We start from the raw sequence: 230,686 nt of genomic DNA, 5'->3' as shown, positions 1-230,686 counted from the left end.
TGATGTCTGAAGTCAAGATTTGACCCTCGGCTCTCAAGTTTTTTTGGCGGCACAAAAAATTAGGCAGGTTATTGAGCAATATACATAAAATTTACAAAAAGTTGCTTAAGCGAACAAAAGCAGCTGGCTTTTATACAAGCTTACTTCATAGCTCATTTTGTGCCACAACCCATTTCCCCATATTTAAAGTTAAGCGTATAAATGACAATAAAAGTGAGGCCAAACTTTAAAACTTATATCTCTTTGAGTATTTTAACTGGTCATAAACACAAACTAGTTTTACAAAGTTACTTTTATTATTTGAATTGAGGTCGGAATCTACGAGTACTTTCAGTATATTCTGAAACTCTATAAGATCCATCTTTTCAGGTGGTACAAATACAGCCATTCTGAGAAATAGGTTAGTATCAACCGACTTATATAATTCAGAAATACCCTCAATCACCTCATCAATTTTCTTTGAGCGTTCACGTTCACTCTCAGAGCCATAACGGTCTATGCTGTAGCCAACCCTAGTTTTTAGTTTTGCACATAAGCCCTCACAATTAAAAGTACCATCTTCGCCTATTCTTCCCGACTGGTTTAAATATTTAAATATTGGCATATTAATTTGAGAACTCTTTAAAAGATTAGGGAAAACTGTTTCCAAAATTGTATTAGAGTCATAGTCACCATTATCAAAGATTATATCTCTTATAATATCTTCTCGGTTCAGACCAATCATTCCTCGAGCCGCAAATTCTGCGGATTTCTTAACCTGATTGATAGCACCATATCCGACAACAAACTCTGGAGTACCTTCATTATTGTCTAAGTCATTTGCTTCTTTTACATATAGTTGTCCTTTGGGATCGTTGGTGATGACTAGATCGTATAACTCATCTTTAATTCGTCTAAAAATATGTGCTGGTATACGCCTTTTAACTTCAGATAAAACCTCAAAAATTGGCTTATAGCACTCTGCTCTGATTAATTTCACTGGTAATGTTTTTAATATTATTGACTCAGTTATTACTGGCTCTTCAATGCCCGGTGAAAACTCGACGAAAATAATATTTTCTCTTAATGTCCCCATTTTATCAGCTGGAAAACACTTAACTATCTCTTCCAGTATTTCTAAAATATGAGGATCTGTTAATGAATAACCTAGAAAAATAATTGGATGCTCTATGAATATAGTAAGTAATTTTGAAGATAAATAAGGATTTTTTTGTCTAAACTTTCCGTAGTCTTCAGCAGTTAAAACCAAACTATTTGGCTCTTGAGAGCAACCATGAATTTTATATATTTCAGCAACGCCATGGTTACGACTAGAAAACAATCCATCTTGACCAATAAAGACTGAAAAATCTTTAAAAGTTTCTTCTAGTAAATGATCCCAGTTAGTAGTTATAACACCATCAATTTTGCTAGATGCTAGAAGCTGAACTTCCTCTCGGTACTCATCTAGAATATTTTCATGAATAGAGCTTAAGTAATCAGCTATCTCGACTTTTAAAGGAGAATCTCTTTTAGTTAAGGAATCAGAGTAAACCTGTTCTTTATCCCCTTTAATTTCACTATCCCACCACTTTTGGGCATATGTCTCAGCGAGTAGACTAGCAGTCTTCATTAAGTCTCCATCTGCTTGAGAGTTAATTCGCGTGTAACTTACATCAATCAAATCAGCAAACTTCCTAAGAAGAAATTCCCAATCTTCAGCCCCTAAGTACCTTCTCGACATTCCCGAACCCACAAACAGGAAAGGGGAAGCCGAAAAGTTCTTGAAGTGATCGCTCAGGTTCTTTTTAAAAGTCATGGGTCTTCCTTGTTGTTCTTATTTAAAGCCGGATTGGATTCTGTACCCTAAGATTATATAAGTCACTGTTAGGATGATACAAATTAAAAACTAATAGAGTCTTCTCCAGCGATCAAATCGAATATCTAAAATTCTGAGAATATAATTATAGAAAGGAAAATTACGCTACAAATATGCTACATAGGATTAAAAACAAACAAACTTTAAACTATAACCTATTGATTTTATTGGTAGCCCCTACAGGAATCGAACCTGTAACTGCCCCTTAGGAGGGGGCCGTTATATCCATTTAACTAAGAGGCCACAGCGATGTGCTAGAGCTAAATTATAACGGCATCTGGTTTTTTATATCAAGTTTTAAATCAAGTGGAATTTGAGTTAATTACTTGATAAATATATATCTTCTTTGCTTAGTACGTATTGCGGTATAAACTCTCGGCTGCTGGCCACTATTTGCTTGGTGTTGACATTTATAATGCGTGTATTAATTACAATACCGTTTTGCCTGTAGATTAAGGTGCCCGCTAGTATGTGACTTGCCATGTGATCTTCACTCAGCTTTTTGATATTTCGTGAAAACACAAAATCACCGCGTCTGTTTACGTCTATTGTGCTGGTGGTTTTAAAATCAACCACACTGTAACCAAACTTTTGTAATTGATGGATTAATGTTTCGGATATTTGGTTACCTAACTGGTTACTTTTATTGAGTGACGAGTCAAAGTTTACCAATGTACTAACAGCAATATTAACCTGTGTATCGGCTTCTGTGTCGTACTCTAGCGTGTCAACTAAGTCTAAAGCCATTTGTTCTACGTAATTAACGAGCGTTTTATGATGCTTTACTGGCTTAAAGGGTTTTGACGCATCGTAATCATTGTTTGGTTGCACAGTTTGGTTGTGTGTTTGAGTATCGTAACTGCCATTTAATACATAGCTGGTACTTGCTTTCGTTGTTGTGTGCGAATTTGAATCATGCTCATGGTGATGCATTAGCGAGCAACCAGATAGAGCAACGACTAACCCAGCTAGTGATAATGTCCGTAAATTGGTGTTTAGTGTAAAGCGCATACTCACCTCACTCACTCGCTTGTTTTAGCATAATACCATCGGTACGGTAATTACCATTTAACGCATCAATAACTGATTGCGGTAAAAACCCTTGCGCCGAACCAACAACCGCTTTACTTGTTAAGCCAACAATTCGTGCATTGACTAAAACTCCGCCTTGGTGACTTACTAGCGTGCCTGCCAGTACGTATTGAAAGTTTTGCTCTGGGTCTAATTCAAGATAGTCTCGGCTAAAAACAAAGTCGCCGGTTTGTGTTACACGCACATAATCGGTGGTTTTAAAATCAATGACCGGTACACCAAAATTGTGAAGCTCATGCATAAAGCTTTCAGCAATTTGATTTCCTAATAAGCTACCATTACTGTAATCGTCGTCTAAAAATACAAAACTTGATACCGCTAGTGGTGTTTTATCATTTACGTATTGTAAGTTTTCGACCATGTCTTGCATTATTCCGCGCACATAGTGGTTTATATTTTTATGCATTGGCGGCGTCGATTTTGTGTAGTTAGTTTGCTGAGCTAATCCCGACTGAAACATGTTATCGTGATTAACTGGAGCGCTCACTTTGCGTTGGCTTGTTGCAAGTTGCGCTCCTTGGTTACTTTGCTCAACAGCTGGGTCGGCGCTAGGGGTGTTCATAATTTGTGAACAACCAAAACCTAGTGGCAAACATAGCGTGATTAATAAGTTTCTCATTGTGTACTCCTCGTTAATATTCACTGCGATAGAGTGAGCCATCGCGCTGCTGAACTTTTTCATTTCCCCACATTACATTGATTGGGATCTCGGTACTGCCAGCAGATAAAACTTGCTTATTGCTAATGTTTACCATGCGCGCATTTACAATGTATGCATGCTGTTGACGTGTCACGGTGCCAGTGATTATAAGGTCAATATTTTGGCGCTCTCGTAACTGTTCTAAATTACGGGTCAGCGCGCTGTCGGCATTATGAGATAAGTGTAGGTTATTTGCTAAGCGATATTCGACCGTGTGATAACCCATTTGCGTCATTTTGGTTAATATACTTTCTTGTATTTGTTGGCTTAAGCCCGACGCTTGCTGCGTCATTAGCTTAGTGTCGAGCGCATCTGCAAAGTAAAAACTACTCACACCTATGCGAGTATTGTTGCTTAATGGACCTTTTAAATGACTTAATTGCACAGTTAAGTTGTGTACATAGTCACTTACTGTATAAGGTGCCATCGCTGCTTTTGGGGCATATGTGCTTATACTTGGCTCGGGTTCAGGAATTAAACTGCACGCGGCCAAGTTAATTAATAATAAGGGTAGTAAAAGGCGCATAGTTGCCATCCTCTTGTGATCATACAAGAGACTAAGCAATTATTATGCCTAGAGGATAGGTTCTGGTTTTTCCTGCGTATAATAGGTGACAAAACAATTAATTTTTTGCTGTTTTAAAGCTTCGCAAGCGGTTGTTGCTTGTTTATTTGTTTTATATGCGCCTAACTTTAAACGATAAAACGTATTGGTTTTTATTACTTTAGTTTCAACATTAACAGCTAAATTAGTATCAAAAAACGTCGGTATTTTACGTTTTAAATTAGCCAGTGCCTTGTTTAATTTAATTTTACTGTTAAATGCTGCTACTTGAATAGCGAAAAATGCCTGGTCGCTTTTTAAAATACTTTCTGTTGGAGTGGTTGTTTGAGCGTTGTTTGTTCCAGCCGTATTGGTTTCGTCAATGGCTTTTAAACGAGTAGTCAGCTTTGATAGCTGCCCTTCTAGCTCAAGCAGATCGTTAACTTTAGGCTCAACTGTTTTCCACTCATTTGCAGACTGTTTGAGCGCTTTTAAATCCTCGCTTGAAATAAGGACAGTGTTTGGTGTTGTTGAACTCGGTGGCGCTTTTTTATATGAAGTACACCCTGTTATAACGAGCAAAACCCCAATACAAAATAAAGTGTTTATAAATTCCTTTTTAATAACCATACTTTTTACCTACCACCCTTTTGATTATGGTCAGGTATTTTATGGATAAAAAAATTTTTAGCAAGTTTCTATTTTAACTACAGCTTTACAGGTTTATCGGTGTAGTTACTCACTATGCAGTCAAGCTTATACACTTTAAATACTTCGCAGTCTGCTTTGGCATTTTTTAGATTTTGGTACGAACCTAACTTAAGCCTGTAAAACGTTTTTTTGTTAATTTTTGCGGTTTCAACATTGGTCAGTATTTTTTTTCTGAATAAGGGGGCAGCTTTGGTGTTTAGCTCTTTCCACGCTTTTGCGATGTCTTTTTCTGAGTCAACCGATGCCACTTGCAGAGCAAAAATATGTCTAGGTGTATTAAGTTTAACTGTCTGCTTTTTATTTCTGTATTGATTAACACTTTGGCTTCGCGAACGTGCAGCTTGCTGATTGTGAATTGTGCGCGTGCTGTACGAGCTATTTGTAGGCTGATTAGATTGGGCTATTGCCTTACTGTTAATAATATCTATGTGATTAACAAGGTAGGTAATTTCTTTTTCTAGCTTTAAAATACGCTCTATACCCGCTCTGGCTTGCTGCCATTGCAATGCTGCATCTTTTAACTGAGCCAGCTCTAATGCAGTAATAGGTACATACTCAGGCGAATTAGTTTGTATTTCAGGTGCTTGCACTAATTTAGCTTCAGGCGTAATAGAGCATGCTGTACCAAATAGCAGTATCAGCAGGCTTAAAAGTAATCCTGTTATTTTTTTGTTATTAGTTAACATTTATTCGCTGTCCTGAAAGCAGTGTAATCACACTTACATTTCAGTTAAACATCCTCTTTACAAAGCGTTTAACCTTACTTTAAATTTTCGAGCCACAACCTAGCCCTTTACATAAATAAGCGTATTTAATTCAATAAGCTTATATATTTTTGACTCCTCCATGAGAACACTTTTCAATACAATTTTAATGCCACTTAAACTAAACATTACAACATAAATTACATTATGTCTGTAAAGTAATCAAAACTATTCTAATTTTTACATTAAAAAAACAAGTTATGCAAAAACCAATAAAAAAAGCGCCTAATTAGGCGCTTTTTGCTGATTAAATGTAAACGGTTATACAAGTGTTTTAATAAACGTTTTTAACTCATCGGCAAATTCGTCACGACGAAGTGCAAACTCAATGGTTGCTTTTAAATAACCAATTTTACTACCACAATCGTGGCTTCGGCCTTTCATTGCGTAAGCATCTACTTTTTCGCTTTGCATAAGCATAGCGATGGCATCGGTCAGCTGAATTTCATCGCCAGCACCTTGCGGCGTTTTTGCAAGTAGCGGCCAAATATTTTCACTTAACACGTAACGCCCAACTACGGCTAGGTTTGAAGGTGCCTCGTCAACCGGTGGTTTTTCTACCATGCTAACAATTGGTGAGCTTTCACCCTGTGCTATTTCGGTGCCACCTAAGTCCACCACACCAAACTTATCTACTTCCTGCATTGGTACAGGCTCTACCATAATTTGGCTGTGTTTAGTTTGTTCAAAGTGAGCGATCATCTCTGCAAGGTTGTCTTTTTTAAGATCGCTTTCAACGTCATCTATAATCACATCGGGTAAAATAACGACAAACGGTTCGTTACCAATAATTGGCGCGGCGCAATTAATAGCATGGCCTAGCCCTTTAGCTTCGCCTTGGCGCACATGAATTATTGTTACGTCTTTAGGGCATATAGCTTGCACTTCGGCAAGCAATTGCCGCTTAACACGCTTTTCAAGCGTTGCTTCTAACTCAAAGCTGGTATCAAAGTGGTTTTCGATAGAGTTTTTACTTGAGTGCGTGACAAGTACTATCTCTTTTATGCCTGCGGCAACCGCTTCGTTTACTACGTATTGTATTAAAGGTCGGTCTACGACAGGAAGCATCTCTTTAGGGATTGCTTTTGTGGCTGGTAGCATGCGCGTACCAAGTCCCGCTACTGGGATCACTGCTTTCATGTTGTTTTCCTTAATCGGTTATTATACTGAAAATGGATATTGAATTGCGTCATGGCATTGATAGCCAGTTACTTCAAAATCGTCTCGGGTAACCCACGTTTCTATGTCTTCAAGTGACTTTATATTTGGATTAATTGTAAGTGTAGGCGATTCAAATGGTTCGCGCTTGAGCTGGACGTCGCGCATTAATTCGAGCTGATTTTCGTAAATATGAGCGTTAGCTATTTTATGATACGCCTTACCCGGTTTGTGGCCGGTAATCTGAGCGACCAATGCAAGCAATACAAAACATTGAATTTGATTAAAATTTAGCCCCAACGGCACATCGCAGCTGCGCTGATAAGATGTTAAGTAAAGCGTGTCACCTAATAGTGAAAACGTATGCGTGTGCATGCAAGGTCTTAAACAACCTAGTTCAAATTCACCTGGATTATAAAACGTGATTATTTCACCACGATCATCAATGCCATTTTTTAAATTGTTAATTACCTTAGCTAACTGATCGAGTGTTGAGCCATCAGGGCGTTGCCAGCCGCGGCCTTGGACGCCGTAAACGCGCCCCATATCGTCTTCACCTTTACGATTTGGGTTATTAAGCCAAGCTTGGTTATCGTTGGCATTAGCATCCCATGTTTTACAGCCAATTTCACGAAATTGTTCTGCGCTATCGTAGCCTCGTAAATAGCCAAGTAACTCTGCAATGGCCGCTTTATAGTAACTTTTACGCGTTGTGATCATCGGGAACTGATTGTTTGCTACATCATATTCTAAATCGGCGTTTATAACGGTTAAGCAACGTGTGCCTGTGCGTTTGTTTTCTACCCATTGACCTTCGTCAACGATACGCTGACATAATTTTAAATATTGTTTCATGCTTTTATTATGCCTTTGCTGCTGTTACTTGCTGCGGGTTTTTATAAGCCCAAATTAATAAACCTAAACCACCTATAATCATAGGCAGTGACAGTATTTGTCCCATAGAAATAAAGTCGGCAAATAAGCCTAGTTGTGCGTCTGGTTGGCGGAAGTATTCAATACCAAACCTAAACACACCGTAACCTAATAAAAATACACCGCCAACACTGCCCGCAGGGCGTGGTTTTTTAATAAACCATAGCATAATTAAAAATAAAACGAGCCCTTCAAAAAAGGCTTCGTATAACTGCGAAGGGTGGCGAGCAAGCGGCCCGCCGGTTGGAAATACCATAGCCCAAGGTACGTCTGATACACGCCCCCATAACTCACCATTTATAAAGTTACCTATACGCCCTGCTAATAACCCCACTGGCACTAGTGGCGCTACAAAGTCTCCAACTTGTAGCAGTGATTTTTTGCGTGTCCACGAAAAAATAGCAACGGCTGTAATTACGCCCAGCGTACCACCATGAAACGACATACCGCCCTGATCGATGCGAAACAAGTAAAGTGGGTTTTCTAAAAAATAACTAAATTGGTAAAACAATACATAGCCAATACGACCACCAAGTATGACCCCTAACATGCCATAAAATAATAGATCACTTACCTGCTCTTTGGTCCAGCCAGAATTAGGCTTTGCTGCTTGACGATTTGCAAACCACATCGCAAATGCAAAACCAATTAAATACATCAATCCGTACCAACGTACGCTCAGTGGTCCAATCGAAAAAATAATTGGATCGATTTGAGGAAACTCAAGTGCCATAAAAATAAACCTTTAGCTAAAAACCATTTTAATTGCGATAACAACAAGCAGTACCGCGAAAACTTTCTTTATTGTATTAACAGGTAAATAATGAGTTGCTTTAGCCCCGTAAGGCGCCACAAACCACGACGTAATAACAATACCAAATAACGCAGGTAAATATACAAACCCTGCAAAACCATGTGCTAAGTCGGTCACCTTCCAACCCGCGCTAATGTAGCCAATAGAGCCAAATAAGGCAATTACAATGCCCGAAACGGCAGCGCAGCCAATGGCTTTTCTTATATCAATAGAAAAGTAATTGAGCATAGGCACAATTAACGCTCCACCACCAATACCAATCAAGCCCGATAAACCACCCATAATAGCGGAAATACCCCCTAAAATAGGACCCGGTGGGAGCGGCTTAGTTGATGAGGGTTTATTACGTGATGATAGCGCCATTCTAGCTGCAATAAATACAACACTTACTGCAAATACACTACGAAGTAACTGCTCCGGTATTAAGCTTGCGGCAAAGCCACTAATTAAAGCCCCTACTGCTACACCAGCCATAACCCAAGGTGCAACATGCCAAGGCACATTATCATTTTTATGATGAGCCAATGCTGAAGACGTAGAAGTAAATAAAATAGAGGCCAAAGAGGTCGCAATCGAAATAACTACAACATGTTCTGCAGATGTAACATTAAATAAAATCAGCAATGTGCTCAGTGCAGGCACAATTATTAATCCGCCGCCTATACCTAATAATCCTGCTAAAAAACCAACAATACAGCCTAGTAGTGCGCAACATGCGACCAACAAACCTAAGTCATACATAGTTATCTCAAATGCCTTTTGAAGGCTTATATGTTAAAGGATTATAAAACGAATAGCATCTGCGTATTAAAATTAATTAAGTCAGTACTTTTTACTTTGGGGTATAAAATAGGTCACCTAAATTATGTTCTAACATAAAATTGCGCGTTAAACGCAGGACCTGTTTAGCTGTTGATTGTGCTAAACACTCGCTCAACAACTGCTCCATGTCGGCAACGCTCAAACGCCTAAGCACCCATTTTACCTTATTTAAAGACGATAAGTTCATACTCAATCGTCTGTAGCCCATTGCTATTAGCAATATGGCCCCTTCTGGGTCACCACCAAGTTCACCACATAAACTAAAGGGTAACTCGTAATTTTCACACTCACTGGCTATTTTGTTTAAAACTCTGAGCACCCCGGGATGATAAGGATTAAAAAGCTCAGCAACACGCGCGTTGGCTCTATCTACTGCCAATAAATATTGTGTTAAATCGTTACTGCCTACTGAACAAAAATCTACTTTTTTAGACCATTCAGGCAACATAAACACACTGGAAGGCACCTCAAGCATAATACCAATATCGGGGCGATCTATTTGCTGCTCAGGAAAATGTTCGTTGAGTTCAAAGTAAGCTTGTTCAAATAAACCCAATGCCTCATCTACTTCTTCAGTGCCGCTGATCATCGGTAGCATTATTTTTAAATTGCCTAAACCTATATTTGCCTTAAGCATTGCTTTGAGCTGATCTAAAAATAACTCGGGGTGATCAAGGCTAATACGTATACCGCGCCAACCCAAAAATGGGTTTTCTTCGGTTATATTAAAATAGTCGAGCACTTTATCGCCGCCAATGTCGAGCGTTCGCATTACAACTGGGTTAGGGTAATAACTAGTGAGCACTTCTCGATACCAATTCTCTTGCTCTAACTGAGAGGGAAACTGGCCTTTTTGCATAAACCACGCTTCAGTGCGGTATAAACCTACGCCGTCGCACACATGAGCGTTGTTTTGATCTGTTTTTAACTCTAGTCCGGCATTTAATAATAAACTGACGTGTTCGCCATCTAAAGTAATAGACTCATACTCTTGCTCTGCTAAAAAGCGATTATTTAACAGGTTATCTTGGTGTTGTAAGTCTGCGTACTCATCTAATAACATCTGCGAGGGTGAGATATACAAGCGCCCTGCAAATGCATCTAAAATCATTGGCTTACCATCAAATTGAAGTAATGGTAAATCTTCTATCCCCCAAATAGCAGGGATCCCCATTGCGCGAGTCAAAATAGAAGCATGACTATTGGCAGAGCCATTAACACTAACAACCCCTGCTAAATGCCCTTTTGGTACTTCAGCAAGCATGGCGGGAGTTAATGTATTAGCAATCAAAATAGTATTTGGGGGGTAATCTTTTATTGCGTGTTCAGTATTAACTAAGTGATGCAATACGCGTAAGCCTATGTCTTTAACATCAACAGCACGCTCTTTTATGTATGGGTCTTGCATCGCATTAAATTGCGAAATTAAACGCTCAATCACAATTTTAAGTGCGCTTTTTGCACACCATCCCTCGAGTAACTGAACCTCTACATTGTGACCTAAACTTTTAGCATCCAATAACTGTTGATAAACATCAAATACGGCTAACGCCTCTTGAGGAATAGAGTCACTCAACGTCATCGAAAGCGTGTTAAATTCTTTTCGTGTGGCGGCCACCGCTTGAGTAAATAGCCGCCGCTGCTCAGTTACATCACTATTTTTTTGAAGCTCAATTGATTTAAAGTCAAGCTTTGGTAAAAGAACAAAAGCAGTACCTATACCTATACCCGGTGCACTGGATACACCTTTTAAAACGGATGTTTGATGAGATGACTCGTCTTGGCGAAGTACTTCTTTAATTTCGGCATGTGCCAATTGTGAAGCAAGCTGAGCAGAAAGCGTTATTAAAAATGATTCTTCATCTTGGCTGAAAACACGGGCCATTTTTTGTTGAACAACAATAACGCCTAACACTTTTTTTTGATGTACCACAGGCACCGACAAAAAAGCATTATAGCCTTCTTCGTTTACCTCAGGAGAGAGCTTAAAGCGCGGGTGAGATTTAGCAAAGGCAATATTTATGGGCTCTTCGCGTTGAGCAACTAATCCTACTAAGCCTTCTGTAAAGCCAATTCTAAACTTACCAACCGCATCAGGATTTAACCCTTCGGTAGCCATAAGCACAAAGTTGTCTTGGCTATAATCAGCAAAATAAATAGAGCAGCACTGGGTTTTCATGGCGTCTTTAACCATTTGCACAAAGCACACTAATGCAGTGTCTAAATTCGCTTGTTGCGATACAGACTCAGCAATAGACCTCAATGTTGCCAGCATGTCCTGCTCCTTTATTTTACTATAATGTTATTACCTTTTACTTCGCCAGTGGTCTTTATGTTGTTCTCTTTTATTAAAAGGCATAGCGAAAGGAGCAAACTCCTTCATTACACGTCGGTAAACATCCCGTTTAAACGACACAACCTGCCTTACAGGATACCAATAGCTCACCCAACGCCAGTCATCAAATTCTGGGTGATGAGTTTTAAGTAAGTTTACATCTTCGTCTTTACAACGAAGTTTCAGTAAAAACCATTTTTGTTTTTGCCCAATACACACCGGACTTGAGTCGCGACGAATTAATCGTTTGGGTAATTTATAGCGTAACCAATGTTTTGAACTTGCGACAATTTCTACATCTTCTGGTCGCAGTCCGACCTCTTCGTGTAATTCACGGTACATAGTTTGTTCTGGTGTTTCACCATCATCAACACCACCTTGGGGAAATTGCCAAGAGTGCTGACCGTAGCGCCTGGCCCAAAATACTTGTCCCTGATTATTGCAAATTACAATTCCGACATTGGCACGAAAACCTTCGGCATCAATCACCTTAGTGCCTCATTTGTAAGTCGATTTTTAATGATTGTTCCACATTAGCCGCAATACGGCAAACACTATTATAAGCGAGCCAGTGGGTAAGTGTGATTTACACTCAGCTCAGAGATGAAAATACTGAGATACGAGTAAAAAGATTTAAAAAAATGTATGAAAGCTATTGCAGTTATTATTTTGCTCTAGTTACTCACAGTTTGTGCATAACTTTTAAAAAACACGTTCATTTTGCAAACAAATCCACAATACAAGATCGAAAACGTGTTGTTCTCCACAGATTCTGTGGATAAACATGTTCATATAGTTGTATTTATCCCTGTAACTTTTATTACGCCCAATACAATCATTACTCGACAACAGAAAAAAGCCAAGTTAGTCAGCAACTTAACGAATTAGATGCAATTTTCACAATGTATAAAATTAACACACCCAACCACCGAACAAAAAACACACAACCCTAAAGATATCCACGGCTTAGCTGATTTGCTATCATGAGCATGGTATTTATTCAACTCAAATTAGTGCTATGCGTCCAACTAAACCACATTCAATTAATGACCTTATTCAACGTGTTAACAGTATTGCAGGCCTTACGCTTGGACAGCTTGCCGAGCAATATAATTTTAAAACCCCTGATGATTTATTAAGAGAAAAAGGCTGGACGGGTCAATTAATTGAGTACGTTTTAGGTGCAACCGCGGGTTCTAAACCCCTTCCTGACTTTGAGGATTTAGGTATTGAACTCAAAACGCTGCCTATTTCCTATAAGGGCAAACCTCTTGAAACCACCTTTGTATCGGTAACGCCACTAATAAACGTAACAGGCATGACATGGCACACTAGTGCGGTTCGTAAAAAGCTTAACCACGTTTTATGGCTTCCGGTTTTAAGCGAGCGTGATATAGCACCGTTTAATAGAACCATTGGCAGTGGCTTTTTATGGCAACCAACGCCTGAGCAGGACGCTAAACTACAACGAGACTGGGAAGAGCAAATGGAGCTTATTGCGCTTGGTAGAGTTGATGAAATATCAGGCCATTTAGGCGATGCAATGCAAATTCGTCCAAAAGCCGCTAATAGCAAAATTGTGACAGATGCCATTGGCCCAAACGGGCAAATAATAAAAACCCTGCCCCGTGGTTTTTACTTAAAAACCAGTTTTACAAGTGAAATTTTAAAGCAGCAATTCACTTTGTGAGCGTTTTATTATCAGGGACTTCGTTGAGCACTTTGTTAATAACGTAAAAAAAATGAAATAGACCTAAAATGATATTCACAAACGTCAAAACCAAACTTATACCTATACTACTTTTAGTATTAGAGTTTTTATTTAGAAAAAAAATAAAGCCTGAAAAAATAAGCAAAAATGGTAAGACGAGAATGTAATAAAAAGATGAGTGAAAATACATTATTTAAAACTCCTAAAAAGGGGAGCTCTCCCCTAAATTTAAATTATTGAGCGTTGCATTTACGCTTTTTTATTGATGTATAAATACACCAAATAAAATGTGCAAACCCAGCGGGGAAAAATAACATCGTTAAAATAAAGTTAAGTATAACGTTATGTTTAACGTTTGTTTTTAATGTCGCTTTTTTTAATAAATAAGCCATTGTTAACGCTATAGGCAATATTACTATTAAGTAACTGTAATCGTTGACTGAAATATTCACTTTAATTAAAGCCATTAAGTTGTGTAAGGATTGATAAGGAAAGCGCTGCAGAAAAAATGAAATGTTTTTTCACTACAATTCCCTGTAAGTTGAAGTCCATACTAACAAAAAACACCTAAAAAAACATAAAAGAGAAATAAAAAATCCCCGCATTGGCGAGGATTTTATAGCTTAAAATTTAAAACCAGCTTCTAAAAAGAATTACTGACCTTTAACTTCTTTTAAACCGTTGTATGGTGCTTTAGCGCCTAGTTGCTCTTCAATACGAAGCAATTGGTTGTACTTAGCTACGCGGTCAGAACGACTTAATGAACCTGTTTTGATTTGACCTGCCGCAGTACCTACTGCTAAATCAGCAATTGTTGCATCTTCTGTTTCACCAGAACGGTGAGAGATAACAACAGTAAAGCCAGCGTCTTTCGCCATTTTAATAGCTGCTAACGTTTCAGTTAGTGAGCCGATTTGGTTAAACTTAATTAAGATTGAGTTAGCAATACCGTTGTCGATACCACGTTTTAAAATCTTAGTGTTAGTTACGAATAAATCATCACCTACTAACTGGATTTTATCGCCCATTAATTTAGTTTGGTGAGCAAATCCATCCCAATCAGACTCATCTAAGCCATCTTCAATTGAAACAATTGGGTATTGCTGAGTTAGCTCTTGTAAGAAGAAGTTAAATTCTTCAGACGTGAATTTTTTGCCTTCACCTTTAAGATCGTAGATGTTTGCTTCTTTGTCGTAAAACTCAGAGGCTGCACAATCCATTGCAAGCGTAATATCTTTACCTAGCTCATAACCTGCGTTTGCTACCGCAACTTTAATCGCTGCAAGTGCTGCTTCGTTAGACTCAAGGTTTGGCGCAAAGCCACCTTCATCACCTACAGCTGTTGAGTGGCCATCTGCTTTAAGTACTTTTGCTAGGCTGTGGAAAACTTCTGCGCCCATACGTAGGCCTTCACGGAAGTTTGAAGCGCCAACAGGTTGGATCATAAATTCTTGAATATCTACAGAGTTATCTGCGTGTTCACCACCATTGATGATGTTCATCATTGGAAGTGGCATTGAATAAACACCCGGTGTGCCGTTTAAATCAGCAATGTGCTCGTATAGCTCTACTTTTTTAGACTGAGCTGCGGCTTTAGCTGTTGCTAGTGATACTGCTAAGATTGCATTTGCACCTAATTTTTCTTTGTTTTCAGTGCCGTCTAAATCTAGCATTACTTTATCAACTGCACTTTGGTTAAGTGCGTCTTGGCCAGCTAGCGCATCAGCAATTTCTTTATTGATGTAACCAACCGCGTTTAATACGCCTTTACCTAAGTAACGCGCTTTGTCACCATCACGTAACTCTAATGCTTCGCGAGTACCAGTAGATGCGCCAGAAGGTGCTGCCGCACGACCCCATGAGCCATCAGCTAAATGTACATCAGCTTCAACAGTTGGGTTACCACGCGAGTCCATGATTTCGCGACCAATTACTTTTACGATATTTGACATCTTGTTTCCTCTATATTCCCAAAATGGTGAGTTTTGTTTACTTTACTATGTTTTGCATAGTTTAGTCAGTCTTAAAACAAAAAAGCCGTGCAATATATGCACGGCTTTTTATAAATTACGACGACGCTTTTTGGTGGATATGCGCTGCTGCTACAAATCCTTCAAATAGCGGGTGACCATCACGTGGTGTTGACGTGAATTCCGGGTGGAACTGCGCGGCAATAAACCAAGGGTGATCTTTATTTTCAATAATTTCTACTAGCTTTTTATCTTCAGATAAACCAGAGAATGTTAAACCTGCTTTTTCAAGTTGGTCTACAAAGTTGTTATTAACTTCATAACGGTGACGGTGACGTTCTACAATTTCGTCGCTACCGTAAACTTCGTGTACCTTAGAACCTGGTGCTAAGTGACATTTTTGAGCGCCTAAGCGCATTGTGCCACCAAGATCTGATTTCTCGTCACGAACTTCTACTTTACCTTCGGCGTCTAACCACTCAGTAATTAAACCTACAACAGGCGCTGCTGATTTAGCATTAAATTCTGTTGAGTTTGCATCGGTTAAGCCTGCAACATTACGTGCATATTCAATAAGCGCCACTTGCATACCTAAACAAATACCTAAGTAAGGCACTTTATTTTCACGTGCGTATTTAGCCGCTAAAATTTTACCTTCAACGCCACGACCACCAAAACCGCCTGGTACTAAAATAGCATCAAGATGAGAAAGCAGCTCTACACCTTTGCTTTCTAAGTCTTGTGAATCAACATATTCAATGTTGATAGTTAAACGGTTTTTAAGGCCCGCATGTTTTAAAGCTTCGTTAACCGACTTGTATGCATCGGGTAATTCAATGTATTTTCCAACCATACCAATGGTTACTTCACCCGTAGGGTTAGACTCTTGGTACAATACTTGTTCCCACTCAACTAAATCAGCTTCAGGTGCGTCTAAGTGAAAACGACGACATACAAAGTTGTCTAGTTCTTGTGATTTTAACAGTGCTGGAATTTTATAAATACTGTCTACATCAGGTAGTGAAATTACCGCTTTTTCTTCTACATTGGTAAACAATGCAATTTTTGCACGCTCATTGTTAGGTAACTTACGGTCTGAACGACAAATTAGAATATCTGGCTGAATACCAACAGAGCGAAGTTCTTTAACTGAGTGCTGTGTTGGTTTTGTTTTCACTTCGCCTGCAGGGCCTAAGAAAGGCACTAACGTTAAGTGAATAAAGAGTGCGCGTTCGCGACCTATCTCTGTGCCCATTTGACGAATTGCTTCGATAAACGGTTGTGATTCAATATCACCTACTGTGCCACCAATTTCAACAATTGCTATGTCATGGCCTTCAGCGCCTTCGTAAACGCGCTGTTTAATATCGTTAGTGATATGAGGGATAACCTGAATAGTGGCGCCTAAGTATTCACCACGACGCTCGCGACGTAATACGTCTTCATATACGCGGCCTTGTGTGAAGTTATTTCGGCTAGTCATTTTGGTGCGAATAAAACGTTCGTAGTGACCTAAATCAAGATCAGTCTCTGCGCCGTCTTCTGTAACGTATACTTCACCGTGTTGAATTGGGCTCATTGTGCCTGGGTCAACGTTGATGTAAGGATCCAGCTTTAAAATAGTAACATTTAAGCCACGGGCTTCTAAAATAGCCGCCAACGATGCTGCTGCAATACCTTTACCCAACGAAGAAACAACCCCGCCAGTAACGAAGATAAATTTTGTACTCATGCGAACCCTAGAATATCAGGAATTAAAAGGAATATAACACCCAAAAAAATGGCTATGGGCATATCATCAAGACGGGGCGAAATTGTACCAAAACACGCTTTAGCAATCCAGCTAAAATTAGCGAATGGGCGATTAAAAAACGTGCGCTATTTTATTTATGTTTTTTGATTGCTTCCCATGCATTATCCATTTCTTCAAGGCTTGCCGTGTCTAAGCTTTTACCTTGTGCTTGCAAGTACGCCTGTACCTTTTCAAATCGGGCAGAAAACTTGTCATTTGCATTTCTGAGGAGCTGCTCTGGGTCGCGTTTAACGTGACGTGCTACATTTACAGTGGCAAACAGTAAATCGCCAAGCTCTTCTGCCGTGTGATCTGACAAGGGGTTTTGTGTTATTGCTTCTTTAACCTCAAGTACTTCTTCGCTTACTTTATCAAGTGCGCCATGATAGGTGGGCCAGTCAAATCCCATTGAAGCCACTCGCTGTTGAATTTTTTTAGCCTTGCTAAGGCTTGGCATATTTGCAGGAATATCTTGCCATAACAGTGATTCTTCAGACATTGCTTTTTCGCTTCGCTCTTGGGCTTTAATAGCTTGCCACTGAGCTGACAACTGCTCATCATTGAGGGCTTTTTTATCGCCAAAAACATGAGGGTGGCGACGTGTTAATTTTGCATTTAGTTGTTCTATTACGTCGTTAAAGTCAAACAAGCTTTGCTCTTGAGCTAATTGGGCATAAAACACTATTTGAAACAGTAAGTCTCCAAGCTCATTTTTAAGCTCACTTAAATTACCCGATTCTATACAGTCGGCAACTTCGTAGGCTTCTTCAAGTGTATGCGGCACAATTGATTTAAAGTCTTGTTTGAGATCCCAAGGGCAACCACCATTGGGATCTCTTAGTGTTTGCATAATATTCAGTAATTCTGTTAATGCTGAATGGTTAACCAAAGCTACTGCCCTCGCTTAGCATGGTGAACACCTTCAATTTGGTGCAATTTAGACAGTACACGATTAGTGCCCGATAAATCATGTACTTCTATTTGCATGGTAAATACTGCTAACTGGTCAGCGCCCACGGTATTTACATTCATGTTAAGTACGTTTACTTTTTCGTTAGCCAGTACAGAACTGATATCGCGAATTAGTCCAGATCTGTCGCTTGCTTCAATTTTTATACTGAGCGCGTATGATCCATTTATATCTTCAGACCAACTAACTTCAACAACACGCTCTGGGTGCTGCGTTTTCAAATTATTAAATGAATCACAATCATCACGATGTACACCAATACCACGGCCTTGCGTGATATAACCGATGATCTGATCACCTGGAACGGGGCGGCAACATTTAGCAACGTGGCTCATTAAACTACCCACACCATCAACCACTATGCCGTTTTTATCGCCCGTTACTTTGCTTGGTGCTTTAAAACGAATAACAGGTTCGTCTTCTGTACGGTCAGTAACAAAATTAAGCATTTGGTTAAGACGCACATCGCCTGCTCCAATTGCGACCATTAAGTCATCAAGCTCTTTAAAGTTAAATCGCTTGATTGCTGGGGCTAAATCTTTGTATGTTAAATCAAGCTTTTGCAGCTCGTTATCAAGAATTTCTTTACCCGCACTTAAGTTTTTATCGCGGTCAAGTTGCTTAAACCAATGGTGTATTTTGGCACGTGCACGAGACGATTTAATATAACCCAGTGACGGATTTAACCAATCTCTACTGGGGTTTGGCTGTTTTTGTGTGAGGATTTCGACCTGATCGCCCGTCGTTAATTGATGCGTAAACGGCACTATTTTGCCAAATACTTTCGCGCCAATACAACGGTGTCCCACATTAGAATGAATGTAGTAAGCAAAATCGAGCGGCGTGGCCCCTAATGGTAGATCAAAAATATCGCCCCGCGGGGTAAATACATATACGCGGTCTTCAACAACTTGGTTTTTTAGCTCTTCAGCTAAATCGCCGCCATCCACCACTTCTTCCTGCCATTGCAGTAATTTACGTAACCAGCTAATTTTTTGCTCGTAACCCGAGCCTCGCCCAGGTAAAGCCCCTTCTTTGTACATCCAATGAGCGGCTACACCGAGTTCTGCATCTTGATGCATATCTTGCGTGCGTATTTGTATTTCTACGGTTTTGCCCTCAGGGCCAAAAACAACGGTATGAATTGACTGATAGCCATTTTGCTTAGGCGTTGCAACATAGTCATCAAACTCTTTGTTCAAATGGCGCCAGTTGGTATGCACTATACCGAGCGCACCGTAGCAATCTTGCAAGCGGTCAACCACAATACGCATAGCACGTATGTCAAAAAGTTGATCAAACTCGTAGTTTTTTTGCGCCATTTTTTTGTAAATACTGTAGATATGCTTAGGCCGACCATATACCTCAGCCTCTATACCTGCTTCACTTAAACGGCTTTTAACCTGTTCTACCATGTCTTCCATATAGGCTTCACGGGCAAGACGTTTATCATCAAGCTGTTTTGCTATTTTTTTGTACGTATCTGGGCGTAAATACCTGAACGATAAATCTTCAAGTTCCCACTTTAACTGGCCAATACCAAGTCGGTTTGCTAAAGGAGCAAAAATGTCGGCTGTTTCTTTGGCGGCAATAACACGCTCTTCTTCACCTGCATTTTTAACGTTACGTAAATGACATACCTGCTCAGCAAGTTTAATCACCACAGCACGCACATCCTCAACCATGGTTAATAACATTTTACGAATATTATCGACTTGAACAGTGCCTTTACCTTGGTGCGACAAAGTACTAATAGTAGCCATTTGAGAAACCCCCGTTAACAACAAGGATATATTGCTTCCAAGCTGCTCTTGAACGGTTTCAAGGGAGACCACATCATTTAAAAAATAGGGTGTTAGATACGCTGTAGCTAACGACTCAGCATCGAGGTTTAACTCGACTAAAATTTCCACCATTTCTATGGCTGTATTTTGCCAGTCTTGGTTATCACTTTTAACACAAAGCGCTTGCGCCTTATTAAGCAACTGAGTCTTTTCTGTAGATAGGTCGAGTGCTTTTAACCGTGTAAAAAGATCACCCGTTTCATCTTGTTGATGTGATTGACGTGTCGCTACCATAATGCGCTTTACCTCCGTTGAAATAACGCCATAGTTTCAATATGCCCAGTATGAGGAAACATATTCATTAGCCCAATTTTGTTGAGCTCAAAGCCTGCTTGCGAAATAATAGCGCTGTCACGGGCTAGGGTAACAGGGTCGCAAGAGACGTATAAAATTGTTTTAAATTGCTTTAAAGGTAATTGCTCTAATATAGCCATTGCACCAGTACGTGAAGGGTCTAATACCAACACATCTAGGTTTTTATTAAACCACTGCGCATTTTGTATTTTTTGCGTTAAATCAAAACAATGAAACTGCGCGTTACTGATAGAGTTAGTTTGCGCATTTTGCGCGGCCATTGCAACCGCAGAAGCAACACCTTCTATACCAATCACCGTTTTTGCTTGTTTTGCCAGCACAAGTGAAAAGTTACCAATACCACAAAATAAATCTAATATATTTTCATTACCACTTAAACCAAGCCAATCTACCGATTGTTTTAACATAGCTTGATTAACTTGAGCATTAACTTGAATAAAATTATCCAAACCAAACTCAAATTTTAGTTTAAATTCATCTAGGTAATAGTAAGGCATAGTAATATTAGTATGGTCAATTACATCACTTTCGCTTTGCCAAATAACTGAGTATTTGTAAGGCGTACAGGCTTTTATGACCACAGCTTTTACTTCATCACTAATTGCTTTAGTGTGACGAATAACTACAAAGTTATGCGTTTCACTTTGGCATAATTGCAGGTGGCTTATACTGTGTAATGACTTATTGTGATTAATTAATTCATCAAAGAGTGTAAAAACAGTTTCATAGGCGTCAGTCAAAACTGCACACTTATTAATACTTACAATATTTTTTGAACCACTCGCTCTGTACCCTATACGCATTTTTTTAGCGGCCTTATCAAACATAACCGCTATCCGTGCACTTCGCCTATAATGCGTTGAACTACTTAATAATGGAGCTTGCCAGTTTAAATTTGTTTGCTTGGCAAATTTTTCGAAAAGCTGTTCAACTGCGGCTTGCTTTTCAACTACTTGCTGGTTTACATCTAAATGCTGTAATTGACAGCCTCCACAATGGTTATAATGCTCACAAAAAGGCGCTACTCTGGCTTCACTTGCTTTAATCACTTTGTGTGTAATTGCACTACTGTAACGCGCCTTATCATCAACAAGGGTCGCTTTTACTTTCTCGCCCGGTAATGCGCCTGCGACGAAGCACACTTTATTGTTATATTTTGCTATGCCACGGCCTTGGTGATCCATATTTGTTATATCGAGCACCACTGACTTTTGCTGAAGAGGTTTTTTTTTCGCTTTAAAAATTTGCGCCATGTGGCATTACCTTACATTTATTTAGGTTAAAACTCGTAACTAATCACGTGTAGGTGAAGCTTTGAGAATAGGCATCGAAACGTATATACTCAAAACATACTAATAATGATAATAATGCTCCCACTATGACCAAATTAGGCTTACGTGATTCTGTTTTAACTTTGACCCTGATCCCCACGGTGATCATTGGATTGCTGCTTGGTGGTTATTTTACAGTAAATCGTTACATTGAGCTTGATGAAATTTTATATCAGCAAGGTGCAACTATTTCGGAGCCTTTAGCGATTGCCTTAGAACAACCGCTTCTTGATAAAAATAAAGTATTACTAAATCGTTTAATCAGTTTTACACATAATCGGCACTCCCCGTCTATTAAGTCAATTGCTATATTTGACACTAACAACGAACTGTTGATGACGAGTAATTACCACCGCTCATTCGATGAATTAATCAATCAAGCGTCTCTTGCATCACTTAAAGCCACAAAAATAGAATCCTCAAAAGATATAATTACCTTCTATACGCCAATTGTTGGTCATTCTTCACCTAATACTCAATGGGACGCTTCAGCCTTTCAAACATCGTTAGGTACGGTCATTTTACAGCTAAACAAAGATAAAGCCGTTATAGGCCAACAACGCGCCTTACTTATTAGTGGCATAGTTATTATTTTATCTTTGGTATTAGCGGCAATTATGGCATTTAAACTTAGCCGCATGTTCATGACCCCTTTAAATAAGTTAGTGCTTGCAACAGACAAACTCGTTGAGGGAAAAAGAAGTACTGGCCTTACCGATACCATGTTGGGTGAATTTGATATTCTTCGTGAAGGGTTAAATACCATAGCCGATACTATGGTAATGCAAAAAGACGAAATGCAAAAAAATATTGACCAAGCAACCAGTGATTATCGTGAAACGCTTGAACAATATGAAACGCAAAATATTCAGCTCACTATGGCAAAAAAAGAAGCACAAGATGCCAACCGTGTTAAGTCAGACTTTTTAGCAAAAATGAGTCACGAGTTGCGTACACCACTTAATGGTGTAATGGGATTTACCCGCCAGCTTTATAAAACACCACTGAACAAGCATCAAAAAGATTACCTAGATACAATCATGTTATCGGCTAATAGTTTAATGACTATTATCAGCGATATTTTAGATTTTTCTAAACTAGAAGCTGGAGCGATGGAACTTGAATCGATTCAATTTCAATTGCGCGATGCGGTAAATGAAGTAATGACATTGCTTGCCCCAAGCGCCCATGAAAAACAGCTTGAGCTCTCTATTTATATAAACCCACAAGTCCCTGACGATTTGACTGGCGATCCTACTCGCTTTAAACAAGTACTTATTAATTTATTAAGTAACGCAATTAAATTTACCGAGCAAGGTTCTATAAAAGTAGATATTAGCTACCGCTTACTTGATGAAGAAAGTGCCTCTGTTTTAGTGTCGGTAACAGATACCGGTGTGGGTATACCAATGGATAAGCAAGATTCATTGTTTACTCCTTTTGGCCAAGCAGATTCAAGCATTACGCGCAAATTTGGGGGTACCGGCCTCGGCCTGATTATCACGAAACATATTGTTGAAGCGATGAATGGTCGAATATCGTTAAACTCAGCGCCTGGTAACGGAACGTGTTTTACATTTAATAGTGTTTTTAGACTGCCTAATCACGTATTTACAAACGATCTACCAAGTAAGTCACTCATTGGTAAGCGTATTTTATACCTTGAGCCGCACGAGCATACGCATCATGCTGTACTGTCTTTATTGACTGAGTGGCAAGCAAATGTAACGCCATGCTTTAACGAAGCCAGCTTTTTATCGGCCGTAGAAAATACCCAAACTAAATTTGATATTTGTTTAATTGGTCACATGGCATCGGTTGATCACATGCAACTATTAAAAGGCTATGTAAAAACGGTAAGAGACTCGACCGACTATTTATATTTAATGCTTAATACCGTTTCACATAATATGCGTGAGGCGTTTATTGGCAGCGGTGCAGACGCTTGCTTAAGTAAGCCGCTTAATCATCGTAAGTTATGTGAAGTGCTTGCCGCACCATATAGACTCGACCATCCTGTTCATAATATAGAGCAGAGCGAGCAAAAATTATTACCGCTTAAAGTGCTGGTTGTTGATGATAACGATGCTAACTTAAAACTTATATGTACATTGCTCGATGAACAGGTTGAAGTAATTGATACTGCTCATAATGGTTCACAAGCTTATAGTTTAAGTAAAAGCCATAAGTATGATGTTATTTTTATGGACATTCAAATGCCGATAATGGATGGCATAACCGCATGTAAACTTATCCAAGAGTCATCCCTTAATGAAGATACACCTATAATTGCAGTTACTGCGCATGCCTTGCATAGTGAAAAAGAACAACTACTGAAAGATGGCTTTAAAGGGTATTTAACCAAGCCTATTGATGAAGATACACTTAAACAAATTATTAGCGACCACAGCCCACAAACGCCAATAAACCGTGAAAAAAGCAAAAATGAAATACCACAAAGTCCAGCGCCTTTTGAGAGTAGCCGAATAGATTGGCCCCTTGCATTACAACGGGCTGGTGGAAAAAACGAATTGGCGCTTGAAATGCTTAATATGCTGCTTTTAAGCGTACCAGAAACGCTTAATTTACTAACTAAAGCTATTGATAATGAAGATTGCGAACAAGTACTCAGCATTGTGCATAAATTTCATGGTGCGTGTTGCTACACCGGTGTACCGAAATTAAAATCGTTAGCTGAAACTATTGAGACTTCACTTAAAAATGAGTGCGTGCTCGAAAATATAGAACCTGAACTTTTTGAGCTACAAGATGAGCTGGAAAACCTATTGGTTGACGCAAAAATGGACAGTAAAAACAAAAAAGACGTGCTTTAAGCGCGTCTTTCAATTAGTCCTTAACACTCATACCTGATTGTTAAGTTAAAACAGCTATTTATAATTGAAGTTAAATCCGCGCTTCAATCATTAGGCGCTTCATATCACGCACCGCTTTATCTAGGCCATCAATGGCGGCACGCGCAATAATAGCGTGGCCTATATTTAACTCATAAATTTCTGGCATAGCCGCTATTGGTTTTACATTATGGTAATTTAAACCATGCCCTGCATTTACAATTAAGCCTAAACTTGCTGCGTATTGTACACCTTGACGAATGTGTTCAAGTTCTTTGCTTAAGTCGCTATCGTTTGTTGCATCTGCGTATGCACCGGTGTGTATTTCTACATAAGGTGCGCCACAGGCTTTTGCAGCATCTAATTGTGCAGTATCCGCGTCAATAAATAATGAGACTTTAATCCCTGCATCGGTAAGGGTTTTAGTTGCCGCTTTTATTTTGTTTATATTACCTGCAACATCTAAACCGCCCTCAGTGGTCAATTCCTCTCGTTTTTCCGGCACTAAACAAACATATTCAGGCTTCACCTCTAAAGCAATAGCAATCATTTCATCGGTTACTGCTGTTTCGAGGTTCATACGCGTTTGAATTGTTTTTGCCATTACGTACACGTCACGGTCTTGAATGTGGCGGCGGTCTTCACGTAAATGAATGGTAATGCCGTCTGCACCAGCGTGCTCTGCAACGCTTGCTGCATGCGCTGGGTCAGGATAAGTTGTTCCTCGTGCTTGGCGAAGCGTTGCAATGTGATCAACATTTACACCCAAAAGAATATCTTTCATTGTTTTACCTGTAAAATTACGTTTATTGAGAGGCCGTAAATAACTCACGACTTTTTAATGGCTTATTACCTAACAAAGGTTTTAGTAAATAGCGACTTAACTGTTTTGCCATATATAACACATCTTTTCGGCTAAAGTCATGATTTGCTATTGCTTGAAGCTGTTCACCGCTAAAACCTGAGCGAGTATCTTCTTGGATAACAAACCCAAGTTCAGAGAAATAACTATACGTAAGCGCTTTATCTATTGGCTCACCGTTGGTATCAAAACTGAAATCAACACCGTAACCCAATAATTCTAGTAATTGAAATTCGTACGAACGCAAAACAGATTGCAAATTGGCGCCACGGTTTAAGTTTTCTAAATGAGATTTATAAAGCTCATAAGCTTGTTCAATAGGCTCATTAACAGGCACTATTCTATTTGTTAACTCGTTTAAATAAAACCCACAATAAAGCTCGTCACCAGATAGAAAAAGCGGTGCGCCGTGCAGCTCAAATTTATTAATGTATTTTAAATCGTACTTACCACTATAGTGAACAAGTAGAGGTTGAAAGGGTTGTAATTGCGCTTTGTGTTTAGTGGCCTGGCGGCCACTAATTCGTGCGATCATTCTAAGCTGGCCAACGCCTTCTACTAGCATATCGAGCATTACTTGTGAGTCACTATAAGGACGTCGGTGTAATAAATATGCGGTATAGAAGTCACTATCCATAAAGTAGGTTACTTACTATTTTAGTCTTCACCATAGCCTAGGCTTCTAAGTGCGCGTTCGTCATCAGCCCAACCAGACTTAACTTTTACCCAAAGCTCCAAAAATACTTTGTTATCTAGCATTTCTTCAAGGTCTTTACGGGCTTCACGGCCAATTACTTTTAGCTTTTCGCCTTTATTACCAATAACCATGCGCTTTTGTGTTTCACGTTCAACTAAAATTAACCCATTGATATGCCAAACACCATTTTCTTGCCATTTAAACTGCTCTATTTCAACAGTAACCGAGTAAGGTAATTCTTCGCCCATAAAGCGCATTAGCTTTTCACGGATAACCTCTGCAGCCATAAAGCGCATCGAACGATCGGTTACGTAGTCATCAGGAAAGTAAAACTCACATGGCGGAAGACGTTTGGTTACTTCGTCTTTTATAAGGTCAACATTTTTACCTTGCTTAGCCGAAACGGGCATAATGCTCACAAAGTCAAACTTATCGCCTAATAACTTCATGTGCGGAAGCACTAAATCACGGTCTTTCACTTGGTCAATTTTATTAATAACCAACATCACTGGCTTACCGCTTTGCGATACTTTATTTAGTACCATTTCATCATCAGCAGTCCAGTGTGTTCCTTCAACCACAAAAATAATCAGTTCTACGTCACCAATCGAACTAGACGCAGCTCGATTCATTAAACGGTTAATTGCGCGCTTTTCTTCTATGTGAAGTCCCGGCGTATCAACATAAACGGCTTGATGCTTACCTTCTGTATGAATACCCATAATACGGTGGCGCGTTGTTTGCGGCTTACGTGAAGTAATACTGACTTTTTGCTCAATAATCTCATTGAGTAAAGTCGATTTACCTACGTTAGGACGTCCTACAATGGCAATCATGCCACAAAATGTATCAATATCGCCTTCATGAGGTTGTATTAGGGTATCAAGATTCATTTTTAATTATCTTCAATGCTTTTTCAGCAGCTTTTTGTTCGGCCTTACGGCGTGAGCTACCAACAGAAATTATGCTATCCATTCCATCAACAATACATTCAACCGTGAATGTTTGATTGTGCGCTTGGCCCTTTGTATCAACCACAGTGTAACCTGGTAAAGGAAGTTTGCGACCTTGTAGATGCTCTTGCAGCAGGGTCTTCGGATCTTTTTGATTAAGCCCTGGTGAAATAGCATCTAAGCGTGATTCGTACCACGATAAAATAAGCTCGCTGCAACGCTCAATACCTGAATCTAAGAACGCAGCACCAATGATGGCTTCTACTGCATCGGCAAGTGTTGATTCGCGGCGGAATCCACCACTTTTAAGCTCACCTGGGCCTAAACGTAAGTAATCACCTAAACCAAATTCAACGCCAAACTCAGCAAGTGTTTGACCACGTACCAGTGTTGAACGCATGCGGCTTAAGTCGCCTTCACGTGCTTTAGGGAATTTGGCATAAAGTGCATTAGCAATAACAAAACTCAAAATTGAGTCGCCTAAAAACTCCAAGCGCTCGTTATGCTGACCTTTGTGACTGCGGTGCGTCATTGCCTGTTCAAGTAAACCTTGATCAGAAAACTCGTAGCCGATTTTGTTGTATAACTCTGTTACATTTTTTTTCATTGTTACTGAATATTACCTAGGCGTTCAAAGCGAACACCAGTTGGAACCCATCCTGGTAAAACATCATCAGGGCCATTCTCAAATTCAAAACTCATCCATATAAAGACAGCTTTCCCCACCAAGTTTTCTTTTGGTACAAATCCCCAAAATCGACCATCTTCACTATTATCTCGGTTGTCACCCATCATAAAATAGTGATCTGCGGGTACAACCCACTCATCGGTGCGAGTACCAGCTTGTCTAAAGTAGCGACCTTTTTTCTCTGGAACCTCAGGGTAAATTAAAATATCGTGACCATCTTCTGTTAGCGATTCATTTATTCGAACCGATTCCATGCCTTTTAGCATAAACTCGCCTCTATCTTTCACTTCCATATCAATTTTGTTGTACTCACCACATTGTAAGTTACTGCGGCTTACTTCACCTTCAGCACACTTTGGCTGAATGTATAGGTGCTTATCGCGGTATACAACCTTATCGCCAGGTAGTCCTATTGTTCTTTTGATGTAGTCAATTGTTTCATTACCAGGAAACTTAAAAACAACAATATCACCGCGTTCTGGCTCGTCCATCTCAACTAATTGAGTGCGCCAAACAGGGTCTTTTATACCGTATGAATACTTTTGTACTAAAATAAAATCGCCCACGAGTAGTGTTGGCATCATTGAACCTGACGGAATTTGAAAAGGTTCAAAGATAAACGATCTGAAAATAGTAATAGCAGCAATCATCGGAAAAATCGATTTTGCAGTTTCAGTTAATACTGGCTCTGGTGCAATTAATGCTGCTGTTTCATCATCTAACTTTGCGCCAGCAGAGGTTTGTGCTAACGCTAAACGCTCTTGCCTTTTTGGTGCATACATTAAGTGGTCTATTAACCATATTAAGCCTGAGCCTAAGGTTAACAGCACCAATAAAATTGAAAAGTAACCAGCCATTTATAATCCTTTGTTGTTATTTGCCAACTTTCAAAATAGCTAAAAACGCCTCTTGAGGTACTTCTACATTACCTACTTGTTTCATGCGTTTTTTACCATCTTTTTGTTTTTTGAGTAGCTTTTTCTTACGACTCACATCACCACCGTAACATTTAGCAATTACGTTTTTACGTAGCTGTTTTACAGTTGTACGCGCAATAACATGCTGGCCAATCGCGGCTTGAATTGCAATATCAAACATTTGGCGCGGAATAAGCTCTTTAAGTGCATCAGCAAGTTGACGTCCACGCGATTGCGCACTGTCTCTGTGAGCAATAATTGCAAGCGCGTCAACACGTTCACCATTAATTAAAATATCAACGCGAACCATGTCTGAGGTTTGAAAGTGCTTAAAATTATAATCTAGCGATGCAAAACCACGACTTGTAGATTTAAGCTTATCGAAGAAATCCATTACCACTTCAGCCATTGGTAACTCATACGTTACTGCAACTTGCTTACCGTGATAAGTCATTTTGGTTTGGCTACCGCGCTTTTCAATACATAGGGTAATTACATTACCTAAGTACTCTTGCGGCACTAATATATTTGCCTCAACAATCGGCTCACGAATTTCTACAATGTCATTTACTGCGGGTAAGTCAGACGGATTATCGATTTGGAAAGTGCGCTCGTCCTTCGTTACGATTTCGTAAATTACCGTTGGTGCGGTTGTAATCAAATCAATATCGTATTCGCGCTCTAAACGTTCCTGAATAATTTCCATGTGGAGCATACCCAAGAAACCACAACGAAAACCAAAACCAAGTGCCGTTGAGTTTTCTGGCTCGAAGAATAAAGACGCATCGTTTAAGCTTAGCTTGTTAAGCGCATCACGGAATGACTCATACTCGTCAGACGCAATTGGGAACATACCTGCATATACTTGCGGTTTAATTTTTTGAAAGCCAGGTAAACGTTCTGGTGCTGCGTTTCTTTGATGTGTGATCGTATCACCAACGGGTGCACCGTGAATCTCTTTAATACCTGCGATAACAAAACCTACTTCACCGGTACGTAAGATACCTGTATTGGTCTGCTTAGGTGTGAATATACCCACTTGATCGGCTGTATGAATGTGCTCGTTAGACATGATTTTAATTTTGTCACCCGTGCGTAGCTCACCGTGCTTAATGCGCACAAGCGATACAACACCTTGGTATGGGTCAAACCATGAATCAATAATTAGCGCTTGTAGAGGCTCATCTTTTTCACCAACTGGCGGCGGGATGTCTTTGACGATCATTTCAAGTACTTCGGCAATACCAACACCTGTTTTAGCACTACACTGCACAGCGTCTAAAGCATCAATACCAATAATTTCTTCGATTTCTTCAGCAACACGCAATGGATCTGCTTGTGGCAAATCGATTTTGTTTAATACAGGAATTACTTCTAAGTCCATTTCAATTGCGGTGTAACAGTTTGCTAAAGTTTGCGCTTCAACGCCTTGTCCTGCATCAACAACTAATAATGCGCCTTCACATGCAGCCAAAGAACGCGATACTTCATAGGTGAAGTCAACGTGCCCTGGGGTATCGATAAAGTTAAGTTGATATGTTTCGCCGTCATTTGCTTTGTAGTTCAACGTTACACTTTGCGCTTTGATGGTAATACCACGTTCGCGCTCAATATCCATTGAATCTAAAACTTGTTTTTGCATTTCACGGTCGGTTAAACCGCCACAAACTTGAATCAAACGATCTGAAAGGGTCGATTTACCGTGGTCAATGTGGGCGATTATCGAAAAATTACGGATATGCTTCATAAACTGAGTTCAATACTTCTTATTTAAAGGACTAAATATGGATACCTAAGTGACTTGCAAATACTTGTTTTAGCATGCTTTTGTTAATTAATTTAAAACATACATAATGACGAAAAATGATATAAACAATCAATAAAGGCTCACACAGCAACCATGCTGATTAACTTTTATTAAATTGTTTTAAATCACAGCTTCCTGTATTTCCAAGTTACTTGGGTATAAAACGCCAATTTTACATTTAATTGGCGTCAATCACCATCTATTTGAGTTAAAGGGATACTAATTGGGTGAATTTTTACTACTTTTATATCGTGCCTGAGCGATTTAACACGTGTTTTTGCAATATAAAACCCCAAAACACCGCCCACCGCAGCTGCAAATATTTGCCACCCTTCGCCCATTAGTAATAACTCAGACGTAGCAAGTGCAAAAACAAGACTTAAAAAAAGCGGCAGCATATACACAGCAAATGCGTGTTTTACCATATGGCTATCATCAAGGGATAAAGTGATTTTCTGGCCTATTTCGACAGGGGACTCAAATTTATAAGGGAGTGTTTTTTTTGCAGTGCCAAATAATTTACTAAATACTTGGGAGCCGCAACGACCGTTGCAGCCAGCGCAAGCTTGCTTTTGCTCGGCTTCTAAATGAGCCGTGTGGCCACTAAGGGCCACAACAGTGAGGGTTTGTTCAATCATAACAATCCTTACGAATCGTTTATAAAGCGCGCGTAACAGATTCGGCTATTGCCTTTGCAGTTAGGCTTGGCACATTACCAACAACCGATACATCAAAATTACCGCCATTATGCACATAAACCGTTGTAGCGCCAGAGGTGAGTGCACCACTTAAACGTTTACCAGGTAGTGGTCGCTGAATAAATACCGACACTTCAACAAACCCATCTGAATATAGATAGTAATCCGTAAGCTCGTTATTCAAATCTAGCTTGTGCCTATCCGATTTGAGTAGCTCAAAACCGGCAGGTAACCAGCTTATTTTCCAGTTAGTTGACGAACTATCAACTCCTTCCAATTCGTTTTCAGGTAACGGTGTAGGAAAATTTCGATTTAACACTTCTAATAGCATAGGTGCTGGTTGTTCAGTCACACTAATATGGGTTAACTGAAGCTGTTCAAGAGCCTCTCCTTGATGGTTAACATAAGCAGCTTTTAATAGCAGCGCCGATTCCATATCAAGCCAAATCCAGTAGTTATATTTGTGCTCATCTTTTGACTCTATACGTACAAGCTGTGCAGCACGCCCGGCAATACGCCCTTTTCCGCCAAGTACAAAATCGTAGTGCTCACTTAAGCGCTGTATGTCTTTAAAAAGTACTTCTGGGATAGGCCCTGCAATAGAGTCTGTTTTTAGTGAATAAGGTTCAGACTGAGGTTCAAAATAAGTTACCTGGTCGTTGACTCTAATCATTTCAAGGCCTGCGCCATTGAGCAAACTCAAGTGTTCGAGTTCAATTTCACCCTGTTTGGCGTGCACCCATCGATAGGGTTCCATTGATTTACCTTTAACAACCACAAACGAGGCATCAAAGTTACGATTATGAACAGCATTAGCCATTTCTAATAATAGCGTTTTGGCAGGATTTGAGTCGTTGGCAACTGCAGTAAAGCTCAATACCAACGACAGAACAAAAGTGATTACTTTCATTTAATTAGTTTTTTTCCTCTTGCGCTTTTGTTTCATTTTGCGCTGTTTGAAGAGAGTTAGCAACACGTGCTTGACGTTGATGCTCTAATACTAACGCGCCAATACGCTGTTGTTGCAATTCACGTAAGCCTTGCTCTGCGTTTTCAAGAGCGGGCGCAGATGAGTAGCTCACTGGTGACGCCATACCTGTTAAGGGTGTTGTTTGCAGTAATGGGATTTCATTTTGTTGTGGATCACTTTGCGGTAACGTGCTCACACCCACAATCGCAAACATTGCGACACTTGCGGCTATAGCAAGCTGGGCAACAGGCTTACGCCAATTAAATGCCACTACGTTATTTTGGTCTGGCTTATCGTCCACTTTAGACTGCTTTTTCGACTGGGTAAAGTCAGCATAAACAGGCTCGTTTTCAAGTGCTAGAGCAACGCGTTCGCTAATATCAATATGGATGTCGTGGTTATTTTTTTGAGCACGCATTGCATCACCAATTAACGCATAACGACCAAACGTAGAAACATCTTGCTCTGCAATTTTTGCATCAGCTAGGTGCTGCTCGCCATCAAGTAATGCAGATAACGATTCGTTATCTAACTTGTTAAGGTGTGCTTTTGTCATACTAAGACTCGCCTATTAATGGGTTTAATTTGTTATCAATTGCTTCACGGGCACGAAATATACGCGAACGTACTGTGCCTACAGGGCAATCCATTACCACAGCTATTTCTTCATAGCTCATACCCTCAATTTCTCTGAGAGTTATTGCGGTTTTAAGGTCTTCAGGCAAACTATCAATTGTATTAAAAATTACAGCGCGAACCTCTTCACTTAATAAAAGGTTTTCAGGTGATGCGTTTGAACGCATCGAGTCACCACAATCATAAAATTCAGCTTCTTCAGCGTCAATATCATTGGCTGGCGGCTTACGCCCCTGAGCAACTAAATAATTTTTAGCACAATTAACGGCAATACGGTATAACCAAGTATAGAAAGCACTGTCGCCTCTAAAGTTGGGAAGTGCACGGTAAGCTTTTATAAAAGCTTCTTGCGCTACATCAGCAATATCGCCTTGATTTGATACATAACGAGAGATCAAACCTGCAATTTTGTTTTGATACTTCTTTACTAATAGATTGAAGGCATTTTTATCGCCCTGCTGCACTCTTCTTACTAGCACTAAATCCAATTCCTGCTCGCTCATTCGAGCCGGTACTCCTATGTCTGGTTTTTGCTTGTTATTCATATTATCGCCATTGTTCACAAATACTCTGACCGCGACATGAATAAAAAGTTCTGCTTAATATTATTTTTATATAAAATAGTTCATAAATAACGGCGCTAAGCCATTAAAATCACTACATAGTGGTATGACAAATATGATACAACTACAAATATTAAAAACAAATACTGCTTTATTTAAGCATTGTAACCGCAAAGTACCCCTGACATGAACCAAAATAAACATCACATCGCAGATGTCGCTATTATCGGAAGCGGCGCGGCTGGCTTATCTCTTGCCTTATCATTAGCTAACTATTGTAACGTTACCGTTATTAGTAAAGGCGCGCTTACCGAAGGCTCTACACTTTATGCACAAGGTGGCATAGCCGCAGTATTTGATAAAAAAAATGACAGTATTGAATCGCATGTTGAAGATACTCTGGATGCTGGCGGCGGCCTATGTGACCGTGAAGCTGTTCACTACACAGCAAGTAATGCACACGATTGCCTTCAATGGCTAATTGACCAAGGTGTGCCTTTTGACATGGAATTTGATAGCAAAGGCAAAGAGCGTTTTCATCTAACGCGAGAAGGCGGGCATAGCCATCGTCGAATTTTGCATGCCGCCGATGCGACTGGTAAAGCCGTTCAAACAACATTAATAAGCCAAGTAAAATTACATAAAAACATCACTCTACTTGAGCAATACAATGCTATTGATTTAATTACTGATAAAAATACTGGCAAAGCAGGAACACACGTTGAGGGTATGTATGTGTGGAACAAAAAAGCTAAAAAAGTCGAAACTATATCAGCTAAATTTGTAGCACTTGCGACCGGTGGAGCAAGCAAGGTGTACTTATATACATCTAATCCTGATGTATCAAGCGGTGACGGTATTGCCATGGCTTGGCGAGCTGGCTGTAAAGTAGCTAATATGGAATTTAACCAATTCCACCCCACCAGCTTATACCACCCTGAATTACAAAACTTTCTAATTACCGAGGCAATGCGCGGTGAGGGTGCGTATTTAAAACGCCCAGACGGCACTCGCTTTATGAAAGATTTTGATGAACGTGAAGAGCTAGCCCCTCGTGATATAGTCGCTCGCGCAATCGATTTTGAAATGAAGCGCTTAGGTGCTAATTGCGTTTACTTAGATATTAGCCATAAAGATAAAGAATTTATTATTGAGCACTTCCCTACTATCTATGCAAAATGCTTGAGTGTTGGGTTAGATATTACAAAAGAAGCGATTCCGGTTGTCCCTGCCGCACACTACACTTGCGGTGGTGTAATGACTGACTTTAACGGTAAAACAGATTTAGATAATCTATATGCAGTTGGTGAAGTAGCTTACACCGGCCTGCACGGTGCAAACAGAATGGCAAGTAACTCATTATTAGAGTGTATTGTGTTTGCCCATGCTGCGGCGAAAGATATTTTAAGCAAAATTGAACATGCACCAGAACCCATGACCTTGCCGCAATGGGATGAAAGCCGTGTAACTAACTCGGACGAAGAAATAGTCATTACGCATAATTGGCATGAGTTACGCCTATTTATGTGGGATTATGTCGGTATTGTTCGTTCAACTAAACGTTTAGAGCGCGCACTACATCGGGTTGAGTTGCTGCAACAAGAAATACATGACTATTATGCTAACTTTAGAGTAAGTAACAACTTACTCGAGCTACGTAATTTAGTGCAAGTAGCAGAGTTAATAATTAGAAGTGCAATGCAAAGAAAAGAAAGTAGAGGGCTTCATTACACAATTGATTACCCTGAGCAAAACGAAAACCCAGCCCCCACTATTTTGACCCCTGAGCGCCATTAACCGCACTCAAAACAGCTCGTTTTAATCGGGCATAGCTTTGCTTATCAACACCATTGGCTGAAATAATAAGCCAATGGTTGTTATTAAATCCTTTTATAAATAGCCAAACACTGCCCAAAAACACTTTGCTTTTTGGACTTATTTGCCCTTCTATTTTATGTACGTCATTTTCGAATCTAAACAAACTAGGGTCTAAAATAATCACGCCCATTTGCGGTTGGCAGGCTTTTACTTTACGCCAGACTAAAACCCCAGTTATTAGGTTGGCAAAAATACATATTAGGATTGCCAAAAAAGAGCTTAAAAATAAACACATTATTAAAGTAAGTACACAAAAAAAGACCACAATGGGTTTGTGGTCTGCTTTATTATTTTTTACAGTGAACCTATACACGAACTCTGTTTAATATGAGTTGTACCATACTATTTAGCTGCTCATCTTTACATTTTTCATGGCCCATAAACCATGCAAATAGATCAGGATCTTCTTGTGTTAACAAGCGCTGAAAAATAGCTTGTTGCTCTGCATTTAAAGAATCGTATGCTTCTTCTACAAACGGCATAAACAAAACATCTAGCTCTAACATACCACGACGACAAGCCCAACGAATACGTGCTTTACTATGAATTTCAACCATTTTAAACCTCATACTGAATTGACTCGAGTTTAACAAACACAAGCCGGTTTAGCAGCTATTAATCAACTATAAAATAAATACACCCCTGCGGGTGCTTGTCTGTACCATACGTAGCAACTGCGTTATTATGTCACTTCATTTGTATTGCAAAGAAGGTTTTTATGTCTAGCGTTTACGCATGTCCGTTATCTCACCAACTTATTAGCCTTACAGGTGCTGATAAATTATCTTATCTGCACGGGCAAATTACTCAAGATCTAAATAAACTAACCAACAGCAATTTTTTATGGACCGGCCACTGTAGCGCCAAAGGAAAACTTTGGGGCGTATTTAAGCTATTTTCTCACCAAGACAGTTACTACTTATCTGGCAGTAGTGCTGAGGTAGAGCAATCGTTAGTTGAGCTAAAAAAATACGCAGTATTTGCAAAAGTAGACATAAGTGCGTCTTCAAACCGGTTAATTGGCCTTATTGGTGATGACTTATCTACGATTTTAACAGAGCTGGGTATTGCTTTTGACGACAATATAATAGCGTGTGACTTTGATAACGGTAAAGCATTGAAGCTGGCTGATAACCGAGTGTTGCTTATGGTTGACAGTCAGTTTGCAATCCCGGATAGCGTTTTAACGCTTGATAACGATGCACCATGGCAGCAAGCAGCAATTTTAGCTGGCGAGCCACAGCTGAGCAGTGATGCAATTGGTGAATATGTGCCGCAAATGGTTAATTTACAAGCCATTGGTGGAATCAGCTTTAAAAAAGGCTGCTATACAGGGCAAGAAACTGTAGCCCGTATGAAATACCTTGGTAAAAATAAGCGAGCCATGTATATCGTATCAGGCCAAAGTGAAAGTATGCTGGACGAACCCGAACTTGAAGTACAACTGGGTGAAAACTGGCGTCGTGCTGGTAAGCTTATTGCGCAAAGCTTTGATGAAAAAACAAAGATCTTAACTGGCCTTGTTGTGTTGCCAAACGATACTGAAACAACGCAAGTACTTCGTGCAAAACACGCGCCTCAGGTAGAGCTAAACATTCTGCCTCTGCCCTACTCTTTAGATGATGAATAAATAGGAATGACTATGATCGTTGCGGCAAACAAAGTGGTAAAAATGCATTATTCAGTGATGGATAATGATGGTAACAGCATTGATAACTCGTTCGGTGGTGAGCCGCTACATTTTATTGTGGGTACTGGTTATCTAATTTCAGGCCTTGAAAACGCACTACTAGGTAAGCAACCTGGTGACACGCTAAGCGTAAAAGTAGAACCTGAAGATGGTTACGGTGAACGCCATGACAACCTAATGCAAGCTGTGCCAAAATCGATGTTCGAGGGTATGGAAATTGAAGTAGGTATGCAATTTCGCGCATCAACAGATGATGGCGACCAATCAGTAATGATTATTGATATTCAAGATGAAGAGGTCATTGTTGATGGCAATAACCCGCTTGCAGGTATTACACTAAACTTCGATGTTGAAATACTTGAAGTACGAGATGCAACAGCTGATGAGCTTACCCATGGCCATGTTCATGGCGAAGGTGGGTGTGGTCACGACCACTAACTTACAGATGTAAAAAAGCGCCTAAGGCGCTTTTTTTATATCATGTTATTGCGTTTGACCACTTTGGGCTCGCTTTGTTGCTTTTGAGGCTTCGCCATTGTTACGTTTTGTTTTTTTAGCGCGTCTAATAACCCTTGCTGATCGTTTGTACCCACTCTATACAAGGTGCCATCGTTAAGCGCTAACTGAACAGCACTAAATCCAGACACGGAATAAACCCACCCATCGTGCGTTATTCGAATACCAATACCATGTCTGTATGAGTTTTGAACTGCTTTTGCCTCTGAAATATCGCTGAGCATAATTTGCTGGCCAGCCACGCCCGGGCCAAATCCCCAGCTAATTGTTTTATCGTCTACTTTAACTGTTAAGCCATGAAACAAAAAGCCCACCAGCACCAACACCCCTGCAAAAATAATTAACGGCCAATCTGCCCCTATTAAGTTCCACGCAAGTGCTACAAAACCACCAATCCAGGTCAAAACAAAAAAGATAAACACTGCATACTGTTTATGCTGATACATATAATTCTCTAATTAAATAAATACTTAAAAGCTATACACTAATGTAGCACTGAGCTCAGAATCAAACTTAAGTTTATCATCTTCTGGTTTTGAATTATAACGATACATATAAGCAAACTTAAGAGACACCGCCCCTATAACCTGACTAATCAGCGCAGTTTCAGATTTTAATCGTGAATTTAACCCTGACAATGACTGCTCTATACTCACATCTTGATTAAAACGAGTGCGTTTTGAAACCAGTCGTTCCCATTGCATAGCAACACGAAGTAAGTAACCGGTTTTATTTTCTTCGCTATCACTTACCGTTGAGTCTTCATCAGCCACCGAACGATACAGACCAGGCCCTATATCAATATCGACTTTGTTCTTAGTGCCCTGGTAAACACGTGCGCCATACCCCGTTGCAATGGTGCTCTTAAATTTAAGGCCACTAAACTGATCTTCCTCGTAATCGCCATAAATAAAGAACGATGAGTTTTTAACGCCTACTTTATAGTTACCTTGTGCAGATACAAATACACGGTTTGCAGTTACGTCGCTGTCTCCAGTGTCGTCATTTTCGTCGCGCTTATAGAGGGTGTCAATTTTAAATTGGTTTCGCCACTTTTCAAAATCTTGGTACAGGTTACCTTTGAGCTTAAAGCTGGTTGAATTAATATTTCCCCGAGACAAAATAAACCCAAACTCAGTATCGCCGTAAAGCATTTCACCTTTGTGCAAATCATGGATCTCTTCGTCAGAAAGCTGCCCATACTCATGAAAATCTTCAAATGGATCAACAGCCCAGCAAGAGCTACTAATTAAAATAAAAATTATAAATAAGTACTTACGCAACATTCTCTCTCGCCACTTAATAAAAAATAAACAAGCAGTGGGGCTTATTCACTTTCTTTCCATAAAATATGGCAAAACGGAGCGTCTTTATCACGACTAATTAAAATTTTTGCAAATAGCACATCTTCATTATCAAACTCTAAACCCACTAACACTTGAATAAAGTGTTCTGGCTCAATTTCAAGCGCTACAAAATCTTGCCACTGGTCGTCAGGTTCATCTTCTTCAATAAAGCCAAGGTCTTCTCGATATTCATTAAAGTTTTCAACGTCGTCATCACTTAAGTTACTCGGTGCTAACTCTAAAAAAATATCATAAGCTTGATGTGTTGCTTCTTCGATTGTAAATAAACGTGGACCCGACATAGTTGCGTAACCTTAACCTTAATAATTGGCGGTATGTTATCAAATCTGATTAGCTATTTGATAAAAAAGCGTTTAAAAACCTGACTTTTTTAACCTCAAACCACACTTTGTTAATTATCAAAATAAAACCAAGTCATTCAGACTGCTCATTTACAAATAAATTCAATCTATTTTAAAAACCACATCACTTTACTTCCCTTTTGTAACCGCATAAGCTCAAGCAACAGGTCAGAGGAGTTAATAATGATAAAACTAGAAAAGCAAGACGGTATTGCAACGGTTACCTTGAGTCGAGCTGATAAACAAAACGCATTAAACTTTGCCATGTTTATGTCGTTAAATAACACGATTAAAAATATAAAAAAGGATCGTACTATTCGTGCGGTAATTATAAAGGGGGATGGCGATCATTTTTGTTCAGGGCTTGATATTGCCGCAGTTATGGCCTCACCTTTAAATATCATAAAATTACTGTTTAAGTGGTTACCCGGCAACCAAAACTTAGCGCAAAAAGTAGTACTGGGCTGGCAGTCGTTAAGCGTACCTGTTATTGCACAGATTAATGGCAACTGCTTAGGAGGAGGGTTACAAATAGCGTTAGGAGCAGATTACAGAATTGTACACAATGACGCCAAGCTAGCCATAATGGAAGCTCGCTGGGGGCTTTGCCCTGACATGGGGGCAAATGTAATGATGGGCGGACTTGTTAAACGCGACCAAGCACTTTTACTTGCAAGCCATGCAACCCCTATAACTGCAGAGCAAGCAAACGAGCTTGGACTGGTCACACAACTAACAAACAACACCGAACTTGCAACCCAAACACTACTAAGTACATTACTTGAACGCTCCCCCGATACCCTAGCTGCCATTAAACGTATTACACAATTAAGCTACAAGTCACGGCAACGAAAAATACTCGCAAAAGAAACCTGGAGTCAAATTCGTTTACTAGTAAACCCAAATACAAAAAAAGCCATTGCAAAAGCAAAAGGTAAATCCGATATAAAATACAAAAACGCCAAACGGTGGTAATGCATTAATAGCGGTAATACTAAGGCACAATGTACACGCTGTTATTGATTGTTAAACTAAATGTACCCTATTAAATTGAGTAATAATGATGAAATACCTTTTAAGTAGCGCAATCATTTTGCTGTGTTTAGCCTGCGCTAAACTTATTATGCATTATATAGGAGGCAGCTTTCCTGCCCCTTTACTCGCTATGGTTATTTTATTAGCGTTGCTGCTAGCAGGCATAGTAGAAGAGCAACACCTAAAGCCTTGTGCCTTTCCAATTTTAAATGTTATGCCTATTTTTTTTATTCCCGCTGGCGTTGGCTTTATTGAACACCTAAACCTTATAAAATCTAATTGGCCTTTTTTAATGTCTGTTATTTTTATTGTGCCAGCAAGTACATTATTACTAGTTAGCTCAGTGATGGTTTTTTTCAAAGGCAGAAAAAACAATGACTGAATTAAAGCCTGACATTTGGTGGTTATGTGTTCCTATAATTATTGCTTTGTTTTTACTGCTTAGGGCGTTTAACGTACGCATGAAAAGCAGTGCTTTAAAGTCAATTACAAACCCTGTTTTTTTAAGTATTGCCGTTATTGCTTTGTTATTGATTAACTTAAACCTGCCTTACTCCAAGTTTGCCCATCATAGCCAGCTACTAAGCTGGCTTTTAGAGCCCGCCATTGTCGCATTAGCGCTACCTTTGTATCAGCAGTTTATTCACGTACGTAAAAATCTATTACTCATACTAGGTACTTGCAGTTTAGGTATTGTAAATGCAACTTTTGTGGCTTTTTTATTAAGTGTATTTTTTAAGGTTCCTTCTGAGTTAAGTGCCTCTGTGGCGGCACTTAGCGTCACAACGCCTATTTCGTTAATTGTTACAGATTCATTGGGGGGGATCAGCTCTTTGGCCGCCGCTATGGTTATTTTTATTGGCTTATTAGGGGCATTATTTGGTTTCATGCTGTTTAAATTGGTAAAAATAGGCAGTCATGAATCCCAAGGTGTTGCTATGGGGACGGCCTGCCACGCTATTGGGACAGCAGCGGCACTTGCTGAACACCCTAAAATAGGTGCATTTTCATCAGTAGCTATGGCGCTCAGTGCATTGCTAACCGCCATAATAGTCCCACTCCTCTATCCTTTTTTAGTAAACAGTTTGCTATAGTTTACAAAAATTTAATTACACGAGTTAAGAGCCCATAATGATCAGTTCTGAAATCGAACAGTTTGAAAAGTATTACAACATGCTCACTGAGTATTTAGTTACCTACAGCATGCAAATTGTAGGGGCTGTTTTTATATTGTTGATTGGCCTTTGGATAGCACAAAAACTATCTAAAATAGTCGCCAATTTAATGACTCGCCATAATGTGGATATTACGCTTACAAACTTTGTTAGTAGTGTTGTAAAAGTACTGCTTATTGTTATGGTTATTATTATAGCGCTTGGCAAGATAGGGATAAGTGTTACTCCCTTTGTGGCGGCAATAGGCGCAGCTTCTTTGGGTGCAGGTTTAGCACTACAGGGCATGCTGTCTAATTATGGTGCTGGCCTTGCCATTATCGCTACACGCCCTTTTGTAGTTGGCGATACCATTGAAGTTAAAAATGTAAGCGGTCAAGTTAAAACTATAGAGCTTGGCTACACCATTTTAATAGATGAAGAAAAAGTAGAAATCACCATCCCTAACAAACATATAATGGGCGAAATAATTCATAACTCATTTAGTTACTCGTTAGTTAAGGGTGAAATAGATATTGCCTATAGCGCATGTGCTGATACCGCTATTAATCTTATTGAAGAGGTGCTCAACGCACACGAGTTAGTTGCTCAAAACCCGCACTCGCAAATAGGCATTGAGCGCTTTGCCGATAGCGGCGTTACCCTTAGCTACCGATACTGGGTACCCACCACGAAAATTATAGAAACAAAGTTAGCTATAAACGGTGGAGTGTACAAAGCCATTAACGATGCCAATATCGAAATTCCTTTCCCGCAACGTGTTGTTACCATAAATAAAAACGACCTATAACTGTAAATACAACGCTGGTCTGGCCAAGGGCTGGCGTTAAAATAACTCAACACCACTGACTAAAAGCCATACTGATTTGCCATTTTTTCTGTACTATAAAGTTACAGCTTAACAAGCCGATACATATTTAGATCAACAAAAACAACAATGAGTCACTATGAACCTCAGCCCATTTTATTTAGGCGATTGGCAGGTAAGCCCCCTATCAAACAGCATTCAACATGCTGGTAAAAACAAGCAGCTAGAACCAAAAGCCATGGATGTTTTGATCTATTTATGCTCAAAAAAAGGGGAGCTTGTTAGCAGTGACGAACTACTTAACCACTGTTGGAAAAATATTGAAGTAGGTGATAATCCGTTACATAAAACAATCACACAGTTACGTAAAGCTCTTGGCGATAAAGCAAGTGCACCACAATACATAGAAACAATAAGAAAACGTGGCTACCGTATTATTGCAAAGTTAGACTTTCCTTTAAGTGAAGAAGCCCCCAAAGTAACAAGCTGGCAAGGTGGCTCCCCCTTCTTAGGATTAAGCGCTTATAATACAACCGATAATCACCTGTTTTTTGGCCGAAATCAGGCTATTACCACTTTATTGGAAAGAGTGGCTAGCCAAGTGAATTTTGGTCGCGCTTTTTGCTTAATTTTAGGTCCAAGTGGTACTGGAAAATCATCCTTAGTGAACGCAGGCATTTTACCTAAACTGCTTGATGAACGCGGCTACAACGGGATTGGTGTTGTTTCGTATACTCATCTAGATTTTGCAGATATTGACCACAGTCGACTTTATTTAGACTTAGCGTCTGCCATGCTTGATTGGGATATAAATAACCTTCCTGTATTTGATGGTTTAAGTGCCGAAACACTCGCCCAGCAATTAACGCAAAACACCAATAACGTTATTCATACTTTAACAAATGCCCTAACTAAAACGGTAACAACACTCAAAAACCCGAAATTATTTTTGTTCATAGATCGTTTAGAGGTCCTACTTTCATCACCTTTATTTGATAACGAAACACGTAGCCAATTTTTATCGGTTATTGAACGCTTAGCAACGTCTAAAGCAGTCATTGTATTCAGTGCATGTAGAAACGACTTTTACCCTTTAGTTGTTGAGCAACCAAGCCTTATGGCAGGTAAAGCTCATGGCGCACATTACGACTTAACACCACCAAACAGGCACGAACTACAACAAATTATTCGCATGCCAGCAATAACCGCTAATTTATCGTTCTCACAAGACCCACACACTAAAACACCACTGGATGAAATACTTTGCGCCGACACCGCCAATAACCCCGATGCACTGCCCATGCTGCAATACACTCTGCAAGAGCTGTACTTACAGCGCAGTGGCAACAACGAGCTACTGCACAGTATTTACACAAAGCTCGGTGGTATTGAGGGCGCCATAGGTAAGAAGGCAGAAGATGTATTTATTGCCCTTAGTAACGAGCAACAGCAGCAACTAAAAAGCGTGTTATCGCAATTAGTAACGCTAAACCCTGACGGTAAAACCGTCACTAGCCGCGCAGCCCGCTGGCAAGCATTAACAAACATCAGCCAAAAAGAGCTTGTACAAGCCATGGTCGACAGCCGCTTATTTGTATCGCACTTACAAAATGGCGAAGCCTGTTTTAGCCTTGCGCACGAAGCCTTATTACGCCAGTGGCCACGAGCAGAGCAGTGGATAAGCGATCACAAAGATGCATTAGCAATAAAAAGCCGCTTACAACACCAAGCACAAAATTGGATAGATGAAGATAAAAGTAGTGCTTACCTCCTTGCACCAGGTAAACCGCTACAAGAAGCGCAGCTATTACTTAATGATAAGCTATTTAAATTAGACGATGACGAACACGCCCTTATAGCCAGCTCTCTTAAGCATAGTAAAACAAAAACAACCATAAAACGTGGCACGGTCGCTTTGCTTTTTTTACTTACCTGCGTAGCCCTGTTTATGAGTTTTACCAGCTATCAAGCACAGCAACTTGCACAGCAAAAACGCCAAGAAGCCGAAAGCTTACTCGGGTTTATGGTCGGCGACTTTGCGGATAAATTACGTAGCGTTGAACGTATGGACTTACTTGATGGTATTAGTAATAAAGCACTTGAGTATTTTACTGATCAAACTGACGATTCAAGTTCACTTTTTAGCTTTAGCAATAATAAAGCACAATTTAACAACCGTTTTCAGTACGCACAAACCCTTGAGGCTATGGGGGAAGTGGCCTATTCGCGCGGAAAAACCATTGAGGCCTTCACCGCCTTTGAAAACGCCCGCATTCGCCTTGAGGCATTATTAAAAATTCAGCCAAACAACTTAGAGCTACTCACGCTTGCAGGCGCCAATGCCTTTTGGCTTGGTCAATTAGCTTATGATCAAAATGATCATCAAGCTACTGAGCAAATGTTTAAAAGATACCACGATTACAGTAAAAAAATGTATGCGCTGGCAGCCAATGATTTTAACTCCATTATGGAATTATCGTATTCATCTAATTCTTTAGGTTCTTTATACATAAAAAAATCTAACTACAGCGCTGCAAAAAAGAACTTTGCAGAGTCACTTTTACTTAAGAATAAAGCGCTTGAACTGAAACCTAATAACAAAGACTTACTTCGAGATAAATCCGATACAATTAGTTGGCTTGCAAAAACAGAAGAGAGGCTAAGTAACTTTAATGAAGCAGTTAATATATTAGAAGCTGCAGTTAAAGTAATCACAAAATTGATTGCTAACTACCCTAGTGATGCAAGCCTTTTTTACACATCAGCAAACCTATATATGCAACAAAGTTATTTACTGAGCTATTTGAGTGATAAACGGATGGCACATAAAAAAGCCAGCTTGGCTAATCAAGTTATCAATGAAGCTTTAGTACAAGATCCAAAAAACAATAAATTTCAGCTTATGTATTATCGCTCTTTAGCACTTTCACTAATGCTATCTACTGATGAAGCTACTGACTCAACAATTGAAAAAATAATTAATTTTTTAAAATCTCAAAATTTTAAAAATACCAGCACTATTAATACACAAATTACACTGATTCAATATTTTATAAATAGACAATCATCACTCAAAGCGCAGAAGTTATTAACTGAGCTTGAGAATAATGAAAACTACAAACATCAATTATCCAACCTAACTAAAACTGGTGATTACTTAGTATATACAAGAATAAACTTAATCAAAGCAAACTTAGCTACAAATAATAAACAGCGAGAGCAATTTTGCTTAAGCGCTATCAAAGCTATTTCTGAAGCTGCAAAAATAAGTCAGAGCGTAAAAATAACATACCCACTAGTACAAGCTTATACCTGTTTAAACAGGGAAGACGAGATATCAGAAATAAAAACAAGCCTAGTTAAATTAGGCATTACGAACTTCCAACTATAATTACTCATAAAGGAAATAATATGAATAACACCCTAGAAAATGTCGACTTTCAAGTAAATATTAAACTTAACAACAGTGAAGCTATTTTTAGCTATACAAAAAATGGCGAACCCGCTACTGGCGGTGGTGTTGTAAGAACTGAAACCGCTGGCAACTATAATTTAGACGACGCCACAATTCAAAATGGTTTCGTATTTACTGGCGCTACTATCACCGATATCGACACACAAAAACCATGCGCCCAAGACTTCAGCTATAAAGTAAGTGACAACGGCCACACAATTATCATTACCGACACAGATGAAAATAATGGCTCTGTATGCTTAATTTTTAACGTTGAATGTAATGGCAATAAATATGAAAGCGCTGATCCACAAGTTAAGAATGAAAAAGAACTCTAATTAGTAATACTTATTTTTAAATTGCACAGGACTAATTTATGCCTGTGTAATTAATTTATAACCCCCCTTAGCTATCAACCAATAATAACCAATAAAACAACAACTTAAAAAAGAAGATTACCGAAAGGTTTAAAACCCATAAATTGAATACACTGCTAGACATCAAGTTTCATTAACAATAAAAATGAGCAACTGCCATGTCTAACAATAATCAACACAGCAAACTAAATAACGAAAATATCGCTGTATCAACATTAGTAAACAGCCTTTCTGAGCGTGTTAACAATGAAAAAATAAGCGCGATTATTAATGTCACTAACGTGATGGCCGATGCTATATTTATTGTGAATGCACACGGTGTTTTTGAATCGGTAAACCCGGTAGCTGCACGATTTTTTAATGTTCCTTCAGATATATTAATTGGTAAAAAGTGGCAGCATTTTTTACAAGAGCAATACCGTGACGATTACGAATACATGTTTGAAAGTTGGAAAAACAATTATCAAACGCCGCTAAATCATGGCCCCAAAGAAGTAAAAATAATTAAAGCTAATGGTAACTTTTTAGATGTAGAACTTTCGGTTTCATGCATTCCACCAGCAACAACTAATAATACTCCTTTATTTATTTGTATCATGCATGACATTTCTAAACACATAAAAAAGTATAAAGTACTCGAAACACTTTCAAAGCTCGATCACCTAACGGGTATTGCAAATCGTGGAACGTTAGAAAAAACAATCCACAAAGATTGGCAAACATGTCTAATGAACAAGCAACCATTAAGTTTTATATTGATTGATATTGATTATTTTAAATTATTTAACGATAACTTTGGGCATGTAAAAGGTGACAAATGCTTGCAAAAAGTAGCAAAAACAATTGAAGAATGCCTGCCGTCAAAAGACAGCTTAGTTGCCCGATATGGTGGAGAAGAGTTTGCCGTGGTATTACCGCGATCTCATATTTCAAACGCTGAGATGATAGCCAAGCGTATTCAAGATAGAATTTTAAATTTAAACTTTAGAGAAATAGGCCTACCTGACAACGTTAAAATTAGTGTTAGCCAAGGCTTAGCGTGTGAATACAATAACCAATATAGAACATCTGAAGCATTAATGTGTGCCGCCGACAGCGCTTTGTACAGAGCTAAATCGCAAGGAAGAAACATGATTTGTATTAGGTAATGATTAATATTTAAAACAATAAACTTTTTAAAGGCCATTTTATAAGCGAAATGGCTTTTAAATTTATCCAGAACTGACAATAAAAACTTACATTTCTTTACAAATTTCGTTTAAAATCCAAGCCTTTCTTAAAGGTTTTATTTATTTAAATTCATTAACTTGCAATAATAACACCACCTAAATAATAGATTAATTTAGTATAAATTTAAAACAACATGATAGACCTTTTATTTTTGTTAACATATAATAATACTTAATAACTAATACAAAATAACTAGAAAAGCCTCGAAATGCTTTCCTTTGAGCAATAGTTTAAAATTAACATAACGAATCATTAATGAAATATATTTTATGGCTTTTGCTTTTAGTATCAGCGCAGTTACTAGCAAAGCCCGTTAATAACAGCATCGCTTTTTACTATTCAGCCCCAATGCCTTTAGCTGAAATGACTTTTTACTCACGCGTTGTTGTGCAACCTGAGTTAGTGACTGAGCATGAATTAAATTGGTTTAAAGAACGTAACATTGCTGTTTATGCTTATTTGAGCATTGGCGAATCATATAATAAAAGTGACTATTCACTTACTACAAACCCGAATTGGAATAGCTACATTTCCGATTTAACTTCAAAGCAATGGCAACAACAATTAAATAGCTCGGCTGTTATATTAAAAGAACGTGGCTTTAGTGGGTTGTTTTTAGACACCCTTGATAGCTATCAATTATTAGATAACGAACGTTACGATAAATTAGCGCAGCAAGCTGGATTAGTTTCAATAATAAAAGATCTGTCTTTAGTATTTAAAAAGCAATTAGTGCTCAATCGTGGCTTTGAATTACTGCCAAGCCTACAAAACCTTGCAACCGACTTAGTTGCTGAGGGATTATTTAGCCACTTTAATCCACTTGATAATAGCTACAAGTTAACCTCTAAGAACGATCAAGCATGGTTAACAACTCAACTTAAAAAAGCGCAAAGCTTAGGTTTTAATGTTCAAGTTATTGACTATGCAAAACCTGACAAACGTCTTGTAATGGCTGAAAAAATTATCGCTTCTGGGTTTAGTGCTTGGGTGACCGATGGGCATTTACAAACCTGGGGAACATCAACTATTAGCCCCGTGCCTAGGCGCGTACTTATTCCGTACAATAGTGACTTAAAACCCCTTATTTATTCTACAGTTCATTTAAAGCTAGCCACTCTTATTGAGTATTTAGGTTATATTCCTGACTACATTGATATAGCAAAACGAGAGTTGCCATTAGTTGATCCAAGTTTACATGCTGGAATTGTTTCATGGACAAACATGGGGGGCTTTTACTCCCCAAGTGTAATAAATTGGCTCGAAGCTAGCCTAGGTACAGTGCCTCAGTTAGTGGTAGGCGAGCTACCACAATCAGCTAAATTATTAGCCGCATTAGGCGTGGAAACACTTAACAGCTCCCCTCCAGGGCCTTATGAACTTAACTATTTAGCACCATGGTTAAAAGGTGAGTCAAGCTCTTCACCTGCCATTACCAAACCTTATTTATTAAAATTAGCGCCTAAAGCCACCACTCTTATTGATATAAAAGCAGCTGATGGCAGCACAATTGTACAAAGTGCCAAAACCAAATATGGCGCGGTTATTGTTGCCCCTTGGCTAATTGATACGCTCCCAATGGAAGGCAGTAACTGGGTTGTTGACCCACTGACACTGCTTACTAAAGCGATGGGGTTACCCACAATACTCGCTCCAGACACAACGACCGAAAGTGGCAGACGAATGCTTACTATGCATATAGATGGGGATGGCTTTACCAGCATTGCACACTTTGAAGGAAGTCCTTATGCAGCAGAGGTCATTCGCGATGACATTATTAAACCTTATAAACTTCCCATTACATCTTCTATTATTCAGGCTGATATAGAGCCTGGAGGAATTCATGCTAAGCACAGTAAAAAACTAGAAAAAATTGCGCGCAGTATTTTTGAACTTCCCTATGTAGAGGTCGCTTCGCATACTTATAGTCACCCTTACTTTTGGACCGCGCTTTCTGGCCGAAAAGAAATCGACAAAGAAGATACAGATTATGGGTTTCACCTAGATGTACCTGGCTATGACACAATTAGCTTAGAAAAAGAAATTACCGGCACCATTAACTATATTAATGAAAGGCTTGTACCTAAAGGAAAAAAAACAGTGCTAATGCTATGGTCTGGCGACGCTACACCTGGGCCAGACGCATTAAAAATAGCACGCAATGCTGGCGTACTAAACGTAAATGGTGGTAATACAGACGTAAATGGTGATAACCCAAGCCTTTCCCATATATCGCCAATTGCCCGCCCAGAAGGTGATTTGCTGTACCAAATTTATGCACCAATACTGAACGAAAACGTATACACTAATTTGTGGCATGGCCCTTTTTATGGGTTTAAGCGCCTAACAGAGACCTTTGAAATAACCGAAAAGCCATACAGGTTAAAGCCCTATACTATTTACTATCATTTTTACTCTGGCGAAGTTCCTGCGGGGCTTGATGCTCTAAAGCATAATATTGACTATGTATTACAAAGACCCAACACCCCGGTGTACTTAAGTCACTATGCAAAAATTGCGAAAGATTTTTACTTTTCGGCCTTAGCTAAAAATAGTAAAGGAGATTGGCTGTTTAGCTCAAAAAACATTCGCACCCTTCGTATACCCAGCGACTTTGACATTGCAAATATATCTCAAAGCGATGGGGTATTAGGGGTAACGCAGCAAGGCGACTACGTACATACTGTAGAGGGTATTTCGCGTATTAGTTTTGACCATAGCCAAAAAGATAATTCCCCCTATTTAGCCTCTGCCAATGTAGTAATAGACACATGGCAAGTAAATGGCCCGGTTAGTTTTAAAGCGTGGATACCAGCAACATTTGATTTAGTGAATGCCCACTCATGCCAATTTATATCTCACATGGGAAAAAGTTATAAAGGTATCACTCGCGGAAAATTAACCCACTTTAAACTACCTGCAGGTGAGTTTTTGGGTTATTTAAACTGCACAGGGGTTGCTAAGTAATGAATACCAAAAAGCGCCCTCATTTAGTTTCTATAAAAACAATTTTAACAATACTCGCTGTTAGCTGTTTTTCATTGTATGCGCTATTTCCGCACACCCTATTCTTTGAAGACGATGCACTTTCGCAAGACTACACGTTTGAAAAGTCATACTTGCATGCTGCACTTAATACAGACCCTAACAATGAAAAGCTGCGCGCTAAATTGGCTGAACTTCATATAGCATTGAGTGAATATTCAAACGCAACTAATGAGCTTGAAAAACTGCCAAAAAGTAAGCGAAAAACAGAACTTGAAATAAAGTTACTTTACTCATTATGGCTTGCAAGTGGTGCCAATGTAGATGACCGATTTGAAGAACTTTCATTAAAGGTTAGTGCCTATAAACCATGGAACGAAGACATTCTTAGCATAGCTAAAGCACTCGGCTTGAATGTAAAGCTTGCACAATATTATGAAACACACAAAAAGCCGTTAATTGCCGCTGATTATTGGTTAACCGCAGGCCAACCTGCAAAAGCGTTGCTGCTTTACAAAAATAACATGAGCGAAACAATAGCCGAAAAAGCCATTGAAACCGCACTGGGTGCAAACGAAGCGGTGCAAGCTTATGCGTGGTGGAAGCAATATGGAGATCAATCAAATACAAAGCGCACACTTTATCTTGCTGACTTAGCAGGCAATAAAGAAGATGCAATTATTGCAGCTACAAAACTGCTGCAAGAAGAGCCTAACAATATTAAGTATTTAACACAGGCAATGCAGCTTCACTTAGCAAATGGCGATGCTAACGGCGCTGAATTATTGCTTTCAAAACTACTAAAACAAAAACCTAACGATAAAGATCTTCATTTACTAAATTGGAAAATAAAGCGCTGGCTCAATAAGCCAAGAGCTGCGCTCAAAGAATTTAAATGGTTAATGATAAATAAAGCCGTTACCGCATCAATGCTTACAGACAGTATTAACGATGCAACGGCTTTATACTTGTACCAAGACGCTAACGACATTTACGCTTACAAAGCTAAAAATAGGCAACTAAAAGGCAATGGCTTTACTAAATGGATGCAAACCAACGAGTTTATTGGCGATGCCAAACAAGAGCTGAAGCATATAGAGCGTTTTGAAAGCATAAACGGTAAAAGCGTATTATCACAATATTGGAAAGCAAAAGTATTACATGACACAGGTAACTTAAGCGGTTTACGTAATTTATGGCCTATTTATCAGGGCCCCAAAAACGAAGAAGATTTAATGTGGCTAGCCCGTGCGTTTTGGTTAAATAACGACTTTAACACGGCACTAACCATTTTAAAGCAAAAGCAGCAAAGTACCGACGACGAGTTTTGGAGTGCTCGCGTTGACATGGCGCTCAGGGTAAATGATAAAAAAGAACAGCTTTATGCCCTTGAACAACTTAAATCACTGGGTAAATTAGGCGAAAGCGATTTATTGCAGTACCAGCAAATACGCTTTGAAGGCAACCCCAAAGCGTTACTTGCGCATTTATGGCAGCAATCTTCGCTGAGCGAAAATCAGCTAATTGACATTGCTAATTTAAGTACGCAAATAAACGATTCAAACGCCGTTGAACGAATCTATGACGAACTGAACAAGCAACGCTACAACAAGGCGCTATACCCTGCTTGGTTAACGCTTGCTAGCTGGTATCAAAATCAGAGCGATTTAAATTCAGCGTATACAACGCTCAACCGCGCCGCAAAACTAAGCGAATACAATCCTGACGTAGTACTTGTGCAAGGTTGGTTAGCACTGCAGATGCACGACAGCATCATGATTAAACGTATTTTAAATAACTATGCTGACAACAACCCAACATATGCGTGGGGTCAACTTTTAGCGAGCTTATCTATTTATGAAAAGTCATATAACAGTGCTTATTTTTACTTACGTAAACTAGCGATAGCTGAGCCTAGCGACTTAACCACATTAGTAAACTTAGCCGATGTAATGAAACAACTCGGCTATCACGCCAACGCCACAGAGCTTAATCATTATCTTCTTCAACATTTACCTAAAGATAAATATGCATATCGAGGACTTATGTTTAGATGGGCTGGCGCTATGGCTATGCCACATTTAATGCAGCTAAACACACTCGATGAGTTAGCCCCTGAAACCATAGGCACAGCACAAGCAAACTGGTGGTTATCACGCCGTGCTGCGCAAAAACTTGAGCCCTGGCAAGCACTTCAGCTGTACATGACTCAAGGTGAATTTAGTAAAGTAAAACAATTATTTGATACAAATACACTTGGCAAAAACGATCAGTTAAGTGCGCTTTTATACTTGAACCAACCTTATGCAACTATGCAACGTTGGTATGAAGAGCTAATTAACGAGCCAAACGAAGCTCAGCTAGGCTTTTTAAGAAACGCGCGCACAGCTTACTTTCGCGCATTTGAAGTAAATCTATCACCGCAAGCCGGGCTAAATAGTACGCAATACGACATAAATGTGTATTTTCCTTATGCAAAAGGCCAGTGGAAACTGAGCCTTAGCGATCAGCAAAACCTTGGTAATAACGGACTGCTGTTCGCAATAGAAAATACAATGACGTTTGGCCGGTGGGCTTTTAATGCAAAAGTTGATACGCATCAGGGCGATATTGTTAGCCGACAAGGCTTAAGTTTAGACTCTCGTTATCAGTGGGATGCGCGTACTCAGGTTGGCGTAAACTTACAATACAACGCCGAAAACCGCCAATCTGAAGTGTTACTAAGTTATGCGCAACTTAATAAAGCCACGGCTTATATAAATTATAATATTGATAACAGGCAAAGCGTGCAGCTATCAGCTGCTGCAATGTCGTTCACGCGTAGAGACAACGACAGCACACTCGTTAATGGACAAGAATATAACGCACGCTACCAATACAGTATTTTAAAAGATCGCCCTATTTGGAACGCCTACTTTAGTGCGCAATGGCAAGACTTTGACCCAGTAAATACTGCTATTAATACAAATAGAAGACCCAGACGCATAGTTATTGAACCTTTTAGGCGTTTTGCCCTAGGTACTTCTTTTGCCTCAACAGGCTCATTAACGCCCCCATACTTGGGTGCCAGTCCGTCTTGGTTATTTGACATAAGTACAGGCTACCAAACACTGAACGATACAATTGATGTATCTGTTTCCAGTGGTGCTGGATGGTCAGTACTTGGTGATGATTTATTTAAATTACAGCTCGGTTACCAAAGTAGTAATAAGGTCGGTAACTCAGATACACAGTTACAATTAGGATATTACATACATTTTTAATGTTAGGAGAGAATATGTTTCGCTTAGTTATACTTAGTTTGGTTTTGCTCTTGTCGGCGTGTACTACAAGTCGAATTGCTGATGATATCGAAATTAGCCCAGCAACTACCGTGGCTTTATTACCGCTTGTTAATCATGCACAAACACCACTGGCAGGTGAGCGCGCTGAAGATATTTTAGCAAGTATTTGGCAACAAAATAAGCTACCTAAGTTACTTCGTGCACCAAGAAATAGCAGTAAAGACCTGCCACCTTTAGACGATCAATACCGTTTAAACAACGCAATGCAATGGCTCAATACTCAACAAGCTGACTATGTACTTAGTGGCAGTATTGAAGAATGGCGTTACAAAGCAGGTCTTGATGGAGAGCCTGTGGTTGCACTTACTTTATTGCTTACAAAAAACGGTGAAACAACGCCAATTTGGACCGGCACCATTGCAAAAAGCGGTTGGGGACGCGATAGCATTGCAGCAACTGCGCAAGATGTAATTGCCGATTTAGTGTCTTATATTGAGGTTAGTGAGTGAAAACACATTTCTTACGCCCAAGAGACGTTCCTGAGCTACAGATATGGGCTGAGGTATATTTTTTTACCGCTTTAGCTTTAGGGCTGCCTGTTCTATTTAATGCTGAGGACCCCTATTGGACGCAAGGAGGGTTTTCTTGGCCAGTATTAGGGCCGTTGCTTGTTGCTCTACGCTATGGCTTTTCAAAAGGTTTTATTAGTATTTTAACCTTACTGGTAGGGCAATTATTGCTAATACAAAGCAATATATTAGACCCTCAAAGTGAGTTTAATATTAACGCCATGATTGGCTACATTATTGTAGTTATGGTGGCAGGTGAATTTAGAGATGTATGGGAGCGAACTAATCAACAGCAAAGCATTCAACTAGCCTATGTATCAGACCGACTTGAAAAATTTACGCGCCAGTATCACTTAATTAGCTCATCACATGACCGAATAGAACAAATGCTTGCTGGACATACACTTAGTTTACGTGAGTCATTACAAGCCGTACGAGAATCAATTGGTAAATTAAAAGAAAGACGCTTAGACAGTGCCGCTGAGGTTATTTTAAATCTATTTATAGAATATGGCTCGATAGAAAAAGCAGGCTTATATAAAGTTGAAAACGATAAAATACAAGAGCCTGCACTAGCTAGTATAGGAAAAATGAGCGAGCCATCTAATTCAGACCCATTAATAGCTGCCATGTTTGACGAAAAAGAACTGGTGTCACTTAAAAACCCAAAAGCTTCATCGGGTGAAAGCAAGTATCATATTGCTATTCCATTGATTGATGTGAACGACACAATTTATGGGGCTATTTTAGTTGAAAAAGTGAAGTTTTTTGCTCTCAAAGAAAACACCCTTACTTTACTTGCCGTTATGGCCGGACACATTGGTGACCTACTGCGTCACGAAATCACTAACCCAATAATGACCCGTGAAGAGTCGCCATACTTTAAGCGTCAAGTTAAACACGCAAACAAAGAAGCAAAGCGTTATAAAATTCCTTCACACTTTTTAAAGGTGAACGCGCTAAGTATTAACGATGAATCTCGACGGCTGATGGAGTATTTAACCGAGGCTCGCCGAGGGTTAGACATCTATTTATACGATAATGAAAAACAAGTTCTGTTAATACTGATGCCGCTTGCCGATGAGCTTGAAAAAGATGGTTTTGTAATGCGAATGAATAGCTGGTGTAAAGAACGTACCGGTAAAACATTACAAGAACTCGATATTATTATTGAGCAAGAAGTGGCGTTTCCAGTCAATAAGGATGAATTATCTAAACTGGTAGCCCTACATGATTAAAGTTGTGATAGCCGCCTTAATTGCATGTTTATGCGAGTATTTTGCACTGCAAGAAATTCTTAGTACACCAAACTGGTTTGGTGTAATTTTACTGCATGCCATTGCAAGCATACTTTTTACCTTTGTAAGCTACGTTTTAATTCCTAAAAAATATAAAACAACGCTTATAAATGGCACGCTATTATTATTCTTATTACTGTTTAGCTTACCTGTATTTGGTATTTTAGGTGTTGTGATGGCGCTTACGTTTGCGCTATGTAAGCCACTTAAAAGTGATGATACCGAAATAATAGAGCATGAAATTCCAGAGCTCCCCTTTGAAGTCCCTGATATTTCGGCGAACCCTACTTATTCAATTGGTGGCGTAAAAGCTATTTTAAAATACGCAAGCGAACCTAACAAACGCTTAACTGCAGTAATGGCTGCTCGCCACATGCGCGACAGCCAAGCAATCCCAATATTAAAACTCGCCCTCAAAGATTTAGAAGACGATATACGCTTACTTGCTTACTCAACACTAGATGCCAAAGAAACAAAATTAAACGAAAAAATTAGTGCATATCAGCAACAAATAGCTAACACCACAAAGCAGCCTGAGCTGAGTAACTTACAACAACAATTAGCACACGTGTATTGGGAGCTTAGTTATTTAGGGCTTGCACAAGGTGCTCTAAAAACATATGTATTAGAAAAAGCTGAAGCACTCAGTTTACAAAGTATTGAGTACGCACAAAAACCAGCCAATTATGTATTTTTAGGGCGTGTTTATTTAGCGCTTGGTTATTACGAACGTGCGCTTGATTTTCTTGTACAAGCAACTGAATTAGGTATGGCGCGTCGCCATGTTTTACCCTACAAAGCCGAAGTTGCCTTTTGCATGAATAAGTATGATGACTGTAAACGCTACTTAAGGGAGCTACCCGAACAACCTAAAGGGAGCGAAATTCGCCAATTACAGGAGTATTGGAATGCCTAAACCCAATGCCGATATATTATTATTATTAGAAGGTACTTATCCTTATGTTCGTGGGGGGGTATCAAGTTGGGTTCATCAAATTATTGAAGGGCTACCTCATTATAACTTTGAGCTTATTTTTTTAGGCGGTGCTTCTGAGCACTATGGCGATATTAAGTACACACTTCCAAAAAATGTTACAAAATTGCATGTTCATTATCTAGTAGAGCAAAATAATACTGATATAAAAGCAAAGCACGGCGTTAAATATAAAAAAGAGTTGTTTGAGTTTTGGCAGCAACTGCAAAGTTATTTTAGAGACGCAAAAGAGCCTATTCCCACCGAGTTACTTGAATTTACATTTGAACAACTTGGGCAAAAAAACGGTATAAACGAAGCTGACTTTTTATATAGCGAGTCATCTTGGCAGGTATTGGCTGACTACTATTTAACATTTTGCGACGAATCATCTTTTATTGATTTCTTTTGGTCGTACCGTAATTTGTATAAGCCTTTGTTTAAAATTGCAGATATTGCCCGCCAATTACCGAATGTTAAACTTATACACTCTATTTCTACAGGCTATGCTGGTTTTTTAGGTGCAGGTGCAAGCGTAATTAATAACACGCCTTACTTATTAACAGAGCACGGTATTTATACGAAAGAGCGAAAAATAGACTTAATTCAAGCCGATTGGATAAAAGAGTCTGAAGCTATTTTAGGTAAAAACTTAAATACCGAAATGGGCTTTATTCGCCGAATGTGGATCACTTTTTTCGAGCAAATTGGCCGCACGAGTTACCACCAAGCCGATAGAATAATTTCACTATACGAAGGTAATAGGCAGCGCCAAATTAAAGATGGAGCCTGTGAGAAGCGCTCTTTAGTCGTACCAAACGGCATTAAAACCGCTCACTACGCTAAAGCACTGGCTGCACGTTCTAAAACTATTCCATTAACAGTAGGCTTAATTGGGCGTGTAGTACCAATCAAAGACATTAAAACCTTTATTCGTGCCATTAAAGAAGTGCAATCAAGCATGCCCGCAATAGAGGGATGGATCATAGGTCCTTTTGAAGAAGACCCAAAGTACTACAAAGAGTGCCAGTTACTGGTGGGCAGCCTTGAGTTACAGAACAGCGTGAAGTTTTTGGGTATGCAAAATATAGCTGAAATACTCCCTAAGTTAGGCCTTGTTGCATTAACATCTATTTCTGAAGCCCAACCCTTAGTGTTACTAGAAGCAATGGCAGCAGGCGTACCTGTTCTAGCCAGTGATGTTGGCTCGTGTCGAGAAATTATTGAAGGTGCCACAGAACAAGACAAGGCTTTAGGTAAAGCAGGTGAAGTTGTTTCTATTGCATCGCCAAGCGATACAGCCATACAAATTACAAACATACTTAATAACGACGATAAATGGCATGAGTATCAATCAAGCGGCTTAAAGCGTGTAAAAGCATTTTATGACGAAAGCCACATGTTTGCCCGATACGACAAGCTTTATAAGGATACAATGTCATGGCCGGAATAGGTTTTGAGATACGAAAAATTCTCAAAAAAAATACCCTCCTCTCTGTTTTTGAAGCCTATAGCTACGCTGGTCTCATCGGTTCAGGCCCTTGGTTATTGTCGATCATCGCTCTAATGCTTATTGGTATTTTAAGCCTTGGGATAGTATTACCTAAGCTGTTAATTATTCAGTTTCTAACCCTGATAACTTACATGATGGCGGCCTCGTTAATATTAACTGGCGGCTTACAGCTTATGCTAACGCGCTTTGTGGCAGATTTATTTTTTACAAAAGACGACGACTCAGTACTCCCCAATTTACTTGGTGCACAACTTATTACAACGATTGGTGCATTACTGGTTGGATTTGCTGTTTGGCCATTTTTACCTTTACCCGTTGTAACCAAAATTATTATTTTAGGTGGCTTTGTTAGCCTTTGTAATCAATGGCTTGGTGCTATATTTTTATCGGGTATGAAAGAGTATCGGCTTATTTTAATCACTATGCTCAGCGGGTACGCGTTTATGGTGCTACTTGCATTATTACTACGTGACTGGCAATTAGATGGACTCTTTTTTGCTTTTTTTGCAGGTGAGGCACTGTTATTTTTTAGTTTTTTATTCATGATTATTCGTCGATACCCAGGTAATAAACTAATAAGCTTCGACTTTATGAGTCGAAAAAAAGTCTATTACATGCTGTTCTTTTGCGGGCTATTTTACAACATTGGCGTTTGGGCAGATAAAATTTTGTTTTGGTTTTCACCAAGTACATCCATACATATTATAGGCCCCCTTAGAGCTAGCCCAATTTACGATCTCCCCATATTTTTGGCCTATTTATCAATTATCCCCGGCATGGCGGTATTTTTAGTAAGAATGGAAACTGACTTTGTAGAACAATATGACCGGTTTTATTCTGCGATAAGGGGCGGCTCCTCGCTCGAAGAAATTTACTTTTTAAAAGACAACATGATAACGACAGCCCGAGGTGGCTTGTACGACATATTTAAAATTCAAGGCATTACTGTTGCGTGTTTACTATTGTGGGGCGAACAAATTCTAACCTACATTGGGATTGATCCTAACTATAAAACACTACTTTTTATTGATGTAGTAGGCGTAGGCGTGCAGGTAATATTTTTATCTATTCTCAATATTTTGTTCTATCTTGATAAGCGCTTTACTGTGTTGGTTCTTTCGGGCCTATTTTTAGCATTAAACATTGTGCTCACGTATTTATCTATTGCACTTGGGCCACAATTTTATGGCTACGGATTTGCCCTTTCTACAATAATTACTTCTGTAGTTGGCTTGTTTTGGTTATCTAGGCAGTTTGAAGACCTAGAATACGAAACGTTTATGTTGCAATAAAAACACTTACACCTAATAAAAAGTAGCTAATATATTTATAGTTTATTAGGTGTAAACTTTATTTACTTACCCAGCGGGCTTTAAAACCACGTGTATCTACATGTATAAATGCCCCTCGGTGAGGTTTAGGGCCATAAACGCCCAACCCACCTAATAAGCCTTTAAATGATTCGCGTCTGGCTAAAGACTCTACAATATTTGCCATCACTTTTGCGTCTTCAATAGTGTATTTTGCATCTTTATTGATATCATCCATACGGTAATTTCCATCGTTATCGATAAAAATATCTGCTGCGTCTCCAAACACATGACGGCTCAGTTTCACATTCCCAATGGCTTTATTGTAATAAGGTGTTCGGTAACCACTCATCACCACCATGTTACTAACTGGAATGCCTTCTAAAATTAGTTCCTTACGAATCATTTCTAACTTTAGCAGCAGTTTATTTTGTAAAAAAAGATACTTGGGATGATTGCTTTTTTGCTTACTCACAAACTCTTTTAAAGAAAAGTGAGGCGATAATTTGGTACTTTCATTCTCAGGAGTCACCTCAACAAACCCGTCAGGAACAATATAGTGCTTTGAATCTTTAATTTGCGATGGCTTCGGGTAGTGCCCTATTTGGTAATATTTTAGCTTTCCGCCCTCTACTCTATCGGCAGGTACTTTTACAAACACGTTAATTTTCATACGCTGTTTTTTATTTGGCGATTCAATTATTACCGATGTTAAGCCGGGAGTATCCGGTGCCTGCCATTGCCAACGGTTAGTATCATTTAGCATGAACTTTTCATCGCTAATTAATGTGTAAGCATCGGACGATTGCGCATATAGCACTTCAAATTCAACCTGCTCATTGGGCATTACAAACACCGAAAAAAGTGAGTATGGCATGACAATATCGTTAATTTTTAAACTAAATTCTGCGTCCTCAAAAGCAGGCCTGTTTTGTATATCAACAACCTGATGAGCCGTTTTAGCAGGCTGAGAAGCAAATAAATGCGTACTAAGCAGAGTAGTCAGCATACTAATTAATAAAATACCGATTAATTTCATATTACCTCTCATTATTTACTTTCTAATAATGCTGCAATAACCGACTGGTTATCATTTTTTAGGAGTGCTTTTTGATCGCGTTTGTAAATATCATCTCTAAAATTAACGAGCTTGTTTTCATCCACCCACGCAGTCCAATAAACTAAATGAATGGGTAATGGCTCGTCCAAATAAAATGTTTGTGTGCTGTTTTCATTTCGTGCATCGTTAACTTGTGCCAATGCATGCTCTTCACCTTGGTGTTTAATTATTTCTTGAGCAAGTGAAAAAGGGTCTTCAATTCTTATGCAGCCATGCGATAACGCACGTCTTGTTTGGCTAAATCGCTGCTTTGCAGGTGTATCATGTACATATATAGCCTCAGGGTTAGGGAACAAATATTTTACTTCACCAAGGGGATTTTTTTCACCCGCACGCTTCACTAAAAAATGGTCAAATTGATAAGGCTTAATTGAATCCCAATCAATATTATTTGGGTTAACTGTTTGTGAGTCTATGTAGCTGTTTTTTCTGATTTCAATATTGTTTTTAACAAGGTAATCAGGATCTTCTGCTACTTTAGGGGCTATTTCCCTAGTAGCAATTGAAATAGGTATGCGCCACTCAGGGTTAACAACAAATTTTTCTATTTCGTCACTAAATGCCGGTGTTTCCCAACTAGGTTTACCAACAATCACGTTGTTTTGAAGTTTTACATCTCCTACTTTCACATAACGCAACTGATACTCAGGAATATTTACATACACGTACTGTTCATCGCTCGAACCAGCAAAGTTGGTAATGCGATAAAAGTTTAACTTTAACTTATTGAGTTTTTGCTCAGCTGAAATATTAAGTTTAGCAAACGTGTTTTTGCCAACTCGTCCATCAACGTTTAAGCCATGGCGATGTTGAAACTGCTTTACAGCGCGCTCAATATGTTTATCAAAAATGCACGGCGCTTTAGTGCATACGTTAGTGAGTAAATCTTGTTCTTGAAATAAACGCATAGCAAGTAAACTTACCGCTTTACTGTTACTACCTAGTTCAAGCAACTCGCTGGCGGGTAAAGAAATAAACCCACCGCGATTCACTATTTCTTGGTACCAATTAATCGCTTTTTCAGTACGCTTTATTAACTGGGCTGAGTATTGATCAAAGTAATAGCTATCTTTAGTTTGCGTGTAGCGCTGCGAGCTGTAGGTGGTCAGTGATGAGCTGGCAAGTAAAACACCATCAAGATCATCACTCGCGAGTAAAGGTGAAGCAAACATGCTTGCTAAGCTCACAAACAAAGCCCCCTTCAAAGTAGCTTTGTTTGTTTTGGTAAAACCTTTTTTTGTAAATAGTCCCTTCACGTTGCGCCCCTCGCTAAATAGTGTTGATAAATGCATGTGTACTTGCCGTTTAATTATCAACGAAAGGTGCAATGTCAGTGCCAAAAACAAAATCAACACTAAGACACTGAAAAGGTTGAATTTATTAAAAACAAATCATTTCATTTAAGTTACAATACAAACTGCTTGTGTAATAAATATACTCAAGTGTGTAAAGTTGCTATGTCGATTAATCGCTTAAAAACGCTAAAAAACCACGTTCGTATCTGCTTAAATACTTAGTCTTGCGAGGTAACGTAAGTGACTCACGCCACGCATTTTGAGCTGCTTCATCTTCTTTACACAGTGTAATTAAATCAGGGTGAACATAAGATTTGCGTGCTATTGCTGGGGTATTACCTAATTGCTGAGATACACAATCGAGCATGCTTTTTAAGGTAAGTGCGCCTTTGGCTTTAGCTAGCTGCTTAAAAGCAATAACGCTTGCTCGCCAGGTTCTAAAATGTTTTGCACTAAACTCCTCCCCCATTATGTGCTGTATATATTGGTTTATTTCGCTCGATGTTACGTTAGTGCGCTCACCTTCACTTATATACTGAAATAGATGTTGCCCAGGTAAATCTTGTAAGTCTTTAATTACATGGCTTAGTACTCTGTCAGTAATGTTGACCTCACGCTCTTTTCCAGATTTAGCTCGGTATTTTAACTGAATATTTTTCCCAGTCAGCTTTGCGTGTCGGGTGCGTAAGGTTGTAGCGCCAAAGCTTTTGTTTTGTTTTACGTTTCGCTCGTTACCGACTCTAAGTGCCCCTAAGTCCATAAGCCTAACTACAGCCGCTAATGTACGTTCTACATTAAGCTCACTGCCTTGTAAGTCTGACTCTAAGCGAGCTCTTAATAAAGGGAGTTTATGGCCAAATACACCACACGCCTGGTATTTTTTGGCTTCTTGCTGGGCTCTAAACTCTGGGTGGTATCGGTATTGTTTTCTCCCTTTACTGTCAAATCCTGTCGCTAAAATATGTCCGTTTTCTTCGGGGCAAAACCATGCGCTTTTATAAGCAGGCGGAAATGCTAAGGCATTCAAACGCTCAATAACCGCTTCATCTTTTATTACTTTGCCAATAGGATCGAAATACTGCCATTGCTTGCTTTTAAGCTTTCGAGTGATACCAGGTAAATTATCATCCACATAAATTAACTTCATAATCACTGCACTCCGTTTTGATCAATGACAACCTATAAAACATTTAAACTAACATATTCAAATAACCTTAAACTGAACACTATTATTGATATACAATCAAAAATTAAGCAATAATGTTTAAAGTGCATACGTTATTGTAACTCTGCTGATATTCCCTTTTTTGGATGTGCTATTTATAAGGAGCATTTAATGGCTTTTGATTATGGATCAATCGATCTTGGACTAAAAAACCCTTTTAAACTAGAAGGTAAAGTAAAGGCTGTAAGAGGGCTGATTGAGGCTGTTGTGGGTGTTAGCCTGTTAGTTACCGCATCTAGCTCTGTAAAAGATGACGCTACCGCAGGTTGGATTTTGATGATATTTGGCATGTTAATACTCGCACTAGGTATTCGTACCTTATCTGGCGGTATATATGCCACACTTAAGTACTTTGTAGGTAGAAATCACCCTACATCGCTGGCGTTTAACTTTAGTAAATCGCAAACCTCAACTGCACAAGAAGAAAAAAACGAAGTAGCCTACACAGCACAAACATTAGAGGAAATGCTTGTTGGGCGCAAAAACAGTACGTTCAAAGAACCAAACGGCTTTTTATCTCGCTTACTACACAGCTTAATACCAAAACTATTATTTCTACCCTATCCAATACGTAATGTTGCCCAACGTTTATTTGGCTCATGGGTTAGCACGCTGGTTGCACTTATTGCTTATGCGTTGGTTGCATTTGTATCACTGTCAGGCTTTACAGGCGAAGCAGGAGAACTTGCTTTTCCGATATATAGCGCAATTTTAATGTTTTACGTGCTGTTTTCTTGGCGTTCGTCTGGTAAACCCATTTCACGAAATGCCGAAAAAAACATTGAAGCCTTGGGTACGGGTGCGCTTGCTAAAATCATTTCCTTATCGTTTATATTACCCATTGCTATAGGGCTTTCTATGTCGTGGCTAATGCAAGAGCAACGCATTAGTAAACAACAAATAGACAACTGGCTAGAACAATTACCTAGCCTTAATGCTGGACTGTATTTAACAGCCATTATTATACTCGCTACACTAAGTTGCGCCCTTGTGTTTGTAATGATTAAAGCTCGTTTAAATATTGTGACCCCCACTGCCGAGGTATCAGAACTGAGAGAGAACTGGCAAGAGTCTGTTCATCCCGATGAAATTTTTATAAACCTTGATAATTTAGTGATGGCAAACCGTCGTTACAAAGAAGTACCTAATAGGGTTTACCGTGAGCTAGATCCTAAATTACAAGAGCAAATTGAAGGTAAAGGCGGCTTTAAAGGTGAAATGATTCAAGAAATCCAACCTAAACTGCACACGATGGATTTAGGTAAGCACTTTAGTCTTTCGCGTTTAATTGCGTTAATTAGCGGTAACTTACTTTATATTGTAGCGCTTACTTTTACCGTATTACTTGCCTACTCGTTTATTAATATTTACCACTATATTGATGCAGCAAATATAAATAGCATTGAGCAAGCGTTTAATAATCAAAATATTATTGAGTTTAGTGAACTGCTAATGGCAAGTGTTCACTTATTACTGATTGGTGTATTAATTAAAGCCTTTGCCCAGCTGCTAAGCAACAGTGCACACTTGTTTTTTGCCGAAATGCAATTTGAATCTTTACTGGTATATTTTAAATGCGAAGGCACATTTACTGAGTCAAAAATATCAACAGGTACAGGTATTCACGATAGCACTCGTTCAGAAAACACCTTAGTGCGCAGCAGCATAACACCTTGGGTGATTGTTTCGCGTGTCGTTTCGACAACCTTTGCCGCAACAGGTATGAAAAACCTTGAGCATCCTCGCCATATTATGGAAATGCACAAAGATGAAGGTCAATTACAAGCAATCAAAAAAGATGTAATCGCCTTTTTGAAAGACCGCGAATCTATAGCCTCTATTACGAGTGAACGCGATTTAGGTAATGCATCTCAACTACATCAGTTGAATCAACAAACTCGCGCAATGCCTATGCAACCTACTCTAACTAAAGACGATGAAGAAGCCGCTGGGTTTTTACGTCAAGAAGACGACTTGGCGTCTGAGCCAAAAAAATAGCATTTTCAGATAAATGCCACCTGTATAATTGGGTGGCATTTTTATTTACCTAAATATGCCCCACCGCTATGTAACGTCTAAATTAAACTAAAAGCGTGCAATAACATGATTAATATTTGATTAGCCCACAAAGCCCTTGCTTTATGTTTTAAAACACAAATAATGAAACATTAATCACAGGGTAAGAATGAGGAAAATGAGTTACATACTAACCACCCAATGTGCCGACGATGTGGGCTTAATTGCTAAAATCACCGGGCTTTGTCATCAAAATAACTTGAACATTACTCGTAATAACGAATTTGTAGACAAAGACGCCAAACGTTTCTTTATGCGCACTGAGCTGACGGGGCAACCACAAAGTGACTTTTTAGAGCAGCTACGCGCTTTATTACCTGAAGGCGCCAAACTTGCATTGCACGACGATGCAAAAACTAAAGTGGTGCTGCTTGCCACCAAAGAAGCACACTGCTTAGGTGGTATGCTATTAAAACAGTTTGAGCAAACACTTAATATTGAAGTGCTAGCTGTTATTGCTAACTACCCTGATTTAGAACCACTTGCTAAAGGTTTTGGTGTGCCATTTCATGTGGTATCGCATGTTGGGCTAAGCCGAAGTGAACATGACCAACAAGTAGGTGACTTAATTGCTAGTTATAACCCAGATATAATTGGTTTAGCCAAGTATATGCGTATTTTAAGCCCTGAATTTGTAGGCCGCTTTGACGGTAAAATTATTAATATTCATCACTCTTTTTTACCCGCATTTATTGGTGCAAAACCGTATCATCAGGCATTTGAGCGCGGCGTAAAAATTATTGGTGCAACGGCTCACTTTGTAAATAATGAATTAGATGAAGGCCCAATTATTTTACAAGACGTGACAAGTGTGACACACGCTAACACAGCTGAAATGATGGCAAAAATGGGTAAAGACGTTGAAAAAACGGTTTTTTGTAAAGCGTTGCAACTCGCTTCAGAGCACAAGCTATTTATAAATGGCAATAAAACCGTTGTATTTAGCTAGGACGCGTTAACCTTTGTGGTTATACCATGCTCATTTGCTAAAAAAAGCCAGCTAAGCTGGCTTTTTTATTGTTCGCGAAAATAAGTAATTACGGTGTGTAATACGTAGGAGACTCAGGCCCTACAGGCATACCCAGTAAAAATACCCAAACATAAAACAAAATAACCCAGCCAATAAAAAATACAATACTGTATGGCAGCATGGTAGCAACCAGCGTACCTATGCCCATGTCTTTTTTATACTTAACAGCCACGGCTAGTATTAGACCAAAATAACTCATCATCGGGGTTATCAAGTTTGTTACCGAATCACCAATACGGTAAGCCGCTTGAATTGTTTCTGGCGCGTAGCCTATTAACATAAGCATAGGAACAAAAATAGGCGCTGTAATAGCCCATTGTGCTGACGATGAGCCTAAGCTTAGGTTTACTAACGCACACATTAAAATAAACAGAACAAATACTTCAGGGCCTGTCAGGTTTAAAGCTTGCAAAAGCGCCGCACCGTTTATAGCTAAAATGGTGCCTAAATTAGTCCACTTGAAAAATGCGACAAATTGCGCCGCAAAAAAGACTAGCACAATATATAACCCCATTGAGCTCATGCTTTTACTCATGGCATTAATAACATCTTTATCGTTTTTCATGGTGCCAACAACACGGCCATACACAAAACCAGGAATACTAAATGTCACAAATATAATAACCACAATCCCTTTTAAAAAAGGAGAACCCGCAACTTCACCGGTTGCAGGGTTTCGTAAAATGCCATCGTCAGGAACGATGGTCCAAGCAAGTAATAAAGAAACTACTAATAAAGAAACGCCAGCCCATTTTAGACCTGATTTTTCTTGTTGAGTAAGGGTGTCTATGCTGTTTTGAGACAGATCAATACCGGCTTCGTCTGGGTTATATTTACCTAAACGTGGCTCTACTATTTTTTCAGTCACCAAAGTACCTAGTACTGAAATTAATAGCACCGATATCATCATAAAATACCAGTTTGCCTCTGCGCCAACAACATAGGTTGGGTCGATCATTTGAGCCGCAGGAGTTGTAATACCAGCAAGAAGTGGGTCAATAGTTCCTAATAATAAGTTAGCACTATAGCCACCCGACACGCCTGCAAATGCAGCGGCAAGGCCAGCTAAAGGATGACGTCCTAAACTGTGAAAAATCATCGCTGCGAGTGGAATTAAAACCACATAACCTAGCTCTGAGGCGGTATTAGACATAATAGCGGCAAACACCACCATAAACGTAACTAAACGTTTAGAAGCGCCCATTACCATGCCTCGCATGGCTGCAGAGAGCAAACCCGAGTGCTCAGCAACGCTTACACCAAGTAGTGCAACCAACACGGTACCTAAGGGTGCAAACCCCGTAAAGTTAGTGACAAGCCCAGCCATAATGCGCTGTAAACCTTCAGCGCTTAATAAGCTTACGACTTCAATAACGCCATCAGCGTCGCGCCCTGGCGCACCTACCGGGCGAGGGTCTATCGCACTTAATCCAAACCAATCTGCAATACCGCTAAACACAACAATTGCCACTGCAAATATTGCAAATAGTGTAATTGGATGAGGCAGCATATTGCCTAAAAATTCGACGGTGGCTAAAAACCGATTAAATAACCCCTTATTTGGGTTGTTGCTAGGTGAGTGTGTGGAGTCTGTCATACCCTGCTCTTAAAGTTATAAAATTGCCGTAACCTAGCATTATTTGTAATTTAGATCATGTATAAAAGGTGAATGGGTTGTGAGTAAAGTTAGATAACACAAAAGCAGGAATATATTGACCTTTTGTAATTAATTACGCCGTTTAATGTTAGACAAAGCAAAAGGGATAGGTATTAGGCGTGTTTTTCATAAGTGAAAGATAAAAAAGCATAAGTGCTAAGCAGACGCTGCCTAAAGGGGTTAACCTACGCCTGCCCTAAATTAAATGCGTTTCAAATCATAGCCGACAATATTCCCATTCGCTAAAATGCCAATTCAAAATAGCGGGTAAAATATAACGGTAATAAATCGCTTCAAAGCCCTTAAACTATTATTGAGCTGGCTCAATAGGCTCTAGTTGTAATTTAGCAGCGATCAGTACGGCTTGCGTGCGGTTATAGACACCGAGCTTTCTAAAAATCGCGGTAATGTGTGCTTTTACTGTTGCTTCTGAAATATGCAACTCATAAGCAATTTGCTTATTGAGTAATCCTTCATGCAAATATTGTAAAACGCGGTATTGCTGAGGTGTAAGAGAAGCGACTTGCGCTGCAATTTCTCTGTCTTCACCTTCAATTTCGGCTACTTTGTTTTTAAGCTCTTTTGGCAGCCATGTAAAACCTTCAAGTATTTGGTTAATTGCATTGGCAATATCGTCCGATGACGATGATTTGGGAATGAACCCCATAGCACCATAACCCATGACTTTAGAGACAATATTAACATCTTCACTGCCTGAAACCACAGCAATCGGTAAACTTGGGTACTCTTCTCGGATACGAATAAGACCATACAAATCACCATTACCTGGCATATGAAGGTCTAGCAGTAATATATCAAGATCTTCTTGCTCGCTTAGCACTTGCAATGTGCTATCAAAATCTGACGACTCGAATACTTCTAGCCCTTCAAATTTTGCGCTCAGTGCGCCCTTTAGTGCTTCACGAAATAACGGATGATCGTCCGCTATTAAAAACTGACTCATGGTTCACTCCTAAAAATTCGGCTGATACTTATTACTAAGTAACAGCCGATATACTACGTTTAGAATTAACTTGTAATCAAGCTTTTAACGCGTATTTATCGATTTAATCGATTATCGATAAGTTCATCCACTACCGACGGATCAGCAAGGGTTGACGTATCACCCAATTGCTCGTGCTCATTGGCAGCAATTTTGCGCAAAATACGACGCATTATTTTACCTGAGCGTGTTTTAGGTAAACCCGGAGACCATTGAATCATATCTGGAGAGGCTATTGGGCTGAGCTCTTTACGAACCCAATTACGAACCGCTGTTGTAAGCTCATCACTCACCGTCACCCCTTCGTTAGGCGTAATATAAACATAAATGCCTTGGCCTTTAATATTATGCGGGTAACCTACTACAGCAGCCTCTGCCACAGCTTCATGGGCAACTAATGCGCTTTCTATTTCAGCAGTGCCTAAACGATGCCCAGATACATTGAGTACATCATCAACACGCCCTGTTATCCAGTAATAGCTATCTTCATCACGACGACAACCATCACCGGTAAAGTAAACGCCAGGGTATGCACTAAAGTAAGTTTGTTCAAAACGCTCATGGTCGCCATAAACGGTACGCGCTTGTGATGGCCAGCTATCTAAAATAACTAAATTACCGTCAACCGCGCCCTCTAGTGTATTTCCCTCTGCATCAAAAAGTGCCGGAGCAATACCAAAAAATGGATGGGTTGCAGAACCCGGCTTCGTGTCTGTAGCACCAGGTAGTGGCGTGATCATAATGCCACCTGTTTCTGTTTGCCACCAGGTATCCACAATTGGACAATTAGATTTACCTATACTCTCGTAGTACCAGTTCCATGCCTCTGGGTTAATTGGCTCACCTACTGAACCCAAAATACGTAAACTATCGCGATGTGAAGTTGCGGTAGGCTCATCACCTTTGGCCATTAATGCTCGAATCGCTGTAGGCGCAGTATATAAAATAGTGACACCATGCTTATCAACCACCTCACCCATTCTTCCTGCGCTTGGGTATGTAGGTACGCCTTCAAATACAACTTGTGTACACCCATTCACCAGCGGTCCGTATGCAATATAACTGTGCCCAGTGATCCAACCTACATCGGCACTACACCAATACACATCATCATCTTGTAAATCAAATACGTACTCGTGAGTCATTGACGCATAAACTAAGTAACCGCCAGTTGTGTGTACAACCCCTTTAGGTTGGCCTGTTGAACCTGATGTATACAAAATAAATAGCGGATCTTCTGCGTTCATTGGCTCTGGTTCACACTGTGCTGGTAAGTCAGCGACTAAGTCGTGCCACCAAATATCGTGATCGTGCCAATCAACTTCACCACCTGTTAACTGATGTACAATCACGTGCTCAATAGTGGTTACAGAATCTTGTAATACGGCTTCATCAACATTCGCTTTTAATGGCACGCAGTTACCTGCACGTCGGCCTTCATCTGATGTAATGACCACTTTAGCACCAGAGTCTTTAATACGGTCAGCGATTGCCGAAGGTGAAAAGCCACCAAATACAACTGAGTGAATGGCACCAATGCGAGCACACGCCTGCATAGCGTAAATAGCCTGCGGGGTCATTGGCATGTAAATAGCAACTCGGTCACCTTTTTGCACACCTAGCTTTTTTAAACCATTAGCAAATTTGGCCACTTCGTCGTGTAATTGCTGATACGTAATGTTTTCGCTTTGTGACGGGTCATCACCTTCCCAAATAAGTGCAATTTTATCGGCTTTGGTTTTTAAATGACGATCAATACAATTATAAGAGGCATTTAAGAATCCATCTTCATACCATTTGATACTGATGTGCCCTTTATCAAAAGAGGTGTTTTTAACTTTAGTATAAGGAGTAGACCAATCGAGGCGTTGCCCATGCTCTCGCCAGAAGCTTTCGGGGTCATTAATTGACTGCTGGTACATCGAATTATATTTATTTTTATCAACGAGTGTTGTGTCTTTTATATGATTAGGAACAGGATAGATACTTTGTGACATCTTAGTCTCCGTTTAAATTACTTGCCTTAGGCTCTTAACAAGGATTACTCAGCAGTGCTTTATTAAGTATTAGACCTTAGTTGTACTCGCCTCCATATTACTAATTTGTACTATATAATTAATAAGCTTAAATATTTTTACCTAAACAATACATGATGTTAAATAAAAGTAGCAAAAGATTACTTCACTGTTAAACCTTAGTCTTATAGACCAATAGATAATTGAGTAAACACTACACATATCTAAAGTATTTGTGTTGAACAATTAAGCAAATCTAACAACTATTGCATGCGTTGTTTAAAAATTAAAAGAATATTTATTAACACTGAACAGACTCACACTATTTATTTTTATTCGCAATCTATACCTGTAGCAAGTATTGGCAAAAACGAGTAAAAAATTATAAACAACAAGTAGCCTAAACAAGGGATACCAGTATGAAAATAATTCCATTAAAAACACTCGCAGCAAGCGCTGTTTTATGTGCACTATCAAGCACTACTTATGCGGCTACAGCTGCAAAGATTGGTGACACAGAGTTCACTTACGGCGGATATATTAAACTCGACACTATGTGGAGTGATTATTCAGCGGGTGCCTCTGCTGGTACAAGCGTTGGTCGTGACTTTTATGTACCGAGTACTTTAACTGTAGGTGATGATGACAGCTCAGACGCAGTATTTGATATGCATGCGCGTCAATCGCGTTTTAATTTTGGTACGTCGACCTTGCTGGATAACGGTAAAAAAATTAACAGCAAGATTGAAATTGATTTTCTTGCCTCAGCCGCAGGTGGTAATGAACGCGTATCAAACTCTTTTGCTCCACGCATCCGCCACGCTTTTATAACCTACGACGGATGGTTATTTGGCCAAACATGGTCAAACTTTCAAAACGTAGGCGCTCTTCCTGAAACGTTAGACTTTGTAGGCCCTGCTGAAGGCACAGTGTTTGTTCGCCAAGCTCAAATTAAATACACAACAGGTGCGTGGTCTTTCTCATTAGAAAACCCTGAAAGCACAATCACAACAACAGGCGGAGCACGCGTTGCAACTGATGATGCTTCGCTTCCTGATTTTACCGCACGATACACACACAAAGCAGACTGGGGTAACCTTGTTGTAACCGCACTTGCTCGCCAATTAACGTATAAAGTGGGCGGTATTGATGCTGATGAAACGTCATTTGGCGTAAGTGCATCGGGTATGTTTAAAGTAGGCGACGACAACATTAAATTTATGCTGACACAAGGTAAAGGTTTAGGCCGATATGTAGGTTTAAATGTTGCTCATGGTGCCGTACTCAATGGTGATGAGTTAGATGCAATCGACTCAACGTCTGGCTTTGTTGCTTATCAGCATAAATGGAGCAGCCAATGGCGTTCAACATTCCTTTACTCATTCTTTTCAGCTGACAACAACACTGATTTGTTGAGTATTTCAGGTGATCCAACTGAATCAACGCAAAGCTATAGCGCAAATATTTTATACTCTCCGGTTAAACGCCTAACATTTGGTGCAGAGTTAAAACATGCTGAGAGAGAAACTCAGAGCGGTATTGATGGTGATTTAGACCGCTTACAATTCTCTGTTAAATACGCTTTTTAGTTTAAAGTCTACTCCATAAATTAAGCGGCTTAGGCCGCTTTTTTTATGCGTCTAACTTTAAATTTGGTTAATAAACCTCTTAATTAAACCCTACATAATTTTAAAATAAACCTAAGGGTATTAATTAAGCTGGCCCAAATTAGTTAAAAGATAAACAAACCACAACAACGCAATTGCAAATCAATATCATTTAGATTAGCATAAGTTCCAATTTTTTAACGAACTGGAACCGATATGTCGTCCCCTACTATTTTGCGTTTGTCTAAACTAAGCATTGTTACTTCTTTAATTTTATCTGGAAATACGTTTGCCCAGGAGTTAAAAACTAACAACGAGTCATTAGAGAAAATAGCCGTATATGGCCAGCATCATAAAAACTACATTACCGAAGATGCGCAGTCTGCAACTAAGTTAGGCCTATCAATAAAAGAAACCCCACAAAGTATTTCGGTTGTTTCGCGCGCATTAATGGACGATTTTTCGTTAGATGATATTAACTCCGTTCTTGAAAGCACACCCGGTGTAACGGTGGAGCAAATAGAAACAGATCGGACTTACTTTAAAGCCCGTGGATTTGAAATCACAAACTTTCAAGTAGATGGCTTGGGTATTCCACAAAGTTCGGGGTTAATTCAAGGCTCATTAGATACCTCTATTTACGACCGTGTTGAAATTGTTCGTGGGGCTAACGGTTTAATGACCGGTGCAGGAAACCCTTCTGCAACAGTGAACATGGTACTTAAAAAACCGACCTACATAACAAAAGCACATGCATCTGTATCTTATGGCTCATGGAATAACAAACGACTAGAGGTTGATGTTTCGACTCCAATAAACGATGAGCACGCTGTACGCGCGGTATTTACTAAGCATAAAGCAGAGTCTTACTTGGACCGTTACGAAACTGACAAAACAATAGGTTACTTAGCCTATGAAGGTAAATTAACAGATGATACAACGCTAAGTCTCAACTACGTTAATCAACAAAAAGATGCCGATAGTCCTCTTTGGGGAGCATTACCCCTTTACTACACTGATGGCTCAGCCACTGATTACGATGCATCTACTAGTACTGCATCAGATTGGTCATACTGGGACAACAGTGCTGAACAGGTCTATGTAACGCTTGAGCAAAACTTATCAGCAACTTGGGTAGCAACCGCCCGTTATGCACATATTGAAAACGAGCAAGATTCAGAGCTTTTTTATGTTTATGGCACACCCGATAGAGAAACAGGCCTAGGTCTTACTGGTTACGCAAGCCGTTATGATTACGAGGATAAACACGACCTGTTTGATTTATACGCTAGTGGTAAGTTTGATTTATTTGGTCAAGAGCACGACCTATCATTTGGTGTAAGCCAAGCAAACATGGATTATAACGAGCAGTCACTCTACGATTACACGACGGGTAATGGCTTTCCTGCCATGCCATCGCTTGATACATGGAATGGCGTAGCGCCAGAAGCAACACTTGCAGATGGTTTAAACGGCAGTGATATTGAAAACAAGCAGCAATCTGCTTATATATCTACTCGAATAAAACTTAGTGACCCACTAAGTGTGCTTGCAGGTGTTCGTTACACCGATTGGGAAACAAAAGGCACTGCGTATGGAGTAGTGCAAACACGAGATGACAGTGAAGTTATTCCTTATATAGGTGCGGTTTACGACTTTACAGATTCACTCTCAGCCTACGCAAGCTATACCGAAACATTCGTGCCCCAGGAAGAGCTGGATATAAACGCTGAGCAACTTGCCCCTATTACTGGCAAAAGTAGCGAAATAGGTTTAAAAGCACAGCTTTTAGAAGACCAAGTGTTTTTAACATTGGCGTACTTTGATGCTAAACAGGAAGGCCTTGCTGTTGCACTACCTGATTCATTACCGAGTGATACGCGCTACTATGCTGCTGATGGGATTAGTAGTAACGGTTTTGAGATAGAACTAAGCGGTAAACTTACTGAGAGTTTAAGCACTAGCGTAAGCTTTAGTAATCTAAGCATTAATGGTGACGATTTAGTAAAAGACTACACACCAGCAAATCAATTAAAACTTGCCGCTACTTATCAGGTACCGTTTGTTGAAGGCTTAACATTTGGTGCAAACTATCGTTGGCAAGATTCGGTGAGTCGTGTACAAGTCTTTGACGCAACGGGTACAGCACTTGTAACAACAAACCAAGGTGCTTATGGTATTCTTGATTTGATGGCCAACTACAAGATTACTCAAAACGTAGGTGTTACTTTTAACGTAAATAACACCACCGACGAAAAGTATTTGCATAGCTTATTTTGGGCGCAAGGTTACTACGGCGCGCCGCGTAACTATGCCTTATCTGTTAACTGGCAACTGTAAAGTTAATTATAAGTAAATTTTAATCACACAATTTAAACGACACAGTGTCTGTGTCGTTTTTCATTTTTAAAACTGTAGTTACAAAACCGCCATAGTGTTAATACAGTAAACCCGATGCTATTAAGGCTTTATAACCTAAAAACAGCACGTTTAGTTAGGCGAATTAATAACGACTTAATAAATGCTTTCACACAAAAAAACGCTAACCATTACTGGCTAGCGTTTTTGTAAAGCTCGGGTCAAATCAAGCTTGAAGAACGTTTTAAACCTTAAAGGTCAGCGTCATCACCTAGTACATCTTCACCATCTTCTGGTTCAATTGTCGCTTTAAGCAATAACATATCGCGTAGTTTGCCTTCAATTTCGTTTGCAATTTCTACGTTTTCTTTTAAGAATTTAATTGAATTGTTTTTACCTTGGCCTACCTTGTTACCATTGTAGCTGTACCAAGCACCTGCTTTTTCAACAATTTTGTGCTTAACACCTAAATCAATTAACTCGCCTTGCTTAGAAATACCTTCACCATACATGATGATAAATTCGGCTTGTTTAAACGGAGGCGCTACTTTGTTTTTAACAATTTTAACGCGAGTTTCGTTACCAACAACTTCATCACCTTCTTTCACCGAACCAATACGACGAATATCAATACGAACTGATGCGTAAAACTTAAGCGCGTTACCACCGGTTGTTGTTTCTGGGTTACCAAACATTACACCAATTTTCATACGAATTTGGTTAATGAAAATACATAATGTATTTGAACGTTTAATATTACCCGTAAGCTTACGTAATGCTTGCGACATTAAACGTGCTTGTAAGCCCATGTGCGAGTCGCCCATGTCGCCTTCAATTTCAGCTTTAGGTGTGAGGGCTGCAACTGAATCGACAATCACAACATCTACAGCACTTGAACGCACTAACATGTCACAAATTTCTAACGCTTGCTCACCCGTATCTGGTTGAGAAACTAAAAGCTCATCAATGTTAACACCTAGTTTTTGAGCGTATACAGGATCTAGAGCATGCTCAGCATCAACAAAGGCACATGTTTTACCTTCTTTTTGAGCTTGTGCGATAACTTGCAAAGTCAGTGTTGTTTTACCTGAAGATTCAGGACCATATACTTCAACAATACGACCCATTGGTAAACCGCCTATGCCTAAAGCAATGTCGATCCCTAATGAACCTGTAGATACTGCATCAATGTTCAGGGCTTTATTGTCGCCCAGCTTCATGATTGAACCTTTACCAAATTGACGCTCAATTTGTGATAGTGCAGCGTCTAACGCTTTTTGTTTGTTATCGTTCATTTTGTTCTCCAAATCCGGCTAATGCGAACAAGTATACTGTATGAAACCACAGTATCAAGCGAAATTTATAAATTTATCTTTTCAATTGTATTTTTCAATGCAAATTCAATAGCCTGCATTCTAACTTGGGCTCTATCTCCACTAAATATTTGCTTAAATGTAAATTGTTTATCTGCAATTTGTAGGCAAAACCATACAAAACCCACTGGCTTATCTTGTGTTGCTCCACCCGGCCCTGCTATCCCCGATATAGCAATAGCAACGTCAACATTAGCAATATTTTTTGCACCCAGCGCCATTTCTTTTACGGTTTGCTCACTCACAGCGCCATAATGCTCTAACGTACTCGTCGCTACATTAAGTAGTTCGTGCTTTGCCTCATTGCTATAAGTAACAAATGCACGCCCTAAATAGCGTGAGCTGCCAGGTGTGTCTGTTAGTGCATAACTCACCCCGCCACCCGTGCATGATTCAGCAGTAGTGATCCATAAGCATTTATCCGTTAAAATAACACCTAATTTCGCAGCAAGTGTTTTAATCTCTTGATGTAATTCCATATTCAGCCTTTGGGTAAATACATGTCGTTTGATCTTTTTGCACCACACACTATAAAACAACAAACCCCTATGATGCAGCAGTATCTAAAAATAAAATCAGAGCATCGCGATATTTTATTGTTTTATCGTATGGGTGATTTTTATGAGCTTTTCTTTGACGACGCAAAACGTGCAGCTCAATTGCTCGATATTTCACAAACTCAGCGTGGCAAAGCCGGTGGTGACCCTATTCCTATGGCAGGTGTGCCTTATCATGCCGTAGAAAACTACCTAGCTCGTTTAGTACAAATGGGCGAATCAGTTGCTATTTGTGAACAAGTTGGCGACCCCGCAACCAGTAAAGGCCCTGTTGAGCGAAAAGTAGTGCGCATTGTTACACCGGGCACTATTTCAGATGAGGCGCTTCTTCAAGAACGACAAGACAACTTACTGGCCAGTGTTTGGCAAAATAAAAAAGGCCAATACGGTGTTGCGTATCTTGATATAAATTCTGGGCGTTTTAACGTTGTAGAAGTCAATACTGACGAAGCGTTAAGCTCAACGCTACAACGTTTATCGCCAGCAGAATTGCTTTATAGCGAAAATTTTGAAAACACCCATCTAATCGAACATATTAAAGGCGCTCGTCGTCGCCCTGAATGGGAGTTCGACTTAGATACGGCTCAGCACTTATTATGCGATCAATTTGGAACAAAGGATTTAGTTGGATTTGGTGTAGAAAAAGCTCACTCAGCGCTCGTAGCTGCAGGCTGTTTAATGCAATACGTGAAAGATACACAGCGCATTGCTTTGCCTCATATTCGCGCCATTACGCTTGAGCACAACGAACACGCTGTTATATTAGATGCCGCAACCCGTAAAAATTTAGAACTAACGGTTAATCTGTCAGGCGGATTTGAAAACACGCTTGCACAAGTTCTTGATAAAACAGCCACAGCAATGGGCTCACGCTTATTAAAACGCCGCATTCATACACCTATTCGAAATAAAGACGAGTTGAACTCTCGTCTAAATGCTATTAGCGCAATTTTAGACGTACAACTGTGCGGCGAATTGCACGAGTCGCTAAAAGAGATTGGTGATATAGAACGTGTGATAGCGCGTTTAGCATTATGCACTGCACGCCCAAGGGATTTAACACGCTTGCGCAGTGCTCTACAAGCACTTGCACCTCTGCATAATTTATTAAGTGATGCGAGCGACCCACGCATTACAAGTATTATCAAACACTCACCTGAATTACCTGAGCTACAAGCATTGCTAGAGCGAGCTGTTATTGATAATCCGCCAGTACTTATTCGTGATGGGGGCGTAATTGCGCCGGGTTATAACAGTGAACTTGATGAATGGCGTAACCTAAGTAAAGGGGCAACTGATGTACTCGAGCAGCTTGAACAACGCGAGCGTGAACGTACAGGTATTAGTACGTTAAAAATTGGCTATAACCGAGTGCACGGCTTTTTTATAGAAGTGAGCCGCGCTAATTCACATTTAGTCCCTGCTGATTATATTCGCCGTCAAACGCTTAAAAATAATGAACGCTATATTATTCCAGAGCTTAAAGAGCATGAAGACAAAGTACTTGGTAGCCAATCAAAAGCACTCGCGCTTGAAAAACAATTATACGAAGAGTTGTTTGAATTTATCGCCCCACACATTGAGCAGCTGCAAATAATGGCTGCAGCGCTTGCTGACTTAGATGTATTAAATAACTTAGCAGAGCGTGCCTTTGCACTTAATTATGCTAAACCAGAGCTTTGCGACAACGACAACATTAGCATTCAACAAGGCCGTCACCCTGTTGTTGAACAGGTAATGAAAGACCCATTCATTGCAAACCCTGTAGAGCTTAATAGTCAGCGCAAAATGTTAATTATTACAGGCCCAAATATGGGTGGTAAATCAACCTATATGCGCCAAACAGCACTTATTGTATTAATGGCGCACATCGGCTGTTATGTCCCTGCCGATAGCGCAAAAATAGGTAATATCGATCGTATATTTACGCGTATTGGTGCAAGTGATGATTTAGCGTCTGGCCGCTCAACCTTCATGGTTGAAATGACCGAAACCGCCACAATTTTAAATAATGCGACAGCGCAGTCGTTGGTATTAATGGATGAAATTGGACGTGGTACAAGTACCTATGACGGGCTTTCGCTTGCATATGCCACAGCGAATCATTTAGCATCAAAAATATCCGCTAAAACCCTGTTTGCAACCCACTACTTTGAATTAACTGAGCTTGCAGAGCAAACGCAGGGCCTTGTAAACGTTCACCTTGATGCAATAGAGCATAACGATACCATTGCATTTATGCATACTGTGCTAGACGGTGCGGCAAGCAAAAGCTTTGGTTTACAAGTGGCCGCGCTGGCTGGTGTGCCTAAAGCGGTAATTACACAAGCTAAACAAAAGCTTAAGTTACTTGAAAATCACCAAAGTGTTACTGCACCTAATGCTGAGCAACACGCATTTTCATTTAATAATGGCGCTGTTATTGAGCCTTCACTAGTGGAAGAACAATTAAGTGCAATTGACCCAGATAACTTATCGCCTCGTCAAGCACACGAATTGCTCTATAAATTAAAAGCGTTGCTTTAACAAAAAATGCCGAAGAATAATTTCTTCGGCATTTTTTATTCAAGCCTTGTAAGGCCTTACATTTATTATTAAGAAAATTGGTTAAATAAACTATCTGTGCTTAACCCTTCTTGTTGCAAAATATCTTTTAAACGACGTAGTGCTTCAACTTGTATTTGTCTTACTCGCTCTCGTGTTAGCCCTATTTCTCTACCTACATCTTCAAGTGTAGATGGCTCATAGCCGAGTAATCCAAACCTACGCGCCAGCACTTCACGTTGCTTAAGGTTTAATTCTCCTAACCAATCAACAATGTGTTTATTAATTTCGGTATCTTGCACTTCACCTTCAGGGCCGTTGCCTTTTTCGTCAGGTAAAATATCAAGCAGCACGCTGTCGTTTTCGCCACCAATTGGCATATCAACCGACGCTATTTTTTCATTCAAACGTAACATTTTGGTTACGTCTTCAACTGGCTTATCTAGGCATTCAGCTATTTCTTCTGCAGTTGGCTCATGGTCGAGTTTTTGGGTTAGCTCTCGCGCTGTACGTAAGTAAACGTTTAGCTCTTTCACTACGTGGATGGGCAAACGAATAGTGCGTGTTTGGTTCATAATGGCGCGTTCAATTGTTTGACGTATCCACCATGTTGCATAGGTTGAAAATCTAAACCCGCGTTCAGGGTCAAACTTTTCAACAGCACGAATTAACCCTAAATTACCTTCTTCAATTAAATCGAGTAGCGCTAGTCCACGGTTATTGTATCTACGTGCAATTTTAACAACTAAACGTAAGTTGCTCTCAATCATACGTTTACGAGAGGCTTCACAGCCTTTGAGGGATTTACGCGCGAAAAATACTTCTTCTTCAGCGCTTAATAATGGAGAGAAGCCTATTTCACCTAAGTAAAGTTGGGTGGCATCTAGGTTTTTAGTCACTTCTTCTTTGGCAAATATGTCTTCGTCATCTACTTTTTCAAGTAGCGGTGTTGCTTCTTCAACGGTGTTTTCATCAAACTTGTCGTCATTGCTGATATTTTTTTCAATCTTTGCTGCGCTAGCCATAAGCCTTCTCCAGAGCAATTATCAATACCTAAAATCTAAGGAAGGTATTTAGCAGGATTGACAGCTTTCCCACGGTAACGAATTTCAAAGCGAAGCGCGGTAACCGAAGACTCTGAATTGCCAATTTCTGCTATTTTTTGTCCTGCCTTAACTTTTTGCTTTTCTTTTACAAGTAATTTCGAGTTATGTGCATAAGCACTAAGATAATCATCATTATGTTTCAAAATGATTAAATTACCATAACCTCGAAGCGCGTTACCCGCATACACCACCGTTCCTTGTGCAGCGGCTAAAACTGTAGCCCCCATTTTATTAGTAATTTGTAAGCCTTTATAGCCGTTTTCCTTATTAGAAAAGCGTTTGGTAATTTTGCCCTTTGCTGGCCAAAACCACTTTAATTTACCGCTCGACAATTGCTTTTGGTTACTAACTTTATATTTGGCTTGTTTTTGAACATACTCTCGTTTTTTGGGCTGATCAAGTCCTTTCTTTAATTTTTTGTTATTATTTTGTATGTTTTTTCTAGACTTTTTACTCGAATTCGTATATTTTTTTGAGCTTTTAATTTTTTTGATAGTGGGAGAGAGAGAGATTGACTGGCCTGGATATATAACATAAGGACTTGAAATTAAGTTGTTTTTAGCAAGTTCTCTAAAGTCTTTTCCTGCGCTAAATGCGATTGAATAAAGTGTATCTCCTTTTTGTACTGTATATTTGCCATCTACAATGTTAATTAAATGGTTTGAGTCATTAACATTATTATTTAAGCTACTAACGGGCGCTGGAACATGGCGAGATGAACAACCAAAGAGAAAAACACTAATGAACAAAGCAACATAAAGCATAAATTGTCTATTCATCGTGCTTTTCTCCATGTTTAAGTAACATTATTTTATATAGCTTAACGCAACAAAAAGTACGCAACGGCTATTAATATTACTAATCCCCAGCCAAGCACTTCAATATACTGACGTAATTTTTTCTCCATTTGCGCTCCGCCCCATTTCATAAGCGCAGCAACTAGAAAAAACCGAGCACCGCGCCCGATTGCTGAAGCAATTAAAAATGGTAAAAACGCCATCTGTAAAACGCCCGCACCAATTGTAAATACTTTATAGGGTATGGGTGAAAAACCTGCTAAGAACACCACCCAAACGCCATACTCTTTAAACCAATTTAATGCTACATCAAACTTTTCTTGCCAATGCATCTGTGCAATTAGCGGCTCTACAACAGGTTCAAAAAGCCAAAAACCAAGTAAATAGCCAATTACCCCGCCCAGTACAGATGCAATCGTTGCGAAGCTTGCAAAACGCCACGCCTTACTAGGTTGAGCCAGCGACATTGGCGCTAACATTACATCGGGTGGGATAGGGAAAAAAACAGACTCGGCAAAACTCATTCCTGCTAAATAACGCTCCGCATGGCGGTGCTTTGCCCATACTAGGGCCATATCGTACAACTTAGTAAACAACTTCAAAGTGAATTCCTATTCAATATCACCAGGTACCAAAGGTACAAATCTTACTGGTGCAATAACATGCTCTGTAAAGCTTTCGCCCTTTCGAATAACCATTATTAATTTTTGATCAGCTTCGCCAACCGGCGCTAATAATACACCGCCATCGGCGAGTTGACTTAACAAACCTTGAGGTAAGGTAGCAGCCGCAGCCGTAACAATAATGCCGTCAAATGGTGCTTGAGATTGCCAACCTTGCCAGCCATCTCCATGTTTCATTGTTACATTGTATAAATCAAGCTGCTGCAGACGCCGTTTAGCCTGCCATTGCAAAGCTTTGATCCGCTCAACAGAATAAACGTTAGTAAACGTTTTTGCCAATACCGCTGTTTGATAGCCAGAGCCCGTGCCGATTTCTAATACTTTATCGCGCACACCGGCCAACCTCAAAAGCTCCGTCATACGGGCTACAATATAAGGTTGCGAAATAGTTTGCCCTTGCCCAATAGGTAGCGCTGTATTTTCATAAGCTTTATGCTGCAACACGTCGTCAATAAATAAATGACGAGGTATACCTGCAATGGCATCAAGTACGCCTTGATCCTCAACACCTTCACGTTTAAGTAAATCTGATAACGCTTTCGCACTTCGCGTGTAATTAGCGAGCACGATTTATCTCCAAATTAGATAACCAGTCCCCAACTGCCTTAATGCTATTGTGTGCGGTCATATCAACACTGAGTGGTGTAACCGATGCAAAACCATTATTAATGGCGTAAAAGTCAGTTCCTTCACCTGCATCACTCTCTGTGCCAAGCGAGCCATACCAGTAAATACTTCGACCCCAAGGGTCTGTTTGCTTGGTCATAGTTTCAGCTTTATGCCGAGCGCCTAAACGCGTAACCTGCACACCTTTTAATTCACTTAGTGGAACATCTGGCACATTAACATTAATAATTTGGTCTTTTGGTAATGGGTGCGATGCAAGTTCTTTAATTATATTAACTGTTACCGCAGCCGCTGTTTCAAAGTGCTCGCCATTGTGTGAGCAAAGTGAAACTGCAATAGCAGGCAACCCCAAATGACGACCTTCGGTCGCTGCAGCAACAGTGCCTGAATAAAGCGTATCATCACCTAAATTGGCGCCATGATTAATGCCTGCCACAACTAAATCTGGTTTTTGGTCAACAAGCTGATTAACACCTAAATGAACGCAATCGGTTGGCGTACCATTAACTGACATAAACCCATTTTCAAGAGTTGTTGCACGCAATGGATTCATTAATGTGAGCGAGTTACTTGCACCACTGCAATTGCGATCGGGTGCCACCAAAGTGACGTCTGCAATTTTTGTAAGCGCGTTATATAAGACCGCTATGCCTTTAGCATTAACGCCATCATCGTTACTTAATAGTATCTTCATTTATGCCATTATCCTTTTCTTTTCGCTCTTTTGGACTTGCATCTGTATAGTCCACCAGTTCACGTAGTAATGCGGTTGCAAAACATCCTTTAGGTAAACCAAAGCTCAGCTTAAGTGTGGTGTTATCAAGTGTTTCTACTGCCAAGTTATCAGGAATCAAACGCAACATTCTACGCTCGTTTTTAAGCCCTAATTCACCCAGGCCTTCACACCATGCCTGATAGGGTTTAAGCCATATTTTTTCTTGCTCAGTTAACCCTTTATCACTTTTGCCTGCCATTGGTGCCGACATTACAATATCACCAGAGGCTAAACGTGCTATGTTTTCGTCGTTAATTGCATCTTCAAAAAATGCATTACTGCCGCTGAGCATAAATACTTCGCGGTGCATAGTTTTAGCTAAACCGTGTTCTTTTACACGTAAACTTACAAGTTGATTAAAAATATGTGAACGCGCAGCTGAGATTATAATACCGCGTAACTTCTTATCGCGAATACGTTCGCCGGCAAACATTTTTTCGGCCATAACCAAATTATGCCCATCGCGACCAAAACGCTGCTCGCCAAAGTAATTTGGCACACCAGCACGCACAGCATTTATGCGGCATAATATATCAAGCGGCTCGGTAACATTACGAAGGGTAATGGTAAATTTATTGCCCTTGTGGCAACCGGTGCGTAATTTACGCTCGTGGCGCTGTTGCGACACTATAAAAATGCTTTCGCTATTTAACTCTGTAAAGTCTATATGCTTTTTAATGGGCACTTTTACACTAAACCATTGGCTACATACACCATGACGATCTTTCATGCCCGCGTAGCTTACATCGCGAGGGGATACACCGGCTTTTTGCGCGATAATTTTAGCCACGTATTGTGTGTTTTCGCCTTTTTTAACCACCTGCAAGCATACATGCTCACCGTTACCTGTAAACTCTATACCTAGATCTTCATCTACCATAAAGTCTTCTGCAGTGGTTTTAAAGTCAGCTTTTGAAAGCGGTGCGCCGTATAAATAATTTAAGTCGCTCATGCGTTTTTTGTACTCGCAAGCTCTTTACTCATAATAACCACGGCATGACTAGAAATACCTTCTTTACGTCCTTCAAAGCCCAACTTTTCAGTTGTCGTAGCCTTAACATTTATTTGGCTAAGATCGCAGTTTAAATCATTAGCTAGATTTACACGCATAGCCTGTATGTGCGGCAGCATTTTTGGTGCTTGTGCCACAATGGTGACATCGCCGTTTCCTAATACATAGCCTTGCTCTTTAGCTAGCTTAACAACATGCCGAAGCAAAATGCGGCTATCTATATTTTCATATTCGCTCGCTGTATCAGGAAAGTGCTTACCAATATCGCCCATAGCGAGCGCACCTAAAATAGCATCACATAATGCATGAATAGCTACATCGCCATCTGAGTGTGCTAAAAAGCCTTGTGGGTAATCAATTTTTTCACCACAAATAGTTAACGGGCCTTCGCCGCCAAATTTATGTACGTCAAAACCATGGCCAATTCGTATCATACTGCACTCTCGTTTTGTTGTTTATTTAATAAAAACCCTGCCAAAGCTAAATCTTCTGGCGTGGTTATTTTAATATTATCACTACGACCCGCTATAAGTTTTACTGGTTTGTTTACCCACTCAATTGCACTGGCTTCGTCGGTAATCGGCACACCACTTTGTAGCGCATTTTGCAGCGCATTTTTAAGGTCACTGTACTTAAAAAATTGAGGGGTAAGCGCTTGCCACAGGTCGTCTCGGGGGACGGTTTGCTTTGAGTGTGTATCGCCACGTTTAATGGTATCTTTTACTTTACTGGCTAAAATCCCGCCTTCATTTGCACTAAGGCACTCACTAATAAGGCGCTCAATGTCTGCTAGGTCAACCAATGGGCGCGCTGCATCGTGCACTAATACCCAATCAGGAGGATTGGGTGCTAAAAATAACAAACTATTAAGTACTGAATCAGCACGTTCTTTGCCACCACTTGAACGAACAATGCGCGCATCGGTTAATGGTAGTTCATCAAAGTATGGGTCTGTATCGCTAAGGGCAACAACAATAGTTTGTAGTTGTGGTAATTGAGATAGTTTAGTTAGGGTGTGTTCTAAAATTGTTTTACCCGCTAACTGTATATATTGTTTAGGTGCATTGTGCTGCATTCTGCTGCCTACACCTGCTGCGGGTACAATCGCAACGATAGTTTGTTTATTTCTCATATTGGTTGCCCGGTAAAACACGAATAAATGTTTCGTCCGGCTTAATCATTCCTAATTCGTTTCGGGCACGTTCTTCAATGCCTTCAAGGCCAAGCTTTAAATCTTCTATGTCGGCTTTGAGCACTTTATTACGTTTTATCAACTTTTCGTTAGTGTCTTGGTGGGTTGCCACCGCCCCTTTTAAGCGCGAGTAATCTTGCACACCATTTTGACCAAACCATAACCTGTATTGAACAAACAGTGCTAAGCACACTAAGCACACTTGAAAAACACGCATTTAACACTCCTTATTTAATAATTTAAAAGTTTTAACTTAACTAAGCTAATGGGCGTTTTATATTGCGCCAATTAATGTTCCCTGCCAGTAGCATTTCACGTAGTGATAATACACGTGGTGTGCAACGCTTTGAAAACTGCCACTGATGCCCACAGCACGCTGCAGCTAAACTCAACTTACTTGGCTTTAAAAGTTGTGCATATTGCTGCTCTAGGCCGTTGCCTAAAAAATCAAACCACCCTAGCTCGTTGCAATGCAACTTGTTTTCAGACACCTGATCAATACTGTCTATCCTAAGATGTAATTTGTCGTACTGGTTTACTATCACCGGAACAATTAGTCCCACTTTGGCATGCGCTTGAAAAAAAAGTTCATTGGCTTGTTTATTTACATCGGGCGGTGTTGCTTTTTGTTTTTCGAGCCACGAGCCATTTTGTGCATCAAGCGTAAATGGCGAATGCCCATTTACTACAAGCGATGCAGCTCGTTCAATGTAATAAGGCAAACTTTTTAACTGCCTACGCAGCTTATCGGCATTAGGTTCGGCGACTAACCGCTGAACTTCTCGCTGATAAAATGCATTGCACAACTGCGCATAAAGCGCCTTTTGCGCATCAGTTTGCCAAATTTCAACTTGCTGCTGTTCACCAAGTGACTGATTTTTCGCGACCAATTGCTTTACTCAAAAACATTCAGATAACTGTTTTATAACATAGTGCTGAATAGTTTTTAAGCACACATAATAAATTAAGCGCTTGGTTTTTCACCTAACTTAGCTTTACCCGACTCTAAAAATTGCACAACACTGTTGCGCTTTTTACCAACTAATAAACTGCCATCGGCTAAAAACATAAAGTTTTGCCAATTACGTTTAAATACGTCAAACGTTGTTTCAATAACATTATCGCGCGCCATACAAAAATATACCGTGGTATTTGCTTCCCACCCTAAAAACTCTAAAATTTCTTGAGGTGGTAAAGCATCGCCATTTTCCCAAGCTGCTTCCCAGTTAACTTCATCACTAAAGCTTTTATCTTGACCGCACCACATACTGTCATCAAAAAAGTCGGGGTGGTCAAACTCCCGGCTTACCATTGTGCTCCAAAGTACAGCAGCGCGCTCGTCGCTCATTGGTTTTATTTTAGCTGCGTCATCACTTGATACCGGAATGTCTTTATGGCGAAAAACCCACGCTTTTCTGTAATCATCTAACGAAATATAGTTCATAATATTGGCAAATTAGTTAGCATTAAAAGTGCAAACACAAATTATACAAGAGATTGAAGCATGACTACAGCACTAAAACTGGGTTTATATCAACACTACAAAGGCCCGCAGTACAAAGTTTTATACCAGGCAACACATAGCGAAACAGACGAACAATTGGTGATATACCAAGCCTTATATGGTGAGTTCGGTATTTGGGCACGACCACTTAGTATGTTTTTAGAAACCGTTGAAAAAGAGGGCAAAACTATACCTCGTTTTGCCTACCTTGGACCTGCAGATTAACTGTGGCATTATAACCCCATTCAATACTGCTCAGACCAGACAAGGGTACACCGTGCAATTTAATTCTACTGACAATTACATCGCAAGCAGCTCGCTAAAACAGGCTGTAAATGCTGCTATTATGCTTGAAAAACCATTACTTATTAAAGGTGAACCTGGTACAGGCAAAACAATGTTGGCCGAAGAGCTTGCGAAAAGTTTAAACACCGAGCTTATTCAGTGGCACATTAAATCGACCACCAAAGCACAGCAAGGTTTATACGAATACGATGCCGTATCGCGTTTGCGTGACAGCCAATTAGGCGATGAGCGCGTGCATGATATTGGCAACTACATTGTTAAAGGTAAGCTGTGGCAAGCATTTACCTATGCCGAGCTTAACGGCAAACGCCCTGTACTTTTAATTGATGAAATAGATAAAGCCGATATCGAGTTCCCAAACGATTTACTGCTTGAGCTTGATAAAATGGAGTTTCACGTTTACGAAACAGGTGAGCGCATTATCGCAAAAGAGCGCCCTATTGTGATCATCACTTCAAATAACGAAAAAGAGCTGCCTGATGCCTTTTTACGCCGCTGTTTTTTTCATTATATTGACTTTCCAAGCAGCGAAGAAATGCAGCAAATTGTTGATGTGCACTACCCTAACGTTAAACAAGATTTAGTACGCCAAGCATTAGAAGTATTTTTTAACTTACGTGAAGCAAACGGCCTTAAAAAGAAGCCCTCCACCAGCGAATTGCTAGATTGGTTAAAACTTTTAATGGCAGAGGATATAGACGCTAAAACATTGCACGACAAAAGCCAAAAAGGCGGCTTAATGCCGATGTTTGGCGCACTGCTTAAAAATGAGCAAGACATAAGCCTCATCGAAAAACTTGCGTTTATGAGCCGCCGTTAATATGTTGATTGCGTTTTTCTTCAAATTACGTGAATACCGTTTACCGGTAAGCCTGCGCGAACTACTCGATTTAATTAACGCCTTAAAAAAAGGCGTTATATTTGCCGACGTAGATGCCTTTTACCATTTGGCCCGCACCATAATGGTAAAAGACGAAACCCATTTTGATAGGTTTGATAAAGCCTTTAGCGACTACTTTAGCGGTATTGCCGACCTTGATTTACTCGAAAGTTTAAAGCAACAGCACAACTTACCTGAAGATTGGCTACGTAAAGAGTTTGAAAAAAACCTAAGCGATGAAGAAAAAGCCCAACTAAAAGCCATGGGTGGGCTCGACGAGCTTATGAAAACCCTGAAAGAGCGTTTAGAAGAGCAACAAAAACGCCACGCAGGCGGTAATAAATGGGTAGGCACCGGCGGTACATCTCCTTTTGGCGCGTATGGTTATAACCCTGAGGGCGTGCGTATAGGACAAGACGGCAACCGCAATCGCCAAGCGGTAAAAGTGTGGGACAAGCGCGAATACCGCAATTTAGACTCAGATCGCGAAATTGGCTCACGCACTATAAAACTCGCCCTTAAAAAGCTACGCAAATTTGCCCGCACCGGCGCAAGTGACACCCTGGATTTAAACGAGACCATTCGCGCAACCGCCAAGCAAGGCGGCATGCTAGATGTAAAAATGGCACCAGAGCGCCACAATGCGGTAAAAGTATTAATGCTGTTTGATATTGGCGGCTCAATGGATGACTACATTCATACCTGCGAAGAATTATTTAGCGCAGCCCACAGTGAATTTAAGCATTTAGAGTTTTACTACTTTCATAACTGTTTATACGAACACGTTTGGCAGGATAACCAACGCCGCCATTCAAACGTAATAGACACCATGACGCTGATTAATAAATTTACCAGCGACTACAAAGTCATATTTGTGGGTGATGCCACTATGGGCCCATACGAAATAGCCTACCCTGGCGGCTCAGTAGAACATTACAACGAAGAGCCCGGCAGTGCATGGTTATCACGCATAACTAACCATTTCGATAAAGTAGCGTGGCTCAACCCACAACCGGTTGAACACTGGCCGTATTATCAATCAATTGGCTTTATAAAAGAGCTAATGAACAATCGCATGTACGCGCTGAGCTTAGATGGGATAAGTAGAGCGATAAAAGATCTGAGTTAATACTGAGTATTAATAAAATGCATTCTTAAATTATAAAGATATATTCTCAATAAAATGGGGGGGATTTTGTTGAGAAATCTAATATGACTAATTTACTTTAACCGTGAAATACCGACTAGAACACAAATAGCGCCACCGACCATACCAGCCCACGCTTCCATTGGCGTATCGCCGCTTAATGTTCTGCTGATTTGCGACGCAGCTGCATCGTAAACATTGTAGCCCCACGTAGCTAATGCTGCGCCAACTACTACAAGTACTATTCCTAAAGTTTTATTATTCATTTTTTCTCCAAATATTACTACTATTTACCTGAATCAGTTAAGTAGCAACACCGCTATATAGTTAACGCACACCTTAGGTAGTTAACGTAACTTGAACAGATAATATAGAAAGTCATAACTATTTTTTAAGTGTAAAAATACAACCTTTGAAGTTATTATTTACATCCAATATATACAGATTGCTAACCAACAGTACCCTCTGAATAACTCTACATTTTAATCATCGCAAGTGTAGTCAGGTATAATAAACAGAGTTATAACAATAAATGTTAGTTTACGGTTTCAATTGCGCAGTCGAGGAGTTTATTGAAAATAAAGGGCTATATGAGTTAAATATTTAGAAGCGAGCCCCTTAATAAAAGAGGCTCGTAAATATATTACTTAGCGTAATACTTACCAGTTATCAGTTTATTATAAATGCTTTCATAATACTTAATTTTTGGCTCAATATTAGAGTTTGGAACTAAAGAGTTACTCGAATAAAAGTAATAAGGTTCAAATATATCTACCTTATTGACTTGCACATTCCCTACTTCACTTACAATTAAATCAAAAACATGCCACATTTCATCTGCACCTTCACTAGGTGGAGTAAACACATACCTACGGTCGTCAATTAATAACTCAACCTTAGTCGTATCAGAGTCAATTTCTGGAGTACCAGAATAATTATGTACTTTGTAAGAGTATGTTCCTGGTAAAGCAAACTCTGGTATAGAGATCACCTCAGGGCCATAACTAGTGACATCGTCAACGTCTAAAAACATAACTACGTCGTTTACTATTACTTGCTCATTTCCAAAATAAATATGGAACTGTTCGCCGTTCGTACTTGAAGGCCCCCATAAATGAGAATCCAAATCAGTTGGCATTAATCCCCAATTTAACTTTATCTTAGTAAATGCTTCATTTAAAACAACACACTCACTTAGAGTAATATCAGTATTAAAAGTATCAATAGAAAATGTACGACTTTGAATACCAGCCGAAGATGAAATAAGAACAGTACTATTCATCTTTGCAGGTATTGAAAAGTCGCCATTTTCATCAGTAACCGCTGATGACGAACCTATATAGTCCCTGCCTTCTGAATTAATTTGTACACCTTCAAGTCGATTTTGATCCTTGTCTTCAATACAACCATTTATAAAAATAGTTTCATATATCCGATCAGCATTCCATGTAGTAAAATGGGAAACCATTCCGGAATAGTAATTTCCTTGTGGTCCAGATACTAACTCAACCTGCCCCTCTTCTATCCAAAGGCCAGAGTTATTGTCAAAGTAATATAAAGGAACCGTTCCATCTAGCTCACCAACAGCTGGAATATTTATTTTGGCTTGCATATTTTCAGTCAAATTAAGTTCAACGCCATCAGCATCTTCAAAAGTAACCGTTATCGCTCCAAAAGACTCAATAGGTTTAATCTCTCCATTAACATCTTTAGTAATCATTTCACCGGGCATAAGGTTAATATCAATAGCAGGGTTTATAATTGTAAGCTCTGCATTGACGAGTCCTGTAGCTAAAGTCCCATCCGCTCGCTGCAAGCTGTTAGCTGTTAGCAGGTAACTCTACAAGTACAAAGTCCTCAACTGAAAGATTATTCTCGATAGTAGGATCAAACGATATCTCAGCCTGAACAGGTTGTAATAAGATATTATTAGACAAGTCTATTTGCTCTTCATTTAAGCCTATAGCCATCTCAGCAAAGCCAGAAGCGTCACTGATAATAGACATGCGTTCAGTAATGTATATATCTTGGATAGAAAATGTAACAATCCCATTTTCATCAGAGACCGAATCAGCTAGGATTTCATTACCATTCGTCAAAAAAGCATCTGCATTTGGAATTACATCTTCAGTGTAGTAATTTTTTATAACCGCTGAAATACCTTGAAAGAATTGCTCATCAAGTATGAATGAAGCTCTTACAGGTAATACTCCATCTTCTTGTCCATCTCTCACTTCAACTGTTAAGTTATACTCAGTTGTCTCTGAAGCTCTGGCTTGATAAGTAATTAGACCGTTTTGATCTATTTCCATTCCTTCAATTTCAGGGGAAACTGAAAACGAGAAGTCACCATTTTCTATATTATCGTCAGGATCAGTCAAAACTAATTGAAAACTAAAATCATCCCCACTTTTAACTGTTTGATTTGGTATGAGGGATAATACAGGGGTATCATTAACCGGAGTAACGACTACTTCAAATGATTGAATTACATTATCATTTTCCCCGTCATTAACGGCAACAACTACTTCACCTGAGCTTAATACTCCTTCGGTAGGAAGCCATTCAATTAAGCCTGTTTCAGATATAGACATACCCTCTGGGAATGAACTGAGTGTAAACGTCAAATCATCTCCATCATCTTGAACTTCAACTAAATAAGTATAAGTATTGTCTTCGATAGCAGAGGTTACCGCTTCAGATGTTATTTGAGGCGCATTATTTACAATAGCAACTTCATTATTAGTCGCTTTCTCATTTGAATCTGAAGAGCCACATGCGGTTAAAATAGTTACAAGAGGTAAAACAAGTAGGGATTTGAGTTTAAATTGATGTTCCATTATATTTCCTTATATTTATCAACGGCAAAGATATTAATCATAAAAAAACATTAAAACAACCTTTATTTAACAAGTAGATATGGAAAAATGAGATCTTTGTAAATAAGTTTAGCAACTTAAAAGCATTGAAAGAAAAGGTTAAAGGTGATTTCTCTATCTGCGAAATTTTTTATACTATTTAAAAAAACTTACACATTCCAAACCCTAAACTATCGCCATCACGTTTTACATAACCATAATGTGTATATAAGCTTTCTTTACCGTGAGCACTTAATAAACCTACTGTAGCGCCATTAGAACAAGTGTTGGTTAAGTAGTTTTCAATGTGGGTCATAACTAAATGACCAATGCCTTGTTTTTGATAGCTTGGCGCAACAATTATATCTTGAATATAAAAATACATTGCGCCATCACCAATCACTCTCCCAGTGCCTATTAACTTATCAGTGTCGTATACAGTGACCCAAAAAAGTGAGTTTTCGATGCTTGCTTTTAATGTTTTATAGTCAGGGTTTTGCCACTTTACTTGTTTACGTAAATTAGCGAATTCATCCAGTGCTGGAGCTTTAAGTTCAACTTTATAAGCCATAATATCCTCTACTCACTTTAAAGGAATTTACTCATAAACAAGCTATACGGGTCTGGCTCATAATTCCCAAACGGTTCACACTCTTTAAAACCAAATTGAGTGTAAAGCTTTTGTGCGGGTACAAATGCCTTAGCAGTGCCGGTTTCTAAGCTAAGTTTTTTATACCCTCGCAGTGTTGCTTGCTCAATAATATGCGTAAGTAGCTTAGCCGCTATGCCTTGGCGCAAATAGTTACTTGATGTACGCATTGATTTAATTTCGCCATGCGTGGCATTGAGCACTTTTAATGCGCCAACACCCGCTAAGTTATTATCAATCCATAAGCTATAAAAGGTTATGTCGGGCTGAGTGAGTTTAGTCACATCAAGTGCATGTACGCTCTCAATTGGGGAGTGTTTTAGCATATCGTTATGATGCGCTTGTAGTAGCTTTATAATGTGTGGGTTTGAAAGCGCGTCTGTTCTAATATCCATTTATACCCCATTTAACCCTTGAATTTAATGCTTTAGGGCTTTAATTAAAGCCCTAAAGTAAATAGCTATATTTAGACTGCTAGTTTCCACACTACAAACGCAACAGCAAAACCAACTAAGTACACTAAGCCTAACCACGTTAAGCTGCGCAATAATACGCTGTGTTTAATGGCAGGCTCTGAGCGCACTAGGCTAAAGTTAAGCCATGCAAAAACGGGGGTAGTGACAAAAGCAAGTGTCATGGCAAAAGTAAGCATTGGCCCCAGGGCCGATTTAAAAAATAAAATAACGGCCATACCGGCAACGGCTTGCAGTACTAACCAAATATTTAAACTGTGTTTAGATTGCTTAAAACCAAGTAATTTATGTGACTCGTTAAGTGTACGTGCGTAGCCGTCAAGCACGGTGAGCGTAGTGCCAAACATACACAAAAACGCAATGGCTGATACCAGCGGCCTTGCCCACTCACCAATAGTCAGTGCGTACATGTCTATGAGCTGTTTAGCAAAGGCAACCCCACCAAGTTCTATATTGCTGCTTTGCCCATATTGCACCAGCACACCTAAGCTAAAAAATACCAATGCTAAGCAGGCTGTTAGCCAATAGCCTACGTTAAAATCAAACAAGCCTTGGCTTTTAGTAACCGTTTGCTGAGTTTGTTTTTCTTTGAGCCATAGCGAGCTGAGGGCCGATATTTCTATTGGTGCCGGCATCCAGCCCATTAACGCGACCATAAAGCTGAGCATAGCAAGTTCGTAAGGTGACGGGCCAATGTAGTCAGCTGGCGCCATTGGGCCATTACTAAACGCAATAACCAGCGCAATAACAGTAGCCAGTGTTAATAACCCCATAATGCCTTTAGCAACGCTGTCGAGCGCCTTAAAGTGCCCTAACAATAATATGGTTAAGCAAACACCGAGCAATATCCAACATAGCAGGGTTACCTCTATCACTGCAGGCAGTGCGTAATGCAGTAAGCTGGCGGTAAGTAGTAATACCCCTGCGGTATTAACAACTGCTGCCAGTATGTTCAAGCCAATAAAACTATAAAAATACACCGGGCCTTTGTTTTTATAGCCTTCTACTAAACTGTTTTTAGTGGCTAAGGTGTATTCCATACCAAAGCGAAAAAACGGATATTTTAATACATTAACAGCCAGTATTAACCAAAATAGTTGCCAGCCAAATAGCGCGCCAGCCTGAGTAGATGCAACTAAGTGAGACCCACCAATTGCTGCGGTTGCCATTAAAATGCCAGGGCCTAGTGCGCCTATGTGAGATTTCCAAGAAGTGTGTGTTTGCTGCATTAATTTCTCAAATTATGTGTGTTATTCACTCTGGTTATTAATTTTCACAATTAATAACACCGAAGGCTGCATAACTTACCTAAATTAAAGGCAATAAAAAAGAGCCATAAGGCTCTTTTTTATAGTACTTTGGGACTAAATATTATTTTAGTTCCATCTCTTGGATGATTTCGTGCGCTATTTCTGGCGTTGTACTTACAGGCTTTTCGTGTAAATTTGCTTTTATTTGCCCTTTTCGATGTTTTAGTGCTGCATCGAGTTTTTTAGCTGCGCTTGCAATAGCTGGGTACATTACTTCGTTTTCCCCTTTTACTGATATTCGCGCACCTTCGTAATTAGTGCTAATTTCGGCTTGGATTTTATGATGCTCTTTAGACAAGATCATATCGAGAGAAATAAGTGATGGAAAGTGGCTCTCAATTTTAGAAAATTTTTCGTTGATGTGCTCTCTAATAGAGTCAGTAACTTCAACATGGTGACCAGAAAGATTAATTTTCATAGGGTATCCTTTTATTTGTTACCTCATAAATAGTATTGGGGGCTATTTAGATTAACACAAGGAAAAAAGAGAGATATTTGAGGTTTATTTGCGGTTTTTGGTGATTTAAATCATGTGTTGCGCAAAGTTTATGCAAAGCCCATAAACCATGGGCTTTCAGACGTCTAGCTGTGCTAGCTATTAATCTGTGTACGAGCAACAGTAGTCGGCAAAATCACTTACTTTTACTTTAAAGCTTACGTTAGCATCTACATTAAACGATTCGCCCGCAGAAAACGTTTTCCACTCGCTTGCCCCTGGTAATAAAATATCCCACTGGCCACCTAACAACTCCATGAGTTCTTTTTTACTGGTATCGAATACAAATTCACCCGGCTGCATAAAGCCTAATGTTTTGGTAGTTCCATCGCTAAATACAACCGTACGGCTTGACACTTTTCCGTCAAAATACACGTTGGCCTTTTTAACTACGCTTACATTTTCAAACTGAGACATTTTAGCTCCTGCTATTAATTTAAAGATCTTTATTTATAAATTTTATCGCACTACCTTGCCTGATAGCTTACTTTCTTGCAAGAAAAGCAGTAACGCTTAATACCAATTCGCAATAATACTTAATCATTTTTAGGGGCTAAAAGTGTCGCTATCTGCGTTAAAAAACCCTCATTTAGAACAACTAAATAACGAATTTTTTGCCTAGCTATCAACACGTTTATCTATCCTCAAAATAGATCATTTAATTAAGCGGATTGGTATAAGATGAAGTTGTTTCATATATGGGCATAAAAAAACCCGCACATTGGCGGGTTTTAAGTTACTTAACTTATTTAATCAAAAACGATTAAAAAAGTGCGTTTGCTTTACTTACAATGTTTTCAACCGTAAAGCCAAAGTGCTCAAACAACTCGTTAGCTGGTGCAGACTCACCAAAGGTGGTCATACCGACTACGGCACCATTTAGGCCTACATACTTGTACCAATAATCAGCAATACCTGCCTCTACCGCTACGCGACGAGAAACGCTTGCTGGTAATACGCTTTCTTTGTACTCAGGCGATTGATCTTCGAATGCATCAGTACATGGCATAGATACAACACGTACCTTTTTACCTTGGCTGCGTAATTCAGTAGCTGAATCTTGTGCTAATTGCACCTCAGAACCGGTTGCAATAATAATTAGCTCTGGGTTGCCGTCACAGCTAAGGATGTAACCACCCTTTTTGACGTCGCTTAGCTGTTGTGCGTCACGCGCCTGTTGCTCAAGACCTTGGCGTGTGAATATTAACGATGTAGGACCGTCTTTACGTTCAATAGCTTGTTGCCATGCAATTGCTGACTCAACTTGGTCACACGGGCGCCAGTTATAAAGGTTAGGCGTTAAACGCATGCTGGCAATTTGCTCTACTGGTTGGTGAGTTGGACCATCTTCACCTAAACCAATTGAATCGTGCGTGTATACAAAAATGCTTGGTTGCTTCATTAATGCAGCCATACGAACCGCATTGCGTGCGTATTCCATAAACATTAAGAACGTTGCACCGTAAGGAATAAAGCCTTTATGAAGTGCAATGCCGTTCATAATTGCCGACATACCAAACTCACGCACACCGTAGTAAACGTAGTTACCACTTGCATCGTCCGCTGTTAGGCCTTTAGAGCCTTCCCAAATTGTTAAGTTTGAACCTGCTAAATCGGCAGAGCCACCCATAAATTCTGGTAATAATGGACCAAATGCATTTAATGCATTTTGTGACGCTTTACGAGATGCTGGATTTGCCGGGTTTGCTTGTAACTGCTCAATATACGCTTGTGACTTTTCAGCCCAGTCGGCAGGTAAATCTGAATTTGTACGGCGTTTGTACTCAGCTGCAAGCTCTGGGAATGCTTTTGCATAGGCTGCAAACTTTTCGTCCCAGCTTGATTCAAGTTCTTGGCCTTTAGCTTTTCCATCCCACTGTGCGTAAATGTCTTCAGGGATTTCAAATGCATCGCCCGTCCAACCTAAAAACTCACGCGATGCTTTAATTTCGTCATCGCCAAGTGGTGCACCGTGACAGTCGTGGCTACCCGATTTATTAGGTGAACCGTAACCAATAATTGTTTTACAACAAATTAGTGTTGGTTTATCAGTCACGCTTTTTGCTTCGCTAATTGCAGCACTTACTGCATCGCTATCGTGGCCATCAACGTCACTAATTACGTGCCAGCCGTACGCTTTAAAACGTGCAGGTGTGTCATCGCTAAACCAACCTTCAACTTCACCATCAATAGAAATGCCGTTGTCATCCCAAAAAGCAACCAGCTTGCCTAGGCCTAATGTGCCGGCAAGCGAACAGGCTTCATGCGAAATGCCTTCCATTAAACAACCGTCGCCCATGAATGCATAGGTATGATGATCAACAATGTCGTGACCTTCACGGTTAAATTGTGCCGCAAGCGCTTTTTCAGCAATTGCCATGCCTACCGCATTTGTGATCCCTTGGCCTAGAGGGCCCGTAGTGGTCTCGATACCTGGCGCATAACCGTATTCTGGGTGGCCTGGTGTTTTAGAGTGCATTTGACGGAAGTTTTTAATTTCGTCCAACGGTAAATCATAACCACTTAAGTGCAATAAAGAATAGATAAGCATTGAACCGTGGCCGTTTGACAGTATAAATCGATCTCGGTCTGCCCACTCTGGATTTGATGGATTATGTTTTAGATAATCGCGCCATAATACTTCTGCGATATCAGCCATGCCCATAGGGGCTCCAGGGTGACCAGATTTGGCCTTTTGTACTGCGTCCATTGACAAGACGCGAATAGCATTTGCAAGTTCTTTGCGAGATGGCATGAATTCTCCTACCTTATATATGTATTTGCGCGGGTATTTATGTGTTCGTTTATGTACTCAAGTTACAAGAGCACTTTTATTGCGACCATTCTTACTTATTGTGGGGGCTGTGTGCAATTAAAAACCCTATAAAAATGAGGTATTATGAATATTTTTTAAGACCATAATGTCATAACTAATTTAATTTAGACGTCTAGGCGTAAAAACACTATGCAAGGTGTTTCGTTTTAGATAAAATACGCCCCTTAATTTTTTAGCGCTAATACCGACGTTTGTGAAGCGCAATATTTGTGAGCATAATTACAATGGCAAAACATTTATTTACTTCTGAATCTGTTTCTGAAGGTCATCCGGATAAAATCGCCGACCAAATCTCTGATGCGGTTCTTGATGCTATCCTAGAGCAAGACTCTCATGCCCGCGTTGCGTGCGAAACATACGTGAAAACAGGTATGGTTATGGTTGGTGGTGAAATCACTACTAGCGCATGGGTTGATATAGAAGAGATTACGCGTAAAACAGTACGTGAAATTGGCTACACTCACTCAGATATGGGCTTTGATGCTGACTCGTGTGCAATTTTAAACACCATTGGTAAACAGTCTCCAGACATTAACCAAGGTGTTGACCGTACTAGCCCAGAAGAACAAGGCGCTGGTGACCAAGGCTTAATGTTTGGTTACGCATGTAACGAAACTGAAGTGTTAATGCCTGCACCTATTACGTATTCTCACCGTTTAGTTCAACGTCAAGCACAAGTACGTAAAAGCGGCGAGCTTAACTGGTTACGTCCAGATGCAAAATCTCAAGTTACTTTTGCATACGAAAACGGTAAGCCAGTAGGTATTGATGCGGTTGTTTTGTCAACTCAGCACAGCGAAGACATCTCTCAAAACGATTTAGTAGAAGCTGTGATGGAAACCATCATCAAGCCAGTACTTCCTGCTGAACTAATCACAAGCGCAACTAAGTTTTTTATTAACCCAACAGGCCGATTTGTAATTGGTGGTCCAATGGGTGATTGTGGTTTAACAGGTCGTAAAATCATTGTTGATACATACGGCGGTATGGCACGTCACGGTGGTGGTGCTTTCTCTGGTAAAGATCCATCAAAAGTTGACCGCTCAGCTGCATACGCTGCACGTTACGTGGCTAAAAACGTAGTGGCTGCTGGCCTTGCTGATAAGTGTGAATTACAAGTATCTTACGCAATAGGTGTTGCTGAGCCAACCTCTATCAGTGTTGAAACCTTTGGTACTGGTAAATTAGAAGAAGCACGTTTAATCGAATTAATTCGTGAACATTTTGACCTACGCCCTTACGGCTTAATTCAAATGCTTGATTTAGAGCGCCCTATCTACCTTCCTACTGCAGCTTACGGCCACTTTGGCCGTGACGAATTCCCATGGGAACGCACAGATAAAGCTGACGCACTTCGCGCAGCAGCGGGTCTTTAAGACTAAAGCAAAAAAAGGCCCTTTTAAGGGCCTTTTTTATAGCTAGCAATTATGTAACGCAACGCTAATTCATAGTTTAAAAAATAACTATTAATTGGTCCTCGAACTTTTTTATACTTTAGGTATATACTCATTTAATTATAAAGCTTTAGGGATATTTAAATGACCGATAACTTTCGCGTTATGTTTGCTGGACTCGCTGATAACGTTGACTCAAAAACAGCGTGTACAACACTGGCGGCAAAACTAAAAATCTCAGAAGAAAAAGTAGCCTTATTTTTTAAAGGTAAGCCTTTATTTGCGCCTAGTGATAAAAACAAAGCATTAAAACAAGCTAAGCTACTTGTTGGAATGGGTATTAAAAGTAAACTCCAAGCTGTATCGAAAAATACTGAAAAAACCACTCAAACGGTAAGTGATAGCCAGCGAGATGAGCGTATTTTTGACGCATTAGACTACATAACTAGCAGTTTAATCAGGCTAGAAGAAAAACTCGAAGACCTAGAGCAGCGCTTACCTGAAAACCAAACAAAAAACCCTGAAGTAGATGAAGACGAATGGCAAGACGAAGAGCTATTACTGGACGAGGAGCTAATAACTCCGCCTAAAAAACGCAGTAATGCATTGCTTTATTCGTTAATAGCTACAGTTGTTACGTTGCTTATTATACTTGCGGTGTACTTGGCGTTTCCTGCTTTATTTGCTTTTTAATTAGTTGGTAAGTTTGAAAAATGAGCGATTTACGCGCCCAAATAAGAAAATCTATTCGCGAATTACGTAATAATTTGTCTAATGAACAGCAAAATTTAGCATCTCAATCTTTAAGTATGAATTTTATTCAATACTTAAAAACAAAAAAAACAGCTAAAAATCAACATATCGCCATTTATTTAAGTAACGACGGAGAGCTTGATACCTCCTTGTTAATTAAAGAATTATGGAACTTAAATCACGTTATTTACCTACCAGTAATACACCCATTTAATGGCGCCACTTTGCTGTTTCAACGCTATGAGAAAAACTCACCCATGAAGGCAAATCGCTATGGTATCTTTGAACCTAAGCTAAATTGCAGTCAAATATGCCCTTTACCCGAGCTGGACTACTTACTTATGCCATTAGTTGCATTTGATAATCAAGGTAATCGCTTAGGAATGGGAGGTGGGTTTTACGATAGAACACTGGCTCGTTTACACGATGAAAACTGGCAAAAACCACGACTTATAGGCCTTGCACATGAGTGCCAAAAAGTTGATGTATTGCCAATAGAGTCTTGGGACGTACCGCTTAAAACCATAATAACACCCAACAAAAATTACTGCTGGTGATGTGATTATTCGCATACTTGCAGCACACGTTTGACATACATGAGCACAAAATAATGACACAAGACGAATTAAAAAAAGCAGCAGCATGGGCTGCACTCGAGTTTGTAAAAGAAAACACGATAGTAGGTGTAGGCACAGGCTCAACCGTTAATCACTTTATTGATGCCCTTGGCACAGTTAAAGACACTTTGGTAGGTGCAGTATCAAGCTCTGAAGCTTCTACAGCGCGTTTAAAAGAGCTCGGTATTGAAGTATTTGAGCTAAACGATATCGATGCACTCGATGTTTACATCGACGGCGCGGATGAAATTAACGCTCAAAACGAAATGATTAAAGGCGGTGGTGCTGCACTTACCCGTGAAAAAATTGTGGCTGCAGTTGCTAAGCAGTTTGTGTGTATTGTTGATGACACCAAACTAGTGGACACATTGGGGGAATTTCCGCTTCCAGTTGAAGTTATTCCAATGGCGCGCAGCTACGTAGCACGTGAGTTATTAAAGTTAGGCGGCGACCCAGTCTACCGCCAAGGTGTGGTTACCGATAACGGTAACGTTATTTTAGACGTATATAATTTAAATATTACCAATGCTAAGCAACTTGAGACAGATATAAATCAAATTGTTGGCGTAGTTACCAATGGCCTATTTGCGATGCGTGGTGCTGATAAAGTAATTATCGGCACTAAAAATGGGCCTCAAATTAAATAGGATGAGGTTATGAGTAAGGTATCGTTAGCAAAAGACAAAATTAAAATTCTCTTGCTTGAAGGTGTGCACCAAAGCGCAGTTGAAACGCTAAAACGAAATGGTTACAGCAATATAGACTACGTTAAAACATCGCTACCTGAAGACGAGCTTAAAGAACGTATTAAAGACGCTCACTTTGTAGGTCTGCGTTCTCGTACTCATATTAACGAAGCTGTTTTAGATGCTGCAGAGAAGCTGATTGCCATTGGCTGTTTTTGTATTGGCACAAACCAGGTTGACTTAAGTAACGCTCGCCAGCGTGGTATTGCTGTATTTAATGCGCCATTTTCAAATACACGCTCTGTTGCAGAGCTAGTACTTGGTGAAATACTGCTTTTACTTCGCGGTATACCTGAGCGAAATGCTGCGGCTCACCGTGGTGAGTGGCTAAAAACAGCAACGGGTTCATTTGAAGCACGTGGTAAAACGTTGGGTATTATTGGCTACGGCCACATTGGTACTCAGCTAGGTATTATGGCTGAAAACATAGGTATGAACGTCGAGTTTTACGATATTGAAGATAAGCTAACACTGGGTAATGCAAAACAAGTGCATAACTTGACTCAGCTACTTCAGCGATCTGATGTAATTAGTTTGCATGTGCCAGAAACACCACAAACCAAAAACTTAATCGGTTCGGCAGAGCTTGCGGTAATGAAACAAGGCGCTATTTTAATTAACGCCTCTCGCGGCACCGTTGTTGATATTGACGCCCTTGCAGAATCACTTAGCGAGAAAAAGCTAAGTGGTGCAGCAATTGACGTGTTCCCTGTTGAACCTAAATCTAACGATGAAGAGTTTGTATCGCCACTACGCGACTTCGATAACGTTATTTTAACGCCGCATATTGGTGGTTCAACTCAAGAAGCTCAAGAAAATATTGGTATTGAAGTGGCAGGTAAATTGGCTAAATACTCAGATAACGGCTCTACAATTACCGCCGTTAACTTCCCTGAGGTATCACTGCCAGAACTTGCTAACCGTAGTCGCTTATTGCATGTTCACCACAACCGCCCTGGTGTATTAACGCAAATTAACCAAGCGTTTGCGCAGCACGGTATCAATATAGCGGCTCAGTACTTACAAACTGATGAAGCAATTGGTTATGTGGTTATTGACGTTGATACCGACCACTCTGAAGTAGCGCTTAAAGAGCTAAGTGCGGTTGAAGGAACAATTAGAGCGCGTATTCTTCACTAAACATTATCTATAATAAAAGCCGCATTTGATTAAGCAAGTGCGGCTTTTTAAATTATGATTTAACGACTTATCGTGATTAGTCGCCTTTAACTTCTAAATTTATAAACTTTACCAGTTCTTCTGGCTTACCAGCTAGCATCATTAATTGCTGGTTAACTTCCATCATAGTTTGGCCTTCAGGCAATTTTGCTGAAACAGTTAACGAATTTAAACCGCTGACAAAGCTGGTTAACGCATTCGCTATTTCTTCAGTTACAGGCGCTTGCTCTAACTGCTGGGCTAACATTGCTTGCATTTGCTCAATAGTCATACCTTGCTTTGAAAGCTCACTTTCTAATAACTCTTTAAGTTTACCTTGGTTATTTATAACAAAGCTTGCGTTACGGGGTTCAAGCTTGCTCATTGCTTGCATCATACGTGTTTGCTGTTGCAGTTGCTGCTCATAAGTTAGAGGGGTATCACCAGCTTGCTTTTGTTCTTTGCTCATCGCAAGCGACGTATCCATAAGCGGTTTAGAATTAGCTAGCCCTAAGTCCATATTAAAACTGACCACATCTTTAGCATTGAGCTTTACAACCATATCGCTTTCACCAGACTCTTCATTATAATCTAAAGATGAATGCAGGTTGTAACTTGCTGACGCTAATATAGCATTTGTGTCAGCAGGCAGTGTGGCAATAAAGTCTTTACTGAGTGTCAGATTTTTTACATCAAGCGATGTATGCGGCGAAATTTTATCGGTTTCGTAGCCTTTAACTTCAATACTTTGAACGTTAGCCACACTCTCGCCCTCAGGGCTTATTACTTCCATACTTGTAATTTCAACACTTTTTGAAATAACACTTGCTGATAAGCCAGCATATTTAAATGTTGCACCCGTTTGCTCACTCACCATGGCCAGCTGCTTGTCTACTTCAGCACGAACCTCTTGGGTTGCAACATAGTTAGCATAGCTAACGCCGCCAACACCTGCGGCAATAATCGCTGCTGCTATAATTAATTTTTTCATATTATTTCCTTATTCTATTTTTATAAAAATTGTATTAACCCAAGAGTAACATTGCATACCAGTCGCTGTAAGCGTTAATTAATCAGGCTCAATAACTCATGTACCGTTTTTACTGGAATTATTTTAGCGCCTAGGCCTTCCATGGATTTATGGTAGTTACGAAACGGGATAAATATTTCTGTAAAACCATGCTGTGCAGCTTCTTTAACTCGTGGTACGCCGCTGTCTATTGGTCGCACATCACCGTTTAAACTCAACTCCCCCATAATACAAGTGGTTCGAGGCACAACAAATTCGTTCAAGCTACTTAGTAACGCAGTAACAAGGGCTAAATCTATACAGGTTTCTGATTCATCAATTTTTAAACCACCCACAATATTAAAAAAGGTATCGTGAAATATTTTTGTTTTTGTATGTTTACGTAAAATACCTGTGAGCATTTTTATGCGGTTCATATTTAAACCGACACAAACACGCTGTGGAAATTCAGCCTCGGTTTCTGTTGTTAAACATTGTATTTCAAGCAATAGATTCCGATTACCTTTACGGATACAGGTAATAGACGACCCCGGGGATTCAGTCGTCGAGCCCGATAAAAATATCTCACTCGGGTTGTCTACGCTTAACATTCCACGCTCACACATTTTAAAAATACCCACAGTATCAATGTCACCAAAGCGGTTTTTATTGGCACGTAAGGTACGAATTTGTCCATCATTGGTGTCTATGTGTAATAGCGCATCAACAATGTGCACCAAGGTTTGCGGGCCTGCAATTTCGTTATTTTTATTCACGTGAGCAATAATAAACATGGTCACGTCATTTTGCTTACAATATTGAGTTAATGCTTGAGCTGCACTTTTAACTTGCGAAGGCGAACCTGGGCTGCCATTTGCAGTATCTGTAACAACGGCTTGAATGGAGTCGATGACTGCAAACTTTATTTTATTTTTATCAAGCTCTTCAATAATGGTCTCAACGCTGGTTTCTGAAAGCAAATAAAGCTCATCGGCGTTATAGTCTAACTTTAAGCGATTAACACGATTTTTAAACTGCGACAAAGACTCCTCAGCGGTACAGTAAAGAGACGGCATACGCTTTGACATTCTTGCCACCAAGTCAGATAAAAGCGTTGTTTTACCCGCACCAGGATCGCCCGAAATAATATTTACAGAACCCGTAGTAACACCACCACTTAAAACACGGTCAAGCTCGCCTATTTCTGTGAGTTGTTTTTCGGCTTCGACGGTCGCTATGTCATTAATTTTTTTAGAACCACCACCAATACCTCCGGCATAACCGCCAACACTTGAGCGTGCAGTTGCTTTTTTACTTTGCCCTGCTGAAGGTTTAAATTCAGCTAATGTATTCCACGCACCGCAACGACACTGCCCCTGCCAACGTTGATAGTTCATGCCACACTCTGTACAAACAAACTCTACTTTTGCCGCTTTAGCCATTAATAACCTTATTTATTAATCATTGAATTTAAAAATGCGTACTGTTTTGTTGTTATTTTGCCATTTCATCTATTTACATGGCAACATAGCTTGCCTGTGCAAATTTCTTAAGCCACAATCATTACCTAATTAACTGTTTTACCTTTATATATCTTAGGGCACAGTTTTTGCTTTAAAATTGAATAAAAGTAACTTGCCAATAAAATGGCACATAACACATAATAACAAAAACTAAATGGTAGTTGCTCTAAAAATCGTACCTATATTAACAACATAGCACGCTTTACGTTTATTGAATTTCTAATAAATGGATTTAATAGTATACCTACTTTTTCAAAGAGACGGTGATGGTTTTATAAATGGCTGATGACATCATGCTCAAACACGAGTCCCTCGTTAATGAGCTAAAACAATATTTAGGCAACGCCAAGTTTGACCTAATTTTTAAATCAAAAACAGCAGAGCTTACGAAGCCTGAACAGTTTTTAATTAAAATGGAAATGTCGCGCCTTTCTCAGCCTGTCGAGCGCTTTATTGATCTACGCGGTTTAGTTACAGGACAAGTAAAACCTTACGAACATAATGGTAAACAGCACTTTATGGATGAAACGGCCATTGAAGTGTTTGAAAGCGCATTAAAACAGCATGGTAAATACACACTTGCTGTTTACGAAGCGGTTATGAATACGGAAAATAATCACCGCGTAATGCAAAAAGAAGCGGCCGAAAAAGGGAATAAGCAAGAGCAAGAAGATTTACTAAATACCAATGTTATTAAATTTGCATCTTACGAAAGCCGTGCAGAAGAAAGAATGAATTATTCAATAAAAGTTACTATTGAATATAACGATAAGAAAAATATTAAAGCAAGCACCTCTGATATTTCTTTGAGTGGCTGTAAAATAAAGTTGGCAAAGCGAAACATAATCAGAAAAGGCCAACTAATAGCAATGCGTTTGGTGGGTCTGGAGCAAGACTTTGAACTGGGTTTAAAAAATGGCATTCAATATGAAGTAGTTGCCGTTGAGAATATATCACGTGAATTTAATCATATTCGTTTAAAGCGAACTTACGTTGAAAATAATGAAGCCTTTGATAACTTTTTAGAAAGCTTTATTCACGGAAATAAACGCCGCTACAAAGTTAATTTAGATAACACACTCGATGCGGTTGTATCAAAAGGTTATGAGCAATATTACATACCTCGTGTTACTTCATTGTATGTGTTTTTAAGTAAAAAAGACGATCAGTATTATCCTAGTTTAAGCCTAACAACCGAAAATAATATTTTTATTCAGCGCTACTTTACCGATGAAAGAAGTGTACCTTGCTTATACAACGTGCTTAACCATAAACGGGTCAGTGGGTTATTAACACAACCAACAGCAGTTAAAGAAGATTACCTGTACACCTTTACACATGTGTCCTCTGGAAAGGTTTATTACTATTCAGCAACCCGCACTGAATTAAACAATAATGCCAAACTACGTGATTTATTTTTAGGGTTTGGTAGTCAAAAAGAAAGCTGGCAATGCTTTAAAATTCAAATAATGCCGAGTCATCCTGATGATGCTTACATACCACTTTCACTGCCAAATTCTGCTGGTAGTAAGATTGAAAAACTTAACAAACCTCCTTCGCCTCGCGTTGAAGGATTAGTTAAAGACGTAAAATATATTGTTGTACTAACTAGTGTAGGTAATAGCGTTGAGCAATCGCGTTATAAACAAATAACTTACGATAAAGCTTTGGTCAATCAGCTTAAACTTTTTGGGCATGCCAAACATAAAACGGCTCCCTATTTAGACATTGTTGCGCTTGAGTATGTAAATTTACGCTCGCATAAACGCTATTTATATAAAACCGACGTTAAATTACATATAAATGATACGGTATTGAGTGGACATACACGCGATTTTTCAGTCATGGGACTACAACTAGAGTGCGATCAGCCTGTTAGCTTTAAAAAAGGCGACATTGTCTTTTTAACATTCCCTGATTTACAAAAAATAACTAAAAAGCATGCATTAAACGAACTAAAGTACGAGGTTATGGCTATCAGTAAGTCACTGACCACCGTTAACTTAAAAGCCAATAGAGTGGCTGACTTACCCCATGCTGGCGTTAGTTTTTTTACACAATTAATTGAAAATAACAAAGATAAATTAAAGGTAAGTGAAGAGGCTCCTAAAATTGAAGGGCTTTCTACAGCACTTAGAAACATGGTAACAAAAAGCGTTTGCCAATTTCCGCTGTATTTACACAAAGAAGCGGCACATTTTAAAGTGGGTGCAATTGGTTATGGTTTATATCCAAGCCCGCTGCATGTACTTTTACAAAACTTTGGTTTACTGAGCAATAAAACAGACGTGTCGAGTATAATAACTAACGAGCAAATTTTAAATGTGATCACCCCAAATATAAAAGATCGCAGCAGACAAGATCCGCCACTTGCGTTTACACTGGCAATCAATTTTGATCCCCGACAAGATAAAGTCACCGAAGCTATTCAAAGCCACTGTATATTAGGTGAAGATTACAGCAGCTTTAATGAACAAATTAGCAAGGGGATTAAGTCTCAAATTATATTTGTTATGCGACTATATATTTCACGTACTGGTCGCCCAGATACAGATTACCTATCCAACGAGCTTAGCTATGTGAGTCAATACGCGTTACATAAAGCTAAAGAGTTGGAAGAAGCTTTATGGTCGGTAACAGGTGTGGGTGATGTTGTTGATATTACAGAAGAAGCTTTAAGTCATTTTGAGTTAGATCAACAAAAGGTTGACCAAATGGGCCGTCGTAAACTGCTTTGGTTAAACCGCTCTCGCTAAGCGGTTTAACGCTAATATGCCATCGTTATTTTTTGTTTAACGGAATAGCGAGCATATAAAGTAACTGTAATAACGAGCCTTTACAAATAGCTGCTTGCGCTTGCTCAACTACTTTTGGTTTACCATGAACAGCAACCCCAAGCCCAGCCTTTGCCATCATAACGAGATCATTTGCACCATCGCCAATCGCCACTGTTTGTATTTTTTCAAGTCCGAGCTTAGCTTGCAAAGACTCTAAAATAACCGCTTTTTGCTGTGCATCCACAATCGTACCAAGTACCTTACCAGTTAATTTATCATCTTTAAATTCAAGCACATTTGCATGTACTTCATCTAAATTTATTAACTCCTTAACACGCTCTGCAAATGGCACAAAACCGCCCGATGCAATTGCTAAATACCAATTGTGATGTTTTAGTACTTGGCACAAGGCTTTTATGCCCGGCATTAGTGGCAAGGTATTTTTTAATTCTTCAATAAGTTTTTTTTCAATGCCTTTAAGCTTACCTACTCGTTGATTTAAGCTTTCACTAAAATCGAGTTTACCTGCCATTGCGAGGGCTGTTACAGATGCCACATCATCGTATACATTTGCTAAGCGTGCTATTTCATCAATACATTCAATAGTAATCGCTGTTGAATCCATATCCATCACTAACAAACCCGGCTCGTAAAGGTTAGGCGGTGTATTAATTTGTACTAATTGGCACTCTAGTGTTTCTGAAAACGCTTTAAGCGTTAATGGATTAATAGATTGCGTTGTATTTTGAGTATAAAAACACAGTGCTGGAGATAAACCTAAATCAGGCTGGTATTGGCATAATGCTGTGACCGTTTGCCCATGATGAGCTAAAAACTGAATAAACGTATCTATACTTGTCGCATTAAAATCACCTGCAAATGCAATACTAAACAACCCTGTTTGTGTATTTGGAACACCATCAAATAGTGTAAAAATCCCATTGTTATGAGCAAACCATTGGTTGAGCGTTAACATTGACAATGATTGCTGAGAAGTAAGCTGTGCCATGCTGATTTGCGACATGGGATCTCCGTGTTTATTTTTATTCCACTGATATAAAACGAATTGAAGCGGTAATATTAATGCTAAATTCGCCATCGGGGTTAATTTAAGGTTATAGTAGTAGTTGTAACATCAAATCAAAATTCTGTCAGTAGCATATACGGTGACTATGAAAAATAACCATCTTAAAAATCCAATATCAGCATCACAAAAGAAACGACTTTTACGGTTATTATTAGCTGCTGGCTGTTTTGTATTGCTTAGTTGGGTAGGTGTAAATAGTAGCTTTCAAAGCCATCAGTTATTATATGATAGCGCCGACAACACAGCACAAAGCTTAACTCAATTTATGGCTTTAAATGTTAAAACACCACTGATAGAAAAAAACAAACCTCAGTTAAACACTATTTGTAACGACATAGCTAAAGACGAATTTGTACTGTCGGCTACCATTTATGATCATCAGGGGATTTTAGTCGCCAGCAGTGATAATTGGCAGTCACACCATATTTTAGGTCAACTTCCAGAATCGACTCCAGGAATAAGTAAACTTAAAACACCATTTGTTGAACCCGTTGTAAGCGATGATGATCGCCCTCTAGGGTTTGTTTCGGTAACCTATTTAACACGAGCAGCTATTTCAGATAGCCACAGCCATTTTCATGATTTGGGTCGTCAGGTTTTATTAATGCTAGTTATTGCATGTATTTTTACATGGCAATTGGGCCGTGGCTTAAAGCGTTGGCAAGTAAACCGCTATATACGAAAAACCTCAGAGCAAGAGTCGTAGAGCATTTTAGCTAGCACCTCTTTATCACTACTTTGTTTTAAACTACACAGAACGTTGAACACATTAGGGATATGAAGCGGCGTATTAACCTCACCTTGATGACCATTTAGTGGCATTGAGGGCGAATCGGTTTCGAGCACTAAGTGCTGAGGTTCAATTTGAGTAATTACATTACGGGTTTTAGCTGCGCGCTCGTAAGTTATAACCCCACCCACGCCTAATTTAAAACCCTGTTTAATATAATACTGTGCTTGCTGTAGTGAGCCAGAAAACGCATGTATCACTCCACCATATTTTGGCTTACAGCGTTTAAACGATTGCGCAATTAAATCATGACTTTGCCGATGATGGACAATAAGCGGCAAATTTAGCTCATTAGCAATTTTTATTTGCTGCTCAAACAATTTCGTTTGCTTTGCAAGGTCTTCGATACTTCTATCAAGCCCACACTCACCTATAGCTACTAAATGATGCTTATTTGCAACCCCGAACTCAAAAAGTGCCTCTATGTGCGATTCTTTATGTTGATCTAAAAAGTAAGGATGTAACCCTGCTGCTATTTTTATACTTGGAAAAGTAGCTTTGAGTTTGATAAGAGTATGCGATTGAGCGAGCGTAATACCCGGTACAACAAACTGATTGACTCCCTTTGCTATACACTCGTTTATGAGCGATTCACGAATTGAATCAAACTCGCTAAAGTCGAGATGGCAATGAGAGTCAATAAATTGCACGGTTACTCAATCATCAATTTATTAAGGGTTTAAGCGTGTAACTTGCCAGCTGTTATCTGCTTGGCGCTGGTACATAAAACGGTCATGTAAGCGGTGTGCACCACCCTGCCAAAACTCAATTTTAGCAGGCACAACACAGTAACCGCCCCAAAAATCAGGCAATGGAATTTCACCTTTAGCAAACTTGCTTTTCATATTAGCAAAGGTTTCCATAAGTACTTTTCGCGACGACACTGGCCTGCTTTGTTGCGACGCCCATGCTGCTAATTGGCTTTCTTTAGGACGCGATAAAAAGTATTTTGCCACGGCTGATGTAGGTAATGGTTTTGCCTCGCCGTATACAATCACTTGGCGCTCCATATGGTGCCACGGAAAGTGCAGCGATATTTTGTTATTGCCTTTTAGCTCTTGTGCTTTACGTGAGCCGGTATTAGTAAAAAATACAAACCCGTTATCGTCTAAATGTTTTAACAATACAATACGCTGTGAAGGTTGTCCGGTTTCATCAACCGTAGCGACCACCATGGCCGTTGGGTCTGGGATATTACTGCCCACAGCATGCTCAAGCCACGTTTCAAATTGTTTGAATGGATCATCTTGCAAGTTATCTTCGCTTAGCGCGTCTTGCAGGTATTCACGGCGGATGTCTTCGAGTTTCATAAACAAATCCTTCTCTGTTTATTAAAGCGTATGTGGGTAAGTTAAGGTCAGGCTGTTAATCGTTTTAAGAGAAAAAATAAAAATGTTTTGTTTAATGTTAGTTTAGTGTTGGGTTTCGTTTCACTCTACTCAACCTACGGAGCTATCAGCTACAAAATTGATTAACTTACAAGAGTTAATCAAGTAAAGCCTAAAATCATCTGCAAGTGTAGGAGTGCTGACAAGGCGAAGTGCTTTATTACGCCAAGGAACATACAATTAGTATGTGACTTTGGCTAAAAAAGCACGACAACGCAGTAATAGCGAACTACACGAAACAGAAGGTTCACCTAAGTAGTTTAGCCTAAGACAAGGCATTCACCCCTACTTATCCCTATGAGCATACGATTTGTATGTGATTAGGGTAAGTCGGGGTGGATAACGCAGTATTAGGTTAAAATACGACGGTGATTACATTTGCTCCATGACTTCAATGCCTAACAAATCCAATCCTGTTTTTAGCGTATCTGCCACCAAATTACACAACACTAAACGGCTGTCACGTACGCTTGGCTCTACGCCTTCTTTGAGTACTGGGCAGGCTTCGTAGAACGTCATGTATAAGCTAGCAAGCTCGTACAAATACCCACATAATACGTGTGGAGTAGCCTCTGAGATCATTAAATCAAGCACTTCTTCAAGCTGCAGTAGTTTAAGCGCGAGTGCTTTTTCTTGCGGCTCGGCTATGGCTACATCAGCATTTAGCGTAGCGGCATCGACACCTGATTTACGGAAAATACTGCGTACACGGGTATAAGCATATTGTAAGTAAGGTGCTGTCGCGCCTTCAAAGCTTAACATGCTGTCCCAGTTGAATATGTAATCGCTGGTACGATGTTTAGAAAGATCAGCATATTTAACGGCGCCAATACCTACTTTACGGGCAATTTCGCTACGTTCATGATCCGATAAATCAGATTCACGCTCAGCTAGTTTTGTTGCTGCACGGCTAATTGACTCTTCAAGCAAGTCGGCAAGCTTAACAGTACCACCAGTACGGGTTTTAAATGGTTTACCATCGGCGCCCATCATGGTGCCAAACGGGCAAAACTCGTAGCTTGTTTCATCGCGTAAAAGGCCAGCTTTTCGTGCAGTAAGCTCCACTTGATTGAAGTGCAGGCTTTGGCGCGCATCAACAAATATTAAAATACGCTCAGCACCCAATTTATTTGAGCGGTAATCACACGCGGCTAAATCGGTGGTTGCATACAAAAAGCCGCCGCCAGATTTTTGCACAATAAACGCCGATGGCTCACCATCTTTATTGGCAAGTTCATCTAAAAACACAACCTGTGCGCCTTGCGACTCTACCGCTATATTTTTATCTTTTAATAAGCTAATAATGTCGTTAAGCTCACTGTTATAAGCACTTTCAGCCATAATGTCAGCTTGAGTAAGCGTTACATTTAAGCGTTTGTAAACTTCTTCAGAGTGTTTAACTGAGGTCGCTATAAATAGCTTCCATAGCTTTTCACAGTGCGCGTCGCCGCCTTGTAGTTTAACAACGTAATCACGGGCTTTATCGGCAAAGCCTTCTTCATCGTCAAAACGTTTTTTAGCATCGCGGTAAAACGTTTCTAAATCAGCAAGCGCTACCGACTCTAAGTCTACGCCTTGGCTAATTTGATCTTCTAAATGCGCAATCAGCATACCAAACTGTGTGCCCCAATCGCCCATGTGGTTTTGACGAATGACTTTGTCGCCTCTAAATTCAAGCGCACGTACAATGGCATCACCAATAATGGTTGAACGCAAATGGCCTACGTGCATTTCTTTTGCAAGGTTAGGTGATGAGTAATCTACCACGACAGTTTGCGGATTTGCGTGCTCGTTTACGGCAAGCTTTGCATCGCTGTTAGCCGCTTCTACGCTTTTGGCTAAAAACTCAGGCTTTAAATGAATATTAATAAAACCAGGGCCGGCAATTTCAGTTTTTTCTGCAATGTCGGTTACATCTAGGTTATCAATAATTTTTTGCGCAAGCTCACGTGGGTTGCTTTTCATTTTTTTAGCGGCGCCCATTGCACCATTAATTTGGTAGTCACCAAATTGTGGGCGTGTGCTTTGTGTAACCGCTGGGTTTGTGTCTTCTGGTAGGCCTGCTGCGGTCATGGCGGCAATGGCTTTTTCCACTAAAATAGTACGAATGTTCATTATATTATTTACCTTTGTAAGCCCGCCATAGCAGGCTTTCAGTTTACTTTAGTCAGTCAATTCTAGTTTTCGCGAGTATGGTTAAAGGTTACCTCAGGGTAACGCTCTGTCGATAAATTAAGGTTTACACGGCTCGGTGCTATGTAAGTTAGGTTATCGCCACCATCAAGTGCTAAGTTGCTTTCGCACTTACGTTTAAACTCTTCAAACTTTTTAACGTCAGTTGAGCTTACCCAGCGCGCTGTATTTACGTTTACACCTTCGTAAATTGCATCTACGTTGTACTCAGCTTTTAAGCGCGCTACAACTACGTCAAACTGTAGTACACCTACCGCGCCTACAATTAAGTCGTTATTAATGAGCGGTCTAAATACTTGTACCGCACCTTCTTCAGAAAGCTGTACTAAGCCTTTTAATAGCTGCTTTTGTTTAAGCGGATCACGCAAACGAATACGACGAAATAGTTCAGGCGCAAAGTTAGGAATACCGCTAAACTTAAGCTTTTCGCCTTGTGTAAAGGTATCACCAATTTGAATAGTACCGTGGTTATGCAAACCAATAATATCGCCTGCGAATGCATCTGCTGCACGCTCACGATCGCCTGCCATAAAGGTTACTGCATCTGAAATACTCACCTGTTTACCAAGGCGTACATGATTCATCTTCATGCCTTGACTATATTTACCCGACACAATACGCATAAAGGCAATACGGTCACGGTGTTTTGGATCCATGTTAGCCTGTATTTTAAATACAAAACCAGTAAAGTTCTCTTCTGTTGCGATTACTTGGCGGTCTTCTGTTTCACGCGGTAGTGGCGTTGGCGCCCACTGTGTTAAACCATCAAGTACATGGTCTACACCAAAGTTACCAAGGGCGGTACCAAAGTATACTGGCGAAAGCTCACCCGCTAAAAATAGTTCAAGGTCAAACTCGTTTGAAGCCCCTATAACAAGCTCTAGTTCTTCACGTAGTTGCTCAGCGAGTTCTTCACCAATGGCGGTATCTAGCTCTGGGTTATCAAGGCCTTTAACAGTGCGAACTTCCTGAATTGTATGACCTTGGCCTGTTTTGTATAAAACCGCTTCGTCATTATGAATGTGATAAACACCTTTAAACTCTTTACCACAACCAATTGGCCAAGTGATAGGCGCACAGGCAATATTTAGCTCTGTTTCTACTTCATCAAGTAGTTCCATTGGGTCACGAATATCACGGTCACACTTATTCATAAAGGTTACAATTGGCGTGGTACGTAGGCGCGTAACTTCCATTAGCTTACGGGTACGTTCTTCTACACCTTTTGCGGCATCAATAACCATTAAGCACGAATCTACCGCGGTAAGAGTACGGTACGTATCTTCAGAGAAGTCTTCGTGTCCAGGGGTATCAAGTAAATTAACCAGCGCATTGTTATACGGAAATTGCATTACAGAGGTAGTAACCGATATACCACGCTCTTTTTCCATTTCCATCCAGTCAGACTTTGCATGCTGATTAGAGCCACGGCCTTTTACAGTACCGGCTTTTTGAATCGCTTGTCCGAACAAAAGTACTTTTTCGGTGATGGTGGTTTTACCTGCATCCGGGTGAGATATAATTGCAAAAGTACGTCGTTTATTTATTTCGCTAAGGAGATTTTGGTCTGCCATTAAAAAGTTCTTATAGTTTGAATACGGATAATATCACCATAAAGTGTGCAGACGTTTAAAGGCTAAAACTGCTAAACCCCGAAACCTCAACACACCAAAACCAAGAGTAAATTAGCCCCTAGTTTGCGATCCGTTATGTTAATCGTAATTAAAGACTATTTTCGCTGATCTTGACCCTTTAAACAATCAATGGTTAGTTATTAACTGATCTTTTTTATTAATATTTAAACTCAGGCCGTTTAGTTTGTAATTTGACTCAAGCAAAATAAAAACTTTTACTTAATTAAGTAATTAAAACCTACGCATAAAGGAGAAGTTATCTCTAACTAAAGTTTATATTTTAACGATGAGTAAAGCGCAGGCTTGTTTAATAAACTTGTAACGCATACTATAAAAAGATTGCGTCAAGGATATTAGTTAGTTAATGAAAACCAGTAAGTTAAGTATTAGATTATTATGGTATATAACCCCGCTTGTTATATTGCCCCTGCTATTTTTAGGTGGGTTTACGTTAACTAATGTAACTAACTCTACGCAAAAACAAGCCGATCTAATCATGAGCCGCTTTGTTGAGCAGCAACAGCAAAAAGCGTTTAACTATATAGACTCATTCCACTCTACCACTAAGCTACTTTCTCGCTCTCCGGTACTTAACGACTTTTTGGCCAATGACGCCCTTTTAGACGGAAATTATACACGCAGGCTTGGCGCTCTAATGGATGTATTTGCCAGTTACAGCGAAGCCTACCCTGACATTATTAGTATAAATCTAGTATCGGCTAGTGGTAAAAGTGACGCCTATCATTCAAATAATTTAACCATAGCGCCAAAAAACTACCCCTTTTTTAATCAGGTTATACAAAGCAATTTGAGCCAACAACAGTTTATGGTTCAAAAACCCGACGGCACAACCAGCCTGTATTTTGTGCAACGAATAGACAGCGTGGGTTATTACCTAAAACGCCCACAACAACTGGGGTTTATTGTTGTAAATGTTGAGCCTTCAATTTTAAATACTAGTATTTTAGAAGCGCCTTATAACAATACGCTCAATTTATTGTTGACCAAAGACGGTAAAATACTATTTAGCTCTAATTATAATTTACGAGGCCAATACATTAGCGAATATGAACTTAATAAGGTTCACGATTTGGCCGACATAGGCTCACTTTCTACCATTGAGTTATCGAGCATTGATAAAATCGAACGTATGATTTTTGCCGTACAAATGAGCGGCGGCTATTATTACGTATCAACAATTCCCAAAGCGGTACTTCATCAGTCGGGCAAAGCCATTAGCCTAATTACGGGTCTGATTGTTATTATTTCAGTGATCTCGTTACCTATCTTGATATTTGTTGTTGTACGTAACCTATTGTTAAATCCAATAGAGCTATTAGGTGCAGCCAGTCACCGAGTAGGTGACGGTGACTTAGCAGTAAGCTTACCCGCTCATACCGATGATGAAGTAGGCATACTGTTTAACGACTTTAACCACATGGTTAATCAAATTAGGCACTATCAACAACAACTCGAAGAATACAAACATCATCTAGAAGACAAGGTGGAAAGCCGAACTCAAGCGCTTGAGTCTATGAATAGCCAACTTGAACTCGCAATTACCCAAGCAGAGCAAGCTAACCAACTTAAAAGTCGTTTTTTAGCAAACATGAGTCATGAAATACGAACCCCTCTCACCGCTATTATGGGCTTTACAGAGCAGTTGCTACATAACGATAAAATAGTAAACGACAAACAACATTTAAGTACTATTTTACGAAACTCAAAGCACTTACTTGAACTCATTAACAATATTTTGGATTTATCTAAAATTGAAGCTGAAAAATTAGCTGTAGAGCAAGCCTCTGTGAACGTTGTGCAGTTAATCCATGATATTGAGTCAATCATAACGCCACTGGCGCAAGAAAAGCGTTTAGAACTTAATATTATTTTTGACTTACCAATACCGCAAACTATATACACGGATGTGACACGATTAAAACAAATTTTAATTAATGTGGCAAACAATGCCGTTAAATTTACAGAGCAAGGGCATGTCTCTATTTGTGTGCATTATCATGCTCAAAGCAACCTCATTGAGTTTGTAATAACCGACACCGGTATTGGTATGTCTGAGCATCAAATTTCTCGTGTATTTAAACCGTTTGAACAAGCAGATGCGACAACTACACGTCGCTTTGGTGGTACTGGGTTAGGATTATGTATATCTAAAAATTTGGCACAATTACTGGGTGGCGACATAAAACTAGAAAGCGAAGTGGGCGAAGGAAGTAAATTTTCAATTAGTGCTGCTTGCCACTTAAAAGGCAAAACACCCGAGCTTGAGCTGCTTGTCGATCATGCACAATTAACCCCTGAAAAAGACCCTCTATTATCATTTGCGACTAACAGCTTTGACGCAAATATTTTGGTTGCTGAAGATAACCCAGATAATCAGCTACTGATTAAGTTGCTGTTGCAAACTTGGGGGCTTGAGCCTGACATAGCTAATAATGGTGCACAAGCCGTAGAAATGGCGCTAGTAAACGACTATCAACTCATTATTATGGATATGCAAATGCCCGTCATGGGTGGGCTTGAAGCCACCAAAATGCTACGACATGCTGCTTACGACGGTCCCATTATTGCACTCACCGCAAACGTAATGAATCACGATATCGGCACCTATATAGAAGCTGGCTGCGACAAAGCGCTTGGAAAACCAATAGATAAAGATGCCCTCGAAAACGTACTTGTTAGCTACTTGCACCTTGAAAAGGATAATCAAAATAAGTGGGATGACTTGTTAAAAAGTGAAAAGTTTCAACAGATATCTGATAATTACTTAGCAAACTTACCCAGTTATTTGGAAAAAATAAAAACATTTCACCATGCACAAGATTGGGAAAGCCTAAAAGCAGTTGCGCATAGTGTTAAAGGCAGTGCAGGATGTTTTAACTTTGATGCTATTTACAAAAGCGCAGGCAACCTTGAAGAAAACCTAAAAAGTAGCAATAAATCACAAAGAGATGAAATTATAAACTCAGTAATAGTGGCAATAAAGCAGGCAATTAACTCAAAATAAAACAGTTAGCTGCCTGCAACTAAAAAGAATTACATAAACCCTAAGCTTAATGCCATACCCATTAAAATAGCATCTTCAAAACCGTTTTTAGCTGCATCATCACTTGGGTAATAATTCTTTCGTACCGACATCTCTATAAACCCAGCTTGCTCATAAAGTTTAATTGCACGCGTATTTGACTCTCGAACTTCTAAAAATAAATTTTCGGCATTTTGCTGTTCACCGTGCTCTATAAATTTACTCAATAGCTGCTTAGCAATTCCCTTACCTTGGTGCTCAGGCGTCACGCATATATCCATAAGCGTAAAATCTGGCCCTGCTTTTTCACCAATGTAAAAACCAACGAGTATGTCACTATCAAAAGCCGCTAAATTAAAATAACGCCCACCAATACATGAACTCATCGTTTTTAAAGTCCAAGGATGACTATGACACGCGTTTTCAATAGCCATAAGCGCTTCTAAGGCATCGTTATTTACAGGTTTAAAGTTTATCAAGGTGTTCACTTATTAAAGCCCACAAAGCACGTTTATCGGTTGCATTTAGCTGTGGGGATGGCAATTCAAGCTGATCACCCGTTAATTGCATGTGCTTGCTTTTCACCACGCTATTTATAGCTACAGGCACTGCTGCACGATTAATATCTGCAAGTAATTGGCTAGAAAGCTCAAGGGATTCAAATGAAGCAGGCGTTAATTCTTTTTCAACATTATTTCTAAGGGGTTCAGTATTTACTGGTCGAAAATGAGTATTTAATTCGAGATTTTCAATATCAAAAACAGCTGCGTACCGTGAATGCATAACGACTCGATGAAATGAGGAAGTAAGATAATATAAGAATTAATAAATACGATGTAAAGAAGAAATGGCAGGGGCGGAGAGATTCGAACTCCCAACCGTCGGTTTTGGAGACCGCTGTTCTACCAATTGGAACTACGCCCCTGCAATGACGACGAATTATAGAGAAGTTTCGCTAAAGGTAAAGAGAAAAATCACACATTTAGTTTAACTGCTTTTTAAATAAACAAAACGGCGAATTAGCATGCTAATTCGCCGTTTTTTATCACTTTAATTTACAAAACTAAATGCAGGGTAAATTATTCCCACTCAATAGTTGCCGGTGGCTTACCAGAAATATCGTAAACAACGCGTGAAATACCATCAATTTCGTTAATGATACGGTTAGAAACCACACCCAAAAACTCATACGGTAAATGTGACCAACGCGCAGTCATAAAGTCGATAGTTTCAACACAGCGCAGTGACACAACCCAATCGTACTTACGGGCATCGCCCATAACACCTACCGATTTAACTGGTAAGAACACGGTAAACGCTTGGCTTACTTTATGGTAAAGCTCGGCTTTGTGCAGCTCTTCAATGAAAATAGCATCTGCACGGCGAAGTAAATCACAGTACTCTTTTTTAATTTCACCAAGTACACGTACACCTAAACCAGGGCCCGGGAATGGGTGGCGGTAAAGCATGTCGTAAGGTAAACCTAGCTCTAAACCAATTTTACGTACTTCATCTTTAAATAACTCACGCAGTGGTTCAACTAGGCCCATTTTCATGTCATCTGGTAATCCGCCCACATTGTGGTGAGATTTAATAACGTGTGCTTTACCTGTAGCAGATGCTGCTGACTCAATAACGTCTGGGTAAATGGTACCTTGACCTAACCATTTAGCGTTCTTAAGTTTTTTAGCTTGCTCGTCAAATACATTAATGAACGTGTGGCCAATAGCTTTACGCTTATCTTCTGGATCTGACTTACCGGCAAGGTCAGCTAAAAATTGATCTTCAGCATCAACCTTAACAATGTTTAAACCAAACTTGTTGCCAAACATGTCCATTACTTGCTGACCTTCGTTTAAACGAAGTAAACCGTTATCAACAAATACACATGTTAATCTATCACCAATGGCACGATGAATAAGCATAGCAACAACCGATGAATCAACACCGCCTGATAGGCCTAAGATAACTTCGTCGTCGCCAACGGTTTCTTTAATGCGCTCAATGGCATCATCAATAATTTTTGCTGGAGTCCACAGTTTTTCACAACCACAAATATCAATAGCAAAGCGCTCTAATAAACGTTGCCCTTGATGAGTGTGCGTTACTTCTGGGTGAAACTGTACGCCGTAAAAACGTTTTTCTTCGTTAGACATAGCAGCATGCGGACACGTTGGTGTTTTAGCTGTAGTGCTAAAGCTTGCTGGTACTTCCATTACTTTATCGCCGTGGCTCATCCATACGTCTAAAACGCCATTGCCGCCATCGGTAATATGATCTTCAATTGCAGCAAACAATGCACAGTTGCCTACCTTTTCAACTTGCGCATAACCAAACTCTTTTTTATCAGAGCTGTGAACACTACCACCAAGCTGAGTAGCCATTGTTTGCATGCCATAACAAATGCCTAATACAGGAACGCCTGCATTAAACACATACTCAGGAGCGCGAGGGCTGTTTTCAAGTGTGGTTGACTCTGGGCCACCAGAAAGAATAATACCTTGTGGGTTAAACTCGCGAATTTGCTCTTCAGTCACATCCCATGCCCACAGCTCACAGTAAACACCAATTTCGCGTATACGGCGAGCGATTAGCTGAGTGTATTGTGAACCAAAGTCTAAAATGAGAATTCGTGAATCGTGAATATCTTTGCTCATGGAGTATCTCGTAAAGTAGATGCTAAATTCCACTAATTTGCTTAGTGGCTATTAAAGAGGGCTGGTAAAAGCCAGCCCCGTAATTTCAAGTCGTTGTTTAACCTAAGCGGTAATTTGGTGCTTCTTTGGTAATTTGCACATCATGAACATGCGACTCACCCATACCTGCAGATGTAACACGCACAAACTGAGGCTTAGTGTTTAGCTCTTCAATTGTTGCACAACCCGTTAAGCCCATTGCGCTGCGAAGGCCACCTACCTGCTGGTGAATAATAGTCGCTATTGGCCCTTTATACGCTACGCGACCTTCAATACCTTCAGGGACTAACTTGTCAGCTTCGTTTGATTTTTGGAAGTAGCGATCTGATGAACCTTCTTTTTGATCCATCGCGCCTAAGCTGCCCATACCACGGTATGATTTGTAGTAACGGCCTTGATATAGTTCTACTTCGCCTGGCGCTTCTTCGGTACCTGCGAGCATTGAGCCCACCATTACACACGATGCACCCGCAACAAGCGCTTTCACAATGTCGCCTGAAAAACGAATACCACCATCGGCAATTACTGGAATGTCGCGACCTTTTAAACCATCAACTGCATCTGAAATAGCCGTGATTTGTGGAACACCACAACCGGTAACAATACGGGTTGTACAAATAGAACCAGGGCCGATCCCTACTTTTACTGCATCAACACCGGCATCAGCTAGCGCTATTGCTCCCTCAGCAGTTGCAACGTTACCCGCTACAATTTGAAGATCTGGATAAGCCTGACGAGTTGCAGATACGCGGTCAATAACACCTTGAGAGTGGCCATGAGAAGTATCGATAAGTAGAACATCAACACCCGCTTCAACTAATGCAGCAATACGCTCATCAGTACCAGCGCCAACACCAACCGCAGCACCTACACGTAAACGACCTAACTCGTCTTTACATGCATGTGGTTTATCTTGCGCTTTTTGGTAATCTTTTACGGTGATCATGCCTTTAAGTTTAAACGCATCATCAACAACTAAAATCTTCTCAATGCGGTGTTCGTGCATTAAACCTAAAATTTCTTCGCGAGCTGCGCCTTCCTTAACGGTAACTAGCTTTTCTTTTTTAGTCATAACAGTCGAAATTGGCTGTTCAAGTTTTGTCTCAAAACGCATATCACGGCTTGTAACAATACCTACTAAAGTGTTTTCTGGGTCGGTAACAGGAAAGCCTGAGAACCCTTTTTCTTCAGCAAGGTCCATAGCATCTGCAATTGTTAAATCAGCAGTCACTGTTACAGGGTAAGACACAATACCCGCTTCGTAGGTTTTAACTTTTCGTACGTTTTTCGCTTGTTCTTCAATAGTCATGTTTTTATGAATAAAACCAAGACCACCTTCTTGCGCAAGGGCAATAGCTAAACGAGCTTCTGTAACAGTATCCATAGATGCTGAAATAAGCGGCAAGTTAAGTTTGATACCACGCGTTAAGCGAGTTGAAATATTTGCCGTGTGTGGCAAAACAGTAGAATGACCTGGTACTAAAAGTACGTCATCAAAGGTAAGAGCTTCTTTAGCAATTCTAAGCATTTTGGCAACTTCTCACATGTGGATCTAAGATAAGGAATTGCGGCCAAATCTTAACAGCGTTATAGGCATTCGTAAATAATATTTCGCAAATATTTATGATAAACTTCCCTTATAACTTGCCTCATAAATAGTTTTAGGTTGTTTTTTATGTTTTCAAAGCCTTCGCAAACGGTTTATACCGTCTCGCGCCTTAATAGAGAGATCAGAACAGTACTAGAGCAAGGCTTTGCTTCATTAGTGCTTACTGGTGAAATTTCTAATTTTATTGCGCCAGCTTCTGGGCATTGGTATTTTTCGTTAAAAGATGACAAAGCACAAATTAAAGCGGCTATGTGGCGAGGTAATAACCGAAGCCAAAGTTACCGCCCAGAAAACGGCGCACAAGTAACAGTAAAAGCACGCGTATCACTTTATGAGCCTCGCGGCGATTACCAGCTTATTGTTGAACATATGGAGCCGGCAGGCGAAGGCCAACTCAAGCAAGAGTTTGATGCGCTAAAAATGCGCCTTGCTGCTGAAGGGCTATTTAGCTCTGCATACAAAAAACCACTGCCGCAAAATATAAACCGTATTGGTGTAATCACCTCTGCAACGGGCGCAGCTATAAAAGATATATTAACCGTACTTAAACGCCGCGCACCGCAATTAGAAGTCATTATTTACCCAGCCATGGTGCAAGGTAAAGAAGCCCACATACATTTGATTAACCAAATAGAGTTAGCCAATGCACGCAACGAAGTAGACATACTTATTTTAGGACGCGGCGGTGGTTCACTTGAAGATCTGTGGTGTTTTAACCACGAACAACTCGCCCGCGCTATTCATAACAGTGATTTACCTATTATAAGTGCCGTAGGCCATGAAATAGACACCACAATCAGTGATTATGTTGCCGATATGCGAGCCCCTACCCCCTCTGCGGCGGCTGAGCTTGTAAGTCCTAACACGCAAGAGTTGCATAGCAAAGTAACCCAGCTTATTAATCGCTTAAATAATGCATTTAAACATAGCATTGCAGATAAGCGTGCACTCGCAACCCAATTGCAACATCGTTTAAATCTATGCCACCCGCGCAATCAGCTAAATCAAAAAGCGCAGCGATTAGATGAGTTAAGTATTGCCTTACAACAAGCTATGCAAAGCCGGTTGTACCAACAAGAGCGAACGCTTAATAATTTAACGCCACGTTTAATGCGTCAATCTCCCGACAAAAAGCTAGCACAAGCTTCTCATCAGCTGTCGCAATTACAAGCAAGATTAAACCAAGCTATACAACAACAATTACAACAAGCCAATAATAGCCTGGCATTACAAGCAAGTAAGCTAGATTCGGTAAGCCCGCTTAATGTTTTAGCACGCGGTTATAGCATCACTAAAACACAACAAGGGAAGGTGGTTAAATCTGTGGGTCAAATTAAAGCCGGTGATGTATTAGTTACAGAGCTGGTCGATGGCTCTGTAAAGTCAACAGCGCTTTAAAGCTCTGTTGCCATTAGTAACGTTATTTCGGTGTCGCTTGAAGTCGAGGTTGTTCTTTTAAATTGCAACCAAAGCTTTTGCTTCATTAACTTATCGTTTAGCTCTCGCCATTGGGTATGATCGAATGAATCGTTATCCGTTGGCGCTGCAAGTTTAAATTTACAAACCGATGTTTTACATTCTGCGCTGACAATATCAGGTATCGATGCTAAATCTGCGGTAAGTAAAAAATCCTGTAATGCGGTTTCAGTTTGATAAGCCCACTCTTCATCACGTTGTTGTTGATCAAACTGTGCCTGTAAAGCGGCTTGCACATCATTTGGAGCTCGCAACTGCTTGACCACACTTTCCATTACCGACTTTTGCTGAGCTAATTGCAGCTTAAGCTGTGTAACTTGCTCTTCTAGGGGAAGCTCATCAAGGGGTTGTGGATCTGGTTTAGGGGAAATATCTTTTTGCTCTAAGCGATCACTTTGCTCAGGCGCAGCTGGTACAACACGCTTTGCTGTTGCTTCACTTATTTTAGCTGGCTGAACAAGAGGGGTCTGCTGCTTTGTATCAGCATGCTGTACCTTTGCGGGAGTTGAGTCACTTGAAGCCAAACTAAAATATCCGCAAGTTAAACCCACACCAGCAATAAACCCAATTCCAAGGATTAAAACGTTTTCTTTGTTCATATTAATTCCCTTTAAATTTTATTTTTTATTCTATGTCACAGCATAGCGCTGGTATGCGATTCGTTTTCTGGCTCTGGTGTAGCTAAAAAGTTTTGGTTCATACTTTGCGCAGGACACGGGCATTCAGGTCTGCCAATAATTTTAGCAGGTACGCCAACGGCCGTTGTATGAGGTGGCACAGCAGTTAATACCACCGACCCTGCACCAATACGTGCGCCCTCACCCACTTCAATATTACCCAGCACTTTTGCACCTGCGCCAATTAACACACCCGCTCTGATTTTAGGATGACGATCGCCCTGCTCATTACCTGTACCACCAAGCGTAACCGATTGCAGTATTGATACGTTATCTTCAATGACTGCCGTTTCACCAATAACAATACCCGTTGCGTGGTCAAACATTATGCCTTTACCAACCTGACACGCAGGGTGAATATCTACGCCAAACACCTCAGAGGTACGGCTTTGAATAAAACGCGCCAGTTCTTTACGGTTTTGTTGCCACAAGCAGTTAGCTAAACGGTGAGCCTGAATAGCATGAAACCCCTTTAAATTTAAAATAACAGTCAGGTAGGTTTCTGCGGCTGGGTCTCTATCTTTTACAGCTTTAATGTCTTCTGCGACAAAAGACAGCATGCGATCGCATTTTACAAATGATTGATCGAATAATTCACGAATAGTAAATGCAGATACAACAGCATCCGCCAATTTATTAGCAACAATAAAGCTTAACGCCGAACCCAAGCACTCATGATTCAAAATACATGAATACACGTGACTTGCTAAAAGTGGTTCGCGAGTGACGACTTCATTTGCTTCACTTCGAAGCTGTTGCCAAATTTCATGACGCATAATACTGAACTGCCTTAAATTGATATAAAAAGAGCCTTTTGCTAAGTCTAACGGATTTAAAGCTCAAGGTGTTAACGCCTTAGTTATTTGTTCTGGTTATTAGGTATAACAAAGCACATTTAACAACTAAGTATTTAAAATTTAGTCAACCACGGTTAAATCGGCTGCACATATTAAATTTTTACCCGCAGTTTTTGCTTTGTATAATAAGTCATCGGCTTCTTTAACCATATTTTGTATTTTATAACTGTTACAAGGAATAACACTTGCCAGCCCAACACTAACAGTAAGTGTTTTACTTGGTAATGACAGCTCATTACAAATATTAAGCTGCTTTAGCTGCTCTACAATAGCATTAATAATTATTGTAGCTTGCTCTGAGTTTGTGTTGCCATAAACAAGTACAAACTCCTCTCCGCCAAAACGTGCGCAAATATCACTGGGTCTTTTTGTATATTGCTTAAGGACTGCCGCAACTTGTTTTAAACACTCATCACCTTGTTGATGGCCATAAGTGTCGTTAAGTAGCTTAAAGTCATCTAAATCAATTAATGCCAATGAAAGAGGCATGTTTAAACGCTTGCACCTATTCCATTCTTGCTCTAAAAAGCTATCAAAATAACCACGATTAAATATATCAGTTAGCCCATCAATATTGGCCAGTTTCTGGACTTCTTCTTCAGCGAGCTTTCGCTCTGTAATATTTTGATGCGTAATTACATAATAAAAATCAGTACTGTACTTAAATGGTACTACGCGCATCATAAACCAGCGTTTTTCATCATCACTATGGCATGGGTATTCTAAATAAAACGCTTCTTGCTCTGCATTAATAACAGCATTAATTCCCTTCAATGCCCTTTCGCCTATTTCGTCACCGTTGTCTGCGGCCTTTTTACAGGTAAATAAATAATTTTCTTTTTCCCAAGCACCGCATGAGCAGTCATTTTCTTCACCAAAGTTTTGCCATCCTTTATTTATAAAAACCATTTCTCCTTCTTTATTAATTACAACAACCTGCTCTGGCATAGTGTCCAAAACTAACTTTAAAAATAATTTATCATCTAGCACGCTTACCTTCAGACTTATAAGAATAATTGTCTGAAAGTATATGTACTTAGCGTTTTTATGACAAAAATAAATGCGTACTTTTCTTTAAATTTATTATTTACTCAATCAAAGAATAAAAATGATACGACAGCAACACTCATTTTAAACCTGAACGAAAATCAAATAAAACACATTAAAATCAGTAGTTAAACACACATGACATACACAGTGTCATATGCCAAACTGCTCACTGGCATATTCATGACGGCGTAAAAAATAATAATAAACGCTAAATTAGCATCATCAACTCAACAAGGATAACGATGATGAAAAACGACATATTAAATACTAAAAAACTCGGCTATAAATTTTATTTTCAAGATGGCGACAATCAAATAGCCTGTTTTGGAAGTTACTTTACTGGTAAAGAAGAGGTGTACATAAATGATGATTTATTTAGTAAAAAGCGCAATGTAAATTGCACAAGCACCCACTCTTTTGATTTTGAGAACTCACAGTACCAAGTAAAGTTTGACATGCTAAACATACTCACAGGGCGAATGGAGTGCACACTTTATAAAGATACAAAAGTCGTTGCCAAACAAATTCAATGCAGTCTTCCTGACGATCCTAAAAAGGCTTTCTTTTTTATTGCTGGTTGCGCATTAGGCGGTGCAGTGTTTGGCTATGCAACTGCAACCATTGTTGAACTATTTGTAGGGAAGCTTTAACGTGCAATTAAATCCTACAACTGTTAAATCACTCAGAGGCCAGTTAAATTGGACTCAGCAGCAACTTGCTGACGCCTGCGATGTTAGTTTACGAACAATTCAACGGGTAGAGAAAGAAGGTGCTGCATCAAAAGAAACAACAATGGCTTTATGTGCTGTATTGGAAGTACGCCAAGGTGAATTAATTAAACTTGAAGATAACACTAACTCTTGCGATGTTAGTCCAGTTTTACACACGCGTAATATAACCTCAATTTTAGCACTATCGTCAGTAGTCAGCTTTATATTGGGGATGATCACTGTATTTTTTATAATGAGTTGAGGCGCTAAAAAATGTCAGAACGTAAAGAAAAAGAACTACGAGGCCATATCACATTAATAGCCATAATAAGCGCAGTAATAATTTTAGGGTTAGGGATAAAGGTTGGCTCAATGCTATAAAAAAGCCCCAAACGTGGGGCTTTTAACTATCTACAAGTCGTTTTGTTTAAGGTTTATTTAAAAACACTGTCAACTTTCACTACTTCAATATTGTTAGCCGGAATAGCTAATGCGTAATCGGCAATAACTTTATCCTCTGCAACAAGCGCTGCTGGTTTTTCTGTGTTGTAAACCATTGGCGATGTTTGCTCTGACACTAAACGTTTTTTCATGTCTTCACCGTCACCGGTAATAAACACGTACTGCACGTTATCTGTTTGTAGATTATCTTTAATCACCCGATTCACATCAGCAAGCGTTAGCTTTTCAAGTTTACTTGTTACGTATTTTACAAACGATTCAGTGTTATAAAATTCGCTATCAAGTGCATAACCTAGCTGGCGGTTTTGACTTGCTACAAGCTGCGGCACGTAGTTAATTAAAAAGTTACGTGTTGCCTCAAAGTCTTTTTCGGTTAAGCCGTTTTTAATAAGCTTATCCAGCTCAAATAATGCGGTACGCGTTGCAAAGTGCGCGTCGTTGTTAGAGCGAAGTGGGCGCAACCATACTTGGAATATTTGCTCAGAACGCCCTAAATTTGCATCAGGCTTAGTTTGAAACATACCACGTGGGAAGTATTCAATATATGCGTAATCGCCGTAGTTCATACCGCGCGTTTGACGAATTCGTTCATATAAGTATGAGTTAGAACTACGATGCTCACCAAAGTACGAACGCACAAGCCAAAGGGCAGTCCAATCTTCGCTGCTGCGAATAGTATCAATCGGGAAGCCAAACGATACTGCCGTCGATTGCGCTGATTTTTCTACAATCGTTGCATGATGGCCTTTAAGCTCTGGCGCATCAGGAATACTTAAACGGTTTTGCTCGCCTTTAGGTAAGGTTGCTAAATCGCTCATAATATTTGCTTTAAGCGCTTTTGGCACGGCGCCAATTAAACCTAGTGTTAGTTTAGATTGAGTAAGCTCTGAATTGTAAAATGCTTTTACATCATCAAGCGTTAATGCTTCTAAATCAGAAATATCACCGTAGTTGTAACTTTCGTATGGGTGGCCTTTGTAAAGCGTGCTGTAGAGTACTTCTTTACCTAGCTCTTCATCGTTAGATGCTTTTAATCCCGACTTAATACCGTCGATCATTTCTTTTTTAAGGCGTTTAAAGTCATCGTCTCTAAAGCCTGGGTTAAGTAATTGTTCGCTTACAAGTGCATACCAAGTTTCAGCGTTATCTTTATGAATACGCCCTTGGAACGACAGCATTTCTTTGTCAATCTGGTAACCAAAACTACCTGCAAGTGGATAAAGCGCTTTTTGAATTTCTTTGTAGCTGGTACTTTGCGACCCACCTTGAGCAAGCATTGCGGCGGTAAGCGCAGCTACACCTTTTTTACCTTGAGGATCAGCAGCTGCCCCTGTATTAAATAAAAAGTTTACATCAATCAGCGGCGAGCTATTGGTTTTATCAAGCACTTTAAATACAGGTGCCTCTGGGGCTTGTTCAAGTTTTGCAACTACTGCACTTAAACTCGCCTCTTCTGCAAACCCCGGTGCTTTATCAAGTGCCGACATAGTCACGGTAGTACGCGTGTTATCTACAAAGTATTTATTAGCAACCGCTTTAATATCTTCTGCTGTGATGTTGTCGGCCGACTTATAAAGCTGGTTAATTACTTCAGGATCGCGTTCAAAATGCATGTAACTTGCAAGCGTTGATGCAATTGCTTGCGAAGAATCTAAACCATTAATAAAGCCATATTTAAGGTTAGACTTTAAGTCACTTAATTTTTGTGCATCGACCAACTCTGTTCTGGCTTTTGCATAAGTGCGGTTAATTGCATCACGCGCTTTTGCTAAATCATCAGCGTTTTCTACTTTTACAAATACATGCAGTAAGCCTGGATCTTTGGTTTCTGGATTATAAGTAAACATTTGACTCGCTATTTGTTTATCAACAACGAGCTCTTGATATAAATCTGAGTTACTTGAAAAATAAAGCTGCGAGATTAAATCAAGTGCAGCTCTGTCTTTTTTAGCGGGTTCCCACGCAGCACCCTTATACGATACCAATAGCCAATGCCCCGGCAAGGCTTTATTTTGTTCATGCAAATACTTAGGAGCTTGCTGTTTTGGCTCAGCTTTAATATCGGCAACGTAATTGCCTTTTTCCCAACCACCCCAGTGTTTTTTAACCATTGCCATTGTGGCTTTTGGGTCAACATCACCCACAATAACTAGCGATACATATTCTGGCTTATAAAACTTATCAAAAAACTCTTTACCGTAAGCCATTTGGTCTGGCATGGCTTCTATGTCTTCAAAAAAGCCCATTGTGGTGTGTTTATAAGTGTGTTTTTCAAAAGCCTCTGCACGCACAGCACTTAATAACTTACGAATTGGGCTGGCGTTATTTTTTAAGTACTCACCTTTAACTGTCAGTGCTTCGGTTCTAAATTGCTCTTCGGTGTAGGTTAAGTTTTGGAAAATATCAGCTTCAATCTCAAGTACTTTATCAAGGTGCTGCTTTGAAAAGTTTAAATGGTAGTTAGTGTAATCGTTGGTAGTGTATGCACGGTTATCAACCCCTGCATTTTTGAATATGGCGGTGTATTCGTCTTGCGGAAATTTTTTAGAGCCTTTAAATACCATATGTTCAAAAAAATGAGCAAAACCAGTTTTACCCGCTTCCACTTCATTGCGCGAGCCAACAGAAACCGGTATTTGCAGCGAAACGACATCAGGGTAATCCGTTTTTACAACCATTACACGTAAGCCATTCTCAAGCTCTTCAATTAGGTAATCTTGTGAAAAAACACGGTCATCAGCTTTTTTTATTTGTTCTTGTTTTGCTGTTTGCGTCGTTTCATTTTTTTGCATTGCACAGCCAGTTAAAGCGAGTGATACCGCAAGGCTTGTTGCTAATAATTTAAATTTCATAATTGTCCTTTAGTAAATTGAGCAAAGTTGTTGTCAAAATATTTACAATTTCACTACTAATTATGCCCCAAAGCCAATGAATATAAGAGCCCTCAGTCGCTTTATTATGTAAACAACTGTGTCATGCACTTAATTTAGGAACTCCTTTGTATGAATAATCCTCACGTTGCTTGAAAAACTTTCACTTAAAAAATCTATCTAGACGTCTAAATGGCTGCTATATTTAATCCATCAACCATTGAGCTGGAATGAGGATTATGGCTTTATCACTTCAAGAGAAAATTGAGGACACTAATCAAGGTGTTTACCTTATTGGCACAACGCCACCCAAAATAGGCACTGATAAAGCGCAGTTAAAAACCATTGCAGAAAAACTATTAGGCCGCTTACACGAAATCGAATACGACGGTGTTGTAATTTACGATATTCAAGATGAGAGCAGCCGAACTAATCAGGCTCGTCCGTTTCCATTTAAACAAACGGTTGATCCGCGTGAGTACAGTAAGTTGCTAAAAGACTTATCACGCCTAGATGTAATTACCTACAAAAGCGTAGCGCAACGCGGTGAGGCTGAATTTAAAGAGTGGCTAGATGAAACTAAAAACGAGTTTGATTTAAAAAATGTCGTTTTAGTGGGTAGCCCATCGTCGGAAGGTGATATTAAACTAAGCCTACCTGACGCTTATAAAACATTAGCTGAGCAAAGTGATGACTTCTTTTTAGGAGGCGTAACCATTGCAGAGCGACATGCAAGCAAGCGCAATGAACACGAACGCTTAATAGAAAAAACAACACAAGGTTGCCAATTTTTTATATCGCAAGCGGTTTATAATGCTCAAGCTACTATTGATTTAATAACAAGTTACGCGCGTACCTGCAAGGCACAAGGCGTTACACCAAAACGTATTATACTCACGTTTACACCATGTGGCGGTGAAAAAACCCTAGAGTTTATGCAGTGGTTGGGTATTTCAGTACCAGAGGCGACCAAATGGCGCATGCTTGACGCCGACAACACCTTGAGTGAATCGGTGCGTATTTGCCGCGAAAATCTCGATTCAATTTTAAAAAGCTGTGCACACCTAGACGTGCCACTGGGTTTAAACATTGAAAGCTTAACAAACCGTAAAGAAGAAATTGACGCATCAATTAACCTATACCGTTTATTAAAAGCAACTATGGAGCTCAACCTAGCTGAGAAACAAATAGCGTAAAGTTAAACTAATTTACCCCCTTATTGGCAAGCTAATGCTTGCCTTTTTTATCTCACCAACTTATTTAGTAAACAACTCAAAAACAAAATTTAAATACACACCCACTTTGCTATTACTTCAAACATACTTTCAACCTTAATGGGCTTTGAAATATAGCCATCCATACCGCAATCTTGCGCCTTTAATAAATCCGTTTCTCTTGTATTAGCAGTCATTGCAATGATGGGTAAATTTTTAAACTTTGCTTGTTTTTTTATTTCTATGGCTGCCGTATAACCATCCATTCTAGGCATTTGGCAGTCCATTAACACACCATCGTAAGTTTTATGTTTTAGCGCATCTAATGCCTCAAGGCCATCGTTAGCAATATCAACAATTAAGCCATTTTTACGCAGTATTTGTGTTGCTACTTGTTGATTGAGCGGGTTATCTTCAACCAATAAAATATGAATGCCTTGCAGTTTTTGTAGTGTGTTTTGTGTATTTAAGCTCTCTTGTGATTCTGGTTTTTTTAGTGTTTTTATATGCATAATCTGTAAAAGTACGTTATGCAAAGTACTTTTAATTATTGGTTTTATGAGTACTTTATAAGTGTTATTACCAAACCCTAGTAGGCTTTCGTTTAGCGCTTTATTTTCACAAGGCGCTATTACAATTAGCTTTTTTGCATTTAATTTAAGCTTATTGCGCAAAGACTGCGCAGCACTATCATGATTTAAATTTAAAGTTCGCCAATCTATAAATATAAAATCGTAATCATGTAGCATGCCTAGCCGGTCTAATACTTGGTTGATGTTATTTACAGTGTCAAATTTTACTTCAAAACCTAAAAGCAGCGTTTGTAATGATGTTAACTGACTATCTGAACTTTCAATAACAAGTGCTCGCTTGGCTCTAATATGTGATATGTCAAACTCATTTTGCTTAGTCGAATAATTGAGTGGAATAGTAAAACTAAAGCAGCTCCCCTTATTTAATTTGCTGTTTACTGTAATATCGCCCTGCATTAGTTCGACCAATGTTTTGCTTATTACCAAACCAAGCCCCGTTCCACCAAACTTTCGGGTTGTCGATACGTCAGCCTGAGTAAAAGGTTTAAATAGTGAGTCAACTTGTGCTTGGGTCATCCCAATGCCGTTATCTGAAATAGAGAAAGCAACACTGCAATAACTATCTACTTTCTGAACTAGTTTTACAGCTAATATAACCTTACCCCGTGTTGAAAATTTAAGTGCATTATTTAACAGATTTAATAGTACTTGGTTGAGTCTTAATGCATCACCAATAAAAAAGTCAGGCAGTAAGGGGTCAATATCAAACACCACTTCAATTTTTCTTTGTGATGCTAGCGTGCTAATAATATTTACAAGATTTTCTAGGAAGGTATTAAAATTGAATTCTTTTTGTTCTAGCTCTATTTTACCCGCTTCAACCTTTGAAAAGTCTAAAATATCATTAATTATCCCTAATAAAGACTCTGCCGAATAATGAATTTTTTCAACATAGTCACGCTGTTTTTCCGAAAGATCAGTATCTAAAGCCAAATAAGCCATGCCTATTATGGCATTCATCGGGGTGCGAATCTCATGGCTCATGTTTGCTAAAAAGTCTGATTTAGCCTCATTCGCAGCTTCTGCATCTTGTTTAGCCAGTTCAAGGTCGTGAGTTCTGTTAGCAACCTCCTGCTCCAAATTTTCAGCCGCACCTTTGAGTACCTTATTGGCTTCGTAAAGCTGTAACGATTTGGCTTCAAGTAGTTTTTCAGCTTCTTTTCGTGCCAAACGCTCTCGTTCTAATCTGCGCTGTAAAAGAGCTACATCCATATTTAACCGACCAGAGTTAAGTTAAATGTAGCAACTTGATGATCGTCACTGATATCGCTGCGTATGCTGATATTTTCCTTAAAATGCTCGGCTGCACCTTCTATTAACCCCTCAGCGAGCACTGCAAAGGGATTACTCGAATGGTAAACCATCTGCATTTGGGTATCACTTAATCGCTTGGTTTGAAAACTAGGTAACTCAACGTCGGTATACAATTTTTCAACTTCTACATGTACGTGCCTATCTATGGTATCTAAAAAATCAAACGTGGTAGTGAGGTTTTCAAAAAACTGTGGATAGTAAACCAAGAAGCGCGTTAACAGATATTTTCCGTACTCTTTAACCAGTACATCCACTGGAACATCGACGATGTTGCTCAACGAAGTCACTAATTTTAAAAGCTCTTGCTTGTTATAGTTACCAACGCTGGTGTAAATCCCATTGGAATCAAGTTCGTTTTGTACAATAATTTGATCGGCAACGGCAGGTGAAAATGTGCTTTCGACCATTTCTAAAAATTCAGTAAAAATAATACCTTTCATCGCTCTACCAACCTATTAGTCGTAGATTAAGTATAGATTCAAACTGTAATAATGCACATTTGTAAGAAGAAAAAACACTTACAAAGTACTGCTATTTAAAGGGGGGTATTTATTTAGCCGCTTTATGTAAGGGTGGCTATTAAAATAAGCAGAGCTGATGTGTATAAAATTGCTAAATACTATTTAAAACTCATTTTTTATAACTAAATGGGGCATTAACTGCCCCATACTACTGGCTATTATTTTCGTCGTCTGCTTGGTGCCCTTTTACCTGTAATACGCTTTTTGTCACGATCTTTACGCGCTTTATTGGTGTTTTTTCGGTTATCTTTAGGGGCTTTGTTTAAGTCAGGCTCATAACCTTCTAACCATTGTGGTGCTAAACGCGTATCAAGCAGTACTTCAATTTCTTCAAGTAACCATTGCTCGTCAATACTTACAAGCGACATTGCAAGGCCTTGCTCGCCTGCGCGACCCGTACGGCCTATGCGGTGGACATAATCTTCAGCTATGTATGGCAATTCAAAGTTAATTACGTATTTAAGGGCTGGAATATCTAAACCACGGGCAGCTACATCGGTGGCAACTAATACGCGAGTAGTACCTTCTTTAAAGTTTTGTAGTGCACGGTCTCGCGCGCCTTGCGATTTATCGCCATGAATGGATTCTGTTTTTAAACCGTCTTTACACATTTCTTTGGCAAGCTTATCGGCCATTTGTTTAGTACGCGTAAATATAAGTACTTGGCGCCAATTTTTCATGCCGATCATATGCGATACAAGTTCGCGCTTACGGTCTTCATCAACTGCGTAAATAATTTGCTCTACTTCAACGGCGGCTGAGTTACGTTTATCAACTTCAATCAGCTCGGGGTTTTTAAGTAGTATTTTACTTAGCTCAAACACGCTGTCATCGAATGTGGCTGAAAACAATAACGTTTGGCGATCGCCCGGAATATGGCGCAAAATACGTTTTATTTCATCAATAAAGCCCATGTCGAGCATGCGGTCGGCTTCATCAAATACTAATGAATCAACACTAGAGAGCACCACACTGCCTTTAACTATATGATCGAGCAAACGACCTGGTGTTGCCACTATCACTTGCGCCGTTTTAAGTGCTTTAATTTGCGGGCCAATACTTGCGCCGCCATACGCTAAAGCGCCCTGAATGTTAGTGCCTTGTGCGTACTTTTCAAAGCTGGCAAACACTTGCTGAGCAAGCTCACGCGTAGGCGTTAAAATGACCACTCGGGCAATGCCTGGCTCCTCTTTTTTAGGTGTATTTAAAAGCTTATGTAGTAGTGGCAATACAAAGGCGGCGGTTTTACCTGTGCCAGTTTGTGCGCTGCCCATTACATCGTTGCCCGCGAGAATTGGCGGAATAGTTTTAATCTGAATTGCGGTAGGCTGAGTGTAATTATTTTGCTCAATCGCTGTTAATAATAACGGGTCGAGATTAAGTGATGAAAATGATGTAGCAGACATAGGCTTAGCTTTAAAATAACAAAGAGCGCCATTATACCTGAGCTTTAGCAATAAAAAAGGCGCTATCAATAGCGCCCCATTTAAATGCTGATGTTAAACCGGTTTTAAGGTCGCTTTTCGCTCGTTATAAAATGCAATTAAATCATCAACCGTTGTTTGGCAGTATTCACGAATACCTGACACCACCATGTGCTTTTCACCAAAACCAACTTTTTCGCCGTTTTCTAATAGGTTAAAGCGCAGAGTAATTTTGCCGCGTTTACCTGTATATTCAAAGCTTGGCTCTGCAAATTCAAGCGTTGGTGCTTGAATATTAATGTCATCAAGATTAATAATCATCGACTCGTAAATAACCATAGGGCGCGCTGGGTTAATCATCACCTCTTGCTTGCCCATTAGCGGAATAATGACATGCGGGAATGCCGCACCAGAAAACTCAACATAGTTTTTTATTAGGCTATTTGTAAGTGTTGGGCATTTGCTGGTTTTACCTTCGCGTTTTACCTTTAAAATTACTTTATCGCCGTTGGTTACATCAAACTCATCCTCCCCTTGTGGAAAATTAAGTTTGGTATTTTCGTCAACCATGCCAGCAAAGGTAAATTCCATTCGCTCACTTATACCGTAGCGGTCTAACACTAAAGAAAAAAGTAAGTCTCCTGGCGCGCAAAACTTTTTGGCATCTTTGTCATGAAGTGGATTGTAATCATCTGCAACGCACTTTGCGAAACGACACCCTTGCTCACGAGAGATAGAAACATAATCAGCGTGCTGCTGAAAGTAAGGACTTAACATAGTTTGTTCACTGCTTAAACTGCTTATAACTTACCCATACTACCAGAAAAAATTTAAAGAGAGGTCGAATCACTTACAAAATGATACAACTTACTTTTGTTTTTGCTTTGCTTGCTTTTGTTTTTATTGATAATTTGTTCTTAAGCCAACAATAACTAAGGGATTAATCATTATGCTGCGTATTTTTGCTGTAACCTGTGTGCTAACTGCACTAACTGGGTGTTCTGGCGTTACTTACCATACCAATATAAACAACGATGTTTTAGGTGATGAAATTGGTACTTATGTAAATAAAAGAGATCTGCATCAATTTTATAGTGACCAACAAGCCCATGAAAGCGGTGCTTCATTATTAGGCCGAATTGAAGGCGAGAGCTGTAATGGAGATGGCCGTGGTGCAAACAGTAACGTTAGTTACAATCGGGCCAAATCAAGTGCCATAGATTCACTTAAAGCGGATGCAATGCGCAGAGGCGGTAATGCCTTTACTATTAATTCTTGTAGAGAAACTCCTCAATCTTATTGCGACATTTCGGTTACTTGTACTGGTCAAGCTTACGACTTGAAATAAATGCAGTAATACCAAAACTAATTAACACTGGCTCCCTAAAACAAAAAAGCCGAGCTTATTTAATAAGCTCGGCTTTTTAAAAAGTATGACTAAAGATTATGCGCTTGGGTATGTACGGTAAGCACGCTCAATATTTTTAGCCTGCTTTTTAGAAATACCTAAATGAGCAAGTGCTACACGTAAACGCGCACGTGATAGGTCAGAGCCTAAAATTTCCATTGCATCAAGTACCGACGTCGATGACGTTTTACCTGTGATTGCTACAAATATTGGCTCTAAAAAGTCTTTAATTTTAAGCTCATGGAATGTGGCAACCTCTTTTGCAATGGCAAAAATAGCTGGCTTATCAAAACTACGTAAGCCTTCTAATTGCCATACAAAAAATTGTAGTGCTTGGCGTATTACATTTTCGTCGGCTTTGCCCGCCGTTAACAGTGCTGGGTCGTAAGTTGGAATACCACCTACAAAATGACCTGCTAAATCAACCATATCCGACAGCGTATTAATACGCGTTTTAGCTTCTGGTAATACTTTAGCTAGCATTTCGCCGTTAAACTTCCAATCAACAAAGCGCTGCACAAGCTCTTCGTCAGTCAAGTTTTCGCGGATCCACGTCCCGTTTAACCAGCTTAACTTATCTACGTCAAATACTGGGCCACCAAGCGATACACGTTTCATGTCAAAGTGTTCAATCATTTCATCAAGTGTGAACTTTTCACGCTCGTCTGGCATTGACCAGCCCATGCGGCCTAAGTAGTTAAGTACCGCTTCTGGTAGGTAACCCATTTCTTTGTAGTAATTGATACTTGTAGGGTTTTTACGCTTAGAAAGCTTTGACTTATCTGGGTTACGTAATAATGGCAGGTGCCCAAGTACTGGCGCCTCCCAACCAAAGTCTTCGTAAAGCTTTAATAGTTTAGGTGCTGAGTTAATCCATTCTTCACCACGGAAAATATGGCTAATTTGCATGTGGTGATCGTCTACCACATTTGCTAAGAAATACGTTGGGAAGCCATCGGCTTTTAATAGCACTTGCATGTCTACGTTTTCCCACGGGATCTCAATCTCGTCGCGTAGGTAGTCGTTGAACTTAAAGGTCCCTTCGCTTGGAATTTTCATACGTATAACGTAAGGCTTACCTGCAGCTAGGTTAGCTTTAATTTCGTCTTCTGTGTGGTTTAAACCACGACCGTCGTATTTAGGACGCAGACCTTCAGCCATTTGCTCTTCGCGCATTTGGTCAAGCTCTTCGCTTGTTGCAAAACAGTAAAATGCTTTGCCTTGCTCAACAAGTTGGTGTGCGTATTTTTTATATAAATCGCTACGTTCAGACTGACGATAAGGGCCAAATTCACCGCCTACATCAGGGCCATGATCCCACTCAAGACCCAACCAACGTAGGCTATCCATTATCGCTTGTTCCGACTCAGGTGTGCTTCGTACTTGGTCTGTATCTTCGATACGAAGAACAAATTCGCCGCCTTGCTGCTTAGCAAAACAGTAGTTAAATAATGCAATATAAGCGGTGCCAAGATGCGGGTCACCAGTAGGTGACGGGGCAACACGAGTACGGATTGTCATGATAATGTCTCTTTAAATAAGTGAGATAAAAATTAAATGAATCGTTTAAGCAGCTACTTTATTTAAGTACGCAATAATATCGTTAGATTCGTAAAGCCATTGAGTTTGGCCATTTTGCTCTATACGTAAACAAGGCACTTTTATTTTGCCACCTTGTTCTAGTAGCTCTTGACGATATTGCTCATTGTCTTTTGCATCGCGTGTTTCTATGTTCAAGCCTTCGCGCTTAATAGCACGACGTACTTTCACACAAAACGGGCATGCTTTAAATTGATAAAGTTTAAAATGAGAGGTTTGCAGATCAAGCTTGGCTTGCTCTTCGCTTGCACGCTTTTTACTACGAGGAGTAAATATAAAATTAAAGAATAAAATTATACAACCTAAAAACCAACGAACGAATTTCATGCTTAATACTCTGACTACAACAATTTAAGGAGCCAGATTTTAGCACAATTTTACAATCAAAAAAGCTCAATACTATTGAGAAATCCTGACTTCTTTGCTGAGCGTAAGTTCGTGACATGATGTCACCTTATTCCGTCCTGTTTTTTTTGAGTGATATAACGCCATGTCGGCTTGGTTTACTATACTTGAAACGGTATCAGCGCTTTGTAGCTCTAAAAAGCCAATGCTAATTGTTAACTGCTGTATGTGCTCAAAATCATGACTGGCTACTCGCTGTCGTAAACGGGAGAGTGCATTAAGTGCATCCGTATTTGTTTGCGACTGAAACACTATTGCAAACTCTTCCCCTCCGTATCTAAAAGCATAATCTTCAATTCTAAAATTATTTTTTATGAGTTTAGCAACTTGTGCAATTACACCGTCGCCAACTACATGGCCAAATGTATCGTTAACATTTTTAAATAAATCAATGTCAACAATGGCTAAATACCAACAGCGTTTTGTATCTGCTTGCTCTCGGGGTAATAAAAAGCCATTACCGGTGACTATTTCCATTACTTTTTTGTCAAAGGTTTGGCGATTTAAAAGCCCCGTTAAAGGATCAAGCCGCGACTTATGCAAAATCCATAATTGATTCGCATACACATTTAAAATGTACATCGCTAATGCACTTATTCTATCGGTTATTAACTGCTTGGTTTTAATAATTAAAACACCCAGAATAGTATCGCTATGATTAACCGGGATGTATGTTGTTACATCATCAGTCGTATGAATAACTCTTGTTTTACTAGGTGTTGCTTTATTAAGTATTAATTGGGCTTGATTGGGCTCTAAGTATGTTAAGTTGCTGTGTGTATTTATCAGTATAGGTGGGGCTTGCAAGGTAACGTGCTTGTTTATGTAAATCGCAAAATTATCGACGCTTAGTAAGTCACCTAGCACGTCTATTAAAGCCGAATCTAAATGGCTTTCGTCTTCCTGACAAGTGAGTTCGACTACCCACTCGTGGCCACATGAATTGGCTTGCATTGCCACACCCAGTTTGAATAATTTTTAACCAGTATAGACATAATCTATAACTTTACTAAATAATTAGACAGTTAATTAAAATACATGCTTTTTAGCTAAGCATTAAAGTAGTACCAAATCATCCCTATGCAATACTTCTGCCCCAGCGTCATAACTAAGTAACTGTGCAATATTTTTTGAATGTGCGCCTTTAATTTTATTAACCTCCGAGCGACTAAAGCGGGTTAAACCACGCGCAATTACTTGGTTATTTGTATCAATCAAATCTATTAAATCACCACGCTCAAAATCCCCAAAAGCACAAGTGACTCCTTTGGCCAATAAACTTGCCCCATTATTTTGCAGCGCACGAATAGCGCCTGCGTCTATTGCTATTTGCCCATTGCTTTTAGGCCCGGCTAATAACCATTTTTTGCGACCATCTTTAGGCGCTGTTAACTTTAAAAAGCGCGTACCCGGTAATTGCTCGCTCATGCATTTTAAAATAACGTTGCTGCCAGCGCCTTTGGCAATAATGACTTCAACGCCTGCACGCCTTGCTATATCAGCCGCTTGCAACTTTGTTGCCATACCGCCAGTGCCTAAGCTTGTACCGCTACCACCAGCAAGTTGACGCAGTTCATCGTTTATGTGAGTTACTTCGTCAATAAGCTTTGCATCGGCATTGGTGCGCGGATCGCTGGTAAACAAGCCGTCTTGATCGGTAAGTAATAGCAATTTGTCTGCATTAGCTAATATAGCCACCAAGGCCGATAGGTTATCGTTATCACCCACTTTTATTTCGCTCGTCGCCACCGCATCGTTTTCATTTATAATAGGCACCACGTTGTAACTAAGTAAGGCCGTTAATGTATCGCGTGCGTTTAAGTAGCGCTCCCTGTCATCAACATCAGCGCGTGTTAGCAGCATTTGCCCTACGTTTACACCATACAAGGCAAACAAACTTTGCCATATATGAATAAGTTGGCCCTGCCCAATGGCGGCTAACATTTGTTTATCCGCTAAGCTCGTACCACAGGATTTTAATAGTTGCTCACGGCCTGCAGCTACGGCGCCGCTCGATACCATAACAACCTGATGCCCCTGCTTTTTAAGCTCGCAGCATTGGCGAACTAACTCAACCATATGAGCTTTATCTAGTTTATCGGTGCCACCAGTTAGTACGCTCGTACCTAACTTTACAACTATTATCTGTTCCCTTTGCATTATTTTTAGCTATTAAAATTTTATTATGATTTAACTTATACCAGCTCGGTATTTTTGAACAAGTTAAAAATATTCATGCTAGGATCGCGCTATATTTTATTGTTTAAATTACGTCTTATGCCTGCCAGTTTATGTTTAATTATTGCCACTTTTTTATGGGGCAGTTCGTTTATAGCGCTTAAATACGCCATTGCCATTTACGATCCCGCATTAGTGATATTTTTACGTATGCTTACTACGCTCGTTATTTCATTGTGTTTATGGCGTTATGTTATTCGCTTTGAATATCAAAAAGGTGATTGGAAGTATTTAGTGGGCATGTCGCTTGCTGAACCTTGCTTGTACTTTTTATTTGAAGGCCACGCAATGGAATATACATCGGCATCTCAGGCGGGGGTTATTGTGTCGTGCTTGCCAATAATAGTCGCGTTTTTAGCATTTTTTATGCTCAAAGAATACATAAGTAAAGCCATTGTAGTGGGCTTTACGCTATGTATTGGCGGCAGTATTTTACTTACGCTGCTCTCACCAAGTTCAGAACAAGCGCCTAATCCTATTTTGGGTAACTTTTTAGAGTTAATGGCTATGGTGTGCGCTGCATTTTATACTGTTAGTATTAAGCACTTAGCAAACCGGTATTCACCACTGACTTTAATTGCATTACAAGGCATTAGCGGGAGTTTGTTTTTTGCCCCCTTTTTATTTTTTATTGACCTACCCAGCGAAAATCAACACGACCTAACGGCACTTATGAGTATTTTATATTTAGGCTCTTGCGTTACTTTAGGCGGCTACGGTATGTACAACTATGCAATTAGCAAGGTATCGGTGCTTACTGCGGCGGCGTATTCAAATTTAATTCCTATTTTTACACTTATCTTATCGGCCATTATTTTGGGAGAAGTACTTACACTTTGGCAGTGGCTTAGTATTTTTGTGGTATTTATTGGCGTTATGGTTAGTCAGCGCCATCAAGAGCTTGTTGTTGATATACCACTTAGTGAATCTGGTGAAGATATTTCTGCCGATACCAATAACCTCAAATCGGTGCCCGACGCTAATGCATCAAAGGGATAACAGGTAAGTAAATAAAGCCCCGGTGTGCGTAAAAAGTCATGCTGCGATTGATGAATTATATCAACCGCCGTGACTTTATACTGCTGTAACTCCCCGCTTTGTAACTGCATAGTAAACTGATCCCCCACTTTGGCGTGCTGTAAAAACGCAAAGTGGGTGTCGTTATGACCTGCTATTAACGCTCCCTTCTGGCGATTGCCCAATTCCCCCGCGGGCAAAAAATGGCTTGGTGCAAATGCTAAATTTCGACCACTCGCACCACCGAGCACACTTAACGTTTTTTTATGCGATGGAAAGTGAAGCTGCGCGGTTACAAAACTGTCAGCATAAAACCACGGTTTTACTTTTTTACCCGGCTCTGCAAGCGCTTGCTGCCACGCATGCTCAATAAGCACTTGTGCAAGCCATGCCTTTGCTTGCATATACACACCGTGGCCAAACAAGCTGAGCCCAGCAATTAATAGCCCTGCACTTAACCACTTTTTCATGTTTTAACGCGTCTTTTTAATTTAAGAGCACCAAACGCTATAAGTAACATACTACCCAACATTATATGCAGCCTACTTTGACCATCGGTTTGCGGCAAACGCATTTCCATTCCTTGCGGGACTTGGTTAGCGGCTTGCGCAGTTTGATCTGCAACGTCTTTAATTTGAGTGTGTTCAATGGCAATAAACGCAGTAAATGGACTTAAAAGCTGATGCGTTAAAGCTAATTTTTGCACCTCGTCTTTAACACTACTTTGCTCGTTATATAAAAGTAACGATTTAATTTTTTGACGCGCCCACAATTTTGCTATGCCTTTGGCTTGAGAGCTATTTTGTGTGCTTAATTTAATACTTAAAGGCCCTTGTGCTGTTTGCCCTGTAAGTATCACACTTTTAGCATCATTAAGTTTTATAGCAACCATAACTGGCTCACCAAAATATAAATCAGGCAGTGGTGACGGCCAAAAATCTAAGCTGTTACCGTTTTCATCGCTTAAAGCGAGGTCTGTAATGGCTGGGTGGGCGAGCTTATCAAATAACTGCTCCATTTTAGGCTGTACTTCTTGTGTGCTGCCGATAAAAGTAAATGTGCCTTTTCCTATATCGGCTGCACGGCGCATAAAAAAGCTATTAGGAGCACTACCAATTCCTACCGTAAATAAACGGCTATCACCTAATTTAGCCTGAATATTTTTAAATAAAGTAGCTTCGTTACTTACACTGCCGTCTGTTAAAAACACTACTTGGCGTACAAAACCATCAAACGTACTGCCTTCAAGTACCGCGTCAAGCGCGCCTTGTATTTCGGTGCCACCATCGGCTTCAAGGCTGTAAATAAAACGCTCTGCTCGGCGTAAGTTAAAATCACTGGCTATAAGAGGCCTATCACTCATGGCGGTGACATTATTATCAAAACCAATAATGTTAAAGCTGTCGTCGCTTTCAAGTAACGACAGCGCATAAAATAACGCCTTTTTGGCCTGCTCAATAGACTGCCCATGCATTGAGCCCGATGTATCTACTACAAATACCATTTCTCGGGGTAAGCGCTGAGTTTGCGTAAAATAATCCCCTGGCGGCATTAACATAGCAAGGCCATAATGGTCTGCGTTTTCAAACTGCTGGGTAAAAAAGGCAGCTTGCGCGTTTTCTTTTTGAAGCGGCTTAAACGCTAAAACAAAGTCACGATTAGCCCCATTTTTATCGTTCAGTGCTATTTTATATTGCCCAAACGCGGGATTATTAACATTAATACGGTGATGTTTAGAGGTTATATCAACAAGCTCTAACCCCACATCTATATCTATATTTAAAGTAAACTCACTGCTAGGTGCATCATTATTTTTTTGAATGTTATAAACCGGGCTTAGCCAACCACTGGGCGCTAAGTTTTGATCCATAAGGCTTGGACTAGGCTGCTCTAATGTGCCATTTATTGCATGGTAGCGCGGTGTAATTGTGGTTGGAAAACGAATAGTAAAAGTACCACTGCGATAATTAATAATTTCTTGATACTCAAGCTCAATGGCCACCTGTTCACCGGGGCCAATATTTGCCACATTAGTGACAAACATATTTGCCCGTTGTTGACGCACCAGTGCAGCCTGCTTTCCTGCCTTTTGAGCTTGTGCGTATTTTTTTTCGGCCTCAATTTTTTTATCAATATGCCCTTTAATAACGCGCTCACCAATACGCATTGTCATGGCGTGCACTGCACTTTCGTCGGGTAGTGGAAACACATAACGTGCATTCACCGCAAATGGGTTTTCGTTTTGATAAGTTTGCTTAACGACAACATGGTTAATTAACCCTGTTACTGTCATATGAGCGTCGCTTTTTAATATTATGGCAGGGCTAACGGGCTTACCTAAGGTATCGGTTAGTTCAAGCTTTGGCGATTGCGCATAGCAGCTATTACTTGCTAATAGCGCTATTGCCGTGAATATAAAAATGCTTGCCTTAACAAGCATTTTGGTTGGGTTACTCAACATAAAATCACTCCATCGAATGCTAAAATTAGTTACTCGCCGTTTGGCCATTTACAGGCGCTAGTGAACGGGTAGTCAGCGTTACTCGACGGTCAAAAAAGTTATCTTCTGTGGTATTGCTATTTGCCAATGTGTGTTGTTCACCAAAGGCTTGCGTACTTAAACGTTTATGGCTAACGCCGTGTTTTATTAAATAACTTTGCACTGCATTTACACGCTTTTTAGAGAGCAGAAGGTTGGCTTGCTCATCTCCTCGTTGGTCGGCAAAGCCACTTAAATCAAGCGCTAATTGAGGTTGGTTGTTTAAAAGTACAACTAACTGGTCGAGCTGTTTAGCAAAGTGAGGCGCTATGGTGCTTGAACCCGTTTTAAATTGAACGGTCATCGCAAGCAGGTTATTAATTTGAGATTGTGTTAACTGCTCGTTTTGCTGTGCTAGCACCTCTAATTGCTGCTCTAACAGATTGTTATGATTAAGTACGTGTTGATAGTCGTTGGTTTTTTGTTTCATTACGGCCAAGGCGCGTTGTTGTTCGTCAATTTTGTTGTCGGCGACTTTTGCATCACCAATTAAACCACCAGCAAATGCGCCTATAAACGCACCAATTGGTCCACCAACCACACCACCAATAATAGCGCCAGTTCCTAAACCTATTGCGGTTTCTTGAGTTGCTTCTTTTGAGGGCGAATGTTCAGAAGCCGATGAAAATGTCGGAGTAGAAAAACCAGCAACAAGCGTTAGCGCGATTAATGTCTTCTTCATAATATGATCCTTAAAATTGATTTAACTTTGTGATGTTTTGTTTCGATAGGTGCATTAAAACAGCATCAAGTGGCAACAAAGGGGAGCAAAAATGGCAAACCGCTGAGCAATTGTGGCAAAAAAATGGCAATTGCCTTTTTAACCGTACATAGCTGAAAAACTTCGATATAGTGCGTTTTAAAATAAATAAGGGTGTGTAGAATGAAAAAAATAGCCATCATTGAAGATGAAACCGCCATTCGCGAAAACTACATGGAAATGTTAGGCGCACAAGGCTACCAAGTGAGTGGTTACAGCGACCGCATAACGGCAGAAAGTGCATTTAAAGACGCACTCCCCGATTTAGCCATCGTTGATATAGGCCTTGGCCACGAAATTGATGGCGGCTTTTTACTATGCCAAACCCTGCGTACCTTATCTAAAACGCTCCCTATTATTTTTTTAACCGCACGCGATAGCGAAATAGACACGGTTTGCGGCCTACGTATGGGCGCTGACGACTACTTAACAAAAGACATTAGCTTGGCACATTTAGCAGCCCGAATAGGCGCATTATTTCGCAGAATGGAAGCCCTTGAACACCCTGCCGATGCCAATGCACTTATAACACGCGGGCAGTTAACGCTCGACACACAGCGCATGCAGGTATTTTGGCAACAGCAATTAGTGGATTTAACCGTGACCGAGTTTTGGATGCTGCATTCACTAGCGCAGCGTCCGGGCCATGTAAAAAGCCGTAACGATTTAATGAGCGATGCAAAAATATATGTGGACGACAGTACCATCACCTCTCATGTAAAACGCATTCGTAAAAAATTTATAGCCCTCGACTCACAATTTGATTGTATCGATACCGTGTATGGTATGGGTTATAGGTGGGAGCAGCATTAATGCTTAGATTTGGCCTACGTAGTAAGTTTATTGTGCTTTCTTGTTTTTTATTTTTACTGCCGTGGCTAGGCTACGAGTACGTATGGGAAATGGAAAAGTTTTTACGCCAAGGCCAAGAAAAAACTCTCGTAGGCACAACGCGTGCACTTGCCACTGCTCTGCACGAACGCCCTGCCTTATTTGACGAGCAAACCAATTTTTTAGACCAAGTAATAAAAGGCCGCGATTTATACGCCTATAACTTAAAAAACCCTATTCAGCTCGATGGCAAACTAACCGACTGGGAGCCCTACAAACCGTTATTTTGGCATTACGATAAACGCTATTTACAAAAAACTAATAAAAACCACCAAGCCAGCGATTTATCGTTCGACCACATGGTAGGCAAATTTGATAACTACTTATATGCCGTTTTTAATGTGACCGATAACACACTTATTTATCGTGCTAAAAACAGCTTAAGCATTACTAATAACGACCATTTAAAAATTGGTTTAAAAGCCCCTGGTGGCCAATTTAATACCTATATCATCGCCCCAAGGCAAGACGGCTGGGTTAATGCATTTAATGCAGACACCAAAGCACCATTCACAAAAATTCAGGGCTATTTTAAACGCACCCAAACAGGCTACACCGTTGAACTGCGCTTTCCGTTAGCCATGCTAGGAAACAAACTGGGTTTTGCTATTGTAGATACCGATAGCTTAAGCGAATTACCTAACGCTAACGTTATGTCGACCTCTAATTTAAATAACCCAAGCGATTTAGGCTCAGTGCTTGTGCCTTCACCAGAAATTAGCCGCATTTTAAAAGGAATGGGCCACAGTGGCAGCCGCATATGGGTGGTAGACAATCATCACCGCGTACTTGCGCAATCTGGCACGATTCAAAACGCTGATGGAGTATGGGCCGATGGTCTTAAAAATCAGCCACCAAAAAATGCCTGGCAACGCTTTGAGCAAACCTATTTGCACCCACTTTATTATAAAATTTTAACCCGACCTGAAAACGAATTTATAGATACCCTACACGACGTAGCATCTATGCAAGGCAGTCATTTAGCTAATGCATTAAAAGGCCAACCTGCATCGTCTTGGCGGCTCACCCCCGATAGCAAAGCCGTTATTTTATCTGCCGCCTACCCTATTTGGATTGAAGACAAAGTCATTGGTGCAGTAATAGCAGAAGAAACTACAAATGGTGTACGTACACTTCGTAATAAATCGCTCGAAAAGTTATTTAACGTTATTTTAGCCGTTATGCTGATTGGTACCGTGACTCTATTCTTTTTTGCATCACGAATATCGAGCCGTATTAGGCGCCTTCGCGATACCGCAGAGCAAGCAATAGATGCACAAGGGCGTGTTACTGGCAGTATTAGTTACAGTGATTCTAATGATGAAATTGGCGACCTGTCGCGTAGCTTTGCAAATATTGTGAGCCGATTGGGCGGCTATACCGACTATTTAGAAAACATGTCTTCGCGTTTATCTCACGAACTACGCACGCCTGTTGCCGTGGTGCGATCATCCCTTGAAAACTTACAAAGTTTGGAGCAAACCGAACTTAGCCAAAAATACCTCGATCGCGCCAGTGAAGGTGTAGAGCGCCTAGGTAAAATAATTACCACCATGAGTGAGGCTACTCGCCTTGAGCAAAGTATTCAAAGTAACGAACCTGAGCCTTTTGATTTGCAAAAAGTAATAAATGGTTGCATGCAAGGCTATCAGCTTACTTACCCAAACCAGTTATTTACGCTTGATGTATGCCAAAACAAATTACCTATGCAAGGCGCACCTGAGTTTATAGCGCAGCTGCTTGATAAGCTCATTAATAACGCATTAGAGTTTAGCCAAGCTAATACCGCAATTAACGTAACGTTACAAAGCAAAGATTCACAAGCCGTTCTTAGCGTAAGTAATACAGGCCCATTATTACCCGAAGGGCTAAGCGAGCACATATTTGATTCTATGGTGTCGGTGCGCAGCCAGCACATGCAGCAACAACCGCATTTAGGCTTGGGGCTTTATATTGTAAGGCTGGTGTGCGATTACCATAAAGGCAGTGTAACTGCGCAAAATAACACACAACATAATGGGGTCACTTTTACAGTGAGTTTGCCGTTAGCAAATTAGTTGAAAATTATTTAGTTTTAAGTCGTTTTTAGCCTTACCTAATGGGGCTAGCTGAAAGTTCTAATTAAATGCAAGAAACAAATAAGTGTAATTGGCGGGAAAAATTAGCTGCTTATTAAGTGAAATCATGTCCCCCCAAGCTCTGCATATGTTTTTTTGTCGTATTCAGGGAATTCAGTATTGTACTCTCCCCAACCCATATATTTGTAATACTTGGTCATTGCCTCAAAATGAGATGAAGCTTCACAAATTCAAATAAGTTTAGCCTCAGTTCCTAGAAGAGCTCGAACCTCATCTCCTTGTGGACCAGACAAACAAAATGTTTGCTCATCATTACTTTCTACCCAGAGCTCATGCTTCATAAGTAGTGGTATTTAAATAATCAACAACGTGCTCGGTAACGTTCAACACAAGAGTAAAACTTTCATAAGCGTATACACCCCAACGAACAAAAAATGTGTTTGTTAACAAACTAGCAGCCATTACCGAAACTACCTTCGTAAACATTAGCGCTAAATATGAACCATGAGTTATCGATTTGGTGGCAAATATAAAGTGTACGAAAATCTATATTTGAGCCTTTATTATAAAGCCGCCACCCAATGGTAACAGCGGTTTTATCTTTACCCAGTTGTTGTTTTTCAAGCACGTTAAATTCAGTATTCTGGTAACCTAAACTGCGCATAGTTTCACAATTAAAAGTAAACTTTTTAACGAGAGCATCTTTATCTGTAAATGTTTGTACACCGTCGCCGTCTGCAATAGCGCAAGGTAAACGGTAAAGGTTAGCTATTGCTTGTGGGTTGAATGCATCAAAAGCCGCCGCATATTTTCTAAAAAGTTCGTCCATGTTTTCCCGAGCCTCCTGACGACATAGCTATACCAATTTAATGGTGGATTAAAGTGAGCGTAAAACGTTATTTCACTGAAGTTTAATTACAGTACTAGTTGCTAACTTTAAAGTTAAGTAAATATAACCAATATATAAAATTACAAACACATACCCTATAGATATCAAACTATTAATGCCCCATACACCGTACCAAAACTTACCATAAAAATAAGTGTTCGCTCTTAACTTAGCATTAAATAGTGCGATAGATGAAGGAATTAACAACAAGGCTGAAAAACCAAAAAGTGGTGCTACACCAAACATTAAAAACAAGCCAATAGCACCTTCTACTGAAGCGCTACTGTCAGGCGAAAGCGGAGCTAAAGCCCAAAACAAACACAAAAATGACACTATTGATGTCAATAAACCTAAAAATTGAATTGAACGCATATCTTTCTTGTTATTACACCTTAATCAATCTTATGTCTTTAATCATATTCACGGACATTTTTGCCCACAAAAGAATACCAATAAAACCTAAACCAAGTAAGAAGTAGTGCTCAATGTTGCTTAACCCATCAGCATACATAAAGATAATAAAGCTGTACCCAAATAAAAATACCGCAAATAATGGGATGGTAATTATTGCAGCAAATATTTTAAATTTACGTGATTGACGAACCATTGTAAGTACTCCTCTTTATATGTAAGACCCTCAAAGTCGACTTAAAATGGTTGGCTTAAATGAAGCAAAGCGAACAGCCCGCTGATATTTAGCCCTTGTTAAATTACTCTTTATATTTTGTTATTTCAGTTCAGACGACAATATTTTTTATATTTTTGTTAAGCGAATCTGTTTCAAATGCTATAGAAACCATTGAAAGTTTCACCACCAACTTTTTTCCCTTAAATAGAGCTAAGTCGGTCCCTATTTCTGCACCATCAATGTCAGAAAGTAAAATAGTTTTATCAATTTTTTTCCAGCTCGATAACCCTTTGAGTAGGATCGATTCACTATCTATTTTGATTTCGTATTGACGAAAACTAGTTACCATCCACCAAGCAAAAATAGATGTTGTAAACAAAGCTAAAATTAACGCCGAAAGTTGTTCAATTAACGATAACGGGGTATTGCTCTCTCTAACTAACAAAAGAGCAGCTGCGTAAATCAGAAAAAATCCGATAAAGTTAAATACTAGTAAAAATATCGATTTAAAAATAATTTGAAATACTGAACTACGAATAACAGACATAGACTCTCTATTAATTTAACGCCGTTTTAAGCGGCAAATTGTAGTTGGCTAAAATAAGTGAGGTACGAACAAAAGCCAACTGTAATTTGTCCGACTTGAAAACCCTTTTTATGTTTTTTTGTTCAGATAATACCTAAACAAAAAGGCTTGAAATAATGCCGCCAAACCTAATATTTGAGGAGTGTTGTTAAACAAGCCACCAACAACAACTATTAGTGGTATTGCGATATAAAAAGCATAAGAGCCGTTAGTGTACTTTTTTACAAACCAGTGAACAGGAAAGCCAACAACTAACCAACCAACGATAGAAATTAGTAGGTAAACACTAATATAAAGTAAAAAAGTAACGGCAAGTCCATAAATATCATCAAGTGATGAAGGTGCCAGTCCATTGAATAAAAACCAAACGGCGATTCCTATACCAACATAGCCAATACTTTTTATTACAGCACTATCCCAGTTACTTGAACTCACTACGGGCTCCATGAAAACATAACGCCTCGTTAAGAGGCTAAAAATAGTTGGTTAAAATATGCGAGGCACGAGCAAAAACCAACTTTTTTTGTCCTGCTTTAACGACTTGTTAAGTTTCGTCTTCTCCGAGCCCACCGTCCCAGAAATTTCTATTTTCAGAGTACCAATTTACGTGCTTAGATAAACCGTCTAGATCAGGGAATACATTTGCACTATTAATACCGTAATGATTTAAGTCAAAAAGCAAATCACGTACATAGCTTTTTGAAATGATGATTAATTCAAGTTCATCTTTTTTATCTAAGCTTTTGTTAAGTGGGATAGTTGGATCACTATGTACCGTAAATACACCACCTTGCCTTGTTATTCTTGGTACGACTCCTTTTGGTTTAAATAGAGACACACCCTTATAGGTTTTCGGTTTAGTTTTTTCGGCTATTAAATACCAATTGGGTTTATAACAATATATATGAGCATCAGTATCATGTTCATGCGTTGATGCAAAATATGCGGCGATAAGAGGGTTATAGCTCCAATCCAGTAATCGAGTTGCTAACCCATGGTGTTGTGCAATAGCGATCCAATCCCAATCATTGTCTGGAACCGAATTTAAAAACTCTACAGCACGTCTTTTCCAAGAGTCTAGGATATTTAAGTCATCTGAATCCGAATAAGGAAGTCTTCCAGCTTTTGGTAATAATTCCCAACTTGGGTCTACATGACCACGAAAAACCCACTTATTCGATTTCTTGAATCTTTGTAAGACAGTATGTAATTCACCAAAAGAATTTATCCGATGCTCTCTCATGACTCTCCTAGAAACTTAACAACTTTGTATCCGACATGTGTCGCTTTATAAACCGGCATATGTCCAAATATTACAATCAATCCAATGTAGCCAGCTAATAAGCGCATGTAAACAAATAGTTATATAGCATTTAAATATTCTAAATGTAGAAATACACCAAAATGGTAGAGATCAGTAATATTAGACAGAAAAGTAATGTGCTAATAAACAGTGAGGAAATAAACAGTCACCTTCCTTTGTAAGTATTCACTTTTAATTCAGTCGCGTTCACATACTCTGGGGCTATATTAACGCATTAAGCAGTAGGATTTGCCGTGACCCCATCACTTGAACGAGAAGAGCTCGACTTTATTTTTAGTTTATATAAATCTGATAAAAACGCTGAGCCAGAGGCAAATAAACCACAGCATACGCAAATAAACGACCTTCAAAAAGTACCGCGCCTTGATGAACAAGGCGTATCTCAGTACTTGACTTAATTTACACTAGTTAGCTTGTTGTACTTGGCTCATCACTTAAAAATGCTTTGATACAGTTTATTTCTGCCAGCTTTACTGCCTCGCCTATTTCTGGGCCTTTTTTGCCACTTTTAAGCGCCTCTTGCACTATGTGCTTTTTATCCATTTGCTGTAATTTACTATGAATGGCGCACAACTTAATTGCCTGCGGGTAAGGCTTATTAACCAGTGTTTCTCCGCGACCTTGCGCGTCACACTGGCAGGCTTGAGTAAATGCTAAAAAGCGTTCAGGGTGCACCAAACCATTTAAATTAGTGACAATTAATTTATGAATAGTTTGCGGCCTAAGCTGATCAATCGTATGGCATAAAGTGTGGTTATCGCTGGTCAATACGCCAATATCACGAAAACGATTAGGTACTTTTAAACGATTACAAAATGACTCTACCACCGCTACACCTTCGCGTTCGTGACCGCGTAAATTGCCGCGTATTTTATAGCTAAGGGCTTTACCAAAATCGTGGGTAAGCGCAGCAAAGCGGGTTTCTAAATTAAAATTTAAGTCGGCTGCACGCCTGAGCACCAACATTGTATGCACAAATACATCGCCTTCAGGGTGATGATTGGCAGGTTGTGGTACGTTTTTCATTTGTTCTATTTCAGGAAAAACACCCAGTCCATCTAATGCTTGAAAATAAAGCTCAGGGTGTTTTTCGCCAAGCGCTTTTTCGGTTTCTAACCATACCCGTTCAGGCACTAAGTGGTTAAGCTCGCCTTTATTTTTAAGCTCTCGCATTAACGCATAAGTGCTGGGATGGATTTGCCAATCGCTGCCGTAACGCGCTAAAAACCGTGCAATACGCAGCACTCGCACAGGGTCTTCTACAAAGGCGTGTGTAGTGTGGCGCAGTATTTTGTTTTGTAAATCGTGTTGGCCATTAAAAGGGTCAATAATTTTACCGTTTTCGTCAAGCGCCATAGAGTTAATGGTTAAGTCGCGCCTTGCGAGGTCTTCTTCAAGTGTTACGCTAGGGCTAGCGTCTACTACAAAGCCTGTATAACCCTTGCCGCTTTTTCGTTCGGTACGCCCTAGTGCGTATTCTTCTTTTGTTTTTGGGTGCAAATAAACAGGAAAGTCGCTACCTATTGGTAAAAAGCCAAGCGACTCCATGGAACTGGGCGTTTCGCCAATAACCACATAATCGTTATCTTTTGATGCAATGTTTAGCAGTTTATCGCGTACTGCTCCACCGACTAGGTAAACGTTTTTTAAGCTTCTTTCCACGTTGTTTCCACACTCATTTACAAACTTCATTTATAGCAATCATATCATTAAAAGCGTTGTGGTTTGCCAAGCATATGTAAGCTCATTACAATAGCGCATCATTTTTTGTTTAAGCTGTTATTCAATGAAAAATCATTCATCAAAAAAAGAGCTCATGCTGCTGCCAATTTTACTCGTCGTTATTGTTATGTGTGTGGCGGGGCACTTTTTATTGCAAGCTAACTTTCAAGACAGCAACATGGTTGAGTATATGTTAGCAGCCTTGCCGTTTGCTATGTTTGGCTTAGTTATTGTGGCCTTTAAACTGGCATCAAACAGCGAAAAAAATGAGCAAGAAAAATAGCGGCTTAAAATAGCTTTATTATTCAGTGTGCAGGTTACTTAACTTATAAAACATGGTAACCAAACCAATCCGGTTTTATGGGTTGTGAAAGCCCGCTTGGGCTAAGTTTTATTGTTAATTGGCTGTCGAGTAAATCAATTGCAAAGCAATCGTCTACGTCGTGTAAGTCGTCTTTATGAATATGGCTCAGGCCTGCTAATAAATCATGTTTAGCACGCTGCTTTGCCTCTTCACTACTGCTTGCTACATATAATGCAAAGTCGTGTTGCTCTGCCATTGAGTTGCTTCTGTAAGCGCCTAAGTTTACAAAATAAAGCTGTTTATTTTGTTCAACATAACCCTCTACCACTTCTACTTTGTAGCCATCAATATTGTTAACAGCCATAAAACTATCCATGTGTACGCTGTTTTTGTCGCCAACCCATTGGCTTTTTAATTTGGTGTAGGTTTGCTCTATGTTTTGCCCAACTACAAAGCGAATGTCGTGCATTTCTATGTGGCAGCCTTGAATTCGCCCGCCTAAATACACCATAAATAACTGCATGAGGATTCCTTTAATTTTTTACGCCAAAGTATCAACGTCAATATTATGTTTTTTAATGAGTTTATAAAAGTCTGAACGATTACGCTTAGCAAGCTTGGCGCCTTCTGCTACGTTGCCGCCTGCCATTTTTAGCGTATTAATAACGTAATCACGTTCAAACTCTTTTTTAGCGTCGTTTAATGAGAGTGGCTCTACACTTTTTTCGTTGCTATCGAGTGCTGCTAATACTAAATGCGCTGAAATAACCTCACCGGGTGTTAAGGCTACCACTTGTTCAACAACATTTTGTAACTGACGAATATTTCCCGGCCAATCATAACGTACCAATGCGTGCATAGCATCATTGGCAAAATGTTTTTCATTTTGGTTCATTCGTTTAGCGATACTTGCGCTAAAATATTGGGCTAGTAGGCTTATGTCTTCACGGCGTTCACACAGTGGCGGTAATTTTAAATTAACCACATTTAGGCGGTAGTATAAATCTTCTCTAAACTGTTGGTTTTTAATGGCTTCGGGTAAGTTTTTGTGAGTTGCCGATACAATACGCACATCAATTGAGATCTCCTCTTGAAAACCCACTGGGCGAATGGTTTTTTCTTGCAGTACACGCAGTAACTTTACTTGTAAGTTAAGGGGCATATCGCCAATTTCATCTAAAAATAATGTACCGCCCTGCGCTTGCTGAAATAAACCTTGGTGGTCTTTTACAGCACCAGTAAACGCTCCTTTTTTATGGCCAAATAATTCAGACTCTAAAAGCTCCCCTGGTACAGCACCACAATTTATAGCCACAAAGGGCCCGTTACTTACTTGGCTATGCTGATGAATAGCCTGCGCTAATAACTCCTTACCCGTTCCACTAGCACCCGAAATAAGCACATTAACGTGAGTAGGCCCAAGTAACTTAACTTGTTCAAGCAAGTGCAACATGGCACCACTGCGCGTTACTATATTACTTTTTGATGGGGCTTCATCGGTATTTACACCGTGAATCTCTATTGCATTTGCAAGGCTATCAAATAGCTCGTCTTTATCGACCGGTTTAGTAATGAAGGCAAAAATGCCTTGTTTAGTGGCTTCAACCGCATCGGGAATAGAGCCATGCGCTGTCATCATAATTACCGGTAATGCAGGGTATCGGCTTTGCAGTTGACGATGCAGCGCCATGCCGTCCATTTCATCCATTCGTAAGTCGGTAATGACGGCATCAAACACGTGGCTTTTTAAAATTTGTAGCGCTGCTAAGCCACTTTCACAAGTTGTTACTTGATAGCCTTTTGATTCAATACGAATAGCAAGTAACTTTAATAAACTTGCATCGTCATCAACTAATAACACTTTTGCTTTGTGCGGACTATTTGTGGCCATGGTTACTGCTCCTTAGTGTCTTCGCGAAGTAATAGCTGCTGCTCTATATCTGCCAGCGACGACAGGGTTTTCTGCATTTGGTTATTAAGTGCTTGTTGCTCTTTTTGAGCGTTTATTTGTAAGGTAATCTGCTGTTTTTGCAGCCATAAATACTGCTTTATATCATCAGGCCAAAAATAGGCTAGGTCGAGTTTGAGTAACTTGGTCATTACTGTATTTGGGTCGGTACTTACTTTTAAGCACATAAATTTAAAAAATGCTTTTAGCTCATTTTCACCTTTAAATGACCGCTTTGTTGGTGGCAATGTAAACCCACCACATTGATTTGCATGGAGCGCTATAACCCGCTCAGATGAAGGATAAATGGGGGCTAATTTAGGCATTGGCTTGGGGCTAGGAGATACGTTTTTAGTATTTGATGTTTTATTACCGCCCTGCGCTTGCGTGCCATTATTAAGCTCACAACCCGATACAATTAGGCTACCTGCAAGCACACATAAAATAGTGAGTATGCGCATTGTTAATTAACTCCTAAATTTTTACTGATTGGTATTTTTATTAAAAAACGGCAACCGTGTGGTTTATTTTTCTCAACACTTAATGTGCCTTGTAGCTGCTCAACCGTCTCTTTTACAATTGTTAGGCCCAAACCACTGCCTTGTAAGGTAATGCTTTGGTCATGTTTACCTTGATAAAACGCACTAAAAATATGGTTTATTTCGTGTTCTTTAATGCCACAGCCATTATCGGCCACAACCAAACACAGGTGATGTTGCTCGCATTTTAAATTTACAGTCACACCTTGGTTATCATCAGAAAATTTTAAGCTATTTGAAATTAACTGAATTAGCATCATTTCTATTAGCTCATTAGGAAGAGCAAGGACAGTGCTTGAAACAGTGTTTTGCCACTGAATACGTTGCTTTCGAGCCGTTAGACGATGCTCAAAATGGCCATTAATTTTTTTAATTAAATGATCAATATTAACCTCGCTTGAGCTATTTATTGTTGATCTAATAGCGTTATAACTCAGTAGGCTGTCTATCATCATGCGAAGGCGCACCATAGATTGAGTTATAAGGGAAAGCACTGCTTTTTGTTCGTCATTAATGGGGCCAACAATTTCATCTGTTAGTAAATCGGTTCCTTCAACCATAGAGGCAAGCGGTGTTTTAAGCTCGTGTGTTACGTGGCGTAAAAACGTATCCTTTTGCTGCTCAAGCATGTGCAGCTGAGTTTGTACCCACTGTAGTTTTTCTCCAAGTTCGACTAACTCTGACGAGCCTTTTACCGCTATTTTTTGCTGCCAATCCCCTTGCCCTAGCTTATCAATAACCCTAGTTAATCCCTTTAAGCGCCCACTTATACGCCATAAAAAGCCACCACCAACCAATAAAGTAAGTGGAATAAGTGCCACCAGCCAATTTATAAACGACGTTTGTAGGCTAGCTAGCTCGTTTTGATTAAGGGTTATTTGCGCTTCGTTTTTATTTTTAAGCCACACTGTAAGCGCTGTAATTAACTCGCTTACAGGTACAAATAGCGCTGCATCTTGCTTTTTTTGATCAACAAGTTGCTGGTGTGCTGTTTGTAAAACATTTAATAGCTGTGCCCATTGGCGTGTGTAATCTGGGTTTGTATTAATGTGTTTAAGGTCGTTTATGCTTTGTACTGAAGATTGCCATTTATCAACTATGAGGGTGTCGAGCGAATCACTTTTTAATACCCAGTTTTGTCTTGTTGCGCGCTCAAGACTGTTAAGGTCTTGCTTTAAGCTAGCGAACGATTTTGTAAGCTGATAATTATTACTTACAATTTGTTGAGTGGTTGCTAGCTGCTTGTTTAACGCATTTAAAAACACAATGACCACTATAGACAGTGGCAATAACGACAGCAGCATACTTAACGCAAACTGCCCTATTAAATTAGGGCGCCAATTAAGCATTGCATTGTAATGTTTAGTAAACGTTGCAGCCATTGCAGAAAACTCTATCAGTAAATAACTCGCCTATTATTATCAATACCGCCTATACACATGCTGAACCATATTAATATTCACTCGCTATAGTGTTGCTAAATAGCAACACTGCAACCTATTGATTTAGTTAACATCATACAAAATATCTCACACTCTGTTGCTGTACTCATACAAAATTACACACATAATGTGTAATTTTTACCTTCCCTTTTAAGTAACAAAACATAAACCATTGAAAATAAACAAAAACAAAACATGGCACCCTTTTTGTTAGTAGGTATGACAAATGAATTTAATAAGGAAATACTCATGAGAGCAAAAGCGTTGGTTTTTTCAACATTACTTGCATTAGGTTTAGTTAATACAGACGCACATGCTATGGACGTTGAGGCTACGTTTGATGCGCTAGATAAGGATAATAACGGCTTGTTAAGCGAAGCTGAGGCCCAAATGGATGCTGTGCTTAAAGAAAACTTTGCACAAATAGATACAGACCAAAATGGTCAACTGTCGCTAAATGAATTTAGTAAATTTATTCAATAATTCAACTTCAAAAGGAATGAAATTATGAAACAACTTATTGCCGCGTTTTTATTATTATTTTTAGCTATTAGTGCAACAGTGCTGGCCTCTCCTTCGGCTGTGCGATTTGCACACTTAGATACAAACATGGACGGCAGTATCTCGTTTGTTGAAGCTAAGCAGGATAAAGAGCTACTTAGACAGTTTACCGATTTAGACGAAGACAAAGATGAGATGATCTCTAAAGCAGAGTTTGAAAACTTTAAGCCGTAACAGGTTAAGTTTTGCTTAAGCTTTTAACTTGTAAAGTGTACTAAAGCATTTGCCATAATCCCTGAGGGAGTGTGTAAAAGGATTTAATGTTGGGAGTTAAATTATGGCAAGTGCTTTATCTTATCAAGCTTTATACCTTGTTATTAAATACAACTTAATTACCCTTTTGGAAGGACTACCATGAAGATACGTTGCTTTGTAACTACCACGGCATTGCTGTTAAGTTTTAATGCCTTTGCACTTGATGTAAAACAACGCTTTGATCACCTTGATACAGATAAAAGCGGTTACCTTACCCATAACGAATTAGAGCGGCAGCCACAGTTACTTAGCACGTTTATAATGTGGGATAAAAATCAAGACAAACAAATTTCATTAATTGAATTTAAAAACTATCTTACTAACAATCTTTATTGAGTATTTTAATGAACCCCATACGCTTATTTATTTTATGCACTCTAACCGTATTTAGTGCATCAAGCTTTGCTTCAAGTGACACTATTAACAACCAGTTTAAAAAAATAGACCGAAACAAAGACGGATTTTTAACGCGTTCTGAAGCCTCAATAGACCCCGCCTTGTGGTCTAAGTTTATTCGTTACGACCAAGATAAAGACGGCCGGCTAACACTTAGCGAATACCATTTATATGCCAGTAAGTAGCCCTAACTTAAGTAACCTTTCTGACTTTAGGTTTTAGGCAATTAATTTAACAGCTAAGCAACCAGCTTAGCTTTAACTGTCTATTTTACGAGCTTATCGCATCCTGTTGGTATTCTAAAAAAGGGTTTGCTAGTGTTATTGCACTAAAAATAACAAAACAGTGTCCTATGTTACTCAAAAAATTACTTAAACCACTTGTACTTGCCAGCCTTTGTGCGGGCTCTAGCTTTGCCATTGCACAAACCAAAGTTATTTATAATGCTAATGGCTACACCCCGCTTTATAAAGGCAAAATGCAAAAAGGTGAACTTCAGCAATTTAGCACTTTAGTTATAAAAGATGGCAAAGTTGTAAAAGTAGGCGGCGACACACTAAAAGAAAGCTTTCCAGATGCAAAATTAATAAATGCAGAAGGCAACACATTACTGCCCGGCTTAATAGATGCTCACGGCCACGTTATTGGGCTAGGAGATAACTTATCGCAACTTGATGTACGCGGCGCTAAGTCGGTTGATGACGTTACAAATAAACTAAAGCAATTTGCGCAAGGCAAACAAGGTTGGATCATTGGCCGAGGCTGGAACCAAGAGTTATGGCCAGATACGCGCTTTCCTACCGCTAAAGATTTAGACAAAGTAGTAAGCGATCGTCCGGTTGTTTTATCTCGTGTTGATAGCCATGCAATTTGGGTTAACTCAAAAGCGCTTGAACTTGCGGGCATTAACGCCGATACAAAATCGCCAAAAGGCGGTGAAGTAATAAAAGATGAATTTGGTCACCCTACCGGTATTTTTGTTGATAAAGCTGAGTCGTTAGTTGTTCAGCACATGCCAGCCCCTTCAAAACAAGATATTAGCAACTCGCTAGATGCCGCAGGAAAGCACTTATTAAGCCTAGGTATTACTTCTACTCACGACGCTGGCATAGATAAAGCCACATGGGAAGTGTACAAAGAGCGCGGCGATCAAGGTAATTTACCTCTGCGTATTGTGGCAATGCTAAGTGGTGCTAGCCCAGATTTACCAGCGATGTTAAAAGCGGGGCCATATCACGATAACTACGATTTTATGGAAATTCGCAGTGTTAAAGTGTATGCCGATGGGGCATTAGGCTCGCGTGGCGCAGCGCTTATTGAAGATTATGCCGACCGTGCTGGCCATCATGGTTTGATGCTTGAAACCCAAGAAAAACTCGAAGCTTTATTTACGCAAAGCTTTAAAAACGGTTTTACCGCCAACACCCATGCCATTGGTGACAAGGCCAATCGTGTGGTTTTAGACGCCTACGAAAATGTATTTAAAAAAACAGGCGGTATTTTACTGCGCAACCGCATAGAACACGCACAAATAGTAACGCCAGACGATATTCCTCGATTTAAAACACTAAAAATTATTCCATCAATGCAACCTGTTCACGCTACGTCTGACATGCATATGGCAGAGCAACGCCTAACTGAAAAGCAACTTAGCTTTGCATACGCATGGCAAACATTTTTACAACAAGGTTCAGTGGTTGCTGCGGGTTCTGACTACCCTGTAGAGCTTGCAAACCCGTTTGATGGTTTATATTCAGCAATAACGCGAATGGATCATAACAAACTGCCTGAAAACGGCTGGCGTCCAAGTGAAGTACTAAGCCGCGAAGATGCACTACGTGCATTTACACTGGGCGGTGCTTATGCAGCGCATCAAGAGTTTAAAATAGGGAGCTTAGAGCAAGGTAAATGGGCCGATTTTATTTTAGTGGATAAAGATTACTTTAAAGTACCCGTTGAAGATATATACAAAACCCAGGTACTACAAACATGGATTGCCGGTATGAAGCGATTCGATAAAAAAGAGAGTGATGCTAAATAAACAAAAAAGGGTTAACGCAAGTTAACCCTTTTTATTAAAAATCATGTCATTTAGTTTTTTGGCCGCTGTGCCTCTGGCTGAACAGCTTTTGGCTGACGGTATAATTTTATAATGTGATACAAGTTAACCAATGCCAGTAACGCGTTGGTAAAAACAACGGGAACAGCACCAATGGCTACACCGTAAGCCGTAAACACAATACATCCTAACATGTTGTACCAACGAAGCTTTACTACATCGGTCATAGTGAGTGATGCAACCAATAAAGCTGACGCAATATAGCCTAAATATTCCCAACTCAATTGTTCTCTCCTAACCTTTGGGTTAGCATTACACTAATGCTAACTTATTACAGTTGTAAGTATTGCAAAGTAATAGCACTTTGCTTAATTATGAGCGTTATTTAGATTTTGAAAAATAATTGGCTAGTAAGAGGGTAGCTCTCTCATATTAATAATTAAGCGAAGTGACATACGTAAATAAAAAGCTAACTTGCTTAAAAACCTGAAAAAGTTTGCCGGCAAAAAAACCAACAAATTCTTAAATCATTACACGGGAAATGAAGGTAAAATAATACCCATAGCAAAGCTAAAAGTATTAGTAGCAAGTTAGCGTAAATTCTTAATGTGTTAATGCTACCGTCATTAAAACATAATAAATAGGACAAATGTCCGAAGAGCATATTGATGTTTCAATACCATTTTTCTAGTTATCTTGTTGAACAGCTATTAACCTTTGCAGGTAGTAGTTATCAACAATCAAAAAAAGAAGTGCTGATCCATCAAGATCAGCCTTTAAGCAAGCTTGTGCTTGTGCGCAGCGGCACTGTGTCATTTAGTTATGACGTAGGAAACGGACGACGCCTGCTGCTAGGACAACTGGATTGTAATAATACCCTGATAGGTGAAATAGAAGCACTTAACAACAATCCGTGTATTTATACGGTAACGTGTTTTAGTGATGTGACTTACAACCTGATTGAATTAAGACATTGGCGTGCACTATTGCTCGAAAAACCAGAGCTAAGTTTATACACAGCACAAACTATTGCGGCTAAGTTTCAAGAAAATCAAAAAATCAACTTAGATAAGCTATTACTGCCACTTAGCTACAATATAGCTAAAGATTGCCTGCTGAGAGCCGAGAATAACAACCCTACACTACTTAGAGCCTACCCAACGGTAAACGCAGAGGCAGAACGTTTTGCAACCACTGAGCGAGCTTACAGGCGTGTTGTAACAGAGTTAGTAGAAAAAGGCCTAGTGCAAAGAAGCACTAATGGTTTACAAGCGGTCGATATTCCAATGCTTAGTGAATATGTAGACAGCTTTGCACAACTCTAAGCACACAAAAAAGGCCAATTAAGGCCTTTTTTATTGCCCTAAAAAAATAACACGTTCTTAAGGCTAAATATGCATTTGATGCACTCGTTGTATTAGTCTTCTAACAAAATATCGTGAATTTTCACTAAGTCAGATTTACCTTCAATAATTTCATCCGGTGTTAAACCCGACAATTCATGCGGAAATACTAACCATTCTTCCGACTCATGAATGTAGTAATCAGGCACGGTATCTACTTTTGAATTTTTTGGTTTGTAGTATGGGCAAGCAATTCGAATATCGCGCGGTAAGTTTAAGCGCATTAGTTCTGAAAGCTTTTCTTTTAGTGCAACAATACTGCGCCCTGAGTCAAATACATCATCAACAATAAGCAGAGAATCACCCGCATTAGCGTTTTCTACAATGTAATGTAAACCATGTACTTTAATTTCTTTTGATTGCTGGCCAATACCATAATAAGACGATGTACGCACTGCAATGTGGTCAGTTTCAATACCTTTGTAATCGTAATATTCTTGCACAGCAATACCAATTGGTGCACCACCTCGCCAAATACCTATAATAAAATCAGGACGAAAGCCGTCTTTGTATACTTGTGCCGCTACGCGGAATGAATCTTCAAGTAACTGTTGAGCTGTGATATAGCACTTATCTGACATAGTTAGAAACCCCAGTGGTGGATATTATATTTGAGCGTAGTTTAGAGTAAAACCAACTTAGCCACTCAAACAGGTATTGGCGATGGATTTTACCGTAAATTAAATAAAATTGCTTGCTTGTAGATCAAAAAAGGCACCAAACGGTGCCTAATTTAAATATAAAAAGCCTAACTTAGTTAATATTATGCTTTTTCTAGCAACGTACGAGCAACCGTGCGCATACCTTGTGTTGTTGCGCCTGCAGCCCATTGGCTCGTGCTACCCATGTTAAATGCCGCAGCTAAATCAATGTGTACCCAACCTTGGCCATCGTTTGGCACAAAGCGTGATAAGAAGCCTGCAGCATTTGACGCACCACCATAGCCGCCCCCTTTTTGCGCGCGGCTGTTAGCCGTATCAGCATAAGGTGATGGGCAGTTTTGTTGGTGCCACTTTTCAAGTGGTAATGGCCAAGCTGCTTCCATTTCTTGAGATGCAAAGCCTTCAACCTCACGCGCAAGCTCTTTATCTAGTGCAAACAACGCATTGTATTCTTGACCAACAGCAACCAACGCTGCCCCTGTTAATGTTGCAGCGTCAATAATTAAAGGCGCGCCTGTTTCACCCGCAGCCATTAAGCCATCGGCAAGCACTAAACGCCCTTCTGCATCAGTATTTACAATTTCAACGGTTGTGCCATTTTTGTAAGTAAGAATATCGCCTAATTTGTAAGCGTGGCCAGAAATTAAGTTCTCAGCACAACATAAAAATAATTTAATGCGCTTTTCTATGCCACGATTAATAGCAAGTGCTAAACCAGCCGTTACTGTTGCAGCACCGCCCATATCGCACTTCATTCCTAGCATGCCTTCGCTCGATTTAATTGAATAACCGCCCGAATCAAACGTAATACCTTTACCCACAAGGGCTGCACTAACGGGTGCGTTATCGTCGCCTGTTGGGTTGTAATCAAGCTCTAACAATACCGGAGGGCGAACACTTCCGCGACCAACAGCATGAATACCAATCCATTGCTGCTCTAATAACGCATCGCCTTTAATTATTTGATAGCTTACGTGCTCTGGCGCAAGCGATTGAATAAACTCAGCTGCTTTTTCGGCAAGGCTTTCAGGGTATATATCATCTGCGGTGCCATTAACCATTTCACGCGCCCATGTTGCTGAGCTTTTTAAATGCGCAAGTTCTTTAAGATCTGACTGTGCGTTATCAACAAATTCAACACCATTTAACATTTTTGGTGTTACAAAGCCTTGATAAAAAGCCCATTGGCTTTCTGTGCACCACGTGTCGCCCGCAAGCTCAACATGCTTAACACCTTGATTAGCAATTGTACGCGCTGCTTTTTGAACATTTTTTAATGTTTCTTGCTCAGATAAATGAACGGTTGCGCCACGCTCGTTAAAAGACAACGTTGCGCTTTCGCCCCAATGACTCGGTGCTGCGTGTTCGCTTAGTTGAACAACAAATTTTTCACTCATGTTAGAATATCCTTGCACTTAAATGTGCTGTTGAGTTTACTATAGTGCGCCTAAGTTCCCAACAGCTTGAGATAAATAACCCCTATCACGCTATTTAACCGCATTGGACACAACCATGAAGTACACACCTGCACTGCAATCAGCCACACTATTAAAACGCTACAAGCGCTTTTTAGCTGATTTAAAATTAAACAATGGCGCTGAGTTTACCGCCCATTGTGCTAACACCGGAAAAATGACCGGCTGCGCCGAACCAGGTTTTACTGCTTTTTATTCAACCAGCGATAACGCAAAACGAAAATATCCACATTCATTAGAGCTGACCAAAAACAATTTAGGGCAATTAATATGTGTTAATACAGCGGTAGCCAATAAAGTAGTAGAAGAAGCGATTAATCATAAAGTGATTGATGAATTAACAGGCTATGGGCAACTTCAAAGTGAAGTTAAATACGGCAGTGAAAATAGCCGAATCGACTTTTTACTCACAACCCCAAACAAACCAAGCTGCTACGTTGAAGTTAAATCGGTCACTTTAATAAGCCAAGATGATCCACACAGCGGCCAAGGTTACTTTCCGGATGCACAAACACTGCGTGGACAAAAACACCTTCGCGAACTTATTGAAGTGGTCGAATTAGGCCATCGCGCCGTACTACTGTTCGCTGTTTTGCATGAGGGGATTAATATTGTCAGCGCGGCGGCGCATATTGATGAAAAATACGCAGCGCTTTTACAACAAGCCATCGATGGCGGTGTTGAAGTTATCGCTTATAAAGCACTTATTTGCGCAAACGAAGTCGTTCTTCATAAAAAAATAGCATTTGTAGCTTAGTGTATAACCCAACCATTAAGCTCGGTAATTGTAATTAGAACAAACAACGCGATGAAAAGATTGAAGCAATAAAAATCAATTCCAGAGTTAAACTTGTTTTTTAAAGTTTTGCCCCCATATAAAGGCAAGTTTTACAAACCAGTAAGTTAGTTAAATAAGCACCCTCATTTAACGCACTTTTTACTCGCAAAGCATGGTTGAAGCTAATTCGAATAATTAAAAATAAATTTGCCTAGGGTATAAGTTTCTGTTATTTATACCGCCGGCTAATGCTGAGGCATTAAATTAAGGATTTAGGAGAGAGTTATGCCAGACCAAAAGAAACATGGTTTATTGGCTCAAGCCGGTTTAGAACCATACCAAGAAAAACCAGGCGAAGAGTATATGAATGAAGCACAACGTGCTCATTTCAAAACGATTTTAGAAACTTGGCGTAACGATTTACGCAATGAAGTTGATCGTACAAAATCGCATATGCAAGACGAAGCTGCTAACTTTCCTGACCCAGTTGACCGCGCTGCACAAGAAGAAGAGTTTTCTTTAGAACTTCGAACTCGTGACCGCGAACGTAAATTAATTAAAAAAATTGAAAAAACAATTATTTTAATTAAAGAAGATGATTTTGGCTTTTGTGAGTCTTGTGGTATTGAAATTGGTATTCGCCGCCTAGAAGCGCGACCAACTGCCGATTTATGCGTAGACTGTAAAACACTTGCAGAAATTAAAGAAAAACAAGCTGGACGCGGCTAATTAACCCTATTAATTAGCATGCCACCTGCAGCCGTTACTGCGCCTATGCGCAACTATCGCGGTCGTTTTGCACCGTCTCCTTCTGGGCCACTTCATTTTGGCTCACTTGTTGCGGCTGTGGGCAGTTACCTTGATGCAAAAGCAAATAAAGGGTCTTGGCTCGTCCGTATCGAGGATATAGACACCACTCGAGTGGTGAAAAATGCCGACACCGATATTCTAAATACCTTACAAGCCTATTGCCTCCACTGGGATGAATCAGTTGTTTATCAAACTAAGCGGCTCGATTTATACCAAGACGTAGTCAGCTCCCTTGAAAATCAACAATGTGTTTATGCTTGCCACTGTAGCCGAAAACAAATAAAAGCATTGGGTGGAATTTACCAAGGCCAGTGTAAAAACCTTGGACACCCAACCGATACAGGCGCACTACGATTAACACAATGCCATGCAACCACACACTTTAACGATCTGATTCAAGGTGATATTTGTGTTAGTAGCGAGCTGGCACACGAAGATTATATAATAAAGCGCAGTGATGGCTTATTCGCCTACCAATTAGTGGTTGTTGTGGACGATATTGATCAAGGCATAAATAGGATTGTTAGAGGCGCCGATTTAATTGAGCCAACAGCACGGCAAATCAGTTTATTTAAACAACTTAATCACCCTATTCCTGAGTTTGCTCACTTACCTTTAGCCGTTGCCAAGCCCGGTTTTAAACTATCTAAACAAAACTATGCTCCTGCAATTAGTAAAGCAGAGCCAAAACCCGCATTGATAAGTGCCTTTGAATTTTTAGGCTTGCCAACTCATGCCAATTTAATGGATTTAACTACTGAGCAACTCATTGAGTGGGGCGTAAATACCTTTGAGTTAAAGCAAGTGCCGCAAGTCGCTGAAATACAAATTTCTCAGTAGCAAACAAGTTAAGCCAAGCAATTTACTAAACTGTGTAAATAAAATCGTTAAAAACAGCTTAATTTCAACACATCAACTTAATTTTTAAACCCTGCTGGTATATGATAGCCGCCTAAATATGTGCTATTTGAGTAAGACGGTGAGTATTGGGGTTTAACACCACTATTTGCGGTTATTTTTGATTGCGATGAAAGGCCAATCAACACCTTCTAGGAGACGGATTATTATTTCCAAGCTTTTTCAATTTTGCCGACAGATAATCGGCCCAAATACGAGTGCTGAAAATGCCTCTGCCTCTGTAAGCAGCGAACCATTAGTAATCACGCGCGGTGAGCATGGTATTTCTCGTAAACAATTTAGCCCAAATGCAATCAAAGTTTTATACCGATTAAAAGACGGTGGCTTTGATGCCTACCTCGTTGGTGGTTGTATTCGCGATATATTGTTAGGTCAACAACCTAAAGACTTTGATGTAGTCACTAACGCAACACCCGACCAAGTTAAAAAGCTATTTAGAAACTGTAGGTTAATTGGTCGCCGTTTTCGTTTAGCGCACATTGTATTTGGCCGTGAAATTATTGAAGTGGCAACCATGCGCGGTCATCACGAAGCGCCTGAGTCTAAAAACCAAATAAGCCAATCAAGTACTGAAGGGCAATTATTACGTGACAACGTATTTGGTAGCATTGAAGAAGATGCCGAGCGTCGTGATTTTTCAATTAACGCGCTGTATTACTCAATTAACGATTTTAGCATTCATGATTACGCCAATGGTTTAGCCGCTATTAAAGCAAAACAAATAGAGCTTATTGGCGATCCTGAAACACGCTACCGTGAAGATCCCGTGCGTATGTTACGCGCAGTACGATTTGCAACAAAGCTTGATATGAGCATTGCGCCTAATAGCGAAAAGCCGATCAGCGAGCTTGCCAGCTTACTTGATAACATTCCACCGGCGCGTTTGTTTGAAGAAGTACTTAAACTGTTTTTAAACGGTAAAGCTGAAGCTAACTTTTTAATGCTTCGCCAATACGGGCTTTTCCGTGCATTATTTCCTGCGCTAGATAAAATTTTAGAAGCCAACCCAAATGGTTTAGAACAAGCCTTTGTTCAGCAAATGTTTCAAAATACCGATAAACGCATAAATGCAGATAAAAAAGTAACGCCTGCATTTATTTTTGCCGCGCTATTATGGTTCCCACTTTTAGCAATAACCAAAAAGCTTCAAGCCGAAGAACAACTTAGCGAGTACGATGCCTTTGCACAAGCAATGAATAAAGTACTAAGCGAAAGCGCACAACATATTGCAGTTCCAAAACGCTTTACGTTGGGTGCACGCGATATTTGGCATATCCAGCACCGTTTAGATAAACGTGCAGGCCAACGTGCGTACAGGTTAACGCAACAACCGCGCTTTAAAGCCGCTTACGACTTTTTATTATTGCGCGTTGATGCGGGTGAAACTGAGCATAAAGAACTTGCACAGTGGTGGACTCAATACCTTAGCCAAGATATTAACGGTCAAAAAGACATGGTTAAAAACTTAGGTCATCAAGGTGGTCCAAAGCCGCGTAAACGCTCTCGTCGCCGCGCACCAAGAAAGCCAGCTGAGTAATAACATGAACCGTGTTTATTTAGGGTTAGGTGCTAACTTAAACTCGCCTAAACAACAGCTTGATAACGCGATTGCGGCACTTAAAAAACTGCCGCATAGCGAGTTTGTAAGCGTGTCTCACTATTACGCAAGTAAACCTATGGGACCGCAAGACCAACCCGACTACATTAACGCAGTTGCATGTATTAATACCCATCTTGAACCAGAACAGCTACTTGATTTAACACAAAAAATTGAACTAGAGCACGGCCGTGTTAGAAAAGCTGAACGTTGGGGTCCTCGAACGCTAGACATAGATACCCTTTTGTTTGGTAATAAAATTATTAATACTGCACGCTTAACTGTGCCCCATTATGGCTTGAACGAACGCGAGTTTGTGGTGTATCCACTGCTTGAACTTGCGCCAGAACTTATTTTACCCAGCGGCATTGCACTAAAAAACATTGCAACTAATTTACCGCTAAACGACTTACAACAATTACCTCTGTAATTAACCAAGGCTTGTGCCTGCGAGGAATATTATGTCTAAAATAACCGTTTCTACTTTAAATAAAATGAAAGCAGAAAATAACAAAATCACAGCATTAACTGCTTACGATGCAAGCTTTGCAAAGTTATTTCATGATAATGGCGTTAACGTTATTTTAGTCGGTGATTCATTAGGTATGGTGCTGCAAGGCGGTGATGATACGCTTGGCGTAACCAACCAAGATATTGCTTACCATACGCGCTGTGTGCGTGCAGGAAGCCGTGAATTATTTGTTATTGCTGACATGCCATTTATGACATATTCAAGCGTTAACGACACGTGTAAAAATGCCGCAGAGCTTATGCGTGCTGGTGCAAACATGGTTAAACTTGAAGGTGGCGAATGGCTTTACGACAGTATTAAAGCGCTTACTCAACAAGGTATTCCTGTGTGTGGGCACTTAGGCCTTACCCCTCAATCTGTGCACGTATTTGGCGGCTTTAAAATCCAAGGCCGCGAAGAAGACAAAGCACAAAAAATGATTGATGATGCAAAAGCACTTGAAGCCGCTGGCGCACAATTATTAGTACTTGAGTGTATCCCGAGTGCATTGGCAAAACGTATTACTGATGCGCTTAGTATTCCAACCATTGGCATTGGTGCTGGTAATGTGACCGACGGTCAAATATTAGTAATGCACGACCTAGTGGGTATTTCGGCAGGTTATATTCCAAAATTTTCAAAAAACTTTTTATTAGAAACTGGCAACATGCCAGCGGCCGTTCAAAAATATTGTACCGATGTAAAAAGTGGCGCTTTTCCAAGTGCTGAACATGAGTTTAAATAATGCAGTCAATTACTGAAATTAAATCATTACGTAGTCAAATTAAAGCATGGCGACAAGCGGGCTTGAGTGTGGCGTTTGTACCAACAATGGGCAATTTACACCGAGGACACTTTTCACTCGTTGAAAAAGCAAAAACTTTAGCTGATAAAGTGGTTGTTAGTATTTTTGTAAACCCAATGCAATTTGGCGCTAACGAAGATTTAGATAACTACCCACGTACATTATCAGAGGACAAACAAGGCCTTGCAGAATTAGGTACTGATATTGTATTTACACCAAGTGTAAGCACAATTTATCCAAATGGCCTTGGTGAGCAAAGCTTTGTTGACGTACCTGGCGTGTCGCTTGGTTACTGTGGTGGTTCGCGTCCTGGGCACTTTAAAGGCGTTGCAACTGTTGTGACTAAGCTATTTAACCTAGTGCAACCTGACTACGCTTGCTTTGGTGAAAAAGACTTTCAGCAACTGCAAGTGATTAAAACGATGGCTCGCGACCTATCTATGCCTGTTGAAATTATTGGTGTACCCACCATGCGTGAAGTATCAGGGCTTGCTATGAGTTCACGTAATGGCTACCTATCAGCAGAGCAAAAAACAACAGCAACTGCTTTATTTAAAGCGCTAGGCCAGTGTGCCGAGCAGCTTAAGCAAGGGAATAAAGATTTCACTTCGCTTAAAACACATGCTAAACAAAGCCTAGAGCAAGCAGGCTTAAAGCCAGACTATTTTGAGATAGCTCAACGAGATACCTTAAAAACTGCTACACTCGATGATAACCATTTTGTTATTTTAGCCGCCGCCTTTTTAGGCTCTGTGAGATTAATTGACAACATGCAGGTCGATATTTAATTTATTGAGCTTACTTTAAGGATTAAAAATGCATATATTAATAAAAACAAGCGTGGTTGCGCTCACTTTAGCTGTTTTAGCCGGTTGTCAAAACCATGTTGAAAATGCCGAGATGAACCAATGTGCTCAACAAAACTTTCGTTGCGAAAGCACCTGCGAGCAACAAACAACAGCTGAAGGGCTTAAGCAACAAGTATGTTCTGCTAAATGTGTAGAAACATACAACCAATGTAAAGCACGTGCTGAAAAGTTAGGTGGTATTTAATTCCCTAAAATGTTTAATTTTAAGCACAAAAAAACCGCTCAATGAGCGGTTTTTTTATTGCTTAGGTTTATTATTTTAAACCTAGTTTTTTAAGCTCTACTTCAACTAGCTTTGCAGAAAGAGGAACATAACCATCTTTTTCTACAATTTGTTGACCGTCTTTTGAAAGAATCATTTTTAAGAATTCAGCTTCCATCGGAGACAAGGCTTTATTTGGGTGCTTGTTAACGTACACGTATAAAAAGCGAGAAAGTGGGTATTTTCCTTGCGCAACGTTATCAAGTGTTGCATCTACAAAGTTAGTGCCTTTTTTAGACAATGGAACAGTACGTACACCTGACGTTTTGTAACCAATACCTGAGTAACCAATTGCGTTCAGTGAAGACGAAATTGACTGTACTACAGATGCAGAACCCGGCTGTTCATTTACGTTATTACGGAAGTCACCTTTACACAGTGCTTTTTTCTTAAAGTAACCGTAAGTACCTGATACAGAGTTACGTCCGTATAATTGAATGTCGCGTGCTGCCCAGCTACCTTCAAGGCCTACATCGCTCCAACGGTTAACTTGCTCTGACGCACCACACTTACGAGTTGATGAGAAAATAGCGTCAACTTGGTCAATACGAAGACCTTCAATTGGGTTATCTTTGTGTACATAAACAGCAAGTGCATCAATAGCTACGCGAACTGCTGTTGGCTTGTAACCGTAACGTTTTTCAAACGCTTCGATTTCTTTTGATTTCATTGCACGGCTCATTGGACCTAGGTTAGCAGTACCTTCGGTTAATGCTGGAGGCGCTGTAGAAGAACCTGCCGCTTGAATTTGAATGTTTACATTTGGGTAAATACGTTTGTACTCTTCAGCCCAAAACGTCATCATGTTAGCTAAAGTGTCAGAACCTACTGATGAAAAGTTGCCTGATACGCCGCTGATTTTTTGATACTCAGGAATGTCTTGATCTAAAGCCACTGCTTGAGCAGATACGAAAGTTGTAACAGCCACACCCATTGCGGCAACTAAATTTTTAAATTTCATGTGGGTTCTCCGATTTGTTCGTCCCATTTTCTAACTGCTGCCCACTCTAAAGTGAGTACATGACAATGATATGACTCTTAAATGACACTTTTATGACTTTACCAAAACTTGTTGTTTATTTTGGGGTTCAACGATCTTATCTATTGAAAAACAAAAAGAAAAACAAGAACCCTTTCCAACTTCACTGGCGATATTTAATTTACTATCGTGGCGTGTTAACACATGTTTTGTAATTGCCAAGCCTAAACCAGACCCTCCTGTGGTTCTGCTTCGTGCTTTATCTACACGATAAAACCGCTCAGTCAGTCGATTAATATGTTCTGCAGCAATGCCATCACCGTTATCAACAACAGTAAAACAAGCGGTATTATTTTTACGAAGCCAGCTAACCTGTATTTTTCCGCCAGGTTTAGTGTAATGAATAGCGTTAAAAACTAAATTAGAAAACGCACTACGCAGCTCATCTTCAGAGCCTTTTATGTCGAGTGTGTTATCTATATCAAAGAGTAATTCGTGGCCTTTGTCTTGATTAATAGACTGGGCTTCTGTTTGAATATAACCAAGTAACTGAGGTACATTAATCGCTTTATCGTTATCTTGTCTGCGTGAACCTTCTATTCGGGAAAGGGATAATAACTGGCTGACCAAACTGTCCATGCGTTTGCACTGCTCAAGCATGGTAGATTGTGCTTTATTCCACATTGCAGGAGGCGGTAAGTTGTCGCTGTCCATCATTTCAAGGTAACCTGTAACCACCGTAAGCGGCGTTCGCAGCTCATGCGATACATTGGCAACAAAGTCTTTGCGCATTTGTTCAAGCTGCTTTAAACGGGTTACGTCGCGCACCACAACCATTAACTGCGTAGTTGCATAGGGCATTACCCTAAACTCAAGCACTTGTTCAATAGCATGGCCATTATCAAGTTCTAGTGCTTCGTCAAAATTACCTTTGTGCATATATTTTGCAAACTTAGGTTCGCGTATTAAGTTATCTAAGCGCTGCCCATGATCGGTAGGCCACTGCAGCCCTAGTACCTTAAGCGCTAGCTGATTGCACCACACAATGCTTAAATCGGTTTGAAGCACAATAACAGCATCGGGTACCGCTTCGGCCCCATCACGAAATCGCCTAATTAAATCGGCCAATTCATTTCGTTTTTTTCGGTTACGGTGTTGTAGGTGATAAATGCCTTCAAACACTTGCTCCCATGCACCTTCGCCTTCAGGGGGGTTAAAACTGCGCTGATTTAAAAGCCAATCGCTTAAACGGTATAATTGATGATAATGCCAAACAAGAAGTGAAAAAGAGCCTAAAAATAAAAGCAAAAAAGGTGCGCCAACTAGCACACCAATTAATAGTAAGGGTAAAAAATAGATAAACAGACGCTTTATCAACGCCTGCTTATTAACAACTCGATACATACACTCACTTTACCTTAGAGTAGTTATACACGTATAAAACTAAGCTGGTGTTTAAGTAGGTTATAGTTTACTTGAAAAACGGTACCCTGCACCACGCACGGTCTGAACCAAACGATCGTGTCCTAACGGGCCAATTGCTTTGCGTAAACGGCGAATATGAACATCAACAGTACGGTCTTCCACATACACATTGGTTCCCCACACATGATCTAACAATTGTTCACGGCTGTAAACCCGTTCAGGGTGAGTCATGAAAAAGTGAAGGAGCCTAAACTCTGTAGGGCCCATATCAAGCTCATTTCCTTCAGAAGTAACACGATGAGAAATAGGATCTAAGCGTAAGCCATGCACTTCAATCGCTTCTTCTAAAGAGGTTGGCGACACACGACGAATAACCGCTTTAATACGCGCCATTAATTCTTTTGGCGAAAACGGTTTAGTTACGTAGTCGTCAGCGCCTACTTCTAAGCCGCGTACTTTGTCTTCTTCTTCACCGCGAGCTGTAAGCATAATAATAGGTATTTGGCGCGTGTGTTCGTTTTGCTTAAACTTTTTAGCAATTTGAATACCGCTTCCGCCAGGCAACATCCAATCAAGCAATACCATATCAGGGTAAGGCTCAACCATTGCAGCAATAGCAGAATCATAATCTTCAGCTTCAATTGCCTGAAATCCATTTTGCTCTAATACAAAAACAAGCATCTCTCTGATAGGCGCTTCGTCGTCTACGACTAGTACTTTACGTGACATTCCAATTTATCTCTTAAGCTATCGAATAAGTTTTCATTATTATGACTAAGTATTACATTTTTATGAAAGTGTAACGTGTAAATTAAAATCGGGGTAAAAAAAAGCCAAATTAATAATAAAAATCTCACTCCTGTCACAAATTTATATATTTTAAAAATTGAATAAAGACATTTTTAGTACTTACAAAAACTAAACTTTAAATATGATCGAATACTCAGATCATTGCTTTACTAAGTCTGCCTTTGTTTGTATTTACTTAGCTTTTAATAGATCTGGATTTTACTAAGCTTCACTTTAAAGATCAGATTTTTACCAAGGCGATCAATGTTGAGATCAATACTCTACCTACTCAAAAAGTTAAGCTGTTGATTGTTTGTACAAATAAAAAAAGATCTGATTATTTTTAATGCTAAATAAAGCTAAAAATTACGTTTACTTAGTAAAGTAATGATCCAATACAACCTGTGTTAGTAAATGAGTGATCCCAATTGATACCGTTGGTAATTGCATGATCTGCTATTGGCAGGCAATAAAAAAGCCAGTAATAATATTACTGGCCTTTACACATGATCTGTTTAATCGATCGATTATTTAATCTGTGGTGCTAACTCGCCGCTTAAGTACTTAAGGTGCATGTCATCAAGAGAAATTGGTTTAATTTTACCAGCCTGCCCTGCCGTTCCAAACGAGTTGTAACGTGCAACACAAATCTCTGTCATCGCTTTTGTAGCTTCTGCTAGGTATTTACGTGGATCAAAGTTAGATGGATTAAGCGCCATATGACGACGAATAGCACCGGTAGACGCTAAACGTAAATCGGTATCAATATTTACTTTACGAACACCGTGCTTAATACCTTCAACAATTTGCTCAACTGGTACACCGTAGGTTTCAGGAATTTCGCCACCGTACTGGTTTATGATCTCTAGCCATTCTTGTGGTACCGACGACGATCCATGCATTACTAAATGCGTGTTAGGAATACGTGCGTGAATGGCTTTAATGCGATCAATTGCTAAAATATCATCTGTTGGTGGGCGCGTAAATTTGTAAGCCCCGTGCGATGTACCACATGCAATCGCAAGCGCATCAACATGGGTTTTATTTACAAAGTCAGCGGCTTCTTCAGGATCAGTTAGCATTTGATCAGTTGTTAATTTACCTTCTGCGCCTACACCGTCTTCTTCGCCCGCTTCACCCGTTTCAAGTGAACCTAATACACCTAGCTCGCCCTCAACCGATACACCGCACGCATGTGCCATAGCCACTGTTTCGCGAGTAACTTCAACGTTGTATTCATAACTTGAAGGCGTTTTACCATCGCTCATTAACGAGCCATCCATCATTACTGATGAAAAACCAAGTTGAATTGAACGCTGACAAACACCGGGCGAGGTGCCGTGATCTTGATGCATTACGACAGGGATATGTGGCCATTCTTCAACGGCTGCTAAAATCATATGGCGAATAAATGGAGCACCGGCATAAGCACGAGCGCCTGCTGATCCTTGAACGATTACTGGGCTGTTTGTTTTGTCAGCCGCTTCCATTATTGCGCGCATTTGCTCTTGGTTATTCACGTTAAAAGCGGGTACGCCGTAACCATGCTCAGCTGCATGATCTAAAAGTTGTCGCATACTGATTAAAGCCATTGGGTATTCTCCAATTTATCGATAGCATTTCACTGCCATCTAGTTTGAACGGATATGTTAGTTTGGCGTTTAAATAACACCACGAAACCCACTGCTCTGCAGTTAAGCTTCGTACACATTAATTATTAAATTAGGGTGAGAGGTATTTAATAATTAATGATTAGTGAGGGTTTCCCCTCACTTTACACGGCTAAATAACTTTATTTAGCGCGTGACTCTAGCATTTCTACTGCTGGAAGCTTTTTGCCTTCTAAAAACTCTAAGAACGCACCACCACCGGTAGAAATGTAAGAAACTTTATCGGCTATGCCGTATTTATCAATTGCAGCTAAGGTATCACCGCCACCCGCAATTGAAAATGCGTTTGAATTAGCAATTGCTTGAGCAATAGCACGCGTGCCGTTGCCAAACTGATCAAACTCAAATACACCTACAGGACCATTCCATACTACCGTGCCTGCATTTGCAATAATTTTAGCAAGTTGGCTGGCGGTATCTGGGCCAATATCAAAAATCATATCGTCGCTAGTCACTTCGCTTACATCTTTAAGCGTAGCAACTGCTGACTCTGAAAACTCATTACCTACCACTACATCCGTAGGAACTGGAATTTCACCATCGTTTGCCTTCGCTGCTGCACATAAACGATTTGCTTCATCCATTAAATCAGCTTCAAAAAGTGATTTACCTACCGGATTGCCTGCAGCTGCAATAAACGTATTAGCAATACCGCCGCCAGTTACTAGCTGGTCAACAATTTTAGACAGTGAATCTAGTACAGTTAGTTTAGTCGAAACTTTTGAACCACCCACAATAGCCACTAATGGGCGAGCTGGATTATCAAGTGCTTTTCCTAATGCTTCAAGTTCAGCCGATAGTAATGGGCCTGCACAGGCAACATCAGCAAATAAACCAACACCATGAGTAGACGCTTGTGCGCGGTGAGCTGTACCAAAGGCATCCATTACGTATACATCACATAAAGCTGCAAGTTGTTTTGATAACGCTTCGTCGTTTTTCTTCTCGCCTTTATTAAAGCGCACGTTTTCAAATACAACCACTTCGTTATCAGCTACATCTACGCCATTTAAGTAGTCTTTTTCAAGACGCACTGTTTGCGCTAGCGCATCGTTTAGGTAATCAGCTACAGGGGCAAGCGAATATTCTTCGTTGTATTCCCCTTCCGTAGGACGGCCAAGGTGTGACATAACCATTACTTTAGCGCCTTTCTCAAGGGCTAATTTAATAGTAGGTAGTGCAGCACGAATACGCGCATCTGACGTCACTTTACCTGCTTTAACTGGTACATTTAAATCTTCACGAATTAATACGCGTTTGCCGTTTAAATCTAAATCTGCCATTTTTATGACCGACATGAATATCTCCTTAGTTAACGATACTGAACCTGAAAAATACGTTTTAAATTATTATAGTAATATAAAAAGTTACTGAGTTACTGCAACCATCGCACGCGCTGTATCGAGCATACGATTTGCAAATCCCCACTCATTATCACACCAAACAAGTAACTTTATCAGCCGTTTGTGACTAACTCGTGTCTGTGTGCCATCAATAATACAAGAATGTGGATCGTGATTAAAATCAACTGATACAAGCGGCTCTTCGGTGTAGCTTAAAATACCTTCGAGTCTATCTTTTGCTTGTGCTTTAAGTGCATTATTAACGGCCTTTAAATCTACATCGGCATTAACCGTTACACTTAAATCCATAGCCGTTACATTAATTGTTGGAACGCGAACAGCTATGGCCTCAAAGCGACCTTCAAATTTAGGTAATATGCGGTCTATACCGCGGGCAAGTTTTGTATCTACCGGAATAATAGACTGACTCGCAGCGCGGGTACGGCGTAAATCATGATGGTACGCGTCAATCACTTGTTGATCGTTCATCGATGCATGAATAGTGGTAATAGCACCCGACTCAATACCAAAGGCATCGTCTAATACTTTTATTACTGGCACTACACAGTTTGTGGTACACGAGCCGTTAGATACAATAGTATGCTCGCTTTTAAGCTCATCGTCGTTTATGCCATAAACAATAGTGGCATCTACGTCGTTATCAGCTGGATGCGAAAACAACACCTTTTTGGCGCCCGCTGTAATGTGTAACTGTGCATGCTCACGCGAATGATAAACACCAGTACATTCAAGTACCACATCTACATCAAGGGTTTGCCAAGGCAATTCTACTGGGTTTTCTTCACAAAAAAGTGCAATAGTATCGCCTGCAACACTAATGGTGTCTTCACCAAGTTTTACAGGAAAAGAAAAACGACCGTGGGATGTGTCGTATTTTAATAAATGAGCAATAGCTTCAGGGTCAGCCAGTTCGTTAATGGCAACAATTTTAATCTCGTCGCTCAAACCTGACTCGTACAACGCGCGGACAATATTTCGACCAATACGACCAAAACCATTAATTGCAAGTTTGATTGCCATGAAATATAAAATCCACTCTTTTAGCGTGCAGATAAAGGCTATGTGCCTTTTAGATGCCTGTATTGTAATCGACCTTGCGCCTGATTATAAGAGGGGGCGATTAGAAACTTTAAATTAACGTTGAAAATCCCCACATAGCATTAAAGTATACACGTTAAAATTTGCTTATAACCCGCTTCCATTGTGTGTGTTCGTACCAGAGGAAGTTCCTCCACCAAAGCTTTTAGGTATGCTTTTGGGCTTATCCTGTGAGCGATAAAACAACCACAAACCAACCGCAGCAAACAACGGAATTAACCAGACCAATATGACTTGTGCCACTTTTTGAAAAACCTCTAAATCATCGCGCTTTATTAAAAGAACGCTAACAATGAGATTCAGTAATGCAATGACACCAAACCCAATATAAAAATACTTTAATTCCATTTCTCTAATGCCTCATACCCTAATTGTTATTTTATCTCTAAATCAAACACCACGTTTATAGATGATTCAAATGTTATAGAAATTTCTAAATAATGCCCCGCTGCAAAAGGAGACTCACTCATTTTCGAACCAGTCACATCAATGCGCTCAACATACATTGAATGATAGCCATAATTTGAGCGATTGTTATTAGAATTAATACTATAAATATTTCCAAGAGATGCACCAAATGAACTCGCTAGTACTTTACCTTTAACTTTCGCATTTTCTACTGCATTCTGCGTAGCCTGAGCTTCCAACTCTTTGGCTTTTGAAGACAGTAACTCTATATTAGTTACTTCATTTATTTTTACACTCAATGCAAAATCAACAATTTCATTCATCTTGTTAATATCATCAATAGTAACTTTGAGTGAACGCGAAGCAATGTAACCTACCCGTTTTTCTTCACCACTTTCTAAATATTGCATATCAGCAGTAGTTAATAAATTTGAGGCTGATACTGCCGACTCTTCGACCCCATACTTATCTAAACTGTTTAAAAATAAATTAACCCTAGCATCCACATCACGTTTTGCATCAAGTGATTCTTTTTTCATACTAACCACCTCAAATGAAATTTTGGCTAGATCTGGTTTAGCTAATACCTCACCCTTCCCCTGGACAGCAATATGTCTATTCGGCGGCAAACTTGAATTTGCAAACGTAACAAGTGGAAATAAGGCAATAAAAATAGCGATGATAAGTTTCATATTCGTTCCTTGTAAAAGTGAAATTATGACTTATATGCCTACACCTATAAGTAACATTTAATAATATTTCAGCTAAATATTTTATGCTTACGTGCCTGAGTATCCTCATTAAATTAGCTAATTTTTGGGTGATGTAGAGGCTACTCTTTTGACTCTGAGCTAACCGTTTTTTCTTTATTTTCATTAGGTATTAATGCTGAAATATTTTCTTGTGAAATAATAAGTAACTTATCTTGTTTATTATCATAAACAAATAAATTCCCCATTGTTGAGGCTACTATTTGAACATTTTGAAGTTGAGTTACTTTACTCTGAGCAATTGGATAATTTAATGATAAGTGATAACTCATTGTTCTTTCATTTATTATGTCTTTACTGTGTGAATACGCCAACATAGTAGGGTATATAGATATTATAAGTGCTAAAAATAACATTACTGAGTAACTAGGTTTTAATAAATAGAGCGGGTAACCAAAGCCATAATAAAGTTTTTTTAACACGGTTGTTTTACTAGGATCTGGCATGTGTCCTGAGCGCCAATTTAAATAAATAGCTATTAAAACGATGAGCGTAGTATAAATAGTAATAAGTAAAGGATTTGAAATCAGTGCCAGTAAAAAGTCACTTATTTCAATAAAGTTGAACACATCAATCGAAAAGTTATTAAGTAAAACGTAAAGATACACAACACCTGATAAACTACCCAGTAAGTAAAGAATAGTAAGAAACACACCAAAATTATTGTGAATGTACTTTTTGACTGCTTTGAGGTCATTGTTTAACTGGTTGTAATACTTACTGGCGGCTTCAATTACCATAATAAATCCTTTTAAAAAAATTGAGTTTAACAAAATTATACGTAAGTGAAATAGCTTTGTTAAACTAGTGCTCTTAACGTTAACTCTTTACCGGCGCCTATTTGGTGGCATTGGGCCAATAACAGCTCAGCAGTGGCTTGTGCATCGGTAAGCGCATGATGGCAATGATAGCTTGGTAAATCGTAGCGATTACGGCATTCATTTAAGGTTAAATCATCTAATTTTATATCGCTTGCGTGTTGCAGTAAGCGCTTTTTTTCTATTTGTAGGGTATCGATGATCAGCTTAGGCCGCTGGGTGACCCCTGCATTTTTTAGTGCTAACTTTAAAAAGCCCCAGTCAAGCATGGCATTATGAAATACTAAAATGCAGTCACTAAAGTGAGCGCTTAAAGACATTAAAATACTCTGTAGGCTTTTCCCTTGTGCCACCGAGTCAGTACTAATACCATGAAAAACCGGGCTTTGTTCAAGGCTTTTTACGTCTTTATTAATAAAATGCTGCGACTCGCTCATTTTTATACATTGGTTATCAATTACAACCCATGCAACCGACACTATTTCGTGCTGTTTTGAGTCAAGCCCTGTGAGCTCTAAATCAATCACCAAATAGCGCTGCGAGAATGCATTTTTTGCTAGTAATTGACGGCGCTTTATATACCGCGTAAGTAACATTTTTACCATGAGAGCCTCACAAGCTGCCCCGTGCAAATTTAAACGCGGCGCCTTGCTGCGCTTGTTTTACTAAATAAAACGCTTCTTTTAACTGATGGCGCTCTAGTGAATTTAATTTATTAGGGTTAATACAGTTGCTTGGTAACCCCTCTTCATTAATTTGTGTGCTTAAGCGCAGCTGAGTTAAAAACCGCCAACAGTCTTTTAAGTTGTAAATATCGTCTTTGTTGATGAGGTTATACTTTAATAATGCTTCTAGGCGCTCTTGGGTGTTAGCCCGTTTAATTCCCGCTTTTAATGCGTATAAGCGCACTATGTCGTTAATGATCACCACACCGCGTTTTTTCAAATCTATGTATTTGTGGTTGTTGTCACCTTTTTGCGTTTTAAACTTGTTAAATAAACCTATGGGTACGCTGTTATTATTTATGTCGGTAGCCATGGCTGCATAAAATAAATCGTTTCGCGATATGCGCACTAATTGTTCACAAAATGCGGTATATAACGAATTTGAACCTTCTATAAAGCGTAAATCAAAAAATATTTTACAATTAAGCATGGCTTCGGGGGTTGGGCTTTTTATCCATTTAAAGAAGCGTTCCGACCAATCGTTCACGCTCATGCGGCATAAGTCACTACTTGCCATTATGTTACCAGGGCATCGCCTAATGCCGCATTCAACGAGTTGTTCGCAAACAAACTCTCCCATTTTTTTAAAGTAAGTATGCTGCTCTTGAGTTAAATCGTTGGGGAGCAGTAGGCCGTTATCTTGATCTGAATGCAATGTTTGCTCTTCGCGTGCTTGTGAGCCAAAGCATATAAAACTAAAACTGGTTGGGGCTGCGCCGTGATCTTCTTGAAATAGTCTGATCAAGCGCGATGTTAATGCATCGGTTAACCCGCTTAGTAATTTACCAATAAGTGAAATATCGTCAATATTATGAGAGAAGCTCTTTAGTAAATCGGGCACTTCTTTGGCGTAACGTTTTAAGTCGGTCACGTTATGCGCTTTATAAATGCGGCCAATGAGCTGCACAGGATCACTTTTTTGTTGGCGCAGTAAATCAGTACTGGTGAGCATACCTATCGGGTTATGGCTTTCATCAAGCACTGGCAAGTGGTGAATATTATATTTAAGCATTAAATGCAACGCAGAAAACACGCGATTATTTTCAAATATAAATTTAGGGTTTGTGGTCATTATGCTGCTAACCGCTTCTTGCGGGTCTACTTCGTCGGCAAGCACCCTATTTCGCAGATCGCGGTCTGTTACCACGCCAACTAAATGGGCATGTTGAATAACCATAATTGACGACACACCGTGCTCTTTCATTTTTTTAGCGCTTTGTCGAATGCTGGCATCGGGTGAAAGCGTTATGGCTGTGCGGGTCATGAGTTCAGATATTCTGCGCTCTGACCAACTGTCGTTTTTACTTTTATAATGTGATGATAGTAATCTATTGGCGTGAGCTCTAACAAAGTATTGCTCAAAAGGTTTGTACTCTCGGCGTAAAAAATCAAAGTGTTCTTGGTTGAGCATATACACTATGCCCTCTTTTTGAACCGCCAATTTATTTTGAATTGCTTCGCCAGTTAAAAGCGAGGGAAAACCAAAATAATCACCTTGTGCCAGACGCGCCACGACTTCACCTTTAGCATCAACTAAATCGTAAAGACCTGAGCGAATTAAAAAAAGCTTTGGGTGTTCGCTCTGTAGCCACTGCGCTTGGTTTTCTCGCGTTAAATAAATAACATCAAGATGGTTTACAAAGTAGTCGCAAGCACTGTTATCGAGCATGCTGAACGGCGCTTGAAGGTAAACATATTGGGCCACTTCTTGTTGTTCTACACTCATTGTTACACTCACTTAAAAGTATACACAGCACCAATGTACTCATTATTTATACAAATAAAAAGCCCGACTAAGGTCGGGCTTTTGGTACTTTACATATAAGTTGGCTTAATGCGCGTGCGCTTCTGCCGACCCTTTAGGATTACGAATACCTTCTACCATTTCTTGTATTTCAACAGGTGTTGGTTGAGTGAATTTCAGTACTACGGCAGCAACAACAAAGTTAATTACCATACCGACTAAACCTATACCTTCAGGCGAAATACCTAAGAACCAGTTCTCTGGGCTGTTAAGCTCTGGGCTCACAAATTTAAAGAAGATGATATACGCTGCAGTAAAGCCAATACCGGTGATCATGCCTGCAATAGCGCCTTCTCTGTTCATTGTTTTAGAGAATATTCCCATGATAATTGCAGGGAAGAAACTCGCCGCTGCTAAACCAAAGGCAAATGCGACCACCGACGCTACAAAGCCAGGCGGATTAATACCAAAGTAAGCAGATATAACAATGGCAATCATCGCGGCTAATCGAGCGGCCAGTAGCTCTTGTTTATCACTAATATCGGGTTTCAGAGTACGTTTGAGTAAATCGTGCGAAACAGAAGTCGAAATAACCAGTAGTAAACCCGCTGTTGTCGACAGTGCTGCAGCAATCCCCCCTGCGGCTACAAGTGCAACAACCCATGCAGGTAAATTAGCTATCTCAGGATTAGCCAATACCATAATATCGCGGTCTACTTTTACTTCATTTGCGCTATTTGGATCCTCTATTTTACCTGCTGTGTAGAACATTTTGCCGTCACCATTTTTATCATTAAAAGTGATTAGGCCTGTACGCTCCCAGTTTTTGATCCACGCGGGTGCTTCTGCGTACGCTGTGCCGCTGCCGTCTTTACCATTGATTGTATCGATCATGTTTACACGTGCAAACGAAGCAACTGCTGGTGCGGTAGTATAAACAATAGCAATAAATACCAACGTCCACGCTGCTGAAATACGCGTATCTTTTACACGCGGTACAGTGAAGAAGCGAACAATTACATGTGGTAAACCTGCAGTACCGACCATTAATGCACCTGTAATGGCGAATACATCAATCATGCTTTTAGAGCCTTCGGTGTATTGTGCAAAACCCAGCTCTGCGCTTAACCCGTCAAGTTTATCAAGTACATACATACCTGAGCCGTCACTTAAAGTGGCACCAAAGCCTGTTTGTGGAAAGAAGTGACCCGTCATCATCATTGAGATAAAAATAGCCGGAACTAAGTATGCAAATACAAGTACACAATACTGCGCTACTTGTGTATAGGTAATGCCTTTCATGCCGCCAAGAACCGCATAGAAAAATACAATCACCATACCAATGTAAACACCGGTTTCAATTTCTACTTCTAAAAAGCGAGAAAACACAACGCCTACGCCGCGCATTTGCCCTGCAATATAAGTAAAACAAATAAATATGGCACATAAAATGGCCACTAAGCGCGCTGTACGCGAGTAGTAACGGTCGCCAATAAAGTCAGGTACTGTGAACTTACCGAATTTACGTAAGTAAGGCGCTAAACACATAGCGAGCAATACGTAACCGCCAGTCCACCCCATTAAGTAAACGCCGCCATCATACCCTGCGAACGAAATAATACCCGCCATTGAAATAAACGACGCGGCGCTCATCCAGTCAGCTGCAGTTGCCATACCATTAGCTAGTGGAGGTACGCCGCCGCCCGCTACGTAAAATTCGTTTGTTGAACCCGCACGGGCCCAAATTGCAATGCCGATATAAAGCGCAAAGCTTAAACCAACAATTATAAATGTGAGTGTTTGAACATCCATTGCTTAGCTCCTATTCGTCTACGCCGTATTTTTTATCTAACGTATTCATTTTGAAAACGTACACAAAAATCAAAGCCACAAAGGTGTAAATCGCGCCTTGCTGGGAGAACCAGAAGCCAAGTTTAAACCCAAAAAAACGTACTTCATTCAGTACATCTACCAGTAATATGCCAAAGCCAAATGAGACCACAAACCACACTGCTAGTAATTTAAACAGTAGTGAAATGTTTTCAGCCCAATAAGCTTTTGCTTGTTCTTCGTCTTTAAAAGCCATTTTTATTTTCCCCTTTAAGCACCGCAGTATCGCGATGGGTGGTTTTTTATCTTCGCTAATCAATTTAGCAACGCAGCTCACATATTGAATTGAGACCATAGTCGTAACACCTAATTAACGTTTACGTAAACTGCATTTAACCTATTTAATAGAAAACGTTATTTTTATTTAATATCAGCATGTTACGCTTTTTATACTTGCTATACTTATTGCTGATTTACCACTCAGCTCTCAAATGCGACATTAGTCTAATACGGGGGCTCTTTACTTTTTATTGTTATTATTCAGTAAGATATATTTTCACTTTAATTTACTATTTAAAATCAACCCCCACACCTAAGCTCAGTTCTGGTATTGTGTAATAACCTCTTGGGTTGAGGGTCATTTAAAAATAATAAGGGTTAATAACACCATGACTGCCGTTCTGATTATTGTTGCATTAGGGTATATAGGGGTACTGTTTTGGCTGGCAAACTGGGGCGATAAAACAACGCCTTTGGCAAAGCGTATTAGTCATCATCCTTTTGTGTATTCGTTTGCAATTGGTATTTACTGTACCTCTTGGACCTATTACGGCTCGGTGGGAACCGCAGCCACCAGCAGCTGGAGCTATTTACCTATTTTATTGGGTCCGGCCTTATTGTTTTTTTTCGGGCAGGGTTTTTTACGCAAACTGGTTTTGGTTAGTAAAAAACAAAACATCACGACCATTGCCGACTTTATTTCCGCCCGTTATGGCAAACGCCAAACCACCGCCATTTTGGTGACTCTTATTGCGCTGCTAGCCACTATTCCTTACATTGCGTTGCAACTTAAAGCCCTAAGCACTAGCTTTTTGCTATTGCAAAACAGCAATAAAATATCGGGTGATATGCTGGCACTTTCTGCCACACTTATCATGGCATTATTTGCAATATTTTTTGGTACCCGCAAAGTCGATGTCACCGAGTATCGCTCTGGGTTAATGCTAGCTGTAGCATTCGAATCTTTAATCAAGCTTTTTGCATTAATGGCTGTGGCAGGCCTCGCTATTTATACATTATTCAACCTACCAGAAACCTCATCAGCTCAGTTAACCGAATCTGCTTGGGCACACTGGAGTCACTTTAATTTTTTTAGTTTTAATTTTATTGGCCAATCCCTTATGGCGGCCGCGGCAATTATTTGTTTACCCCGCCAGTTTCATGTAACCGTGGTCGACAACCAAAATAAGCGCCATTTAAATACCGCTCGTTGGGCGTTCCCCTTATATTTATTACTAACCGCAGCAATGATTTTACCTATAGCGACTGCCGCTATTCACCCAAATATTGGTATTGGTTATTCGCCAGACAGCTTTGTACTGGCACTGCCGCTAATTAACAACAACGCCTTTTTAACAACCTTTGTATTTATTGGTGGCCTATCGGCTGCAACAGCCATGATTGTGGTTGCAACACTAACTCTAAGTACCATGATCTCAAACGATGTAGTGCTGCCATTAATACTGCGTCGTAAGTTTAAACGTAACCTAATTACCACCAGCTATAAGGCACAAATTTTATTAGTAAGGCGCTTTACCATTGCCGGTATTTTAATATTGGCTTATTTTTATCAACAATGGTTTGGCCATAGCAGCGCACTGGCTAGTATGGGCTTAGTTGCCTTTTCGTTAGTGACTCAGTTATTGCCCTCAATTGTTGGTGGCTTATATTGGCGAAAAGGTCATGCCTATGGGGTTTATGCTGGTCTTCTAGCTGGTATAACCTGCTGGGTGCTGTTTTTAATGTTACCCATTTTAGATGCAGGTAATACCTTAAATAGCGAGTTACAACAAACACTCATCACTCGTGGAACACTCATCGCACTCTTTGCAAATGTTGGTTGTTATATTAGTTTTTCTTTAGGGGCTGAAGAGCGCCTTATTGATAAAATTCAGGCCGCTGCGTTTGTAAATCCAAAAGATCAGGCTATTTTGTCTCGCCGTTTGAATAAAGATGTTAAAGCAACGGTTTACGACTTTAAAATATTGCTGCAAACCTTTTTAGGCATCCAACGCAGCCAACAAATACTGGCTCATTACGCACTTGCGCACCATTTAAACGACAATAACGCTCACCCAGAGCCGGAATTTATAGCCTATTGCGAACGCGCATTAACTGGTGTTTTAGGCGCATCATCTGCACAGGCGCTTATTCATACGGTGTCATCGGGTAAACGCATGGCATTTGAAGAAGTTGTTAACTTTTTTGATGAAACCACGCAAGCCCTACAATTTAACCAAAACCTATTATTTACCTCTTTAGAAAACTTAAGCCATGGTATTTCGGTTGTTGATAAAAACTTAAAGCTAGTGGCATGGAACAAGCGCTACAGTGCCATGTTTAACTACCCTGAAGGTTTTTTAGAAGTTGGCCAACCCATAGAGGATATTATTAGATACAACGCTAAACGCGGTGAATGTGGGCCTGGCGAAATAGAACGCCAAATAGAAAAACGCGTGCAACATTTAAAAAATGGTAGCTCTCATCACTTTATCCGCCACCGTCGTAATGGCCAAGTGTTTGAGATGATTGGTAATCCACTGCCTGATGGCGGCTTTGTAACGAGCTTTTCTGATATCACAACTCACATAAGCACCCAAAATGCGCTTGAAGAAGTGAACATGGATCTAGAAAACCGTATTGAGGCCCGTACCCAAGAAGTACAAACCATAAATAAAGACTTACAAGCGCAAATAGACAGCCGAGTAAAAACGGAGGAAGCACTTACTTTAGCAAAACGAGAGGCCGAACAAGCAAACGACAGTAAAACGCGCTTTTTAGCACTGGCTAGCCACGATATTTTACAACCCCTCAATGCAGCGCGTTTATACCTAGCTGCCATTGATGAAAAACAACTTGATGCCACTAATGCAAATAACTTTAATAAGCTTGGTGACAGCCTAGATTCGACTGTTCACTTAATGTCAGCCCTACTTGAAATAGCTAAACTAGAGCAAGGCGCAATGACCCCCACACCGCGCCACTTTTACATTGAAGATATTTTAGCCCCACTAAAAAGTGAGTACGCTATTTTATCAAGTGATAAAGGACTAAAGCTCACCGTACGTTCTGGTGGCCAAGTTGTGCATAGCGATATCACCTACCTGCGCCGAATTATTCAAAATTTAGTGTCTAATGCTGTTAAATATACTGATAAAGGACGCGTGTTAGTGGCATGTAGAAACCGAAAACATAGCCTGCGCATTGAAGTATGGGACACAGGCCCTGGTATTAGCGACGTTGAACAAGCCAAAATATTTAACGATTTTTATCGCGTCGAGTCTGGCGACAACAAAGGCGTAGGGCTGGGCCTTGGCGTGGTGAAGCGTATGGCAGATTTATTAAGTTTAGAGCTTGATGTGCACTCAGAACCCGGTAAAGGCAGCCGCTTTAGTATTGATGTACCCTATGGTGACGCCCTGTTTGTTCAGCAAAAAAGCGCAGCGAGTAACCTAATAGAAAACCGTACCGCAATAAACATTATTGCCGTAGACGACGATCCAGAAAACCTCGCAGCTATGGCAAGCTTACTTAAAAAGTGGCAAGCAAATTATACCCTGTTTGATAATGTCGAAAACGTCATGTCGCATGCCAAAGCGCATAGCGCACCGGATGTTATATTAATGGATTACCAGTTAGGCAATGAGTGCGATGGCATCACTTTAATTAAAGCACTCAGAGAAATATGGCAAAACGACATTCCGGCTATTTTAATTACCGCAGTGCGCGACACCGAACTTAAACAAGAAACAAAAGCAGCTAATATTCACTACTTAAGTAAACCTATTAAGCCGGGTAAATTAAAAGCCCTGCTTAATCACAGCACTTAATTTGTAACTTAGTTACTAGCAAATAAAAAGCCCAGTACGTTTACTGGGCTTTGCTTAATAAAGTATCTATATATTTTATAGTGTTTTTGAGCGGCTTCTAAGCTTTTGAAATAACCAACTTAGCCCAACTAACGAAAGCCCTAAACCAATAAACGACAGGGCTTTTAACAGCCCCGTTAAATTAGCCATATCAATTAAAAACACTTTTACAATAACAGCCGCAAGTAATCCTAAGCCTATTTTTTGAATAAATAACTGGTTTTTAAGGTGTCCGAATATAACCGTACCAGCGCCTAGTATTAGCCAAATAACAGAGTAGCTATACAACTCTTCGTTACTGGCCCCTTTTGATAGATAAATATAAGCCCCTTGCCAGTATTGACGAATAAAACTATTAATGGCAATTAAGCCAAGTATACCTGCAACACCAAGTACAAACGGCGCTATCCTAGCGTTTATAGGTTTAATAAGTGAGTATAACCAAACCGTTAAGCCGGCTGGTACTAACCAAAGTAAAAACAGCCAATTAAGTACTGGGAGCTCACCAATATAAATAGAGGTTAATAACGGGTTATCGTCGAGTAGTGTTTTAAGTGACATAAAGCCAGCGCCGCCTGCTAATACACTCCCTGCAATTTGATAAAGCTTAGCTAAGCTCCCCGCAATACGTGCACGATGCAAATAAACGCAGCCCAGCGCAAGCCAATTACAGGTAAGCAAAACTTGCTCATAAAAACTAAGCGCGTCAAATTGTGGGGAGTGCCCCACTAACTGGTAACTGGTTTCGGTTGTAATGAACAGCGCAAAGCAATGAAGCGCGGCCCCTTCTAACCACACTTTTAATTGCGATGTTTTATAGCATTTAGCTGTGGCAAAAAATAATGCGGTACACAGCGGATATACAATAATACTCCAGTGCAAGCCAAATAATGTAAGAGCGTCGTAACTTGGTGTCCATGGCGCAAGCGTTAACCGAAGTAATAAAGCAGCCACTAGCGCTTTAATAGGCCAATGCGGCATAGGCACATTATAGCGCTTTATGAGCACACTAATTAACAGTACTTGAATAGCTAATGCAATGGTTAAACCGCTGTCGCTTAGAAGCATAGTTATAGCTAAAGTAATATTCGCATTTGCGCCTACCCAGTAAGTAAAACGCTGAAACAACGTTGTATTATGCTGCGCACACTTAATTAAAATAGCCGCAACCACACATAATACAAAAGCCCAAAGTGGATAAGCGGTGCTTAACGCATTGTTTGGAATGAGTACATACAAAGTACTTATCATTACAAAAACGCTAAATGCCGCAGTAATATGAAACGCTAATCGTTTTACCTGTTTTTTACCAAAATAAAGTCCGTACGCCATAAAGCCAAAACCAAGCAATAACCCTAAGCCGTATTCGCTTTTAAATATAAATAATCCATCATCAAAAAAAGCGGATAAAGAATTCATTTGCTCTGCGCTTATAATCATTAGTGTAGCAATAACGAGTGATAGCCCTTGCCATAGATCCCAGCGACTATTTTTAAGTGCTAAAAATAATAACAATCCAATACTTAATACACCGATAGTTTGCCATTCTAAATTGTAATAGCTTATCGACATGGTAAAAATTAGCGGAACTATAAAGGCAAGGAGTAAAAGGTGATCGGGGAATACTTTTATAAGGCGTTTTAAAGAGTGCGGACGATGTTCAATACTTTTTAATTTAAAACCCAAACGCGGCAAAGCAATCAGGCCAACAATACTCAGTAATGCAAAAGTTGCAAGTAACCAAGGTGTATTACTTTTTAGCTGCATTATTATAAAACCAACTAAATACCAACCAATATGCCCTGCCCACATTAAATACCAAAGCCAAGCTCGCTGCACTTTGTGTGCAACCAAGGATGCCGATAAACTAACAAAGCCAACATACATAAATAATGCAAATACGTTGCTACTACCGGTATTAACCCAAATAGGCACGCTGTAAGCACCAATAATTCCTAGCACCGCTAGCAATGGCCCAAGTGTTATTGCCATTATGCTCGCACTTATGGCAATAATAGCTAACACAATAAAAGCGGTTGTAGGGCTAAGCATTTGATAGCTACTGTGAGCTAAAAGCGTTAATGCAAAACAAGTTATAAACCCGCCACTGGCAAGTGCTGCAGGTATGTAGTTATTAAAGCCTTCAAAAATAATACGTTTATAGTGTAAATAGCTTGCAGCTATGATCAAACCTACCCCAAATAAACCACCTAAGCTGAGCCTCATTACGGGTGATAATAGCCCTGCTTCTAAGCTGTATTTAGCTAAAAATATACCGCCAAAAGCAAGCGCTATTGCGCCAATCCAGGTCATCCAATTTTGTTCAAACCCGGTGCGTAGCTTTTCAAACACGGAGGCAATAAATAAAGGGATAGCGGGGTTCGCTTTTGTTGATTTAACGTTAGACGTTACAACCGTATTTACTGGCTCATTTTGCGCTGAATTACTTTTTGGTACTGAGCTGGGCTCTACTTTATAAGCAGTAGATTGTGCATTTAAAGGCGCAACGTGTTTTGAGGATGAAAAAGTTTTTGTATCAGAATGATCAGCACTTGGGCTTGCCTGCAGCTTGACTACTTTAGCCCTTAAAATCGCGATTTCTTGCTTTAGGCCGTTTACTTGTATTAATGCAATTAATCCACACAAAGCACCGGTTGCAATAATCAGAATGACTATCACTATTAACCCAATAAAATCATCCATGGCACACTCTTATTATTTATTATGTCATGAGTGTACCTAATTATTACTAAGCCGTTAAATTTTGTTCAATAAAAAGCCTAAATACACTCTGTATTTAGGCTTTTAACTCTCATTTTATTATTCAACACTGTCTGTAATTGTGCGCTCTAAAGACATTTTATAACCCGTTGCTGTGGTTTCGTCATGCTCTAAAATTAATATGTAATTTCCCTCTTGAGTAAAATCCATATCACTTTGTTGAATAAGTACAATTTGCTGTCCGTTATCTTCATAAACTGCGTAAACTGTATAAATTTCGTTATCAACTACTTGCTCTTCTTGATCGTAGCGGTCTATGCCATCAACTACATTGCTGGTGTCGTCGACCGTTTCTCCATCAAGAGTAAAGTACACATCAATGTCGGTCACCGACTGCCCTGCGTAACTCTCAATAAGGTTAACAACCGATACGGTATGGCTATAACTGCTTGGTGTTAAATGCTCTTCAACACTCATCATGCGTAGGCCATTATCGATATCGTTATAAAAAATGCCAACCGCGCTTTGCCCACGTTCAAGCGTCATTAAAAAGTTATCGGCTAGTTTATTACCTTGCTCATCAAACATCGCTACGCTGTAACTGTTTGGCGAAAGCTCTATGTAATCTGTATACGCATCGCTTGATACCGTATTTGTTGGGGTTTCTGTAGTACCACGCGTTACACTGAAGCTAACTGGTGAATAGTCATCAAGGGTATTAATAAAACGTAATTGCCCTAATGCCGATTGGTGTTTAAGTTCAGTAACATAGTTATTGTCGGTTACTACATCAAGCGTAATGCCACTTAGCTCTGTGGCATAACTTGGGCGGATAATCGCTACGTAGCTTGCCTCATCATACAAATAAACCGATGACGACTCGTAAACTACATCACTACTGCCCGCGGGGGTAATAAAAATAGTGTAATATCCTTCATCTACACTTTGTAAGTCTAATTCACTTAAGTACTGCGCAGATGCAAACAATGTCGCGCTTTCAAATACGCCATCGTCTGTTGCAAGATAAATATCGTAGCTGGTGTCTTCACCCGTAATATTAAAAAAGCCAAGATTAAACTCACCCGTATCGCTACTAATAGGCACCGTTAACTCTGTAAAGGTGGGTTCAGCAAAATCACCACTCATGACAACTAATTGCGTTTTATCACCTTTAATTGAAATTTCTTGGTCGCTAATAGTAATGTAGCTATCGTTAGCGTCTAAATATTCAAAGCTAACATCAAATGTGCCAGTACTGTAATTATGGCGGGTGGTGACTTCTGCAAAGTCGGCGCCTGAGCGCTCTGTTTCTTCAACAAACAAGCGCGTATAAGGGCTGTTGTATGAGCCATTATACATTTGAACATAACCTGTAGAGCTTGCGCTATCATCAGAGCCACAGCCAGATAAAACACCAAGTAGAGTAAGAGGTAAAGCAACTTTTAAAAGAGGGTTGGTCATCAAGGGGATTCCTTATTATTAATATCCCCTCTACGACCTTTACATTTTAATTTAATTTCATGCTTTACAAAGTATTACCTAAGCTGACATTTACTTACGAAAACGTAAAAAAGTGTAGCAAATGTGCAAACAATAAGGACCCGCTATTTACGGCTTTGTTGCGATTACGAATCGGTTGCGACCACTATTTTTAGCTTTGTATAAAGCTTGGTCTGCGCGTTTCATTACGCTGTCAAATGATTCATTTTTAAAACGTTTAGCTACCCCTATACTGGCACTAGTATAAAGCTCGTCGGTAACCTCAATAGTACGAGCACTCGCTAACACCGACTCAGCAAACGCCTGCATTTGTTCTAAAGTGCAATTTGGTAGGTAGCCTGCAAACTCCTCACCACCAATACGCGCAAAAATATTGCCGTCTTCAAACAGAGCGTCTATTTTACTAGCAAAAGCTTTAAGCACCTTGTCGCCCTTGTCGTGGCCGAAGGTATCGTTAATAGATTTAAAATGATCAATATCGATAATAATTACTGCATACGATTCGTCTGTCTCGTTTTCAACGTATTCGTAAAAACATCGGCGATTGTAAACTTGAGTAAGATCGTCAACTATAAATTCTTGGGCTAGTCTATTGTGCATTTTTTGCATAAATAACATAGTTTTAAATAAACCATAAGCAGTAATAACAACCCCTACAGAAATACATAAATCTTTTATGTACAACGTGACCCATTGTGGTTGAACAACAAGCTCGTCAAGCACATCGGCAGTCATTCCAACTATCCATAGCATTAATCCAATGGTGACATACTGGTATGCTTTTTTAGCTAATTTAGAACACTGCACAACCCAAAAAACCGTCATTATGACAATAAGATTTATGAACTCACTAGCAAAACCAGGCATGCTTTTTTTAGCACCTATCAGTGGGAAATAGGTGAAGTTGTAAATAGTGAAAACCACTATAAACACTAGCAGCGCAAACATAAGTAATTTGTTCAACCGCGTTATACGAGTAAAGCGGGTCAACTTAAGGCTGACAGTTTCAACATTCATCATATAAATAGATTACACTTGAGCTAATACATCATCTTTAAGAATTATAACACAAGATAGAAATTTAGCCTTAAAGTAAGGTACTAATACCCCACCCCAGTAAAACTAAAATAGTTAAACTAATCATAGCTTTAACTTTATGTTTACTTATTATACGTTCAGCTTGGTTTCCTGCGTAATACACAACAATAGCAAGCCCAAAGTAACGAATTGAACGCGCAATTGCGCTGGCCAATAAAAATAACCCAAGAGAGTACTTGGTAGCGCCCGCAGCAAGCATCGCTATTTGAAATGGGATGGGTACTATTCCTAAGGTAATAACAAACCAAAAACCTTGGTTGTGCATTTTTTGTTTAACATTTTCGAACTGTTCTGGGCTTGAAAAAGCGCTGATCACCCAATCGCCAACAGCATCAAATAAATAATAACCAAGGGCATAGCCAAATAATGCCCCCACAACACAACCCAGCGTTGCCATTAGTGCAATCAGCCACAGCTTTTCTCGCTGTGCCTGCATAAGTGGCACCATTACAGCCTCAAGTGGAATGGGAACAATTGTCGACTCTAAAAACGACGCAATCGTAATGCCGCTGAGCATATGCTTTGACTCTATAAAATTACGTGTTTTTTGTTTTAGCTTTTTTTGTAAAGCCATAAGTCGCTCCTGCTAATTGCCCATTGCCCTGTGTTTACGTACTTATATTGACACTGCTAAGTTAATACAACCTGAAACACGCTTTAAAAAGCAATAAACAATCACTTAGCAATAGTGTTAACAAAATAGCAATATTTATAAGAATATTTTATTATGTGCCAATGCAGTTAAATACCTACCAAAGCAGTTAAAAATTTATGCAAAATGCGCGTTTTATCCCCTTTCGTAAGCAAGATATTATTGAAATGTGTAGCAATGAACTTGACAGTAATACACAAAAAACCTCGTTTAAACAGTTTTGTGACCTACTTGCTAGCATTATTCATTACGATTATCACGAAACGCTTGAGTCGCTAAAAAATAACTATGCGCCCTTTGATCCTAATAGCGATACACGCTCTTTAGCACCTGTATCAAGCGACCAAAAAGCGCAGTGCCAACGCAAATTTGCAAAAGATTTTGCAAAGGTTTTAAATGCCGCTAATTTTGAAGTCATTACCAACGAAGATTTACAAGATGCTTTAAATGAGGAGTCATTATTTAAAGTGCGCCTTGAGGTGGAGTTTGACGACTTTGAAGAAGTTGTTTTTTATCGCCGTGGCGAATCACAACTTACTGAAACAATAACCAGCTTTTGGGGCCTACGTAAAAAGCCGCTACACTTTACCAATTACGACCGCGTTGCGGTGTTTATTCGTTTTAAAGATAAAGCCTACTTTGAGGCTAAGAATAAAGCGCCTTTAGGGTTTGAGCCAAGCTCGACCATAGTTAAGCTATTTCAAAATGTACCCAAAGCCGATCTTGAAATGCTATTTCCTAATAGCGAAGTACGCATGCGCCCTATAGATAAAGTGATTATTGGCTCGTCTGCTTTAGTGGGTGGTGCTGTAGTATTAATTACAAAGCTAGGCGCATCAATTTTATTATTGTTTGCTTTGATTGCTTTTTGGGGCGGCTTTAGAAGTGAAGCCGTAGAAATGACCCAGCAACACTTTATTACCTTTGCTATTGGCATGGGAGTATTTGGTAGCTTTATTTTTAAAGAATGGAGTAAATTTAAAAACCGTAAAATTAAATTTATGAAAGCGCTAAGCGATAATCTTTACTTTAAAAACCTCGATAACAACGCCGGTGTTTTTCACACTCTTATTGACGCCGCCGAAGAAGAAGACGTAAAAGAAGCCCTGCTGGCCTATACATTTTTACTAAAATCAGAAAGTGGCCTGAGCGCACAAATCCTTGATGAGCAAATAGAGGCATGGTTTAAATCAGAGTATAAATGCGAACTCGACTTTGAAATTAGCGATGCGCTTGAAAAGCTCACTCGAATGCGTTTAGTAACCTGCACTAACAATGTGTATAGCGCAATAAATTTAAATCATGCAAAAACTATTTTGGATGAGCGCTGGGATAATCTGTTTCAATATAATTAATCTGCAATGTTTACCTAACAACAAAAAAGCAGCTGTAATTACAGCTGCTTTTTACATTACTTAACAAGATGCAATTAGCTAAGCAGCTTGATGCCTAGTAAATTTTGCATGCACTAATTTATAAAGCGCAGGCAATATTAATAGCGTTAGTAGAGTTGATGAAATAATCCCACCAACCACAACCGTTGCCAGCGGCCTTTGTAGCTCAGCGCCGGTGCCTGTATTTAGCGCCATAGGAATAAACCCTAAACTCGCCACTAAAGCCGTCATAAGTACTGGTCGCAGACGCGAAAGCGCACCGATTTGTATTGCATCTATCAAACTAAGTCCATCGGCTCTTAACTGCTTAATAAACGACAGCATAACCACGCCATTTAATACCGCTACACCACTTAGCGCGATAAACCCCACACCTGCAGATATTGATAACGGCATATCACGTAAAAGCAACGCAAGCACACCACCACTAAGCGCAAGTGGTACGCCGCTAAATATAATTAACGAATCACGAAGTGAATTAAACGCGCTGTAAAGCAGTCCAAATATAAGCAATAAAGTAACTGGCACCACCAGCGATAGCCGCTTACTTGCTGATTCTAGCTGTTCAAACGTGCCGCCGTATTCAATCCAATAACCACTAGGTAAATTAAGGTCTGAATTTAAAGCTGTTTGCGCATCGCTTACAAAGCTTGCTAAATCGCGCCCCTCTACGTTTGCAGTTACTACAACATTACGCTTACCGCTTTCGCGGTTTATTTGATTAGGCCCTTTATCAATACTAATATTTGCCACCTCGCCAAGCGGTACAAATGCAAGGTCGGGGTTAGCACTTTTTGGTACAGCAACAGGTAAACGTGCAAGCTGTGTTATATCGCTAGACCAACGCTCATCTAAACGCACTAATAACGAAAAGCGTTTATCGCCTTCATAAATTAGCCCAGTTTGCACACCACCTATAGCAGCACTTACACTTTGCTGTATATCGGTTACGGTTAAACCTAGCAACGCCATGTGATCGCGAAGCGGCGTAACCGAAAGCGTAGGCAGGCCTTCCATTTGCTCAAGGCGTACATCGGTTGCGCCAGTAATGCTTTGCACCAAGGCTGTGGCTTTTTCGCCATACTGTTTTAATGTTGATAAATCATCGCCGTAAATACGCACTGCCACATCGGCCCGCACGCCAGCTATTAACTCGTTAAAGCGCATTTCTATTGGTTGGGTAAACTCATAGTTGTTACCTGGTACTTCATTTACCAAATGGCGAATTTGCTTAACCAGTTCTTCTTTAGATAAAGTAGGGTTAGGCCATTGCTCGCGCGGTTTTAACATTAAAAAGGTGTCGGCAACGTTAGGTGGCATAGGATCGTTTGCTACATCGGGCGTACCAATTTTTGAAAATACATTAGCCACCTCAGGCTTAGCTAAAATGGCTTGCTCTAGCTCTTTTTGCATTTTTACCGATTGCTCAATACCGGTGCCGGTAATGCGCAGCGCATGCATAGCTATATCGCCCTCATCAAGCTGCGGTAAAAACTCAGCCCCCATATTTTTAACTTTAAAGCCAAGCGCAATTAAAAGCACAGCCGCAATACTAACCACAACCCACGGTAGTTTTAGCGATAAACCAAGTAGCGGTTTATAACCTTTTTTAATACCGCGCATAACCGCATTTTCGCTCTCGCTTACCTTTCCTCGCACACATACTGCAATAGCAGCAGGTACAAAGGTAACGGCAAAAATAAGTGCCCCCACTAATGCAGCAACAACAGTAAATGCCATTGGCTGAAACATTTTCCCTTCAACCCCGCTTAGTGCAAACAGCGGTAAATACACCAGCATAATAATTAAAATGCCAAATACTGCTGGGCTGAACACTTCTTTAGTGGCGGCGGTTACCACATTTAAACGCTCGCTTAGTGTAAGTAGCCTGCCATGCTTATGTTGTGCAAGGCCAAGTTGCCTTAAGCAGTTTTCAACTACTATTACTGCGCCATCAACAATTAAACCAAAATCGATTGCGCCTAGACTCATTAAGTTACCCGACACTCTATTACCTACCATACCGGTAATGGCAAATAACATACTAAGCGGAATAACCATGGCCGTAATAAGCGCACCGGTTACATTACCTAATAACAGCAGTAAAATAACAATAACTAGCACAGCCCCTTCGAACAGGTTCGTTTTTACAGTGTCTATGGTTTTATCAACTAGGGTTGTTCTGTCGTACACAGGCTCAACCACTACACCTGCTGGTAGGCTAAGTTGTACATCTTTAAGTTTTTCAGCCATGGCTTTTGCCACTACGCGGCTGTTTTCACCAATGAGCATCATGGCGGTGCCGAGCACGGTTTCTTTACCGTTATAAGTAGCAGCGCCGGTTCTGAGCTCTTTACCTAGACGCACATTTGCTACATCTTTAATGCGTACTGGTGCATCATCGCGCTTAGCAACCACGGTATTGGCTATATCATCAATGGTTTTTAATTGCCCTGGTGAGCGCACTAAATATTGCCCGTCAAAACGCTCTATAAACCCTGCACCTTGGTTACTATTATTTAATTTAAGTGCCGTAATTACATCACTTAGTGTGAGCTTATAAGCCAATAGCTTTTCGGGCATGGGCGCTACTTGATATTGGCGCTCAAAACCCCCTTGGCTGTTTATTTCGGTTACGCCTTTTACTTTTAATAGCTGCGGGCGAATAACCCAATCTTGCAGGGTGCGTAAATCTTCTGCGTTATATGGCGTACCATCGTCTTTTAATGCACCGTTATTTGCATGCACAGAGTAAGTAAAAATCTCCCCTAGCCCGCTGGCAATTGGCCCTAAGTTTGGTTCAATATTGGCTGGTAAATCTGATCTAATACTTTGTATGCGCTCTGATATTTGCTGGCGCGCCCAGTAAATATCGGTGCCTTCATTAAAAATAACGGTAACTTGCGAAAGCCCATAACGCGAAATTGAGCGGGTGTAATCAAGCCTAGGAATACCCGCCATTGCAGTTTCAATTAAATACGTAATACGCTGTTCGGCTTCAAGCGGGGTAAAACCCGGCGCTTTGGTATTTATTTGCACTTGCACATTAGTTATATCGGGTACGGCATCAACGGCTAAATTTTGTGTGTTGTATACGCCAAACACAGCAAATAAAAGTGTGAGTGCAAGCACCATCATGCGGCGCTTAACCGCAAACGAAACTATCCAGTTAATCATGTTGCCTCCTAGTGAGAGTGACTTGCGCCGCTTTTTAAAATATCGGCTTTAATTACATAACTATTCTCAGTTACGTACTCACTGTTTGGCGAAAGTCCTTCGAGCACTTCTACCCATTCGCTGTTTTTAGCACCGAGTTTTACTGGGCGTACTTCAAACACATTGCCACTTTTTATAAACACGCTAGGTTTGCCGTTAAATTCTTGAATAGCAATCGCTTTGACGCGTACAGCCGCATCTACTTTTGCAGTACTAATGTCGCTATTAACATGCATACCTGGTCGCCAATGGCCATCAGGGTTTTTAAGCTCGATTCGCGCACGTGCAATGTGCCCACCACTCATCATTGGGGCTATGTAAAACACCTCACCTTGGGCATTTAAATGATGATGTAAGTCATACACTGTAGCGCTTTGCCCTATGGCAAGCTTTTCAATGTTATCGGGAAAGGCAGACAGCTCAACCCATACGGTTTCAAGGTTTACTATTTGCATTAGCGCGCTACTGGCAAGCTCGCCGCGCTTTAAATATTGCTCGGTAATAACGCCTGTAATTGGGCTTTTTATGGTGTAATTTTGTAGGGTTTCGCGGTTAGTTACGCTGGCAAGCTTATCGCCTTTTTTAACGTTTTGACCAATGCTTACAAAAATATCGTTAACTAAGCCGATATAAGGCGCCATTACTTCAACGGTGCTCTGCGCAGTGGGTGCTATAACACCAAATAAAGTATCGGTTAGCTCAACGCTACCTGCTTTTGCAATGTCAGTTTTAATACCAGCGCGTTCAACTGCTTTCTCGCTTAGCGTTGTGCGCCCTTCTTCTTGCTCATAATGATAATTTATTTCAGCGCCTTTATAGCGAGCCATTACATCAAGCTTAAAAGAATGCGGCTCGTTTACGCTCACGGTACTTACTAAATAGTCATCTTCAGCTTTAAAGCGAATAAGTTGTGGCTCTTCACCTAAACGCTGCACGTTTATGGTTACCGCTAACTGGTTTATATCAACAGCTTTACCGTTATTAAACCCATATATTCGCAGCTCAGTATTACCGGCAAACTGGGTTAATTTAAGCTCTAAATTAAGCGTGTTATTGGTTAGTAAAAAGCCGCCATGCGGGCCTTTTTGTGTGTGTTCGTCTTTATGGCCTTGTTCGTGGCTGTCACCATGACTTTCTTCGTGATTGTCGTCAGATGCCATAGCCATGCTACTCAAAAATGGGAGTGTAAGTAATTGCGTAATTAATAATGCGATAAGAGTTTTATTCATGATTGATGAGTCTCAATTAAAGGTTGGCCAGTTAAACGCTCAAGGGTAAGGAGCACTTGGTATAGCTCGCTATGCGTTGTGATAAGTGCGCGTTTAGAATCAAATAAAGCTTGCTGTGCGTCGAGTAATTGCAATACCGATATTTGTCCTTGTTGATAGCTTTTTAAACTTTGTTTTATAAGCGTTTGCGCTTGTGGAATAACCTGCAGTGTTAAAAGCTGCGCTTGCGCCGCTTTACCTTGGTAATACGCATAGAGCGTGCGTATTTGCTTACGTAACTGTATACGTAATTGCCCTTGTTGCTCATTAAGTAGCGTAAGCTGATGCTGCGCAGCCTCAATATTCCCGCCATTAGCATTACTTAATTGCAGCGGCATTGAAAACGAAAAAACCAACGAGCTGGCATCAGTTTGCTGGTTATATCGCACACCACCACCAAAGGTCAAATCGCTTTGACCGCTGGAGCGTTGCAGCGCTAAATTAGCCGTTTTTTGCATATATTGCTGCTGTAGCAGTGCAAATTCAGGCGCTGCATTTACCATATCAAGTAACGCCGCCTCACTTTTAATAGCTGCTATTTGTGATAAATCGCCCGCATAGTAATCACTCACTTTCACCTCTTGCCAAAGCTCATTGAGTGCTAAGCGAGAGCGCTCAAACTCACTTTGTAGCATGGCCGTATTTAAATCGACTTGGCTTAATGCATAACGCATGCGGGTTACATCAGCACTTGAGACCGCACCGGCTTTAGCGCGTTTTTCAATTGCGTTCAGTGCCTGCTTAACAGTGTTTTTACGCTCACTGTTTAGTGCAATTAACGCCTGAAATTTTAGTACTTGGTAATAACGCTCAGCGGTGGTTGCTAAAAGTGCTAACCGAGTATTTTTATACTCAATTGTTTGCGCTTTTATATTTGCAGTAGCGTAATTAATACGATTTTGGCGTTTATCGCCAAGCTCAATTAACTGGCTTAAAGCCAGCGTGTACTGCGCCCCCGAAAACGCATGAGAGCCATGAGTTCCTAAAAAGTTTTCAGCTTCAAAGCTCAGCTCAGGGTTAGGTGAAAGCGCGGCTTGGCTTTTAAGCGCGGTTAATATTTTTTGATGGTACGGGTAGCGTTTAAGCTGTAAGTTTTGCTGCTCAGTATTTTTAAGCGCTTGCTTTAGCGTTAATACGTTTTGAGGCTCGCTTTTTGCCAAAGCGTTCAGTATTGGTAATGCACACAGTAGCGCTACCAGCATAAGTGGTTTTTTATTCATATAGCATATCCGTTTTAACAAACAGAGCTGGCTTAATCACTACACTTGTTTTAAAAATATGCGCGATTAAGCAACCTAAATATGTACATAATTAGCCTTGTAGCGCACAGGCGCAGGCAGTTATATACAAAGTGTTTAAAATTAAAAACTAGCTATAAAAATTGGGTGGCGGAACATCTGGTGGGTAATTTAAACCATTGTAACAAGCATTGTTTGTGGCTTGGCTTTGTTCAGGGCTTATTGAATGATTTATCGTACTGTAGTAACCACAGTGGCAATGCTGATGGGCATGAATTTCGGCAGGTGGTTGCGCGTCTTTATCGTTTGTATCGGCCACAGACTGAACGTGCGAAGCATGATCGACTTCTTCTTGTAAATGATACGCGGCAGCATCACAGCTAATAAAGCTGTGTACAAGCACAAGAAGTATCACGACTAAAAAGTAGTTTGAGCGCATCCATTACCTAAAACTATAAAATGCAATTTAAGAAACCGCACAATACCTTAAATTTATTCAAATGTAGAGAGCCGCCCACGTTATTTTCTAAATTCACTTGGTGACACGCCCACTGATTTTTTAAACCGTTTAGAAAAATTAAATATATTAGGATACCCCACATAAGCGGCAATATGGGCAACAGGCCAGCGAGTATTTAGTAACAAGTTTTTGGCCCGTTTAATTCGTAAATAAATCAGTTGCTGCATTGGGCTTTTACCAAATTGCGCTTGGCATAACCTGTGTAAATGCGGTGCTGAGTAATGTACTTGTTCGCACATAGCCTCTATTGTCCAATCAAATTGCAGGCGTTCTTCTACCTCTAAAAACAAGCTGGTTAATCTGTTTTGCCCGCCTATTTGCGGCTCGCTTTGAAGCGTAGTATTTAAGTAATGGCTTAAAATAGGCATGACGCCTTCGCGCAAAGTAGCGTTTGCCTCGCTGTATAAAAGCTCCATCGCTAAATGTAATGGCGCTAATTGCTGGTTAGTTAATACTTTAGCCTGCGCTAAATTTAAATGTTGCCAACGCTTAGTATTTGCAAGGTTTAGCCAAATCACATCCCAGTTTTCGCTTGCTATTTCAACCTCAAAACTTTGCCGTGCTGGCAATATAGCTAAGCTATTTTCGATTAGTGGATATTGGTTATTAATGGTTTTTAGCGTGCCCTGACCACCCAAAGTATAAAACAGAGTGTGTTCAAGCGGGTTGGTACGTGCAACACAATAATCGCCCAATAAATTTGAGCAACCTGCCAGCTCTATTTCAAGGCTTGGCATTTGCGAAAGCGTGTTTAAATCAATAAACCGCTCTATACACTCTGGGCCAATATCGAGTACATCTTTAATAGTGTTGCGCATAATTTAAAATGATAGTTTTGGATAAATAAAAGAGAGCTTTAAGCATAACCTCAAGGCATTATTTTAGCTATATTTAAGCCACTATAATTGCCACACATGCAATAGGACACTTATGAACTCACTACAGCACATAATTAACCGTCGCGATTGGGAAAACCCTATTTCGGTGCAAGTTAATCAAGTAAAAGCACACAGCCCACTTAATGGTTTTAAAAGCGTTGACCATGCCCGTAGCAACACACAATCACAAAAACAAAGTTTAAACGGTCAGTGGGATTTTAAATTATTTGATAAACCCGAAGCGGTTGATGAGTCATTACTAAGTGAGGCACTCGCCAGCGACTGGCAAAGTATTCCTGTGCCTTCTAACTGGCAATTACACGGCTTTGATAAACCTATTTATTGTAATGTTAAATATCCCTTTGCCGTAAACCCGCCATTTGTACCAAGCGATAACCCAACAGGTTGCTACCGCACAGAGTTTACTATTACGGCGGAGCAATTAGCTCAGCGAAACCATATTATTTTTGAAGGCGTTAACTCGGCGTTTCACCTTTGGTGTAACGGTCAATGGGTGGGCTACTCACAGGATAGCCGCTTACCAAGCGAATTTGATTTAAGCAAACTGTTAGTGGCTGGCACCAACCGCATTGCGGTTATGGTTATTCGCTGGAGCGATGGCAGTTACCTAGAAGATCAAGACATGTGGTGGTTAAGCGGTATATTCCGCGATGTTAATTTACTTACCAAACCACAACACCAAATACGCGATGTATTTATAACCCCAGATTTAGACGCCTGCTACCGCGATGCCACTTTGCATATAAAAACCGCAATAGATGCGCCAAATAACTACCAAGTCGCAGTACAGGTTTTTGATGGCGAACAGGCACTGTGTGAGCCACACATACAAAGCACTAACAATAAGCGCGTTGATGAAAAAGGCGGTTGGAGCGATGTCGTATTTCAAACAATCGCAATACAAAGCCCTAAAAAATGGACCGCCGAAACCCCAACCTTATACCGCTGCGTTGTAAGCTTACTAGATGAGCAAGGCAATACTATAGACGCAGAAGCCTACAACATTGGCTTTAGAAAAGTAGAAATGCTCAACGGGCAGCTTTGCTTAAACGGCAAACCGCTGCTTATTCGCGGTGTTAATCGCCACGAGCATCACCCAGAAAACGGCCACACGGTGAGTACTGCCGACATGATTGAAGATATTAAGCTGATGAAGCAAAATAACTTTAATGCTGTACGTACCGCTCACTACCCTAACCACCCTCGTTTTTACGAGCTGTGTGACGAGCTAGGTTTATACGTAGTAGACGAAGCCAATATAGAAACTCACGGCATGTTCCCAATGGGTAGGCTTGCAAGCGATCCGCAGTGGGCTGGCGCATTTATGTCGCGTTATACACAAATGGTTGAGCGCGATAAAAACCACGCCTCTATTATTATTTGGTCACTAGGTAATGAGTGCGGGCACGGTGCAAACCACGATGCTATGTACGGCTGGTCAAAAAGCTTTGATCCATCGCGCCCAGTGCAATATGAAGGTGGCGGCGCAAATACTACCGCTACCGACATTATTTGCCCAATGTACGCCCGTGTAGATACCCATATTGCCGACGACGCCGTACCTAAATACTCTATTAAAAAGTGGTTAAGCCTACCGGGCGAAACGCGTCCACTCATTTTATGTGAGTACGCCCATGCAATGGGTAACAGCCTAGGTAGCTTTGACGATTACTGGCAAGCATTTAGAGAATACCCGCGTTTGCAAGGCGGCTTTATTTGGGACTGGGTAGATCAAGGTTTATCTAAAACTGATGAAAACGGAAAGCATTATTGGGCTTACGGTGGCGACTTTGGTGATGAACTAAACGACCGCCAATTTTGTATTAACGGCTTATTATTCCCAGACCGTACACCGCACCCAAGCCTGTTTGAAGCTAAATACAGCCAGCAACATTTACAATTTACGCTGCGAGAGCAAACTCAAAACCAATTCACCGTTGATGTATTTAGTGATTATGTATTTAGGCACACCGATAACGAAAAACTGGTTTGGCAGTTAATAGAAAATGGCAAATGTGTAGAGCAAGGCGAGCAAGTGATTAATATTGCTCCGCAAAGCACGCAAACGCTAACTATTAATACAAAAACGGTGTTTAAAGCAGGTGCGCAATATCACCTTAATTTAGATGTAGCACTAATTAACGACTCAAGCTTTGCATGTGCCGATCATGTATTAAACACCGAGCAATTTAAGCTTATAAATTGCCAAAGTTTAAGCGCTGATGCATTTTCGCCTGCTTTAGCAAACGCCTCAGCACATGGCACTGTAAATATTAGTGAAACCGACACACAGCTTAGTATTGAAGGCGGCACCTTTAAACTTGTGTTTAATAGGCAATCAGGCCTTGTTGAGCAATGGCTACACAATCAAACCCAAGTTATTAAAAGCCCATTGGTTGATAATTTTTACCGCGCCCCGCTTGATAACGACATAGGCGTAAGCGAAGTAGATAACCTAGATCCTAATGCATGGGAAGCGCGCTGGCTAAGAGCGGGTATTGGGCAGTGGCAGCGTACATGTCGCTCGTTTGAAGTAGTGCAATCAAAAGTAGATATACGTATTAAATGTGTATTTAGTTATGAATTTAATGGCGCAGTACAAGCAAAAACAACTTGGCTTTATACACTTAATAATACCGGTGAAATTAGCTTAAATGTTGATGTACAACTAAACGATACTTTGCCACCTATGCCACGCATAGGATTAAGTACAACGCTTAATAAACAAAGCGATACACAAGTAAACTGGCTTGGTTTAGGCCCATTTGAAAACTACCCAGACCGCAAAGCGGCTGCGCGTTTAGGTTATTACAGCGCGCAACATAATGAACTGCATACACCGTATATATTTCCAACCGATAACGGCGTGCGTAGTGATTGCCAATTACTTAGCATTAATAACTTAACCGTTACTGGTGCGTTTTTATTTGCAGCCAGTGAGTACTCACAAAGCATGTTAACGCAAGCAAAGCACACCAATGAGCTAGTAGCTGGTGATTGCTTACATGTACATATTGACCATCAACATATGGGGGTTGGCGGCGATGACTCGTGGAGCCCAAGTACCCATAAAGAGTATTTACTAGAGCAAAAACAGTACAGTTATTCACTTACCTTTTCTGCTAAAGACTAAAGATTTTTAGTACAAAAAAAGCCGCTAACATAAAAGTTAGCGGCTTTTAGTTTTATAATACTTATAAGTGCTTAAGCAACTGCTTGCTCTAAAATTTCACGGCTTTGTTTAAGTGTAATCGCCTGGTTTTCACCTAGTGCTAGCATACCGTGTGCTTCAAGCTTAGCAATAATATTATCAATTGCTGCAGCTTTATCATCGCCATGTTCAGTTAGCTGTGTAGCTACATCTAAGCTGTGGTAAAACGCCTCAATTGCTTGAATTGTTTGCTCTGCTAAATCATCAGATTGCGCTAAGCCAAATACGTTTTTACCCATTTGCTCTAGCTTCGCTTTTTTAACTGCAAATTGGTTACGTAATAAAGAAGGCTGAACAATAGCAAGTGAACGTGCATGATCAACACCGTAAGCGGCTGTAAGCTCGTGCCCAATCATGTGTGTTGCCCAATCTTGTGAAACGCCTGAACCAATTAAACCATTAAGTGCTTGGTTTGCAGCCCACATTAAGTTTGCACGCCATGCATCGTCTTGGTTTTCAAAGTTATCGCCCAGCGTTTTAAGCGTTCTTAAAAGTGCCTCTGCGTAACCTTCTTGAACTAACGCATTTTGTGGGAAAGTTAAGTATTGTTCACAGGTATGTACCCACGCATCAACTAACCCGTTTACAAGTTGGCGCTGCGGTAATGTTTTCATTACATCTGGGTCCATAATCGCAAATTTAGGCAGTACTTCAGGTGATGCAAACGGTAGTTTTTGTTGTGTTGCTTCTTTACTAACAACTGAGTTCTGATTTGATTCAGAGCCCGTTGCAGGTAACGTAAGTACAGCCCCCAGAGGTAGAGCTTTTGTGATTTTGTATTTACCCGTTAATATATCCCAGCCTTCACCGTCGTATAATGCAGCCGCTGCAACATATTTAACGCCATCAATTACAGAGCCGCCGCCTACACCTAATACAAAGTCGATATCTTGTTCTTTACAAATGTTTACGGCTTGATCTAGTACCTCAACAGTTGGATTTGCACCAACGCCCGAAAACTCGACCCAATCAAAACTTTCAAGTGCGGCAACAACTTGGTCGTACACGCCATTCTTTTTAATAGAACCACCGCCGTAAACGACTAATACTTTTTGATCTTTTGCGATCAAATCAGTTAGTGATGCAATTTGCTGTTGGCCGAACTGAATAAGTGTTGGATTTACGTAGCTAAATTTCATTATTTTGCTCCTAGGTGACGGTTAAATACTAAGTAGAGTACTTAGTTACTCACTAAACTAAATTTCAATGAGTGCATATTAGTGGCAAAACAAACATTAAAAAAGCCTAATAAATGCCTAAAGCTTGCCTAATACTGCCAACATTGTTATTTTACGCAAAATTTGTACGACACAAGGTTTTTTAATGCCCACTATAGCCAGTATGTTGCAGCAATACGCCGAACAAAATGATTTGCTCAACTTTGAAGGCGTAACGAAAACGATTATTCCCGGTGTTTATTTTCATCGTGCGAGTAAAAGCTCACCTCCTCAGCCACTCATTTATAACTCTGGTATTATTTTAGTTGGCCAAGGGCATAAAATAATTCATTTCCCTGATCATCAAATAAAATATGGTGCTGGCGACTACCTGGTTTTAGGTGTACCCGTCCCCCTTGAGTGCGAAGCCTTTACTGATAATGGCCTACCGGTAATGGGCGTAGTAATTGATATAAACCCAGTAACATTGCATAAGTTAGTAAACCAAATGGGCGAATATACCCCGTTTACTTCTGGGCAAATGAGCGGTGTACAATCAGCAAAAATAGATGGTGCTATGGAGCAAGTAACTCATCGTTTATTAAGCGCACTTAATAACCCTTTAGAGGCCGAAATTTTTGGGCAAGACATAATAAAAGAGCTGGTATACCGTGTACTTTGTGGCCCTCAGGGTCATACCTTAATTGGCCTTGCTATGCACGATGGGCACTACGCCCGAATAGCTCGAACGCTTTCTACTATGCATAAAAGCTATGCAGATCAAATTACGGTTGAAGGCTTGGCTGAAGAGGTAAATATGAGTGTGTCGTCGTTTCATCGTGCCTTTAAACAAGTGACCTTTGAATCGCCATTGCAATACTTAAAAAAAGTACGCTTAGCAAAAGCAAAAGAACTCATTACAAACAACGGTAGTAAAGCAAATGAGGCCGCATTGAAGGTAGGTTACACCAGCCCCTCGCAGTTTAGCCGTGAGTTTAAGCGCCACTTTAATAAAACGCCAAGCGAGGTCGTACCTCAATTAAATAGCTAAATGAGTGGGCTCTGCTAATATAAAATTATGTAGTATTTTTATCTTGCGCCTATGGCTTACAAAAAGTTTAATGCACTTTTCCTACCTAACACTCTTAAAACGCAACTAAAAAGGTATTTGCTGTTAGGTGTTATCTTTGTTTTTTCTAATCTTTTATTTAATAAGTCTGCATTTGCAAATCAACATTGTGAAATTAACCAAATTAGTCCACAAATCACTTCAGCAAACACATTAAATAAACAGACGCCTTTAAGACTAAAAATTCAGTCTGGCAGAGTTCAATACGCTGTCAATTGCCAGTTACAGCAAGCTGGTGTTCTTAGCTTTAACCGCTCTACCCTTGAACGCTTTGAGTGGCGCCAAAACGACGAAATACACAATCCAATTAGATACAACAAACCAGCTTATTTTATCGACTCAGGTGCAACAACCGCCCTATTAACTTTGTATTCTCCAGTCGAGTTTCGCCCGGTATTTAAGTGGCAACCAATGCCTGTATTTATACAAAAAAGCCAACAACAAAACCTAATTTCAGGGCTGTTTTACGGCTTGTGTATCACGCTTATATTGTATGTATTAATTTTGGGGAGCCGCCTTAACGACGATACATTTAAGCTCTACAGCTTATACATTTTTTGTATTGGTGGCTTTATTCTTATGCAAGAAGGGCAGCTGTATTTATTTTTAACCTCGCAGCACAGCAGCAGTTTATTTAATATATACCTTTTATTTATTGGCCTATGTGTTCTAAGCGCGACATGGTTTATTTGCGCTCTTTTACAAATCAAAACAAGCTGGCCAAAAGTAGATACTGCCTTAAAGTGTTTAGCTGCAGTTGTCATGCTATTTAGCGTTTTACAAATACTGTTTAAAACCCCTCAAGTATGGGCTCTTTCAAGTAAAGCTACAGGCTATGTAACGCTTTGTATTGTAGGGTGTGTTTTTGTGCTTTCCGCTTTACAAGCACGCAAAGGCATTCGTGAAGCAACACTGGTGTTTATTGCTTTAAGCTTTGTATTTGTCAGTATGATTTTTAGAATATTATTAATAGACGAAAGTCCATTTATGCGTCGCTACGGGTTAATTATAGCTTTTGCTGTAGAGTCATTTTTACTCGCCGTGGCGGTTTCAAGGCGTATTAGTCGGATGAGGATTGCAAAAAAACGCGCCGAAACCGAAGCCGATTATGATCACCTTTGCGGTATTCTAAACCGCAGAGGGTGGTGCAAAAAATCGGCAGATTTAATAGAACATCATATAAAAAGTGGCGGTGTGCTCTGTTTAATTTATATAGATTTAGATGACTTTAAACAAATAAATGACACTCACGGTCACGCCGTTGGAGACCAAGCACTGTGTAAAGTTGCTCACCATTTAAAAGCTATTGTGCGCAGTAACGATGCCATAGGACGTTTAGGAGGTGATGAGTTTGTAGTGCTAGCGCACTTTTATACTAAGGCTCAGGTAAGTCCAAAAGTTCATTTTTTAAAAACAGAATTAGCCAAACTCTTTATTGATCATAATACTGAACAATTAGCCATAAAAGCGAGTGTTGGTAGTGCTGTATTTAGTGACCCACCTAAAAACATTGATGACCTTTTAAAAGCTGGCGATGCTGCTATGTACCATGAAAAACTAAAAAGAAAAGCAACACCGCTTACGTTAGTCGATTTATAAAATCGTCAAATTTTTCACATAAAAAAACCACTGAAAAGTGGCTTTTTATAAAAGTTATACTTTTTTAAATAAAACCTCGGGGTTAACCATGGTTTTCATTTCGAGCACATTGCCATTAGTATCTTCGATAAAAAATGTTTCTTGCTCAAATTCATCGCCAATGAATCGACGATATGGCTTATCTAGGTATTCTAAGCCAGCATCTTCTATACGTTTTTTTAAATTGTTAAATTCATCTTCAGATAAGTGAATGCCAAAATGAGGAACCGCAACCGCCCCCATATCTACATCATGGCGAACAGTAGGTAATCGTTCAACGCTTTGGTGTAATGTAAGTTCGTTACCCCAAAAGTCGATGTCGACCCAACGACCCTCTTCACTATTACCGGTTTTACAACCGAGTACGTCACAATAAAATGTTTTAGCTACTTCTAAGTCGCCGGCCGGAATTGCCAAATGCAAACAATTAGACATAAATTACCTTTGGTTATTTCTTAATCTTTAATAAGTTTTCTATATTATACATAAATTGTAATTTACATTACACAAAACACTTCTTTTGAGCATATTTAAACCTTACGGTAGCTTTATTTGATTTTTTTAACTATTCACTCGCAATAGTAAGCACTGCTTTTAAACATTCCCGAGTTACTTTAAACTAAGCGCCCTATGCTTAAATTCTTCCTCGTAAAATTCATCGCTTTTTTTATTGGCTGCTTACTGTGCTTTGTATTGCACTCTGTATTTAATATACCTGCAGTTATTGCTGCATCCTCAGTAGGGCTTGCGGGCTCATTTATTCCTTTTTCTCAGTTATTTAAAAACCACCCGAGCGCTGCTATCTATGCAGGGAGTTTTGCTGGCATGTGCTCGTCGAGTTTAATTAGCAGCTACTGGGAACTGGGGTTTATTTCACTCATAGGCGCATGTTTGTATGTACTTACTTTAAATTTATTTTCTGGCTTTGGGGGGAAATTAGGAAGTATTGCATTTGTAAGCGTTACTGTATTTGCTCTAGCTAAAGGTTCTTTTTTATGACAATAGAATACCCTGCCATTGCATTTTGCGGCGCTTTACTTACATTTTTACTTGCTAAACATAAACCTTTTAGCCCTGTTAGCGTCTCTTCCGGCTTATCTATAATTGCTTACTATTTTTTTTATTATTTTAACTTACAACCCGAGCTTTATAGTGCCATTTTTTTTGGTGGTACGTTTATTGGTATGAGTGCGCCAAAGCGTTTTGGTGTGTATACAATAACCAGTGCAGCAATGATTTTTGCGATCTTATTTGAATATTTAGTTCCTAAAATTAATAATTATGGTGGAGCACTGGGTATTAGTGCTTTTTTATCTGTATGTGCTTGTCATATATTTATTTTATTAGGGGCGCCACGTAGTAAAAAGCGATAAATAGTTTAATCCCTAACAAACTCCACAGATGCAAACGTTCAAAAAACACCCAAAAAACCTGATCCATTGTAAAAAAACGCCCGTAACGTTACGAGATTGTTAATTACATCTCACACAGAAGGATCAGGTCATGAACAAATTACTGAAGGTATGCCTCATTACATTTCCCTTGTTGCTAGCACAAGGCTGTAATGACGATGATGACGATAACACCCCTGTACAAGTTGAGCCCGAATCATCTTTAACCATTGTTGATGTAGCAAGAGACGCGGGTAACTTTACCACTTTAGTTGCAGCATTAGAGGCAACAGGTTTAGACGATACTCTTGCCGACACAAGTCAAGAATTTACTGTTTTCGCTCCTACCGATGATGCCTTTGCGCTACTTGGCGAAGACACAATAAACGGATTGCTAGCAGATACAGATACACTTAGTTCAATACTTACTTATCACGTAGTTTCAGGTAGCGTTAACGCTGAAGCAGCAATTGGTCTTGCCGGTACAACGGTTGACACTGTAAACGGCGGCAAAGTCGCTTTATCGTTAAATGGCGATAGCTTGTTAATAAACACAAGCACAGTAACCATGACTGACATTGCAACTGACAACGGCATCATCCATGTAATTGATGCAGTACTTATGCCTATCGCCACTGCTGAAACAGCACCAACTTCCAATATCGTCGAAACAGCTCAACAGGCTGGTGGATTCACCACGTTACTTGCTGCATTAGACGCTGCGGGTTTAACAGCAGCATTAAGCGATGAATCAGCACAGTTCACTGTTTTTGCACCCACCGACGCGGCCTTTGAAGCCGTTGGTAGCAAAATGATCAATACGCTTTTAGCAAACCCAGATGTACTTGGCGACATTTTAAAGCAACATGTTTTGACTGGCGCGGTTGATTCGGTAACTGCTATGTCATTAAATGGTCAATCTGCAGAAACGCTGTTAGGTAACGCTCTTCCAATTACAATTAATGCCGAAACAGACATGTTAATGTTTGGTGGTGCCAATATTGTGGTTAAAGACATTGCTACAACTAATGGGGTAATTCATGTAATCGATTCAGTTATTGTGGCTGATGTAACACTGCCTGAAAGCTTTGGTACAATTGCTGATGTTGCCAGCGATAATGGTAACTTTACAACACTGATTGCCGCACTAGGTGCTACAGGGTTAGACACTTTAGTTGCTGATCCTACCAATACATTTACAGTATTTGCTCCTACCGATGACGCTTTTGCAGCGCTTGGCCAAGACACTATTGATGCACTACTTGCAGACACTGATACACTTCGCGATATTTTACTTTACCATGTAGTTGCTGATGCAAGCGTTTTATCTGACGCAGCAGTCACCATTGCAAATAGCGAAAATAATAAAGTGGAAATGGCAAATGGCGATATGGCCGCCCTATCATACGTAGATAGCGCACTGTTTATCAACGACCCTGCCGTCACTGCGGCAAATGTAACAGCCGATAATGGTGTAATTCATGTACTCAATAAGGTCATTATGCCACCAGCCGAAGTAGGCACACCTACCAAAACAATTGCTACTGTTGCAACAGAAACAGACGCACTTTCAACATTAGTGACAGCCTTACAAGCTGCTGACTTAGTTGATACGTTTAATGATACGACAAAATCGTTCACCGTATTTGCTCCAACAAACGCCGCATTTAGTAAAATCCCAACGGATACCTTAAACGCGCTACTCGCTGATACAGATGCATTAACCGGCGTATTAACGCAGCACGTTTTAGGTGCTCAAGTAGGTAGTACAGATGCGTTTGCAACAAACGGTAAAATGGTCACTACGCTTGCTGAAAACATGATAAGTGTAAACATTGTCGACTTTACTAGTACCACCAATGCTGCAACAGACAGTGTTGCATACGATGCAGACAACGCACGCTTAGTAACAGGCATGGCTGACAGCACTGCGGGTAAAACGCTTTACGTTTTTGACAACGACTTAGGTGAGTCAATGAGCGTATGTGAAGATACATGTGCTACAACGTGGCCACCAGTGCTGGGCACAGCGGACTCTATTGAAAACATACCGGGTTTATCACTTATTGCTCGTGCAGATAGCACTATGCAGGTTGCATATCTAGGTCGTCCATTATACACCTACTCAGGCGATACTGCTCCTGGCGATGAAAATGGCCAAAGTGTAGGCAATGTTTGGTGGCAAGTAAGCTTACCTGCAACTTCATTGCAAGTTGCTGGTAGTAACGTAACAACTACCGACATATACACTAGCAATGGCGTGGTTCACTTGATTGATACAGTCATTACTACTGCACAATAGTTTCTTTCCTTAGACAACAAAGTTAAGAGTGGATAACCACTCTTAACTTTTATAACTCACGTCATTATCATTGTTTTTCTGCGAACTAGTTGGGTAGCCAAATAAAATACTTAGCTTAGCTTTAAACCCTTTTGCTATATAAGTTTGTTTAATTAAATGCCACCATTGATGAAATGTAATTGTGACTGGATTATTACTATTTAACTGCCCCACAATGCCATACTTACATGGCTTATTAGAGTCTTCTTCAACAAATGTACCAAACAACTTATCCCAGATTATAAGTACGCCTGCAAAATTTTTATCTAAGTATTCTCGGTTTATAGCGTGATGAACACGATGATGCGACGGCGTATTGAATACGCTTTCAAACCACCCAAGTTTTTTAACTATTTGTGTATGCACAAAAAACTGATATGCCAAGTTTAACGCAACAACTGTAAGTACCGTTATAGGATCAAAGCCGACTAAAATCATAGGTAACCAAAATACCCACATACCTGCTAAGGGATACATTAAGCTTTGCCTAAATGCCGTTGTAAAATTCATTTTTGTAGAGCTATGATGCACAACATGTGCAGCCCATAACCAATGAATGTTATGCGACGCCCTATGAAACCAATAATACAAAAAGTCTTGAAATATAAAGGCAAACAAAACAGTAAATACCGAGAGCTCTATATCGAACACGCGGTATTCATATAACCAATTAAATAATGACATCAGTAATATTAAAGAAACCGCATCAGCACCTTGGTGCAATAACGCCAAGGCCGTATTCGCCATGCTGTCTTTTATATCGTAAAAACGCCTGTATTTAATAAATTCAACACTAACAAATACTAAAAAAATGGGACTAAGTGCAAGTAAAATTACTTCAATGGTCATGCTGTGCCGCCTTAAAATAATGCTGTAATTTTTTAAGTGCTTGCGATATATCATGTTTAACAAGTAACTTTATTAAGCTACCCGGCATCCACCATGGTGGCCTAAAGGCGATACAATACCTAAGCGCTGTAGCTGTATTACCTTCATACTCAATGGGAGTTAAATATATGTCTCCTTGATGATTCTCCACCGGCTTATTACCCATTATGCGGTAACAAATATGATTACTGCTGGCATGTATAATTTGTTCATTAAAAGCAACAAGCGGCGTTTTAACTTGCCTTATGGAACCTGCCCCACCTTTCATTTCACCTTTATTATGGGGTTTTAATTGTGAAAATTGAGCATTAAAAAAGCGCTCTAAACAGGCATGTTCCAGCAATACAGCCGCCACCTTTTCAGGCGGAGCGAATAAAGTACATTTTAAATTTATAGAAACCATAAGTGACCAATACTTAAAATAAGGCCTCTAGCATAATAAAATTTAACGTGGCAAACTTGTTCGTACGCGATCATTTTTTAGCTTTAGGCGACAAATGCAAACCATTGCCGATCATTACTTTTCTAGTATTCTTGATTATCTACAAAGCCAAGGTTTAAATAATGAAGATGCTCTAAAGGCAATTAATTTTACTGAATTTAGTAATCGCACAAAACAACAACTATCACCACGCATAAGCCTCAAAAGCTATAACGCATTGCTTAATTATGCTCAAAATACACTTAAAGATCATTTATTTGGCTTTAGACTAGGTCAGCATATTCGTACGGCTGACTATGGCGTTTTGGGATATTTAGTCGAGTCAAGTAACGGATTAGGCAACGCTATACAAGCGCTTTTAAATTACGACTGCCTAGTGGCTAATATAGGTCAAGCACAATTTGAGCAACACAAAAGCCAGGCAACTATCCGCTGGTTTCCCCATGCTCAATGTAATGAACAAGTAGTATTAAGAAATATGACAGCTTGGGTGAGTGTTGTACGCCAATTACTCAATAACGAATTATCACCGACACAAGTTAGCTTTCAACACCACTTTACTCAAGCGCAAATAAATACGCTAGCAACATGGTTTAATTGCCCTATTTTAACTAATGCAAAACACAACGAAATTTGTTTTCCGAGCAGCTATTTAAGCCTTAACTTTAAAACTGATAACGCTGCTATACATTTAGCACTTAAGCAAGTATCTGATCAGCAATTAAGTCTTTTTACTAACCAGCAAAATATAACTGAAAATGTCAGCCAAATTTTAATGGCAAAGCTCGATTTACAAAATTGTACGTTAATACGCACTGCAAATGCCCTCAGCATGACACCACGCACCTTGCAACGGCACTTAAAATTGCACGGTACAACGTTTGCCCTCATGCTTGAAAACGAGCGCAAGCGACGTATTAAAGAACTGCCTAATAAACCTAATTTAGCACAACTAGCATTACTGCTCGGATTTAAAGATCAAAGCTCTTTCAATCGTGCTTTTAAACGTTGGTATTCGTGCAGTCCACTAGAATACTTTAAAACAAATAAGGGGTAATTTTACTTTGATTTACTTTTATTAAACATTTAAGTTTATATTTCAGACAATATTATTTAAACTCAACCAATGTTGGCTAAAAAAGACTTTTTTATGTACCTGCGTGTTGTAATTAGCGCCTTTGTATTTATGTTTTGTACTGCGGTAAATGCAATGAGTACAGTAAACTTTATTGCCGAAGATTTGCACCCTTATCACTTTAAAAACGAGAATGGCCAAGCTGATGGCGCGCTTGTTGATATAGCCAAAGCCGTTTTAAAAATCACACCATTAAACGCTAAATTTGAAATAATGCCCATGGCGCGCGCATTTCACGAGCTTGAAAGTAATCCAAACACTATTTTACTTTCTTTATTAAAAACCCCTACGCGCACAAATAACTTTAAATGGCTAGGCAGTGTTTATTTTACCGACGCCTACGTAGTTAGCTTAAAAAGCAATAAAGCACAAGCCACACACTTAAACCACACTAAGTTTTATAAAATAGGCACTATTCGCGGGTACTCAAGTGCTAAGTATTTAAAGCAAATGGGCTTTAAAGAAGACAAAAATTTAGTATTGGTGAGCTACTACCAGCAACTTTGGCAAATGCTTTACAAAAAACGTATCGACTTTGCCTTAATGAATACACTCACATTAGAAAACGAGTTAAAAATGTCGGGCTTAGATCCAAACCTTATCACCAAGCGCATTCACTTAGATGACTTTCCTTCAACGCTTTATTTTGCCAGTAATAAAATGCTTGAAGAAAGTACAGCCAACGCCTTATCGCAAGCACTTGTAATAATTAAGCAAAACGGTGAATACGAAGCAATTTTAAATAAATGGAAACTTCCGCTTCCTACCACTGCCAATAAACTGTAATAAATACGCACTATAATTTTTGTAAAGCTGATAACCTAACTTGGCTATGCGAACAATTAAAACACCGCACGGTATAACGCTTAACTATCAAGATGAAGGTAATAAAAAGTCGCCTGTCGTTATCCTAATAATGGGTTTGGGTGCTCAGATGACCGTATGGCCAGATTCACTATACTATGGCTTGGTTAACAATGGCTTTAGAGTTATCCGTTTTGATAACCGTGATAGCGGACTGTCGACTCATTTGGACCATTACCCCTCTCCTAGTTTAGTGAAATCTTGGCTGAGTAAGCGCCTTCCCATACAAAGCCGAACTCCCTATTTGCTCGATGATATGGCAAACGATGTATTGTCGCTTATGAACGCCCTTAAAATTAAAAAAGCCCACTTTGTTGGCGCATCCATGGGTGGAATGATTGCCCAGCTAATAGCAGCGCAACATAAAAAAAAGGTACTGAGTTTAACCGCTATTATGTCAAGCTCTAGCTTGCCAAGACTGAGCGCTAAAAGCATTGGCGTATTTATTAAGCTTGCCAAATTAAAACCAAAAACACCAAGCCGTGATGAAGCAATTAATTACAACATTAAACTAAACCAACTAATTGGCAGCCCAGCTTACCCACAAACAGAAGCCGCCCTTCGGCTTCATGCAACACAAATAGTTGAGCGTTCAAACAACCCTAATGGCTACAAACGCCAGCTCATTGCAATGGCTGCCAGTAAAGATAGGCAACATTTAATTCGAAAAATTAAAACACCTACATTAGTCATTCATGGTAGTCATGATGTAGTCATTAGTGTGGGTGAAGGTAAAAAAACGGCCATGCTAATAAAAAAGGCAAAACTAAAAATAGTGCCTGGTATGGGCCATAATTTTGCACCAGAACTCATGCCAAAAATGACAAAATGGCTCACAAAGCATATTAAGAAGGCACAACGTAAATACATTAAAAAAAAGCTTAAAAACCATATTGGTATAACCAAATGTAAAATGTAAAAAATAAAAAACACAGCAATTGGTAATGTTGATATTTTAAATTGGTATGTTAGATTAACGTTAATCAAGGTCGATATTGTCCTTCATTAACATCATCACACAGAGACAACAATGAAAAATCTAACATCTACTTTTAAACTCACAGCACTGGCTGCTGTTACTCCGTTGCTGTTTATGGGCTGCGCAAATACAAGCACACCTATTGATAGCAATACACCTGTTCCTGCATCAAAGTTTGATTTATCACAATGGAAAATAAACGTACCTGTTGATTTAAACAACGACGGTAAAATAGACACAATTGATGTTGAGGAAATTCAGAACTACGCGCACCCTGATTTTTTCTATCTTGACGATCAAGGTTACATGGTATTCACCTCGCCAAATAAAGCATTAACCAGCGCTAACTCTACCAACACCCGCAGTGAGTTAAGGCAAATGATCCGCGGTACTAACACAAAAATAAAAACAAAAAGTTCAAAAAATAATTTTGCATTAGCTGTTCATCCACTCTCTGAGCGCTTTGGCTCTGTAGGTGGAAAAATGGAAGCCACGTTGAAGGTTGATCATGTGGCATTGCGCGCAACAGACTCAAGTAAAAAAGCCGCATACTCTGTGGTGGTAGGACAAATTCATGCGGGTAAAGACCAAGCCCTAATAGATACAAAACTGGGTTATGGTTGGGGCAATGAGCCTCTTAAAATTTATTACAAAAAATGGCCTGGCCATAAAATGGGCTCCGTATTTTGGAACTACGAACGTAACTTACCAAAAACAGATCCTAACCGAACTGATATTACATACCCAGTGTGGGGAAACACGTGGGAAAACCCTAATGATCCGGGTGTTGAAGGTATAGCGCTTGGTGAAGATTTTAGCTATACCGTAAACGTACATGGTAATGTAATGCACCTTACCTTTAGCGCAAAAGGCAAAGAGGATGTTAACTACTCAATTAACTTAGGAAACAATGTTGATGCCTACGGCAAAGTGGACGGCAAAGATCATCCGCATGGTTATGCTGCCGATTGGCATTATTTCAAGGCCGGTGCTTACAACCAATGTAGTACTAAATCGTCTAAAGGTATTTGGTACCCTGGCTGTTTAGGCACAGGCGAGTGGGCACTCGACAAACAAAAGGGTGACTACGCACAAGTGAGCTTTAAAAAGTTAATATTAAGCCCATCAACTAAGCCGTGAGTGTTGCTGTAGTTAAGTAGTTTTTAAGTGATGTAAACAGTGGTGAAGGTAAGTTATTAATATCGCACCAGCGCCACTGTATACATTTATTTGGCTCGTTTAGCACAGGCTCACCACCTTCGTAATCAGCTTTTACGTACAAAGTAATGTAGTGTTTGTTTTCAGCACTAAAAATATCGTTAGTAAAATCAAGCTTAGTTATTTGACTAATATTTAGCCCTGTTTCCTCAAATACCTCGCGTATTGCACACTGCTCAACGCTTTCGCCAAATTCTAAATGTCCACCCGGCGTTGCCCATGTATTTGCACCATGCGCACCAATTCGCTCACCTAATAAAATAGTGTTTTGTCGCATAATAATAACGGCAACACCCACTCTAACGTCGTTACTCATACAATTAATTCCTTACAAATATGAGGCTATGCTGAGCCGCGCGCCTTAATTTGTCAAACTCACTGCAACTGCATATTAACCATGTGATTAACTTTTAGCCGACCAAGGTCGAATAGCCTAGGCAAATAAAAAAGCCTACCTTTTGTAAGGTCTCTCATACATATTTAGTTTTAGGAGCCTATTATGTCAGGCCTGTATAAACAGCAATACACGAGCTTTAAACAAAACCCTGCCCAGTTTTGGCTAGAACAAAGTAAAAATATCCCTTGGTACAAAACACCAAACCAAGCATATACACAGGATAAAGACGGCCTTTATCATTGGTTTAGCGATGGACAATTAAATACCAGCTTTCTAGCGCTCGACCAACACGTAATTGCAGGCTTTGGTGACCAAACTGCGCTGATTTACGACTCGCCTGTTACCAATACAAAGCAAACTTATACTTACACTCAACTACAACAAGAAGTCGCTAAATTTGCAGGCGTAATAAAAGCACTTGGTGTACAAAAAGGCGATCGTGTAGTGATTTACATGCCCATGATCCCACAAGCTGTTATTGGTATGTTAGCTTGTGCTCGCTTAGGCGCTATACACTCCGTAGTATTTGGTGGGTTTGCAGCGCATGAACTTGCCGTTCGTATAGACGATGCAAAACCTAAACTGATACTGAGCGCTTCTTGCGGTGTAGAGGTCGATAGCATCATTGAATACAAGCCACTTATTGATGACGCCATAGAGCTTGCCAATCATAAAATAGATCACTGTATTATTTATCAGCGCGACCAAGTTACTGCCAATATGGTCAACGAACGCGATATAGATTGGACACACGCAATGCAAACCGCACAGGCGGCAGATCCAACACCTTTAAATGGCAACGATCCACTTTATATTTTATATACTTCAGGTACAACAGGCGCCCCAAAGGGTGTTGTACGTGAAAATGGCGGGCACGCCGTAGCGATGAACTACAGTATGAAAACTGTTTACGGTATGGAGCCAGGCGAGGTGTTTTGGGCAGCCTCAGATATTGGCTGGGTAGTTGGGCACTCTTATATTGTGTATGCACCATTAATGTACCGATGTGCAACCGTATTATATGAGGGCAAACCTGTGCGCACTCCCGACGCCACTGCTTTTTGGCGAGTAGTGGAAGAATATAAAGTAAGCGCCTTATTTAGTGCCCCCACAGCATTTAGAGCAATCAAAAAAGAAGATCCTAATGCTGAAGGCTTTAAAAAATATAATACCTCTAGTTTAAAACGATTATTTTTAGCAGGCGAACGCCTCGATCCGCCCACATACAATTGGCTAAAAGAGAAAACTCAACTTCCGGTACTCGATCATTGGTGGCAAACCGAAACAGGTTGGGCCATTGCGTGTAATCCAGTAGGAATAGAAACATTAACAACCAAACCTGGCAGTTCAACCGTACCTACACCGGGGTTTGATGTTCGTATACTCGACATGGACGGTAATGAGTGCGCAGCTAACGAACAAGGGGCCGTAGTTATAAAACTACCTTTACCACCCGGATGCTTACCCTCTATCTGGCAAGACACAGCCCGATTTAAAGCCAGTTATTTAAGTGAATACGAGGGCTACTACCTCTCTGGCGATGGCGGATATATAGATGAAGACGGCTACTTATTCATAATGGGCCGCACTGATGACGTTATAAATGTTGCAGGCCACAGACTTTCTACCGGCGAAATGGAAGAAATTGTAGCGGCTCATCCTGCGGTTGCCGAATGCGCTGTATTTGGTGTTAACGACCCACTAAAAGGCCAGCTCCCAATGGGCATGATTGTACTTAAAAATGACTTTACAGGGTCAAGCGAAGAAGTCGAAAAAGCACTTATTGCCTCAGTGCGCAATCAAATTGGCGCCATAGCGTGTTTAAAAAATATAGTTAGCGTAGAGCGCTTACCTAAAACTCGTTCCGGAAAAATACTACGTAAAAATTTACGCCAACTTATTGATGGCGACGAACTACAAATCCCTTCAACCATAGACGACGCCGGTATTTTTGATGAAATAAACCAACAACTCATCCTGCGTTAAACCCAACCAAACAAAGCCACTTTATAATTAATAAAAAGTGGCTTTGTTTATTAGGATATGGGTATATAGAGAGTTAAAAAGGAGTTAACTGAAACAAATAAGAGAATGTAGGTAAACGCTTAGTCACTTTTTAATAACAAACAGTGATTTTAAATATAGGCTCAATAAAACTTTACCTCTATAATGATAACTAAATGTAAATTAATTTTTAAAAATCAAGGTCTAAATATGTTTGTTTTAAGTTCAACCTACTCGATATTGAAAAACGAAAATGACCAACTAAAAAAAGAAATTGAGAGTTTACGTAATAAAAATACAACGCTTATCAATGAAAATACTTCTCTAATTGAAGAGTTAAATAACCCAAATAATAATGAAGATCATAGTTTCACTCACTCATTACTTTCCAGCTCTATCAATGGTGTTGCTCAAATCGAAGAGATAAGACAAACCGTATTGGGCTCTTACTCTAAAATTGATGAAGAAAACAAAGTAAGCGATAAGATAAACACCCTGCTCGAAAAATCAAATAGCTCGCTAAATCATATTGTCAAAGAAATGGATTTAATGACCAGTAAAATGGGAAGCATGACTGAAAACATTTCAGGCCTAGCTAGCATGGCCGGTAAAATCAGTACGTTTGTTTCAACAATTAGTAAAATATCAGATCAAACAAATTTATTAGCACTTAACGCTGCTATTGAAGCTGCCCGTGCGGGTGAAGCTGGCCGAGGCTTTAGTGTTGTAGCAGATGAAGTAAGGGTGCTAGCAACAAACACGAATAAGTCAGCGCAAGAAGTGGCCGACCTAGTAAAAGAAATTATTAACAAAACAGATGAAACAGTGGTATCAGTAGAAGGTATTAAAGAAAATAGTTCGCACCTAAGTGATAATTTTGATGCACTGAATACCGATTACACTTCAATTATCGATTTTTGTAACAACATGAAAAATACGATTTCTCAGGCTGCTACGTTGTCGTTTATTCAAACCGTTAAACTAGATCATGTTGTATGGAAAGGTGACATTTATGCAGTAGCAAATGGCCAAAGCAACAAGTCAGTTAATGACTTTAGCGACCATACAATGTGCCGATTAGGCCAGTGGTATAGTTCAGAGCAGTCTGCTGAATTTAAACACACCAATGCATTTAAACAATTAGAAAACCCGCATAGTGAAGTGCATAAAAATGGTGTTGCGGCTCTGCACTCAATTCAAAATGGCGATAAAGAATCTGCAATTAAGCATATTCATAAAATGGAAGCAGCCAGCGAGCGTGTGATGCATCTACTCGATGAGATTTGTTAGCCCCAGCTAAGTACTAATGAACAAGCTATTAAAATGATTTAAATTTTAATAGCTTGGCTTATAAGTTAGTCTTTAATTTTAACCTGCACTCTTTTTTTATCACATGTATAGATTGTTTAAAGCGCCCTGTTTAAAACTGTAATAATAAGTAAGAAACTGTTTAGCTTACGTAAAGCAATGTAAAGGAACGTCCAAACATTAAATAGGTCAGTTAATGTTCAGTTTCAGAGGTTAATACTAAGCCTAGTTATGTAACAACATAAACGAGGCACACTATGAAACTTACATTTTTACTATCGGGTATAATTGCCATTAGCGCGCTTTCAAGCACCGCAATTGCAGCGCCCAACGAGCGAGAAGCTCATAAAAATTATAAGCACGAAAACCCTAAACGCATTGAGTATAAGCGCGATGAACGTCGCCATGAAAAAAAACTACGCATAGAGCATAAAAAAGAAAAGCGCCAAGACCGTAAAAAAGAAAAGAACAAGCAAAAAAAGCAGCAAGAAAAGCGTAAACAACTACGTTTCGACAATCATAAATATAACTACCTAACTAATAGGTATAAGCCGCGTTATTACAAAGAAAATAGATACATAAGGCACTTGCCAAGAAGAAGTACCTCTATTTGGTTTAATGGAATTTCATTTAGCTTTAATGACGGCATTTACTACCGAAAAGCTAAAAAAGGCTATCACGCTGTGATGCCACCTCGCGGACTGCGCATTAAAAAACTTCCTAGACATTATTCGCGTATGAAACATCGAAACACCACATATTATGCTTATCAGAACGTTTTTTATATTGCTGATAACGGCGGCTATAAAGTGGTAGATGCGCCAATAATTCAGCGCAACAAAGCTATTAAAATTGGCAACGTCTTCGACTATAGCTTAGGGCAAGTTTACGATGAACTACCATCGTCAGCTGAGCCAGTTACCATAAACTCTCAGCAATATTTTAAATACAACGATATTTACTTTTTGCCACAAATAAATGGTGACGAGATACAATACCTAGCAATCAGCTTAGGCTGAGCATTATTTAACTACTTAACCTGCCTACAGGTTAAGTAGTACTTTATTAATATTGATTTCAGCAATCCTCCTATAAAATTTTCTTTTGTAATCCCCCCTTCTAAAAACATAAAACGTTTATTTAGTGAACAATTTTAATTTTAGCTCCGTATGTCTGTTTAATATTTGTAAATAAAGCGTTTATGACCTAAACCTAAATAGAGGCTTTATAGAGGAGCTCCACTTATGCCTACAACAAAAACAATTGAAAAAAATACCGAATTTGCTCGCTGTATAGAGTGTAACAAAGTAGATACGTTCGCTGCTTTTCACTGGTTAGCACTTGCGTTTAAAGATATGACCCGAGCCCCGTTACTTACTGTAATTTATGGCCTAGTGTTTAGTATTATTCCTGCAGCTATTATCTACTCTGCATTTTTTGCACAAAGCGTATTTGTAATTTTACCCGCCACTGTTGCGTTTGTTTTAATTGGACCCGCTTTCGCAGCCGGCCTATACGACGTAGCATGGGAACTCGAAAAAGGCCACAAACCCACTTTTAGGCATTCGCTAAAGTCGATGTTTAGAAACCCAGTTGGAGAGTGGGGGTTTGCAATATTATTACTCGTAATAATGATTGCGTGGATGCGCATTGCCGCCCTTGTTCATGCTTTATACCCTAACTACGCTAACCCAACATTTGAAGAACTGTCAGCATTTTTAACGCTTGGTACAATTGCAGGTGGCGTTTTACTAGTGTCTGTTTTTTCAGTGTCTGCATTTACACCACAAATTATGATGGAAAGACGCGTAGACATAATGACAGCTATCGTCTCATCTATTAACGCCGTTAAAAATAATTTTGCGCCAATGGTTGTTTGGTCAATATGCATTTTCCTAATGGTTGCGCTTGGTTTTGTAACTGGGGCTGTTGGGTTTATTGTGATTATGCCACTACTTAGCTATGCAAGCTGGCACGCATACATTGCAGTAATCAAAACTAAAAAAGCCAGAAAATACGAATAGTTAACAAACTTTAACTTAACTTGTGCCACGATATAATGAAACTAGTTTGTGGCACAAATAATACTTTTCCCCTCCTCCCTTCATTTAAATGCCCCGACTTTTTTAAAAAGTCATAATCAAACATCCTCACTTTAGTAGCTATACTTTTTAGCGCCTGATAAAGTAATTTTTACTGTATTAAACATAATGACTTAAGGCACCTTATGGCAAATCAATTTAACGTTCTGGATACCCGGTTACAATTATGCTGTGGAAATGGCGGGTATACTCGCGAGGGTTTTTGCTATGTACCAGACTCTGATCGCGGTAATCATAGTGTGTGTGCAATTATGACCGAAGAATTTTTACAGTTTTCGAAGTCACAAGGTAATGATCTCATAACGCCCAATCCACTTTACGATTTTGAAGGCTTAAAAGCTGGCGACAAATGGTGTTTATGCGCAATAAGATGGCTTCATGCGCAACAAGCAAACGTTGCGCCGCCAGTAATCTTGCAGGCCACTAATAAAAAATCGCTTGAAGTAATACCGCTTGAATTACTAAAGGCACATGAATACACCCGTTAAAAATATTCTAGTTTAGTTTCAGCGAATCTGTTTGGTCTGCAAATTTTACAAAAAGATGCAGACTTTTCATAACCACCTCATATTAATAAAAACCCAAACAAAAGAAAAAACACAAACGACTGATTTAAAACAATTTTATTTATTTTAACTTTCGGCATATTGATTGCTTCATACAATTATCACGTATTTATTACGTAAAGGACTACGTGAAAATATTAAATAGTTAAGTAGGAGAAGTTATGAGCAATACAAATAAGCAAGCTAAATTTACTGCACCAGGTATGAGCAACGAATCAGCTGAAAAAACTATCGCAGCCTTAGATAACCGCATGGTTGCACTTATAGATCTTCAATTAACACTAAAACATATTCATTGGAATGTTGTTGGTCCTAATTTTATAGGTGTGCATGAAATGCTGGACCCTCAGGTTGAAGCTGTGCGCGAAATGACAGATACAATAGCCGAGCGTATTGCCACTTTAGGCGGCATACCAGTAGGGACACCTAAGTCAATTGTTGACCGCCGTACATGGAACGAATATTCATTAGGTAAAGGACTTGTTACCGAGCATTTAGGCGCGTTAGATAAGGTGTACAACGGTATTAATGCCGATCACCGTAAAGCCATCGAAACGGTATCAGATTTAGATCCAGTATCTGAAGATATGTTAATAAGCCAACTTGCCGATCTTGAACAATTTCAGTGGTTTGTAAGAGCACATATCGAGTCAGCTACTGGTGAGTTAACGCAATAATACCTTTATTACCTAAGTACCTCAGCCCAGCATTTTTGTTGGGCTTTTTGTTTAAACCATAAAACAAAATATCACTAAGGTATTTGAGCCGTGCAAGAACTTGTGACATAAGAATTAACCTACTAGTATCAGTAAGTAGTTTTCAATATTGGTACAAATTAGTATGATAAGTTTTAATACCCCTAAACAATTTTGGCTTTTTTCTTTAATATTTTTATCAGCCTGCGGCTCAGGCAGCAGTAATACCAAAGTTCCGCAATCAAATACAAGTGAAAGTCCGACTCCAATTACACAAAACAATATCGAAGATAATTACAACATTATTATTTATGGCAATAGTCACAGCAGTCAGTTAGGGCGGATCATTGAGCATATAATCGAAAACCAATACCCAGATAAGTCAGTTCAAACAACCACAGTGTCGGGACCTTTTTTAGATAATATTGTGAGTATTAGGGCAAACGTAGACAAACTTAAAAACAAAAATCTAAGCCATGCCATTTTTCAAGGCCAAAAATACTCTCAGTCTGGTTTAACAACTTACCCTACTGATGCCGCTGAGCATTTAATTTCATCAGCCAAGGCACAAAATATTACACCTATTTTATTTCCTGAACACCCACAAAGAGGCAACCCTGAAGAAGGCCAGCGTGTATACGACTTACATTTATCAATAAGCGCTAAACAACCTAGCTGCGTAGCTCCTATTGGCCTTGTTTGGAACAGGCTTTTAGTGTTAATGCCAAATGCAAAACTACATATGGATGATGGCAACCATGCCTCTTATGCAGGCAATGTATTAACAGCAATGACTTTTTCAGAAATAATTACTTCACGACCCGCCGATATCATGAAATTTGACCCAACGATTAATTTGTCAAAGCAAGAACAAGCTCTATTTGGTCAAGTAGTTACCGAAGTGCTTAATTTATATCCTGCTTGTGGTGTAAGCTAATCTAATTATAAATCTATTTTTGTGTTTTAAATTTTTTACTTTAATTAAAAATAAAATGTCAGGTTATTCTCATTGTTATCGACTAATAACATAACAATCAAAAGGAGAGTAATTATGAATACATTAACAGTAACCCCACTACATAGTTTACCCGCTAATAAAGCTAATCAATGGCTTCAAGACGGTTTTTCACTTTTTAAGCAAGCACCTGTAAAACTTTTTTTATTTTTACTGCTTCCTTTAATTATTGAAGGTATTCTTCAAATATTACCCGCCCCTTATGGCATGCTAGCCTCCAAATGGGCTGCCACTTTTGTGGGCAGTAGCGCTGTTATCGTCATTCATCATCTGGCCACTCATAAAGTATTTTCATTAAAGTCGATTTTTAAAGCTAAAAACTGGCTAAGCATTATTCCGCTTTCAGCAATTTTAGCATCTGCTTTTTTTATTCAGTTATTTGTAGCAAAGCTTTTACTAGGAAATGATGGCATAAATTTACTTTTATTTTCGCAGCCTACTGAAGTTACCCAATGGCAACTAGGTATTATTTTTGCCTCGATTATTCCTGTTACACTGCCTGTCAGTTTTGCAGGCTATTGTGTTTTACTTGGTGATAAAAATGTACTGCAAGCATTAAAAAGTAGCCTAAATGCTTTTTTCTATGCGTTTAAACCAATGTGTTTAATCGCGCTAATTTCTTTCTTAAGTCTATTGTTAGCTCCTTATACTTTTTTATTAAGTGCGATTATTACGGGTCCTATACTCACGTGTATAAGCTATATTGCTTACAGAAGTGTATTCATCAAAAACAAGGAAGCCTAGTGGAAAAAAGGGATCATATTCATGAGATACTACTGCAATACGCACCTTTAATGGCGCGTATTGCTGCAACACATGAAGCAGACCAAGCACTTAGAGAGGACCTACTACAAGATATATCGTTAGCTGTTTGGCATGCAGTAGAAAACTTTAGAGGCGATTCAAGTATGAAGACCTTTATTGCTAGGGTCGCACACAACCGTGCTGTCGATCATGTTTTAAAAGAAACACGTCGCCAAGATCGTCATAATTTAAGCGACCCTTTACTTGACTTGGTTAGTACTGATTCTCACCAACACAGCGATAACACGTATGATTTAATGACAGCAATGAGACGACTACCATTAAAATTTAGGCTAGTTATTTCTCTTCAATTAGAAGGTTTTAACCAAGCCGAAATAGCACATACGCTAGGTATAAACGAAGCGAACGTCGCCAAGCGTGCTAGCCGCGCACGTGTGCAACTTCAAAAGCTAATGGAGCAATAATAATTATGGATCCACTATTAGAACAATGGCAAAAAGACTATAAAAATGCGACTCCAAAACTGGATACTGCCGCACTACTGAGCCAAATTACATCGGCAAGAAAAAAACAATCAATTAAAGCATGGTTAGACTTAGTTGCTGGCGCATTTGTTAGCTTATTTTGTATCTATGCATTAGTTTTTGAAGCAACTAGCACTCCTGAGCAGGTGTTGTATGCAATTTTAACTCCGTTACCAATTGGGTTTTCAGTATGGGTATTTATTCAGCGCAAAAAGCTAATAAAAACACACACCCTAGATGTTAATGGTTTACTACTTTTTAAAAAGCAGCAGCTCATTAATCAAATAAACTATTGGCGCTTAAACCTTATAGGCTGTTCCATTTTGTGGGCTGCACTTTGCATCACTGCAGCCGTGAGCGTTTTAATGTACAACCACTCAACAATATGGCTTACACAAGTAGGTATTGGCACTTTGGTACTAATTGCCACACTAGCTCGCTACATTCATGTAAAGTTAAATTTTAAAAGTAAGCTAAAGCTAATTGAAAGTTTAAAGTAGATTTGCCAGCTTAAATTACTCAATAAGGGGTTACACCAAAACTGTAAACTAAATGAAATATCTAATGACATTTAAAATTCATTAAAATAAACAATATATGAATGCTTGGTTGGTTTAATTTCAAAGGTACAGTACTTACCGTTCTTGTCACTAATAAGGGGCCGTAAAATTTTTATAACTGATTAATTAACCTTTCAACTTATTTTATTGAGCTTAATGTAAATCAATAACTTTTTGTAAATGGCGGGCTGTCTATAATAAAGCTAACGAATATTTGTCTCTTTATTGTAACTTGTAGTTAAAAGTTGTCATTCAGTTCACTTTACTTCTATAGTAACGCTATATAAACATTAGGTATTACTATGCAAAAAGCGCGAATTCCAGCGGATGAACAATCTCGATTAAAAGCATTATATGAGTACGAAATATTAGATACAGAAGCAGAAAAAGTATTTGATGACTTAACTCAACTTGCCTCAGATATATGTGATACCCCCATATCACTTATAAGCTTAGTCGATCCGCAAAGACAATGGTTTAAATCAAAATACGGTATTGATGCGACTGAAACAGAGCGTGATATTGCGTTTTGCTCCCATGCTATTTTGCAAGACCAAGTATTTGAAGTACAAAATGCATTGCTTGATGAGCGCTTTCATGACAATCCATTAGTAACCAACGACCCTAACATTCGCTTTTATGCAGGTGCCCCCCTTATCACACCGCAAGGCAGTACAATTGGTACTTTATGTGTAATTAGTGATAAACCTAAAAAATTAACTAAAAAACAAATTAGTGCGTTAACTATTTTAGGCAAAGAAGTCATAGCCCAATTAGAGTTAAGGCTAAAAAACAGAGAACTAAGTAAAGCATTAGAACAACAAAAAACTCATATTCAAGAGCTTGAAAAACTAAAAGCTGAAGCAGATACATCCAATAATTTAAAAGGTAAATTTTTAGCTAATATGTCGCATGAGCTAAGAACACCACTTCACGGTATCTTAAACTTGGCCGAATTTGGCTTATCTGACAGCAGTAATAGTGAAAAAGATATTGCGCTAAAAAGTATTCTAAACTCAGCCAATATTTTATCCAATATAGTGAATGATATTTTAGATTTTTCAAAAATAGAAGCTGGAAAATTAGATATTGAACATATCGACTTTAACCTTAAAGACGTTGTTAAAGGTGTAATTGAGCCACTAAAAAAACAAGCCTCTGATAAAGGTATAAAGTTTAATGTATCAATAGATAAAAAAGTG

At 39.8% G+C, this 230,686-nt stretch carries 209 protein-coding genes and 2 tRNA genes (1 of these 211 running past the window's edge); 82 read left to right on the top strand and 129 right to left on the bottom strand.

Annotated elements, in window-relative coordinates; all coding sequences use genetic code 11:
* Positions 1-226: 226 nt before the first annotated feature.
* From AC27JL_RS02620 to rppH, 13 genes are all read right to left on the bottom strand, one after another.
* Positions 227-1,798, bottom strand: coding sequence for an SIR2 family protein (locus tag AC27JL_RS02620; RefSeq protein WP_487194738.1), 1,572 nt, complete (start codon positions 1,796-1,798; stop codon positions 227-229).
* A 228-nt stretch (positions 1,799-2,026) separates the two neighbouring features.
* Positions 2,027-2,101: transfer RNA gene (locus tag AC27JL_RS02615), tRNA-Arg, on the bottom strand.
* Between the two features lie 75 nt (positions 2,102-2,176).
* Positions 2,177-2,869 (bottom strand): FlgO family outer membrane protein, encoded by a 693-nt coding sequence (locus AC27JL_RS02610; protein WP_487194737.1) that lies wholly within the window; start codon positions 2,867-2,869, stop codon positions 2,177-2,179.
* A gap of 7 nt (positions 2,870-2,876) precedes the next feature.
* Complete coding sequence (locus AC27JL_RS02605) at positions 2,877-3,569, bottom strand: FlgO family outer membrane protein (protein WP_006792683.1); 693 nt, start codon at positions 3,567-3,569, stop codon at positions 2,877-2,879.
* Positions 3,570-3,582: 13 nt separating this feature from the next.
* On the bottom strand, positions 3,583-4,176 hold the full coding sequence (locus tag AC27JL_RS02600; protein WP_487194736.1) for a FlgO family outer membrane protein: 594 nt from the start codon (positions 4,174-4,176) through the stop codon (positions 3,583-3,585).
* A 48-nt stretch (positions 4,177-4,224) separates the two neighbouring features.
* Positions 4,225-4,824, bottom strand: coding sequence for an SPOR domain-containing protein (locus tag AC27JL_RS02595; protein ID WP_487194735.1), 600 nt, complete (start codon positions 4,822-4,824; stop codon positions 4,225-4,227).
* A gap of 77 nt (positions 4,825-4,901) precedes the next feature.
* A complete protein-coding gene (locus tag AC27JL_RS02590) occupies positions 4,902-5,591 on the bottom strand; it encodes an SPOR domain-containing protein (protein WP_487194734.1) in 690 nt (229 codons plus the stop codon).
* A gap of 339 nt (positions 5,592-5,930) precedes the next feature.
* The gene (gene galU, locus AC27JL_RS02585; protein WP_006792679.1) at positions 5,931-6,809 is read right to left on the bottom strand and encodes a UTP--glucose-1-phosphate uridylyltransferase GalU; all 879 of its coding nucleotides are present in this window, start codon (positions 6,807-6,809) and stop codon (positions 5,931-5,933) included.
* Between the two features lie 21 nt (positions 6,810-6,830).
* On the bottom strand, positions 6,831-7,682 hold the full coding sequence (locus AC27JL_RS02580) for a thymidylate synthase (RefSeq protein ID WP_006792678.1): 852 nt from the start codon (positions 7,680-7,682) through the stop codon (positions 6,831-6,833).
* A 7-nt stretch (positions 7,683-7,689) separates the two neighbouring features.
* Positions 7,690-8,493, bottom strand: a complete 804-nt coding sequence (lgt, locus tag AC27JL_RS02575; protein WP_008132732.1) for a prolipoprotein diacylglyceryl transferase — start codon at positions 8,491-8,493, stop codon at positions 7,690-7,692.
* 12 nt (positions 8,494-8,505) lie between these two features.
* Complete coding sequence (locus tag AC27JL_RS02570; protein WP_487194733.1) at positions 8,506-9,315, bottom strand: sulfite exporter TauE/SafE family protein; 810 nt, start codon at positions 9,313-9,315, stop codon at positions 8,506-8,508.
* 91 nt (positions 9,316-9,406) lie between these two features.
* On the bottom strand, positions 9,407-11,671 hold the full coding sequence (gene ptsP / locus AC27JL_RS02565) for a phosphoenolpyruvate--protein phosphotransferase (protein ID WP_006792675.1): 2,265 nt from the start codon (positions 11,669-11,671) through the stop codon (positions 9,407-9,409).
* Between the two features lie 30 nt (positions 11,672-11,701).
* Positions 11,702-12,220, bottom strand: a complete 519-nt coding sequence (rppH, locus tag AC27JL_RS02560; protein WP_006792674.1) for an RNA pyrophosphohydrolase — start codon at positions 12,218-12,220, stop codon at positions 11,702-11,704.
* A 529-nt stretch (positions 12,221-12,749) separates the two neighbouring features.
* Between rppH and mutH the strand changes: the two genes are divergently transcribed.
* Positions 12,750-13,421 carry a DNA mismatch repair endonuclease MutH gene (gene mutH / locus AC27JL_RS02555; protein WP_305470898.1) on the top strand — a complete coding sequence of 224 codons (672 nt, stop codon included), beginning with the start codon at positions 12,750-12,752 and terminating at the stop codon, positions 13,419-13,421.
* 674 nt (positions 13,422-14,095) lie between these two features.
* Here the strand turns inward: mutH and eno are convergent.
* The 5 genes from eno to rlmD form a co-directional block, all read right to left on the bottom strand.
* Positions 14,096-15,394, bottom strand: coding sequence for a phosphopyruvate hydratase (eno, locus tag AC27JL_RS02550; protein WP_006794158.1), 1,299 nt, complete (start codon positions 15,392-15,394; stop codon positions 14,096-14,098).
* Between the two features lie 115 nt (positions 15,395-15,509).
* A complete protein-coding gene (gene pyrG, locus AC27JL_RS02545; protein ID WP_006794157.1) occupies positions 15,510-17,144 on the bottom strand; it encodes a CTP synthase in 1,635 nt (544 codons plus the stop codon).
* Between the two features lie 151 nt (positions 17,145-17,295).
* Complete coding sequence (gene mazG / locus AC27JL_RS02540) at positions 17,296-18,093, bottom strand: nucleoside triphosphate pyrophosphohydrolase (RefSeq protein ID WP_058428514.1); 798 nt, start codon at positions 18,091-18,093, stop codon at positions 17,296-17,298.
* 2 nt (positions 18,094-18,095) lie between these two features.
* A complete protein-coding gene (relA, locus tag AC27JL_RS02535) occupies positions 18,096-20,252 on the bottom strand; it encodes a GTP diphosphokinase (RefSeq protein ID WP_006794155.1) in 2,157 nt (718 codons plus the stop codon).
* An 8-nt stretch (positions 20,253-20,260) separates the two neighbouring features.
* Positions 20,261-21,586, bottom strand: coding sequence for a 23S rRNA (uracil(1939)-C(5))-methyltransferase RlmD (gene rlmD, locus AC27JL_RS02530; protein ID WP_039036545.1), 1,326 nt, complete (start codon positions 21,584-21,586; stop codon positions 20,261-20,263).
* A 125-nt stretch (positions 21,587-21,711) separates the two neighbouring features.
* Between rlmD and barA the strand changes: the two genes are divergently transcribed.
* The gene (gene barA, locus AC27JL_RS02525) at positions 21,712-24,498 is read left to right on the top strand and encodes a two-component sensor histidine kinase BarA (protein WP_010555869.1); all 2,787 of its coding nucleotides are present in this window, start codon (positions 21,712-21,714) and stop codon (positions 24,496-24,498) included.
* Positions 24,499-24,568: 70 nt separating this feature from the next.
* Here barA and pdxJ read toward each other — a convergent pair whose 3' ends face one another.
* The 10 genes from pdxJ to rpoE all read right to left on the bottom strand — a co-directional run bounded on the left by pdxJ (position 24,569) and on the right by rpoE (position 33,247).
* The gene (gene pdxJ, locus AC27JL_RS02520) at positions 24,569-25,300 is read right to left on the bottom strand and encodes a pyridoxine 5'-phosphate synthase (RefSeq protein ID WP_276755415.1); all 732 of its coding nucleotides are present in this window, start codon (positions 25,298-25,300) and stop codon (positions 24,569-24,571) included.
* Positions 25,301-25,322: 22 nt separating this feature from the next.
* Positions 25,323-26,015 carry a DNA repair protein RecO gene (gene recO / locus AC27JL_RS02515; protein WP_010555867.1) on the bottom strand — a complete coding sequence of 231 codons (693 nt, stop codon included), beginning with the start codon at positions 26,013-26,015 and terminating at the stop codon, positions 25,323-25,325.
* 20 nt (positions 26,016-26,035) lie between these two features.
* Positions 26,036-26,968, bottom strand: coding sequence for a GTPase Era (gene era, locus AC27JL_RS02510; RefSeq protein WP_010555866.1), 933 nt, complete (start codon positions 26,966-26,968; stop codon positions 26,036-26,038).
* A complete protein-coding gene (rnc, locus tag AC27JL_RS02505; RefSeq protein ID WP_006794149.1) occupies positions 26,958-27,635 on the bottom strand; it encodes a ribonuclease III in 678 nt (225 codons plus the stop codon). The genes era and rnc overlap by 11 nt, the downstream gene beginning before the upstream one ends.
* Before the next feature lie 2 nt (positions 27,636-27,637).
* The gene (gene lepB / locus AC27JL_RS02500; RefSeq protein ID WP_008132752.1) at positions 27,638-28,573 is read right to left on the bottom strand and encodes a signal peptidase I; all 936 of its coding nucleotides are present in this window, start codon (positions 28,571-28,573) and stop codon (positions 27,638-27,640) included.
* Positions 28,574-28,589: 16 nt separating this feature from the next.
* The gene (lepA, locus tag AC27JL_RS02495; protein WP_006794147.1) at positions 28,590-30,380 is read right to left on the bottom strand and encodes a translation elongation factor 4; all 1,791 of its coding nucleotides are present in this window, start codon (positions 30,378-30,380) and stop codon (positions 28,590-28,592) included.
* Between the two features lie 248 nt (positions 30,381-30,628).
* The gene (locus AC27JL_RS02490; RefSeq protein ID WP_006794146.1) at positions 30,629-31,078 is read right to left on the bottom strand and encodes a SoxR reducing system RseC family protein; all 450 of its coding nucleotides are present in this window, start codon (positions 31,076-31,078) and stop codon (positions 30,629-30,631) included.
* Between the two features lie 19 nt (positions 31,079-31,097).
* On the bottom strand, positions 31,098-32,048 hold the full coding sequence (locus tag AC27JL_RS02485; protein WP_039036543.1) for a MucB/RseB C-terminal domain-containing protein: 951 nt from the start codon (positions 32,046-32,048) through the stop codon (positions 31,098-31,100).
* Between the two features lie 4 nt (positions 32,049-32,052).
* A complete protein-coding gene (locus tag AC27JL_RS02480; RefSeq protein WP_039036542.1) occupies positions 32,053-32,664 on the bottom strand; it encodes a sigma-E factor negative regulatory protein in 612 nt (203 codons plus the stop codon).
* Position 32,665: 1 nt separating this feature from the next.
* Complete coding sequence (rpoE, locus tag AC27JL_RS02475; protein ID WP_006794143.1) at positions 32,666-33,247, bottom strand: RNA polymerase sigma factor RpoE; 582 nt, start codon at positions 33,245-33,247, stop codon at positions 32,666-32,668.
* Between the two features lie 246 nt (positions 33,248-33,493).
* Between rpoE and nadB the strand changes: the two genes are divergently transcribed.
* Positions 33,494-35,104, top strand: coding sequence for an L-aspartate oxidase (gene nadB / locus AC27JL_RS02470; protein WP_487194732.1), 1,611 nt, complete (start codon positions 33,494-33,496; stop codon positions 35,102-35,104).
* Here nadB and AC27JL_RS02465 read toward each other — a convergent pair.
* Positions 35,079-35,420: a hypothetical protein gene (locus AC27JL_RS02465; RefSeq protein WP_487194731.1), complete on the bottom strand. Its 342-nt coding sequence runs from the start codon at positions 35,418-35,420 to the stop codon at positions 35,079-35,081. The two genes, nadB and AC27JL_RS02465, sit on opposite strands and share 26 nt — an antisense overlap.
* Positions 35,421-35,490: 70 nt before the next feature.
* Positions 35,491-35,742, bottom strand: a complete 252-nt coding sequence (locus AC27JL_RS02460) for an FAD assembly factor SdhE (RefSeq protein WP_006794140.1) — start codon at positions 35,740-35,742, stop codon at positions 35,491-35,493.
* A gap of 161 nt (positions 35,743-35,903) precedes the next feature.
* On the opposite strand from AC27JL_RS02460, the gene ygfZ reads away from it, so the two are divergent.
* Both ygfZ and AC27JL_RS02450 read left to right on the top strand, forming a co-directional pair.
* Positions 35,904-36,815, top strand: a complete 912-nt coding sequence (gene ygfZ / locus AC27JL_RS02455) for a tRNA-modifying protein YgfZ (RefSeq protein ID WP_008132772.1) — start codon at positions 35,904-35,906, stop codon at positions 36,813-36,815.
* Positions 36,816-36,827: 12 nt separating this feature from the next.
* On the top strand, positions 36,828-37,313 hold the full coding sequence (locus AC27JL_RS02450) for an FKBP-type peptidyl-prolyl cis-trans isomerase (RefSeq protein ID WP_487194730.1): 486 nt from the start codon (positions 36,828-36,830) through the stop codon (positions 37,311-37,313).
* Between the two features lie 35 nt (positions 37,314-37,348).
* On the opposite strand, the gene AC27JL_RS02445 is transcribed toward AC27JL_RS02450, so the two are convergent.
* The 3 genes from AC27JL_RS02445 to AC27JL_RS02435 are packed head-to-tail and all read right to left on the bottom strand — an operon-like array spanning position 37,349 to position 39,039.
* Positions 37,349-37,837: a hypothetical protein gene (locus AC27JL_RS02445; protein WP_487194728.1), complete on the bottom strand. Its 489-nt coding sequence runs from the start codon at positions 37,835-37,837 to the stop codon at positions 37,349-37,351.
* 24 nt (positions 37,838-37,861) lie between these two features.
* The gene (locus tag AC27JL_RS02440) at positions 37,862-38,677 is read right to left on the bottom strand and encodes a DUF481 domain-containing protein (protein ID WP_006794136.1); all 816 of its coding nucleotides are present in this window, start codon (positions 38,675-38,677) and stop codon (positions 37,862-37,864) included.
* A 41-nt stretch (positions 38,678-38,718) separates the two neighbouring features.
* The gene (locus AC27JL_RS02435; RefSeq protein ID WP_006794135.1) at positions 38,719-39,039 is read right to left on the bottom strand and encodes an HI1450 family dsDNA-mimic protein; all 321 of its coding nucleotides are present in this window, start codon (positions 39,037-39,039) and stop codon (positions 38,719-38,721) included.
* Positions 39,040-39,282: 243 nt separating this feature from the next.
* On the opposite strand from AC27JL_RS02435, the gene AC27JL_RS02430 reads away from it, so the two are divergent.
* The 14 genes from AC27JL_RS02430 (at position 39,283) to pelG (ending at position 59,089) form a co-directional block, all read left to right on the top strand.
* Positions 39,283-40,074 (top strand): crotonase/enoyl-CoA hydratase family protein, encoded by a 792-nt coding sequence (locus AC27JL_RS02430; RefSeq protein ID WP_487194726.1) that lies wholly within the window; start codon positions 39,283-39,285, stop codon positions 40,072-40,074.
* A gap of 88 nt (positions 40,075-40,162) precedes the next feature.
* Positions 40,163-40,516 (top strand): CidA/LrgA family protein, encoded by a 354-nt coding sequence (locus AC27JL_RS02425; RefSeq protein ID WP_487194852.1) that lies wholly within the window; start codon positions 40,163-40,165, stop codon positions 40,514-40,516.
* A complete protein-coding gene (locus tag AC27JL_RS02420) occupies positions 40,509-41,228 on the top strand; it encodes an LrgB family protein (RefSeq protein WP_487194725.1) in 720 nt (239 codons plus the stop codon). The genes AC27JL_RS02425 and AC27JL_RS02420 overlap by 8 nt, the downstream gene beginning before the upstream one ends.
* 37 nt (positions 41,229-41,265) lie before the next feature.
* Positions 41,266-42,096, top strand: coding sequence for a mechanosensitive ion channel family protein (locus tag AC27JL_RS02415; protein ID WP_008132787.1), 831 nt, complete (start codon positions 41,266-41,268; stop codon positions 42,094-42,096).
* 157 nt (positions 42,097-42,253) lie between these two features.
* Positions 42,254-45,505 carry an nSTAND1 domain-containing NTPase gene (locus tag AC27JL_RS02410; RefSeq protein WP_487194724.1) on the top strand — a complete coding sequence of 1,084 codons (3,252 nt, stop codon included), beginning with the start codon at positions 42,254-42,256 and terminating at the stop codon, positions 45,503-45,505.
* A gap of 20 nt (positions 45,506-45,525) precedes the next feature.
* Positions 45,526-45,906, top strand: coding sequence for a DP-EP family protein (locus AC27JL_RS02405; protein WP_008132792.1), 381 nt, complete (start codon positions 45,526-45,528; stop codon positions 45,904-45,906).
* A gap of 197 nt (positions 45,907-46,103) precedes the next feature.
* Entirely contained in the window at positions 46,104-47,093 is a 990-nt protein-coding gene (locus AC27JL_RS02400; RefSeq protein WP_039036533.1) for a sensor domain-containing diguanylate cyclase, read from the top strand.
* A 337-nt stretch (positions 47,094-47,430) separates the two neighbouring features.
* The gene (locus AC27JL_RS02395) at positions 47,431-50,142 is read left to right on the top strand and encodes an endo alpha-1,4 polygalactosaminidase (protein WP_487194722.1); all 2,712 of its coding nucleotides are present in this window, start codon (positions 47,431-47,433) and stop codon (positions 50,140-50,142) included.
* Complete coding sequence (locus AC27JL_RS02390; protein ID WP_487194721.1) at positions 50,142-53,423, top strand: tetratricopeptide repeat protein; 3,282 nt, start codon at positions 50,142-50,144, stop codon at positions 53,421-53,423. The genes AC27JL_RS02395 and AC27JL_RS02390 overlap by 1 nt, the downstream gene beginning before the upstream one ends.
* A 14-nt stretch (positions 53,424-53,437) precedes the next feature.
* A complete protein-coding gene (locus AC27JL_RS02385) occupies positions 53,438-53,953 on the top strand; it encodes a hypothetical protein (RefSeq protein ID WP_008132805.1) in 516 nt (171 codons plus the stop codon).
* Positions 53,950-55,251, top strand: a complete 1,302-nt coding sequence (locus tag AC27JL_RS02380) for a PelD GGDEF domain-containing protein (protein ID WP_487194720.1) — start codon at positions 53,950-53,952, stop codon at positions 55,249-55,251. Before AC27JL_RS02385 ends, AC27JL_RS02380 begins: the two co-directional genes overlap by 4 nt.
* Positions 55,244-56,227 (top strand): tetratricopeptide repeat protein, encoded by a 984-nt coding sequence (locus AC27JL_RS02375; protein WP_487194718.1) that lies wholly within the window; start codon positions 55,244-55,246, stop codon positions 56,225-56,227. Before AC27JL_RS02380 ends, AC27JL_RS02375 begins: the two co-directional genes overlap by 8 nt.
* Positions 56,220-57,737: a GT4 family glycosyltransferase PelF gene (gene pelF, locus AC27JL_RS02370; RefSeq protein WP_487194717.1), complete on the top strand. Its 1,518-nt coding sequence runs from the start codon at positions 56,220-56,222 to the stop codon at positions 57,735-57,737. The genes AC27JL_RS02375 and pelF overlap by 8 nt, the downstream gene beginning before the upstream one ends.
* Positions 57,725-59,089 (top strand): exopolysaccharide Pel transporter PelG, encoded by a 1,365-nt coding sequence (gene pelG / locus AC27JL_RS02365; RefSeq protein ID WP_010555847.1) that lies wholly within the window; start codon positions 57,725-57,727, stop codon positions 59,087-59,089. Before pelF ends, pelG begins: the two co-directional genes overlap by 13 nt.
* A 58-nt stretch (positions 59,090-59,147) precedes the next feature.
* Here the strand turns inward: pelG and AC27JL_RS02360 are convergent, their stop codons facing one another.
* The 3 genes from AC27JL_RS02360 to AC27JL_RS02350 form a co-directional block, all read right to left on the bottom strand.
* On the bottom strand, positions 59,148-60,146 hold the full coding sequence (locus AC27JL_RS02360; RefSeq protein WP_487194715.1) for a D-Ala-D-Ala carboxypeptidase family metallohydrolase: 999 nt from the start codon (positions 60,144-60,146) through the stop codon (positions 59,148-59,150).
* Positions 60,147-60,157: 11 nt separating this feature from the next.
* Positions 60,158-61,414: a L,D-transpeptidase family protein gene (locus tag AC27JL_RS02355; protein WP_487194714.1), complete on the bottom strand. Its 1,257-nt coding sequence runs from the start codon at positions 61,412-61,414 to the stop codon at positions 60,158-60,160.
* A gap of 277 nt (positions 61,415-61,691) precedes the next feature.
* The gene (locus AC27JL_RS02350; protein ID WP_487194713.1) at positions 61,692-62,669 is read right to left on the bottom strand and encodes a DNA topoisomerase IB; all 978 of its coding nucleotides are present in this window, start codon (positions 62,667-62,669) and stop codon (positions 61,692-61,694) included.
* Between the two features lie 189 nt (positions 62,670-62,858).
* On the opposite strand from AC27JL_RS02350, the gene AC27JL_RS02345 reads away from it, so the two are divergent.
* Together AC27JL_RS02345 and purU are read left to right on the top strand one after the other, a co-directional pair.
* On the top strand, positions 62,859-64,745 hold the full coding sequence (locus AC27JL_RS02345) for a hypothetical protein (RefSeq protein WP_006794861.1): 1,887 nt from the start codon (positions 62,859-62,861) through the stop codon (positions 64,743-64,745).
* Positions 64,746-64,941: 196 nt separating this feature from the next.
* Positions 64,942-65,772: a formyltetrahydrofolate deformylase gene (purU, locus tag AC27JL_RS02340; protein ID WP_010555843.1), complete on the top strand. Its 831-nt coding sequence runs from the start codon at positions 64,942-64,944 to the stop codon at positions 65,770-65,772.
* Between the two features lie 88 nt (positions 65,773-65,860).
* Here the strand turns inward: purU and AC27JL_RS02335 are convergent, their stop codons facing one another.
* The 3 genes from AC27JL_RS02335 to acs all read right to left on the bottom strand — a co-directional run bounded on the left by AC27JL_RS02335 (position 65,861) and on the right by acs (position 70,510).
* A complete protein-coding gene (locus tag AC27JL_RS02335; protein WP_271480497.1) occupies positions 65,861-67,450 on the bottom strand; it encodes an AbgT family transporter in 1,590 nt (529 codons plus the stop codon).
* A gap of 370 nt (positions 67,451-67,820) precedes the next feature.
* Complete coding sequence (locus AC27JL_RS02330) at positions 67,821-68,474, bottom strand: response regulator transcription factor (protein WP_487194712.1); 654 nt, start codon at positions 68,472-68,474, stop codon at positions 67,821-67,823.
* 95 nt (positions 68,475-68,569) lie between these two features.
* Positions 68,570-70,510, bottom strand: a complete 1,941-nt coding sequence (gene acs, locus AC27JL_RS02325) for an acetate--CoA ligase (protein WP_487194711.1) — start codon at positions 70,508-70,510, stop codon at positions 68,570-68,572.
* 437 nt (positions 70,511-70,947) lie between these two features.
* On the opposite strand from acs, the gene AC27JL_RS02320 reads away from it, so the two are divergent.
* On the top strand, positions 70,948-72,117 hold the full coding sequence (locus AC27JL_RS02320) for a DcaP family trimeric outer membrane transporter (RefSeq protein WP_487194710.1): 1,170 nt from the start codon (positions 70,948-70,950) through the stop codon (positions 72,115-72,117).
* A gap of 234 nt (positions 72,118-72,351) precedes the next feature.
* Positions 72,352-74,475 (top strand): TonB-dependent siderophore receptor, encoded by a 2,124-nt coding sequence (locus tag AC27JL_RS02315; protein ID WP_487194709.1) that lies wholly within the window; start codon positions 72,352-72,354, stop codon positions 74,473-74,475.
* Positions 74,476-74,744: 269 nt separating this feature from the next.
* On the opposite strand, the gene recA is transcribed toward AC27JL_RS02315, so the two are convergent.
* On the bottom strand, positions 74,745-75,788 hold the full coding sequence (gene recA, locus AC27JL_RS02310; protein ID WP_006791966.1) for a recombinase RecA: 1,044 nt from the start codon (positions 75,786-75,788) through the stop codon (positions 74,745-74,747).
* Between the two features lie 65 nt (positions 75,789-75,853).
* The gene (locus AC27JL_RS02305) at positions 75,854-76,345 is read right to left on the bottom strand and encodes a CinA family protein (protein WP_487194708.1); all 492 of its coding nucleotides are present in this window, start codon (positions 76,343-76,345) and stop codon (positions 75,854-75,856) included.
* A 21-nt stretch (positions 76,346-76,366) separates the two neighbouring features.
* Here AC27JL_RS02305 and mutS point away from each other — a divergent pair, with 21 nt between their 5' ends.
* Positions 76,367-78,949 (top strand): DNA mismatch repair protein MutS, encoded by a 2,583-nt coding sequence (mutS, locus tag AC27JL_RS02300; protein ID WP_487194707.1) that lies wholly within the window; start codon positions 76,367-76,369, stop codon positions 78,947-78,949.
* 68 nt (positions 78,950-79,017) lie between these two features.
* On the opposite strand, the gene rpoS is transcribed toward mutS, so the two are convergent.
* The 11 genes from rpoS to AC27JL_RS02245 form a co-directional block, all read right to left on the bottom strand.
* Positions 79,018-79,992: an RNA polymerase sigma factor RpoS gene (gene rpoS / locus AC27JL_RS02295; RefSeq protein WP_006791963.1), complete on the bottom strand. Its 975-nt coding sequence runs from the start codon at positions 79,990-79,992 to the stop codon at positions 79,018-79,020.
* 35 nt (positions 79,993-80,027) lie between these two features.
* Positions 80,028-80,852: a peptidoglycan DD-metalloendopeptidase family protein gene (locus AC27JL_RS02290; protein ID WP_058428486.1), complete on the bottom strand. Its 825-nt coding sequence runs from the start codon at positions 80,850-80,852 to the stop codon at positions 80,028-80,030.
* Between the two features lie 41 nt (positions 80,853-80,893).
* The gene (locus AC27JL_RS02285) at positions 80,894-81,472 is read right to left on the bottom strand and encodes a YqaA family protein (protein WP_008126892.1); all 579 of its coding nucleotides are present in this window, start codon (positions 81,470-81,472) and stop codon (positions 80,894-80,896) included.
* 9 nt (positions 81,473-81,481) lie between these two features.
* A complete protein-coding gene (locus AC27JL_RS02280; RefSeq protein ID WP_006791960.1) occupies positions 81,482-82,120 on the bottom strand; it encodes a protein-L-isoaspartate(D-aspartate) O-methyltransferase in 639 nt (212 codons plus the stop codon).
* Positions 82,110-82,874 carry a 5'/3'-nucleotidase SurE gene (gene surE / locus AC27JL_RS02275; RefSeq protein WP_006791959.1) on the bottom strand — a complete coding sequence of 255 codons (765 nt, stop codon included), beginning with the start codon at positions 82,872-82,874 and terminating at the stop codon, positions 82,110-82,112. The genes AC27JL_RS02280 and surE overlap by 11 nt, the downstream gene beginning before the upstream one ends.
* The gene (gene truD, locus AC27JL_RS02270) at positions 82,855-83,907 is read right to left on the bottom strand and encodes a tRNA pseudouridine(13) synthase TruD (protein ID WP_010555837.1); all 1,053 of its coding nucleotides are present in this window, start codon (positions 83,905-83,907) and stop codon (positions 82,855-82,857) included. The genes surE and truD overlap by 20 nt, the downstream gene beginning before the upstream one ends.
* On the bottom strand, positions 83,904-84,401 hold the full coding sequence (ispF, locus tag AC27JL_RS02265) for a 2-C-methyl-D-erythritol 2,4-cyclodiphosphate synthase (RefSeq protein WP_008126885.1): 498 nt from the start codon (positions 84,399-84,401) through the stop codon (positions 83,904-83,906). Before ispF ends, truD begins: the two co-directional genes overlap by 4 nt.
* Positions 84,398-85,099, bottom strand: coding sequence for a 2-C-methyl-D-erythritol 4-phosphate cytidylyltransferase (gene ispD, locus AC27JL_RS02260; RefSeq protein ID WP_487194706.1), 702 nt, complete (start codon positions 85,097-85,099; stop codon positions 84,398-84,400). Before ispD ends, ispF begins: the two co-directional genes overlap by 4 nt.
* Positions 85,089-85,376, bottom strand: a complete 288-nt coding sequence (gene ftsB / locus AC27JL_RS02255; protein WP_487194705.1) for a cell division protein FtsB — start codon at positions 85,374-85,376, stop codon at positions 85,089-85,091. Before ftsB ends, ispD begins: the two co-directional genes overlap by 11 nt.
* A gap of 40 nt (positions 85,377-85,416) precedes the next feature.
* A complete protein-coding gene (locus AC27JL_RS02250) occupies positions 85,417-86,049 on the bottom strand; it encodes a hypothetical protein (protein WP_006791954.1) in 633 nt (210 codons plus the stop codon).
* A 74-nt stretch (positions 86,050-86,123) separates the two neighbouring features.
* On the bottom strand, positions 86,124-86,603 hold the full coding sequence (locus tag AC27JL_RS02245) for a DUF2947 domain-containing protein (RefSeq protein ID WP_006791953.1): 480 nt from the start codon (positions 86,601-86,603) through the stop codon (positions 86,124-86,126).
* Positions 86,604-86,663: 60 nt separating this feature from the next.
* Between AC27JL_RS02245 and AC27JL_RS02240 the strand changes: the two genes are divergently transcribed.
* Genes AC27JL_RS02240 through AC27JL_RS02230 form a run of 3 tightly spaced genes read left to right on the top strand, consistent with a single transcriptional unit; the run spans position 86,664 to position 88,978 of the window.
* Positions 86,664-86,888 (top strand): DUF1653 domain-containing protein, encoded by a 225-nt coding sequence (locus AC27JL_RS02240; RefSeq protein WP_006791952.1) that lies wholly within the window; start codon positions 86,664-86,666, stop codon positions 86,886-86,888.
* A 52-nt stretch (positions 86,889-86,940) separates the two neighbouring features.
* The gene (locus tag AC27JL_RS02235) at positions 86,941-87,789 is read left to right on the top strand and encodes an AAA family ATPase (RefSeq protein WP_006791951.1); all 849 of its coding nucleotides are present in this window, start codon (positions 86,941-86,943) and stop codon (positions 87,787-87,789) included.
* 1 nt (position 87,790) lies between these two features.
* Positions 87,791-88,978 (top strand): vWA domain-containing protein, encoded by a 1,188-nt coding sequence (locus AC27JL_RS02230; protein WP_487194704.1) that lies wholly within the window; start codon positions 87,791-87,793, stop codon positions 88,976-88,978.
* 92 nt (positions 88,979-89,070) lie between these two features.
* On the opposite strand, the gene AC27JL_RS02225 is transcribed toward AC27JL_RS02230, so the two are convergent.
* The 9 genes from AC27JL_RS02225 to tkt all read right to left on the bottom strand — a co-directional run bounded on the left by AC27JL_RS02225 (position 89,071) and on the right by tkt (position 97,537).
* Positions 89,071-89,262: a DUF3185 family protein gene (locus tag AC27JL_RS02225; protein ID WP_487194703.1), complete on the bottom strand. Its 192-nt coding sequence runs from the start codon at positions 89,260-89,262 to the stop codon at positions 89,071-89,073.
* 377 nt (positions 89,263-89,639) lie between these two features.
* The gene (locus tag AC27JL_RS02220; RefSeq protein WP_487194702.1) at positions 89,640-90,812 is read right to left on the bottom strand and encodes a YfaP family protein; all 1,173 of its coding nucleotides are present in this window, start codon (positions 90,810-90,812) and stop codon (positions 89,640-89,642) included.
* Between the two features lie 4 nt (positions 90,813-90,816).
* The gene (locus tag AC27JL_RS02215; protein ID WP_487194701.1) at positions 90,817-91,836 is read right to left on the bottom strand and encodes an Ig-like domain-containing protein; all 1,020 of its coding nucleotides are present in this window, start codon (positions 91,834-91,836) and stop codon (positions 90,817-90,819) included.
* 178 nt (positions 91,837-92,014) lie between these two features.
* Positions 92,015-92,425, bottom strand: coding sequence for a GNAT family N-acetyltransferase (locus tag AC27JL_RS02210; RefSeq protein ID WP_487194700.1), 411 nt, complete (start codon positions 92,423-92,425; stop codon positions 92,015-92,017).
* Between the two features lie 17 nt (positions 92,426-92,442).
* Complete coding sequence (locus tag AC27JL_RS02205; protein ID WP_487194699.1) at positions 92,443-92,898, bottom strand: GNAT family N-acetyltransferase; 456 nt, start codon at positions 92,896-92,898, stop codon at positions 92,443-92,445.
* A 71-nt stretch (positions 92,899-92,969) separates the two neighbouring features.
* Complete coding sequence (locus AC27JL_RS02200; RefSeq protein ID WP_487194698.1) at positions 92,970-94,205, bottom strand: NRAMP family divalent metal transporter; 1,236 nt, start codon at positions 94,203-94,205, stop codon at positions 92,970-92,972.
* A gap of 142 nt (positions 94,206-94,347) precedes the next feature.
* Complete coding sequence (gene hpf, locus AC27JL_RS02195; RefSeq protein ID WP_006791946.1) at positions 94,348-94,704, bottom strand: ribosome hibernation-promoting factor, HPF/YfiA family; 357 nt, start codon at positions 94,702-94,704, stop codon at positions 94,348-94,350.
* A gap of 180 nt (positions 94,705-94,884) precedes the next feature.
* Positions 94,885-95,199 (bottom strand): pyrimidine/purine nucleoside phosphorylase, encoded by a 315-nt coding sequence (gene ppnP, locus AC27JL_RS02190; protein ID WP_010555829.1) that lies wholly within the window; start codon positions 95,197-95,199, stop codon positions 94,885-94,887.
* A gap of 346 nt (positions 95,200-95,545) precedes the next feature.
* Positions 95,546-97,537, bottom strand: a complete 1,992-nt coding sequence (gene tkt / locus AC27JL_RS02185; protein WP_203984545.1) for a transketolase — start codon at positions 97,535-97,537, stop codon at positions 95,546-95,548.
* Positions 97,538-97,842: 305 nt separating this feature from the next.
* Between tkt and metK the strand changes: the two genes are divergently transcribed.
* The 5 genes from metK to serA all read left to right on the top strand — a co-directional run bounded on the left by metK (position 97,843) and on the right by serA (position 102,268).
* A complete protein-coding gene (gene metK / locus AC27JL_RS02180; protein ID WP_006791943.1) occupies positions 97,843-98,994 on the top strand; it encodes a methionine adenosyltransferase in 1,152 nt (383 codons plus the stop codon).
* Between the two features lie 162 nt (positions 98,995-99,156).
* The gene (locus AC27JL_RS02175) at positions 99,157-99,705 is read left to right on the top strand and encodes a hypothetical protein (protein ID WP_487194697.1); all 549 of its coding nucleotides are present in this window, start codon (positions 99,157-99,159) and stop codon (positions 99,703-99,705) included.
* 20 nt (positions 99,706-99,725) lie between these two features.
* On the top strand, positions 99,726-100,322 hold the full coding sequence (locus AC27JL_RS02170) for a 5-formyltetrahydrofolate cyclo-ligase (RefSeq protein ID WP_487194696.1): 597 nt from the start codon (positions 99,726-99,728) through the stop codon (positions 100,320-100,322).
* A 53-nt stretch (positions 100,323-100,375) separates the two neighbouring features.
* Positions 100,376-101,029: a ribose-5-phosphate isomerase RpiA gene (gene rpiA / locus AC27JL_RS02165; RefSeq protein ID WP_058428471.1), complete on the top strand. Its 654-nt coding sequence runs from the start codon at positions 100,376-100,378 to the stop codon at positions 101,027-101,029.
* 9 nt (positions 101,030-101,038) lie between these two features.
* Positions 101,039-102,268 carry a phosphoglycerate dehydrogenase gene (serA, locus tag AC27JL_RS02160; protein ID WP_006791939.1) on the top strand — a complete coding sequence of 410 codons (1,230 nt, stop codon included), beginning with the start codon at positions 101,039-101,041 and terminating at the stop codon, positions 102,266-102,268.
* A gap of 76 nt (positions 102,269-102,344) precedes the next feature.
* Here the strand turns inward: serA and AC27JL_RS02155 are convergent, their stop codons facing one another.
* Entirely contained in the window at positions 102,345-103,277 is a 933-nt protein-coding gene (locus AC27JL_RS02155) for a hypothetical protein (protein ID WP_487194694.1), read from the bottom strand.
* A 74-nt stretch (positions 103,278-103,351) separates the two neighbouring features.
* The gene (radA, locus tag AC27JL_RS02150) at positions 103,352-104,737 is read right to left on the bottom strand and encodes a DNA repair protein RadA (RefSeq protein ID WP_010555824.1); all 1,386 of its coding nucleotides are present in this window, start codon (positions 104,735-104,737) and stop codon (positions 103,352-103,354) included.
* A gap of 359 nt (positions 104,738-105,096) precedes the next feature.
* Between radA and AC27JL_RS02145 the strand changes: the two genes are divergently transcribed.
* Positions 105,097-107,574, top strand: a complete 2,478-nt coding sequence (locus AC27JL_RS02145) for a PilZ domain-containing protein (protein ID WP_487194693.1) — start codon at positions 105,097-105,099, stop codon at positions 107,572-107,574.
* Between the two features lie 25 nt (positions 107,575-107,599).
* On the opposite strand, the gene serB is transcribed toward AC27JL_RS02145, so the two are convergent.
* Positions 107,600-108,619, bottom strand: coding sequence for a phosphoserine phosphatase SerB (gene serB / locus AC27JL_RS02140; RefSeq protein WP_277054132.1), 1,020 nt, complete (start codon positions 108,617-108,619; stop codon positions 107,600-107,602).
* A 148-nt stretch (positions 108,620-108,767) separates the two neighbouring features.
* Here serB and AC27JL_RS02135 point away from each other — a divergent pair, with 148 nt between their 5' ends.
* Positions 108,768-109,388 (top strand): AhpA/YtjB family protein, encoded by a 621-nt coding sequence (locus AC27JL_RS02135; protein WP_039036500.1) that lies wholly within the window; start codon positions 108,768-108,770, stop codon positions 109,386-109,388.
* Here the strand turns inward: AC27JL_RS02135 and AC27JL_RS02130 are convergent.
* The 4 genes from AC27JL_RS02130 to prfC form a co-directional block, all read right to left on the bottom strand.
* A complete protein-coding gene (locus tag AC27JL_RS02130; protein WP_487194692.1) occupies positions 109,355-110,122 on the bottom strand; it encodes a TatD family hydrolase in 768 nt (255 codons plus the stop codon). The two genes, AC27JL_RS02135 and AC27JL_RS02130, sit on opposite strands and share 34 nt — an antisense overlap.
* 21 nt (positions 110,123-110,143) lie before the next feature.
* The gene (gene pdxH, locus AC27JL_RS02125; RefSeq protein WP_008130371.1) at positions 110,144-110,782 is read right to left on the bottom strand and encodes a pyridoxamine 5'-phosphate oxidase; all 639 of its coding nucleotides are present in this window, start codon (positions 110,780-110,782) and stop codon (positions 110,144-110,146) included.
* A 450-nt stretch (positions 110,783-111,232) separates the two neighbouring features.
* Positions 111,233-112,975, bottom strand: a complete 1,743-nt coding sequence (argS, locus tag AC27JL_RS02120) for an arginine--tRNA ligase (RefSeq protein ID WP_138740238.1) — start codon at positions 112,973-112,975, stop codon at positions 111,233-111,235.
* Positions 112,976-113,037: 62 nt separating this feature from the next.
* Positions 113,038-114,627, bottom strand: coding sequence for a peptide chain release factor 3 (gene prfC, locus AC27JL_RS02115; RefSeq protein WP_248518530.1), 1,590 nt, complete (start codon positions 114,625-114,627; stop codon positions 113,038-113,040).
* A gap of 424 nt (positions 114,628-115,051) precedes the next feature.
* On the opposite strand from prfC, the gene AC27JL_RS02110 reads away from it, so the two are divergent.
* Positions 115,052-117,712: a hybrid sensor histidine kinase/response regulator gene (locus AC27JL_RS02110; RefSeq protein WP_487194691.1), complete on the top strand. Its 2,661-nt coding sequence runs from the start codon at positions 115,052-115,054 to the stop codon at positions 117,710-117,712.
* 29 nt (positions 117,713-117,741) lie between these two features.
* Here the strand turns inward: AC27JL_RS02110 and rimI are convergent, their stop codons facing one another.
* The 5 genes from rimI to guaB form a co-directional block, all read right to left on the bottom strand.
* Positions 117,742-118,209: a ribosomal protein S18-alanine N-acetyltransferase gene (gene rimI / locus AC27JL_RS02105; protein WP_487194851.1), complete on the bottom strand. Its 468-nt coding sequence runs from the start codon at positions 118,207-118,209 to the stop codon at positions 117,742-117,744.
* Positions 118,196-118,513 (bottom strand): hypothetical protein, encoded by a 318-nt coding sequence (locus AC27JL_RS02100; RefSeq protein WP_203984556.1) that lies wholly within the window; start codon positions 118,511-118,513, stop codon positions 118,196-118,198. Before AC27JL_RS02100 ends, rimI begins: the two co-directional genes overlap by 14 nt.
* 65 nt (positions 118,514-118,578) lie before the next feature.
* Positions 118,579-118,655: transfer RNA gene (locus AC27JL_RS02095), tRNA-Trp, on the bottom strand.
* Positions 118,656-118,809: 154 nt separating this feature from the next.
* Positions 118,810-120,387, bottom strand: coding sequence for a glutamine-hydrolyzing GMP synthase (guaA, locus tag AC27JL_RS02090; RefSeq protein WP_487194690.1), 1,578 nt, complete (start codon positions 120,385-120,387; stop codon positions 118,810-118,812).
* A gap of 97 nt (positions 120,388-120,484) precedes the next feature.
* Positions 120,485-121,954: an IMP dehydrogenase gene (gene guaB / locus AC27JL_RS02085; protein WP_008130378.1), complete on the bottom strand. Its 1,470-nt coding sequence runs from the start codon at positions 121,952-121,954 to the stop codon at positions 120,485-120,487.
* A gap of 147 nt (positions 121,955-122,101) precedes the next feature.
* On the opposite strand from guaB, the gene xseA reads away from it, so the two are divergent.
* Entirely contained in the window at positions 122,102-123,433 is a 1,332-nt protein-coding gene (xseA, locus tag AC27JL_RS02080; protein WP_058428460.1) for an exodeoxyribonuclease VII large subunit, read from the top strand.
* Here the strand turns inward: xseA and AC27JL_RS02075 are convergent.
* The 3 genes from AC27JL_RS02075 to AC27JL_RS02065 form a co-directional block, all read right to left on the bottom strand.
* Positions 123,430-124,110, bottom strand: a complete 681-nt coding sequence (locus AC27JL_RS02075; protein ID WP_487194689.1) for a hypothetical protein — start codon at positions 124,108-124,110, stop codon at positions 123,430-123,432. The two genes, xseA and AC27JL_RS02075, sit on opposite strands and share 4 nt — an antisense overlap.
* Before the next feature lie 35 nt (positions 124,111-124,145).
* Complete coding sequence (gene cysE, locus AC27JL_RS02070; RefSeq protein WP_006791922.1) at positions 124,146-124,964, bottom strand: serine O-acetyltransferase; 819 nt, start codon at positions 124,962-124,964, stop codon at positions 124,146-124,148.
* A gap of 141 nt (positions 124,965-125,105) precedes the next feature.
* A complete protein-coding gene (locus AC27JL_RS02065; RefSeq protein ID WP_203984567.1) occupies positions 125,106-126,035 on the bottom strand; it encodes a sensor domain-containing diguanylate cyclase in 930 nt (309 codons plus the stop codon).
* A 302-nt stretch (positions 126,036-126,337) separates the two neighbouring features.
* Here AC27JL_RS02065 and AC27JL_RS02060 point away from each other — a divergent pair, with 302 nt between their 5' ends.
* On the top strand, positions 126,338-126,745 hold the full coding sequence (locus AC27JL_RS02060; protein ID WP_138527740.1) for a hypothetical protein: 408 nt from the start codon (positions 126,338-126,340) through the stop codon (positions 126,743-126,745).
* A gap of 1 nt (position 126,746) precedes the next feature.
* On the top strand, positions 126,747-127,067 hold the full coding sequence (locus tag AC27JL_RS02055) for a helix-turn-helix transcriptional regulator (protein WP_138527742.1): 321 nt from the start codon (positions 126,747-126,749) through the stop codon (positions 127,065-127,067).
* Positions 127,068-127,239: 172 nt separating this feature from the next.
* Here AC27JL_RS02055 and AC27JL_RS02050 read toward each other — a convergent pair whose 3' ends face one another.
* Positions 127,240-130,119: a M16 family metallopeptidase gene (locus AC27JL_RS02050; RefSeq protein ID WP_277054099.1), complete on the bottom strand. Its 2,880-nt coding sequence runs from the start codon at positions 130,117-130,119 to the stop codon at positions 127,240-127,242.
* Positions 130,120-130,376: 257 nt separating this feature from the next.
* Between AC27JL_RS02050 and AC27JL_RS02045 the strand changes: the two genes are divergently transcribed.
* On the top strand, positions 130,377-131,333 hold the full coding sequence (locus AC27JL_RS02045) for a methylenetetrahydrofolate reductase (protein ID WP_138527746.1): 957 nt from the start codon (positions 130,377-130,379) through the stop codon (positions 131,331-131,333).
* Positions 131,334-131,422: 89 nt separating this feature from the next.
* Here AC27JL_RS02045 and AC27JL_RS02040 read toward each other — a convergent pair whose 3' ends face one another.
* From AC27JL_RS02040 to AC27JL_RS02025, 4 genes are all read right to left on the bottom strand, one after another.
* Positions 131,423-133,156: a response regulator gene (locus tag AC27JL_RS02040; RefSeq protein WP_277054098.1), complete on the bottom strand. Its 1,734-nt coding sequence runs from the start codon at positions 133,154-133,156 to the stop codon at positions 131,423-131,425.
* A gap of 2 nt (positions 133,157-133,158) precedes the next feature.
* Positions 133,159-133,698, bottom strand: a complete 540-nt coding sequence (locus tag AC27JL_RS02035; protein WP_010555805.1) for a heme NO-binding domain-containing protein — start codon at positions 133,696-133,698, stop codon at positions 133,159-133,161.
* Between the two features lie 239 nt (positions 133,699-133,937).
* Complete coding sequence (locus AC27JL_RS02030; RefSeq protein ID WP_487194688.1) at positions 133,938-135,185, bottom strand: DEAD/DEAH box helicase; 1,248 nt, start codon at positions 135,183-135,185, stop codon at positions 133,938-133,940.
* A gap of 93 nt (positions 135,186-135,278) precedes the next feature.
* Positions 135,279-135,980, bottom strand: a complete 702-nt coding sequence (locus tag AC27JL_RS02025; RefSeq protein WP_277054096.1) for a DUF3581 domain-containing protein — start codon at positions 135,978-135,980, stop codon at positions 135,279-135,281.
* 172 nt (positions 135,981-136,152) lie between these two features.
* Between AC27JL_RS02025 and AC27JL_RS02020 the strand changes: the two genes are divergently transcribed.
* Entirely contained in the window at positions 136,153-136,551 is a 399-nt protein-coding gene (locus tag AC27JL_RS02020) for a hypothetical protein (RefSeq protein ID WP_203984594.1), read from the top strand.
* 96 nt (positions 136,552-136,647) lie between these two features.
* Here AC27JL_RS02020 and gltX read toward each other — a convergent pair whose 3' ends face one another.
* The 4 genes from gltX to proB form a co-directional block, all read right to left on the bottom strand.
* Complete coding sequence (gltX, locus tag AC27JL_RS02015) at positions 136,648-138,132, bottom strand: glutamate--tRNA ligase (RefSeq protein WP_008130406.1); 1,485 nt, start codon at positions 138,130-138,132, stop codon at positions 136,648-136,650.
* Positions 138,133-138,177: 45 nt separating this feature from the next.
* Complete coding sequence (locus AC27JL_RS02010; RefSeq protein ID WP_006791909.1) at positions 138,178-138,537, bottom strand: glutaredoxin family protein; 360 nt, start codon at positions 138,535-138,537, stop codon at positions 138,178-138,180.
* A 72-nt stretch (positions 138,538-138,609) separates the two neighbouring features.
* Positions 138,610-139,569, bottom strand: a complete 960-nt coding sequence (locus AC27JL_RS02005) for a GGDEF domain-containing protein (protein ID WP_487194687.1) — start codon at positions 139,567-139,569, stop codon at positions 138,610-138,612.
* A 102-nt stretch (positions 139,570-139,671) separates the two neighbouring features.
* The gene (proB, locus tag AC27JL_RS02000) at positions 139,672-140,775 is read right to left on the bottom strand and encodes a glutamate 5-kinase (RefSeq protein ID WP_487194685.1); all 1,104 of its coding nucleotides are present in this window, start codon (positions 140,773-140,775) and stop codon (positions 139,672-139,674) included.
* A 117-nt stretch (positions 140,776-140,892) separates the two neighbouring features.
* On the opposite strand from proB, the gene AC27JL_RS01995 reads away from it, so the two are divergent.
* Complete coding sequence (locus AC27JL_RS01995) at positions 140,893-141,852, top strand: DMT family transporter (protein WP_008130411.1); 960 nt, start codon at positions 140,893-140,895, stop codon at positions 141,850-141,852.
* Here AC27JL_RS01995 and AC27JL_RS01990 read toward each other — a convergent pair.
* From AC27JL_RS01990 to pdsO, 3 genes are read right to left on the bottom strand one after another with little or no spacing between them, the layout of a single operon-like run.
* The gene (locus AC27JL_RS01990) at positions 141,747-142,340 is read right to left on the bottom strand and encodes a class GN sortase (RefSeq protein ID WP_487194684.1); all 594 of its coding nucleotides are present in this window, start codon (positions 142,338-142,340) and stop codon (positions 141,747-141,749) included. The genes AC27JL_RS01995 and AC27JL_RS01990 overlap by 106 nt on opposite strands.
* Positions 142,337-144,331: a marine proteobacterial sortase target protein gene (locus tag AC27JL_RS01985; RefSeq protein ID WP_487194683.1), complete on the bottom strand. Its 1,995-nt coding sequence runs from the start codon at positions 144,329-144,331 to the stop codon at positions 142,337-142,339. Before AC27JL_RS01985 ends, AC27JL_RS01990 begins: the two co-directional genes overlap by 4 nt.
* A 25-nt stretch (positions 144,332-144,356) precedes the next feature.
* The gene (gene pdsO, locus AC27JL_RS01980; protein WP_487194682.1) at positions 144,357-145,091 is read right to left on the bottom strand and encodes a sortase-associated OmpA-like protein PdsO; all 735 of its coding nucleotides are present in this window, start codon (positions 145,089-145,091) and stop codon (positions 144,357-144,359) included.
* A 201-nt stretch (positions 145,092-145,292) separates the two neighbouring features.
* Between pdsO and pdsR the strand changes: the two genes are divergently transcribed.
* Together pdsR and pdsS are read left to right on the top strand one after the other, a co-directional pair.
* On the top strand, positions 145,293-145,982 hold the full coding sequence (gene pdsR / locus AC27JL_RS01975; protein WP_039036477.1) for a proteobacterial dedicated sortase system response regulator: 690 nt from the start codon (positions 145,293-145,295) through the stop codon (positions 145,980-145,982).
* The gene (pdsS, locus tag AC27JL_RS01970) at positions 145,982-148,117 is read left to right on the top strand and encodes a proteobacterial dedicated sortase system histidine kinase (RefSeq protein ID WP_487194681.1); all 2,136 of its coding nucleotides are present in this window, start codon (positions 145,982-145,984) and stop codon (positions 148,115-148,117) included. Before pdsR ends, pdsS begins: the two co-directional genes overlap by 1 nt.
* 472 nt (positions 148,118-148,589) lie before the next feature.
* Here pdsS and AC27JL_RS01965 read toward each other — a convergent pair whose 3' ends face one another.
* From AC27JL_RS01965 to AC27JL_RS01940, 6 genes are all read right to left on the bottom strand, one after another.
* Entirely contained in the window at positions 148,590-148,967 is a 378-nt protein-coding gene (locus AC27JL_RS01965; protein WP_487194680.1) for a ketosteroid isomerase family protein, read from the bottom strand.
* Between the two features lie 72 nt (positions 148,968-149,039).
* Entirely contained in the window at positions 149,040-149,399 is a 360-nt protein-coding gene (locus AC27JL_RS01960) for a hypothetical protein (RefSeq protein ID WP_487194679.1), read from the bottom strand.
* 13 nt (positions 149,400-149,412) lie between these two features.
* The gene (locus tag AC27JL_RS01955) at positions 149,413-149,634 is read right to left on the bottom strand and encodes a hypothetical protein (RefSeq protein WP_305397592.1); all 222 of its coding nucleotides are present in this window, start codon (positions 149,632-149,634) and stop codon (positions 149,413-149,415) included.
* Positions 149,635-149,764: 130 nt separating this feature from the next.
* Entirely contained in the window at positions 149,765-150,202 is a 438-nt protein-coding gene (locus tag AC27JL_RS01950; protein ID WP_008130430.1) for a hypothetical protein, read from the bottom strand.
* Between the two features lie 108 nt (positions 150,203-150,310).
* Positions 150,311-150,676: a hypothetical protein gene (locus AC27JL_RS01945; protein ID WP_021032388.1), complete on the bottom strand. Its 366-nt coding sequence runs from the start codon at positions 150,674-150,676 to the stop codon at positions 150,311-150,313.
* Positions 150,677-150,785: 109 nt separating this feature from the next.
* Positions 150,786-151,484, bottom strand: a complete 699-nt coding sequence (locus AC27JL_RS01940) for an FRG domain-containing protein (RefSeq protein WP_487194678.1) — start codon at positions 151,482-151,484, stop codon at positions 150,786-150,788.
* A 314-nt stretch (positions 151,485-151,798) separates the two neighbouring features.
* Here AC27JL_RS01940 and AC27JL_RS01935 point away from each other — a divergent pair, with 314 nt between their 5' ends.
* On the top strand, positions 151,799-151,963 hold the full coding sequence (locus AC27JL_RS01935) for a hypothetical protein (protein WP_487194677.1): 165 nt from the start codon (positions 151,799-151,801) through the stop codon (positions 151,961-151,963).
* A gap of 10 nt (positions 151,964-151,973) precedes the next feature.
* On the opposite strand, the gene AC27JL_RS01930 is transcribed toward AC27JL_RS01935, so the two are convergent.
* On the bottom strand, positions 151,974-153,257 hold the full coding sequence (locus tag AC27JL_RS01930; RefSeq protein WP_487194676.1) for a multifunctional CCA addition/repair protein: 1,284 nt from the start codon (positions 153,255-153,257) through the stop codon (positions 151,974-151,976).
* Positions 153,258-153,351: 94 nt separating this feature from the next.
* On the opposite strand from AC27JL_RS01930, the gene AC27JL_RS01925 reads away from it, so the two are divergent.
* Positions 153,352-153,570, top strand: coding sequence for a hypothetical protein (locus AC27JL_RS01925; protein WP_487194675.1), 219 nt, complete (start codon positions 153,352-153,354; stop codon positions 153,568-153,570).
* 43 nt (positions 153,571-153,613) lie between these two features.
* Here the strand turns inward: AC27JL_RS01925 and AC27JL_RS01920 are convergent, their stop codons facing one another.
* From AC27JL_RS01920 to AC27JL_RS01905, 4 genes are read right to left on the bottom strand one after another with little or no spacing between them, the layout of a single operon-like run.
* Positions 153,614-154,114, bottom strand: coding sequence for a DUF1543 domain-containing protein (locus AC27JL_RS01920; RefSeq protein ID WP_487194674.1), 501 nt, complete (start codon positions 154,112-154,114; stop codon positions 153,614-153,616).
* 18 nt (positions 154,115-154,132) lie between these two features.
* Complete coding sequence (locus tag AC27JL_RS01915; protein WP_487194673.1) at positions 154,133-155,482, bottom strand: sigma 54-interacting transcriptional regulator; 1,350 nt, start codon at positions 155,480-155,482, stop codon at positions 154,133-154,135.
* 2 nt (positions 155,483-155,484) lie between these two features.
* The gene (locus AC27JL_RS01910) at positions 155,485-156,000 is read right to left on the bottom strand and encodes a hypothetical protein (RefSeq protein WP_487194672.1); all 516 of its coding nucleotides are present in this window, start codon (positions 155,998-156,000) and stop codon (positions 155,485-155,487) included.
* Positions 156,001-156,002: 2 nt separating this feature from the next.
* On the bottom strand, positions 156,003-157,460 hold the full coding sequence (locus AC27JL_RS01905; protein WP_487194671.1) for a HAMP domain-containing sensor histidine kinase: 1,458 nt from the start codon (positions 157,458-157,460) through the stop codon (positions 156,003-156,005).
* Between the two features lie 309 nt (positions 157,461-157,769).
* Between AC27JL_RS01905 and AC27JL_RS01900 the strand changes: the two genes are divergently transcribed.
* The 5 genes from AC27JL_RS01900 to AC27JL_RS01880 all read left to right on the top strand — a co-directional run bounded on the left by AC27JL_RS01900 (position 157,770) and on the right by AC27JL_RS01880 (position 160,773).
* On the top strand, positions 157,770-158,003 hold the full coding sequence (locus AC27JL_RS01900; RefSeq protein WP_006791888.1) for an EF-hand domain-containing protein: 234 nt from the start codon (positions 157,770-157,772) through the stop codon (positions 158,001-158,003).
* A gap of 24 nt (positions 158,004-158,027) precedes the next feature.
* On the top strand, positions 158,028-158,255 hold the full coding sequence (locus tag AC27JL_RS01895; RefSeq protein ID WP_487194669.1) for an EF-hand domain-containing protein: 228 nt from the start codon (positions 158,028-158,030) through the stop codon (positions 158,253-158,255).
* 180 nt (positions 158,256-158,435) lie between these two features.
* Positions 158,436-158,672, top strand: a complete 237-nt coding sequence (locus AC27JL_RS01890) for an EF-hand domain-containing protein (protein WP_006791886.1) — start codon at positions 158,436-158,438, stop codon at positions 158,670-158,672.
* A gap of 8 nt (positions 158,673-158,680) precedes the next feature.
* The gene (locus AC27JL_RS01885) at positions 158,681-158,917 is read left to right on the top strand and encodes an EF-hand domain-containing protein (RefSeq protein WP_487194668.1); all 237 of its coding nucleotides are present in this window, start codon (positions 158,681-158,683) and stop codon (positions 158,915-158,917) included.
* Positions 158,918-159,084: 167 nt separating this feature from the next.
* A complete protein-coding gene (locus tag AC27JL_RS01880) occupies positions 159,085-160,773 on the top strand; it encodes an amidohydrolase (protein WP_487194667.1) in 1,689 nt (562 codons plus the stop codon).
* Positions 160,774-160,823: 50 nt separating this feature from the next.
* Here AC27JL_RS01880 and AC27JL_RS01875 read toward each other — a convergent pair whose 3' ends face one another.
* Positions 160,824-161,075, bottom strand: a complete 252-nt coding sequence (locus AC27JL_RS01875; RefSeq protein WP_410899382.1) for a uroporphyrinogen decarboxylase — start codon at positions 161,073-161,075, stop codon at positions 160,824-160,826.
* A gap of 384 nt (positions 161,076-161,459) precedes the next feature.
* On the opposite strand from AC27JL_RS01875, the gene AC27JL_RS01870 reads away from it, so the two are divergent.
* The gene (locus tag AC27JL_RS01870; RefSeq protein WP_006791882.1) at positions 161,460-162,116 is read left to right on the top strand and encodes a Crp/Fnr family transcriptional regulator; all 657 of its coding nucleotides are present in this window, start codon (positions 161,460-161,462) and stop codon (positions 162,114-162,116) included.
* Between the two features lie 92 nt (positions 162,117-162,208).
* Here AC27JL_RS01870 and AC27JL_RS01865 read toward each other — a convergent pair whose 3' ends face one another.
* Both AC27JL_RS01865 and pepB read right to left on the bottom strand, forming a co-directional pair.
* A complete protein-coding gene (locus tag AC27JL_RS01865; protein WP_006791881.1) occupies positions 162,209-162,775 on the bottom strand; it encodes a phosphoribosyltransferase in 567 nt (188 codons plus the stop codon).
* 182 nt (positions 162,776-162,957) lie between these two features.
* Positions 162,958-164,253, bottom strand: a complete 1,296-nt coding sequence (pepB, locus tag AC27JL_RS01860; RefSeq protein ID WP_058428430.1) for an aminopeptidase PepB — start codon at positions 164,251-164,253, stop codon at positions 162,958-162,960.
* A gap of 115 nt (positions 164,254-164,368) precedes the next feature.
* Here pepB and sfsA point away from each other — a divergent pair, with 115 nt between their 5' ends.
* From sfsA to AC27JL_RS01820, 8 genes are all read left to right on the top strand, one after another.
* A complete protein-coding gene (gene sfsA / locus AC27JL_RS01855) occupies positions 164,369-165,088 on the top strand; it encodes a DNA/RNA nuclease SfsA (RefSeq protein ID WP_487194666.1) in 720 nt (239 codons plus the stop codon).
* Positions 165,089-165,394: 306 nt separating this feature from the next.
* Positions 165,395-165,838 (top strand): RNA polymerase-binding protein DksA, encoded by a 444-nt coding sequence (dksA, locus tag AC27JL_RS01850; protein ID WP_006791878.1) that lies wholly within the window; start codon positions 165,395-165,397, stop codon positions 165,836-165,838.
* Positions 165,839-165,856: 18 nt separating this feature from the next.
* On the top strand, positions 165,857-166,759 hold the full coding sequence (gluQRS, locus tag AC27JL_RS01845) for a tRNA glutamyl-Q(34) synthetase GluQRS (RefSeq protein ID WP_008130954.1): 903 nt from the start codon (positions 165,857-165,859) through the stop codon (positions 166,757-166,759).
* A 187-nt stretch (positions 166,760-166,946) separates the two neighbouring features.
* Positions 166,947-168,374 carry a polynucleotide adenylyltransferase PcnB gene (gene pcnB / locus AC27JL_RS01840; RefSeq protein WP_006791876.1) on the top strand — a complete coding sequence of 476 codons (1,428 nt, stop codon included), beginning with the start codon at positions 166,947-166,949 and terminating at the stop codon, positions 168,372-168,374.
* Positions 168,375-168,378: 4 nt separating this feature from the next.
* A complete protein-coding gene (gene folK / locus AC27JL_RS01835; RefSeq protein WP_487194665.1) occupies positions 168,379-168,864 on the top strand; it encodes a 2-amino-4-hydroxy-6-hydroxymethyldihydropteridine diphosphokinase in 486 nt (161 codons plus the stop codon).
* Positions 168,865-168,895: 31 nt separating this feature from the next.
* Positions 168,896-169,690: a 3-methyl-2-oxobutanoate hydroxymethyltransferase gene (gene panB / locus AC27JL_RS01830; RefSeq protein WP_006791874.1), complete on the top strand. Its 795-nt coding sequence runs from the start codon at positions 168,896-168,898 to the stop codon at positions 169,688-169,690.
* The gene (panC, locus tag AC27JL_RS01825; protein ID WP_006791873.1) at positions 169,690-170,538 is read left to right on the top strand and encodes a pantoate--beta-alanine ligase; all 849 of its coding nucleotides are present in this window, start codon (positions 169,690-169,692) and stop codon (positions 170,536-170,538) included. The genes panB and panC overlap by 1 nt, the downstream gene beginning before the upstream one ends.
* Before the next feature lie 28 nt (positions 170,539-170,566).
* A complete protein-coding gene (locus AC27JL_RS01820; RefSeq protein ID WP_006791872.1) occupies positions 170,567-170,803 on the top strand; it encodes a hypothetical protein in 237 nt (78 codons plus the stop codon).
* A 70-nt stretch (positions 170,804-170,873) separates the two neighbouring features.
* Here the strand turns inward: AC27JL_RS01820 and AC27JL_RS01815 are convergent, their stop codons facing one another.
* The 13 genes from AC27JL_RS01815 to AC27JL_RS01755 form a co-directional block, all read right to left on the bottom strand.
* A complete protein-coding gene (locus AC27JL_RS01815) occupies positions 170,874-171,842 on the bottom strand; it encodes a PstS family phosphate ABC transporter substrate-binding protein (protein ID WP_006791871.1) in 969 nt (322 codons plus the stop codon).
* A 90-nt stretch (positions 171,843-171,932) separates the two neighbouring features.
* The gene (gene phoR / locus AC27JL_RS01810; RefSeq protein ID WP_058428426.1) at positions 171,933-173,264 is read right to left on the bottom strand and encodes a phosphate regulon sensor histidine kinase PhoR; all 1,332 of its coding nucleotides are present in this window, start codon (positions 173,262-173,264) and stop codon (positions 171,933-171,935) included.
* 60 nt (positions 173,265-173,324) lie between these two features.
* Complete coding sequence (gene phoB, locus AC27JL_RS01805) at positions 173,325-174,014, bottom strand: phosphate regulon transcriptional regulator PhoB (RefSeq protein WP_006791869.1); 690 nt, start codon at positions 174,012-174,014, stop codon at positions 173,325-173,327.
* A gap of 587 nt (positions 174,015-174,601) precedes the next feature.
* Positions 174,602-175,666: a class II fructose-bisphosphate aldolase gene (gene fba / locus AC27JL_RS01800; protein ID WP_006791868.1), complete on the bottom strand. Its 1,065-nt coding sequence runs from the start codon at positions 175,664-175,666 to the stop codon at positions 174,602-174,604.
* Positions 175,667-175,866: 200 nt separating this feature from the next.
* Entirely contained in the window at positions 175,867-177,042 is a 1,176-nt protein-coding gene (locus AC27JL_RS01795) for a phosphoglycerate kinase (protein WP_006791867.1), read from the bottom strand.
* A gap of 69 nt (positions 177,043-177,111) precedes the next feature.
* A complete protein-coding gene (gene epd, locus AC27JL_RS01790) occupies positions 177,112-178,128 on the bottom strand; it encodes an erythrose-4-phosphate dehydrogenase (RefSeq protein WP_006791866.1) in 1,017 nt (338 codons plus the stop codon).
* Positions 178,129-178,293: 165 nt separating this feature from the next.
* On the bottom strand, positions 178,294-178,554 hold the full coding sequence (locus tag AC27JL_RS01785; RefSeq protein ID WP_008128928.1) for a hypothetical protein: 261 nt from the start codon (positions 178,552-178,554) through the stop codon (positions 178,294-178,296).
* 26 nt (positions 178,555-178,580) lie between these two features.
* A complete protein-coding gene (locus tag AC27JL_RS01780) occupies positions 178,581-179,306 on the bottom strand; it encodes an SIMPL domain-containing protein (protein WP_248518556.1) in 726 nt (241 codons plus the stop codon).
* 140 nt (positions 179,307-179,446) lie between these two features.
* A complete protein-coding gene (locus tag AC27JL_RS01775; RefSeq protein ID WP_487194664.1) occupies positions 179,447-180,124 on the bottom strand; it encodes a hypothetical protein in 678 nt (225 codons plus the stop codon).
* Between the two features lie 59 nt (positions 180,125-180,183).
* Positions 180,184-180,807 carry a 3'-5' exonuclease gene (locus tag AC27JL_RS01770; protein ID WP_248518558.1) on the bottom strand — a complete coding sequence of 208 codons (624 nt, stop codon included), beginning with the start codon at positions 180,805-180,807 and terminating at the stop codon, positions 180,184-180,186.
* A gap of 7 nt (positions 180,808-180,814) precedes the next feature.
* Positions 180,815-182,653, bottom strand: a complete 1,839-nt coding sequence (locus tag AC27JL_RS01765) for a DUF294 nucleotidyltransferase-like domain-containing protein (protein ID WP_487194663.1) — start codon at positions 182,651-182,653, stop codon at positions 180,815-180,817.
* A 105-nt stretch (positions 182,654-182,758) separates the two neighbouring features.
* A complete protein-coding gene (locus tag AC27JL_RS01760) occupies positions 182,759-184,483 on the bottom strand; it encodes a sodium:solute symporter family protein (RefSeq protein WP_006791848.1) in 1,725 nt (574 codons plus the stop codon).
* A gap of 10 nt (positions 184,484-184,493) precedes the next feature.
* Positions 184,494-184,757, bottom strand: coding sequence for a DUF4212 domain-containing protein (locus AC27JL_RS01755; protein WP_004586074.1), 264 nt, complete (start codon positions 184,755-184,757; stop codon positions 184,494-184,496).
* A 412-nt stretch (positions 184,758-185,169) separates the two neighbouring features.
* On the opposite strand from AC27JL_RS01755, the gene AC27JL_RS01750 reads away from it, so the two are divergent.
* Complete coding sequence (locus AC27JL_RS01750; RefSeq protein ID WP_487194661.1) at positions 185,170-188,610, top strand: PAS domain-containing hybrid sensor histidine kinase/response regulator; 3,441 nt, start codon at positions 185,170-185,172, stop codon at positions 188,608-188,610.
* A gap of 75 nt (positions 188,611-188,685) precedes the next feature.
* On the opposite strand, the gene AC27JL_RS01745 is transcribed toward AC27JL_RS01750, so the two are convergent.
* From AC27JL_RS01745 to AC27JL_RS01730, 4 genes are all read right to left on the bottom strand, one after another.
* Complete coding sequence (locus AC27JL_RS01745) at positions 188,686-191,352, bottom strand: DUF2339 domain-containing protein (protein ID WP_487194660.1); 2,667 nt, start codon at positions 191,350-191,352, stop codon at positions 188,686-188,688.
* 117 nt (positions 191,353-191,469) lie between these two features.
* Positions 191,470-192,831 (bottom strand): hypothetical protein, encoded by a 1,362-nt coding sequence (locus AC27JL_RS01740; protein WP_487194659.1) that lies wholly within the window; start codon positions 192,829-192,831, stop codon positions 191,470-191,472.
* A 147-nt stretch (positions 192,832-192,978) separates the two neighbouring features.
* Positions 192,979-193,887 carry a GGDEF domain-containing protein gene (locus tag AC27JL_RS01735; RefSeq protein WP_487194850.1) on the bottom strand — a complete coding sequence of 303 codons (909 nt, stop codon included), beginning with the start codon at positions 193,885-193,887 and terminating at the stop codon, positions 192,979-192,981.
* 70 nt (positions 193,888-193,957) lie between these two features.
* Positions 193,958-194,542, bottom strand: coding sequence for a YqaA family protein (locus tag AC27JL_RS01730; protein WP_006791843.1), 585 nt, complete (start codon positions 194,540-194,542; stop codon positions 193,958-193,960).
* A gap of 197 nt (positions 194,543-194,739) precedes the next feature.
* Here AC27JL_RS01730 and AC27JL_RS01725 point away from each other — a divergent pair, with 197 nt between their 5' ends.
* Positions 194,740-195,975, top strand: a complete 1,236-nt coding sequence (locus AC27JL_RS01725) for a TMEM143 family protein (protein ID WP_487194658.1) — start codon at positions 194,740-194,742, stop codon at positions 195,973-195,975.
* Positions 195,976-196,053: 78 nt separating this feature from the next.
* Here the strand turns inward: AC27JL_RS01725 and AC27JL_RS01720 are convergent, their stop codons facing one another.
* The 5 genes from AC27JL_RS01720 to AC27JL_RS01700 all read right to left on the bottom strand — a co-directional run bounded on the left by AC27JL_RS01720 (position 196,054) and on the right by AC27JL_RS01700 (position 203,074).
* A complete protein-coding gene (locus AC27JL_RS01720; protein WP_487194657.1) occupies positions 196,054-199,191 on the bottom strand; it encodes an efflux RND transporter permease subunit in 3,138 nt (1,045 codons plus the stop codon).
* Between the two features lie 8 nt (positions 199,192-199,199).
* Entirely contained in the window at positions 199,200-200,459 is a 1,260-nt protein-coding gene (locus AC27JL_RS01715) for an efflux RND transporter periplasmic adaptor subunit (protein WP_487194656.1), read from the bottom strand.
* Positions 200,456-201,718, bottom strand: a complete 1,263-nt coding sequence (locus AC27JL_RS01710) for a TolC family protein (RefSeq protein WP_487194655.1) — start codon at positions 201,716-201,718, stop codon at positions 200,456-200,458. The genes AC27JL_RS01715 and AC27JL_RS01710 overlap by 4 nt, the downstream gene beginning before the upstream one ends.
* Before the next feature lie 148 nt (positions 201,719-201,866).
* The gene (locus AC27JL_RS01705; protein ID WP_248518565.1) at positions 201,867-202,175 is read right to left on the bottom strand and encodes a hypothetical protein; all 309 of its coding nucleotides are present in this window, start codon (positions 202,173-202,175) and stop codon (positions 201,867-201,869) included.
* An 80-nt stretch (positions 202,176-202,255) separates the two neighbouring features.
* On the bottom strand, positions 202,256-203,074 hold the full coding sequence (locus AC27JL_RS01700) for a helix-turn-helix domain-containing protein (protein ID WP_487194654.1): 819 nt from the start codon (positions 203,072-203,074) through the stop codon (positions 202,256-202,258).
* 112 nt (positions 203,075-203,186) lie between these two features.
* On the opposite strand from AC27JL_RS01700, the gene AC27JL_RS01695 reads away from it, so the two are divergent.
* A complete protein-coding gene (locus tag AC27JL_RS01695; protein ID WP_487194653.1) occupies positions 203,187-206,288 on the top strand; it encodes a beta-galactosidase in 3,102 nt (1,033 codons plus the stop codon).
* A 71-nt stretch (positions 206,289-206,359) separates the two neighbouring features.
* Here AC27JL_RS01695 and AC27JL_RS01690 read toward each other — a convergent pair whose 3' ends face one another.
* The gene (locus tag AC27JL_RS01690) at positions 206,360-207,505 is read right to left on the bottom strand and encodes an iron-containing alcohol dehydrogenase (protein WP_487194652.1); all 1,146 of its coding nucleotides are present in this window, start codon (positions 207,503-207,505) and stop codon (positions 206,360-206,362) included.
* A 184-nt stretch (positions 207,506-207,689) separates the two neighbouring features.
* On the opposite strand from AC27JL_RS01690, the gene AC27JL_RS01685 reads away from it, so the two are divergent.
* Positions 207,690-208,574 (top strand): AraC family transcriptional regulator, encoded by an 885-nt coding sequence (locus AC27JL_RS01685; protein WP_487194651.1) that lies wholly within the window; start codon positions 207,690-207,692, stop codon positions 208,572-208,574.
* A gap of 51 nt (positions 208,575-208,625) precedes the next feature.
* Positions 208,626-210,251 (top strand): sensor domain-containing diguanylate cyclase, encoded by a 1,626-nt coding sequence (locus AC27JL_RS01680; RefSeq protein ID WP_487194650.1) that lies wholly within the window; start codon positions 208,626-208,628, stop codon positions 210,249-210,251.
* Between the two features lie 54 nt (positions 210,252-210,305).
* Here AC27JL_RS01680 and AC27JL_RS01675 read toward each other — a convergent pair whose 3' ends face one another.
* Positions 210,306-210,725 (bottom strand): VOC family protein, encoded by a 420-nt coding sequence (locus AC27JL_RS01675; RefSeq protein WP_006791832.1) that lies wholly within the window; start codon positions 210,723-210,725, stop codon positions 210,306-210,308.
* A gap of 195 nt (positions 210,726-210,920) precedes the next feature.
* Between AC27JL_RS01675 and AC27JL_RS01670 the strand changes: the two genes are divergently transcribed.
* The 3 genes from AC27JL_RS01670 to AC27JL_RS01660 all read left to right on the top strand — a co-directional run bounded on the left by AC27JL_RS01670 (position 210,921) and on the right by AC27JL_RS01660 (position 213,983).
* Complete coding sequence (locus AC27JL_RS01670; protein WP_082650897.1) at positions 210,921-211,289, top strand: hypothetical protein; 369 nt, start codon at positions 210,921-210,923, stop codon at positions 211,287-211,289.
* A complete protein-coding gene (locus tag AC27JL_RS01665) occupies positions 211,286-211,663 on the top strand; it encodes a hypothetical protein (protein WP_487194649.1) in 378 nt (125 codons plus the stop codon). The genes AC27JL_RS01670 and AC27JL_RS01665 overlap by 4 nt, the downstream gene beginning before the upstream one ends.
* Positions 211,664-211,793: 130 nt before the next feature.
* Positions 211,794-213,983 (top strand): fasciclin domain-containing protein, encoded by a 2,190-nt coding sequence (locus AC27JL_RS01660; RefSeq protein WP_487194648.1) that lies wholly within the window; start codon positions 211,794-211,796, stop codon positions 213,981-213,983.
* 42 nt (positions 213,984-214,025) lie between these two features.
* On the opposite strand, the gene AC27JL_RS01655 is transcribed toward AC27JL_RS01660, so the two are convergent.
* Complete coding sequence (locus tag AC27JL_RS01655; protein WP_487194647.1) at positions 214,026-214,871, bottom strand: sterol desaturase family protein; 846 nt, start codon at positions 214,869-214,871, stop codon at positions 214,026-214,028.
* On the bottom strand, positions 214,861-215,313 hold the full coding sequence (locus AC27JL_RS01650; protein ID WP_487194646.1) for an SRPBCC family protein: 453 nt from the start codon (positions 215,311-215,313) through the stop codon (positions 214,861-214,863). Before AC27JL_RS01650 ends, AC27JL_RS01655 begins: the two co-directional genes overlap by 11 nt.
* A gap of 94 nt (positions 215,314-215,407) precedes the next feature.
* Here AC27JL_RS01650 and AC27JL_RS01645 point away from each other — a divergent pair, with 94 nt between their 5' ends.
* From AC27JL_RS01645 to AC27JL_RS01630, 4 genes are all read left to right on the top strand, one after another.
* Positions 215,408-216,409, top strand: a complete 1,002-nt coding sequence (locus AC27JL_RS01645) for an AraC family transcriptional regulator (protein WP_487194645.1) — start codon at positions 215,408-215,410, stop codon at positions 216,407-216,409.
* A 93-nt stretch (positions 216,410-216,502) separates the two neighbouring features.
* Positions 216,503-217,273 carry a substrate-binding periplasmic protein gene (locus AC27JL_RS01640; RefSeq protein WP_487194644.1) on the top strand — a complete coding sequence of 257 codons (771 nt, stop codon included), beginning with the start codon at positions 216,503-216,505 and terminating at the stop codon, positions 217,271-217,273.
* Between the two features lie 46 nt (positions 217,274-217,319).
* Positions 217,320-218,270, top strand: coding sequence for an alpha/beta fold hydrolase (locus AC27JL_RS01635; RefSeq protein ID WP_487194643.1), 951 nt, complete (start codon positions 217,320-217,322; stop codon positions 218,268-218,270).
* Positions 218,271-218,381: 111 nt separating this feature from the next.
* Entirely contained in the window at positions 218,382-219,470 is a 1,089-nt protein-coding gene (locus AC27JL_RS01630) for a polysaccharide lyase family 7 protein (RefSeq protein ID WP_487194642.1), read from the top strand.
* Here AC27JL_RS01630 and AC27JL_RS01625 read toward each other — a convergent pair.
* Positions 219,460-219,864 carry a nucleotide triphosphate diphosphatase NUDT15 gene (locus AC27JL_RS01625; RefSeq protein WP_305397505.1) on the bottom strand — a complete coding sequence of 135 codons (405 nt, stop codon included), beginning with the start codon at positions 219,862-219,864 and terminating at the stop codon, positions 219,460-219,462. The two genes, AC27JL_RS01630 and AC27JL_RS01625, sit on opposite strands and share 11 nt — an antisense overlap.
* Before the next feature lie 183 nt (positions 219,865-220,047).
* Between AC27JL_RS01625 and AC27JL_RS01620 the strand changes: the two genes are divergently transcribed.
* From AC27JL_RS01620 to AC27JL_RS01570, 11 genes are all read left to right on the top strand, one after another.
* Entirely contained in the window at positions 220,048-221,931 is a 1,884-nt protein-coding gene (locus AC27JL_RS01620; protein WP_487194641.1) for a propionyl-CoA synthetase, read from the top strand.
* 228 nt (positions 221,932-222,159) lie between these two features.
* Complete coding sequence (locus AC27JL_RS01615; RefSeq protein WP_487194640.1) at positions 222,160-223,239, top strand: methyl-accepting chemotaxis protein; 1,080 nt, start codon at positions 222,160-222,162, stop codon at positions 223,237-223,239.
* A gap of 275 nt (positions 223,240-223,514) precedes the next feature.
* Positions 223,515-224,276: a DUF6515 family protein gene (locus tag AC27JL_RS01610; RefSeq protein WP_058428403.1), complete on the top strand. Its 762-nt coding sequence runs from the start codon at positions 223,515-223,517 to the stop codon at positions 224,274-224,276.
* Positions 224,277-224,501: 225 nt separating this feature from the next.
* On the top strand, positions 224,502-225,281 hold the full coding sequence (locus AC27JL_RS01605) for a DUF2189 domain-containing protein (protein WP_006791813.1): 780 nt from the start codon (positions 224,502-224,504) through the stop codon (positions 225,279-225,281).
* Positions 225,282-225,484: 203 nt separating this feature from the next.
* The gene (locus AC27JL_RS01600) at positions 225,485-225,847 is read left to right on the top strand and encodes a DUF2237 family protein (protein WP_006791812.1); all 363 of its coding nucleotides are present in this window, start codon (positions 225,485-225,487) and stop codon (positions 225,845-225,847) included.
* A 239-nt stretch (positions 225,848-226,086) separates the two neighbouring features.
* On the top strand, positions 226,087-226,602 hold the full coding sequence (gene dps, locus AC27JL_RS01595; RefSeq protein ID WP_058428400.1) for a DNA starvation/stationary phase protection protein Dps: 516 nt from the start codon (positions 226,087-226,089) through the stop codon (positions 226,600-226,602).
* A gap of 163 nt (positions 226,603-226,765) precedes the next feature.
* Positions 226,766-227,557, top strand: a complete 792-nt coding sequence (locus AC27JL_RS01590) for a hypothetical protein (protein ID WP_203984724.1) — start codon at positions 226,766-226,768, stop codon at positions 227,555-227,557.
* Between the two features lie 114 nt (positions 227,558-227,671).
* Positions 227,672-228,379, top strand: a complete 708-nt coding sequence (locus AC27JL_RS01585; protein WP_487194639.1) for a hypothetical protein — start codon at positions 227,672-227,674, stop codon at positions 228,377-228,379.
* Positions 228,379-228,864 (top strand): RNA polymerase sigma factor, encoded by a 486-nt coding sequence (locus AC27JL_RS01580; RefSeq protein WP_487194638.1) that lies wholly within the window; start codon positions 228,379-228,381, stop codon positions 228,862-228,864. Before AC27JL_RS01585 ends, AC27JL_RS01580 begins: the two co-directional genes overlap by 1 nt.
* A gap of 5 nt (positions 228,865-228,869) precedes the next feature.
* Complete coding sequence (locus AC27JL_RS01575; RefSeq protein ID WP_487194637.1) at positions 228,870-229,424, top strand: hypothetical protein; 555 nt, start codon at positions 228,870-228,872, stop codon at positions 229,422-229,424.
* Between the two features lie 362 nt (positions 229,425-229,786).
* Positions 229,787-230,686, top strand: the 5' portion of a protein-coding gene (locus AC27JL_RS01570; RefSeq protein WP_487194636.1) for a GAF domain-containing hybrid sensor histidine kinase/response regulator. The gene runs 1,281 nt beyond the window's last position; only the first 900 of its 2,181 coding nucleotides appear in the window; its start codon is at positions 229,787-229,789; the stop codon falls past the right edge of the window.

This window comes from Pseudoalteromonas sp. 4NS20-0020, from assembly GCF_057554385.1.
This window is presented reverse-complemented; position numbering and strand designations above follow the sequence as displayed.

Bases quoted from the DNA above. Each gene is read 5' to 3' on its own strand.
- AC27JL_RS02620 (WP_487194738.1), bottom strand. From the start codon at position 1,798: ATGACTTTTAAAAAGAACCTGAGCGATCACTTCAAGAACTTTTCGGCT.
- AC27JL_RS02610 (WP_487194737.1), bottom strand. From the start codon at position 2,869: ATGCGCTTTACACTAAACACCAATTTACGGACATTATCACTAGCTGGG.
- AC27JL_RS02605 (WP_006792683.1), bottom strand. From the start codon at position 3,569: ATGAGAAACTTATTAATCACGCTATGTTTGCCACTAGGTTTTGGTTGT.
- AC27JL_RS02600 (WP_487194736.1), bottom strand. From the start codon at position 4,176: ATGCGCCTTTTACTACCCTTATTATTAATTAACTTGGCCGCGTGCAGT.
- AC27JL_RS02595 (WP_487194735.1), bottom strand. From the start codon at position 4,824: ATGGTTATTAAAAAGGAATTTATAAACACTTTATTTTGTATTGGGGTT.
- AC27JL_RS02590 (WP_487194734.1), bottom strand. From the start codon at position 5,591: ATGTTAACTAATAACAAAAAAATAACAGGATTACTTTTAAGCCTGCTG.
- galU (WP_006792679.1), bottom strand. From the start codon at position 6,809: ATGAAAGCAGTGATCCCAGTAGCGGGACTTGGTACGCGCATGCTACCA.
- AC27JL_RS02580 (WP_006792678.1), bottom strand. From the start codon at position 7,682: ATGAAACAATATTTAAAATTATGTCAGCGTATCGTTGACGAAGGTCAA.
- lgt (WP_008132732.1), bottom strand. From the start codon at position 8,493: ATGGCACTTGAGTTTCCTCAAATCGATCCAATTATTTTTTCGATTGGA.
- AC27JL_RS02570 (WP_487194733.1), bottom strand. From the start codon at position 9,315: ATGTATGACTTAGGTTTGTTGGTCGCATGTTGCGCACTACTAGGCTGT.
- ptsP (WP_006792675.1), bottom strand. From the start codon at position 11,671: ATGCTGGCAACATTGAGGTCTATTGCTGAGTCTGTATCGCAACAAGCG.
- mutH (WP_305470898.1), top strand. From the start codon at position 12,750: ATGCGTCCAACTAAACCACATTCAATTAATGACCTTATTCAACGTGTT.
- eno (WP_006794158.1), bottom strand. From the start codon at position 15,394: ATGTCAAATATCGTAAAAGTAATTGGTCGCGAAATCATGGACTCGCGT.
- pyrG (WP_006794157.1), bottom strand. From the start codon at position 17,144: ATGAGTACAAAATTTATCTTCGTTACTGGCGGGGTTGTTTCTTCGTTG.
- relA (WP_006794155.1), bottom strand. From the start codon at position 20,252: ATGGTAGCGACACGTCAATCACATCAACAAGATGAAACGGGTGATCTT.
- rlmD (WP_039036545.1), bottom strand. From the start codon at position 21,586: ATGGCGCAAATTTTTAAAGCGAAAAAAAAACCTCTTCAGCAAAAGTCA.
- barA (WP_010555869.1), top strand. From the start codon at position 21,712: ATGACCAAATTAGGCTTACGTGATTCTGTTTTAACTTTGACCCTGATC.
- pdxJ (WP_276755415.1), bottom strand. From the start codon at position 25,300: ATGAAAGATATTCTTTTGGGTGTAAATGTTGATCACATTGCAACGCTT.
- recO (WP_010555867.1), bottom strand. From the start codon at position 26,015: ATGGATAGTGACTTCTATACCGCATATTTATTACACCGACGTCCTTAT.
- era (WP_010555866.1), bottom strand. From the start codon at position 26,968: ATGAATCTTGATACCCTAATACAACCTCATGAAGGCGATATTGATACA.
- rnc (WP_006794149.1), bottom strand. From the start codon at position 27,635: ATGAAAAAAAATGTAACAGAGTTATACAACAAAATCGGCTACGAGTTT.
- lepB (WP_008132752.1), bottom strand. From the start codon at position 28,573: ATGGCTGGTTACTTTTCAATTTTATTGGTGCTGTTAACCTTAGGCTCA.
- lepA (WP_006794147.1), bottom strand. From the start codon at position 30,380: ATGAAGCATATCCGTAATTTTTCGATAATCGCCCACATTGACCACGGT.
- AC27JL_RS02490 (WP_006794146.1), bottom strand. From the start codon at position 31,078: ATGATTGAACAAACCCTCACTGTTGTGGCCCTTAGTGGCCACACGGCT.
- AC27JL_RS02485 (WP_039036543.1), bottom strand. From the start codon at position 32,048: ATGAAAGTAATCACTTTTGTTCTGTCGTTGGTATTGAGCTTTACTGCA.
- AC27JL_RS02480 (WP_039036542.1), bottom strand. From the start codon at position 32,664: ATGACAAAAGCACACCTTAACAAGTTAGATAACGAATCGTTATCTGCA.
- rpoE (WP_006794143.1), bottom strand. From the start codon at position 33,247: ATGAGCGAGCAGGAATTGGATTTAGTGCTAGTAAGAAGAGTGCAGCAG.
- nadB (WP_487194732.1), top strand. From the start codon at position 33,494: ATGAACCAAAATAAACATCACATCGCAGATGTCGCTATTATCGGAAGC.
- AC27JL_RS02465 (WP_487194731.1), bottom strand. From the start codon at position 35,420: ATGTGTTTATTTTTAAGCTCTTTTTTGGCAATCCTAATATGTATTTTT.
- AC27JL_RS02460 (WP_006794140.1), bottom strand. From the start codon at position 35,742: ATGGTTGAAATTCATAGTAAAGCACGTATTCGTTGGGCTTGTCGTCGT.
- ygfZ (WP_008132772.1), top strand. From the start codon at position 35,904: ATGTCTAGCGTTTACGCATGTCCGTTATCTCACCAACTTATTAGCCTT.
- AC27JL_RS02450 (WP_487194730.1), top strand. From the start codon at position 36,828: ATGATCGTTGCGGCAAACAAAGTGGTAAAAATGCATTATTCAGTGATG.
- AC27JL_RS02445 (WP_487194728.1), bottom strand. From the start codon at position 37,837: ATGTATCAGCATAAACAGTATGCAGTGTTTATCTTTTTTGTTTTGACC.
- AC27JL_RS02440 (WP_006794136.1), bottom strand. From the start codon at position 38,677: ATGTTGCGTAAGTACTTATTTATAATTTTTATTTTAATTAGTAGCTCT.
- AC27JL_RS02435 (WP_006794135.1), bottom strand. From the start codon at position 39,039: ATGTCGGGTCCACGTTTATTTACAATCGAAGAAGCAACACATCAAGCT.
- AC27JL_RS02430 (WP_487194726.1), top strand. From the start codon at position 39,283: ATGATAAAACTAGAAAAGCAAGACGGTATTGCAACGGTTACCTTGAGT.
- AC27JL_RS02425 (WP_487194852.1), top strand. From the start codon at position 40,163: ATGAAATACCTTTTAAGTAGCGCAATCATTTTGCTGTGTTTAGCCTGC.
- AC27JL_RS02420 (WP_487194725.1), top strand. From the start codon at position 40,509: ATGACTGAATTAAAGCCTGACATTTGGTGGTTATGTGTTCCTATAATT.
- AC27JL_RS02415 (WP_008132787.1), top strand. From the start codon at position 41,266: ATGATCAGTTCTGAAATCGAACAGTTTGAAAAGTATTACAACATGCTC.
- AC27JL_RS02410 (WP_487194724.1), top strand. From the start codon at position 42,254: ATGAACCTCAGCCCATTTTATTTAGGCGATTGGCAGGTAAGCCCCCTA.
- AC27JL_RS02405 (WP_008132792.1), top strand. From the start codon at position 45,526: ATGAATAACACCCTAGAAAATGTCGACTTTCAAGTAAATATTAAACTT.
- AC27JL_RS02400 (WP_039036533.1), top strand. From the start codon at position 46,104: ATGTCTAACAATAATCAACACAGCAAACTAAATAACGAAAATATCGCT.
- AC27JL_RS02395 (WP_487194722.1), top strand. From the start codon at position 47,431: ATGAAATATATTTTATGGCTTTTGCTTTTAGTATCAGCGCAGTTACTA.
- AC27JL_RS02390 (WP_487194721.1), top strand. From the start codon at position 50,142: ATGAATACCAAAAAGCGCCCTCATTTAGTTTCTATAAAAACAATTTTA.
- AC27JL_RS02385 (WP_008132805.1), top strand. From the start codon at position 53,438: ATGTTTCGCTTAGTTATACTTAGTTTGGTTTTGCTCTTGTCGGCGTGT.
- AC27JL_RS02375 (WP_487194718.1), top strand. From the start codon at position 55,244: ATGATTAAAGTTGTGATAGCCGCCTTAATTGCATGTTTATGCGAGTAT.
- pelF (WP_487194717.1), top strand. From the start codon at position 56,220: ATGCCTAAACCCAATGCCGATATATTATTATTATTAGAAGGTACTTAT.
- pelG (WP_010555847.1), top strand. From the start codon at position 57,725: ATGGCCGGAATAGGTTTTGAGATACGAAAAATTCTCAAAAAAAATACC.
- AC27JL_RS02360 (WP_487194715.1), bottom strand. From the start codon at position 60,146: ATGAAATTAATCGGTATTTTATTAATTAGTATGCTGACTACTCTGCTT.
- AC27JL_RS02350 (WP_487194713.1), bottom strand. From the start codon at position 62,669: ATGAAGTTAATTTATGTGGATGATAATTTACCTGGTATCACTCGAAAG.
- AC27JL_RS02345 (WP_006794861.1), top strand. From the start codon at position 62,859: ATGGCTTTTGATTATGGATCAATCGATCTTGGACTAAAAAACCCTTTT.
- purU (WP_010555843.1), top strand. From the start codon at position 64,942: ATGAGTTACATACTAACCACCCAATGTGCCGACGATGTGGGCTTAATT.
- AC27JL_RS02335 (WP_271480497.1), bottom strand. From the start codon at position 67,450: ATGACAGACTCCACACACTCACCTAGCAACAACCCAAATAAGGGGTTA.
- AC27JL_RS02330 (WP_487194712.1), bottom strand. From the start codon at position 68,474: ATGAGTCAGTTTTTAATAGCGGACGATCATCCGTTATTTCGTGAAGCA.
- acs (WP_487194711.1), bottom strand. From the start codon at position 70,510: ATGTCACAAAGTATCTATCCTGTTCCTAATCATATAAAAGACACAACA.
- AC27JL_RS02320 (WP_487194710.1), top strand. From the start codon at position 70,948: ATGAAAATAATTCCATTAAAAACACTCGCAGCAAGCGCTGTTTTATGT.
- AC27JL_RS02315 (WP_487194709.1), top strand. From the start codon at position 72,352: ATGTCGTCCCCTACTATTTTGCGTTTGTCTAAACTAAGCATTGTTACT.
- recA (WP_006791966.1), bottom strand. From the start codon at position 75,788: ATGAACGATAACAAACAAAAAGCGTTAGACGCTGCACTATCACAAATT.
- AC27JL_RS02305 (WP_487194708.1), bottom strand. From the start codon at position 76,345: ATGGAATTACATCAAGAGATTAAAACACTTGCTGCGAAATTAGGTGTT.
- mutS (WP_487194707.1), top strand. From the start codon at position 76,367: ATGTCGTTTGATCTTTTTGCACCACACACTATAAAACAACAAACCCCT.
- rpoS (WP_006791963.1), bottom strand. From the start codon at position 79,992: ATGGCTAGCGCAGCAAAGATTGAAAAAAATATCAGCAATGACGACAAG.
- AC27JL_RS02290 (WP_058428486.1), bottom strand. From the start codon at position 80,852: ATGAATAGACAATTTATGCTTTATGTTGCTTTGTTCATTAGTGTTTTT.
- surE (WP_006791959.1), bottom strand. From the start codon at position 82,874: ATGAAGATACTATTAAGTAACGATGATGGCGTTAATGCTAAAGGCATA.
- truD (WP_010555837.1), bottom strand. From the start codon at position 83,907: ATGAGCGACTTAAATTATTTATACGGCGCACCGCTTTCAAAAGCTGAC.
- ispF (WP_008126885.1), bottom strand. From the start codon at position 84,401: ATGATACGAATTGGCCATGGTTTTGACGTACATAAATTTGGCGGCGAA.
- ispD (WP_487194706.1), bottom strand. From the start codon at position 85,099: ATGAGAAATAAACAAACTATCGTTGCGATTGTACCCGCAGCAGGTGTA.
- ftsB (WP_487194705.1), bottom strand. From the start codon at position 85,376: ATGCGTGTTTTTCAAGTGTGCTTAGTGTGCTTAGCACTGTTTGTTCAA.
- AC27JL_RS02245 (WP_006791953.1), bottom strand. From the start codon at position 86,603: ATGAACTATATTTCGTTAGATGATTACAGAAAAGCGTGGGTTTTTCGC.
- AC27JL_RS02240 (WP_006791952.1), top strand. From the start codon at position 86,664: ATGACTACAGCACTAAAACTGGGTTTATATCAACACTACAAAGGCCCG.
- AC27JL_RS02230 (WP_487194704.1), top strand. From the start codon at position 87,791: ATGTTGATTGCGTTTTTCTTCAAATTACGTGAATACCGTTTACCGGTA.
- AC27JL_RS02225 (WP_487194703.1), bottom strand. From the start codon at position 89,262: ATGAATAATAAAACTTTAGGAATAGTACTTGTAGTAGTTGGCGCAGCA.
- AC27JL_RS02215 (WP_487194701.1), bottom strand. From the start codon at position 91,836: ATGGAACATCAATTTAAACTCAAATCCCTACTTGTTTTACCTCTTGTA.
- AC27JL_RS02210 (WP_487194700.1), bottom strand. From the start codon at position 92,425: ATGGCTTATAAAGTTGAACTTAAAGCTCCAGCACTGGATGAATTCGCT.
- AC27JL_RS02205 (WP_487194699.1), bottom strand. From the start codon at position 92,898: ATGGATATTAGAACAGACGCGCTTTCAAACCCACACATTATAAAGCTA.
- AC27JL_RS02200 (WP_487194698.1), bottom strand. From the start codon at position 94,205: ATGCAGCAAACACACACTTCTTGGAAATCTCACATAGGCGCACTAGGC.
- hpf (WP_006791946.1), bottom strand. From the start codon at position 94,704: ATGAAAATTAATCTTTCTGGTCACCATGTTGAAGTTACTGACTCTATT.
- ppnP (WP_010555829.1), bottom strand. From the start codon at position 95,199: ATGTCTCAGTTTGAAAATGTAAGCGTAGTTAAAAAGGCCAACGTGTAT.
- tkt (WP_203984545.1), bottom strand. From the start codon at position 97,537: ATGCCATCTCGCAAAGAACTTGCAAATGCTATTCGCGTCTTGTCAATG.
- metK (WP_006791943.1), top strand. From the start codon at position 97,843: ATGGCAAAACATTTATTTACTTCTGAATCTGTTTCTGAAGGTCATCCG.
- AC27JL_RS02175 (WP_487194697.1), top strand. From the start codon at position 99,157: ATGACCGATAACTTTCGCGTTATGTTTGCTGGACTCGCTGATAACGTT.
- AC27JL_RS02170 (WP_487194696.1), top strand. From the start codon at position 99,726: ATGAGCGATTTACGCGCCCAAATAAGAAAATCTATTCGCGAATTACGT.
- rpiA (WP_058428471.1), top strand. From the start codon at position 100,376: ATGACACAAGACGAATTAAAAAAAGCAGCAGCATGGGCTGCACTCGAG.
- serA (WP_006791939.1), top strand. From the start codon at position 101,039: ATGAGTAAGGTATCGTTAGCAAAAGACAAAATTAAAATTCTCTTGCTT.
- AC27JL_RS02155 (WP_487194694.1), bottom strand. From the start codon at position 103,277: ATGAAAAAATTAATTATAGCAGCAGCGATTATTGCCGCAGGTGTTGGC.
- radA (WP_010555824.1), bottom strand. From the start codon at position 104,737: ATGGCTAAAGCGGCAAAAGTAGAGTTTGTTTGTACAGAGTGTGGCATG.
- AC27JL_RS02145 (WP_487194693.1), top strand. From the start codon at position 105,097: ATGGCTGATGACATCATGCTCAAACACGAGTCCCTCGTTAATGAGCTA.
- serB (WP_277054132.1), bottom strand. From the start codon at position 108,619: ATGTCGCAAATCAGCATGGCACAGCTTACTTCTCAGCAATCATTGTCA.
- AC27JL_RS02135 (WP_039036500.1), top strand. From the start codon at position 108,768: ATGAAAAATAACCATCTTAAAAATCCAATATCAGCATCACAAAAGAAA.
- pdxH (WP_008130371.1), bottom strand. From the start codon at position 110,782: ATGAAACTCGAAGACATCCGCCGTGAATACCTGCAAGACGCGCTAAGC.
- argS (WP_138740238.1), bottom strand. From the start codon at position 112,975: ATGAACATTCGTACTATTTTAGTGGAAAAAGCCATTGCCGCCATGACC.
- prfC (WP_248518530.1), bottom strand. From the start codon at position 114,627: ATGGCAGACCAAAATCTCCTTAGCGAAATAAATAAACGACGTACTTTT.
- AC27JL_RS02110 (WP_487194691.1), top strand. From the start codon at position 115,052: ATGAAAACCAGTAAGTTAAGTATTAGATTATTATGGTATATAACCCCG.
- AC27JL_RS02100 (WP_203984556.1), bottom strand. From the start codon at position 118,513: ATGCATTCACGGTACGCAGCTGTTTTTGATATTGAAAATCTCGAATTA.
- guaA (WP_487194690.1), bottom strand. From the start codon at position 120,387: ATGAGCAAAGATATTCACGATTCACGAATTCTCATTTTAGACTTTGGT.
- guaB (WP_008130378.1), bottom strand. From the start codon at position 121,954: ATGCTTAGAATTGCTAAAGAAGCTCTTACCTTTGATGACGTACTTTTA.
- xseA (WP_058428460.1), top strand. From the start codon at position 122,102: ATGTTTTCAAAGCCTTCGCAAACGGTTTATACCGTCTCGCGCCTTAAT.
- AC27JL_RS02075 (WP_487194689.1), bottom strand. From the start codon at position 124,110: ATGAACAAAGAAAACGTTTTAATCCTTGGAATTGGGTTTATTGCTGGT.
- cysE (WP_006791922.1), bottom strand. From the start codon at position 124,964: ATGCGTCATGAAATTTGGCAACAGCTTCGAAGTGAAGCAAATGAAGTC.
- AC27JL_RS02060 (WP_138527740.1), top strand. From the start codon at position 126,338: ATGATGAAAAACGACATATTAAATACTAAAAAACTCGGCTATAAATTT.
- AC27JL_RS02050 (WP_277054099.1), bottom strand. From the start codon at position 130,119: ATGAAATTTAAATTATTAGCAACAAGCCTTGCGGTATCACTCGCTTTA.
- AC27JL_RS02045 (WP_138527746.1), top strand. From the start codon at position 130,377: ATGGCTTTATCACTTCAAGAGAAAATTGAGGACACTAATCAAGGTGTT.
- AC27JL_RS02040 (WP_277054098.1), bottom strand. From the start codon at position 133,156: ATGGATGTAGCTCTTTTACAGCGCAGATTAGAACGAGAGCGTTTGGCA.
- AC27JL_RS02035 (WP_010555805.1), bottom strand. From the start codon at position 133,698: ATGAAAGGTATTATTTTTACTGAATTTTTAGAAATGGTCGAAAGCACA.
- AC27JL_RS02030 (WP_487194688.1), bottom strand. From the start codon at position 135,185: ATGTCTGCTACATCATTTTCATCACTTAATCTCGACCCGTTATTATTA.
- AC27JL_RS02025 (WP_277054096.1), bottom strand. From the start codon at position 135,980: ATGTTAAGTCCTTACTTTCAGCAGCACGCTGATTATGTTTCTATCTCT.
- AC27JL_RS02020 (WP_203984594.1), top strand. From the start codon at position 136,153: ATGCTGCGTATTTTTGCTGTAACCTGTGTGCTAACTGCACTAACTGGG.
- gltX (WP_008130406.1), bottom strand. From the start codon at position 138,132: ATGACAATCCGTACTCGTGTTGCCCCGTCACCTACTGGTGACCCGCAT.
- AC27JL_RS02010 (WP_006791909.1), bottom strand. From the start codon at position 138,537: ATGAAATTCGTTCGTTGGTTTTTAGGTTGTATAATTTTATTCTTTAAT.
- AC27JL_RS02005 (WP_487194687.1), bottom strand. From the start codon at position 139,569: ATGCAAGCCAATTCATGTGGCCACGAGTGGGTAGTCGAACTCACTTGT.
- proB (WP_487194685.1), bottom strand. From the start codon at position 140,775: ATGCAAAGGGAACAGATAATAGTTGTAAAGTTAGGTACGAGCGTACTA.
- AC27JL_RS01995 (WP_008130411.1), top strand. From the start codon at position 140,893: ATGCCTGCCAGTTTATGTTTAATTATTGCCACTTTTTTATGGGGCAGT.
- AC27JL_RS01990 (WP_487194684.1), bottom strand. From the start codon at position 142,340: ATGAAAAAGTGGTTAAGTGCAGGGCTATTAATTGCTGGGCTCAGCTTG.
- AC27JL_RS01985 (WP_487194683.1), bottom strand. From the start codon at position 144,331: ATGTTGAGTAACCCAACCAAAATGCTTGTTAAGGCAAGCATTTTTATA.
- pdsO (WP_487194682.1), bottom strand. From the start codon at position 145,091: ATGAAGAAGACATTAATCGCGCTAACGCTTGTTGCTGGTTTTTCTACT.
- pdsR (WP_039036477.1), top strand. From the start codon at position 145,293: ATGAAAAAAATAGCCATCATTGAAGATGAAACCGCCATTCGCGAAAAC.
- pdsS (WP_487194681.1), top strand. From the start codon at position 145,982: ATGCTTAGATTTGGCCTACGTAGTAAGTTTATTGTGCTTTCTTGTTTT.
- AC27JL_RS01965 (WP_487194680.1), bottom strand. From the start codon at position 148,967: ATGGACGAACTTTTTAGAAAATATGCGGCGGCTTTTGATGCATTCAAC.
- AC27JL_RS01960 (WP_487194679.1), bottom strand. From the start codon at position 149,399: ATGCGTTCAATTCAATTTTTAGGTTTATTGACATCAATAGTGTCATTT.
- AC27JL_RS01955 (WP_305397592.1), bottom strand. From the start codon at position 149,634: ATGGTTCGTCAATCACGTAAATTTAAAATATTTGCTGCAATAATTACC.
- AC27JL_RS01950 (WP_008130430.1), bottom strand. From the start codon at position 150,202: ATGTCTGTTATTCGTAGTTCAGTATTTCAAATTATTTTTAAATCGATA.
- AC27JL_RS01940 (WP_487194678.1), bottom strand. From the start codon at position 151,484: ATGAGAGAGCATCGGATAAATTCTTTTGGTGAATTACATACTGTCTTA.
- AC27JL_RS01930 (WP_487194676.1), bottom strand. From the start codon at position 153,257: ATGAAGTTTGTAAATGAGTGTGGAAACAACGTGGAAAGAAGCTTAAAA.
- AC27JL_RS01925 (WP_487194675.1), top strand. From the start codon at position 153,352: ATGAAAAATCATTCATCAAAAAAAGAGCTCATGCTGCTGCCAATTTTA.
- AC27JL_RS01920 (WP_487194674.1), bottom strand. From the start codon at position 154,114: ATGCAGTTATTTATGGTGTATTTAGGCGGGCGAATTCAAGGCTGCCAC.
- AC27JL_RS01915 (WP_487194673.1), bottom strand. From the start codon at position 155,482: ATGGCCACAAATAGTCCGCACAAAGCAAAAGTGTTATTAGTTGATGAC.
- AC27JL_RS01910 (WP_487194672.1), bottom strand. From the start codon at position 156,000: ATGCGCATACTCACTATTTTATGTGTGCTTGCAGGTAGCCTAATTGTA.
- AC27JL_RS01905 (WP_487194671.1), bottom strand. From the start codon at position 157,460: ATGGCTGCAACGTTTACTAAACATTACAATGCAATGCTTAATTGGCGC.
- AC27JL_RS01900 (WP_006791888.1), top strand. From the start codon at position 157,770: ATGAGAGCAAAAGCGTTGGTTTTTTCAACATTACTTGCATTAGGTTTA.
- AC27JL_RS01895 (WP_487194669.1), top strand. From the start codon at position 158,028: ATGAAACAACTTATTGCCGCGTTTTTATTATTATTTTTAGCTATTAGT.
- AC27JL_RS01890 (WP_006791886.1), top strand. From the start codon at position 158,436: ATGAAGATACGTTGCTTTGTAACTACCACGGCATTGCTGTTAAGTTTT.
- AC27JL_RS01885 (WP_487194668.1), top strand. From the start codon at position 158,681: ATGAACCCCATACGCTTATTTATTTTATGCACTCTAACCGTATTTAGT.
- AC27JL_RS01880 (WP_487194667.1), top strand. From the start codon at position 159,085: ATGTTACTCAAAAAATTACTTAAACCACTTGTACTTGCCAGCCTTTGT.
- AC27JL_RS01870 (WP_006791882.1), top strand. From the start codon at position 161,460: ATGTTTCAATACCATTTTTCTAGTTATCTTGTTGAACAGCTATTAACC.
- AC27JL_RS01865 (WP_006791881.1), bottom strand. From the start codon at position 162,775: ATGTCAGATAAGTGCTATATCACAGCTCAACAGTTACTTGAAGATTCA.
- pepB (WP_058428430.1), bottom strand. From the start codon at position 164,253: ATGAGTGAAAAATTTGTTGTTCAACTAAGCGAACACGCAGCACCGAGT.
- sfsA (WP_487194666.1), top strand. From the start codon at position 164,369: ATGAAGTACACACCTGCACTGCAATCAGCCACACTATTAAAACGCTAC.
- dksA (WP_006791878.1), top strand. From the start codon at position 165,395: ATGCCAGACCAAAAGAAACATGGTTTATTGGCTCAAGCCGGTTTAGAA.
- gluQRS (WP_008130954.1), top strand. From the start codon at position 165,857: ATGCCACCTGCAGCCGTTACTGCGCCTATGCGCAACTATCGCGGTCGT.
- pcnB (WP_006791876.1), top strand. From the start codon at position 166,947: ATGAAAGGCCAATCAACACCTTCTAGGAGACGGATTATTATTTCCAAG.
- folK (WP_487194665.1), top strand. From the start codon at position 168,379: ATGAACCGTGTTTATTTAGGGTTAGGTGCTAACTTAAACTCGCCTAAA.
- panB (WP_006791874.1), top strand. From the start codon at position 168,896: ATGTCTAAAATAACCGTTTCTACTTTAAATAAAATGAAAGCAGAAAAT.
- panC (WP_006791873.1), top strand. From the start codon at position 169,690: ATGCAGTCAATTACTGAAATTAAATCATTACGTAGTCAAATTAAAGCA.
- AC27JL_RS01820 (WP_006791872.1), top strand. From the start codon at position 170,567: ATGCATATATTAATAAAAACAAGCGTGGTTGCGCTCACTTTAGCTGTT.
- AC27JL_RS01815 (WP_006791871.1), bottom strand. From the start codon at position 171,842: ATGAAATTTAAAAATTTAGTTGCCGCAATGGGTGTGGCTGTTACAACT.
- phoR (WP_058428426.1), bottom strand. From the start codon at position 173,264: ATGTATCGAGTTGTTAATAAGCAGGCGTTGATAAAGCGTCTGTTTATC.
- phoB (WP_006791869.1), bottom strand. From the start codon at position 174,014: ATGTCACGTAAAGTACTAGTCGTAGACGACGAAGCGCCTATCAGAGAG.
- fba (WP_006791868.1), bottom strand. From the start codon at position 175,666: ATGGCTTTAATCAGTATGCGACAACTTTTAGATCATGCAGCTGAGCAT.
- AC27JL_RS01795 (WP_006791867.1), bottom strand. From the start codon at position 177,042: ATGTCGGTCATAAAAATGGCAGATTTAGATTTAAACGGCAAACGCGTA.
- epd (WP_006791866.1), bottom strand. From the start codon at position 178,128: ATGGCAATCAAACTTGCAATTAATGGTTTTGGTCGTATTGGTCGAAAT.
- AC27JL_RS01785 (WP_008128928.1), bottom strand. From the start codon at position 178,554: ATGGAATTAAAGTATTTTTATATTGGGTTTGGTGTCATTGCATTACTG.
- AC27JL_RS01780 (WP_248518556.1), bottom strand. From the start codon at position 179,306: ATGAAACTTATCATCGCTATTTTTATTGCCTTATTTCCACTTGTTACG.
- AC27JL_RS01775 (WP_487194664.1), bottom strand. From the start codon at position 180,124: ATGGTAATTGAAGCCGCCAGTAAGTATTACAACCAGTTAAACAATGAC.
- AC27JL_RS01770 (WP_248518558.1), bottom strand. From the start codon at position 180,807: ATGGTAAAAATGTTACTTACGCGGTATATAAAGCGCCGTCAATTACTA.
- AC27JL_RS01765 (WP_487194663.1), bottom strand. From the start codon at position 182,653: ATGAGTGTAGAACAACAAGAAGTGGCCCAATATGTTTACCTTCAAGCG.
- AC27JL_RS01760 (WP_006791848.1), bottom strand. From the start codon at position 184,483: ATGGATGTTCAAACACTCACATTTATAATTGTTGGTTTAAGCTTTGCG.
- AC27JL_RS01755 (WP_004586074.1), bottom strand. From the start codon at position 184,757: ATGGCTTTTAAAGACGAAGAACAAGCAAAAGCTTATTGGGCTGAAAAC.
- AC27JL_RS01750 (WP_487194661.1), top strand. From the start codon at position 185,170: ATGACTGCCGTTCTGATTATTGTTGCATTAGGGTATATAGGGGTACTG.
- AC27JL_RS01745 (WP_487194660.1), bottom strand. From the start codon at position 191,352: ATGGATGATTTTATTGGGTTAATAGTGATAGTCATTCTGATTATTGCA.
- AC27JL_RS01740 (WP_487194659.1), bottom strand. From the start codon at position 192,831: ATGACCAACCCTCTTTTAAAAGTTGCTTTACCTCTTACTCTACTTGGT.
- AC27JL_RS01735 (WP_487194850.1), bottom strand. From the start codon at position 193,887: ATGAATGTTGAAACTGTCAGCCTTAAGTTGACCCGCTTTACTCGTATA.
- AC27JL_RS01730 (WP_006791843.1), bottom strand. From the start codon at position 194,542: ATGGCTTTACAAAAAAAGCTAAAACAAAAAACACGTAATTTTATAGAG.
- AC27JL_RS01725 (WP_487194658.1), top strand. From the start codon at position 194,740: ATGCAAAATGCGCGTTTTATCCCCTTTCGTAAGCAAGATATTATTGAA.
- AC27JL_RS01720 (WP_487194657.1), bottom strand. From the start codon at position 199,191: ATGATTAACTGGATAGTTTCGTTTGCGGTTAAGCGCCGCATGATGGTG.
- AC27JL_RS01715 (WP_487194656.1), bottom strand. From the start codon at position 200,459: ATGAATAAAACTCTTATCGCATTATTAATTACGCAATTACTTACACTC.
- AC27JL_RS01710 (WP_487194655.1), bottom strand. From the start codon at position 201,718: ATGAATAAAAAACCACTTATGCTGGTAGCGCTACTGTGTGCATTACCA.
- AC27JL_RS01705 (WP_248518565.1), bottom strand. From the start codon at position 202,175: ATGCGCTCAAACTACTTTTTAGTCGTGATACTTCTTGTGCTTGTACAC.
- AC27JL_RS01700 (WP_487194654.1), bottom strand. From the start codon at position 203,074: ATGCGCAACACTATTAAAGATGTACTCGATATTGGCCCAGAGTGTATA.
- AC27JL_RS01695 (WP_487194653.1), top strand. From the start codon at position 203,187: ATGAACTCACTACAGCACATAATTAACCGTCGCGATTGGGAAAACCCT.
- AC27JL_RS01690 (WP_487194652.1), bottom strand. From the start codon at position 207,505: ATGAAATTTAGCTACGTAAATCCAACACTTATTCAGTTCGGCCAACAG.
- AC27JL_RS01685 (WP_487194651.1), top strand. From the start codon at position 207,690: ATGCCCACTATAGCCAGTATGTTGCAGCAATACGCCGAACAAAATGAT.
- AC27JL_RS01680 (WP_487194650.1), top strand. From the start codon at position 208,626: ATGGCTTACAAAAAGTTTAATGCACTTTTCCTACCTAACACTCTTAAA.
- AC27JL_RS01675 (WP_006791832.1), bottom strand. From the start codon at position 210,725: ATGTCTAATTGTTTGCATTTGGCAATTCCGGCCGGCGACTTAGAAGTA.
- AC27JL_RS01670 (WP_082650897.1), top strand. From the start codon at position 210,921: ATGCTTAAATTCTTCCTCGTAAAATTCATCGCTTTTTTTATTGGCTGC.
- AC27JL_RS01665 (WP_487194649.1), top strand. From the start codon at position 211,286: ATGACAATAGAATACCCTGCCATTGCATTTTGCGGCGCTTTACTTACA.
- AC27JL_RS01660 (WP_487194648.1), top strand. From the start codon at position 211,794: ATGAACAAATTACTGAAGGTATGCCTCATTACATTTCCCTTGTTGCTA.
- AC27JL_RS01655 (WP_487194647.1), bottom strand. From the start codon at position 214,871: ATGACCATTGAAGTAATTTTACTTGCACTTAGTCCCATTTTTTTAGTA.
- AC27JL_RS01650 (WP_487194646.1), bottom strand. From the start codon at position 215,313: ATGGTTTCTATAAATTTAAAATGTACTTTATTCGCTCCGCCTGAAAAG.
- AC27JL_RS01645 (WP_487194645.1), top strand. From the start codon at position 215,408: ATGCAAACCATTGCCGATCATTACTTTTCTAGTATTCTTGATTATCTA.
- AC27JL_RS01640 (WP_487194644.1), top strand. From the start codon at position 216,503: ATGTACCTGCGTGTTGTAATTAGCGCCTTTGTATTTATGTTTTGTACT.
- AC27JL_RS01635 (WP_487194643.1), top strand. From the start codon at position 217,320: ATGCGAACAATTAAAACACCGCACGGTATAACGCTTAACTATCAAGAT.
- AC27JL_RS01630 (WP_487194642.1), top strand. From the start codon at position 218,382: ATGAAAAATCTAACATCTACTTTTAAACTCACAGCACTGGCTGCTGTT.
- AC27JL_RS01625 (WP_305397505.1), bottom strand. From the start codon at position 219,864: ATGAGTAACGACGTTAGAGTGGGTGTTGCCGTTATTATTATGCGACAA.
- AC27JL_RS01620 (WP_487194641.1), top strand. From the start codon at position 220,048: ATGTCAGGCCTGTATAAACAGCAATACACGAGCTTTAAACAAAACCCT.
- AC27JL_RS01615 (WP_487194640.1), top strand. From the start codon at position 222,160: ATGTTTGTTTTAAGTTCAACCTACTCGATATTGAAAAACGAAAATGAC.
- AC27JL_RS01610 (WP_058428403.1), top strand. From the start codon at position 223,515: ATGAAACTTACATTTTTACTATCGGGTATAATTGCCATTAGCGCGCTT.
- AC27JL_RS01605 (WP_006791813.1), top strand. From the start codon at position 224,502: ATGCCTACAACAAAAACAATTGAAAAAAATACCGAATTTGCTCGCTGT.
- AC27JL_RS01600 (WP_006791812.1), top strand. From the start codon at position 225,485: ATGGCAAATCAATTTAACGTTCTGGATACCCGGTTACAATTATGCTGT.
- dps (WP_058428400.1), top strand. From the start codon at position 226,087: ATGAGCAATACAAATAAGCAAGCTAAATTTACTGCACCAGGTATGAGC.
- AC27JL_RS01590 (WP_203984724.1), top strand. From the start codon at position 226,766: ATGATAAGTTTTAATACCCCTAAACAATTTTGGCTTTTTTCTTTAATA.
- AC27JL_RS01585 (WP_487194639.1), top strand. From the start codon at position 227,672: ATGAATACATTAACAGTAACCCCACTACATAGTTTACCCGCTAATAAA.
- AC27JL_RS01575 (WP_487194637.1), top strand. From the start codon at position 228,870: ATGGATCCACTATTAGAACAATGGCAAAAAGACTATAAAAATGCGACT.